Genomic DNA, 175667 nt, shown 5'->3' on the forward strand with positions numbered 1-175667 from the left:
ATTTTCCTGTTTTTGTTCGAGAAACCGTACAAGACTTGAGGATATGATGTGACGGGATTTCCCGATGTTGTTTCATTTTTACAAGTTTCAGTTTCGGTAATTTGATATAGCCATCCAAAAGCATAATGTTTCCGTTGACCACGTTGGTTGTGTAGGACTGTCTCGCCTTGCGGCTTTTGAACTTAGGAAATTCAACACGACCAGAGAAGAAGTTTTGGTATGCCTTCTGCAAATTCAGTTGAGCGTTTGCCAACGCAAGGCTATCGACTTCTTTGAGCCATGCAAACTCCTTTTTGTACTTGGCAGGAGTCGGGAATTTTTGTTTTTTCAAGGCTTCTTTGTCGTCCTTGAACTTCTCATATGTTTCTTTTCGTTCAGCCAACATTTTATTGTAGACGAAACGAACGCAACCGAAGGTTTTCGCAAGAAATTGCTCTTGTTCTTGTGTTGGGTACAGACGGAACTTATATGCTTTGTTTGCCATATCGAATCACCTCGCTTCAATGGGCGCACCACCCGTTGTGAGTAAGCAAAAGCTTCTCAACATCGTGATTCCATTCTACTAAGGAAATATTGTAATTTTCACCCAGTCTAATTTCATTGATATATCAGCCTTTCATTTATATAAGACTAATTATATCATAGCAAAAAAAGACAACTTTAGGCTACGCCTAACCGAAATTCATCTCCTACTTTCACTGGTACTGGCACACCTTCACGTTTAGAAGTGGGAGACTTCTTTCGGAGGGAAGTTAAATTCTATCATATTGTACATGTTAAATATACAGAGTTGATTAACCCTTTTCTTTCTTATAAGATGAAAGAGTGTAATTAGAAGGGGGAAGTATTCTTCATGTCAGAAGCAGCTATAGCTTACCATCATACTAAAGGTTTTCAAAAACGTTTTTTTATTTTAGTCGCAACCGTTAGTATTTCTGGCTTTAGTCAGGGACTTTTATTATCTTTATTATCTGTAATCTTAGATCGCCAAGGGGTTCGAGCTGATTTCAACGGGCTAAGTTCTGCAGCTCTTTATGTAGGAATGCTGCTTGCTTCACCCTTTATGGAAGCACCTGTACGGAAATTTGGGTATAAACCGATTATTTTGTTTGGAATGAGTTTGTTAATCGGATCCATGATTCTATTTCCCTTATGGCTTAACTTTTATTTTTGGATTCTTTTACGTTTTCTTGTTGGGATTGGGGACAATGCCCTTCATTTTGCTACACAGGTATGGATTACTTCAACAGTGGCTGCTAATAAACGAGGAAGGAGTATTTCGCTTTATGGTCTTTCCTATGGGATTGGGTTTGCTGCTGGACCATTAGGATTAATGTTACTCCCTTATGGAAAATGGGTACCTTTTGCAGTTTCCGTGTTTCTCTTTTTCATTATTCTTATTCCGATCTTACGGTTACAAAATGAAAAGCCGAAATTAGGCCGAGAAACTCATGTAGAGAAGCGTTATCTGAAGGTGTATGCGATCGCAGGGGTTGCTTTAATGCCATTCTTTATCTATGGCTTTTTAGAATCTACACTTAACTCTATCTTTCCGATCTATGGGATGAGAACAGGACTAGAGCTCTCAACTATTTCTAAACTATTATCTGCTTTTGTGATCGGTAGTTTAATCTTGCAGCTTCCGCTAGGTACATTAAGTGATTATATCGGGAGAAGAAAAGTCTTAATTCTTGCTACTTTTAGTGGAGGAATTCTTTTTGCCCTCGTTCCTATGTTTCATACCACGATTCCTTTATATATCATCTTTACGTTAGCTGGCGGGCTAGTCGGATCATTGTATTCATTGGGCTTAGCTTATGTGGCCGATCTAATCGGACCAGCATTGATCCCAACAGCTAATATTATTGCTACCATTCATTTTGGGGTTGGTAGTATTATTGGGCCTTATCTAGGGGGAAGCTTCATTAATCATATTTCTCCACAAAGTTTGTTCTACTTAATTGGAGTCGTTGTCGTTTCTTTTGCATTTTTTGGGTTCTTTAGTACATTAGTAAAAAGATGCAAAAACAGAAGGAAAACTAATATATAAGAGCCATTGGATTATTCTCCAACGGCTCTTTCTGCGAGGACAGAAGCATTGACAACGCCAAAACCTTGGGCAAAGGATGAGGAATCTTTAAGCCTTGTTGCTGAGCGTCTTAGCATGTAAGAAAGCTGTTGAGGCGTTAAATTCGGGTATCTGCTTAACATCAGGGCGGCAACGCCTGAAACATGAGCAACAGCCATCGAGGTTCCGCTTAATTCTCTAAAGGAATCGTTCAACCAAGTAGAGGTGATTTTTTCCCCGGGTGCAGCTAAATCAATATTCGGGCCAATCGTACTAAATTTTGAAATTTGATCCTGTTCATTGATAGAACTTACAGCAATGGTCTCCTCAAATTGTGCTGGATATTCTAGCCGTCCCCTTGTACCTTTATTCCCAGATGCTGCAATCATAATAATACCTGCCTGATGGGCTCTAGCAATCGCTTCCCTAAAAGAAGCACTGGGTTCATTAAAACCAAAGCTCATATTAATAATCTGTATGCCATTGCCAATACACCAGTCAATGGCTTTAATAATATCAGACAGTTTTGCAGTACCGTCTTTATTAAAGGCTTTTACTGCATAAAGATCTACTCTTGGTGCAACACCTACTACACCAAACTGGTTATTTACCGCACCTATTGTACCGGCCACATGTGTTCCGTGTCCATTGTGATCATAGGGTGGAAGAAGAGGATTTAGAATATTGACTCCACCCTTGACATTGTTGTGTAGATCTGGATGGTCATAAGCAATCCCTGTATCAAGTACTGCAACGCGTACCCCTTTTCCTTGCGTTGTTGACCATGCCTTTTCTGCTCCGATTCTTCGAATCCCCCATGGAACAACTTGTGCCTTTGGTGTCACTTTCCCTTTCACAGGAATAAAGATTTGCACATCAATGTCTTCTTCAATTTGAAAAAGGGCTGGATGGTTCCTAAAGGCACTTGATGGATAATCTTTAGGGAACAACCCAACAAAAGCATGTAGGTGTTTAAGATATTTCAGGTTTCGAATTCGACAAATACGTAAATCACGGTAACAGGCACGTGCTGATGCGTTTGGCCTAAGAAACAGAATTTTATGCTCATATTGTTGATTTCGTCTGCCCCGCTGATCTTCAATCCATTGTCTTAAAAAAAGATGAGGGTGCCAGGGATGAGGAGTCATTTTAATAACTCCCTTCTATTTTTTTTTCTTCTTCTTTGCCGTTTGTTCAATGGCTTTGTTTAATTTCCTTGCTTGTTGTTCTGTTAATAGATTTTCATTTTTTAAGAAATCAAGAGCAGCCCCTGCACTTCCCGTTTGCTGAATTTGATTCGCTAATTTTTTTAATTGATCTTTACTTGTTGGTGCATTGGTTACCCTTTGTACGTATTCTAAAAGTCCTTCTGTACCACTTGTATCCTTTACATGTTTTGCTTCATTTAAAAAACGGGTGAGCTGGTCTTCAGTCATGACATTTGTACCCATTACCGTATTAATTAAATCCACAAAATCCTTTTTTGTTGGTTTTTGTTCTGCCACAATGCATACCTCCCTTATATAATAACTTACTAGAGAAGGCTGAAATCTGTGATGGGATATTGCCTATAAATGCTTAAAAATTGAAAATTGGGCGTAAACAATAGTTGTTTGTAAACAATTGGGCGAAACGTCACCCATACTGGGTCATAGCATATATTGAGAGTCTTTAGAAAAGGGAATTAGAGGAGGAGTCAAAAAGTGAGTTCCCATCATAAAAACAGCAAGTCACAACAATCGTCAAAGACACCAAGACAAAAAAGAACCCCCAGAACATTAGTGATCGATGAGCAGCCGAATAGTCAATTACCAGCATTATTTCCAGAAGGATTTCGTTTAAAAAATTTTGATTTGGTTGGGAAAATAGATGATATGAGAGTCTTAACAAAAGAATTGTCGGTGATGGCTAGGCAATTAGAACAATGGATGAGTGTTGCTCATACTGTGGTTATGGCATTTAAGGATAATGGTGTTCTTCGAGAGGTAGTTAAAGCTTTAGCAAACGTAAATTTATCTGGAGGTGGAAATGGAACTTCTCAAGGGGAGACACCAAAGAATAAAGTAAAAAAATCTGCCCCACCACCATTTATGTTACCTTTTTTCGGTAATATGCAGAATAATGATGATAATGAAGAAGAGGACACATCAGAAAAAAGAAATCATTCCCAAGAAGAAAACCCCTTTGAAAACATCAATATTTTTGAAATCATTAAAAATCCTGCATTTCAAGATATGATGGCAAAACTGTTCTTACAAAAAAAATAATAGGCATCAACTCATGAAAGAAGAAAGCCGATCTCATTCGGCTTTCTTCTTTGTGAGGTTGATGAGCCCTTGTTATTTTTGAAAGGTTACCCTTCCAAAAATGGTGATTAGACTTTCCACATAAACTCCTCAGGAAATATAAACCAGAATATAACAATGAGCGTTAGTATAAAGAGAAGAAGGTGTCTAAGACTCCACTGCATCGATCACAGCTCCTTCCTTGGCTGTTTGCTAGGTGTCTTAATACTAACTTATGACAATCAAGCTTTAATGGCTTAGGCTAGACAACCATTTTTAAAAAAATGGGCGAAAAACGCATAAAAATAGTACCTAAGACTGATTCTTAGGTACTCTTGGTAATAATATTCGAACATGCTTTACACGTGATTCTACATCGATCCGATGGTTAGAACCAATTTGAACGATTGCTGATGTGGATATTCCATTCACTTTGATGTTTCCCACTTGAATATACGGAGATTCATTGTTGATCTTCATTCGTAAAGGCTCTATGATGGTTGTTTTAGGTATAGGTTTTGTATATAAGGGATATCTTGATAGATTGTCTTCTTTACCATCAAAGTAAGGCAATTCTCCATGTACAGCAAATACATTAGCACGGGGTGTAATAAAACGACTATCACCCACCTGAAGAATCGATCCAAAAAGCATAAGCTTCACATTCACGCTATTAACGACTGATATTCGTTTATTCATCATTCCTCCATTATAGGCGCACTAGTGGCAAGTATTGTACAGCCTCTGGTGGAGTATCAAAGATCGCAGAACTACTAATCACTTCAGTGTCTCCTACTAGAAAGACAGAAGAAATAGCAACACCAATAACTTTTATATTTCCTACTGAGAGTTGTCGGTTGACGACAAAAAAGTTCATCATTTATTCTCCTTTGGCGGTAAGTTTTGAATATAATATTCAATCGCTTGTTTAATGTTTCCTATGATTTGATTGACGATATTTTTTTCGATTTCTTGTTCATTTTCTTTATCCCAGTTTTTATACTGATTTAGATAAAGATGGATACGTTCATCCATTTGCTTTTTGATATCTTCGATCACCATTTGTCTTTGTTGATCACTTTCTATTGTACGAAAGTATTTTTGTTCGATTTGGTTGATGTCTTTAAAAACATCATGATTTAAATACTGTAGAACAGACTCTTGGATCTGTGTAAAAAGATCAGCGTGTTTTGTCGAATAAACTTTGACATCTTCAGCAACTTGTTGATTGACTGCTAGTTCTTCAAACATGCCTGAACCATTAGGAGTGAGTCCAATATTTAAGGTTCCTTCAAGGGTTTCAATTTTTAATTGATCAAATTTATACTCAATTTTTTCAATGTTTATTTGACGGTCTTTTTTTATTACTTCCATTTGTTCTTGCAATTGTAAGAGCAAAGCATTTAATTGATTGATACGATCGTTTTGACCTTTTACATGGGAATAAAGATGTTGAACATATTCATATAGATCTGAGTTGTCATGCATATACATCCCTCCTACCTTGTTTTTCCTATTTTATGCACCTAATGAAAGTTAGGTGTTAGCCTAAAAACATAAATTTAATAGGTTGGATGAGGAAACTGCGACAAAGGAGCTTGAGGTGGTCGAAGTTCTGGAACTGGTTCAGTAAATCCACCTGTATTGTAAAGCTGTGATAATGGCTTGATAATTCCGGCACTTCCAATTTGAAAAACCGATGAATTTCCAATACTGTTTATTCTTATATTATGAATAATAATCGTTTGGTTCACATGAAGATTCATGACGATTCCCCCCTACTAAGTGTTAACAGGGTTATCTGCTTCTAGTAAATCATTATCAAGTGTATTAGTATTGCTTAACCCATTATTGGTATTCAAAAAATCCCCAGTATTAAAGGATCCAGAACCTGCATAGGATTTTGAAGTAACTTTTGGCGAAAGGTATAAGGCATCGCCAATATTGACAATTCCACCAGTACCTACGCTGTTTATTTTCACTCCTCCTACGATTGAAGGCATATGCAAACATCCTTTACTTTATCAAATAGTTGAATACCCATAAAAATTCTCATGATTTACTATATGTCTATTTAGAAATAATGGTTCCCCCTTATTCAACAATTGCATAGATTGATATAGAAATGCTTAAGGGAGGAAGTAAAATGGCATTTAATCCTTTCGATTTTATAAAAAACAATCCATTTCAAGAGGATATATTTAAAGATAAAGATTTAGTTGAAGGTTTTTTTGGAGAGAATAATCCCTTTGATCAGCAGTTTTTTGATCGAGTATTTAAGAATGGAAAAGTTATGGGTGAGGATGCAAATTTTGATAAAAGGTTTTCTAGATCCGTACCGATGGATATTGTCCAAAAGCCATATGAGATGCTCTTTATCTTTGAAATTCCGGGAATTAAAAAAAATGACCTTCAGATTAAAATTGCTGGATCAAGACTAACGGTTGAAGGGGAGGTTCGATCAAATTACGATTTTTCGGAAAAGGAAATCATAAAATCAGAAAGAAAGTTAGGAAACTTTTCAAGAAGTGTGATGATTCCAGTCGTATTTGATAGTAAACGAATCCATGCTAGGTACCAAAATGGTCTATTAGTGATTAGAGTTCCTATTTTAAAAACAAATCGCACTGATACTGTGAATGTCCAATTTGTTCATGATGAAAAATAATTAAATTTTTGCTATTATGGTATTAAAGTATGCATTTGCTGAAGGAGAATCATATGGATGTATTTTTGGCCATGATCATTGGTTATTTGTTAGGATCTATTCCCTCTGCTTTAATCGTAGGTAAAAGGAAAAATATCGATATTCGCAAACATGGTAGTGGAAATATTGGTGGCACGAATACCTTCCGCGTTATGGGTAAAAAGGCGGGTTTTTTGGTTTCGATTGCTGATATTCTAAAAGGCGTAATTCCCACAGGGATCGCCCTTTACCTTGGTGGAGAAACGATTGCTGCTTTAACAGGTGTGGCAGCTAGTTTTGGTCATTCTTATTCAATTTTTGCCAAATTCAAAGGGGGGAAAAGTGTGGCGACAAGCGCCGGAGTGATGCTTGTTTTGAATCCTTTGACCGTTTTATTTGGTGCTATTGCTTTTGCCATTACTTTATTCACCACTAAATTTGTATCGTTATCATCTATGTTTGCAGCGATAACAGTAGGGATTTCTCTTTTTATTGTAGAGGAATCTATATCAATTAAATTAGCAGGGGTATTCTTTGTGTTGTTTATTATTTTCCGCCACCATTCAAATATTAAGCGTTTAATGGAAGGAACAGAAAACAAAGTTTTTCAAAAAAAGAAGTTATAATTGAGAGGAGTTAATCTATTGAAAGTCAGCGGGGAATTGAGAGAACTGGTACATAAAGTAGAGGAACCCGTTCAATATTTCTTACAGATCAATGAAGAAAATATTCATTTAAATCCATATATAGGAAAACAGATGAAACTAAGCTATCAAAATGAGATCCATTGTATTCATTGTGGTAGAAAGATCAAGAAATCATATAATAATGGTTCCTGTTATCCGTGTTTTGTCAAGTTACCACAAAATGACCTATGTATCGTAAAGCCACATGAGTGCCATTTTGATCAAGGTACTTGTCGTGATGAATCGTTTGCAGAAGATCATTGTATGGTGCCTCATTATGTATATCTGGCTTTAAGCAGTGATGTGAAAGTAGGGTTAACAAGAAAGACAAATGCTTTTAAACGTTGGGTAGATCAAGGAGCGGTTCAGTCAATTCCAATTGCTGAGCTTCCTACACGAAAAATGGCGGGTGAATTGGAATTTTATTTATCCCAGTTTATGCCAGATAAAACCAATTGGCGAAAGATGCTAAAAGGAGAAATTGCAGAAAAGGATCTTTTTAAAATCAGAGAGGAGATACGAGAAAAGATTCCTGAAGAATTCCACCCTTATTTATTAGAAGTTGAACAAATCCATGCATTTATTTATCCTATACTCGAGACCCTAGATCATATTTCTTCTCTAACTTTGGATAAGCAATCCAAAATTGAAGGGCGTTTACTTGGAATTAAAGGACAGTATTTACTTTTGGATTCCGGAGTGATCAATATCAAAAAACATGCTGGTTATCTTGTTCAAATTGAACTAATAGATGAATCAATTTAAAGAGTGTAATAAAACCAAGGAGTGGTTTTATTACACTCTTTTTTCTCACTTTAGAAAAGTATAAGTGCAACGGAGCAATTCCAGTTTGTGTTTAATAGCGAGGAGGAACAAACATTGCAACAAGGACTTATTATTTGGTTTACCGGACATTCCAAATCGGGAAAAACGACATTATCAAAATTACTTTTCAGTGAATTGCAACAAAAAGGATACCGTTGTTATAGACTTGACAGCGATACACTACCTTTATCCATTATTAAACCTCAAGCCGATCGTTGGGAAGAAAGGCAAAGGTTAAAACTTGAAAATATATCTTTTCTTTCTCGGTTATTATATGATAATAACTATTTTGTCCTTATTGCATCCGTAGGAAGGTTTAGTGAATGGAGAGAACTGTTGAGAAAGCAAGTACCTAATTTTATTGAAATTTATCTCACTTGCCCATTAGAAGTAAGATTAGCACGTGATTTTGAAAAAAAATATCAAACTCATCGTGAATATTTTGATTATTACGAAAAACCTAATAATCCTGATGTTGTCATTGATACAAATCACAAGCAACCAAATGAAAGTGTAAATTTGATTATGCAATATCTTCAAATGAAAGGTTTTCTAAAGGGAAGATAATGCCCTTTTTCTACACCTCTTTTCTCTAAAGGGTTCTAATCCAATCCAATTTATCTTTGGATGAATAATTTAAATTAACAATCGTATGGAAAAGAAGTGAATAACTATGCAAAAAGGGCTAGTGATTTGGTTCACCGGTTTACCCAATGCGGGAAAAACAACGATAAGCAAATTGTTGGAAAAAGAATTAAAATTAAAAGGTTATGATGTAGAACGAATTGATAGTGATGAAGTACCTCGTTCATTAACAAAAGAATTAAGTTCTGACTGGTTTATCAGGCAAAAGCAGAAATCCACGAATATTATCTATGTGGCAAAACTTCTGTATAAACATCGTATTATTGTCTTGATTTCTTCTGTAGGACGTTTGCGCAAAATGAGAGAGACTGCTCGTAACGAAATTGATGATTTTGTAGAGATCTATTTAAGATGTTCTTTGAATACAAGGTTAGAAAGAGATCAACTGGCTAAATATTCAAGATACCCTTCTACCATTCATTATTACGAAGAACCAAATCATCCAGAAATGATTATTGATACTGATCAGCTTTCTCCTAATGATGCAGTTCAACAAATATTAGACTATTTATCATCCCAAGGAATGATTGCAGAGCAAAAGTGGATGAATACACATAGAATGAATTACGCCCTTTACCAAGGGATATGACGCTTTTACAAGATTATGAAAGCACGCAAAAATTGTCATAAAAGGGATGTTTTCAATGCTCTCTGCAAATGTTGATCTTTCACCAGATATAATAAAATCACTGATTGAGAAACATTACGATTTAAAAGTTCATTCAATGGTAAAAGTTCGGGCTGTCTACAAAGTGAACACGTCTATTGGATTATTTGGATTTAAAGGTGCTGAAGAATTAACGGATCTGCCGTTGATTGCGAATTATCTTCAAAAGATTAGAGATCATGGTTATACAAAAATTCCTAATTTTCTTCGTTCAAAAGAAGGAAACTATTTAATCAAGTATGAGAAAAATGATTATTTTATGGAGGAATGGCTTGATCTAGAAGAAATCCCCAATAAAAGCTATCCATATGTAAAAAAAATTGGAGAGACCTTGGCTGACTTTCATCATGCAACATTAGAAATTAGACCCGAACAAGATAGCGATAGATTTGAATGGGGAAAACAGCCAGATTTTCTTCAACATTCATATCAAAAACTTTTCGAATGGGATCAAAAATTTTTGTATAAATCCTTCAATTCATTGGAAAAACAAATGTTGGATTTTCTGCTTAAGCGAAACGAACTTGCATACCAATATATTAAAGATGTTGACTATCATGCACTTTTACAGTTCTATCCTGAATCAGCCGCTTTATGTCATGGAGCATTACAATCTCGAAATATCATGTTAGATGAGGCAGGAGAAATATGGCTTATCGATTTTGAAACATTAGCTTTTGCAGAACGTGTTAAAGATCTTGCTCATTTTCTTGAACATCATGCAAAACCCTACCACTGGGATACTCAGATGGTCTTTACATTTTTAAATGGTTATCAATCAAAATTATCTCGTCCAATCACTGATGATGAATGGAAGATTTTTTTCTCCTATTTAGCTTTTCCAAGAAGATTTTATAGCCGGTCGATTCATTATTTTGATAAAAAAGATTTGAAGCCAAAAGATCTTTATAAATTAAAAGAAATGATAGAATCAGAAATAGATAAAGAACCACTATTTACACTATTTTGTCCCTAATATACACACCAGTATATTAGGTTTTTTTAACTTCTATTTTAGGACTAGCCCCATATACATGTAATAGAACATCAAAGGGGGAAGAATAATGGTCTTTAAAAAGAAGTGTCTTATTAGCCTAATACTTGTTATCTCACAAATCTTTTTCTATTTTCCTACAATAGGACAAGCTGAAAGTGCTGATCCAATCTATCAGACCTTATTATCAGGAAAGCGAATATTAAAGGAACGAAATTTTATAGAAGAGGAAAAAGCAACGGTCTATTTAACCTTTGATGATGGGCCAAGTGAATTAACTCCGAAGGTATTAGATATTTTAAAAAAGGAAGGAATAAAAGCAACCTTTTTTGTCGTAGGTAAAGCAGCAGAACAAAATAAAAAAATCATCAAAAGAATTGTGGAAGAAGGACATTCGATTGGAAATCACTCCTATACCCATCAGTATAAAAATTTGTACAGTAGTTTCTCAGATTTTTGGCAAGAAATTCAGAAAACGGAAAAAGTGATTTACGATATCACAGGGATTCGTACTTCCTTGGTTCGAACACCAGGAGGGACTTATAAGAACTGGGATAGTTTTTATTTCTATTTTATGGATCAAGCAGATTATTTGGTCTATGATTGGAATGTAGATAGTGGAGATTCCAAACGCATAGGTGTACCCGCTAAGGAAATCATTGCAACTGTAAAACAATCAAAAGTGACCAAAAAATTAATCGTGCTCATGCATGATAGCAAGTCACACGTAAATACAGTAGGAGCCTTACCATCGATTATCAAATATTACAAGGAGAAAGGATATCAATTTAAAGCGTTATCTGAACAAGTAGAACCTATTATCCAACCCGAAACGGCAACAAGATGGAAGAGAAATAATGAATTTGAAATTAGAGACACTTTCGTTAGAGAAGTGGAAAAGAAAAAAATTGCTGAAGTAGAGCAAAAAGAAGAGCAGAAGGATAAACTCGTTGATGTTTGGATGGTTGAACCTTATTACGAGAAGATTGGAGAGGTCATTTATTCTTATCAAGATGAGATGTGGTGGCTCCCTTTAAAACAGGCTCCAATCCTTCTGGATACAAGAGTAATGGTGGATGAACGGACGAAAATCATAAGACTATACAAAGAAAATACTTCGCTTATGATAAGAGGTCAAGAGCTAAAACGAATCGGACATGAATGGTATATACCATTGATACCTGCCATCCAAGTTTTTCAAAAGAACATTCACTGGAATGAGGAAATGACCTACTTGATTTTAGAACAGGATGAACAGGGATCATTTGTTACAAAAGAAGAATCGATTTGGAGTAAAATCATCTCAAGCTGGGAAACAGGATTTCAGACTATAGTGACCCGTCTTTCTAGGATTTACTTTACCTTTCCTTCTCTATTTTTGTATACTTATAGAAATTAGAAAATGATTAAGAAAAGAGGTAAATAAATGGCATGGTTTGATGCTTTTGCAAAAGATTATGATACTTGGTATCAAACAAAGCTTGGCAACTTTGTCGATAGGGTTGAAAAGGAATTGATTGAATCATTAGCAAGTCCAAAACAAGGTGAGAAAGTGTTAGATATTGGTTCTGGCACTGGAACCTATTCATTATGGCTTGCTAGGAAAGGGTTAAATGTAACAGCCATCGATCAATCAGTAGAAATGATGAAGGTGGCCAAAGAAAAAGCGGAAGCGGAGAAGTTGTCGATTGATTGGAACTTAGGGGATGCTCACCACCTGCCATTTCTTGGTAGTAGTTTTGACTTAGTGATTTCTGTCACAGCGATAGAATTTATGGATCAACCTCAATTGGTTTTACGCGAGGCGATGAGAGTCTTAAAGCCAAACGGTCGGTTAGTAGTTGGTTTATTAACAAAGGAAAGCCCATGGGGAGAATTATATCGACAAAAAGCAATAGAAGATCCAAACAATTTATTTGCTAAGGCACATTTTTATACAGAGAAAGAACTAGAGGACTTATTACCCTATCCTTTAACGATTAAAAAAGGATTATATTTACCACCCGTTCTGGAATTTAATGAAAAAGAGGCGTGGCAGCAAGAAAAAGAAAAACAGGAATTACAAGCAGAACAGGCAGGCTTTTTTGCCGTTCGCTGGGATAAGGAGGAGAAATGATGATATCCTGTCAGGTAGCTCTTTACCCGTTGGCTACAAAAGAGTTTGACCAAGTGATTGTAGAAGCCTTAGATGCTGTAAAACCGTTAAAAGAAGAAGGTTTAACGATAGAAGTCGGATCTATGAGTACGATTTTTAAAGGACCTGATGATCTAGTGTGGAAAGCGGTTCGCCTTTTATTTGATACAGCTAAGCAAAATGGGCAACAGATTGTGTTAAATACCCAGATTTCAAATGAATGTGGATGTGATCTTTAAGAAAGGGCATTTCAAATCTGAGGGGTTTCTCATTTCCTTTTGAAATAAGAAGCTCCTAACATAATTAGTGGAAGAATAAAACCAAGAGCAAGCATATAGGCAAACCATGTTGTAGTGATAAAATCGATAAAATCAGTAATACTTTCAATCATACTCGTAGATAAGGCGATGGTAATGATCAATAACGGTATAACAATTGGTTGATAATCGGTAAGTTTAAAGATTTGGGTAAGGCTTAAAACCCCAGCATAAAAAGTAATTACCAATTTAATAAAAATTGTAATGATATAAGCTAAAATAATAAAGGATTCAATCCTTGTAAGAAAACCGCCAATATTGATTAAGCGAGCCATATTAAGGGGGGCAAAAATAGAGAGTTCAGTAGGCCTCACGTTTAACACAAGAATCGTACTAACAACTATAGCAAATAAAGAAAAGCCTGCCACTAGTCCACCACTAATCACAATTCTAGTTAAATGTTTGCGAATATTTAAAAATGGCAGGATCATTAGAAAAACTGTCATTTCTAAATAGGTAAAGCTTAGTGCCGTAAAGGACCCTTTTATTATAGGTTTTAGGCCATGAGTTAGAATAGGTGACAATCTTTCTAGTTTCATTAAAGGGATTACTAATGAAATAGTTAACCAAACACTTCCAACGGCCAAAAGGGAAATAATTTCATTTATGCGGCCAATTGTTTCTAAGCCTTGTTTTGTTGCAAAAAAAACCAAAATACCTATCATTGCGATAAAAGCGATAATAGGGGTTTCTTTTAAGACAGTCGTTGTAATCATATCTCCTAATTCTCGTAAGAGAATACCAGATAAAAGAATAAAATAGGTGGCATAAATCAAGGCAATGATCGTACCGAATACTTTTCCAAAAAGCGTTTGGCTGATTTCGACTAGCGTTTGATTAGGGAAACGGTTTGCGATCATAACGAGGATTAACAATAAAAGACTACCAAGACCTATAGCAGCCAATAAAGAAATCCAGCTATCTTGCTTAGATTGACTAGTCACCATTCCTGGGACAAATATTAACGCACTCCCAATTAAATAATTAATGATTAACAGCCAGAGCTGAAACTGATTAATCCTTCCATTTTTTAACATGGCGATCCCCCCATATATATTATTCCCTTTATTGCATTTTGTAAAAGTGTAATATATAGTTATCCAAAGAATAGTGCAGCATTAAAGGAGGTAGCAGTGTTGAAGATAGGGGTAATAGGTTTAGGAAAAATTGCAGAAAAAGCATATCTTCCTGTGATAACCGCAATGAAAGGGATTGAGCTTATATTTGTAACTAGAAATAATGAGAAATTAAACTTTTTGGCAGATAAATATCGTGTCAATCAATGGTTAAATGATGTCGATGAACTCCTTGAACAAAATGTGGATGCCGCCTTTGTTCATACAGCTACAGAAGCACATGCTTCAATTATTGAAAAATTATTAAAAAATAAAATACATGTTTACGTAGACAAACCAATTTCTTATTCAATTGAAGAAACGAGGAAAATCGTTCAATTGGCTAAAGATCAAAATGTAAAGCTAATGGTAGGTTTTAATCGTCGCTATGCCCCAATGTATAAGGACTTACCAGAGTCCAAAGATTCGAAAATCATCATTATGCAAAAAAATAGGATGAATAAGATGAAAGAAGTACGAGAGGTTATTTATGATGATTTTATTCACATTGTTGATACACTAAGATATTTATCTAGAGAAGATATTGATCATTTTGATGTTGACTCTGTCGTTCAGAATGGGAAATTACACCAACTTGTAGTGAAGTTTAAGGGTAAGAATTTTACATCAATTGGGATAATGAATCGCGATCATGGAATTAATGAAGAGATACTTGAATATATCGTTCCAAAAAAGAAATGGGTCGTAAAAAATTTAGTTGATACCATTCAATTAGAAAATGGTGAGGAAAAGTGGCTTAGAAGTGGTGATTGGGATTCTACATTATATCGAAGGGGATTTGTTGGAGTCATTGAAGATTTTATAAAAATAGTTTCTAAGGATCTTTCGACAATCAATTTAATGAACGATGCGTTAGAAACCCATGAATGGTGTGAAAAGATTATTGAGAGAGTTAAATAAAATAACGCTAGTTAATTTTTGTTGACAATTAGTGAATTCAATATTATAGTTATAGTATAAGTGGTACGTACCACATGATGTGATTATATTTAAAATACAAGGAAAAGTGAAAGATGATGCGAATAATAGATAAGGGAAGTCGAATACCACTTTATTATCAGTTGATGGAGATTATTATTGATGAAATTGAAACTGGGAAGCTTAAAGAAAACGATCAAATACCTTCTGAACGCGAACTTTGTGAAAAATATGATATTAGCCGCGCCACAGTAAGGCAAGCGATTCAAGAGTTAGAAAAGGAAGGCTATATTTATAAACAACATGGAAGAGGGACTTTTGTTTCTCCAAAGGAGTTTAAACAGGATTTATTACATTTTTATAGCTTTACTGAAGAGATGAAAAAGCTTGGTAAAAATCCTACTTCAAAAGTAGTTGATTTTGAAGTTATTGAAAGCGATGCTAAGGTGGCAAAAAAAATGAATATTTCTCTTGGGGATATTGTCTATAAATTTACTCGTTTACGCTTAGCTGACCAACAACCGATGATGCTTGAAACAACTTACTTGCTATATCATCGTTTTCCCAATATTAAACAAAGTGATCTTGAACAGAAAGCTTTGTATGATATTTTGACTGAAAGATTTAATGTTAATTTCACAAAGGCAGAGGAAAGTTTTCAACCGGTAAATACGAGAAAACATGAGGCGGAATTACTCGAATATAAAGAAAACCATCCAAGTATGATGATCGAAAGAATAACTTACGATAAAATTGGTATTATTGAGTACACTGTAGGAATCGCAAGAGGTGATCGTTTTAAATATCGGGTAGTACTAAATATATAATTTTTTTCGTATAACTGGTAATGATGACATTATATCATTATATGATAATAAGATTTAAAGAATGATTTAAATATGACGAAAGAAGAGGAGAGAATATGAGGCAACTATTCGGATATGATGAGGAATATTTAAAGAGTATATCTGGCTATGTTACAGCAAAAGAGATTCGACAACAACCTAGGTTATGGAAAGAAACTTTAGATATTGTAAAAGGAAACAAAGATTCTATTGATGCATTTTTAAATAAAGTTCTAAACAAGGATAATATAAGAATTATTTTCACTGGTGCAGGAACATCAGCATTTGTTGGTGAGAGTATTGCCCCATATTTAAACAAAAAAATTCCACGAAAAATAGAATCAATAGCAACAACAGATATTGTATCCAACCCTGAAAACTATTTATTTAAAAATGTCCCCACTTTACTTGTTTCATTCGCTAGATCAGGTAACAGTCCTGAGAGTGTAGCTACTGTAGAACTTGCTAAACAGATTGTCGACGAGTTATACCAAATCATTATTACATGTAATCCTGAGGGAGAATTAGCAAAAAAATCCCAAAATGATCCAAACAGTTTACTACTATTGATGCCTGAGGATTCTAATGATCAAGGTTTTGCAATGACAGGTAGCTTTAGTTCAATGGCATTAGCAGCGCTTCTTCTATTTGAAAATATTGATGAAATCGAGCAAGAGATTAACTTGATTATCAATAATGGAGAAAAAATATTAGAAAATATAGCTCCACTAATTAAAGCTTTGGCTGAAAACGATTTCAATAGAGTTATCTATTTAGGCTCTTCTTCATTAAAGGGATTAGCAACAGAGTCTGCATTAAAAACATTAGAATTAACAAAAGGTGAACTTGTTGCAACATATGATTCTTCTTTAGGATTTAGGCACGGGCCAAAAACAATTATCAATAATCAAACTCTGATAGTTTCATATATTTCTAGCGATGAATATACACGGAAATATGAAATCGATTTGCTAAAAGAATTAGCTTCAGAAAAGGATTATCATAAGTTAATAGCGGTATCCTATGAAAAAAATCAAGAAATTGAAAGTTTAGTAGATGATTATATTTATATCAGTGACCAAGGTAAAGTATATAAAGATGATGTTTATTTAATTTTTAATTATGTGTTAATGGCTCAAATGTTTGCATTGTTTAAATCGATTCAACTAGGGTATACTCCTGACAATCCGTGTCCTGATGGAAGTGTGAATAGGGTAGTAAAGGGTGTTAACATCCATCCTTATTTCATATAAATGCACAATTCCTTGTGAGAGGAGGAATCATTCTAAATTATTTTCTTAAACTAGGGTAAGTACATGATGAAGGAATTATTAAACGTTTAAAATCTATCTAGGTGGTGATTGAAATGGCAGAACCCAATATTTTATTAGCACGTATTGACAACCGATTAGTACATGGCCAAGTAGGGGTAACATGGACTACGACATTAGGTGCCAATTTATTAGTTGTTGTTGATGATCAAGTAGCAAAAGATCCTTTACAACAGCAATTGATGGCTGTAACAGCTGAATCATCTGGTGCGGGAATTAGATTTTTTACAGTAGAACATACCATTAATATTATTCATAAAGCTGCACCATCTCAAAAAATCTTTATTGTATGTAAAACGCCTGAAGAGATAAAGAAACTAATAGACGGTGGGGTACCTATCAAAGATGTAAATGTGGGTAACATGCACTTTTCACAAGGGAAACGTCAAATTAGTAAAAAGGTTTATGTAGATGATAAAGACTTAGAAAATCTACGTTACATTAAATCAAAAGGAATCAATGTATTTATACAAGATGTCCCTGGGGATATCAAAGAAAATATTGAGTAGGAGGGGATCTTATGCATGATATTACATTAGTTCAAGGTATATCTTTAGCAATCATGGCAATTATTGTTGGGATTGATTTTTGGCTTGAGGGTTTATTTATCTTTAGACCTATTATTGTTAGTACCTTAACTGGACTTATATTAGGAGATCTACAAACTGGTTTAATTGCTGGTGCATTAACTGAATTAGCATTTGCAGGTTTAACTCCTGCAGGTGGTACACAGCCACCAAACCCAGTATTAGCTGGAGTGATGACAGTTGTGATAGCATATACAACTGGAACAGATGCAAAAACAGCGATTGGTTTAGCTTTACCTTTTAGCTTTTTAATGCAATATATCATTTTATTCTACTATTCTAGTTTTTCATTTTTTATGGCTAAGGCAGATAAATATGCTGAAGAAGCGGATATTAAATCCTTTATTAGATTAAATATTTTAACTACATCTATAGTAGCCGTGACTTATGGTATTGTAGTATTTTTAAGCACATATGTTGCCCAAGATGCAATGCAACTTTTAGTAAAATCAATGCCAGCATGGTTAACACATGGATTTGAAATCGCAGGGGGTATATTACCTGCTGTCGGATTTGGAATGCTATTAAAAGTAATGCTAAAAGGGCAGTATGTACCTTATCTAATTGTGGGATTTTTAGTAGCATCCTTTATTCCTTTTTCTAATCTATTACCTGTTGCTATGGTTGGGGCTGCATTCGCCATTTATGAATACTTCAATTCGAAAAACAAGGCTCAATTAGTACAAAAAGTTGCTGTGGAAGGAGATGACTATAGTGAAGGAATCTAATAAAGTATTAACAAAAAAGGATATTACTAAATTAGGGTTATTATCCTCATTCCTGCAAGCTAGCTTTAACTATGAGAGAATGCAAGCGGGTGGTTTTACTGTTGCACAATTACCATTCTTAAAGAAAATATACAAAGATGACAAAAAAGGTCTCTCTGAAGCAATGAAAGACAATTTGGAGTTTATCAACACACATCCAAACTTAGTCGGCTTTTTAATGGGATTATTATTATCTCTAGAGGAAGGAAAAGAAGACAGAAACTTAATAAAAGGTTTAAAAGTTGCATTGTTTGGGCCATTAGCAGGAATAGGGGATGCAATCTTTTGGTTTACGATTCTACCCATCGTGGCTGGGATAAGTGCATCATTTGCTGAACAAGGAAGTATTTTAGGACCAATTATTTTCTTTAGCGTTTATTTAACTATATTTGCTTTTCGTATCGTATGGACTCACCTAGGTTACAATTTGGGTGTAAAAGCGATTGAAAAAATAAAGACTAGTTCACAAACGATCTCTAAAGCTGCAACTATTCTCGGAGTTACAGTTATTGGTGGCCTAATAGCATCTTATGTGCATATCAATATTTTAACTGAGATCGCAATCAATGCAGAACATTCAGTATCATTACAAACTGATTTCTTTGACAAAATATTCCCAAATATTTTACCAATGGCTTATACATTGCTTATGTTCTACTTCTTGAAAAAGAAAAAAGTTAGCCCTGTTGTATTAATCTTGGGAACATTTATTATGGCGATTGTGATGTCCTTGTTAGGAGTGTTATAAAATGAAAAGAATCATGAAAAAAATCATGATTGTAAGCGGACATGGAAACTATGCAACTGGATTACAAAATTCAATTGAATTATTAGCGGGAAAAAATGATGATTTATACTTCATTGATTTTACAGCAAATGATACGGATTTAACTTTAAAGGAAAAAATGGCAAATGTGGTAAAAGAAAATCAAGATTCACAAATATTATTTATCTGTGATATTCTTGGAGGCACACCTTTTAAAGTTGCAGCAGAAATTGCTAATGATCATGATTATATGGAAGTAGTTGCTGGATGTAATATTGCTTCAATATTAGAAGCGTTATTCCAAAAGGAAACTCTTTCTATAAGCGAATTAGCAGATTTTATTGTTTACTCAAGTAAACAAGCAACAATTAGATTTCAAAAGATCACCAATTTTCAAGTAGAAAGTAATCAAGAATTAGAGGAAGGAATTTAATCAAGGAAGAAAGCAGAGTTGTTTTATTAAAATAAACTCTGCTTTTTACAATACTTTAAGGAGAAAAAGCAATGAGGATATTAGGAATTGATAGCAACGAATTAAAGAGAATCGAAGGATATAATACAAGTTATGAGATGGTGAACCAACCAAATCTTTGGCTCGATGGAGTGAACATCATTAAAGAAAATAGAAGTAAAATAGAATCCTTTTTGAATGAAGTTTTCTCGATAGAGGGATTAAAAATATATTTGGTTGGTGCTGGAAGTTCTGCAAAGGCGGCATCAATTGTACAGAATTATATACTGAGAGAGACAAATAAAGAAGTCTTCGCTATAGCATCAACAGCTTTATTAACCCATCCTGAGCAGCATATTTTAGATGATAGCCCAGTTCTATTGGTCTCTTTAGGAAGCTCAGGTAATACGACAGAAGCACTAGAGGCTGTTGAAATTTTTAAGAGCAAAAGTAAAAAATTATATCAATTATTGATCATTTGTTCTGAAGAAGGGGAAATTGTTAAAAGATATATGAATGAAGAAGAGGTACTTTATATCCCTATTCCCAAAGAAACTAAGGGGAAAAGCTTTGCAGCTACCGGTGAGTTTACTCTATTAGTTCAATACGCCTTAATGATTTTTGATATTCATAACTTTGATTACTATAATAGTATGTTTAAACACATTGTTTCTGATGTTGAAACGTTCTTTAAAGAAGATATATATAAGGTTCATGCAATAAGCAATAGAACATATGATAATGTTGTGAGTCTAGGTTCTAATGTGTTAACCTTTTTGGCATCAGAGATGTGTTTAAAAATCAGTGAACTTTCAAGTGGTTTACAGAGTTCCGAATTCCATTCCATACTAGAATTTAGACATGGTCCTAAATTGGTAATGAACTCAAACACTTTAATCACGTTCTTTTTTAGTCAAGATGATTATGCAATAAAATATGAAAAAGATATGTTAAAAGAATGTTATCAAGATAAAAAGAACAGCACTATTGTAGCAGTATCAATGAACTATGATAGTGAAATTGACGAAAATAGCGATTATTATTTTTGTTTTAATAAAGGTCAATTTAATTATTTAGATGATTCTCATATTATTTTTCAATATTCTATATATTTACAAGCCTTGGCTATATTAAAGTCAATTCAGCTAAAAGTTTCACCTGATCATCCGGATCAAACCGGTGCCGTGAATAAGGTTGCTCAAGGTGTAAATATTTATAAAACAAGCCAATTGTATAACTCGTTCAATTGACGAGAATGATATCACTTATGCGATCCAAAGGTTTTATTATAATATTGAATTACTGAATAACTAATTGTTTTAAAATTTAAAAAAGAATATGTTATAATTGGTACGTACGTCATAATATCATGATTTATGCTATAATAAATGAGATTCAACCTATAAGGAGGAATGAAGATGTCAATTGTCTCAACAAAAGAAATGCTTCTTGATGCCCAAAAAAGAAAATATGCAGTACCCGCTTTTAACATACACAATTTAGAAACCGTTCAAGTGGTAGTTGATGCTGCTGCTGAGTTACAATCGCCAATTATTCTAGCAGCTACTCCAAGTACCGTAAAATATACTGGTCCAGATTATTTGTTGGCTATCGCAAATGTAGCAACGGCTAGATACAATATCCCTATTGCTCTTCATCTAGACCATTCAGAAGATATTGATTACATTAAACAATGTATTGATTTGGGGTACAAATCGGTTATGATCGATGCCTCTCATGATCCATTTGAGGAAAATATTCGAAAGGTAACAGAAGTGGTTAATTATGCACATCGATTTGGAGTAACAGTGGAAGCTGAATTAGGACGACTTGGTGGGCAAGAAGATGATTTAGTCGTAGATGAAAAAGATTCAATATTTACAGATCCGGAAAAAGCTGTTGAATTTGTTGAAAGAACGAAAATAGACTCATTAGCTATAGCAATTGGAACAGCTCATGGATTATATAAAGCTGAACCAAAATTAGACTTTGATCGGCTTGAACGGATAAATCAACGAATAGAGATACCATTAGTTCTTCATGGGGCTTCGGGAATTCCAGATAAAGATGTAAGAAGATCGATTGAACTAGGAATTACCAAAGTAAATATTGCAACAGAATTAAAGATTCCATTTTCTAATGCGGTAAAGCAATTTTTTAATGAACATCCAGAGGAAAGTGACCCAAGAAAATATTTGACTCCTGGTAAAGAAGCGATGAAAAAGGTAACGATTGAAAAAATTAAGTTATGCGGTAGTGATGGCAAGGCTTTATAAGGAAGTGATTCTTTTTGATAACAACCATAACTTTAAATCCATCAATTGATCGAAGATATGTCGTCCAAGATTTTCAAGTTGGACATATATTTCGAACAAGGCAATTTGAAGCAACAGCAGGTGGAAAAGGACTTAATGTTGCTAGGGTCGCAAAACAATTAGGAGAAGAAGTTTACACAACTGGCTTTTTAGCGGGAAGAAACGGTGACTTCATTGCAGAACAGTTAAATCGTATAGATGTTAAAAGTAATTTTATTAGGATTGATGGTGAAACACGTAACTGTATAGCGATTTTATCGAACAGTGGTATGCAAACTGAAATATTAGAGTCTGGTCCAAAAGTTACGCCAGATCAAATAGGCATTTTTCTCTACGAATATGAAAGAATACTACAAGATAGTTCAGTGATAGTTGCATCAGGTAGTTTACCCGAAGGGGTACCTATATCCATGTATTACGAGTTAATCATTAGGGCAAAGAAAAAGGGGAAAAAATTTATTTTGGATACAAGTGGTCTTGCATTAAAAGAAGCAGTCAAAGCTTCCCCTTATTTGATTAAACCAAACAAAAGAGAATTAGAATCACTAATGAATCGACCTATTGACTCAGAAGAAGAGATCATTGAAGCTGTCAAAGAAATTAGTCAAAATAGTATTGAATTTGTAGTTGTTTCCTTAGGAAGTGATGGTGCAATCATAATCCATAAAGATATAGGGTATAAGGTGAAAACCCCAAAAATAAAAGTAAAGAATCCAGTTGGGTCAGGGGATTCCATGGTTGCAGGCTTTGCAATTGGACTTAACAGAAACTATGAAATAGAAGAAATGTTAAAATTCGGCGTGGCATGTGGAACTGCAAATGCAATGGAAATGGGTACAGGGCAAATTCGGAAAGAAATTGTAGAATCAATTTTTAAGAAAGTTACAATAGAAAAGGTAAAAGTATAATTACTCAAATTTTATTTAAACGGGAGATGGAAGTAATGCTATCAAAACAAGTTATCATTAATAATGAAACAGGATTACATGCAAGACCTGCTTCGATGTTAGTTAAAGAAGCTAGTAAATATCAAAGTGAGATTACCATTACAGTAGATGATAAAGAAGCAAATGCAAAAAGTATCATGAGCGTATTAGCTTTAGGAGCTAAAAAAGGACAAACAGTTCAAATTCGTGTAAATGGTCTTGATGAAGAAAATGCTTTACAAGGTGTGCACTCATTATTTGAACAAAACTTTGGGGAGTAAGGAGAAACTCATTAAACCTAATGCATATAACCGTTGAATGTTTTTATACTAAACAATATGAATATAAATTCAGAGTCAAGAGGGGAGAATATCCCCTCTATTTGATAACTTCATACAATGATTTTATTTTTCTTAACAAATGGTATAGACAACTAGTTATCTTAATGATAAGATCAATTTAGAAATAAATAAAAGGAGTCCTGACAGCATGGTTCCAAACAGAAACCGCTTTATTATTTCAAATGTGACTATTTTCAAACAAGACGAAAAGATTGAAAATGGCTACATTAGAATTGAAAATGGAATAATATTAGAAATTGATGAGATGGATAAGTTTCAAAATACAGACAATATTGAAGTAATCCAGTTATCAAATGATTATAAACTCATTCCAGGAGCGATCGATCTTCATATTCACGGAGCTGCAGGTGCAGACACAATGGATGCAACTTTTGAAGCGATTGAAACCATTGCAAGCGCATTACCTAAAGAAGGAACAACCGGTTTCTTAGCAACAACGATTACAAAGGAGAAAGAAGAAATTGAACAGGCTTTGATTAATGTAGCTAATTATATGAGGACAGAAAACCGGTCTGGGAAAGCTGAGGTTTTAGGAGTACATCTAGAAGGGCCATTTATCTCGTCGAAAAGAGCTGGTGCACAACCTCCGCACGCCATTATTGAACCAGACGTTGAACTATTTAAAAAATGGCAAACAATTTCAGGAAATCATATTAAGTTAGTAACCTTAGCCCCCGAAAGGAAAGGAGGATTGGAATTAACTGCCTACTTGCGAGAAACAGGTGTTGTTACTTCTATTGGACATTCTGATGCCATTTATCAGGAAGTGGTAGAAGCAATCAAAGTAGGTGTTACACATGCCACCCATCTATTTAATGGAATGAGGGGATTACATCATCGCGAACCTGGAGTTGTTGGGGCTGTATTACTACATGATCAAGTCAAAGCGGAACTTATCGTAGATGGTATTCATGTGCGACCGGAAATGGTCAAATTAGTTTTTCAGCAAAAGGGTAAGGAAGGTGTTGTTCTGGTAACAGATGCCATGAGGGCAAAATGTTTAGGAAAGGGTATTTATCAATTAGGAGGGCAAGAAGTTTTTGTTGATGATCAACAAGCATCCTTAAAAGATGGTACATTAGCAGGTAGCATTTTAAAAATGAAGGATGCAATGAAAAATATGATGAATTTTACGGATTGTACGTTAGAAGACGTTATCCATATGAGCTCAATAAATCCAGCTAAACAACTTAATGTATTTGATAGAAAAGGTAGTATTAAAGTTGGTAAGGATGCTGATCTTGTTTTACTTGATAAAAATAACCAAGTCGTTATGACATTTTGTAGAGGCGAATTAGCATATAACCGGGAAGGAGGAAAAGGAATATGAAAATCATTGAGGTAGAAGATTACAAAGCATTGACTAAAAAGACTTCAGAAATCATTATCGAACGTGTATCTCAGTCTACTTTTTTGACACTTGGTTTGGCTACAGGATCAACTCCTTTAGGCGTATATGAAAATTTGCGTGAGGACTTTTTAAACAATAAAACTTCATATCAACATGTGCAAACATTTAATTTAGATGAATATGTAGGTTTGTATAAAGAAAATCCAAATAGTTATTACTATTACATGAGAGAAAACCTTTTTAATCATATTGATATTCCATCAGACCAAATACACATTCCAAATGGTATGGCGGAAGATTTAGAGATCGAATGCCAAAGATATGAAGGACTTATTGAACAAGTTGGAGGTATAGATCTACAACTTTTAGGAATTGGCGTAAATGGGCATATCGGTTTTAATGAGCCTGGAACAGCTTTCGATTCAACTACGCATGTCGTAAAATTAGCTGAATCAACTCGAAGAGCTAACTCTCGTTTTTTTCATGATTTATCTGAGGTTCCGACACATGCGATTACAATGGGGATCGCTACAATCATGAAAAGCAAGCAGATTATATTATTGGTTTATGGTTTAAAAAAGGCACAAATATTACACGATTTAATGACTAAGGAGATAAATGAAGAGCTTCCAGCTTCTATCCTAAAAAAACACCCGAATGTGACTATTATTGCTGATGCAAAAGCAATGTCTATAATCAATGAAAAGGAAAGAGTTGGTGCGTATGATCAATAAAAATTCTCCTTTACCGATCTACTATCAGCTTGAGGAAATCATTAAAGAAATGATTGAAAAAGAGGAATTAAAACCGGGTGATTTAATTCCTTCAGAGCGAGAGTTTTCCGAAAAATACGAGATAAGTAGAATGACTGTTCGCCAAGCTATCAACAGTCTTGTAAATGACGGGTATCTACTTCGTAAGCAAGGCAAAGGTACCTATGTAGCAAGACAAAAAATTGAGCAAACCTTAAAAGGGCTAACAAGTTTTTCAGAGGATATGAAAACCAGAGGAATGGAACCAAGTACGAAGTTAATTGATTTTAATGTTATTCCTAGCAGTCTTGGGATTGCAACTAAATTAGCGATTGAAGAAGGAACACTTATCTATGAAGTAAAACGGGTTCGATTGGCGGATCATATACCAATGGCATATGAGGTTTCATATTTACCTGTAGATCTAGTAAAAGGGTTAAATAAAGAAATCGTTAATGGTTCTTTGTACGAATATATTGAAAATATTTTAAATATGAAAATTGGTCATGGAACTCAAGTGCTTGAGGCGTCAATAGCTAGGAAAACAGAAAGTGAAATATTAGATATTCATGAAGGGGCACCTGTTTTAATGATACAACGTTACAGCTATCTTGAAGATGGGAATCCATTGGAAGTAGTTAAGTCCGTATATCGTGCTGACCGATACAAATTTATTATTGATATGCCAAGGGTGAAATGATGGAAGAAAAGAAAACGATTACAGAACAGAGTAACCAGAAAAGCTTAAAAATTGATGAAATGAGTTCTTTGGAGATTATTACTCTAATGGCAGAAGAAGATCAAAAAATTTATCTAGCCATAGAAAAAACTCTTCCAACAGTTGCAAAGGCTGTCGATGCGATCGTTGACCGTTGGCAAAAAGGGGGAAGATGCTTTGTTGTTGGGGCTGGAACGAGTGGACGACTTGGAGTTCTTGATGCAGTTGAGTTAATTCCAACTTTCTCAATTGAATCGGGAAGATGGATAGGGCTCATTGCTGGAGGATATGAAGCCATGTGGAATCCTTTAGAGGAAAATGAAGACGATGAAAAACAAGTGGTTGAAGAATTACAAGGATATTTAATATCAGCAAATGACGTTATTATTGGCGTAAGTGCCAGTGGTACTACACCATATGTTCTTTCAGCACTTGATTTTGGTAATAAAATTGGAGCATTAACAATTTCAATTAGTTGTAATGAAAAAACTCCAGCTTCAAAATTTAGTCTATTTGGGATTGAAGCTGTTGTTGGGCCAGAAGTTATTCGGGGTTCAACAAGATTAAAGGCTGGAACAGCTCAAAAGATGATCTTAAATATGATATCTACAGCGACAATGGTTCGCTTAGGGAAAGTTTACCAAAATCAGATGGTAGATATGCAATTAATTAATAAAAAATTGGTTAAGAGAGCAATCTCAACTTTAATGGATTTAACTAATCTATCTGAATTTGAAGCAAAAGATTTACTTGAACAAAGTGAATATCATTTAAAAACAGCGATATTTGTTGCTTTAACACAAGGATCCAAAGAACAAGCTCAGTATTATTTAAGTCAATCTAATGGTAGATTGAAAGAAGCGATTCATCGCTTTTTCAATACAAATCTAAAATGAAGGAAGGGGTCTTATTATGTTAGGTTTTTTACAACGAATTGGTAAAGCATTAATGCTACCAATTGCTGTATTACCTGCTGCAGGCTTATTATTACGTTTAGGTCAACCGGATTTATTAAATATTCCTTTTATCGCAGCAGCTGGTGATGCTGTATTTTCAAATTTAGCGTTGCTTTTTGCAATCGGGGTAGCGGTAGGATTATCAAAGGATGGAAACGGTTCTGCGGGTTTAGCTGGAGCTGTTGGTTATTTTGTATTAACAAAAGGAGCTACTGCCATAAACGAAGAGATCAATATGGCAGTCTTGGGTGGAATTATTGCTGGTATTGTTGCTGGTCTTTTGTATAATCGTTATCATGAGATTAAATTACCAGATTGGTTGGGATTTTTCGGTGGTAAACGATTTGTCCCTATCGTTACCTCTCTTGCGATGCTTATTTTAGCAGGAATCTTTGGCTATATCTGGCCTGTCATTCAAAACGGTATCAATGCCGTGGGAGAATGGATTGTGGGAGCAGGAGCATTAGGGGTTGGAATTTTTGGTTTCTTAAATCGTTTGTTAATTCCTGTAGGGTTACACCATGTACTTAATAGTTTAGTTTGGTTTGTTTTCGGTGAGTTTGGGGGGAAAACAGGTGATCTAAACCGTTTCTTCGCCGGAGATCCTTCTGCAGGTATCTTTATGGCAGGATTTTTCCCAGTAATGATGTTTGGTCTTCCTGCTGCAGCCCTTGCTATGATTGCGACTGCTAAAAAGCATCGACGTAAAGCAGTTGCTGGAATGTTGATTGGGGTCGCATTGACTTCATTTTTAACAGGTATTACCGAACCGATTGAATTTGCTTTCATGTTCTTATCGCCAATTTTATATTTTGTTCACGCTGTTCTAACAGGCATTTCAATGTCTATCGCTTACTTACTAGGAACTCATCATGGTTTTACATTCTCGGCTGGAGCAATTGACTTCTTCTTAAATCTTGGATTGGCCACAAAGCCATGGTTACTTTTTGCTTTTGGTTTAGTTTATGGTTTAGCCTATTTTGTTATCTTTTATTTCTTAATCAAGGTGATGGACTTGAAAACACCAGGTCGTGAAGATGAAGAAATAGAAGAGGGTGGATTAACGATTAGCTCGAAAAAATATGAAGATTTGGCAGTAAAATATTATGAAGCATTAGGTGGAAAAGATAATATTGCACATTTAGACAATTGTGTGACTCGTTTGCGCCTTAAAGTAAAAGATATAACAAAAGTAGATGAAGCTGAATTAAAAAGACTTGGGGCTAAAGGAGTAATTAAGCTTAGTTCTACAGAAATCCAAGTGGTTGTTGGTACAGACGTTGAATTTTTAGCTAATGCCATGCGTTTGATGTAGTGGGGGTTTCTATAATGAAAAGATTATTAGATTGTACAGCATCAGATTTTAAAATAATGAATGGTCAGGATCTAAAACAAGCCATAAAAGCTTCAGAAGGTCGAGTTATTGTTTCCGAAGTTATTGGAGCCGTACAACCTTTATACCCAAGTGTAACCAATGCAGAAATATCCGCTGCTTTTGGAGCAGATATGATTTTACTTAATTTCTTCGATGTTTTTCATCCATCTATTCAAGGTTTAAGGATAGAAGAGCCAGCAATGATTGTTAATCGGTTAAAGGAATTAATTGGCCGTCCTGTAGGATTAAATTTAGAACCTGTCGATCTAAAAGCTAAACAATTAGAGAAACTTGTTCATTTGCCAGAAGGAAGATTAGCTTCTGAAAAGGCATTAACAGAGGCTAAAAAGTTAGGATTTGATTTTGTTTGTTTAACGGGTAATCCGAAAACAGGAGTAACCAATATAGAAATTAAGAAAGCAATTGAAACAGCAAGAAGCGTATTTGGGAAAGATGGCCTGATTATTGCTGGGAAAATGCATGGAGCCGGGGTAGAAGGAGAAACAGGTGATGAAATCGTAAAAGAAGAAGATATTATAGGTTTTATAGAATCAGGAGCAGATATTATCCTACTTCCTTCTCCAGGTACGGTTCCGGGAATCACCATTCAATCCACTCAACAACTTATAAAATCTATCCATAAAAAGGGTGCACTTGCATTATTAACGATTGGAACAAGTCAAGAAGGAGCAGATGAAAGTACGATTAGACAAATTGCTCTTAATAGTAAAATGGCAGGCGCTGATGTTTACCATATAGGTGATGCTGGTTATGCTGGTATTGCGATTCCTGAAAACATCATGGTTTATTCCATAGTGGTAAGAGGTAAGCGTCATACCTATGTGAGAATGGCTTCTTCTGTACTTCGTTAAATAGTACTAATACAAGAGGGAAGATAGGAATCATCCTATTCTCTCTTTTGAATTTTTAGCCACATGATATAATAAAGAAAAAATGTGATGTGTAGGTAGTGAAAAACATGGGCAAAAAAGGCACCGGATTTAATCGTGGAAATTCTCTCTCCTTCCACCGCATTAAAAGATAAGAAGAACAAACGGAAAACATATGCATATTTCGGTATAAAGGAATACTGGAATGTTGATCCTTTACATCCGAACGTAAATTATTTGAAAATGATTTAAGGGCAAAACTTGCTAATAAGGTGGATCTCTGATAATGTATGAAGATCATTTGAAGGCACCATAACAAATTAATTGCAAAAACGGGAAGTTTGGAATGATCCGACTCCCCTTTTTTATTTATATTCTTTTAAAACGCTTACAAAAATTCTAATCCGTCCAGATAATTTCTTTAGCTGTCTCACTAGAGATATCCAATAATTGATCTTTGAAGATAGATGTTTTGGGTCCGAGCTTTTCAATAATCTTTTTAACACGAATCGCGGCAACAGGGGTAAAAGGGGTTTCACGTATAATTTCACAAATACTGTCTTCTAAAATATTTCTCTCATCTCTCGTCAAATAATCCATCTTTTCAGCTAATTCCTTAAGGGATTGCAACTTTTCTTTTGTCCATGGATAAACATGGCCACATTTGACACATACAGTAGGTAAATGATCGTATTCTTGAAATGCTGTGTGGCAAGCTGGACATTCAGTTACGATTTGTGAGCCGCATTGAGGGCACACATTCTGTTCTAATTCCTTTACAATATGTCCATTTAAACAAATCTTTAGGTTTAATTCACCACGTTTCATAAGTTTCCCTTCTTCCCTTTAAACCGATAAATGCTTGGATAATTTAATGGTAAACGCTTTCATTCTTTTTATCAATAGGAAATTTCTACTTCACTCATATGTATTCTATTAAAAGAAAAAGTTTCTAAAAAACGAAATAAATTCTTTGAAAAATAACAATATTTACTATAATGATAAGTAAGGTCATTAAAATGGAAAGGGGAAAGATTGAAATGAATGAACGATTACAGATGTTTAAGGAACTAACAGAGGCACATGGAGCACCTGGATTTGAAAGACAGGTTCGAGATCTTATGCGAAAGTATATGAGTCAATATACCAATGAAATTATCCAAGATAACCTTGGTGGAATTTTTGGAGTAAGACGGGATGATCCAGCTGGGCCAACAGTAATGGTGGCAGGCCATCTTGATGAAGTTGGATTTATGGTGACACAAATTACCGAGAAGGGTTTTATTAAATTTCAACCACTAGGAGGATGGTGGAGTCAGGTTCTTTTGGCCCAACGTGTAAGAATCTTAACTCTTACAGGAGAGGTAATGGGAGTGATCGGTTCATTACCACCCCATCTTCTATCTGATGAGGATAAAAAGAAAACAGTCGATATTAAAAAAATGTTTATTGATGTAGGAGCAGATAATAGAGAAGATGCCTTAGAAATGGGAATTCGTCCTGGGCAACCCATTGTCCCTGCCACTCCTTTTTCTGTCCTAAGCAATCCGAAGAAGTTAATGGCCAAAGCTTGGGATAATCGTTTTGGTTGTGCAATGGCGGTTGATTTATTAGCCTCCCTTAAAGATGTAAAATTACCCAATACTTTATTCGCTGGAGCTAATGTTCAAGAAGAAGTAGGTTTGCGTGGAGCTGAAACAGCGGCAAATATGATTAAACCAGACATCTTTTTTGCTTTAGATGCAGGTCCCGCTGGAGATGTACCAGGAGCACCTGAAGATGCGATGGGAAATATTGGTGATGGCGTTTTAATTCGTATCTATGACCGTTCTTATATTACTCATCAAGGGATGAGGGAGTATATCCTAGATACCGTTCAAACATTAGGAGTGAAACATCAATACTTTGTCTCCCAAGGTGGAACAGATGCTGGAAGAGTTCATACTCATGGTAGGGGAGTTCCTTCCATAGTTGTATCCATTCCATCCCGTTATATTCATAGCCATGCTTCCATCATCCATTACGATGATTACATAGCTGCCAAAGAAACTTTAACCGCATTAGTTAAGAATTTAGACAAAAGTACTTATGAAGCGATTATAAGGAATGCATAAGAAAAATAGTGAAGAATCCCTTTGCACATACGAGGGGATTTTCTTTTGCTACAAAGTTGAAAAGTTTTGTTATACTAAAAGTTAAGTCATACGAAACAATTAAAACGATCTGATTAAGATTAAAAAAGGAAGAACACGGATGGAGTCAATGGAATTGATTGTTGAAAAAGTTAAAGGAATAGTAAAGGAACAAATGTTACGTGAAGCTACAGGACATGATTATTGGCATGTGATGAGGGTTTATTATAATGCTTTGCTATTGTTAGAGCAGGAAGAAAAAGATAAGGAAGTTAACCCATGGGTTGTACAATTAGCCGCTCTTTTACATGATATTGGCGATTACAAAATCACTGGCTCTCATCAAACCCAAACTGAAGTGCCAAAGCAAATTTTGAAACAATTTGCGGTTGATCAACGTCTTATTGATCAAGTCGTACAAATTATTGGGGAAATTAGTTTCCACCAGCAAACAGAACAGTTAAGCTCGATTGAGTCCCAAATTGTTCAAGATGCAGATCGGTTGGATGCGATTGGCGCAATTGGGATAGCACGTGCTTTTGCCTATGGTGGAGCCAAAAACAGAGAGATTTGGAATCCAGATAAGCCGCCAAAACTAAACATGTCAAAAGAAGAGTACATACAAAATAAAGGGAATAGTATCAATCACTTTTATGAGAAGCTTTTGCTTTTAAAAGATAAAATGAATACGCAAGCAGGTAAAGAAATTGCAGTAAAACGCCATCAATTTATGGAACGTTTCCTTGAACAGTTCTTTGCTGAATGGAATGGGAAAAGGTAGAAAAAATGAAATCACTGAAAATAAGATGTAAACAAAGAAAGTAGATTCAGTAGAAAGGATGGAGTAAAGTTGCAGGAAATGATCGAAAAAGCGATAGCAGAACTAAAACAATACTTTATCTTAGATGAAAAAAGAGTTGGTTATGGGATAAAGGTATTAAAGCACGCTGAAGAAATTGCTGAACAAGAACAGATTCAGGATGAAAAGATGAAACAAGTGATTGTTTTCACAGCTCTTTTTAGTCATATTGGGATTCAAGAAGCAGAGAAAAAACATCGTTCCACTGGAGGGAAATATCAAGAGTTAGAAGGACCGCCTATTGCCAAGGAAATTCTAGAAAGATTAGGTGTGGAAAAGGATGTCATTGATCGTACCCTTTACATCATTGGTCATCAATATACATTTAATAAAATTGATGGTATTGATTTTCAAATCATTTGGGAAGCGAAGCTTCTTGTGAATTTGGAAGAGAAGAATCTTTATCATGACCAACAACTTTATCCTGATATGGATCGCATCTTTTCAACGCAAGCTGGGAAAGAAAAGTTGAAAAAATTATTCAATATAACCTAGGCAATTTGGTTCAGTTGCGAAAGTTGAGTTAAATATATTCACTTAAAATCTTTCAATGAACTGGTGTGCTTTATTAAATAATAGCCCATGTGTTAACAATCCCAACAGAATCGCAGTAATTGCTGCAGATGAAGTAAAGGAATACATGATCAAAATCTGATAACGTACGGCTTCGATCGGATTAGCTCCGGCTACAATCATACCGGTCATCATACCGGGTAATTGAACTAGCCCGACTGTTTTCATCCCGTCAATGGTTGGCAACATGGACGCTTTTACTGTATTCTGCATCACATGGGAAATTGCCTGTTTTGATGTCGCTCCTAGTGCCAAATACACCTTGATTTCTTCTCTTCTCGTTTCCAATTCCGAATGTAATCGATTAAGAAATAATCCTGAAACCACCATACCATTACCAATGATCATTCCACTGATCGGAATAATATATTGGGGTGTTGAACCAATAATTTTCAGACCGACTAATAGACCGATCGTTAAAATTTCTGTTGAAGTAATTGCAATAGCAATTCGACGTCCAATTTTAGGTAGTCCTCTACCCTTTTTCCTTGCATTTAGCGTGGCGACGGTAATCATCATTGTGAGCATCAACAGAATTAATATCCATGATTGAAGCCGAAAAATCGTATGGAGAACATAACCCACCGCGATTAATTGGATCGCAGCTCGAACGGTTCCAATGATAATATCCTTTTCTAGCCCTATCCGTTGCCAGATAGAAAGGATAATCGCAAAGGCGACAAAAATTAGCGTTAACAACAAGGCAAAAGTACTCATTCGTTCTCTACCTCCTCATCAAATGAGGTAGCAATGAATTCTCGTGTGACCTCATGTTGTGGATGTTCAAATACCTCATTTGTATGTCCTTTCTCAATGATTTTTCCATCTGCAATCACCCAAGTATATTGTCCGACTCTTTTTGCCTGTTTCAAATTATGAGAGACCCACAAAATAGTTTTCCCTTGTTGTTGATGTAAGGTTTGAATCAATTCTTCAATTTCTAAGGAACTATTGGGATCTAGAGATGCGGTGACTTCATCCAATAAGAGAATCTCCGGTTGGTTCGCTAAGGTTCGAGCTAAAGATACCCTTTGTTTTTGCCCCCCTGAAAGAGATCGAGCATCCTGATCCTTCAACGTTTTAGGAAGGGTCACTTGTTCTAATAGATTGTCTATTTCTTTTTCAGTTAACGTTTGGCGAAATAGCTTAGGTCCGATTAATAGATTATCTCTAACTGTACCTGAAAGCATGGTCGGCATTTGAAAGACCATTCCAATTTTTTTGCGTAATTCAAGTACATTCAGTTCATGATAAGGTTTGCCTTTAAAACGGATGATCCCTGAATCTGGATCGGCCATTTTATTCATTAAAGATAAAAAAGTACTTTTTCCCGATCCAGAAGGACCAATAATCGTAATGAGTTCCCCTTTCATTACTTTTGCAGAGATGTCTTTAAGGATTGGGTTCCCCTTATTATCTTTTTTGACGATATTTTCAATCGTGATCAATTCTTCCATTCAAACTGTCCTTCTTCCCATGCGTTCAGTTAAAACTACTTCCTTAATGTCGTAATCAATCGATTCTCTGATTAGGATTCCATCCTCTGCAATAGTCTCATCAAAAACTAAAATAAGGTGTTCATTCTTTATTAGCTATGTTTTTTCTCTAAGATTCTCTCTTCTTGCGTTCGGACAGCCTTACGTACTATAAACAATAATACCAAGGTTAAAGTAGCAATAAAATATTCAGTTGCACTTTTATATTCTAGGACGATTTTTCTCGCTAGCGCTATCATCACAATATCGATAATGGCAAATGGATTTTTACGAATCAACATAATGGCAAACTCTAAACTCACAACCAAAACAAGAAAATCACCCAATACCGTCTTCGATTGATCAATGATATTATGACTTCTTACCAGATGTAATAAATCATTGACAATATACCCACCTTCAGCAATAACCGTTAAGACTAATATAATTGCTAAGACGATCTCAATCCATTTAATAATTCCTTCAATTTTTTCATCAATGACCGGAAAAAACTTCATCAAACTCCCCCTCTTCTCTTTCTATTCACCTCTATCATTTTATATAGTCTCTCGGAAATTAACTTTCCGTGTTAATCCTAGTCTTTCGACTAGGGCTTTTTTATCGTTTCACCCCAAACGGATGGATACGAACAAACTTTCCTCTTGACAAACATATATTCGCCTAACAATTAAGTGAGGTCATTTTTTATCACTAAATACGGGGGAATTTATATGTTTGTTAATATTCGTTCACATGAATCGTATCTCCAATTTATCATTGAAGAGTTTGAGAAAAACAACATCAGTACATCCTTTTTAAAGGACTTCTATTTTGAACCAATCGTTTGGTGTTCCTTAATAGATTTAACTGAAACAGCAGAGTTGCTTAAACATCGTTATTCCTCTAATACAAGAGGAAGAAAGCCACGTAATCCTTGTGATATGCTTAGAAGTTTAATGCTTATGCATTATCAAAAGGAAACCAGTGTAGATAATTGGGTATTCACCTTAAAAACCAATCCCATTTTTGCCATTCTCAGTGGCTTTTCACCGGATAATGTTCCCGGTGTTGGAACATTTTATGACTTTTTCAAGCGCCTTTGGCTTCACTCCACTCCGCATCTTTCTAACCGTAAAAAACGGAGGCTGAAAAAGCCTAGTAAGAAAGGTAAAAAGAATCAAAAGCTTGAACCTAAAAATCCAAATATTGTTAAGAAACTGGTTAACCGCGCCTTCCAAAACAAGAAAGTTCGATATACGCCTAAAGCGCATGATCAACTTCAGATTCTATTTCAATCTCTTTTCGTAAACAAATCCGCATCTGCAGGGCTATTAGGAGACATACAATCTCTTAGTATTTTGGCTGATGGTACTCCTGTAGAAACCGGTGGTCGACCTTACGGTAAATTTCTCTGTGACTGCCGGAAACAGGGTAATTGGAAGTGTCAATGTAAACGACTATTCTCAGATCCCGATGCAGATTGGGGCTGGGATAGCTCAAGAGAAAGGTACTATTTTGGACGAAATCTTTTTATGATAACCGCCTCAGATAGTCCATATAATTTACCGATTTACCCTAGAATGTATCGTGCTAGTAAACACGATTCCGTCTTGTTTGTAAGTACATATCATGAGCTTTTACACTGGTATCCAGATTGGAAATTCAGCGAAGCCATTTTAGATTCAGCCTTAGATGCTTATCCCATCTATGAAATGTTAGAACTCTATGATGTATCTGCCATCATTGACCTTAATCCAAGGCGTTCAAAACAGTTTCAGCATAAGGAAATGGATATTAATCTTAAAGGTGTCCCGATTTGCACCTTAGGTCGACCGATGATCCATTGGGGATTAAACCAGAAAACCTACCGTCGGAAATGGCGTTGCCCTGCAGTTGTAGGAGGCTGGCAATGCCCAACTCCATGTTCTGATTCTACATATGGCCGAACGTTTTATACAGCGACAAAGGATAATCCTCGTCTTTTTCCACGCGTTAAACGTGACAGTAAGGAATGGTATAAGCGCTATTCATTACGAACTGGGGTCGAGCGTTGTATTAAACGCCAAAAGATTGATTATCATTTAGAGGATTCAAGAGGGCGTAGCTCCAGACATTGGAATATTCGAAGTTATATCATCGGCATGTGTCAGCATGCCGATGCGTGGATGAAGGAAGCAAAAAAGAATCATTTTACAAGTCTCCACACTGTAATTAAGTCTCTTTTGTCCTTATAACCACATCTTAAAATACATTTTTCAAAAAATCCACTACTCGTGGTTTATTTGGTATGCATTTTTTTGAAAATAACATTGAAAAATTCCAGTTTATCCTCTTAAATTTGCTTTCATCCCCCATAAGACCCAGAATCACTCATTTAATTTCCGAGTCTCTATTTTATTGTTGATTTGATTCGATTATATATGATTTTTGCTAATTTTTGGTCAATAAAGTATGACGATTAAGTCAATATTTTTGTCGATTCGACTTTTTTATGTATGGTAGCAAATGTTTGGTAATTCCCTATTTTTAACTATTCCCTTTTTGTTGATCACAGGATATACTTGAATTTACTTGATCGCTATTGTCGGATGGGATTTTGTATATTGTAGGGTCATTATACTTCTATTTTATGTTACGTCATCTGAAAGAACAAAGATTTGATCAAGTTACCCTCTAAAAGCGAATTAGATTTACGAAAAATATAGTGCGAGGTGTATCATGTGATTTTTAACATTTTCCTAGGAATTAGAAACCAAGCACAATCCAAAAAAAACAGAAGAAAAATTAATTTGGATGAACAGGTTCAAATGGTTCAAGCAGGGGATTTAGAATTGAGAAATCGCCTATTAAAGGAATACCAACCGTTTATTCTAAGTGAAAGTTCTGCTGTTTGCAAAAGATATATCCATCAAGAAATGGATGAATTTAGTATTGCCTTATCTGCTTTTAATGAAGCGATGGACTCGTTTAACCATAAACAAAATACATCGTTCTTGTCTTTTGCAAAGATGGTTATCAAAAGAAGACTTGTTGATTATATACGCAAAGAAAGTAGGTTCCAAAAGCAGATCCCGATCACTACTTTTGAAGTGGAAGATGAGGAGAATCAAATCATCAATCCGATTGAAATGAGACAAGCGATAGATAACTACCAAGAAAAAGAGATAAAAGAGCAAAGAAAGGATGAAATGTTGAGGTATATTCAGGAAATAGAAAAGTACGGGATTACTTTGCATGATCTAGTTGAAGTTTCACCAAAACATGCTGATAGCAGGATGCAATTATTTAAGATTGCTGACATCTTAATAGAAGATCAAAATATGGTTCAATATTTGCTTGAAAAAAAATCCTTGCCGATTAAAGATTTACTTTTAAAAGTTGAAGTAAGCCGAAAAACCATAGAACGGAATCGTAAATATATTATTGCTTTAGCATTGATTAAAATTCATGATTTTCATTATTTAAAGGAATATTTACAAACTGCGAAGTAAAGGAGGGATAAAAAATGGACAAAGGAATCGTAATGGAAGTTCTTTCAAGTGGAAATGTAATTGTACTCACAAAAGATGGACAATTTCTCTCTGTTAAACCTCATTCCAAAGTTGAGATTGGGGAAGAGGCCTCTTTTACGTTGCTTGAAAAAGATCGGCAGTATCAAGCAATATTCGCAAACCATAAAATAAGATGGATTGCTTCAGTTGCAGCGATTTTCCTTCTATTATTGGTTGGAATCCCCGGTTGGTTTGGTTTAGATTCTAATGTAGATAAGGTTGCAGCTTATGTTACCGTTGATATCAATCCAAGCGTTGAAATTGCTATTAGTTCGAAAGAGACCGTTCTTCAGATAGAAGGGATCAATGAGGATGGGAAAAAACTAGTACAAACCATCCGTGATTCGATCATTGGCATTCCTGTAGCTCAGGCTACATCAATCTTACTGCAAGAATCAGAAAAACTTGGGTATATAAAAGCAAATGCCGAGGTTGTAATCTCTACAACTAGGTTAATTGAAGATCAAACATTCGAAAAAAACATAGAAGATCAAGTAAAACGGGCTGTAGCTGATCAATTGAAAAAAGTTACCAATGTATCGATTACTACTGTTGAGACAACTGCTCAAGTAAGAGAAGATGCACAAAAAAGCGGTTTGTCAACAGGGAAATACGCGATTTATCTGATGACTAAAAATAAGAATCAAGAAATTCCTATCGATCGATTTAAAAATCAATCTATTTCTGAAATTGCCAAAGATCGTGATGATCTAAAGCAGATTCTTGGAAAAAATATTACAGCTGAAATTGTAGAGCAGTGGCATGACAAACAAGAGTCGAAGAACGATGAGAAGGAAGAAAAGAAAGAGTTAAAAGATCAAGAAGGTAAACAGAATAAGAATGATCATCAAAAAGTTGATCATAAAAAAGAGAATGGCAAAAATGAAGAAAAACAAGAGGTCAAGATTGAATTAAACCAGAAAACAACAAGTGGAAATAAGCAAGATGATGAAATAAAGAATGATAGAAAAGAACAGAAAGATGATAGAAATAAAAAAGATGAAAAAGATAAAAAAGATAATGAAAAAAACGATGGAGAAACAAAACATAAGAACCAATAAAATGGAAAAGAAGAAGATTAGAGATCGTATCATTATTGATACGATTTTTTTTTAAAAAGAAATTAAAAAAATTTTCTCCATAACTATATAATAGTGAAAAAAATGTTATAATGGACTTAATGAAAACGTTTTAACCTGATTTTTAATAGTGGAGGACTAGAACATGCCAGAAAAATCATTTGTAATGGGAGTAGATATCGGAACAACAAGTACAAAGGCAACAATTTTTACCACAGAGAGCCATTTTGTAGCTTCCCATACGATTGAATATCCTCTCTTCCATCCGAAGACTGATTATGCTGAACAGGATCCTAATCAGATCTATCAAGCTGTATTAGATTCGATCAAGTTAGTGATTCAAAGAGCAAAATTACATTCATCCCAACTTCTAGGTATAGGGTTTAGTTCGGCAATGCATAGCGTTATTGCAGTTGATGTTGATGGTCATTGCCTAACAAATAGCATTACATGGGCAGATAACCGCAGTAATGAATATGCAAAACGAATCAAAGAAGAATGGAACGGTCATGACATTTATTTGAGGACAGGGACGCCGATTCATCCCATGTCCCCGTTAAGTAAATTGATGTGGTTTAAGGAAGAAGCTCAGGAAATATTTCAAAAGGCGAGTAAATTTATTTCGATCAAAGAATTTGTAATATGGAAATGGTTTAATCAATATCTTGTTGATTATTCTATTGCTTCTGCTACAGGGCTTTTTAATTTAAAAGCCTTAGATTGGGATCAAGAGGCTTTAGATTTGATAGGGATTAGCAAAGAACGCCTTTCAAAACCTGTTCCAACAACCACTATCTTAAAAGAGATGGATGTAAAAGCAGCCACATATATGAACGTACCTGTGGACATCCCTGTTGTAATTGGTGCAAGTGATGGGGTTCTCGCAAATCTTGGCGTAGGAGCAATTGAACCGGGAAAGGTTGCTTTAACCATTGGTACCAGTGGTGCAATTCGTGCAGTCGTCAATCAACCGATTACGGATCCTACAGGAAGGACTTTTTGTTATGCACTTACTGAAAATCATTGGGTTATAGGAGGGCCAATGAATAATGGCGGTATCGCATTACGTTGGTTTAAGGATCAATTTTCTATGACTGAAGTTGAAATGGCTAAAGACCGGAACAAAGATGTTTATGACATTATGATCGAGCAAGCAGAAAAAGTACAAGCTGGTTCTAATGGTTTACTCTTTTTGCCTTATTTATCTGGAGAAAGGGCACCATCTTGGAATGCTAATGCTAGAGGTGTGTTCTTTGGTATGTCCATTACCCATCAAAGACAACATTTTATCCGTGCGATATTAGAAGGAGTCATTTTTGGCGTTTATAGTATTGGCAAAGCACTAAATGAGCTTGCAGGGCCTGCAAGTGAAATCCGAGTTTCTGGTGGATTTGCCCGTTCGGAAGTTTGGAGGCAAATCACAGCAGATATTTTTCAACAAAAAGTAATCGTACCAGAAAGTCATGAAAGCTCTGGTTTAGGTGCTGCAATCCTTACGATGTATGCTCTTGGCTTACTTACATCTTTGGAGGAGTCTAAGCATATGATTCATGTTTTAAATGAACAACTTCCAAATAGGGATCATGCAGATGTTTATCAAGAGCTATATCAATTATTTTCTACCTTGTCCGTTCAATTAAACGAATCATTTGATCAAATTTCCGAACTGCAAAGAAAATCATTTAATAAATTTGAGGAGTAGTAGGGGTGGTTAAAATGGTGGAACAGGAATTAAAGACAAGTAGTGTCTTATCGAAAATAAGGGGAATTTATTCTTCGTTATCATCAAAGGAAAAAACGATAGCAGATTACATTTTAAAAAATCCAAAAGAAATCATTCATCTTTCTATTACTGAATTTGCCGATAATAGCCAAGTTGCAGAAGCAACCATTTTTCGTTTTTGCAAACGATTAGGATATCGAGGCTATCAAGCTTTTAAAATTGCTTTAGCAAGTGAAGTGGTGGCTCCGATTCAAAACATTCATCAAGAGATTACCTTTGATGATGAGATTTTAACGATTGCCAGAAAAGTATTTATGAGCAATATTGAGGCAATGAAAGATACACTTAATCTACTGAATGAACAAGATATGCTTGCGATTATTGATGCTTTGACAAACACAAAGAGAATTGATTTTTATGGCTCAGGAGGTTCAGCAGTTATTGCCAATGATGCCTATCACAAGTTTATAAGAACAGGCATTTTTTGTAGTGTGCATACAGATGCACATTTACAAATCACCTCTGCTTCCATGTTGCAACCTGGTGATGTTGCGATTGCCATTTCACATAGTGGTAGTAATAAGGATGTTGTAGAAGCAATACGGGTTGCTAAAGAAAGTGGTGCTTTTACCATCGGATTGACGAATTATTACAAATCCCCTTTAGCAAAAGAAGTTGATTATGTATTATATTCAACCTCTCAAGAAACTCTATTTCGTTCAGAAGCGATGGCTTCAAGAATCGTTCAACTTGCTATTATCGATGTATTATATGTAGCAGTTTCTTTAAGACGCCAAAATGAAACATTGGAGAATTTACAAAAAATAAGAGAAGCGATCGCTTTAAAAAGGTATTAAAAAAATTTTCATATTTAATATAGACTAATGAAAATAAATTTGATACGATGATGGTAGCAAAGAGAGAGGCCTGAAGTTGGGCTGAAAAATTTACGAACAAGGAGTGGAACTGGTGAAACTCGGAATGATTGGCTTAGGAAAAATGGGATATAATCTCGTATTGAATTTATTAGATCACAATCATGAGGTTGTTTCCTATGACATAGATCGTGAAAAGGTGAACGACATTCAACAAGAAGGAGCTATTGCTGCAACTAGCTATCAAGACTTAGTAAGTAAATTAGAAGTACCTCGTACGATTTGGTTGATGGTTCCAGCTGGGAAATTAATTGATGATGTTATTTCTCAGTTAATTCCTTATCTTCAACCAGAAGATATTCTCATTGATGGGGGCAATTCAAATTATAAGGACACGATTAGAAGAGCAGAGCAGTTAAAGGAAAAAGGTGTCCATTATCTGGACGTTGGCACCAGCGGGGGAATGGAGGGTGCCAGACAAGGAGCGTGCACGATGATTGGTGGTGAAAAAGAGATTTTCGCTATATTAGAACCTCTATTTAGGGATATTTCCACTGAAGACGGGTACTTATATACAGGGAAAAATGGAAGTGGCCACTTTTTAAAAATGGTTCATAATGGGATAGAGTATGGAATGATGCAAGCCATTGCCGAAGGGTTTGAAATATTAGAAAAAAGTCAATTTGATTATGATTACAAAGAGGTTGCAAAAGTATGGAATCATGGCTCTGTGATTCGCAGCTGGTTAATGGAATTACTTGAAGAAGCCTTTACAAAAGAATCTCGTTTGGAAACTATTAAAGGGGTTATGCATTCATCGGGAGAGGGAAAGTGGACTGTAGAAACAGCTTTAGACCTACAAACTGCAGCTCCAGTCATTGCATTGTCATTGATGATGCGATATCGATCCTTAGAGGAAGATACATTTGCAGGAAAAGTAGTTGCTGCCTTAAGAAATGGATTTGGTGGACACACAATTGAAAAAAAGTAGAGGAATTGGTCAATTAGTGATTAAAAATAAAAATGTTTAATAAAAATTAAGCCACCTAAAATGGTGGCTTTTTCCATTAATGTATTTGACTTTATAAAAATCATCATAATATTGCGATTGAACACATCTTCTCAATGCTGGACACTGAAATAAATATTTTTTAAAAATTTATAATAAATACAAAATTCGACAACCTTTTCATCTAAAATTTTATATAATTTTATCAGGTGTTAAATATACCTCTAGGGGGATTTAATTTGAAAATTTATAGAATTATGTTTATGACAGTAATTCCGGGATGAGAATTATAATATGAGATTTAAAAATGTAATGATCATTTTAGTTTTAGCTAGTTTTATTATTTCCATACCATTTTTTGTAAAGAATGAATTATTTGGTTATCATAGTGCCAAGGTTACGGTGTTCGAAAATATTGGATTCATTATTAATAAAAGTCAACTTGAAGAAATAGTTAATAGGAAATATGAAAGAGTAAGGTTTATGATTATAAGTGGAAATATAAATGATCAAAAATTAACGTTGATTACGTATGACACAAATTTTACACTAGAAATGAATCTTCCTATAAATTTAATATTCATAAAGTTTGGTGAAAAGATTCTTCCTGTAGGTGTAAAAGAGAATATTCCATTAAAGAATGGGGATATTATAAAAATTAAGTACAAAGGAAGTATTAGATAATTACATTAAAATTGTTTTTAAAAATGCAAATTATAAAAATTAAGCCGCCTAAAATGGTGGCTTTTTTCTTCCTTATGGCAATTTAACTAAAAATAGAGGTGCGTTGACCAACAGAGTTAACTCCTGAAAGCGTCTTGGGGTCAAATTCCTGCCAATGATTCGCTTCATCTAGAATCACCATTTCTTTAGATTGTAAAGACAAAAAATCCTCATCTGTTAAGAATTGATATTCATAGTGATTGAGATAACGAATTCTCCATAATCCTTTTCCATCAAGGTTTGAAAACCATTCAATCAATTTTTCACAGCGACCAGCAAAATCGTTAATTTTTTTATTACACAAAGGGCAAACAAATTTCATTTTCATTCGCTCCCTTTATCCTCAGTTGATCTTTTATCCTATTCCTTTAGTTATATTATTCGTATTTATCTGTTTATTTTCTTTAAATATACGCTATTTTTCAAAAATTAGCTATTACTTTTCAACAAATAATGGCAATGTTAGAACAGAATAAGGGATGATTATAACGGGCAAGGTAGAAATAACTATATAAAACCCATGAAAGGAGAGAAAACAATGAGTTTAGCAACTTGGTTTATCACCTCTTTTTTTGTGCTCCTCCTCCTTGTTTTAGGGTATTACTTTTATATTGAAAAACCAAAAACCGTAGAAAAGAAACAGTCTAATGTCATTCCCCTACAAACGGATGGCTTTGATTTTATCTTGTATCAGGGGAAGATTAAAGAAATGATGACAGACTACCAGCGGTTTTTGGCAGAAATGGATATCATCGTATACAGCAAAAGCATATTTATTGGCTTTTTAGAACCTAAATATGCTTATATTGATTTACCAGCTAAAGCGATTCATTCTGTAAAATATGAACCTACAAAACTAACCATCCATTGTTATCGCCAAATGATAAGTACCAGCAAAATTACCATCAAATCCAACTCCACAAAAAGCCTATATTTATTAGCGAAAAAAATTGATTTTATTTCTAGGCGTTCAAAAAAGACAAATGCAATTTAGTTATAGTTTGGAGAAAATTAACAATAAAAAACAATTGACATAGGCTTGTAGCAGATGTTAATATTCGTATAGTGTTTAATGCATTGAAATGCGTAAATGGTTTAAAGTGAATAAATGGATATCTCCTTATCCAGAGAGGTGGAGGGACTGGCCCAATGAAACCCGGCAACCAACATGTAGAAATACATGGTAAGGTGCCAATTCCTGCAGAACAATCATGTTCTGAAAGATGAGGGAAGGAACTTGTACGAATAATCTGGTCCTTTCTGATGCTTTCAGAAGGGGCTTTTCTTATTGAGAAGAAAGTAGAAGTTGGTGAATAGATGATAAAGCTTCATAAAGTAAAAAAAATATTTAAGTCCAAAACTCAAGAAGTGGTTGCATTAAAAGAGATTAACTTGGATATTCAATCAGGGGCAATATATGGCATTATCGGTTATAGCGGAGCAGGGAAAAGTACTTTAATCCGTTTAATCAATATGTTGGAGCGTCCAACAGAAGGTGAAGTTTGGATCGATGAGCAAAGGATGGATCAATTACGACCAGAAGAACTACGCAAAGCCCGCCAAGGAATCGGGATGATTTTTCAGCACTTTAACTTACTCTGGTCAAGAACAGTTGCAGAAAATATTGCCTTCCCACTCGAAATCGCAGGGGTTCCTAAAAAGGAGATCGATCAGAGGGTAAAAGAATTGATCGATTTGGTTGGGTTGACAGAGCGAGCCAATGCATATCCTTCTGAGTTGAGTGGTGGACAAAAGCAACGAGTAGGGATAGCAAGAGCTTTGGCGAATAACCCAAAAGTACTTTTAAGTGATGAAGCCACATCAGCACTAGATCCGAAGACGACCGATTCTATATTAGAATTGCTACAAGAGATCAATAAAAGAATGGGAATCACTATCATTTTAATTACTCACGAAATGCATGTCATTCAAAAGATTTGTCAGCGAGTTGCTGTGATCGATGGTGGGGAAATTGTTGAAGAAGGTCCTGTTCTAGAGGTTTTTACTCATCCGAAACAAGAAATAACGAAAGAATTTGTAAAACAAGTTACTGAACATCAAAGGACAAAAGAGACGATTGAGCATTTGCCATTAGACAAAGATAGTTTTATTTTAAAATGTACATTTGTTGGAGAAACAGCTAGTCAACCGATTATTAGTAAATGGGTACAAACCTTGGGAATTGAAGTCAATATTTTAGAGGGAAATATCCAATATGTTCAAGGTGCTTCTTATGGCTCACTTTATATTCAAGTTCAAACCTCTGAAGCAAAACTAAAAGAATCAATTAAATTCTTAGAGTCTTGCCAGGTAGAAGTGGAGGTGGTTCAAAGTGTTAACGGATAGAGAATGGCTACAGCTATGGCAAGCCACTTTGGAAACCTTGTATATGGTTGGATTATCTGGACTATTTACCGTTATCTTAGGAACGCCGTTAGGCATTTTACTTGTTTTAACCGACAAAGGCCAAATATTACAAGATGGGACAATCAATAAAGTGATTGCTGCAATCGTTAATATCTTTCGATCGATACCTTTTATTATTTTGATTGTCTTATTGATTCCCTTTACAAGATTTATTGTAGGAATCAGTATTGGCCCAACTGCTGCATCTGTACCTTTAATTATCGGTGCTGCTCCTTTCTTCGCTCGCTTGGTTGAAACTTCTTTGCGAGAAGTGAACCGGGGAGTGGTTGAAGCAGCGATATCTATGGGGGCTAGTAACTGGCAAATCATAAGAAAAGTCTATTTGCCTGAAAGTTTACCTTCCATTGTATCTGGAATTACAGTAACTTTGGTTACTTTAATTGGTTACTCAGCTATGGCAGGTGTTGTAGGTGGTGGTGGACTAGGTGATATGGCAATCCGCTATGGGTACCAACGATATAACATGCCAGTTATGCTGGTTACCACAGCCGTTATTTTAATTCTTGTTCAAATCGTTCAAAGTTTTGGAGATTATCTCTCCAAAGTTTTAGATAAAAAATAAAATTATATAAGGGGGCTTTTTAAAATGAAAAAGTTTTTAGCTTTATTTTTAATTGCAGTATTAAGTTTAACTTTAGCCGCTTGTGGTTCAGGTTCAACTAATGAACAGCAAGGTGCAAGTGAAAATGGTGGACAACAACAAGAAGTGACTTTAAAAGTGGGTGCTACAGCTGTACCACATGCAGAGATTTTGGAAGTCGTTAAACCTTTATTAGAAAAGCAAGGAATTAAATTAGATATTGTTGAATATCAAGATTATGTTTTACCAAATACAGATCTAGCAGAAAAACAAATTGATGCAAACTACTTCCAACACGTTCCTTATCTTGAGTCTTTCTCTAAAGATCGTGGTCTTGATTTAACCTATATTGCTAAGGTTCATATTGAGCCAATGGGCATCTATTCTAAAAAAGTTGATGATTTATCCAAATTAGAGGATAAAGCAACCGTATCTATTCCAAACGATCCAACTAATGGTGGACGTGCTTTGGCTTTATTAGAAAAAGCAGGGTTAATTAAATTAAAAGAAGGCGTTGGCATTAACGGAACCGTTCAAGATGTGGTAGAAAACCCAAAAAATCTTGAAATTAAAGAGTTAGAAGCACCAATGTTGCCTAGATCATTAGATGATGTAACCATTTCTGTTATCAATACAAATTATGCTTTAGAAGCACAATTAAACCCAACAAAAGATGCTCTATTTATTGAAGATGCTGATTCACCTTATGCGAACGTTTTGGCTGTTCGTACAGAAGACAAAGATAACGAGAATCTTAAAAAATTAGCAGAAGCTTTAACTTCACCAGAAGTGAAGAAATTTATTGAAGAAAAATATAATGGTGCTGTTGTACCTGCATTCTAAGAATACACGCAAAAGCGAACTGTTTGAAAAACTCCCTTATTGTCAAGGGAGTTTTTTTGTACAACTTTGCATATATATAAATTAGATCATATAAGGAGGCGAGCTGTTTGAAAAAATTTTACATAGGATTTACAATTTTCTTACTTATATATGGCGTTTTGATGTATCTTTATTTATTTCAAAGTCAACAAGATTTACCACAGGCTTATGTGGGTGGTCCAGCCGATCCAACGAGTTTCATGAGTGTTGAGCAGCTCCATACAGCAACCATCTTTTCAAGGATAAAGGACTTTTTATTTTTTATTGGGGTACCATGGGAATGGGCGATCTATCTTATTATTCTGGGATTAGGGTTTTCCACAAGTTTTTACATGATAGCGAATAAGTTAAGTAAACGGTCCTTATTGGTACAAACGAGTATTTATGTGTTCCTGCTTAGTCTCTTGATTGCATTATTACAATTTCCCATCCAATATTACTCCTATAAAATATCTCGAGAGTATGGAATTAGTGTTCAACCATTTGAGCAATGGATATGGGATAAGGGAAAGAGTTTTTTTGTTGACCTCGTTTTAACGGTACCAATGGTTTGGTTACTGTACACCTTGATTAGAAAATCACCAAAAAAATGGTGGTTCTGGTTTTGGCTTATCTCTATACCGATCACCATTTTGATGTTTTTTGTTCAACCCGTGATCATCGATCCCATCTTTAATGATTTTCAAACCCTTCAAGATCAAAAATTAAAAGAAGCTATTATTGCTATTGCCAAAAAAGCTGATATCCCAGCAAACCAAGTCTTTCAAGTCAATATGTCTAAAAAAACAACGGCAATGAATGCCTATGTAACAGGAATAGGGTCTAATGCACGGATTGTGCTTTGGGATACCACGTTGCAGAAATTAAAAAAAGATGAGATATTATTTGTGATGGCTCATGAAATGGGGCATTATGTTTATAAGCATATTTATTGGATGCTGCTTGGTTCTATATTATCTTCATTTATACTCCTTTATTTACTTTATCTGTTGATCAACTGGTTGGTAGATCGTTTTGGCTATGCATGGGGAGTGCAAAAAGTAGGAGATCTTCGTTCACTTCCGTTATTTTTGTTACTTCTTTCAGTCATTACTTTTGCCATTTCCCCAATTGAAAATACGATTTCTAGACAATCTGAACGTGCAGCAGATCAATATGGTATTCAAATGACTCAAAATGCTGAAGCAGCGATTTCCTCTTTTCAAAAACTGACTGTGAATAGTCTAACCGAACCGAATCCGCCAGAACTCGTTAAAATCTTTTTATATTCTCATCCTACCATGGCAGAAAGATTATATACCATTAGTCAAGAAATGCAATTGATGAAACAAAACCAAAAATGAAACGAAAACTTTCGAGGAAGAAGATAATTTAAGTGTAAAATGAAAAGGGCTGTTCCAAAAGGTCAGTTAAAACGACTTTTTAAGGAACAGCCTTTTCTTTTACCGAAAATCACTTTTTTCCTTAATTTTGTTTATTATCTTTCGTTATCTTCCAGGGTTGATCGACCCAATTGGTAATGCGCTCTTTTTCTTTTTCAAGAAGAGAGTCAATGACTTTTTGCTTGTCGATGCCTTTTTCTTTAGCGATTTCTGCAATAGATTTACCAGCTTTTAATTCACTCAATAGCTCCTCTTGAGACATACCCAGTGTAGTTGCTACATCATCTAAGTTTCCTTTATGAAACGCTTTTCCTTTATAAAACCCTCGTTTGAAGCCACCTGTTTGTTCAACGCTAGCTTTGACCCGATCTTGTAATGTGGATTTGATTTGATCTGCTTGTTCCTTTGTCATCTTACCTGATTTAACGGCTTGATCCATTCTTTCTTCGTGTTGCTTAACCAAAAGGTCAATCACTTTTTGTTCAGAAACGCCTTTCTCCGAAGCAATGTTAGCTAATGATTTGCCAGCTTTTAATTCTTGTGCTAAGGTTTCTGCATTGATTTTTAAAAGGGATAGTAATTCGTCGTTTTGAAATGGTGTACTTTTTCCATGCCAACCATGGTCATAATAAGATTGAACTACTGAAGACGATTTTGCGGATAGAACTTCATCGGTACCTGTGGTTTTTGCAAAGACTGAACCAGCTGTTGCTAAAAGTGCAATACCTAAGGTAATGGGAATTAATTTTTTCATGATCAAACATCTCCTTTGATTTGAAAATTTAATTTTGCGTTATTAATATAGACAAGTAGAATGAAATTATAGTGAAAAAGATAATTTTTTTCATTATTTTTTCTTTTGGGTATGATAAGGTGAATGTTGTTAAAGAAGGATTAAGGATTTACAAAAAGGAGTATGGAAAGATGAATATTTTACTAGCTGAGGACGATGATCGACTTGGTGAATTAATCGTACATATGCTTAAGAAAAAAGGGAACTACCATGTAGATTGGGTAACAAATGGAAAAAATGCATATGATCAGGCCTTACAATCACACTACGATGTGGTTATTATAGATTGGATGATGCCGATACAAAGTGGACTCGATGTTTGCAAAAGTCTAAGAGAAGTGAAATATACAGGTGCTATTCTTATGCTTACCGCAAAAGATGCAGTTCATGACCGAGTACAAGGATTAGATGCTGGTGCTGATGATTATCTAGTGAAGCCATTTGAATTTGAAGAATTACTTGCCCGGATTCGAGCCCTTTCTAGACGTAATTATGCACCAATCATGGAAGAAAAAGTGGAAATTCAAGGACTAGAATTAAATCGGACCAACTATACGGTGAAAAGAGAAGAAATAGAGGTTCAACTTACCCCACGAGAATTCCAACTATTAGACTTGCTGGTAAAAAATAAAGGTAGAGTACTCACTCGAGAAGTAATCCTAGATCGAGTATGGGGATATTATACAAATGTCTCAGATAAGACCATTGATGCAACCGTTAAATTAATTAGAAAGAAATTAGAGTTATTCAATCAACAGGAATTGATTATAAGTATACGTGGGGTGGGGTATAAAATTGAAGGTTAAATTTTTTTCAAAGCTACGAGAACGTTGGCAAAAGGATCTCTTTAAAAAAACCCAAATTCGTCTCACGATTTTATATAGTGGAATGATTATTTTCTTTCTTACTCTATTTATTATTGTTGTTTATTCCGTATTTTACATGATTATTTCTGATCAAGAGCACGATGATATTCAAACCTTAGCAGATCAAGAACTAAGTGTTTTGATCCGCTATTTGGGACAATATGGTTTAACGAATCAGACGAATATTATGAATCAAAATGTTATTGTGATTGGTGAAGATCAATTTTTTTACTATGTTGTTGATTCAAAGGGTCGTCTCATTTTTGGCGATGAAGTTGTTCGTCCTCTACGATCTGATTTATTAAGTATGTTGAAGGGTTGGAGGCCACAAGAAAATGAGATTCGTTATGAAACGTTATCATTTTTTGAGTTTAATCGTGTTCAAAACAAAGAGAATGATAAGCTAATCAAGAAGCGCTCCCTTCAATTATTAATGACTGGTCGTCCCATTTATGTAAAAGGTCAATTTGTAGGTGTACTCTATGTGGGGAAAAATGTGACAGATAACAACTATTTATTTAAAAAATTACTTTTTCTTTTAGTAAGTCTTGCGGTTTTATTTTCTGGGATTGCCATCTTCATTAGTTATTTGATGTCTAAACGTTCGATGATTCCCATCAAAAGGGCCTATACGAAACAAAATCAATTTACTGCTGATGTCTCTCATGAGTTACGAACCCCGTTAAGTGTTTTACTCTCGTCCATCGATGTATTAGAAATGGAGGTAGAGTCTGGGTCTGAAGAACGTGATGATTATTCTCGGAAGTTAATTTCTAATATGAGGGATGAAGTAAAACGGATGACGAAAATGGTGGGTGATTTGCTTACTTTAGCACGCTCAGACTCCAATCAAATTGAATTGATAAGGGAAACTTTTGACTTTTGTCCCCATGTGCAAAAGATTATCCAATCTTTTAAACCCTTAGCTGAGGAAAAAGGAATTAAACTTCATATTCATGCTCCACAGACACTTATTGTAAATGGTGATTTGGAGCGCTTGAAACAATTACTCTATATCTTGTTAGATAATGCTATTAAATATACGACAGATGGAGGAGAAGTAAACATAACCCTCTCAATGAAAGATTGGGATCACCATCCTACATTTAATATTCAGGTACAGGATACTGGGATAGGAATAAGTCAAGAAGACCAAAAAAATATTTTTGATCGTTTTTATAGGGTTGATAAAGCAAGAACACGGCAAATGGGAGGACATGGATTAGGATTGGCTATAGCAAAGTGGATTGTTGAGGCTCACAAGGGATCGATTCAAGTTTCTAGCAAATTAGGTGAAGGAAGCACATTTACTATTAAAATCCCTCAATCTTCCATTAAATGAAGAAAACTTGCAAAAGTGAGATTGAGAAATTAAGCAAATGGTACAAAATGGGTGGCGCGGATTATTGGGCCTTCGGGGTCAAGGAAATCTACATTAATGAAAATAGAAGAATTGGTTTTATTTTTCAGAATTTTAACCTGCTTTCTAAGCTTACGTCTATTGAAAATGTTGAGCTACCCTTGATTTATGCCGGTATTTCTGCAAAAGAACGCATTCACCATCGTCCAGTTGAACTTTCTGGAGGGGCATCAACAACGCGTGGCTAATTTTTGGAATTATCCTAGGAATAGGTGGAGCTAACTTATTTGGAAACATTATTAATATTGGAGCGGAATTCTCCTTAAATGTCATTTGGTTAGCTTTTGAATTTTCTGTTTTTGTTGGCATTATTTTCGGACTTTTCCCTGCAAACAAGGCAGCAAATTTAAAGCCAATTGAAGCATTAAGGTTTGAGTGATAAATTTTTCCTAGGTTAAAATACAAATGAGTCAATTTTGATGGGAGCGAAAAGCTCCCTTTAAATTTAATTAGAAATCGGGTATTTTCTATAAAAATTACGCACATTTTTACACTTTTTATATATTATTTTGTATAATAAGTATGTTAATATAGGATTGTGATAAAAGAGGGGGGCTTTAGATGAGCAGACAGCCAGATCAATCAACTGCCTTAAAAGAATGGGCAGTAGCCATTCAGGCTTTGACACAAGGGGATCAAATCCTTTTGCTTAGAAAAGGCGGTATTGCCGAAGAAGCCAAAGAGTTTCAACTAAAAGAGAATTGTTTTTATCTTTTTCCTACATATTTGCATCAAAAGGCTGAACTACTAAAAGAAGAATTTCAGCCAATCTTAGAAAATATCGTTCAACAATGGGATCAAACAAATAAAGAGATTCCTATTCAATATTTTGCAGAGGTGGTTCAAGATATAGAAATTCAAGATGATGCAACCTTAGCTAGACTTTCCCCCTTTCATATTTGGACAGAGAATTTTGCAGAAGCTAGATTGCATTGGAAAAGGGAAAAACCTTTACATCTTCTTATCGTAAAGGTATATCGACTAGAACAAACCACAAAGATCCTATTAAGGGATGAGTATAATGGATGCAAATCTTGGATATCTCTAAAAGATGAGATTCCACAAATGAAAATTACCCCTGTTCTATCAGAAGAAGATTTTGAACAAAGGGTTCAATTAATTCTTCAATCGATAAATTCTTAAAAACAAGCTAGAGGTGAATGGATATGAGTGAAGTAATCATTATTGGTGGAGGAGTAGCAGGCTTATCTGCATCAATCTTCACCGCAAAGGCAGGATTAAAAACAACGGTATTTGACTTTGGACCATCCCAAATCACAAGGGTAAGTTTAGTTCAAAACATTCCAGGTTTTCCTAATGGAATCGCTGGTACAGAATGGATTGAGCAAGCAAAACAACAAGCGACCAAATTTAATGTGGAAATCAAAAATGAAAAAGTAACTGAGTTGATGAAAAACGATGACGGAAGCTTTGAAGTGAAAACAGAGAATGGTTCCTATCAAGCCAAATACGTCATTGTCGCAACAAATGTTCAAAAGGAATTGCTTGAAGCATTTGGTTTTACTACAGAGGTGAACTCTCGTGTTCCAAATGGTAAAGCCAAAGCAATAATAAATATTCCTTGGACTGGAGAAACAGAAGTTGAGAATCTCTACCTTGCAGGGCTTATTACGGAAATCCCAAGTCAAACCGTTGTCGTTGCAGGGCAAGGTGCCGCAGTAGGAATCACCATTGCTTCTAAAGAAAAAGGCGAGCCATTTATGTGGCATGATCTATAAGACATACAAAAGAGCTAACCAAAAGGTCATTAAAAGATGACTGATGGTTAGCTCTTTATTTTTTAGTTGTAACTATAATAGTTACAAGTGGGTGAAATAATGAAAATTAGTAGGCGTTTTAATATTGAAAAGCCATAAACTACCATAATAAGTATCTTATTATGGCTTGCATTAAAAAGCAAATAGCAGTAAGATGTAAGCGTGTTAAAAATTTTCAACTTTGTAATCTATACTTAAGGTTTATTTTTCACTATTTCGATAGTTATAATATTGATTTAAGAAAACAAATAGAATACAATGAAAGAAAGAAGATTCATCCAAATTAATCAAAATGAATTGAATTTGTTCTGAAAATAATCTTGACTAATTTAGTCGGAATTATACAATGATAAAGAGATTATTGGATGATTCTTGTTAAATATGAAAAACTAATACCAAGTTTATCTGACATCTTTGATATTACAAATATAAAAAGGGATACTTTTTTTAGTATTATATAAGAATGTGGAGGAATGAATCAATGACTCAACCAAAATTAACGATAGACAACCTTAGAGTTTCAGTTGAAGGAAAAGAAATTCTAAAAGGATTGTCTTTAGAAATCAAAGGTGGAGAAGTACATGCGATTATGGGACCAAATGGTACTGGTAAAAGTACTTTGGCATCAGCGTTAATGGGACATCCAAAATATACTGTAGAATCAGGTTCCATTACATTGAACGGTGAAGATGTATTAGAAATGAAAACAGATGAAAGAGCAAGAAAAGGTCTATTTCTAGCGATGCAATATCCAAGTGAAATTAGTGGTGTGACGAACTCTGACTTTTTACGTAGTGCTGTAAATGCGCGACGTGGTGAAGGGAATGAAATATCGCTCATTAAATTTGTCCGTGAAATGGAACAAAAGATGAAGCTACTTGAAATGAACGAAGCTTTTGCAGGGCGATATGTGAATGAAGGCTTCTCTGGTGGAGAGAAGAAACGCAATGAAATTTTACAAATGATGATGGTTAAACCATCTATCGCTATTTTAGATGAGATTGATTCTGGTTTGGATATCGATGCACTAAAAATTGTTGCTAAAGGTGTAAATGAAATGAAAAGCCCAGATATGGGGGTACTTGTCATTACCCACTATCAACGACTATTAAATTACATTAAACCGGATTTTGTCCATGTTATGATGCAAGGTAAAATCGTTCGTTCGGGTGGGCCAGAATTAGCTGAAAAATTAGAAGCGGAAGGTTATGATTGGATCAAAGAGGAATTAGGTATCGTTGACGAAACTGTTGGCCAAGAGGCCTAGGTGGATAGGGGGATATAATAATGACAGTAGAGATGAATGTTCGCTTTGATAAAGACCAAATCACCCAATTATCCAAACAGAAGAACGAGCCCGATTGGATGTTAGATTTAAGATTAAAAGCGTTTGACAAATATAAGGAATTACCACTACCTCATCTAGACAAAACCAAAATTGATAAATGGAACATTGATCAGTTTGAACTTTCAAACCCAAAAAGTGATTTAACTCAACTTTCTCAAGAATTGTTAGATCAAGGGGTTATTTTTACAGATTTGGACAATGCACTTCAACAATACCCAGATTTAGTTAAAAAATATTTTATGAACAATTTGTCTTTTGAAGATAACAAATTGGTTGCCTTACACACTGCATTATGGAATGGCGGTGTATTCCTTTATATTCCAAAAAATGTTGAAGTGGAATTTCCGATTCAAGCATCCTATCAATTAACTGATTCAGGGCTTTTACCACATGTGATTATCGTTGCGGAGACAAACAGTAGTGTAACCTATGTAGACCACTATTTTTCATCTAATGTAAGCCAGCCTACTGTTCACCATGGAGCGGTAGAAGTCTATGTTGGAGAAAATGCAAGAGTTAGATTTGCAACGATTCATAACTTTGATGAAAAGGTTTATGATTATACCTATCGTCAAGCTACAGTTGCTAGAAATGGAAAAATGGAGTGGGCGATTGGTGAAATGAATGAAGGAAATACTGTGTCTAACAATACAAGTATTTTGAAAGGTTCAGGGTCATTTGCTGGAAGTAAGTTAATTTTTATAGGTACAGGTGAGCAAAAAACCAATTTCGTCTCAAAAATGGTTCATGAAGGGGATCATACAGATAGTCAGATTGTTTCTCGCGGCGTGATGATGGAACAATCTACGGCCATCTTTAACGGAGTTACACATATAAAGAAGGGCGCTATTAAATCTAATGCAGAGCAAACGGAAAAAGTGTTGATGTTAAATGAAAAAGCTCGTGGTGATGCGAATCCGATCCTTCTAATTGATGAGAATGATGTAATGGCAAGTCATGCTGCAAGTGCAGGACCTGTTAATCCTAACGACATTTATTATTTAATGTCTCGGGGGATTCCAAAAGAAGAGGCTGAGCGCTTGATCATCCATGGCTTCTTGTCCCCAGTCGTTTCACTAATCCCTATTGAAGAGATGCAAGAACAATTAGAAAAAGTAATTGAAAGGAGATTGGAGAAATGATTGACCAAGAGATCCGAAAACAGTTTCCTATTTTAAGTCAAGATGTGAATGGACATCCACTTGTCTACTTAGATAGTGCTGCAACTGCGCAAAAACCTATTCAAGTGATTGAAGCCATCGAAAAATATTATCGAGAATACAATTCAAATGTACACCGAGGTGTGCATACATTAGGAACTAAGGCTACTGATGCTTATGAGGAAGCAAGGGAAAAGGTAAGGAAATTCATCAATGCCAAGAGTATGGAGGAAATCATCTTTACTCGTGGTACCACCTCTGCTATCAATCTTGTTGCTCAAAGTTATGGCCGTTCTTTCCTTAAACAAGGTGATGAAATAGTTCTAACGATGATGGAACACCATAGTAATTTAATTCCTTGGCAGCAAGTAGCGAAAGCAACAGGGGCTACACTAAAATATATTCCTCTACAGCCGGACGGCACGATGAAAATCGAAGAGATAAAGGAAACTATTACAGCTAACACCAAATTCGTGGCGATAACACATGTCTCTAATGTCTTAGGCACGATCAATCCGATCAAAGACGTTGTTCAGATTGCACATGCAATTGGTGCTCATGTGTTAGTTGATGGAGCACAAAGTGTACCGCATATGAAAGTAGATGTACAAGATCTTGATTGTGATTTCTTGGCGTTTTCGGGTCATAAATTAGGAGCACCAACAGGAATTGGCGTTTTATACGGAAAAAAAGAAATTCTTGAGAAAATGGAGGCAGTTGAATTTGGAGGAGAAATGATCGAATTTGTTGATCTTTACGACTCGACATGGAAGGAACTTCCTTGGAAGTTTGAAGGAGGAACACCGATCATTGCCGGGGCAATTGGCTTAGGAGTAGCCATTGATTTCCTACAATCAATTGGCCTTGATCAAATAGAGAAACATGAACATGAGTTAATCACTTATGCGATAGAAAGAGTGCAGAACGTTGAGGGATTTTCGATGTATGGGCCAATAGAAAATCGTAGTGGCCTTATTACGTTTAATCTTGAAGGGATTCATCCTCATGATGTGGCAACAGTCCTTGATACAGAAGGCATTGCAGTAAGAGCAGGACATCATTGTGCTCAACCATTGATGAATTGGTTAAATGTATCAGCCACAGCTAGAGCAAGTTTCTATTTATATAATACTAAAGAAGAAGTAGATCTTTGGGTTAAAGGACTAATAAAGACAAAGGAGTATTTTGGAAATGTCTTCGCTTGATGATTTATATCGTCGTGTTATTATGGATCATTATCAACAACCAAGAAATATGGGGAACTTGGAAGATGCGGACGCCACCATTCAGCTTAAAAACCCTACTTGTGGTGATCAAATCACATTACAGATGAAAGTGGAAGATGGGAAAATCAAAGATGCCAAATTTAAAGGAGAGGGTTGTTCCATTAGTATGTCTTCTGCATCGATGATGACAGAAGCGATCAAAGGTAAAACAGTGGACGAAGCCTTAGATTTAGCTGATCGATTTTCGAAAATGATGCTCGGTGATGACGTCAATAAGGAAGACTTTGAAGATATCGAGGCATTACAAGGATTATGTAAATTCCCTGCACGAATTAAATGTGCTACTTTAGCTTGGAAAGCGATGGAGAAGGGGATAAAGGAGAAACATTGTGAACATTGTGGTGAAGATCATCATCACCATCATGATTAAATGATTCACAATGTGGGGATTTGAAAAGAAAGTTATACTTTCTTTATCTATTAAAAAAGGAGGCTTTAAGCATGGCAAAAAAAGCTCCAGAAATCAATGAAGAATACCAATATGGGTTTAGAGATAAAGACGTATCGATTTTTCGTACGGAAAAAGGGCTTACTCGAAAAGTCGTAGAAGAAATTTCTCGCATAAAAGGTGAGCCTGAATGGATGCTTGAGTTCAGATTGAAATCCCTAGAAAAATTTAATCAATTCCCGATGCCAAAATGGGGAGGGGATTTGAGCGAACTTAATTTTGATGAGATAACTTACTATGTTAGGCCATCTGAAAGAGCGGAAAAAACATGGGAGGAAGTTCCAGGAGAGATTAAGAATACCTTTGATAAATTAGGGATTCCTGAAGCAGAACAAAAATGGCTAGCAGGGGTTTCAGCCCAGTATGAATCTGAAGTCGTGTATCATAACATGCGCAAGGATTTAGAGGATTTAGGTGTTATTTTTATGGATACAGATTCTGCTCTTCGTGAACATCCTGAAATCTTCAAAGAATATTTTGGTACTGTGGTTCCACCCTCTGATAACAAATTCGCTGCATTAAATAGTGCTGTATGGTCTGGTGGTAGTTTTATTTATGTACCAAAAGGGGTAAAATTAGACATTCCTCTTCAAGCTTATTTCCGTATTAATTCAGAAAAAATGGGTCAATTTGAAAGAACACTGATTATTGCGGATGAGGGAGCATCTGTTCATTATGTAGAGGGGTGTACCGCTCCTGTCTATAGTACAGAGTCTCTTCATAGTGCAGTCGTTGAAATTATTGCTAAGAAAGGTGCCTATGTACGCTATTCCACCATTCAAAACTGGGCGCCTAACATCTACAACTTAGTAACAAAACGTGCGGTTGCTGAGGAAGATGCGACTGTTGAATGGGTAGATGGAAATATTGGTAGTAGATTAACGATGAAGTATCCAGCAGTTATAATGAAAGGACCTAGAGCAAAGGCAATGATTTTATCAATTGCAATGGCAGGAAAAGGTCAACACCAAGATGCGGGTGCAAAAGTGATTCACCTAGCTCCTGATTGTACTTCTACCATTGTTTCTAAATCAATTAGTAAGCATGGTGGAAAAGCAACCTATCGTGGGTTGGCAAGCTTTGGTCGCAATTCTCAAGGTTCAAAATCTAATATAAAATGTGATACCTTAATTCTAGACGAATTATCTACCTCAGATACGATTCCATTTAATGAAGTTCTTAACGATAACGTTACATTAGAACATGAAGCAACAGTAAGTAAGGTAAGTGAGGAACAATTATTTTATCTCATGAGTCGAGGAATTTCCGAAGAGGATGCGACTCAAATGATCATTATGGGATTCATTGAACCATTTACAAAAGAGTTACCAATGGAATATGCGGTAGAAATGAACCGTTTGATCAAGTTCGAAATGGAAGGAAGTATTGGTTAATCCTTTGGTAACATGTAGATACGTGTCCGCTGTGACTTTGACACTTGAGTGTCCTAGTCTTTCGGACACGTATTTTATATTTGCACTTGCGTTCAGGGTGAATTTTCTTCTATTGATCAATGATCTCTAGTATAGAAGTTGGTTATCTCACTCTTCTTAATATGATTTCTTCATGTTTGGATACTTCTGTTTCTATTCTATCCAGTTTATCTGAATTTTGTTTGTATCCATCAAATAAGGCTGATAATTTCTGACCATGGTCGTTTTCAATATGAACAACAGTTTTTTCTACTCTATCTAACCTACTTTCAACCTTATCTAACCTACTTTCAACCTTATTTAACCTGCTTTCAACCCCGTCTAACCTATTTTCTACTTTATCTATCCTATCCCCTAAATCTGTAAACCCTTTTTGCATTTCGCTATAAACCTGTGTAAATCCTTTTTGCATTTCGCTATAAACCTGTGTAAACCTTTTTTGCATTTCGCTATACATTTGTGTCATTAGCTCAAATAATTTTTCTTCGTTGTTCATTTCTCATCACCCTCCTTCCATTTATTTTCGTTGCCATGGTTTGTTTATAATTATATAATCGTGTTGCCTTACCTTATGCTTGTCTATATAGAATATGTTAAGACGATTGTCCCTTAGTGAATAGATCCAATAGCTTTTCTCCGGATAGTACCAGTTATGAAGGTCAATAGAAGAGGGGTAAGCACTGGAGGTAGGGTGGGAGTGAATCACTCCATGCCAGCACCATTGTTTTTCTTCTATTTGATATAACGTAGGAATAAAAACCTTAGCATCAAATTCAAAACGGTCACGTTGATTAGTGGTATTAGGAATTGGAATAAAGGTATCGATCAGTTCTTGATTCAATGAAGAAATGAGGATTCCGCAAGCTTCATTGGGTTCTTGTTCTCTTGCATAACTAATAAATTGATCAATCGTTTCTTTTAAAATAGATATCATTTTAGTAAGCCTCCAAATAGGCAACCACGTAATAATATGGTAAAATCTTGTTAAAATCATTGCTTGATCTAAGCGATAATTAGATAGGTGTGAATCGTCATGGAATATATGGCTCTTTTTTTAATCGGACTGATTGCTGGAACCTTTGGCAGTTTATTTGGAGTCGGTGGGGGAATAATCGTTGTGCCTTCATTGCTTTTCCTTAATTCCTTAAATTTATTTGATCCGGCGATCAGATCCCAAAATGCTGTAGGCATTTCGCTAATGGTCATGATTTTTACGGCCATCTCTTCTACATTATACAATATTAAAGGAAAAAGAGTAGATATAAATAGTGGGTTAACTTTTTTTATGGCTAGTGGTCCAGCTTCGGTCATTGGAGCGATGATCAACGAATCGTTGCCAATCAAGTCATTTTATATTTTGTTTGGTTTATTGATGGTATTGATCACCTACCTACTAGCTAAACAAAAAAAGATGAAACCCAAACAAGTGAAATGGACTGTTAACCGAGAATATATAGACCTTAAAGGCAATCGACATGAATATGGATATAATAGAACTGTTGGTTTTCTTATTCCAGCTTTTGCTGGATTGCTAGCTGGATTATTCGGAATTGGCGGTGGAATCATCTTGGTACCGATGATGGTTCTACTATTTCGCTTTCCACCCCATGTCGCGACTGCGACCTCTATGTTTATCATTTTATTATCCGCATCTATTGGTAGTATTTCTCACATTTTATTAGGGAATGTGATCTATTCTTATGTATTGGCCATTGCCCCAGGTGCTTATTTAGGTGGAAAGTTAGGATCTTATTTTGCTACAAAGTTAAGTAGTCAATCCTTAATTCTAGCCTTTCGAATTTTTATTTTGCTTATAGCGATCCAAATGATCTATAAGGGATTGTAGTATGTAGAAACGGTGGTGTTTGTTTTGACCTTGAATCTACGAATTCATATTATTCATACCAATGATTTGCATAGTCGTTTTGAAAATATGCCAAAGATTTCTAGCTATATTCAACAAGTGAGGAAGGAAGCTGCAGAACAAGGTGAACGGGTTATTGTTGTCGATATAGGCGATCATATGGATCGAATGAAGCTTGAGACAGAAGGAACCTTTGGCAGAGTCAATGTAGAAATTTTGAACCAAACAGGTGTTGAGGTAGTAACGATTGGCAATAATGAAGGGTTGACTTTTACGAAGGGAAATCTAGAAAAAGCCTACCAAGAACGAAATTTCAACATTGTCGTATGCAATTTAATCGATATAGTAACAAAACAGAAACCAAATTGGGTCAAAGACTATTGGATTCAAGAGGTAGATGGTATAAAAATAGGGTGGATTGGTGCGACAGCGCCCTATGAAACCTTTTATCGCTTACAGGGCTGGGAGGTATTAGAACCTATGCCTTTCATTCAAAATATAGTAGAACAAATTAGACATGAAGTCGATCTCATTATCTTTTTATCACATTTAGGAATACGGGCAGATGAACAAATCGCAGAAGAAATCCCCGTAATCGATGTGATTATTGGGGGACACACCCATCGTTTTTATGAACATGGATTGCAGAAAGAGGGTCAGCCTTTAATCTGTCAGGTTGGAATTTTTGGCGATTATATCGGCCATTTAACCATAGATTTTGATTCTACTGAACGAAAAATCATAAATATTGAGGAAAAAACGGTTCAAATGGAATCTTTTCAAGACGATCCAATAATCGTTGAAGTTGTGAAGACATTTCGTGAGCAAGCCAAAAGTGAACTAAATCAGATTGTAACCATCTTAGAGGAACCGTTGCCGATTTTTTTGGAGATGGAGTCTCCTTTAGGGAATCTCTTAGCTGATGGAGTAAGAAGCTGGGTAAATGCGGAAATTGGCTTAGTGAATGCAGGCCAAATCTTACAAGGATTAGAAAAAGGGAAAGTAACTAAAGAAAGAATTCATGAAATCTGTCCCTCACCGATCAATCCTTGTATTGTAAAACTCACTGGCTCACAAATTATGCAGACATTAGAGCAATCCTTATTAGACGAATTTATACATTTTCCGCTAAAAGGCTTTGGTTTTAGAGGAAAAGAAATCGGAACCCTTTGTCTTTCTGGCTTAAAAGCAGAAATCGATCCTTTGGCAGAGCCTTATAAACGTGTAAAAAAAGTATGGGTTGGTAACGAAGAAATGGTTGAGGATCAAGAATATATTGTGGGTACATTAGATATGTTTACGTTTGGTGGAGGGTACCCCTTAATTAAAGAAGGCAAAGAGATTCAATATTTCTTACCTGAATTTATCCGCGATATATTGGCGACCCAGTTAAAGGAACAAGCCGCAATCGTTAAAAGTTTCACAAAAAGATGGGTAAGCATCAACATCAAAGACATAGTATGAGAGAACCAACTCTGTCTTTTTTAACGTATTTGTGACATTAATGGTTTTAATATGAATTTATTTACAAAAATTGATACATCTAAATAAGAGGTTACAAAATATTACGTATGCAATTATATTAGCCTTAATTCTAAATAATATCATTTTTGTATTGCTTCATTTACCAAAAAAATTGACCTACGATCTAGTTGTCTTTAATTTTTCTAATTACGGAAAATATATTTATTGCGATCGGAATACATGGTTTTTTAGATGTAGTAGGCATTTTTGATACAATCCGGTCTTCCTTAACGCAAACCTTTATTTTAATCTATACGCTTATTTCTCTTATCATCTGGTTGAAAAGAGTACCCTTTAATTCATTCAAATATCCTAGGTATCCTGTACTTTAGTTCTGATTCATTTCCTCTATGACCGATTGTTTACTAGAAATTTCTGATTCTTTATCTAATAAATAATCAATCGGTATAGCAAGTTTATTCGCAAGAATTTGTAGTGTTTTATATGGTCGTTTTGCCACTAAACCGTTTTCAATTTGACTAATAAAACCTCTTGTAAAATCTGGTTCTGCTAGATCAGCTTGTGTTAGTCCTAACTCTTTTCGTCTTTTTTTTTATTTTTGTACCAATATCCAAGAAAATTTCTTATTTCCATTTTTCCCCTTTTTTATATTGACTATGTAAGACCATCATATTTTAGATAGGGAAAATGAAAAAATTGCTTCAAATCTGTTCGAATTTATATGATTTTTTCTAAATACAAAAATTCCTAAATAATACAACATTTTAACTTTATTAATAATTGAGTAAAAGATATTTGATTATTGGGTAAAAATATTATTTTCTTAATTTTTAAGTAATTATTAAGACACTTTTTTTAAAACATGTAAACAATTAGAAATTTATGTGTTAATATGTTAGTGAAGTTAATTTATATAAACATTATGAACATTCGATAAAGAGTCAACTTGCTAGAGTTATAGATTACGAGGTTGTTATCAGGTATATAAATAAGTACCTGTATACAATAAAACAGAGCCGTTCTAAGCATCTTGACCGTGTACATGGGAATCGGCTCTTAGGGCTTTACCTTGCAGAATGATAAAGTAAAGGACTAAGTCAGTTATAAAGTATTTAATTACCTTTGTAAATAGTAGGGTAGGGCCAAATCCAAAAAAGGAGGTATGCCCTAAGGTCAAGTTGAAAACTTAAGATTCATCTTATATTTAGAGATTTATCTTCCATATGATAAACCCGGGTTTAAAATTTATTTGAAATTTGGAGGGAAAATCAATGAAAGCTTTAATTAAATTTTTAGTGTTGATTTTATCATTAATGATCCCTATTTTCGGACAAGTATCCGCAGCTTCTTCATTAGACAATATCACGAAAGAACAAATTAGGGAAATTAAAGAAAATCTCACAGAAATGGGGGTTGATGAGAAAACTCAAAATTCCCTAATTAATAAACTAAAAGAAGGGCAAATTTGGGATTCTATGAATGTTAAAATGAAAGATAAAGGAATTACAAATACAATATTAAAAACTGATGCTAATGGAACTAAAGTACAGAGTACAAAAACAGTATATCCAGATGGTTCTGTAAATGTGGTTAATATTACGATTCCAAGTCCAGAATTAGATAGTGAATTTTCTGTACAAGATGTTAGTGGCGGTACAGCATCATGTGGCAGTGGTTATTGTAATTATTACGGTGTTAAAGTTGATGGTGGCAATGGAATAGTAAATGCATCGTTTTTAGCAGATTATACATTTGTTGATGGAGGATATGATTATATTTCAAAAGCATATCAACCAAGAGTAGAGGTTTATTTTGGTAGCTTTTCAGATGTAACTGGTCCAGTAATTTTAAGAGCAAAGGAAACTTCCTATCAAAGCGCCAGAGCATACTTGAAATGGACTTTTAATAATGATGCAGGGTCAGCTGTTCAATATTTAAATTTAGATGTTCAACAAGATACAGCTTCCTCTTCATTTGTAACTAATTAAAAATAAATGATAATTCAAAGTAGTGTCTCTATGATTTAATAGAGATACTACTTTGGTTTTAAAAAATAATATTTAAAGGAGTGTAAGTAATAATGTTTTTCGATAAGGATAGCAAAAAAAGTATAAAAAAAGGAGATGGGCGACTCAGTTTTTTTCATTTATTCATTGCAATTATATTAGTTGTGATCATTATTTTTTTAATTGGATTCTATGGAATGAATATTTCTTTTGATTAAAATACCACCTATAGATTACGAGGTTGTTATCAGGTATATAAATAAGTACCTGTATACAATAAAACAGAGCCGTTCCAAGCATCTTGACCGTGTACATGGGAATCGGCACTTAGGGCTTTATCTTGCAGAATGATAAAGTAAAGGACTAAGTTAATTATGAAGCATTTAATTACCTTTGTAAATAGTAGGGTGGGACGTACATCATTGGTTTATGCTGAATATTTTTGGGGGGGAAATGGGGGCAGTACGCAGCGGCAGTGGCCAAAACTTATTCTACTATTGAACAGATCGTTAATGATGCTCAAGTTATAGTAAAAGCTAAAGTCCCAGAGATCTTCGAACACATATTCAATTGTAGATAAAGAACTCTCCTAATCATTTATATCAGCTTAAAGAAAATAAGTTAAAAAACATTTTTAACGAAAAGGGGCTAAAGGAATTTGATGAAACAAACTTATTAGACCTTATGAAATCTAATTAAAAGGTTTCATCCCAAAACTGGGATGAAACCTTTGGCCTATCTAAATAAATCTTTCCTTCTTTCTAATATGAATAATAAAGGCATTCCTAATAAGTAGAGAACGCCTAATTCGCCAATCCCTACCCAAAGCATCGCTAATGGAATACTAATTTCAGTGCTAAAAACAATTCCTAACTCTAATCCAACAAAAATCGCATTAATTAGAATAGGTGGCCAAGGAACAAGCCACTTATTTTTAATTTTTGAGGTAATGATCGCTGCAATAAGTGTAGCCAAGGTTCCTACAACCATGTCAATTATCCCTAGCGGACTGATGATATTGGCAATCAATACTCCTATCGCTAAACCTGGAATAGCAAGGGGAGTGAAAAAGGGAAGGATTGTTAAAGCTTCAGCTACCCTAAATTGGATCCAACCATAAGATAAAGGTGCTATCGCAATGGTTAACACAGCATACAGTGCGGCAATGGCACTAATCATTGCCATTTTCTTCGTATTCAATTTCAATGGAAATCCTCCTCAAACCCAATTTTTTTCGACAGGGGTGTTGGCACCCTGCAATCATTTATAATAAGATAAGGCAAGATTAAATTCAATCCTTTTTATAAAAATTTCCAACCACTTCTCCACTTTCATATAATTTTAATTGTTCTTTGTAAGTGATTAAGTTATTTTCTCTCATAAAGGATTCAAATTCATCATTAGATAATAAACCGACATATTGATCACTTTGCGTAATAAACTGATTTTTACCCATATTTAATTTATCAAAATATAAGCTATTAATGTATTCTTTATTGATTTGTACTTGAAACATTTTCAGCACCTCCTTAAAATTAGGATGAGATGAATCGCATTGTTTTATCCGATTTACTAAAGTTTTCTCAAGCGTTTAAAACCATGTCATTGTTCACTAAAAAACGTTATAATAAATAAAATGAAGGTAGGCATAAACGTTTTAGTAAATGTGGCATACTAAGATATGGTGAAAGGAGTTATGCCCGTGAAATTTGTAAATGAAATATATGAGTTATACCGAAATCATTTAACAGGAGATGAAGAAGATGCAGTCGCATTAGTCCTAAATTTGCTTGAGGATCATAAGAAAAATGATATTTTACATGTGATTCAGGAAATGGAAGAGCATGAGGTATATCAGATGTTTGCTATGTACTTGATCGAAATGCTAAAGGCAAAAATGGCTCAAGAAAGCGTTGGCGGCTCTGATTTTAAAACAAGAATGGTGAATGATTCAACTTTACATTAAAGAATCCTACTACCATTAAAGTTAATGGTAGTTTTTCCTTCCCTTTTTTGGGTGTTTGCATCTATAATAGAGAGAAAGAGGTAATATACATTCTCATTCATCTTGAAATGAATGAAAGTATAACTTTTTTACCATTAAAAAGGGGAACGTACGATGAGACGAATTCCAACAACAAAATGCCAACCAGGGGTTAAATTAGCTAAACCCATTCTAAATGATATTGGCGGTGTGTTAATTGCAAAGGATGTTGAATTAACACAATCAATGATAGAACGATTATTACAGTTGGGAGTAGACTCTTTATATATTTATGATGCTAGAACAGATGATATTGAAGTAAAGGATGTTTTATCTGATAAAACCAGAGAATTAGCGCTAAAATCGATTAAAGATACGTTTCAAGACATGTTTAAGGAAAAATTAGTTCACCGTCCATTGACAAAGGGAAACCTTACATTGGTCTTTAAGCCTGTTTTGGATCATATGCTTGATGACATGAAAGCGAATCAACAAGCCATGTTAATGTTGTCTTCAATCTACATCAAAGATTTATACCTTTATACCCATTCCTTACAGGTAGCCATTTATTCCATATCAATGGGAATGGCAAAAGGATATAACCAACAACAATTAAGTGAATTAGGGCTTGGTGCAATGTTACATGATATTGGGAAAACAAAGGTTCCTATTTCTGTTTTAGAAAAAAAAGAACCATTAACAGAAGAAGAATTTGCTCTTATTCGCTCACACACAGAGTATGGTTTTGATTTGCTACGAAAAGAGCCTGGGATTCCTTTGTTATCTGCACACTGTGCCTATCAACATCATGAGAGGATAAATGGTGGCGGTTATCCCCGTGGTCTTTCGGGTGATGATATTCACGAATATGCGAGAATTGTTGCGATTGCAGATGTTTATGATGCATTGGTTTCTAAAAGAGCTTATAAAAATACGATTCTCCCTCATGAAGCTTTGGAATTCTTATATTCAAAAGCAGGGGTAGATTTTGATCGGGATTTGCTTGAACTATTTAGAAAAACAATAGCGATCTATCCGATTGGAACGAATATCATTTTAAATAGTGGAGAACTTGGTATCGTCGTTGATATAAATTCCAAATATCCGGACAGACCAATCATTAGAGTATTAGAGGATAAAAATCAGGGAATAGTCGATTCACCCTATGAAATTGATTTATCCAAAGAAAGTTCCAAAGTAATCATCTCCTGTCTTAACTAATGAACGGAAATAGTCTAGTTTAATGCCAATCCTTTTGGGTTGGCATTTCATTTGTATAGAGAATAAATATCCTTTTTAAAAAATGGAACAAAACAATTGACTTGTTACGTTTTCACATTTACTATTAACTATAAATTTTAATTAAATTTTAACTTCCCTCCGAAAGAAGTCTCCCACTTCTAAACGTGAAGGTGTGCCAGCACCAGTGAAAGTAGGAGATGAATTTCGGTTAGGCGTAGCCTAAAGTTGTCTTTTTTTGCTATGATATAAGTAGAATGGAATCACGATGTTGAGAAGCTTTTGCTTACTCACAACGGGTGGTGCGCCCATTGAAGTGATAAAGAAATATATAGAAAAATTCCCGACTCCTGCCAAGTACAAAAAGGAGTTTGCATGGCTCAAAGAAGTCGATAGCCTTGCATTGGCAAACGCTCAACTGAATTTGCAGAAGGCATACCAAAGCTTCTTCTCTGGTCGTGTTGAATTTCCTAAGTTCAAAAGCCGCAAGGCGAGACAGTCCTACACAACCAACGTGGTCAACGGAAAGGATTAGATTTTTCCATGAATGGCTTATTCGTCGATAGCGAAGAAGGTAAGACAGCCAAGTGGTTTCCATCATCCAAAACTTGTTCATGTTGCGGTCAAGTAAAGGAGTCTCTATCTCTTTCTGAGCGCATATTCCATTGTGATGAACGCTTCTATCAATATCAAGCGTGAAGGATTGCGATTGTTAGTATAATCATAAATAGAGCATGGAACAGGCTCGATAGCTAAGTAAATTTCGTACCGTTAGGTGCGATTACCTTAGAAGCCCCCACCTCTAAGCAAAGCGTAGGTGGCGGGTAGTTCACTATGAACATTATTTTCAGAAAAGTTTGGTTTTTAATAGTTGGAGAAACATTTTATAAATGAGGTAGGTTAGATGATGGAACTTTCTAATCATATAAGAGCAAATATAAAAGAAAAGATGATGGAGAATTTTCTACACTTACATACTCATCCAGAACTGAGTTGGCAGGAAGTCAATACGACACAATTTTTAAAAGAGAGATTACAAGCATTAGGTTTAGAAACGATAACGTTTGAAGATACAACTGGAGTGATAGGAATTTGGGACAATACACATACAGATCATAAGCTGACTGTTGCTCTTCGTTCAGATATGGATGCTTTATGGCAAGAGGTTGATGGAAAATGGTGCGCCAATCATTCATGTGGCCATGATGCCCATATGGCAATGGCATTAGGAGCACTAGAAATTCTTAAAGTTGTTGGTTTTCAACCAAAAGGAAAGTTTAAGCTTATTTTTCAACCGGCTGAAGAAAAAGGAACAGGTGCTCTAAAAATGATTGAGAAAGGTGTAGTCGATGATGTGGATTACTTATATGGTGTTCATCTCCGACCTATTCAAGAGCTTCCATTTGGGAAAGCTACTTCTGCCATATATAATGGAGCAGCTTTATTAGTAAAAGGAGAAATTCGTGGAAAGGCTGCTCATGGTGCAAGACCACACTTAGGAGTGAATGTAATTGATGTGGTCTCCCACTTTATTCATGGTCTACACTCCATTTATACAGACCCGATGGTACCTGCAACAGTAAAGATGACAAGGTTAAACGCAGGTGGGGAAAATGTAAATATCATTCCGGATTTTGCTGAATTTGCTTTAGATATCCGTGCGCAAACCAACCAAGTTCTTGATGAGCTCTGTCAAAAAATAGAGAGTTTAGCTCAAAATATTGCAATGATGTATGGAGCAAAAATAAAACTATTGCCATCCAATAAAATTGCTGCTGCTGAAGTCAATGAAGAGGCAAAAAGAATCATGAGTGAGGCGATTAAAAAAACATTAGGTTCAGAAAACACAGTAAACGGGATCATAACACCCGGCGGCGAAGACTTCCATTTTTATACATTGGAACGTCCTGCGATTAAGGCGACCATGCTGGGAGTTGGCTGTGATCTAGAACCTGGGTTACATCACCCTAATATGACATTTAATCATCAAGCCATATTTTTAGGTGCAGAGATTTTAGCAAAAGCTGTAATTGATACATTCGAAAGGGGAGGAAAGGATTGAGCCAAACACCTGTAGTAACAACTATTGTGACCCGTTCTTTAAAGAATCTTGAAGAATTGGAAAAAGTACAAGAATTAGAAAAATTAGTTTGGGGGATGAAAGAAATTGTTCCTACTCACCAAACTTTAACAGCAGTAAAGAATGGTGGATTGGTACTTGGAGCTTTTCACAAAGAGAAATTAGTAGGGTTCCAGTATAGCTTTGCTGGGTTTAATGGAAAGGAAGTTTATCTATGTTCTCATATGCTCGCTATTCATCCAGATTATCGTCATCAAAAGATTGGAGAACGATTAAAAAGAGTTCAACGGGAAGAAGCATTAAAATTGGGGTATCGTTTAATCACTTGGACTTACGATCCCTTGGAAAGTGTAAATGCCAATTTAAATATTGGAAAATTAGGAGCAATTACCAACACCTACATAGGAAACGCTTATGGAGAAATGAATGATCCCTTAAACCGTGGATTGGCTTCTGATCGTTTTCTTGTCGAGTGGTGGTTGGAAAGTTCCCATGTATTAGAGAAACAAAAGGGTAAAAGGATCGATAAATCAGGATTTAAGAAAGAATGTTCTCTTATCCAGTGGAAAATGAATAATAAAGGATTTCCGGTTCCTAATGAAATAGATATAACAAAGAATGAAGAAGAATATTTATTTGTTCCTATCCCTTCTAAATTTCAGGAATTAAAACACCAAGATATTGAGTTAGCAATTGAATGGCGGCAGAAAACAAGATTGATCTTTACCCATTATTTCGCTCAAGGTTGGATCGTTTGCGATTTTCTAAAAATGAATAATGAAGAGTTTGATGGTGTTCATTTCTATGTTTTAAAAAGAAAGGGTGAATAAGATGCAGATTAAATATATTACTTTAAGACATATGAAGATGAGGATGAAAAAACCTTTTACAACAAGCTTTGGAACTCAGCAAGATAAAGAGTTTATTCTTGTGGAAGTAAAAAATACAGATGGATTATCTGGCTGGGGAGAATCCGTCGCTTTTACTGAACCTCTTTATAAAGAGGAAACAGTTAAAACCAATTGGCATATCATGGAAGATTTTTTGATTCCTTTGCTACTTAAAGAGCCCATCACACATCCTGATCAGGTATCGGAACGTTTTGCACATATTAAAGGAAATTATATGGCTAAATCTGCGTTGGAGGGGGCAGTCTGGGATCTTTATGCTAAAGAAAAGGGAATACCATTGGCTAAAGCGTTAGGTGGGGAAAAGAAAACGATCGAAGTGGGTATCAGTATCGGTATCCAGAAATCTATTGACCAGCTTTTGCAAGTGATTGAACAACATGTCAATGAAGGATATAAACGAATCAAAGTAAAAATTAAGCCCAATTGGGATATTGAGGTGATTAGAGCGATTCGGCAGAAGTTCCCTGATATTCAGTTAATGGCAGATGCTAATTCTGCTTACACACTGGCTGATGTGGATCATTTGGCTAAATTAGACGAATTTAATCTGATGATGATCGAGCAACCATTAGCCCATGACGATATTATTGATCATGCAGAATTACAAGCAAAGATAAAAACCCCAATCTGTCTTGATGAAAGTATTCATTCGGCTGAAGATGTTCGAAAAGCGATTAAACTAGGCAGTTGTAAGATCATCAATATTAAAATTGGCCGTGTTGGCGGTTTAACCGAAGCAAAGAAAATCCACGACCTATGTCAAAAAAATGGGATTCCTGTATGGTGTGGAGGTATGTTAGAGGCAGGAGTGGGTAGAGCGCATAATATTGCAATTACCACCTTATCTAATTTTACGATGCCTGGGGATACAGCAGCATCTTCTCGATATTGGGAGGAAGATATTATTGATCCAGAAGTGACAGTAGAAAATGGTGTCATATTTGTTCCTGATCGACCTGGCATTGGATATGAGCCAAATCGAGAAAAAATTGAGGAGAGAACACTATTTAGTAAAACATTTCGCTCGTAATAAGGTGGGAGATTATTCTAGCTTATATTTCTAGTTTAGCAGGATTCTCAAAGCTAGTAGGAACCGTATACCCAGTTATGGGTTATTTAGGATTTTTGCTCATGGGTGCTGTGGTAGTAACTTGGTTCCGAGTGAAAGTAAGAAAAGAAACAAGCATGAATGTAGCGGTTAATCAATCAAATTAGAAACGATTATATGAAATAAATATTGCTGGGATTCTCCCAAAAAAGTTTCTATCTACCCACTTATAATTTTAGATTTCTCCGAACAATTATATCGAAAAGAAAATCACAAGATTTGATTTGAAAGGAGAAATCATAGATGAAAAAACAATTAGCAACCTTATTATTAGCATCAAGCTTAGTAATTCCTACTGCAGTAAGTGCAGCTGAATCCACTAATAGCATTGATGAGCAAACACAAATCGTTCAGGAGCAAACTGTTACAACAGATACTTATCAACAAGGAACTTCAACAGAATCAACGACAAACACTCAAGCAGAAACAACAGTAAATGCTGGGTTAACTCCTGAGGATACACTTTATTTCCTAGATAAATTACTTGAAAATGTTCAACTTACTTTTACATTTGATCCAGAGTTCAAGGCATCCCTTTATGCAGATATCTCAGCAGAACGTCTAGCTGAATTAGATGCGATCAGTGAAGAGAACAAGAGTGAATTTCTTACAGATTTATTAGCTGCATACCAAGATGCTTTAGTAAAAGCAGGAGCAACGCTAGAAGAAGCAAAAGCAGATGGAAAGGATGTAACGGAAGCTAGTGAACAAATAGATCAGGTGGCTGAGCAAGGAAACACTACTGTTCAAGAAGAAACAGAAGAATTAGATGAAGAACAAGTTGAACAAATGGAAGAAACCATTACAAATGCAAAAATCACAGCAGCCGTTGTCAAGGATATAGATCCTGAAATTGTGATTACCTTGAAGGAGCAAGGTGTTGGATATGGTAAGATAGCATTAACGGTGGCTATTTCCAATCTTTCAGGGAAAACCGTAGAAGAGGTGACGAATCTTCTTGCAACAAAAGGGGTTGGATTGGTTGCCAAAGAATTAGGCTTACATCCTGGAAATCTTAAAAAACGCGGTTTAACGATAAATGTTGAACCAGTTGCTGATTCAGAGGAAAATACTGAAGATTCAACCACTCAAACGACAGAGAACCAAACAGAAGCTACAACTGGTGAAATGAACCAACAAGTTCAAACAACTTCTAATATGACAACTGAAAATAGTACAGATGATAGCGTAAATGAAGGTAAGGATAAAGCTAAAGTAGCGGTTAATACAGGTATGAAACTTCAAAAAAATGAATTAAAAATAAAGGAAACACCAAAAGGATTGGAAATCAAAGCAGAAATCAAGCTTGAAAAAGAAAAACAAGAAAAAGAAGATAAAGATGACGATAAAAAAGAAGTAAAAGAAGTTAAGGTAGAGAAAAAGGAAAGAGAAGAACATAAAAAAGGTGAAAAAGAGCGCGACTAATAGATAAATGAATAAAAACCTCCCAAATCATTTGGGAGGTTTTTATTCATTTCAATTCAACTTTTGTATGCTCACGCTGTAACTTCTTCTCATAGGCCACAGCACGTCTTGTTTTTGGATCGAGTTCGATCAATCCACAGGTTTTAACCTCACTACATCCTTGTTTCATATAACAAGGCATGTCCAAGTCACCGAACAAACGTGGAGCTTTTTCTACCAACTGATCAGTAATGGAACGATACAAGAGACGGATTTCATCTTGAGCTCTTAAACATAACCGTTTTATCGCATGATGACGCCAGCCTACAGCATTTCTTGAATCGGTATACATAGTGGCGATTCCTAAAGGTAGGATAGCTCTAGCCCGTTCGTTTTCCATAATTTCTTCGTCTGTATAATGGCCATATAATTCAAAAGCTTTTTCATGATGATAAATCCATTGGTCTAATTCCTGCTCCCGACCAGGCTTTTTCAGCTCTGGTGGAATGTAATACTCAAATCCTCCATTATTTAACCGAACATAACGAAGGCTTCGTTCATCAAAAGTAGCATGACGGGCACGCATATCCTGTCTTGCAACAAAGATTGGTACTTTTTTAACGAAACTAAAGATATTATGTTCCAAAACCGTATTATGACCACTATCTCGACAATGATTAACGATACCTAATCGAGGTTCACTTTCATAACAAAGAGAACCAGCTTCAGCAGCAAAGCGATCCGCATCCTCTGTCCATTGTACAAGTTTGGCAGAATTTAAAGGTAATGCTTTTGCTAATTCAACTAAGGTTTTATATTCAACACCTTGATATGTAAAATCAATTGCCATTGCCTTCACCTCTCCATCTTTTATTATTTTAACAGAATCATAACCTTTTTTGGGAAAGAAAATGTATTGGAGTTTTTTTTTCGAATATGTATGTATAGAGAGGAGGGGGACAGATGCCACGTTGGGGAACTAGACGAAGATGGAAGATGAAGAAAATCAATCTTCAAAAAAGACAACTTATCTTCATCAGCTTTGTTATCTTTTTAGGAATGATGGTACAATCCTTTTTCTATATAGAAGGTCAACTTCAACCGATATTAATCAGTATTGCTGAAGCAAGGGTAAAACAAATAGCGACGAACGCATTAAACGATGCGATTTCTAAAAAAATTGCCCAAAATACGAGTTTCAATGACCTCATTCAATTTGAAACAGACAATCAAGGTAAAATAAGAGCTGCACTATTTAATTATGGGGAATTTGCAAGGGTCGTGGGTGAAGCAACGGCCAGAGTAGAAGATACATTAAACGATCTTGAAAAGATGGAAGAAAAGATTAAATTAGGAGCCGCTTTTAATAGTAAAATATTTGCAAATGCTGGGCCAGAAATTCCAATCACGCTTGTACCAATAGGCCACGCAGAAGTTACTCCAGATACTAATTTTCAAAATGCTGGTATCAACGTGGTGGTCATGACTGTTGTGATCAATATAAAGGCAGAGGTACAAGTGGTTATTCCTTTTGTTACGAAAGCTACATCCATTGCAACTTCTGTTCCCATTGCCCAAACACAAATCTTTGGTGAGGTTCCACAGTTTTATTATGATGGTAGTAATTATAACAGTACAGATCCAAGTAAATCTACTACACCACCACCAATTCAAATCATCCCTGGTACACCAAGTATTCCAAATAATACTCAACCAAATGTAGGAGAAGCAGCACCATCTTCTTCACCAGCTGCTGAACCGATTCCTGGGTTTGAATCTTTTTATCCTATTATTTCAGGTGAAGGGGTGCCATTCACGGGTGTAGCACAGTAAAAAACTACAAAAGTGACCGATTAATTTTGTAGGATCTCAATCAATACTATTAAGATAAGACTACCGAGCTTACTTTGATCATTTTTTTCTTTCCCCTATTAACGATGTTATGCTATAATCAATAACATGTATTTACAATTTTCTAAATTATCATAAATAACGTTTAGTTTGTATTTTAATGAATTATTTATATATTTTTTATGCTGGAAGGTGGGTGAAAACGTGTCTGAATCATATCTTTTACAAGTAAAGCAATTAATAACGAATTTTTATACAGAAGACGGCGTTTTTTCAGCAGTAAATGACGTATCGTTTTCCCTTAAACCTGGTGAAACATTAGGAATCGTTGGGGAGTCAGGAAGTGGGAAAAGTGTAACCTCCCTATCGATCATGGGACTAATTCCAAAATCAAATGGGAAAGTAGAAGGTTCTATTCTTTATAACGGAGAAGAGTTGACGAATCTATCAGAAAAACAAATGAGAAAGTTACGGGGAAATGAAATAGCGATGATTTTTCAAGAACCGATGACTTCATTAAACCCCGTCTTTACGATTGGCAACCAAATGGTAGAATCGATTCGTTTACATACCTCCCTCTCGAAGAAAGAAGCAAAGAAAAAGGCAATTGACATGTTGAAACGCGTAGGAATTCCAAGAGCAGAAGAGATTATGAATGAATACCCTCATCAATTGTCTGGAGGAATGAGACAACGGGTCATGATTGCCATGGCAATGTCATGTACTCCTTCGATTTTGATTGCAGATGAACCAACAACTGCACTAGATGTGACGATCCAGGCGCAAATTTTAGATTTAATGAGAAATTTAAAAAAGGATTCCAATACCTCTATTTTGCTGATTACACATGATCTAGGCGTTGTTGCAGAAATGTGTGATCGTGTGATCGTAATGTATGCAGGAAAAATTGTTGAAGAGGCGGATGTTCGAACGATTTTTCACTATCCAAACCATCCTTATACCAAAGGGCTGATTCAATCAACTCCTCAATTAAACGAAACGAAACAAAGGCTTTACTCGATTCCTGGAAATGTACCAAGTATTAAAGAGATGCCTAGCGGTTGTACATTTGCTCCTCGTTGCGAATATGCGACTGACCAATGTCTTCATCAAGTACCCGAATTAAAAGATGTCGGGACGAACCACAAGTCTAGATGTTGGTTAAACGAACAAAAGGATTTGCTGAACGAGGAGGGTGCATAATGTCAGAGTTCATTTTACAAGTAGAAAATTTAAAAACCTATTTTCCGATTCAAACCGGTGTGTTCCAAAAAACAACAGGCTATGTTAAAGCCGTAGATGGTATTACTTTTCAGGTAGATAAAGGGGAGACCCTTGCACTCGTTGGCGAAAGTGGTTGTGGGAAATCTACTACGGGTCGATCCATATTACGTTTAGTAGAACCAACAGCAGGAAAGATTTTATTTAACGGGGAAGATTTAGTCTCTTTAAATCAAGAACAAATGAGAAAAAAGAGAAGGGATCTACAAATGGTGTTTCAGGACCCTTTTGCTTCGTTAAATCCAAGGCATACCATCCAGAGAATTTTAGAAGAACCTTTACTTGTTCATCAATTAGGAAATGAGCAAGAAAGAAAAGCAAAAGTATATGAATTGCTTGAAGTGGTAGGACTAAATAAAGATCAGGCAAAACGTTATCCCCATCAATTTAGTGGGGGGCAAAGACAACGAATAGGAATTGCAAGGGCCTTGTCTGTAAATCCAAAGTTGATTATTGCAGATGAACCAGTTTCAGCCTTAGATGTTTCCATTCAAGCACAAATCCTAAATCTCATGGAAGATTTGCAAGAGGAATTTTCCTTAACTTATATTTTTATTTCCCATGATTTAAGTGTTGTTCGCCATATTGCTGATCGAGTAGGCGTGATGTATTTAGGTAGTTTAGTAGAGTTGGCTGAAAAAGATGAAGTTTATGAACAACCATTACATCCCTATACCCAAGCCTTGTTATCTGCTGTACCTGAACCAAATCCAGACGTAAAAAAAGAAAGAATTATATTAAGTGGAGATGTACCAAGCCCTGCAAACCCACCTTCAGGGTGTAAATTTCATACCCGATGTAAGTACAAAATGGAGATTTGTGAGAACGAAATACCTGAATGGGCTGAGGTGGGAAAAGGACATTTTGTGGCTTGCCATTTACATAGTGAATCTTCTCACCTTGGTACCTAACTATATTTACAAAAAAGAAGAAGGGAGTGGTCTAGGATTTACTTATCAAATAAAATCGTTTTGCTTTTTTGAAAAACCATGAAGAAAATAAGGGGGTTAATAGAAAAATGAAGAAGGGATTATCTTTTATACTAGCTATTTTAGTTTTATTGTCAGTCGTTTTAGCTGGTTGTGGTAGTAAGGAAACAACTGCACCAAAGGAAAATCAAGAACAACAAGAAGCAGAAGTTCAATCTACTTTGGTTTTTGGACGTGGGGGAGATTCTGTGTCATTAGATCCTGCAAATGTAACAGATGGAGAATCACTTAACGTAACCAAAAATATTTTTGATACCTTAGTAGATTATAAGGAAGGAAATACAGAAATTGAACCTGCTTTAGCGGAAAAATGGGAGGCTTCTGAAGATGGTTTAACTTGGACTTTTTACTTAAAACAAGGGGTTAAATTCCATGATGGTACTGATTTTAATGCAGATGCCGTCATCTTTAACTTTAATCGTTGGATGGATAAGGAAAATCCGTACCATCAAGGGGATTTCCCTTATTATGGTTACATGTTCGGTGGATATAAAGGGGATGAAGGTCATGTCATCAAAGAAGTAGTGGCCAAAGATCCTTATACTGTTGAAATTCAATTAAATAAACCACAAGGTCCATTTTTAAACAATATTGCGATGACTGCTTTTGCAATTGCTTCTCCAGACGCCATCAAAAAATATGGAGATAAATTTGGTGAAAATCCTGTAGGTACAGGTCCGTTTGTTTTTAAACAGTGGATTCGTAATGATAAAATAGTCTTAGAAAAGAATCCGAATTACTGGGTACAAGGTTATCCATTATTAAATCAATTGATTTTCAAATCGATTCCTGATAATCAAGCAAGATTTACGGCTTTACAAAGTGGTGATATCGATATGATGGATGGGGTTAATCCAGATGATGTCACCTTAGCGGAGAAAAATGCAGATTTACAAGTATGGTTACGCCCAAGTATGAACGTTGGTTATTTAGCCTTTAATACTGAAAAACCACCTTTTGATAATGTAAAAGTTCGTCAAGCATTAAGTATGGCAGTTAACAAACAAGCTTTGATCAATGCATTCTATAACGGTTTAGCTGAACCAGCCAAAAATCCAATGCCACCTTCTTTATGGGGATATAATGATGCAGTTCAAGACTATGCTTATAATTTAGATGAAGCGAAAAAATTATTAGCAGAAGCAGGATATCCAGATGGATTTACAACTGATCTATGGTATATGCCTGTTCCTCGTCCATATATTCCACAAGGAAAGAAAATAGCCGAAGCGATGCAAGCGGAATTTGAAAAAATTGGCGTAAAAACGAATTTAGTCACTGAAGAGTGGGCAACATACCTTGAAAAAACAGGTAAGGGCGAACACTCGATGGCTCTTTTAGGTTGGACTGGTGATAATGGTGATCCAGATAATTTCCTTTATGTTCTCTTAGATAAGGATAATGCTAAAGCGCCAGATGCTGGTAACATCTCCTTCTATAAAAATGACCAGTTACATGAAATCTTAATTAAAGCACAGCAATCCAGTGATGTGAACGAAAGAACAGAGCTTTACAAACAGGCGCAAGAAATCATTCATAATGATGCACCATGGGTACCATTAGTACACTCCACACCACCACTTCTTGGTAAAAAGAACATTGTAGGTTTTAATCCTCATCCTACAGGTTCAGATAAATTTACAAAAGTTCATTTTGAATAATTATGGTTAAAGGGTAGTGTGACTACATACTACCCTATCTTATTCAACATAGATTGGGGTGGAAGAAGTTGGTATCTTATACAATTCGCCGTTTATTAATGTTGATTCCTGTTTTGATTGGAATGTCTTTACTCGTATTTTCTATTGTCCATCTCATTCCCGGTGATCCTGCCAAAACCATTCTCGGTGAGAAGGCTTCCCCTGAAGTCCTAGAAAATATGAGAGAGGAATTAGGATTGAATGATCCACTAATCGTTCAATACAAAAACTACATGGTAGGAATATTCAAGGGGGATTTAGGAACCTCCATCAAAACGAAAGTAGCGATATCTGAGGAGATTAGGCCTTATTTGGCTGCAACGATAGAATTGACCTTTTTTGCGATGGCATTTGCCATTTTGATTGGAGTAAATGCAGGGATTATTGCAGCCTGGAAACAAAACTCATGGTTTGATTATATCGCGATGCTTATTGCCCTTTTAGGTGTATCCATGCCGGTCTTTTGGCTTGGTTTAATGGAACAATGGGTATTTGCACAAAAGTTAAATTGGTTGCCCTCTATTGGTCGAGACGGGATTCTAAATCCTGTTCAACCGATTACCAACTTTTATCTCATCGATACATTAATAGCGGGTGATTTTGAAGGATTAAAAGAAGTGCTGAAACATCTCATCTTACCAAGTATCGCTTTAGGTACAATTCCCATGGCCATTATTGCAAGAATGACCCGTTCGAGTATGTTAGAGGTGATGAATTCAGACTATATTCGTACAGCAAAGGCAAAAGGGGTTCATCAATTCTTCTTAATCTATAAGCATGCTTTAAAAAATGCATTTATTCCTATTTTAACTGTCGTTGGTTTACAAACTGGTTTACTTTTAGGTGGTGCAGTTTTAACAGAAACGATTTTTGCATGGCCTGGAATTGGAAAGTATCTTTATGATGCGATTGCGGTTCGGGATTATCCAGTGATCCAATCAGGAATTTTAGTCATTGCTACTATTTTCGTCCTTGTTAACCTGATCGTCGATTTACTATATTCAGCCATTGATCCAAGAATTAGATACCGTTAAGGAGGGGAAATCGATGCAAACAGAAGTAGAAACGCCACTAAAGCCTTATGCTCAAGAACAAAAGATTCCGTCCTTATGGTTGGAAATTATTCGAAGATTATTTAAACAAAAATCAGCACTCATCGGTGGTACAATCATTCTGTTTTTTATTTTCTTAGCTATTTTTGCTCCTTTATTAACTACCTATTCCTTTAAGGAATCAGTACTAGAAAATCGTTTTTTACCTCCTCTATCTGAAGGGCATTTCTTTGGGACGGATGATTTAGGAAGGGATTTATTTACTAGAATCATCTATGGAGCGCAAATATCATTAAGAGTCGGATTTTTATCGGTAATTGGCTCGATTGTGATTGGTACGATGCTCGGACTTATTGCAGGGTATTATGGAAAATGGATCGATATGATTATTTCTAGAATCTTCGATATCATGTTGGCCTTTCCAAGTATTTTATTAGCGATAGCGATTGTAACGGTTTTGGGAAGATCTTTAACCAATGCTTTGATTGCCATTGCCATTATTAATATCCCTACTTATGGTCGGCTTGTAAGGTCTAAAGTGTTAAGTCTAAAAGAAGAAGAATTTATCTTAGCGGCAAAAGCAATTGGAATGAAAAATAGTCGCATACTTTTTCATCATTTGTTACCAAATAGTATGACTCCTATTATTGTTCAGGGGACATTAGGCATTGCAACAGCGATCATTGAAACGGCTGCCTTAGGTTTTCTTGGACTAGGTGCAGTTCCACCAACACCTGAATGGGGAACGATGTTAGCTGATTCCAAAGATTATATTCAATTGGCTCCTTGGACAGTAATTTTTCCGGGGATCTCCATTATGCTTGTTGTATTAGGGTTTAATCTATTAGGAGATGGATTAAGGGATACGCTTGACCCTAAGATGAAAAAATAGGCAATAATTAGACTATTACTTGATTTATAGCTGGACAGTTGTATATAATAATTGGGAATATAGGGTGAATTTAGCCTCTCTTCTCTATGAGATGAGGGGTTTTATATATTGAAAGGTTGGTAAAAAATGAAACAATATGTGGCTAAAGTTTTAAGTCAATCGCTTGACCTTAGTGTAGAGGATATTCTGAATCTATTAGAAACCCCACCAAATCGTGAGATGGGGGATGTGGCATTTCCTTGCTTTTCTTTAGCAAAAGCATTTCGTAAAGCCCCAAACCAAATCGCTGAAGATTTGTCAAGACAAGTAAGTGATCCATTAGTTAGTTGTAAAGCAATTGGTCCATATTTAAATTTTTATTTTGACCGTGCAAAATATGCAAAACAGCTGATTGAAACGATTTTAGACAAGAAAAATACATATGGTGAAAGTGAAATTGGAAAAGGGAAAACGGTTGTGGTCGATTATTCCTCTCCTAATATTGCTAAGCCATTTAGTTTACCTCATTTGCGTTCGACGATGATTGGTAATGCGATTGTTCATTTATATCAAGCTTTAGGTTATCAAGTGGTTGGTATCAATCATTTAGGAGATTGGGGAACCCAATTTGGTAAGTTGATTGTTGCTTATCATAAATGGGGTAATGATGAAGTGATTCGCAAAAACCCAATTGAAGAATTAGTGAAAATTTACGTTAAATTTCATGAAGAGGCAGAGAAACATCCAGAATTAGAAGATGAGGCAAGACAATGGTTTAGAAAGCTTGAAGAGGGTAATGATGAAGCTCTCCGCTTATGGAAATGGTTTGTTGAAGAAAGCTTACAAGAATTCTCAAAAATTTACGATCTCTTAGGTGTTCATTTTGATCATTTTATGGGTGAGAGCTTTTATAATGACAAAATGGATCGAGTTATCCAAGAACTAACAGAAAAAGGATTATTGCAAGAAAGTGAAGGGGCGATGATTGTTGACCTTTCAGATCTAGACATGCCCCCTGTCTTGATTAAAAAGAAAGATGGCTCGTCGATCTATGCTACTCGAGATTTAGCTGCTGCATTATATCGTAAAGATGCTTTTGATTTTGATAAAATGTTTTATGTGGTAGGGAACGAGCAAGCGTTACATTTTCAACAGGTTTTTGCCGTTTTAAAGAAGATGGGATATCATTGGGCAGAAGAAATGAAACATGTGCCATTTGGTCTTATGTTATTTGAAAATAAAAAGATGTCTACACGTAAAGGAACCATTGTCTTATTAGAGGAAGTTTTACAAAAAAGTATTGAGATGGCTGATCAGATCATAGCCGAGAAAAACCCTGATCTTCCAAATCGTGAGGAAACGGCCAAAGCAGTAGGAGTTGGTGCAGTGATTTTTAATGATCTAAAACAACATCGGATGCATGAAGTGAATTTCTCTTGGGAAGATGCGCTAAATTTTGAAGGGGAAACAGGCCCTTATGTCCAATATACGAACGCTAGAACTAGAAGTCTGTTAAGAAAGGCGAACATAAGCGAAGAACAGATCCATTCAATTGATGGAAGCTATCTTACAGGGGATGCTGCTTGGGATTTGTCTTTGCTTTTAAACCAATACCCAGATATCTTGATTAAAGCAGCAAATCGTGCTGAACCATCAGTTGTGGCAAGATATTTGTTGGATGTAAGTGCACAGTTTAATCGTTTTTACCACCAAGAACGAGTGATTACTGAAAATGAGAAAGAGCAAATCGCAAAATTAGGTTTATCTACTGCTACCTCTAAGGTATTACAGCATGGGTTAAGTATATTAGGGTTAAAAGCACCCGAGGCGATTTAAATCTTTCACTTGTCATATACAAACTTATTTCAATATTCATGGAGCCCTACAAAAGTACTCGGAATACGCTTCAAAAGAAGTCGTTACTTTTGTGGGCTTCTTTTTTTTCATAAAATCCTCATAATTTCTTAACACAAATATAATGTACAATAGATGTAAATAAGGTTGATATTTTTTTGGGGGAAAAGGATGAAAAAGTATATCTTTACGTTGATCATCTTGATATTAGCTACAGGTTGCAGTACCAAAACTCCATATCTTCTTCGAGATTCTGATTCTGCGATTTTTGTTGCAGTTGTAAACAAGGGGCAAATTTTAGTCATTGATCCGATTCATTTTCAAAAAATAGCGGAGATTACAACTGATGCACCTGTGCAACATCTTTTACTATCCCCAGATCAAAAGATTTTATATGCTTCTGGAAAAGAGATGAATCAATTATTCCTTTTTGATGCACACACAGGAAAATTGATTGGAAAATATCCAATTGGAGGGGGAATCATTGCTCAAACCATTTCTAAAGATGGGCAATATCTCTATTTTGGAACACAAGAGGGATCTATCTACCAATGGGATGCATATGATCTACAAATCACTAGAAAAATGGAGATCGGACAAGAACCAGCCACATTACAAATCTCTGAGAATGGACAATTTTTATATGTAGGTTTGTTAGAGGAAGGGAAAGTAAAAGAAATTGACATAAAACAATGGGTAGTGACAAGAGATTTTAAAGGCCCAAAAAGAACCATGGGGATTGGTTTAAATTTAGAATCAAGGAGGTTATGGGTTGGTGGCCATGGGGATGCAGAAGCTCCGAATGATAAGATATATGAAATCAATTTAGATCAAGGTACGTATCATCCATTACAGACAGGATTAATGCCAATAAAAATAGAATTTGATGAGAAGACAAAAAAATTATATGTTCTTAACCATGGCTCAAATCAGCTATCCATCTTTTCTCTCAATGGGAAGGAAAAAGATAAGAAAACAGTCTATGTAGGAAATAATCCTTTTGATTTTACGATAGCTAATGGGTATATTTATGTCTCAAACTATGATAGTCGTTCTTTAAATATATTTGAAGAGGAAAGTTTACAAAAGGTAAAAGAAATAGATATTGGCGGCCATCCATTATCAATTGTTTATATGGGAGGAGAATAAAATGGTTCAATTTCAAGACAAGAAGATCTTAATTGTTGATGATGAACCACAAATGCGAGAATTATTAAGAGCATACCTAGAAAAGTCACATTTCATCGTAGAGGAAGCAAACAATGGTCAAGACGCATTAGATAAACTTTCGGTTTCTGAATTTGATTGTATTGTGTTAGATGTGATGATGCCTGAAATGGATGGGTTAACGACTTGTTTAGAAATTCGAAAGAGTTCAGAAGTCCCAATTATTATGTTAACAGCTAGAGGAGATGAGCTAGACCGTGTTCACGGATTAGAGCTTGGTGCCGATGATTACATCGTGAAGCCTTTTAGTCCTAGGGAATTAGTGGCAAGAATCAAAGCACTTTTAAGGAGGTCACAAGTGTCCAATAAGTCTGAGAGTGAACCACTGATGAAATCTTTTGGAGCCATTTCAATTGATGAAAAAGCTAGAAGAGTGAAGGTTCAAGAAAAAGAACTAGTTCTTACACCTAAAGAATATGATCTGTTACTCTTTTTAACGAAAAATCAAAATCAGGTGTGGACAAGGGAACAAATTTTAGAACATGTCTGGGGTTATGATTTTTATGGAAGCTTAAGAACCGTAGATACCCATATCAAAACTTTAAGGATGAAACTAGGGGATCTTTCAAATTACATCTCTACCATATGGGGGGTAGGTTATAAGTTTGAGATATACTAAATTAAGATTAGACCTTAGTTCAAAACTATGGATTACATTGATTATTGCATTCTTGATTAGTAGCTTATTTAATTATTGGACCACTCTTTACCTCTACAGACATCTCTATGTTGAACAGACAGAAAAATACTTAGCAGAAAAGGGAAAGAAGATTGTTAGCAGGTATACAGGAGGGGAAATCAGTCAGTCATTTAAGGAAAAAGTAAATGATATTAACTCATTAACCAACGAAGAAATCGTGATTACCGATAATCCTGCAGACTTGGGGGCTTGCCTTCCTGTTGATAGTGAGCATGCAGAACCACTTGTTTCTTATGAACAGAGAGAAAAGTTATCACAGGGTGAAGTGATCACGATTATTGGTGAACATGCACGGTTTAAAAGAGATATTATTGCCGTGGCTGTTCCTTTAATCGATCCTGAGATAAATCAGTTGGTAGGTGCTGTTTTTCTTTATATGCCACTAGCAACAGTGACTGAAGCCGTTGCAGAAATACGATTTTTACTATTTCTTTTCCTTGTCAGTTTTTTCTTTCTAGGGATTATCATGGGAAAATTCATTACCAGTACAATGACAAAACCACTGCGAGAAATGGAATCTGTAGCCAAAAAAATGATGGATGGGGATTTTGAAGCTAAAATACAAGTCTATACAGAAGATGAGATTGGTAGACTTGGGAGAACCTTTAACCATCTATCTGATTCGCTAAAGAAAACGATTAGTTTATTATCAAAAGAGAAAAAACAACTCTCACAAATCTTAGATGGAATCAGTGATAGTGTTCTAACGATCCACAAAAATGAAGGATTTGTCCTACTAAATAATCCGTCAAAGAATCTTTTACGAAAATTAGGTTTGAAAAAGGAAGAATTTATCCATTTACCAGAGATTAAAGCTTATATCGAAAGGGTTAAACAAGAAAAGGATATTGTTACAGGTGAATTTGAACTACATGATAAGACCTATTTCTTATATTTAAGCCCGTTAATCGAAGATCAGGAGTTATGGGGGATTATCCTGGTAATTCATGATGTAACTGCGGAAAGAAAGCGGGAAAACGATACAAGAGAGTTTCTAGCCATTGTGTCTCATGAATTAAGAACCCCTTTAAGCTATGTTCGAGGTTATACGGAAGCTATCATAGATGGGGTGGCTGATTCAAAAGAAACACAAGCAAAATATTTAGAAACGATTCATAACGAAACTTGTCGTATGGAACGGTTGGTTAATGATCTACTAGACTTGGCACAATTAGAAAAAAGCACCTACCCCATGTATCTAGAAGAAATACGCCTTGATCATATTGTTAACCAAGTGGTTGAAAGGTATCTACCAGCTTATATGCAAAAAGGAGTTGCCTTACAAAAGCATTATAGTAAACCGATGTGGATGATTGGGGATGAGGATCGAATCATTCAAATTCTAGTCAATTTACTAGATAATGCATTAAGACATACGAAGTCAGGTGGAAAAGTTACTGTTGAAATTTATCCTTATTATGATGACATCGTCTTACAAGTAAGTGATACAGGCGAAGGAATGGAGAAAGAACAGCTTGCTAGAATCGGTGAAAAGTTCTTTAGAGTGGATAAAGCAAGAAGTAGAAAAAGTGGTGGAACAGGGTTAGGACTAGCTATTGTAAAACAAATCATAGAAAGATTACATGGTAGATTAGAAGTAGAAAGTACTGTTGATGTAGGAACCACATTTCGAATCTATTTTCCGTCAATATCTAGGTCCAATCATGAGTAAACATGGTTGGATTTTTCTTTATTTTAATGCGACCCCACAAAAGTAATCGGATTTTACTTCGAAAGAAGTTGTCACTTTGGTGGGTTATATTGAAAGTATAAATGTAAGCGTTTCTATATGAAAAATATATTTTTTTTAAAAATTTGTTCTTTTCTTTATCACACAAGTGCTGTAATATATAAAACATATAAAAGTTATACAAACTTCAAAGGAGGTCATTCACATGGGTAAAAGAGAACAATGGGGAAGCAGGGCAGGATTTATCCTGGCAGCCATTGGTTCCGCAGTTGGATTAGGTAATATTTGGCGTTTCCCCTATGTAGCATATGCAAATGGAGGTGGCGCATTTCTAATACCATACTTTTTCGCACTTCTAACAGCAGGTATTCCGATCCTTATTCTTGAGTTCGGTATTGGCCATAAATTTAAAGGGTCTGCACCATTATCATTTCGTAGAATCTTGAAGAATTCTGAATGGCTTGGCTGGTGGCAGGTACTTATTTCTTTTGTAATTATGACCTATTATGTTGCGATCATTGCGTGGAGTGCAAGTTATACATGGTTTGCCCTAGGGTTAAAATGGGGTGAGGATACTGAGTCTTTTTTATTTTCAGAATATTTAAACATATCAGAAGGGGTTTGGCATACTGGAGGAATTCAGTGGCACATTTTCTTCGTTCTATTAGTAGTCTGGGCAATTATTTTCTTTATATTATTTCGAGGCGTTAAAGCAGGGATTGAACGTATTTCCAAATTTTTAATGCCATTATTATTGATTATCATGATTATATTTACAATCCGTGGGGTAACATTACCTGGTGCAACAGAAGGTTTAAATGTCTTATTAACCCCAGATTTTAGCAAGATTTTTGATGGTGATACTTGGATTGCTGCGTACGGGCAAATCTTCTTTAGTCTAAGTATTGCTTTTGCAATTATGATTACGTATTCTAGTTATTTACCTGAGAAAGCAGAGATCAACAATAGTGCTTTCATTACTGGTCTATCCAATAGTGGCTTTGAATTTTTAGCTGCATTAGGTGTGTTTGGGGTACTTGGTTTTATGGCTACATCAAGTGGTGTGCCTGTACAGGATGTTGCAAAAGCAGGTGTAGGGTTAGCTTTCGTTGTTTTCCCACAAATTATTAACCAATTGCCTGCTATGAACGAATTGATGGGTGTCTTGTTCTTTGGTGCATTAGTGATTGCCGGATTAACTTCAGCGATCTCCATTCTAGAGGTAGTTGTTGCGGCAGTGATGGATAAATTCTCCTTAAGTAGAAAACAGGCAGTTGTTGCTTCTACTGCTGTAACCTTTTTGCTTAGTCTCTTTTATGTTACCGGTGGTGGTTTATATTACTTAGATATTGTAGACCACTTTATCAATTCCTTTGGTATTGCTTTAGCAGGATTAGTTGAGGTTATTCTCCTTGGCTGGTTCTTCAAGGTTTCAACGATTCGTGAGCATAATAACCCGCTTTCCGATTTTGCAATTGGTAGCTGGTGGGATATCATGATCCGTTTTGTCACACCAATTGTGTTAGGAGTCATGATGGTTCTAAACTTTAAAACGGAATTTACTGAACTATATGGAGGATATACATTAAATAGTCTAATCGTATTTGGTTGGGGAGTTGCGATTGCTGCAATTGTGTTAGGAGTCATGATGAAACTCATTCCAGGTTATAAAAGGGAGGAATTCTAATGAGCACAGGTGCAATCTTTATGTTTATCTTTGGAGCTACTCTTCTTTGGGGAGGTTTAGGGGTTGCCTTATCAGTCGCTATCTCTAAATCAAAAAAAGCCTCAAACCAAACAGGAAAAAATGCGGTAAGTCATCAGTAGAATTTTTGGATGTTAGATTAAATAGGAAAACCTCACTAAGTTCTAGTGAGGTTTTTTGTGTAGATAAAGATAATGATTAAGATTTAACCGCGGTAAAATATCTGGCTTCGGGATGAGCGAAGACCATTGCTGAAACAGAAGCCTCTGGTTCCATCATAAAGCCATCTGTTAAGTGGATGCCAATGTCCTCAGGATTTAGTAAGGCAAACAATTTCTTTTGGTCCTCAAGGTTAGGACAAGCTGGATAGCCAAATGAAACCCGAATTCCTTGATATTTGGCGGCGAACCGCTCTACCATAGTCATTTCTGAAGGATCCGGGAAGCCCCAGATGTCTCTCATCATGTGATGTATTCTTTCTGCAAAAGCCTCGGCCAATTCTAAGGCAGTTGCTTGCAAGAGGTGAGAACGTAAATAATCTCCTTTTTCTCGCCACTCTGAAGCTAGATCGATAATCCCTTGACCAGTGGTTACTATTAAGAATCCAACAGAATCCATCACACCACTTTCTACAGGTCGAAGGAAATCAGCTAGGCATAAATAGGGTTCCTCTTGCTGTCTTGGGAATGAAAAACGCTGAATCACTTTTGAATAATCTTTTGGATCGTAAACAAGAATGTCATTTTCTTGCGACTGAGCAGGGAAGAACTGATACATTCCATTTGCTTTTATGAAGTTTTTATTTTTTGCTTCCGTTAGTAGCTGTTCGACCGCTGTTTTTAGCTCGAAAGCTTTAGCATCACCATGAGCAAGAAGTTGCTCAATATTTCCTTTGACCCCTAAATGTTTTCCGAGTAGCATCCTCATATTTAAATAAGGATACAAAAAATCAATTGGATAATTCCGCAAAATATGACGATCGAAGTCTGGCGGTTGAAAAACAGGTACGTTTTGACTGGTTGATGAACGCTTGATACTTTTATTGGTCAAGACTGAATCATTTATTATATTGTCAGTATGACCCATATCAGCAGTTGTTTGGCGCTGTTTTCGTAATTCAGCAATAAGTTCGTTTTTATAGGCTTCATCACTAATCTGGTTTAAGATATTTAACCCATCCATTGCATCCTTTGCATAGAAAACAAGTCCATCATATTCATTTGCAATTTTGTTTTCAGTGAATTTTCTTGTTAATGCAGCTCCTCCTACTAGAAGGGGAACATCAATCCCAGCGGTTTTTAGATCCTGAGCAGTGATGGCCATTTGTTGTGCTGATTTAACAAGGAGTCCAGATAAGCCAATGGCATCAGGTTTTTCCTGTTTAAAAGCAGCCACTAATTGTTCGGGAGGTACTTTAATTCCAAGGTTAATTACTTCGTAACCATTATTGGATAAAATAATTTCTACAAGGTTTTTCCCAATATCGTGGACATCCCCTTTTACAGTAGCAAGTAGAATTTTACCTTTTTGTGTAGAATCGTTTTTTTCCATATAAGGCTCTAAGAAGGAAACGGCCGTTTTCATCACTTCAGCACTTTGTAATACTTCGGCAACAATTAATTCATTGTCATTAAATAGTTGCCCAACACGTTGCATTCCTTTCATCAAAGGGCCGTTGATAATGTCTAAAGGAGTATACCGGCTAAGGGCTTCTTTTAAGTCATCAATCAGGCCGTCTTTTGATCCTTCCACGATATAGTTACTTAACCGTTCTTCCAATGGATACCTGATACTAGTTTCTTCCTTGATCACTTTTTTATTGCGATAAAAATCAGCAAATTGAGCAAGGGTTTGTTTATTTGTGTTAAAAATCAATTGTTCAGCTAATTGTCTTTCTTCCTCTGGAATGGAAGCATAGCGTTGAAGCTTTTGTGTATTCACAATAGCATAATCTAGGCCGGCACGTGTTGTATGGTAAAGAAAAACAGCATTTAATACTTCACGACCAGCAGGGGGTAACCCAAAGGAAACGTTACTAATGCCAAGAATGGTTTGACATTCAGGAAAAGCTTCCTTGATTTGTTGAATTCCCTTAATCGTTTCTTTTGCAGATCCAATATATGCTTCATCACCTGTTCCTATTGGAAAGACTAATGGGTCAAAAATAATGTCTTGAGGATTTACTCCATATTGATGAACAAGCAAATCATAAGAACGTTTAGCTATTTCTAATTTTCTTTCACTCGTAACAGCCATTCCCTTTTCATCAATCGTTCCAACAACAACGGATGCACCATATTGTAAAATGAGTGGGACGATCTCCTGAAAACGTCTTTCGCCATCTTCTAAATTGATTGAATTGATGATGGCTTTTCCTTGAGAATATTTTAGAGCAAGCTCAATTACCTTTGAATCGGTTGAATCAATCATAAACGGTACTTTGACTTTATTGACTACATATTGTAGGAACTGCTCCATGTCGAAATACTCATCACGGTCAGGATTGGCCAAACAGATGTCGATCACTTGTGCGCCGCCTTTTACCTGAGCACGGGCAATCTCAGAGGCTTCTTCATACTTACCGTCTGCAATCAGGTCCCGAAATTTCTTAGAACCGATCACATTCGTTCGTTCTCCTACAAAGAGGGGACGATTTTCTTTTTCTAAAAAAACTGGCTCAATTCCTGACACGGCAGGGAGATGTTCCTTTTGAAATCGTCTAGGTTTAAATTCTTTTAATGTTTCTGAAAGAGCTTTGATATGATCTGGTGTAGTGCCACAGCATCCACCTGCAACGTTTAACCAACCTTGTTTTGCAAATTGCGACATCTTCTCAGCTAAGGCTTTGGGAGACTCGTGGTAATGACCATCTTCATCTGGTAATCCGGCATTAGGATAACAACTAACTGCACTTGTAGCTAATTGCGAGAGGGAACGGAGATGATCACGCATGAATTCAGGCCCTGTTGCACAGTTTAGTCCTATGGAAATGGGCTTCAAATGTTCTAAGGAGATGTAGAAAGCTTCAATATTTTGACCAGCAAGAGTGGTACCCATCGGTTCAATCGTGCCTGAAATCATAACAGGTAATTCTACTTTACATTCTGCAAAAGCTTTTTGAATTCCTATTCCAGCTGCTTTCACATTAAGTGTATCTTGTGCAGTTTCTAACAAAAGTAAATCTACACCACCGATGATTAATCCTTTTGCTTGTTGATAATATGAATCCGATAATTGATCAAATGTAATCCCACCTGTAACAGAAAGGGTTTTGGTTGTTGGCCCCATGGAGCCAGCGACAAAGCGTGGCCATTCGGGGGTAGAAACTTGATCAACAGCTTCTTTTGCAATCTTTGCTGCAGCAAGATTGATTTCTTCAGTTCGGTCTTCAAGTCCATATTCTGCTAATACAACTGGGGTAGCTCCAAAAGTATTCGTTTCAATGATGTCTGCTCCTGCTTCTAAATAGGTAAGATGGATATGTTTAATTAGATCTGGACGGATTAGATTTAAGATTTCATTGCAACCTTCGTATTGATCTCCACCAAAGTCTTTGGCAGTTAATTGAGCATTTTGCAGCATTGTACCCATTGCACCATCAAGAATGAGGATTTTTTGCTCCATTTGTTGTTTTAAACGATCTATTTTGTTCATTGTTTCTCCCTCCTCATAATATGGAGATGTATACATATAATATACATTCCCTAGGAATCTTATAATGAAAAAACCCTCACCAAAATAGGAGAGGGCTACGTGTATTCACGATTCTCCTATCTTCCAGAAAAATTCTGCTGGAATTAGCACCATGGTCATTCGACCGGTTGCTGTGGTTTCGTAGGGCCAGATCCCTCCACCACTCTGGATAGAAGTGAAGTATGCTTTTGTTATTTCTTCTAGTTTGTACGAGAATCAGCAAATTGTCAACTATTTTCTTTTTCTTTCCCAAACACGTAAATAAGGGGTAGGGTCAAATGCCCACTCATGACGGCCATTATATTTATACATACCAAAATGTAAATGAGGGGGGAATTTTCCTTGCGTACCTGGAGAGCCATAACCAGAACTTCCAACATATCCGATGACATCACCTGGTTTGACAATATCTCCTTCTTTTAAGCCTTTTTTAAACCCTGTTAAATGAGCGTAGTAATAATAAATATTGTTTGTATCTCTTATTCCAACACGCCACCCCCCATATTTATTCCAGCCTAGGACTTCAACATACCCATAAGAAACACTTCGTACTGCTGCACCATAAGAAGCGAAGATGTCAGTCCCTTCGTGCATTCTTCGCCCTCCCCAGCCTCTTGTATCTCCCCATGTACTTCGATAGGAGTAACTGTTCCATTTGGGAATTGGGAAAACCCGTTCTGCTAATTGAAGGGTATTAAAGGTTTTGTAGATGAGGGCGATTTCATCAATGATTTTGGCTGTTAACTCGCTTTGATAATAATCCATTAAAGCATTCTTGAGGCTATCTTTTGTCGTCCCATACCGACTTAGATAATTTAAAAAAGCAACAAGAACATCAGCATCATTATTTCGATCAGCTAAACCATCCCCATCCCCATCTACACCAAAACCATTAAAAAACTGAATTCGCATTGGATTTTGATCTTCGGGATTTGGATTGAGAAAACCGGCCCATTTTTCTTTTGAAAAATAGATGCTGATTAGACCTTTTTTTATAGGAAGATCCTGCCTGACAGGTTGAATATTTCTTTCATACTGATCAATGGCTGCAATATAGTACCATGGGATTTGATAAATATTATCCATGGTTTTATATAGCTCCATTCTCGTTTGAAACAGATCGTCTTGTTCTCCTTTAGCTAAACTCTGTATAGGAATCGTTGAAACTAAGCTGATAATTATTAAAGTGCATATTAATCGTTTGTTTAACAGTCTCATTTCCATCTCTCCAAAATCATCTTTAGTTCAATTCATTTAAATAGTTTTTAAAAAAGTTTCCTTTTCTATGTATAAAGGAAAATGGTAAAATTGACCTGAAATTTATCTCGAAAATTTAGTAAGGGAGATCATGAAGAATATGAAAAATAATCTAAATGAACATATTGATAAACAAATGGTAAAGATAGAGGTTTCCCTTGATGACATGAATCCAGAATTTTATGGATATATCATGGAACAATTATTTAGTATGGGTGTAAATGATGTATATATTGTACAAGTGATCATGAAGAAAAATCGTCCTGGACAAGTTCTTCATATATTATGTAGAGAGGAAATTCGAGAAAAGGTGATGGATTTTCTTTTTCTTGAAACCACCACTCTAGGCATCAGGTATACTCCCTATACAGTTCATCGTTTAGAAAGAACATTTATAGAGGTGGAAACAGAGTGGGGGAAATGTACAGTGAAGATCGGAAAACGAGAAGGCAAAATTGTTCAAATAGCCCCTGAGTATGAAGAATGTGTACGGTTAGCAAAAGAACATCAGGTTCCAATTAAATGGGTCTATGATCTGGTAAAGGAAAAAGGATATCAGTGGGCAAAAGAACAATAAGAGCTACTCGATGAATGATCATTTCTACAGGCATTTTATGATAAAGTTATTTACAAAAGGATCAAATAAAAAGGGAGATATTTTATGAATGACAGACAATATAAATTGTTAGTATTTCTCTTAAATAATGATCAATACGTAACTATTCAAGAATTAGCTGATTTACATCAGTGTTCAGAAAAAACTATAAGAAACGACTTTAAGATAATCGATCAATGGTTGCAGCAGAAATCAAATGGCATTTTAATAAGGAAACCAAATATTGGTGTATATCTACAAGTCGATCCTTTTGAAAAGAAAAAATTGCTGAATGAAATTTCAAAAGAAAAAATTCTAACCGAAGATGAAAGAAAAAAGGAAATTCTAAAATGGTTACTACGACAAGAAAAAGAGATAACAATTGAAGATTTAGTGAAACAATTTTATGTTAGTAAATCAGTAATACGAAAAGATCTAGAAAATATTGAAAAATGGCTAAATCGTTTTGGACTTCAACTTATACGAAAGACCAAGGTTGGTATTAAGGTTGAAGGAGAAGAAAAGCTACGGCGTTTTGCATTATCAAAAATATACGATGATTGGTTTGAACCCTATGAAATTTCCTTAGTTAAAAAACATCTCCTTGAGTTTGAACAATTATTTACCTTTTCTTTCTCGGATGAGGCGATAAAAAGTTTAATTATTCATATACTAATTTCGATAAAACGAATTAAATTAGGGCATTACATAAAAATGGATGCTGAAAATTTAAAACAAATACAAAATCAAAAAGAATATCATGTAGCTTTACAACTGGCAGAGCGATTAAAAAAAGCCTTTGTTATTAATTTTCCTCCTGCTGAAATAGCATTTATTGCATCTCATTTATCAGGTGCTAAAATTCGTTATGACTATTTATTACTACAGGAGGGAGCTTTATCACAGCTTGATAAAGTAATTATTCAGTTTGCAAAAGAATTGATTGAAGAAGTTTCAAAGATTACAGGAGAAAACTTTTTTAACGACCAAGAGTTGTTTATTGGTTTAGCCATACATTTGCAGTCAGCTTTAAACCGTTTGAAATATCATTTATCCCTCACAAACCCATTGGCAAGTAAAATAAAAAAAATGTATCGCTACATGTTTGAAGTAGTTATATCAGTTATCTCTTTTATTCAAGAAAAAACTAATTTTTTTATTCCAGAAGATGAGATTTCCTATATAGTTTTACATTTTCAAGCTTCAGTAGAGAAAAGAAATAATAGAGTTGGATCGAATAAAAAAGCTATCATTGTTTGCCATATGGGAATAGGGATGTCTCAACTCTTAAAAACAAAATTAGAGCGGAAATTTCAATCGTTACAAATCCTTGATGTAGTACCTGCTTCTAGCTTGAATAAAGCTCTTGAAAAGAACAAACCTGATTTCATCATTAGTACAATACCAATTGAAAATAAAGAAATTCGTACAATTACAGTTACACCATTATTTTCTGAACAAGAACAAAAAAAGTTAGAAAATTTTATATTAGAATTAGAATATGTATCCAAGCAAGCGAAATATCCAACGTTAAAAAGTTTTATACACCAAGAACTAGTTTTTCTAGATGTAGATTTTAATCAATATTATGAACTGATTGAATTTCTAGCCAATGCTTTAGCTGAAAAAGGGTATGTCTCTATAGAATATAAGGAGAGTGTTATTAAAAGAGAACAGGTAGGATCTACAGCAGTTGGTGGTGAAATTGCTATTCCCCATGGAGATCCAAAGCTTGTGATTCATTCCACTATAGCTGTTGCAAGATTGAAAAGGACAATAGATTTGAATGGTGAAAAAATTAATTTTGTTTTTCTGATGGCTACAAAACTAGCAAAATCAGAGCAAATTCAAATTTTATTTCATGAAATTGTTACTCTTGTTGAAAATGAGAAAGATTTGGAACGCTTAAAAGATGTGAATACCGTAAATGAATTCTTGAATAACCTTTAGATTTATTTTTACCACATATTGTGGAAAAAATTGATCCTAAACCTATTATTTTTTAATGCATAATAACAATATAGTTAAACGCTTTCAAATAATAATAGGAGGAATACAATATGAAGTTATTAGCGATTACTTCTTGTCCAAACGGAATAGCCCATACTTATATGGCAGCTGAAAAATTGTCAAGAACAGCTGAGAAGTTGGGTATTCAAATTAAAGTAGAGACCCAAGGATCAATAGGTGTAGAAAATGAATTAACAGAAGCAGAGATTAAAGAGGCTGACGGAATTATTATTGCCGCTGATAAAACGGTTGATAAAAATCGTTTTGTAGGAAAAAAGTTAATTGAAGTAGCTGTAGCGGAAGCGATTAAAAACCCAGAAGGGTTAATTCAACCATTTATAGATGGTAAAGTTGAAGTATATGGAAAAAAATTAAAATCAGTGGAAGAAGTAAAAAAGGAAAGAAAAGCAAAACAAAATCCAATTTACCGCCATTTAATGAATGGTGTCTCTTACATGATTCCATTTGTTGTTATTGGTGGGCTTTTAATTGCTTTATCACTAGCCATAGGCGGAGAACCAACAGCAAAAGGATTGCAGATTCCTGAAGGTTCAATTTGGCAATCAATCCTTAATGTAGGCGTTGCGGGTTTTACTTTTATGGTTCCAATTTTAGCTGGTTTTATTGCAATGAGTATAGCTGATCGTCCTGGTATTGCACCTGGTATGATCGGTGGCTATATTGCAGCAAATGGTAGTTTTTACGGAAGTAGTGCAGGAGCTGGATTTATTGGTGGTATCATTGCTGGTTTCCTTGCTGGTTATATCGCAAAGTGGATTAAATCTTGGAAGGTACCTAAAATGGTACAACCGATTATGCCAATTCTAGTAATTCCACTTCTAACAACTTTACTTGTTGCATTTATCTTTATTGGTATTCTTGGTCAACCTATCGCAGGAATTATGGAAGGTTTAACTAATTGGCTAAATGGTATGCAAGGTGCAAGTTCAATTGTTTTAGCTTTAATATTAGGTGCTATGATTGCATTTGACATGGGTGGACCAGTAAACAAAGTTGCTTTCCTTTTTGGTTCTGCGATGATTGCTGAAGGAAATCCTTATATTATGGGGCCAATAGCAGTTGCTATTGCTGTGCCACCGCTTGGAATGGGATTAGCGACATTGCTAAATAAAAAGAAATATGAAAAAGAAGAATTAGAAGCTGGTAAAGCTGCATTGGCGATGGGACTAGTTGGGATTACAGAAGGAGCCATCCCTTTTGCAGCAAAAGATCCATTTCGTGTCATCCCAAGTATTATGACAGGCTCTATGGTAGGTGCAGTTATTGCGATGTTAAGCCATGTTGGAGATAATGTTCCTCATGGTGGACCGATTGTTGCTATCCTTGGTGCTGTTGAAAATTCGTTGATGTTTTTTGTAGCTATTATTATTGGTGCAATTGTTACTGCTTTTATGGTCAATAGTCTTAAAAAGAACATACAGGAGTGAATAAATTGAATTTAACTGAACTTTTGACGGAGGACATGATCATACTTGATTTAAAAGGAGAATCTAAAGTAGAAGTCATTCACGAATTGATTTCTTTACTTGAACATAAAGGATTTTTAACTAATAAAGAGGTATTTACAAATGCAGTTTTTGATCGAGAAGAAGAAGGAACTACAGGAATTGGTTTCAATATAGCAATTCCACATGGAAAATCTAATGCTATTAAAAAACCAGCTATAGTTTTTGGGAAAAAAGAAAATGGCATTGATTGGAATAGTTTTGATGGAACTGATGCAAAATTAATTTTTCTTATTGGGGTTCCTGAGAAAAATGCTGGAGATGAACATTTAAAAATTTTACAATTGCTATCAAGAAAATTAATTGATGATGATTTTCGTAGTGCTCTATTAGACGCACCAACAAAAGAAGATATCATTGAGCTTTTAGCACAAATTTAAGGGGAGAAATCTCCCCTTTTTTAATAACCGTAGAAAATCTTTTTAAAAGGGGTAGTTTTATGGACACTTATATTTTGGAGCCTATTTTTCTTAAACCAGTATTTAAAGAAAGAATTTGGGGTGGAAATAAATTAAAAACGATGTTTCACTATAACATCCCAAGTAACAAGACAGGGGAATGCTGGGCTATATCAGCTCATCCTAATGGAGAAAGTGTTGTGACTAATGGATTATATAAAGGAATGACCTTAGGAGAACTATATGAGGAACATAGGGAACTTTTTGGGTATATAAATGATGAAAAATTTCCTTTATTAGTAAAAATTTTAGATGCCAACGATGATTTATCGATACAAGTTCATCCTAATGATGAATATGCGAACCATTATGAAAATGGAGAATTAGGCAAAACAGAATGTTGGTATGTGATTGATTGTAATGAAAATGCTGAATTGATTTATGGACATCATGCAAAAAATAAAGAAGAATTAACTGAAATGATTGAAAAACAAAAATGGAATCAGCTTTTGCGTAAAATTTCGATTCAACCTGGTGATTTTATTTATGTTCCAAGTGGTACTGTTCATGCCTTAACAAAAGGAACGGTGGTTTTAGAAATCCAACAAAGCTCTGATGCAACCTATCGAATTTATGATTATGATAGATTGGATGATAAAGGCCAGTTGCGAGAATTACATTTAGACAAAGCAATTGATGTCATTCAAGTCCCACATCAAGATTACTTAATACAGCCTGTTAAAACAGAAAATCAAGGTCTAATTATTACCACTTTTATTAAAAATGAAACTTTTACTGTTAAAAAGTGGGAAATAAAGGGAAAGGCACAATCTATACAAAATCAGTCATTTATGCTTTTTAGTGTATTAAATGGAAATGGCGAAATTGTTAAAAATAGTAAAAGTTATACCTTTAAAAAAGGGGATCACTTTATATTGCCTTTTAATTTTCAAGATTTTCTCATTAAAGGTGAAGCTAAGGTTATCGTTTCTTATTAATAATATTTTACCTACCGGCGTATGCCGGTTTTTTAAATTAAGGGAAGTAGGAATTTATAACCTTTATGATTCAAAAGTAATTTTAACTAGAGGGGGAATTAGTGTAAGAGAAGATTTCCATCAAAATGCTAATCTTCTAGGTGCTGTATATGGCTTTATTAAATAGAGGTTAAATAATGTTGTTAAGGTAAAACAAACAGTAAATACTGGATAGGTTACTAAAGTAGAAGATGGCTAGTTTTATGGAACAGTTTTTTGAAAAGAATCTAATATCGCTTAATTATTTCCTCTAGTTAGAGGAAAAACAATGTGTGTTGTTGAAAGCGCTTGTAATTTAAAATGATAGTATAAGTTGAACTTGTTAAATTTCTTGTTTATTACACATCTTTTGGGAGGAATTATTTATGAAACGTATTTTATTAGCTTGTTCATCAGGAATGTCTACAAGCCTATTGGTAGCTAAAATGAAGGAGGTTGCAAAAGAAAAAGGAATTGAGACAGAAATTTGGGCAGTTGCACAAGATAAGGCACCAAAGGAAATGGAAAAAGCAGATATTCTATTAATCGGACCGCAAATGAGATTTTTGAAAAAGAAATTTTCAAAAGTTGCTGAGGAATTGGGTATTCCTTTGGAAGTGATTGATCCAGTGGCATATGGTCGAATAGATGGTGAAGCTGTTTTGAATAAAGCTCTTGAATTATTAAGTAAATAAAATATAAAGGGGAGAGAACTATGAACAAATTTATGGAAGTATTAGAAAATATCTTATTGCCAATTGCTGATAAATTGAATAACAACCGATATTTAACTGCACTTCGTGATGGTTTTATGGTGGCTTTACCGTTGATTATTTTTGGTTCCATATTTGTTGTAATCTCCAATTTACCCTTCCTCGATCGAGTGATTAGTAAAGAGGCTTTTGCAGCATATCAAAATGCGCTCGGACCCGCATCTGCCGCAACGCTAAGTATTATGGGCTTGTTTGTCATTATTGGTATCGGATATAAGCTGACTGAGCATTATGGCGGAGAAGCTATTTATGGAGGTATCGTTGCATTAGCAGCATTTCTGATTTTGACACCTCAAGTACTGGAAGACGTCACAGGCGTTATTCCAACATCTAGTCTTGGTGCTCAAGGGATGTTCCTTGGAATTTTCACAGCATTTTTTGCAGCTGAGCTTTACCGTTTTTTTGTAAATAAAAATTTGACGATCAAAATGCCTGCTGGTGTACCGAATGCAGTATCCAAATCGTTTAGCGCATTGATTCCCATAACGCTTACATTATCTGTATTTTTGCTAATTCGAATTATTTTCAGTTATACTCCTTTTGAAACTGTACAAAACTTTATCTATACAATTATTCAGCAGCCTTTGACCAAATTGGGCAGTGGCTTGATCGCTACAATTGTTGCAGTAGTGCTTATTCAACTATTTTGGTTCTTTGGTTTGCACGGTCAAATCATAGTAAACTCGGTATTTGACCCAATCTGGTATACATTAAATGATCAAAACTTACAGGCTTTTCAGGCAGGTACTGAGCTTCCAAATGTTATTACAAAACAATTTATCGATTCATTTTTGGTTGGTATGGGCGGATCTGGAATGACTTTGGCTGTTGTTATTTTGATCTTTATTATTGGACGAAGTAGACAGATGAAAGAATTAGGAAAATTAGGAGGTCCATCCGGTATCTTTAACGTTAACGAACCGATTATCTTTGGTCTGCCGATTATCATGAACCCATTAGTGTTGATCCCATGGTTGTTGGCACCGGTTGTTGTAACGATTATCACGTATTTTGCCATGTCGACTGGCATGGTTCCAAAACCTGCAGGGGTAATCGTTCCATGGACAACCCCAGTAGTATTAAACGGATTTCTTGCAACAGGAAACGCATGGCAAGGCGGAGTATTACAGGCATTTAACCTGTTCGTTGTAATGGCTATCTGGTGGCCATTCTTGAAAATACTTGATAAAAATTATTACGAAAATGAGAAAAAAGACTCAAAATAAAATAAAGTTTGATTCATCAATTGACAATTGTATGAATGGCTCCAATCGAATACTTTCTGGAGCCTTCTTAATTGGTTATTTAAGAACTGTATAAACTTAAGCCAATTGTTGATACACCAAGCTACGGGGAAACAAAAAGAAACTAAAGTAAATCCTGTTCCAATATATTCAGACTTCAGAGGTGACAATTACATGGATTCTATAACAGAAATAGCTTTCCAAATTATTTTAAATGCCGGAAATGGCAAATCCAATGCTATGGAAGCCATACAAGAAGCGAAAGCGGGAAATTTTGAAGAGGCCGACCGGCTTATAGAGGAAGCCAGTGCCGAGCTCGGCAAGGCACATGGCTATCAAACGAAGTTGCTTCAAGAAGAAGCAGGTGGAAATGGTGCTTCTGTCAATGTTATTTTGGTACATTCACAAGATCACTTAATGACTGCAATGACTGTAAGGGACCTAGCAATCGAGATTATTGAAATCTATCGGAACAAATAGTGATGATAGATATCATTGTTTATATATTTATTTCCAGATTGATGAATAAAATAGCGCAGATGGCGTTTATATCCAGGGTGCACTCCAATCTTTGTAAATCTGGTAGAACGTAACATTCAAAAAAGTTTTTCGTTCGTCTAGCAGAAAATTTTATAGGAGGTATTTGTATGTCTGTACAGTATAAATTCCCTGAAGGTTTCTGGTGGGGAAGCGCGACTTCGGCAACACAAATTGAAGGAGCAGCAAATGAAGGCGGGAAAGGTAAAAATATTTGGGACTACTGGTATGAAAAAGAACCAAATCGATTCTTTGAAAATATTGGTCCTGAAACTACTTCCGACTTTTATCACAAATACAAAGAAGATATACAATTGATGAAAGAAATAGGCCACAATACATTTCGCATATCCATTTCCTGGTCTCGTTTAATCCCGGGAGGCCGTGGAGAAGTAAATCAAGAGGCAGTAAAATTTTACAATAATGTGATTGACGAACTCATAGCGAATGACATTGAACCATTCGTGAACCTTTTTCATTTTGACATGCCGTTGGAATTACAACATGAAGGTGGATGGGAAAATAGACAGGTTGTCGACGCATACGCAGCATATGCAAAGGAAGTTTTTCGATTGTTCGGTGATCGTGTGAAAAAATGGTTCACTTTTAATGAGCCGATTGTACCAGTTGAAGGCGGCTACCTTTATGATTTTCACTATCCAAATGTTATTGATGCAAAACGTGCGGTGCAAGTTGCCTATCATACAATGATTGCTCACGCCAAAGCTGTCGAGACTTTCCGTACATTTAATATTAAGGATGGAAAAATAGGAATTATTTTAAATCTGACACCTTCTTATCCAAGAAGCCAACATCCGGCTGATTTAAAAGCATCTCATATCGCTGATCTTTTTTTCAACCGCAGTTTCCTGGATCCAGCAGTTTTGGGGAAATATCCAGAAGATTTGATCGAGATTCTAAGGGAACATGGTCATCTTCCTGTTACACAAAAAGGGGATAAGAAACTTTTGAAAGCAGGAAAAATCGATCTTCTGGGGGTCAACTATTACCAGCCTCGCAGGGTAAAAGCAAAAGAACATTTGCCTAATCCATACGGCCCATTCATGCCTGATTGGTTTTTTGATAACTATGAAATGCCTGGCAGAAAAATGAATAAATATCGCGGATGGGAAATTTATGAAAAAGGTATCTATGATATCATGATTAACCTGAAAGAAAACTACGGTAATATTGAGTCATTTATTTCTGAAAATGGAATGGGTGTCCAGGATGAAGAGCGATTTGTAGAGAACGGGGAAATTCAGGATGACTACCGGATTGAATTTATCCGTGAACATTTGAAATGGCTGCACAAAGCAATTGAGGAAGGCTGTAATGTAAAAGGATATCATCTTTGGACGTTCATGGATAACTGGTCATGGATGAATGCATATAAAAACCGTTATGGCTTTTTCTCTGTAGATATTAAAACAAAAAAAAGAACTAAAAAAAAGAGCGCACATTGGATCAAAGAAGTTTCTAAAAATAATGGTTTTTAAAAGAATGGAAATTCTTAGTAACTGTAGTTGAGGATTTTAATAAGAGCTGGCAGAAAATTTAGAAGCAATAATCGAAATTCATGCGATAACAACTAGAATTTGCGAGGCAGAATCTGGATTCATAGACAACAACCAAAAGATAATAAACAGCCGATAAAAAGATTTGTCAAGGGGTGAGAGAATGCAGGGGATTAAAATTGTAACGATTGGTGGAGGATCAAGCTATACACCAGAACTTATTGAAGGTTTTATCAATCGATATGATGAATTGCCGGTTCGTGAGCTATGGCTTGTTGATATTCCCGAGGGAAAAGAAAAGCTGGAAATAATAGGTGCGTTTGCAAAACGGATGGTTGAAAAAGCAAATGTTCCGATTGACATCCACTTATCACTTGATCGCAGGAAAGCATTGCCAGGTGCTGATTTTGTGATAACACAAATTCGTGTCGGTCAATTAGAAGCACGGGCCAAAGATGAAACAATCCCTTTAAAATATGGGGTAATTGGCCAGGAAACAAATGGTCCGGGAGGATTGTTCAAAGGTTTACGTACTATTCCTGTCATTTTGGATATTAGCAAGGATATGGAAGAGCTTTGCCCTGATGCATGGCTGATCAATTTTTCAAATCCCGTCGGCATGGTTACAGAAGCGGTACTTCGCTATAGCAACATTAAAACTGTCGGTTTATGCAACGTTCCAATTGGTATGCTTATCGGTGTGGCAGAAATGCTTCAGGTTGATCCTAACAGAGTCCATATTGATTTTGCGGGCTTGAACCATATGGTATATGGACTGAATGTTTATCTAGATGGAAAAAACGTTACCAAAAAAGTTGTGGACATGCTTAGCAGTGGTGCCGGCATGACTATGAAAAATATTGTTGATCTTGGCTGGGAAAAAGATTTTATCAAAGCGCTTGGAATTTTACCATGCCCCTATCATCGCTATTACTATCAGACGAGTAAAATGCTTGAAGAGGAACAAAAAGATTTTGCGGGAAAAGGAACTCGCGCTAAAGTCGTCCAGCAATTGGAAAAACAGCTTTTCGAATTGTACAAAGACCCTGGGTTGGTAATAAAACCAGCAAATTTGGCAGAGCGTGGTGGGGCATACTATAGTGACGCTGCCTGCAGTTTAATCAATTCTATCTATAATGATAAACGTGATATCCAACCGGTTAATATAAGAAACAATGGTACAATTGCCAGTATCCCGAACGAATCAGCGGTAGAAGTAAGTTGCGTAATCACAAAGGAAGGCCCAAAACCAATCAGTATTGGAGATTTGCCTGTTGCTGTAAGGGGGCTTGTGCAACAAATTAAATCTTTTGAACGAGTGGCTGCAGAAGCTGCAGTTACTGGTGATTACCATAAGGCACTTCTTGCTATGACAATCAATCCATTGGTTCCTTCTGATGCAGTCGCAAAACAAATTTTGGATGAAATGCTTGAAGCACATAAAGACTATTTGCCACAGTTTTTCAATGCAGCTGTAGAAGAGTATGACAACTGAATTCTTTTTCGCCATTTTTTCAGAGAGTTGTTCATGGGCTTTACCGATCAAAAAGTTTCTATAAAGAGATTCGTTCAACAAGCCCTAAGTAAATCATTGTTTTTACTAAAATGGAGCTCTCAATTAGGATCCTATTAGCGATTAATTTTTTACAAAGGATAATTCCATGGGAATTTTAAAAAAGATAAAAGATTACGTTATTTTTATCCGGACTGTATCAGGAACAAAATGTAATCTTACTTTTTTATAAAATGGGTTCAAAAGAAAATCCACATGAATTTTGGCCCGGTAAAACCGGTAAATGAGTTTTGACATTCAAGTTGAAGTGGTAAAGAGCATGATAAGGAGAAGAAACGCATGTTGAACTCCAGAATGAAAACGATTTTGCGTGAATTAATGACATCCCAAACACCTGTCACAGGTGCGTACTTGGCAAATTTGAATCAGGTTACAGACAGGACAACAAGAGAAGATGTCAGAGTCCTCGACTCGTTGCTTGCTAATAATGGAGCCCATATTGAATCCATAATGGGGAAAGGCTATAAACTGGAAATTACAGATAACCAAAAATTTCGTAAATATTTGCAAACTAATGTCAGTGAAGAGACAAAAGGTGATGGATTTGTTCCTAAATCACCAGAGGTACGTATTTCATATGTAATCAAACGGCTACTATTAAGCGAAGGCTATTTGAAACTCGATGATTTGGCTGATGAAATCTATGTCAGCAAATCAACCATTCAAAATGACTTGAAACATGTCAAAGAAATACTGGCTGAATATGACATAAGTCTCGTATCACGCCCCAACTACGGCTTAAAATTAAGAGGCAGCGAGCTTAAAATGCGTTTTTGCATGGCGGAATATGTATTTGATCGTAATGACGGACAAGGTGAACAAATGTTTGATTATCATTTATCTCCATTGCCAAAGGTAGACTTGGATACGATCCAGGAAATCATCATGCGGCAAATTCAAGAGAACAACATCACATTATCCGACATTGCGTTTAATAACCTCCTCATTCATATAGCCATTGCCTACAGACGAATAAAAAAAGGCAATCATGTTACATTATATAAATCCGATATACAGGAAATTATGGAACAAAAAGAGTATGAGGTTGCAAAGAAGATTGTCAAAGAAGTTGAAGAAACTTTTCAAGTAGAGTTTCCACAACCGGAAGTTGCTTATATTGCAATCCACTTGCTTGGGACAAAAATGCTTACTCAAACAAATGCAGGGGATAAAGTCGTTGAACAAGTAATGGATGATAATATTATAGAGCTCGTTATGGTAGCTCTTGATAAAATAGCATCGAAACTGAATCTTGATTTGAAAAATGACAAAGAGTTGATTATTGGTTTAAGTCTGCATTTAAAACCTGCGATAAACCGGTATAAATATGGAATGAATTTTAGAAATCCAATGCTTCAGGATATCAAGAAGAACTACCCATTGGCTTTCGAGGCAGGCATAATAGCAGGATTGGCTATTGAGGAATACACCGGAACAGAAATCAACGAAAATGAAGTCGGATATCTTGCCCTTCACATCGGGGCTGCAATCGAAAGGAAAAAATTAAAAACAGAACCGAAACGTTGTCTGATCGTATGTTCGTCAGGGCTGGGGACGGCTCAATTGATTTATTATAAATTAAAAAACCAATTCGGAAAAAGCCTGGATGTTGTAGGGACGACCGAATACTATAATTTGAACCAATATAATTTGCACGATATTGATTTAATTGTCAGCTCCATTCCGATTCCAAAACAATTGCCAGTACCTGTAATCGAAGTGAATGCCATTTTAGGGGACAGAGATTTGGCTAAAATAGAAAAATTCGTTGTTGATAATAAACAACATATTCATTCTTATTTTAGAAAAGATCTCATGTACTTTAGAAAAAACTTTATTACTAAAGAAGAGGTATTAGAATTTTTGCATGCAAAGTTGATTGATAAGGGTCTGGTTGAACCGGATTTTCTCGAGGCAATCTATGAACGCGAGAAAGTTGCACCAACTTCATTCGGTAATCTGGTGGCAATCCCCCATTCAATCACTCCGAAATCCGATCATACATTTTTAGCTGTTTGCACATTGGTAAATCCAATTATATGGAAGGAAAAGCCGGTACAATTTATTTGTTTGCTAAGTGTAAAGAAAAATAGCCAGGAAGATTTACAGTCGATGTATGATTTGCTGAGAAAAATAATTGACAGTAGCTCGATGGTGCAGAAATTGATTAAGGTAAAATCTTATGAGGAGTTTATGAAGGTACTGGTTGATTAAGTAAAATAAATGTGGAAATATCTATTAATATGGAGTTTATCTTGCGATTAGGCAATGATTACTTAAAAGGGAAGGGTAAAATGATGTACGGAAGCTGGTTTATAAAAGTATATGGGGGGAATAAAAAATGGCGTATTCCATCGGTGTTGATATTGGGGGAACAAAAGTTGCAATTGCCATTGTTAATGAAAAAGGAGAAATCATTGAACAGACGAAAATTCCAACAGACTTATCGATCTCTCCGCAAGAAATGATTGCCCGGATTAGCAGTCAAATTGAGCAAGTTATTCAGAAATCGGCTGTTTCCATGAATGATGTAATCGGGATAGGAATTGGCGCACCAGGACCGCTAGATAGCAAAAATGGAATAATTAAATGTCCTCCTAATTTAAAAAAATGGGTAGATATTCCAATTGTGAACTGGATGCAAAAAATATGGGATCTTCCAATTGTGCTTGAAAACGATGCCAATGCTGCTGCACTAGCTGAAAAATGGCTCGGAGCAGCACAGGAAAATGAAAATTTTGTTTATATGACAATAAGCACAGGGATTGGTGCCGGTATTATTGTTGACGGTAAATTGCTCCATGGCATGAAGGGAAATGCCGGAGATATCGGACATACTGTTGTTGATCCATCATTTGGAAAATGCACATGCGGGCAATATGGTTGTTTGGAATCCATTGCATCAGGAACCGCAATTGCCAAACGGGCTTCAGAGATTGTTGGAAAAGAACTGACTACGAAAGAAGTTTTTGACCTGTATAATGAAGGCGAAGCTGAAATTGTTGATTTTATTGAACGGATTTTCCGCGTGCTAGGAGTAGCATGTGTTTCGATTATTAATACATTCGATCCGGAAAAAATTGTAATTGGTGGCGGTGTTTCAAAAGTTGGCGATCCGTTATTCAAATCGATTAAGGATTATGTCAGTCAATTTGCACTGAATCCTACAGGGCGCAAAACGAAGGTTGTACCGGCAAAACTTGAGCAGAATGCCGGTGTAATCGGAGCAACTGCATTATGTTTTGATGTTGTGTGAAGCTTGGGTTATTTGGGCGCATAAAAATGGTCCATCCAAAATTATGAATGGGCCTTTGAAAGGTCTGACTTTGCTACAGGCGTTATCATAAGGGTAACCTTTTCGACAAAAACTGTTTAATTTCCTTAGAATGAGCATATTGTGTAAATTCTTCACTAGTGTATTGAGACCCTAAGTCTGTATTCAACACTAATTCAGGTGTTGGAGATTGTGTGGATTATGGCATTGTCAAAGGATTATGATGATCATGATGATGTTCATGGTGATGGTGTTCATGTTCATGAGCCATTGTAAATTGAGGTTCTGTGGCGTATAGTTCATTTGTTGTCCCAACAACTGCACGTAAAACATTGGGCCGATCTTCAAAATCCTTTGTTCCAGCTCCATATCCGATTGTTTCAACTGTCATCGAAGGATAACCATGAAAACCTGAACCTAGGGCAGCTACAATTCCTGCTCCAGTTGGTGTGGTCATTTCAAAGGGAACATGAGAAGAACGAATGGGAATCCCTTTTAATATTTCTAATGTTGCGGGAGTAGGGATTGGATAAATCCCATGTTCAATTTTAATTTGGCCTGAACCCAAAGGAATTGGAGAAGTATAGATTAGATCAATACCTAAATCCTCAAGAGCTAAGCTTACGCCAATAATATCGACAATAGAATCGACTGCACCCACTTCATGAAAATGGACTTTTTCTATAGGAAGATGATGAATCTTTCCTTCAGCAATAGCAATTTTTTCGAATATTTTTTTTGATTTTTCCTTTACACGTTCTGGTAATTCCGACCCCTCAATCATCTGTATAATATCGATGTAATGGCGATGATGAATAGCTTCTGTATGGGGATCGATGACTACATCAAGTTTTAATGCAGTAACTCCTTTTTTGACGACCTTTTGGTATTGTAAATTAAAAGGATTAACTGGTAATTTTTTTAATTCCATTTCAATATAGGAAGGATTTGCCCCTGCATCAATAAGAGCTGCAAGAGCCATATCGCCACTAATTCCAGAAAAAGTATCAAAGTATAAAATTTTCATCGTCATTCTCCTTTAAAGGATGGATCCATCCATTTATTAATCAGCCCTGCTTGATAACCTGCCCCAAAGCCATTGTCAATGTTAACCACGGAGATACCACTGGCACAAGAATTTAACATCCCTAACAAGGCAGATAACCCTTTGAAATTAGCACCGTATCCTACACTAGTCGGGACCGCGATCACAGGTTTATCAACTAAACCACCGACAACACTGGGAAGAGCGCCTTCCATACCTGCCACTACAATGATCACATTGGCCTTTCGAATCAAATCGATTTTATCAATTAAGCGGTGCAAACCTGCGACACCAACATCGCAAATGAGTTTCGTTTCATTTCCCATCGCTTGGGCAGTTACTGCAGCTTCTTCTGCAACAGGAAGATCAGATGTACCAGCACAAACCACCACTATATAACCAGGGTGTTTTTCTTCTGACTTACGATTCCATAGAATGGTTCTAGCTATTTCATTATATTCAACGCTGGGAAATTTCCATAGGATTTGTTCTCCCATTTCTTTTGTTACTCTTGTTGCTAGAACGACTTTATTCTTTGTAATCAATCGTTCAAAAATCACTAATACTTGTTCTGTCGTTTTTCCTTCAGCATAAATCACTTCAGGAAAACCTGTCCTTTTTGCTCGATGGAGATCTAGATTTGCAAAACCTAGTTCTTCATAGTTTTTTAATTTTGCTTTTGCTTCAGTGACAGTGAGTCTTCCCTGTTGAACTTCTAGTAAAAGTGATGTTAATGAGTCCTTTTTTTCCATCATCATTCCACCTAAAAGTAGGATTGTAGTCTAACTTGTAACTTTAGTTGCGATCAATGTTTAATTACTGAGTAATTTGAGTAAGATGGGTAAGAGATAATCAGTGGTTATACGTGTGAATGTTAAAGTTGTTGGTTTAATAGGGTTAAGAATAATCCAACATCGGTAACAACCCCTTTTGCCTGGGCAGAGCCACGGTCTACTAATTTGGCGACGACGGCAGGGTTAATGTCTACACACACTGTTTTTACCCAACTAGGCAACATATTGCCTGTTCCAATCGAATGCAACATGGTAGATAGCATAATCACCATTTCCGCATCCTTTACCATTTCGGCGTAAGCTTCTTGTGCTTTAATAAGATCCATGATGGTATCAGGAAGAGGCCCATCGTCGCGGATCGAACCGGCCAAAACAAAGGGCACTTGATGGTTCACTAATTCATACATAATACCGCTTTTGATCGTACCATCTTGTACAGCCTGACTTATACTTCCTGATTTATTTACAGCATTGATGGCTCGCATGTGGTTTTTATGGCCGCCTTTAACGACTTTACCTGTATCTAAATCGACACCTAAGGAGGTGCCAAACAAATCTCGCTCAATATCGTGGACGGCGAGGGCATTTCCTGATAACAAACCAGAAATGTACCCTTTACGAATCATATCTTGAAAGGCATCCATTCCACCTGTATGAATAACGACAGGGCCAGCAACAACAACGATTTTACCATTATTTGCTTTAATCGCTTTCATTTCTTCAGCTAGTTTCTTTACAACCAGTTCAACGCGGCGTTCCGAGCTAACGTCGTTAATCATAAAAGCGAATTCGTGTTCATCTGAGCCATTCTTTTCTTGCAAAATACGGACACCTTCAGAACCACATACAATGAGATCGCCTTTTTTTACATCGCGTAACTTTGTACAGAACACTTCGTCATTTTTTACAACTAAAACGGCATCCATACGCTGATTTTGCGCCTTGATCCATTTACCTTCTAGGAATATTTCTGTGGGATGATTCGTAGTGGAATAGAAATCATCAGGTACAGTTTTATCTTTTTCGCTAGGCTTAAGTTTAGCATGAACCTCAGTTGTGGGAATTGTTACACCTAAGTTGGTTAATTCGTTTAATATTAAATTAAAGCCTTCTTCACTGATCTCAATGGCTATTTTTGCAGATGATAAATCATCAACTGCTTTTCCTACAATCAGTTCGAGAACCCGATAGGTACCATTATATTGGACACAAGAAGCATCAATTCGTTTTAAAATATCGTCACGAATAATGTGCCCTTTAATTTGAAGCATTTTTTCCATGAATGTTCCCCCTCGCCTGGTTAAATTCTACATGATTAGTGTATACATAAATTCAGAATCGTTCAAATTATTGTACCATAGAAAGTTGAAAAATAGTTTAAATCCAAATCATTACGATTTACATATTTAACGAAACATATTATAATGAGATATATTAAATAAGAATGATTACGATTTAGGGAAGGGGATAAATCATGAAAAAGTTATTTGTGGCTTTTATGATATTGGTATTTATTTTATCATTTGTTGGCTGTTCCAATGTAAATAAAAATCAAGAGAATAATCAAAATCAGGGTGTTGATCAAGATCAAAAGTTTACAGTTTATACGAGTTTTTATGTTCTTGCTGATTTTGCTAAAAAAATAGGGGGAGACCATGTAGAGGTTACAAATGTCATTCCTCCTGGGGTAGAACCTCATGATTTTGAATTAACGCCAAAACAAATCGCCCAATTAAATCAAGCAGATCTATTTGTTTATAATGGTGGGGGATTTGAACCATGGTTAGGGAATCTAGTGGATGATATCAAAGAAAAAGTTGAAGTTGTCGATTCTACTAAGCAGATCGAATTTCTTACGACTGAAGATGAGCATACAGATGAACAGGAACAAAAAAATGAACATGGAAAGGGTTTGGACCCACATGTTTGGCTGAACCCAATCAATGCAATTTCTCAAGCAGAGCAAATAAAAGAGGCATTAGTTAAAATTGACTCTGATCACCAAGCAGAGTATGAAGACAATTTTCAGCAATTAAAACAAGCTTTGCTCGATTTGGATCAAGCTTATCAACACACCTTGGAAAAAGCACATAGCAAGGATATCTTCGTTTCCCATGCGGCCTTTGGATACCTTGCTGAACGCTATGGTTTAAATCAAGTTTCTATTGCAGGATTATCTACTTCAGATGAGCCAAGCCCAAAAGAAATGGCGAATATTATAAAGAAAGCAAAAGAACTTAACATCAAATACATCTTATTTGAACCATTGGTTGAATCAAAATATGCTAAAACGATTATGGCTGAAATCGGTGCTCAAAGGTTAGAACTAAATCCATTAGAAGGATTAACGAAGGATGAACTAGAACGTGGTGAAGATTATTTATCGATCATGAAGAAAAATCTTGAGGTGTTAAAGATTGCTTTGGGAGTGAAATAGATGAATGAACCAATCATTGAAGTAAAAGAGCTTTCTTTTCGATATGGTGAGCAACATGTTTTAAAACATGTTAATTTGAAAGTGATGGAAGGCGATTTTGTTGGGTTAGTAGGGCCTAATGGTTCAGGAAAATCTACCTTATTAAAAATCATCTTAGGTTTATTAGAACCTACATCTGGTGAAGTCAAATTATTCGGTATGCCGATTAAAACGTTTAAAGATTGGCCAAAAATTGGCTATGTTTCCCAAAAGGCCAATAGTTTTAACAGAGGATTTCCTGCAACGGTGGAAGAAATCGTTGAAACAGGTCTGTATGGAAAAGTTGGCTTATTTAAAAGGTTAACGAGGCAAGATAAAAATAAAGTAATGGAAGCTTTAGAACAAGTTGGTTTAGAAGAGTATGCAAAACGAAATATCGCCAAATTATCTGGCGGACAGCAACAAAGAGTATTTATTGCAAGGGCAATCGTAAGTGAACCCCAAATATTAATTTTAGACGAACCAACAGTTGGAGTGGATACAGAGTCTGTGCAGAAGTTTTATCAATTGATGGGAAAACTGAATAGGGAACTAGGAATGACTTTAATGTTAGTTTCTCATGATATAGGGATGGTAACGGAGAAAGTGACGAAGTTGGCCTGCTTAAATAAAAAATTATTTTTCCATGGAACGCCCCATGAGTTTGAAATGCAACGAGGAATATTGGAAAAAACTTATGGTTCTGAAATGAGTCTTGTCACTCATCACCACCATATGAAGGAGTAGAGAGATGTTAGAAATATTACAGTATGATTTTATGCAACGGGCTTTTTTAGCCGGAATTTTAATTGGTGTGATCAGTCCGGTGATTGGTGTATTTATCGTGCTACGAAGATTATCTTTAATTGGAGATACCTTATCTCACGTTACACTAGCAGGGGTAGCAGCCGGGATTTTAGGTGGGATTTATCCTGTTTTATCAGGTATGATTTTTGCGGTGTTGGCTGCATTAGGAATTGAAAAGTTACGTAAATTATACCGTTCCTATGAAGAATTGGCGATCCCGATTATGCTATCGACTGGAATCGGATTGGCAGTTGTGCTTATTAGCTTAGTAAGTGGCACAAATGTTGATCTATTTGGTTATTTATTTGGAAGTGTAATGGCTGTTTCAGGAAAAGATCTATTTACGATAGCTATTGTTGGAATTATTATACTATTAGCGATCTATTTCTTTTTTAAAGAATTATTCTATCTCTCGTTTGATGAGGAAGCTGCAAGACTAAGTGGGATACCTCATCGTTTTATCAATACGATTTTTATTATTCTTGTGGCCTTGACGATTTCCTTATCGATGAGAGTTGTGGGGATATTATTGGTTTCTTCATTGATGACGATACCAGTCGCTGCAAGTTTGCAAATAGCTAATAGTTTTAGAAAAGCGTTAATGTATGCCGTTATTTTTTCCTTGTTATCTGTGATTATCGGAATTTTGTTTTCGTATCTTTTTAATTTGGCTACTGGGGGAACGATTGTCTTAACCAGTGTACTAATTTTGATCCTAGTCATTGCAGGAAAACGAATCTACTTCGATAAAAATAGTTAAAGCAGGGTTAAGGAACGGAAATCGAGAGCCTATTTTGACACATAGTTTGAAGTTATAGTTAATTAGAGAAAAGAAAGAAACAAGAGAGTATACGAGAGGGGAAACTGTGAAATGGAAACAGCCACATCGGTACAAACTAAGAGGCTTTTAGCGAGTAATCGGGTTCCTTTATTGATCATTAGCTTAGGTCATATGCTTAACGATTTAATGACGTCAGTACTACCGGCTTTAATTCCTATTTTAATCATTGAGTTTGATCTATCTTATACACAATCTGGACTCATTATTATGGTAGCAAATGTTACTTCTTCGTTGGTTCAACCCGTTTTTGGTTACCTTTCTGATCGTAAACCGTTATTATGGTTATTGCCACTAGGGGTGTTCTTCACCGGTCTAGGCTTATCAGGTATTGCCGTTGCCCCATCCTATGCCTGGCTGTTATTCTTTGTTGGATTAAGTGGTCTTGGTTCAGCTGCCTTTCATCCTGAGGCAAGTCGTGGAGCCCATTTGGCTGCAGGTAAAGGGAAAGGACTAGCACAATCGATTTTCCAAGTAGGTGGCAATGGTGGACAGGCATTGGGCCCGTTAATGATCCCATTGTTTTTATCCACGATGGGGGTAAAAGGGACACCATTTTTTTTAATTCCAGCTGTGTTAGCTGCCTACTTACTATGGATTTTAAGACCTTGGATGAAAGAAAAACGCATAAGTCAACAACGATCAGTAAAAGAAATAAAGGGTAAAGACCAACCTTTATTCTTGCTTCTACTTGTTTTCGTTGTGACGATGCGGTCTTGGATTACAATCGGGGTCACGACCTTTCTTCCATTATACTATATCAATGTATCGAAAATGACGATTGACCAAGCAAGTGTTTATACCTTTATCTTTTTATTGTTTGGTGCTTTAGGAACCTTAGCTGGAGGGCCAATCGCTGACTATCTAGGGAAAAAGACCGTGGTTAACGCTTCATTGCTGCTTGCGATTCCATTCCTTTTTCTCTTACCGTACGTAGAAGGAATCATCGCCATGGTTGTAGTTGGCTTTTTAGGTTTTATCTTATTTTCCTCCTTTGCCGTAACCGTGGTCTTTGGGCAAGAGCTTATTCCAGGAAAAGTGGGGATGGCTTCAGGATTAATGATTGGCTTTGCGATTGGTGCAGCTGGGATTGGAGCGACCGCATTAGGATATTTTGTCGACCATGCTGCATCTTCGGAAAGTGGATTAACCTTTGTTTTAAAACTCTTAAGTTGGATTTTAGTTGCTTCTGGATTGATTAGTTTGACCTTGCCAAATGATAAGAAAATGGCGAATCAGTAGTAAAATAATCCCTAATACGATGATATCCCCGCTGTTGCTTAAGTTGCCAATCTTCCCATTTCCTAAAAACTTTAATTTGTTTGTCTGGATAATATCCTTAGGTGCTATTTGGTAGATTGGTTTATCAAAAGATACGACATGACTTGTTTGCAGCATATAGGCAATAAATTCCGAGCAAGTAAAGGTGTATTTTTTTCGTTTATTCACATGTTTCCATAGTATAGGGAACATAAATCCAAGTGCTCCTTTAATATGATAAGAAGTTACATCAGGGTTATTTTTAAAGTAGTAAATCAGTTTCGCTATTTTTTTATATTGTTGATTTGTAACCTTCACTCGATACAACCAATAGGGCAAGTTATTTTGATATTGATCTATTTGTTCCACAATAAAACCATTTTGGTAGGATAATCTTCTATTTTTTATTCTGATTTTCAAATTATAGCTATAAAGCTCAGTCAGTTTGGAATCTAGGGCAAGAATGGAATGGACATAAGGAGCTTTAGTCACCATTTTTATGATCCATGACATCGGGTCATAACCGCCTAAAAACAGGATATAGATGGTTTTCATGCAAACCAAGCCTTCCCTAATCATTTTGTTCGTACAATATATGTATTCGATTTTTTTTTAGAAGGACTGGTATGATGGCCTATAAAGTGCTTTTAAACTTAGATTTTACTAAAAAATAAAATCATCCAACTAATTGGAAAGCGCCAACTAGTTGGATGACACTACTGCTTGGTAAAAGAAAAATCTTTCTATTGATTTGCCAGTTGCTTTTGTAATTCTGCAACTAATTCTTTAGATAAGGTTGTCTCTCTTTGATAGTTGGCATGATTTACTCTTAAGGTGACCTTGTCTGTATTTAAGAAGGCTTGTTTTTGACTATCGGTAAATGGGAAGTGGAGATAATGTACAGATTGCGTATATTTTTCATCATCCTCATCTTCTGCATCTGGTTCGTAGGAAGTAATGACGTGAGAATCAAAAACAAGTTCAACTGCTTTTTCAATGCCAACAATGGTTTTGTTAAATTCTCTAAGTTCTTGTTGATTTGGTATTTCAATGAATAAGGTCATGGTTAATTCATTTGGCTCAGGAAGAAGGTCATTATATACATCTAACATTTCCTCAATGTAAGTATCGTTTGTGATTTGTTCTGCTCGGATCATTTCCTGAATTTGATAAAATACGGTCAGTTTTGATTCAAATAAACCTGTCATTCGATCACTGATCGAAACCCTTCTCATTTTTTTTTCAGCGATCACTTCTTTTAAAAATTTTTCGTGTAAATTTACGTATTGTGCATATGGAATTAAATCGGCTTTCGTTAGCTTTGCCATCAAGATACCTCCTTTATTTTTCACTTTGTCATATAAAAGAATGGACTAGGTTAATTAGCCCTAGTCCTCACTTCTAAGTATACATGAATAGGATAAGTATTTATAATAGAAATTAGTCGTTTAAACGATCAAGAATTTTCTTGAATGTGTTAGCATGTGCTTTTTCAGATTTTGACATTACTTCAAACCATTCTGCAATTTCGTCAAAACCTTCTTCACGAGCAACTTTTGCAAATCCTGGATACATTTCACTGAATTCATACTCTTCACCGGCAATTGCAGATTTTAAGTTATCTGCAGTTGTTCCTACTGGAAGATCAGTTACAGGGTCGCCACCACCATATTTCAAGATCATGTCGAAATGACCGAAAGCGTGAGATGTTTCACCATCAGCAATACGTTGGAAAGAGGAAGAAACATCAGCTAATCCTTCAACATCTGCTCTTTTTGAGAAGTATAGGTAACGGCGATTTGCTTGAGATTCACCAGCAAATGCAGCTTTTAAGTTTTCAAGAGTTTTCGTATTTTTTAGTTCCATTATTATCACCCTTTTTATATATTTTTATTTACAAAGTAATTTTAGTCCAATTTTAAAGTAGTGTCAACAAGTGAAGTGTAATCTTTTTCATGATTAGAAATTTAACAATTTGTAATATTTTATGCTACAATAAATGAGAAGTTAAACAACAGGAGTCGATAAAAGATATGATACACATGTTTGGCCATACATTCGAATTAGTTGTGAATCATAAAGATGGTTGGAACGCGGAAGCTTTTCGTGATCGTTACAGTGAAGTACTTGATAAATATGATTATATTGTAGGGGATTGGGGTTATAACCAATTGCGCCTTAAAGGGTTTTATGGAGAGAACCCTCGGGTATCCCATGAGATGAAAATCGAATCATTTGAAGAGTATCTATTTGAATATTGTAATTTTGGTTGTGCCTATTTTATTCTCAAAAAGACAAAAAATGGGGAGCACGAGCAAAAGGAATCAAAAAAGTGAGTTTGTCGTTCGACAACTCACTTTTTTAAAGATTAAGAAAGTATAACTTTCTTCCACTTGTCATTTAAGGGTTTGTATATTCCATAAGCTGCGACATAGCGTGACTAGCAGCTTTAGCTGTGTAGCACGACTTGTACACTTTGTGTGCCTTCAGAAGTGCCTTTCTCTCCTTAATCTTTATTCATAGAAGGGCACGGATGACGGAGCGCGATGGAATATACAAACTTTTTTTCATTGTTTTATGGAATTTTAAAATTTATGCTTGAGTTTGGAGAGAGGGTTCTTTTTTTGAAAGTTCTCCTTCTGAAGCCGCAACGACAACTGCAGCAGAAGCATCTCCCGTTACGTTGATAGAAGTACGGATCATATCTAAAATACGGTCAATACCAGCAATTAAACCAATTCCTTCAATCGGTAAATTTACTGATTGAAGAACCATGGTAAGCATAATTAACCCTGCGCCGGGAACACCAGCAGTACCAATCGAAGCAAGTGTTGCAGTCAACACGATCGTTACTTGTTGGGTTAGGGTAAGATCAATTCCAAAAAATTGCGCGATAAATAAGGCGCTAACCCCTTGATAAAGAGCAGTTCCATCCATATTGATTGTTGCACCCAATGGAAGGACAAAGCTACTTACACGTTTAGATACACCAAGATTTTCTTCGGTATTTTTAATCGTTACAGGTAATGTACCGGCACTACTTGAAGTGCTAAAGGCAACAAGTGTTGCTGGTGCAATGCCTTTAAAAAAGGTTAAAGGGCTCATTTTTGCAAATACCTTCACTGATGAAGAGTATACAAGCAAGGCGTGTAAGATAGATCCGATTAAAGCTGCCAGAATAACCTTAGATAATGGTAAAAGGACATCTAATCCATATTTCCCAACAACTGGAGCCACTAACCCCAAAATTCCAATCGGGGCATATTTCATGACAATCCCCGTTATTTTGTACATTGTTTCTGCCAAACCATCAAAAAATTTTAATAACGTTTTTCCCCTTTCGCCTATAAGGGTTAATCCAATACCAAGAAAAAGAGCAAAAAAGATAATTTGTAACATTTCCCCGTCGACAAGAGACTTAAGTGGATTGGTTGGAACGATGTTAAGGAGTGTATCAATAAACTTAGTAGGTTCTTTGACTTCGACGGCTTGTTGTACACCACTGACATCCACACCTTTCCCTGGGTCAATGAGATTCCCGAGAATGAGACCAATAGTAACGGCAATCGCAGTTGTCATTAAGTAATAGGCAACTGTTTTTGTTCCCATACGGCCAAGTTTTTTTATATCGCCAATACTTGCTACCCCTACGACTAAAGAAGATAAGACTAGGGGAACGATAATAAATTTAATAAGCCTTAAGAATAAGTCCCCTAAAGGTTTAATCACTTCAATACTGGGGCCAACGATCCAACCTAATAAAATAGCAATAATAAAAGCAATAAAAATCTGGGTTAATAAGTTCAGCTTCATTTATTTCCCTCCCGTATCGTATTTCAAGTACTATATTATGTATGAGAATACAATATCATGACTAGAAATACAATCGTTTTTTCACATTTTTGTCGCAAAATCTGAATAGAAATAAAAGGGAAAAACCCATTTTCATGGCTTAATGGGTGTTAGGGTTATCATAAAAGTGAATGGAATATACTTTGTAGGGATATAGCATGGAGCTAGTAAATTGGGATTTGCTGCAATAAAGCATTCATTTCTAGCTCAATTAGTTTTGCTTTGGCTCTTTCTAAAGGAATACGATAATAAGCATCATGATTACACTTGTGTGTTCATTGACTAATTGTAATGCATCCCCATCACCTGTAAGTAAATAGACATGAAGTTCAGGGGAGGCAAACTGTTGGGAAATACTCCCCATTATATCATCTGCTTCATATCCATCGATCGAGATCAGCGGGATACCAAAGGCTTGAAGGACTTCTTGGATTGTTTTATTCCCAGTATCATTAGCAATAATTGCATAATCAGGTTTGAAGGTATGTAGAGCATGGAAAAAATACCTTAGATATTGGTAAATCGCATTTGTAGGAATTCCGGTACTTGTTTGCATGATTCGTCCAGAGGTAGCAGTTGCGTAAAATCCACGGAATAGTAAGGCTAAGTTGTCTACAACCAAAAGTTTTTGTTTGTTTTCCATTTTTAATAAAACCTCCTAATCAACTGTATTATTGTAATACAAATTGGAAAAGGAGGTAAAGATACAAATTTTTCATCATCAATAATATTGAATTAAATAGTCATAAAGATCTTTTGCTTCTTCTTCCGTGATTTGATAAGCTTCTTCTAAAAAGCCTGGTTCTTCTAAATCATCTTTGCCAATAATCGCGGTTATACCAGATTGAATATTGATCACTAAATTTTTACCGTAAAAACGACCGGTGTGAATGATGGCCAAATCAAACTTTGAATTTGAGGCACCAACAAAGCTAATATATTTAATCTCTGTTTTTTCTGTTTCTTCATAAAGGATAAACATCTTCTCATTCATCTAGTTTCAATCCTTTCGCTGGATATTTTCACAAGTATTATATCAAGTTTTTCCTTTAAATATGAAATTGGGGGTTTTTGTAAGTGAACTTGAAACAATTGGAATCTTTTATCCATGAAGTTACGGATGAGGGTTATATTCTTAACCTTTGGGAACCCATGATGAAGGAATGGACAATCTCTTCTACTAGACAAGTTTTAACGGAACATGATAAAGAAGATCAGATCGATTTTGAACGGTTTATTAGCAAGATGATGGAAATGGAAAGAGCATGCATGGAAGAGAAAGACCAACGGCCAACAGTTATTATGAGAAAAGACTTTCGCGAATGCAAGGTAGAACTTCAAAAAGCAAATGGAGAAGTGTGGGTATATATTCTTCAACCTTATGGTTATCAAGGAACTTGGGAAATCTTTAGGGTAGATCGGAAAAAGAAAGGGTTTTGAACCAAAAAAGTTTAGTGATGAATTTATGTTGACAATTGTTTTTTCATGCTTTAATATACTAATCATTCCAAGTAAAAAATTGAATAGCAAATCTTCTTATCCAGAGAGGTGGAGGGACTGGCCCTTTGAAACCTCGGCAGCGGGTTCTCCTTATGAGAATACTGTGCCAATTCCTGCAAGCTTAAAAGCTTGGTAGATAAGAAGAGTGGACTCATTTTGTATGTGAACCCTCTTCTTATCGTGTGTAAGAAGAGGGTTTTTTAATGTTAAGGAATGTATAACTTTCTTTTCATTATTGGAATGGGATCCCGCAAAAGTAATCGGAATATGCAATGAACAAAAGCGTCACTTTTGTGGGCTATCTTACATGTCTAAATTGTACAGAAGAAGGAGGATCGAGATGATTAAATTAGAAAATATAACGAAAGTCTATCATAGTGGTGGACAAAAGATTGAGGCTCTAAAAGGAATCAACTTAGTTGTTGAACATGGAGAAATCTTTGGCGTGATTGGTTTTAGTGGAGCAGGTAAAAGTTCACTACTTCGCACCGTCAATTTGTTAGAAAAACCAACAACTGGGAAAGTCATCGTAAAAGATCAAGATTTGACTAGTTTATCTAAAGCAGAATTAAGGAAGGCAAGACAGAATATTGGTATGATCTTCCAACATTTTAATCTATTGAACTCAAGAACTGTTTTTGGCAATATCGCTTATCCCTTGAAATTAGCAAATATGCCAAAAGAACAAATCAAGAAGAAAGTAGAAGAATTGTTAACATTCGTTGGATTAGAAGATAAAGCAGACTATTACCCTGATCAATTATCTGGTGGTCAAAAACAACGAGTTGGGATCGCAAGGGCACTGGCCACAGAACCTGAAGTATTATTATGTGATGAGCCTACTTCAGCACTTGACCCGCAAACAACGATGTCTATTCTTGAATTATTAAAGCGAGTTAATCGCGAATACAATATCACCATTTTGATGATCACTCATGAAATGAATGTGATTCGGGAAATATGTGATCGAGTTGCAGTGATTGAAGATGGTCAGATTGTGGAACAGGGCAGTATTTTTGAGGTGTTTGCCACACCAAAAACTCAAACTGCAAAAAACTTTGTAAGTACAGTAATGCATGATGAAATTCCTCAATCAATTAAAAAACTTCTTGAAAACCAAGATGGTGAAAGACAAATCCATCGCATTGTTTTTGTAGGAGATACGGCAGGAAAACCCATTTTATCTCAAGTTTCTAAACGGTTTAATGTTGATATCAATGTATTATTTGGTCACATCACAGAATTACAAGAGGTTCCATTTGGTAATTTGATTGTGGAGTTTCGTGGAGCTCAATCGGAAATTAACAGAGCGATCATGTATCTAAATCAATCAACCGTAACGGTAAAAGAGGTGTTGGCAGATGCAAGTTGATTGGAATAACCTTTGGCCAAAAATTTCTGAAGCCTTGGTAGAAACTTTAACCATGGTTGGTTTTTCTTTAGTTTTTGCACTTTTTATCGGTTTTCCATTGGGGATAGCTCTTGTTGTCACGAGAAAAGGAAATCTTTTGGAAAATACAGTCGTATTTACGATTTTAAATGCGATTATCAATGTGTTTCGTTCGGTTCCCTTTATTATTTTAATGGTAGCAATCATTCCGCTTACTCGTTTGATTGTAGGAACCTCAATCGGAACAGCAGCAGCTATTGTTCCACTGGTTTTTTATTCAGGACCTTATATTGCTAGATTAGTTGAACAATCTTTATTAGAAGTTGATCCAGGAGTAATTGAAGCAGCAGAAGCAATGGGTGCAACACCTTGGCAAATTATTTTTACTATCCTTCTACCTGAAGCGCTAGCATCCATTGTCCTTGGCATTACGATTGCTATTATTGGTTTAGTAGGGGCATCAGCAATGGCAGGAGCTGTTGGTGGAGGTGGCCTTGGAGATTTGGCCATTGCCTATGGTTATCAGCGGTTTGAAACGGTGATCATGGTCGTTACAGTAGTTTTATTAATTATTCTTGTTCAAGGATTCCAAAGTCTTGGAAATATATTATCTAGAAAAATTAGAAGAAGATAAGAAAGGGGAAAACAAATATGAAAAAGACATTAGCAATGATTTTATTCTTTGTTTTAGCAATTGGGAGTGTTTTAACAGGTTGTAGCTCTACTGAAACAGCTGGAGAAAAAGAAGTGACGATCAAAGTAGGGGTTAGTAGTGGGGATCGGATTTGGCCATATTTGAAAGAAAAAGCTGCAAAAGAAGGAATTAATATTGAAATCGTAGAGTTTTCCGATTATGTCCGTCCAAATATGGCATTAGCTGACGGAGATATTGATTTAAATGCATTTCAAACTTACGCATATTTTGTAGATTTTATTAAAACAAAGAATTTAGATTTGGCTCCACTTGCCACAACTTTAATTGCTCCTATGGGGCTGTATTCAGATAAATATAAATCCCCAGAAGAGATTCCAAATGGAGCTGAAATTGCAGTACCAGATGATGCAACCAATATGGGTCGCGCATTGCTTTTGCTACAATCCGCTGGCTTGATTAAGCTAAAAGATGGTTTTAATGGAATTGGTGATTTAGAAAGTATTGTTGAGAATCCAAAAGGTATAAAAATTACGCCATTAACCGCAGGACAAACACCAAGGGTTTTACCTGATGTGGCTGCCTCCGTCATCAACAATGGTTATGCAACAGAGGCAGGATTTAACCCTGTAGAAGATTCCATTTATTTAGAGGATAAAACAGCCAAACCTTATATCAATATCATTGCAGTTCGTTCAGAAGATAAGGATAAAGAAGTATTTAAAAAAATCGCAGAACTTTATCAACAGGATGATGTAGCAGAATTTATTAAAAACACATATAAAGGTGCCATTATTCCAACCTTTATTCCAGTGAGTGAATTAGAAAGTAAATAACCTTTAACCTTGGAGTCAATTGAAGAAAATGAGCGGATTAAATGTAGGAGAGGAGCCTAGATAACATGGTTCAAAAAGACACAAAATATAGAGAACAAATTCTTCAATTTGTAGACGGTGAAAAAGAAAAATACATCACTATTAGTCATCAGATTCATGCCAATCCTGAGATTGGTAATGAAGAATTCTTTGCATCAAGTCTATTAACAGAAACATTAGAAAAAGAAGGTTTTATTGTGGAAAAAGGAATGGCAGGTCATAAGACCGCCTTTCTCGCTCGAAAGAAATCTAGTAAAGGACAAGGGGCTACTATTGGTTATTTAGCAGAATATGATGCCTTACCTGGACTTGGTCATGCCTGTGGTCACAATATTATAGGAACTACAAGTGTTGCAGCTGCGATTACTCTAAGTAAAGTGATCGATGAGATTGGAGGAGAAGTAGTTGTATTGGGGACCCCTGCTGAGGAAGGAGGACCAAATGGAAGTGCAAAAGGCAGCTTTGTAAGAGAAGGGTTGCTACAGGGAATTGATGCCTGCATGATGGTCCATCCTTCTAATCGAACAAGTATAACGGGTTCATCCTTGGCAGTAGACCCCTTAGACTTCGAATATATAGGAAAACCTGCTCATGCAGCTGCTTCACCTGAGGAGGGTCGTAATGCGTTAGATGGCGTGATTCAATTGTTTAATGGAATCAATGCCTTACGTCAGCATGTTCCAAGTGATGTTCGGATTCATGGCATCATCACACATGGCGGGTATGCACCAAATATTGTCCCTGAATATGCTAAGGCACGTTTCTTCATTCGAGCAGCAACAAGGGAAACTTTAAATGAAGTAACAAACAAAGTAAAGGCTGTAGCTGAAGGTGCGGCACTTGCAACTGGAACAAAAGTAAATGTGATCGCTTTTCAAAATCCAGTAGATAACCTACTTTTTAATCGTCGCTTTGATCGAGTATTTCAAGAACAATTGGAATCGCTTGGAGAACAAGTAGATACGATGGAACGAAAAGGGCTAGGATCAACAGATACAGGCAATATCAGTCAAGTGGTGCCAACCATTCATCCCTATATTAAAATTGGTCCATCAAACCTTGTTGGGCATACGGTAGCTTTTCGTGAAGCTGCTTGTTCAACTGAAGGAGATCAAGCGTTAGTCCTAGGCGCTAAAGCATTAGCTTTAACAGGTTTACAATTACTTGTAGATGAAAGCCTGTTACAAGAGATAAAAGAAGAATTCAAGCAAAGAAAAGCAATAAATTGGAACTAAATTGTAAAAAAAAGGAGTGGTATTGTGCCACTCCTTTTTCAAAGATTAAGAAAGTATAACTTTCTTCCATTTGTCATTTAAGGGTTTGTATATTCCATAAGCTGCGACCTTCAGAAGTGCCCTTCTCTCCGTAATCTTTATTCATAGAAGGGCACGGATGACGGAGCGCGATGGAATATACAAACCTTTTTTCACACCATCACCAAATGAGGTTTATTAGGTAGACTATGAACCGCACGTATGAAACGGACTGTCTTGGTTTTGGCCCGCATCACGATAGAGTGGGTTTCAGCTAAGTCACCACCCATAAAACGAACTCCCTTTAATAGCTCTCCATCTGTAACGCCGGTAGCTGCAAAAATAGCATCATTACCTTTAACTAGATCGTTCATCATAAGGATCTGTCTAGGATTGGTTAACCCCATTTGAATACATCTTTGATATTCTTGTTCATTCATGGGAACAAGTCGTCCTTGCATTTCCCCACCTAATGTCTTGATTGCGGCAGCTGAAATTACCCCTTCAGGAGCACCACCTGTTCCAATGAATAAATCAATTCCTGTCTCTGGGAAAGCAGTAGCAATCGCAGCACCAACATCTCCATCACCAAAAAGTTTAACTCTCGCCCCAACACTTCTTACCATTTCAATCAATGTATCATGGCGTGGACGTTCTTGGATAATAACAGTCAAATCCCGTATCCGTTTGTTATTTGCTTTTGCAACAATCTCTAATGTTTTTTCAAGGGGATCGTCCAAATGGATTTGGCCAGCGGCTCGTGGCCCAACCGCAATTTTTTCCATATACATATCTGGTGCATGAAGAAGATTACCTTTATCTGCAATAGCGATAACTGCCATCGCATTTGCTGTCCCTTTGGCAACAATATTTGTTCCTTCAAGGGGATCTACAGCAACATCTACTTCTGGAGAGGCAGCATTTCCTAATTTTTCACCAATATATAGCATAGGTGCTTCATCTAACTCACCCTCACCAATAACGACTGTTCCATTCATGGCCACAGAATCAAACATTGCTCTCATCGCACTAGTTGCTGCTTGATCAGCCTCGTTTTTTTTACCTCTTCCCATCCATTGGGCAGATGCTAAAGCAGCTACTTCTGTCACACGAACGATTTCTAATGCAAGCTCTCGTTCCAACTAAGTCACTTCTTTCTGTTGTAATTTCCTAGACCATTTTAACAAAAATCTTTCTTGTTTTGTGAAGTTTCTAGAAAAATATAATTGGGAATGAAAAGGAATTTTGTCTCTATCTGTCGAATGTGATATAGCAAGATATAAAAGAGGGGGAGCAAGGATGTATGATGTTGATCGTGAAGGAATAGACGAAGTATTAAAATATAGCAGACAAAAATTAGAAGCAATTCAACCTTGGCTACATATTACTGAAGAAGAATTGGTTCAGAACGAACTTCTTATTCTTGCTTTGGAAAGAGCAGCACATTTAGCGATTGAAGCGATTGTAGATGTGGGAAATAAACTAATTGATGGCTTTATTATGAGAGATCCAGGCAGTTACGAAGATATTATAGAAATTCTTAGGGATGAGCAAGTGATTCCTGAACAAGATGCTATTCTTTTGAAAGAATTTGTGGCTTATCGTAAGATTTTAGCTCATCAGTATACTAAAACCAATTCCATTGAATTACATCATTTACTAAAAAAAGTGTTTGCAACGATATTGCAGTTTGAAGTTCATTTACGCAGGTATTTATCTAAGGAATTAGGCATATAATGAGAATATACATTACTACATTTTTTATATTTAAATGTTTAGTAATTTACTTATATTGAATAATCGGCTAAAATAAATGTATGAAAACAACATGAAGGGTGGTGACAATATGGCAAATGACCACTTGTCAACCAGAGATGAAATCCTTTTTATGCTGAAAACAAATGGTTCTTTAACCGTAAGTGAAATATCTAAGGAATTAGGAATAACAGAGATGGCTGTTAGACGGCATTTAAATACGTTAGAACGTGACGAACTGATTCGATCAACATTAGTTCGCCAAGCAATGGGTAGACCAACGAATTTATATTCTTTAACGGAAAAAGCAGAGGATCAGTTTCCAAAAACCTATCGAGATTTAGCCAAAGATCTACTAGATGCAATCGCAGAATCAGAAGGAATAGAAAAGATAGAAGTTTTATTTGATAAGAGAGAACAACGTCTTCGTAAGCGATATCTCGAAAAAATGGCTGGTCGAACTTCCTTAGATGAAAAAGTTAAGGCTTTGGTAGATATTCAAAATGATAAGGGTTATATGGTAGATTGTGAAAAAGTCGAAGATGGTTTTTTAATTAAAGAGTATAATTGCCCTATTGCTGAAATTGCTAGGGACTATAATCATGCCTGTGAAGGTGAGAAGAAATTATTTAAAAATGTATTAGGAACTGAAGTAGAGTCTGTTCAATGTATGGCTAGAGGAGACCATAGTTGTATCTATAAGATTAAACAAAAAGTGAATAGCTAGAGAAAAAGCTACGCTTTCATTACAAAGCGTAGCTTTTTGCTAAGATTTTTTCATTAAGTTCCAATTGGATTTGCTTAAGTTCATCAATCGGAATCTCTAAAAAGGCTTGTGCACACATCGGGCAAAAGTGACTTCCAATTGCGTTTTTAATGACTTCTCTCGCGAATTCAATCGATTTTGGTTCTTTGTAAGGCCTTTTACTAGTAATCGCATCAAAGGCATCAGCGATCGCAAAAATTCTTGCAGGTAGAGGTATTTCTTCTCCAACTAAGCCAAAAGGATAACCTTTACCATCGAAATGTTCATGATGATAAAGGACAACATCTACAGCTCCTTCTAAAAACTCGATATTTTGAATCATTTCATAACCGATTTGAGGATGTTGCTTCATGATTTTCCATTCCTCATCTGTTAATTTTCCTGGTTTAAGAAGAATAGCATCAGGAATGCCTATCTTACCAATATCATGAAGAAGTGCTCCCCACTGGATTCTTTTCATTAGAGCTTCATTCACATTTAATCTTTTGGCGATTGCCAAACTAAAGGACGTTACTCGCCTAGAATGCCCTTGAGTTTCTGCATCCTTTTTATCCAACGCAACGGTTAAAGCCTGAATCATCATCAAATTGGTTTTTTCTAACTGGGCATTTTTCAAATGTCTTAAGATATGTGTTCCTAAAGGACGAATATATTCATTTGCTATGTATATTGACTCTTGGCTGAAACGGATCGGATAGTTTCGATCAATTAAAAGAAAAACGCCCACACATTGATTTTCTACTTCATCACATAATGGAACCATCAAACCTGATTTTCCAACTCTTTCGCCAAGTTTCGGATGGATATCAGAAAGGGCAAAGGATTCGTTTATCGCCAATGTTTGTTTTTCCATAAAGCTACGAACAATGATAGAGTTATCAGTAATCGCTAATTCAATGTTAGGTTGATTTAAGAGCTTTAATGTTAAACGTTCTTGATCTAAAAGCCATACATAAACTTCTGAGTAATGTAGGTAACGTTTTGCTAATCGGGCGTTTTTTAATAGAGTTTGTTCCAATTGATCAGTATAACCTAATTCGGTAGACAACTGTTTAACCACTTTTTTTATTCTTCTTACTTCAGATTGGTAGACAATCTCAATAATATTATCTAGGGAAGGACTTAGTTGTAGAATGAGTTGGCTTATCGTTTCAATTTCCCACTCATTATATGCATTTTCTCTTTCACTATAAATATGAATAACTCCAATCGGTCTTCCTTTAACGATAAATGGAATTCTTAACGTCGTCTTAAAAGTTAAAGGATAAGTAAATTGATCTTCATTATAGAATTCATTTTGATTGGTTACTTGTGGTATTCGTTTCTTTAATATCCCTTTTGTCGCTGACCCATCTAAGGGGAGGATTTTTTTCATTAATGGAACTACTTCACGGTTTAAATAGATGGGGAAGCAAATCATCTCTCCAATTCGAAATGGATGGGGGAAAGTTATTTTCAATCCATCAAATCTCATCACTTTTAATAGTTCTTCTACTAATTCTGGATAAGCATGAATCACTTCTCGGTTTCTTGAGGTAACGGTAGTAATTCTACTAATGGCATGAAGGATATTATAATTTATCGCATTATATATAGCAATGGTTGAACTGGTTGCCAAGGAAAGAAGAAAGTTTACATCATCTTGTGAAAAAGCATGAAGCTGTTTTGAACCAAAGTAAATGGCTCCTAATGGTTGCTGGTTCATAATAAGTGGAATGCAATATTGGGACTGAATAGGGACTTGAAAATGATTGACTTCATTTGGAAAGGTAGAGAGATTGTTTACTAATAAGGGTTCTTTTACCTTTACTACACGCCCGATTATTCCTTCGCCAACCTCTATAGAATGATTTCCTATAATACGATCAGATAGAGAACCAGTCTTTCTTTTTAAATATAATTTGTTCCCTTCTAACATATAAATACAGACGAGGTCAAATTGGTTTAGTTTTTCGATTTCATTGATAATAGAAGTTAAGACAGTGTTAAGATCATAGCTTGTCACAAACGAATGGCTTATATGGTATAACGTTTCTAATTTTGAGTGAAAGGAATCCATCATCTTATTCTCCTTTAAAATAATAGCCATTTTTTGAACTTAATTGATAAATTTCTACTTAAACTGCCTTTTTCCTTCATGCAAACGTCCAATTTTCTCAAAAAAAGATGAGAAAGTGTCATTTCTCATCAGTATGTGTTAATAAGTTCAGCTTTATCGTGTTTGACTATGAGCGATACGACTAGATGCTGCAGCTGCAATTGCTCCTACAATATCATCAAGGAAGGTATTCACATGTACACCATCATGGGCATTCAGTTTTTCTAATATTCCCGGTTTCATTTTATCGATGAATCCATAGTTGGTAAAACCAATACTTCCATAGACATTGACAATGGATAAAGCAATAATTTCATCAATACCATAAAGGCTTTCATCTTGGAAAATGATTTCTTGTAAAGGGGATTCTAATGCCTTTTTCTCTGCCAATTTGTCTAATTCAATTCCTGTGATTACAGCGTTTTGAACTTCTCTTTTTTCTAACACCTTGTTGATGTGCGATTCACATTCTTCAAGGGTAATATTTGGGAAATACTTTGACTGAAGAAAATAAACTAATTCTGCAATATCGTGTATGGTGACCCCTCGTTCATCTAGTAATTGTAATGTCCGTTGATAGAGATTTTCATCTGAAATGCGGACAAAATTTTCTTTCATTATAACTACCTCCTCTTATGATCAATAGTTTTGCCTTAAGTCTTAGGTTTCATCCAATGCACTTTTCACACTATGAATACATTGTATTATAAAATCTGGATTTGTATACTATACACATATCGTTAGATGAACGGAGGGTTGATCATGGCAGCTAAAGGAGTTGCCCTTATTATAGGCGGTTCACAAGGTTTAGGCAAAGCCACTGCGCTTGCACTGGCAAAATCAGGATACGATCTAGTCATAAACTATCTGACCGATCATAAGGCTGCAGAACAAGTCGTTTCCGAAGTCAATCATCTAGGACGAAAGGTTTTTGCATTTCAAGGGGATGCAACGAATTACCAAAAGATGCAGGAATTATTTATAGAGGTAAATAGCGAATTTGGGAGATTAGATGTTTTGGTTCATGCTGCAGGTCCATTTATCAGAGAACGAAAAAACTTTTATCAAATGTCGATCGATGAAATACAGCAAATGGTTCATGGTAATTTACTTAGTGCCATGTACACAACTTCTCTTGCATTACCTTTAATGAGAAAACAAAAGTTTGGCCGAATTATCTTTTTTGGCTTCCATCGAGCTAATGAAGCTCCTTCTTGGCCTGACCGTTCTGTTTATGCAGCGGCAAAAGTTGGGCTGGTCTCCTTTTGTAAGACATTAGCAGTAGAAGAAGCCCCCTATGGGATTACTGTCAATATGATATGCCCTAGTGATATTATTGGTGAAAATAAGGAAAAAATGATACGTGATGTAGCGCTTTTAAAAGATAAAGAATCTCTTAGAGGGAGGCCAGGTTCTGGGGAAGATGTATCTAGAGTGATTGAATTTTTGTGCCAAAAAGATTCAGATTTTGTAACGGGCAATGCGATTAGTGTAAGCGGTGGACTTGATATTATTTATCCAGTGTCTAAACAAAATCCTAAAAAAATAGACTAGGCTATGTTAGACTTGAGATAAATATTGCGAATCATTATGGGGGGAATAAGGTTGAATAAACCGTATGTGTTTGTATCTAGAAAAATTCCTGAAGAAGCATTGGAAAAATTAAGAGAGGTATTTATAGTAAGTGTTTGGGAAGAAGATCGTCCAGTACCAAGAGAACGTTTATTAGAGGAAGCTAAAAAAGCTGATGGGTTTTACATCATGTTAACTGAGAGAATTGATGAGGAGTTAATAAATCAAGCCAAACACCTTAAAGCGATTTCGATTATGGCTGTTGGCTATGATAATATCAATCTTCCCTTGGCAACAGAGAAAGGAATTGTGGTGACTCATACCCCAGGAGTATTAAGTGATACGACAGCAGATCTTACTTTTGCGTTACTGATGGCAACAGCAAGAAGGATTACGGAAGCAAACCGGTATGTTTTAGAAGGGAAATGGGATAGCTGGGGTCCAATGTTAATGGCAGGACAAGATGTATATGGTGCAACGATTGGTATTATTGGGATGGGAAGGATTGGTGAAGCGGTAGCCAAACGTGCAAAAGGATTTGATATGAAAATCCTGTATCATAATCGAAAAAGTCGTATAGAGATAGAAGAACAATTAGGAGCAGAGTATCGCTCATTAGAAGATTTACTAAAAGAATCAGATTTTGTTGTATTACTAACTCCTCTAACTCCTGAAACAGAAAAGCTCATGGGTAAAAGGGAATTTTCGTTGATGAAACCATCATCGATCTTTATCAATGTTTCAAGAGGGGCAACTGTTGATGAAGAGGCGTTGTATGAAGCCCTTGTCCAGAAAAATATCTGGGCGGCAGGTTTGGATGTGTTTCGGGAAGAGCCGATTCCAATGGATCATCCTTTATTAACATTAGAAAATGTAGTGGTCCTTCCTCATATTGGGAGTGCAAGTATATCAACAAGAAAAAGAATGGCAATGATGGCAGCTAACGGACTCATTGATGCAATGAACGGGAAAAAGCCAAATCATATGGTGAATCCTGAGGTATGGAACAATGGAGAAAAACCATAGTATTGAGTTCTGTAGTGCCAATCTACTTAATGGTTCAAAAAAAGTCTATGACCAATTGAAAGAAAAAGAAAAAATAAACCTATATGAGTTTGGTTGTTTAGGCCATTGTCGTCAATGTGTAAGAACCCTATTTGCTATGGTAGATGATCAATATGTATCAGCTGAATCAGCTGAGATATTATACGTAGAGATTATGAAAAGAGTAAAGGATAAATAATGTAGACAGTCTTCTATTTTACATCAGGTACCTTAATTACATTGGCGCCGTTTTTTGTAAGATAGAAGACATTGTTTTTTACCAAACTTGTTGAACTTCAGTGATTTTCCCAGGCAATTCTTCCATCAATGCACGTTCAATCCCAGCTTTTAAGGTGATGGTTGAACTAGGGCAAGCACCACAGGCGCCCATTAAACGCAATTTTACAATTCCATCTTCTACGTCCACTAATTCACAATCGCCACCATCACGTTGTAGGAAAGGACGTAATTGATCAATAATTTTTTGTACTTCTTCAAATAATGACATATGATTGACCTCCTATTAAGATTATGAAAGAAAGTATAACTTTCTTTACATGATGATAAATGGAACCCCGCAAAAGTAATCGGAATACGCTTCGAAAGAGAACGTCACTTTTGTGGGCAATTTTATAAGCTAAAGGTATTGTAACATAGGAAAAGTTTTTTAACTATATGATAATACTTTGTGAAACTTTGAATATCATCATTTTGCAAATATTTGTGTAAAATAGATAAAAAGATGCAAGTGGGTATAGGAGATGTTTGTATGAGAAGAACTGAAGATGGAAAGCTTGAAGTGTTTGTATATGGTACAGGGATCATTTGTGCGAGTTGTATCAATGCACCTTCTAGTGAGGAAACTGCTTCATGGTTGCAATCCTTATTTAACCGAAAATATGGAGATCAAATCCACGTTAAATATATTGATTTTCAAAAACCAGCGAATGAGGAAGAGAAGGCCTTTGCTAGAAGAATGATGCTTGAAGATTTATGGTACCCTGTAGTCTTAATAGAGGATGAAATTGTAACAGAAGGGAATCCTAATCTTAAGAAGATCTTTAAGAAATTAGACCAATTAGGAATAAAGCCTATTGAGGATGAGCAGACAAGATGAATCCAATGATCGAATTTTGTACGAATAACTATATCCATGGTACAGACAAAATCAAACAAAAGTTAGAAGATAATCCAGAATACGATGTAATTGAATATAATTGTCTAGGACACTGTGAACGATGTGCCGTTACTCCTTTTGCAGTTGTAGAGGGAGAATTCATTGAAGCAGATGATCCAGACGATCTAATTGTTCTGATTGAAGAAACAATAGAAGAACGTAAGGCATTTGATAATTTGTTTGATCAATTGTAGCGTTGTAATTTCCATTATATAGGATTTTCTTATGACCCCTTGAACAATCAAGGGGTTTTAGCATTTAATCAAATCTTTTGTTTCTAATAAGTAAGACAAGAACTGCTGGCCAATCACTGAAATGTTTTTTGGTTGATAGAGTAAGTAATAGGAAGTCTCTAATTCTAATCCTTCGATCGTCAAGGGGTGTAAGAGTCCTTCTTCAACTTCGTACTCAATACAAGACTTATAGAAGAAAGATGCCCCTAATCCAGAAATGACTGAGGTTTTTAATGCTTGTATACTACTCATTTCAGAAACTACATCTAAGGTTTGGATTGGAAATTTCATCTGGGATAGTTTATTTTCAATTGAGCGACGAATTGGTAAAGAAGGTGAAGCCAAAATTAAGGGAATACTCTCTAGTTCATTAAGCGAGATCGCCTCAATTTTTGCAAAGGATGAATGGTAGGATACGGCTAAAATAATAGGATCTGTTCCAATCTTTACAGATTCAATTCCAATTTGACCAGTACTACCATCCTCAATTACTCCAAGATCAATCTTTTTTTCTTGAAGTTGTTGAAATATCTCTTCCTTTTGAAAAATGGAGACATCAATCCGAACTTCGGGATACTGTCTTCGAAAGCTTCCCATTGTATAAGGCAATAAAAAGTTACCAAACGCTTCAGTAGCACCAATATGTATTAGATTTTCATTCTGTCTCAACTCGTTTAATTTCTCTTTCATTGCTGCATGAATCTCAAAGATTTTTTTGATATTGGTATAAACGATTTCACCCGCTGGATTTAATTGAACACCTTTCACTGTTCGAAAAAAAAGTTGATGACCATAATACTGTTCTAATGATTGAATGAGGGAACTAACTGCTGGTTGTGTGAGATGAAGTTGTTTTGCTGCTTTTGATATACTCCGTGCCTCAGCTACGGTAATAAAAACCTCTAACACATGGATGTTCAAAACTAGCCCTCATTTCTTTGATAGTATATGATAACAAAACAAAATGTATCTATCATTATTCTAAATGCTTTTCAAATAATTTCATAGTTTTTTGATAGATTAGACAAATAATGTACACAATTTAAAATTTCTTTAAATATAAACAAACTGAAAAAATAAAATATTATGACTATTTGTGAATTTAATCACAATATGGATATAAAAGAATTCTTATACTCATATAAAAAGATGAAATAGCTAATTAGAATCAAGTTGGTTTATAATGAAATCAGAAAATGTATGTGATTATTTTCACATATTACGAATGGACTCGAATTTCGAATCTAGTAAAATTAGTTTTTTTAATCAGCTAGGGGGAGTTATAAATGGGTGAACAGAGAAGGATTAGTCGAAGGGCTTTCTTAAAAGCCTCTGCAGCAACAGGAGCAATCTTAGCAGTCGATTTCAAATTTGGCATGAACAAATGGGCACAAGCAGAAGAAAAGGGAGAGATAAAAAAAATACCAACACTATGTAATGGCTGTACTAGTCGTTGTGGAATCATCGCAACAGTAAAGAATGGACGTGTAATCAATATTGAGGGGAACCCGGAACACCCGACAAATAAAGGAACATTGTGCGGAAGAGCTTATGGAGCCGCAATGTTAACTTACCATCCTGATCGTTTAACAGGGCCAATGAAACGAGTCGACAATCAATTTGTACCAATATCATGGGAACAAGCCAACAAAGAAATAGGAGATAAATTAAAGGAAATTATCGGAAAATATGGCCCGGCAAGTGTGATGTATATGCATAATCCAAAAGATGTAGGAAAGTTTTACGGTGGCCGATTTATGAAGGCGATTGGTAGTAATAGTATTCAGACTCACCATTCGGTTTGCTATATTTCGAGAGATGTCGGATTTGAATATACTTTTGGAAAAACACCAGCTGCAGACAGTTCGAGTGCGAAGTATATGTTATACATTGGTCGAAGTGTAGGGGATGGAATTAAACCGAGTCATTTGCAAGGAATGATCAAAGGAAGAGATCAGAAAGCAAAGATAGTATGTGTGGATCCAAGACATAATGCTACTGCCAACATTGCCGATGAATGGGTACCGATTAAACCAGGAACAGATCTTGCGTTATTGCTAGCTATAGCGAATACAATGATTCAGAACGATTGGTATGATAAAGCATTTATTGAGCAAAATGCCATCGGATTTGAAGAATTTAAAAAAGAGATTCAAAACTACACGCTAGATTGGGCGGAGAAAATAACAACGATACCAGCGGCAAAAATCATTGAGATTGCAAAGGATTTATCAGCTGCAAAACCACATGCCTTTATCGATCCATCATGGAAAGGGGCTTTTGGTTGTAACTATATGAATAGTCCGGAAACAGCGAGAATGGTTGGATTGGTCAATGCAATGTTAGGTAACCTCAATCAAAAGGGTGGTATATATTTTGCGGTTGAGCCTGAATTAGGAAAATTAGATTCTACTAAACATCCATCTCCTGAAAAGCCAAAAGTAGACCATATCGATGGATCCGGAGTGGAGGGGCAATATCCACTTGTTCCAAGTTCAAAAGGTATGCCCCACCGAACGCCAGGATTAATCGGTGAGGGTAAGGTAAAAGCCGTCTTTATTAACCATTTTAATCCTGTTCGAAATACCCCAGATCGCCAATACAACATTGATGGTTATAAGAAGGCAGAGTTGGTAGTTGTTTGTGATATCTGGATGTCAGAAAGTGCCGAGCTAGCTCATTATGTTTTACCAGAGCCAACCTATCTAGAAAGAACAGAAATAGTAGAACCGCTTTCAGGAAAAACAGGAGCTGTGACAATACGTCAACAAGTGATTGATAAAGTCCATCCGAATACTAAACCATTTAGTGAGATCATTAGTGGTATAGCTAAGGAAATGGGATTAGGCCAATATTTTAATTTTACGATCGATGAATTAAATGAGGCACTATTAAAACCAACTGGAATTTCTTATAAAGAGTTAAAAGAAAAAGGTGTCGTAAAGACAAAAGAATCGGTGGAATTTGGGAAAGTTCCTAAGTTAAAAACCGAATCAGGAAAAATTGAATTTTATTCAGAGGCTTATAAAAAAGCTGGATTCTCGCCAATTCCGGTTTGGCTTGCACCAAAAGTGGAGCCAAAGCAAGGAGAATACCGTCTAATATGGGGAAAACAAAATGTTCATTCTCATTCTTCTACTGCAAATATTCCTCAGCTAATGCAAGTGACAAAGGATTATAACTTAGAAAGAGTTTGGATTAACACGAAAAAGGCTAAGGAATTAGGAATTAAAGACGGTGATTTCGTGATCATTGAGAACAATTTATTTAAAGGAAAAATTCGAGCAAAAGTTACGGAACGGATCTTTCCCGATGCCATTTTCTTACCTGGGGGATATGGAGCTTTTGCTAAGAATCTCAAAATATCAAACGGATTTGGATTATGTCCAAATGATTTTGTAAAAACAGGAACTGACCCAATATCTGGAAATGGATTAATGATGGAAACTGCTGTAACAGTTCGAAAGGATGTGTAGTCGATGGCACGATATGGAATGTTAATTGATACAACTCGATGTGTAAGCTGTTATGCTTGTCGACTTGCTTGTCAAATGAAAAATGAACTAGAACAAGATGAAGCATTTATTCACTTTCTTGAAAAAGAAGAAGGGACTTATCCTAATGTAAAAGTGAATATTCTCCCAATCCAGTGTCAGCATTGTGAGGATGCTCCATGTATGAAAGCATGTCCAACAGGTGCAACGTATAAGACAGAGGACGGAATTGTGTTAGTGGATGAAGGCAAATGTATTGGCTGTAAATATTGTGTAGCGGTTTGCCCTTATAATGCACGTGTTGAAGTGAAACGATCGAAGACGATTCAAAAGTGTAACTTCTGTTCGTCAGAATTACAAAAAGGTGGAGAACCAGCTTGTGTCAAAACTTGCATTCCAGAAGCGAGAATCTTTGGTGATTTGGACGATCCATCAAGTACGATTAATCAAGAGATTCAAAAACGTAATGCTAAGCCTATTCTAGCAAATCAAGGAACTCAACCTAAAATTTATTATGTGAGTGTTATGAATCCGAAATCAAGTATCAATGAGCAGGTTTCAAAACTAGCCGATTGGCGTGATGATCTGATTAAACCAGCTGGAGGCGTGCTACTAGGAGCAACTGCTTTAGGATTAATGGGTAATTATGCTGTCGCAGCAATCTCTAAGAATAAAGAAGAGAATCACCATCAAGAAGGAGGAGAAGAAAATGAGTAAGAAGAACAAAGTGTTTCGATATACAAAAGCTGATAGAATCATGCATTGGGCAGTCGCATTTGGATTTGTCTTGCTAGCGATTAGTGGATTTATTATTTTCTTTCAAGGAAGTGCCGCATTACTCTCGACAAAATTAGGAATTGGGGTTCGGATCGTACACCGTATCGGTGCAATCTTCTTTGTGGCTGCACCCATGATCTATTTGATTTTCTCCCATAACAGATTTTGTTGGTTATGTGTATTTAAGTGGAGTAAGCATGATCTTGGTTGGTTAAAGGCTGCTCCAAAGCATTATTTCTTTGGTGGGGATGGGATGCCGCCACAGGAAAAATACAATACAGGGCAAAAACTATATTATTTGTTTGTCGTGATATTTGGACCGATTCTTGCCTTAACAGGGTTTGCGCTTTGGTTTGATTGGTTCAAAGAGAATCGATTCATCATATTAATTTTGCATGATATTGGTGCTATTACGCTTGTTGCTTTCTTCTTTGTCCATGTTTATTTATCCGCTATCCATCCAAGAGAACGGGTTTCATTTGAGGCTATGGCAACTGGCTTTATGGATCAGGAGTACGCTGAACACCATCATAAGCTATGGTATGACAAGGTAAAAGATACGAATCTCGTTACAATTGATGAGAAGAAAAATCCAAAATCCTTTAAGACAGCAGGATTTTCACATTTAATGAAATAATTCCTCAGTTTTATTACGCCCTTATGGTTATAACCATAAGGGTTTTTTAAGACAAGCATATTCGCTGCTGAGATCTTTAACTAAGCTATCAGAATCCTGCAATAATACTAATTTAATCGTTGGTTTCAAAATATTTTATAACAAAACTTGACATTCTCTACTACGTTAAAGCATAATATAATAATAGAAACTTACAATGATTCATTAAAAATGAACAATGTGTTGAAGAGGATTAGTAGGTCTTTCCTGTGAAACAGAGAGTAAGACCCTTGGCTGTAAGGCTTACCACAAGGGATTCCGAACCCACCTCGGAGCGGCTAGGGACTTTTTTAACCTAGACAGGGATCTTCTGCCTGTTATCAAGAAGAAAGTGGGCTTAATAGCCAATCAAGGTGGTACCACGGAAGAAAACTCTTTCGTCCTTATTTAATAGGATGAAAGAGTTATTTTTTTTCAATTGGCATGAGACCATGAATATAGTATCAGGAGGATTTACAACAATGAATGGTAATATCAAAAAACAAAGAGTAGTTGTTAAGATAGGGAGCAGTTCCTTGACGAATAGTCATGGTGGACTTTCACAGGATAAATTAAACAAACACGTAAAAGCAATAGTTGCATTACGAAAACAAGGGCATGAAGTCCTACTTGTCTCATCAGGTGCTGTTGCAACAGGTTTTACTTTACTAGGTTATCCTAGCCGTCCTGCAACCATCGAAGGGAAGCAAGCAGCGGCAGCGGTTGGGCAAGGACTATTGATTCAAGCATATAATGATGCATTTAGTAAATATGGCCTTGCAGTAGCACAAATATTAATTACCCGTATCGATTTTTCTAAACGACAGCAATATAACAATGTCTATAATACTTTATCTGTTTTACTAAAGCGAGGCATAATTCCAATTATCAATGAAAATGATACCGTCGCAATTGATGAATTGACATTTGGAGATAATGATATGTTATCTGCTCTTGTAGCCGGTTTGATTCATGCAGATACATTAGTGATTTTGACAGATGCGGACGGGCTTTATGATTCCGATCCGCGTGTTCATCCTCATGCGAAAAAGTTTAAACAGGTTGATGAAATTACACCTGAAATAGAAGCACTAGCAACCGCCTCAGGTTCTTCAGTTGGAACAGGGGGAATGAAATCAAAAATCTTAGCGACAAAATTAGCTTTATCTTTAGGAGTTCATGTTTTTATAGGAACTGGGAATGGAAAAGAAACGTTGACCGATATTTTGGAGGGAAAAGGAAAAGGTACCTATTTTGGCCATTCATTGTTAAGTACATTAAAATCAAAAAAACAATGGATTGCTTTTCATTCTGATACCAATGGCCAAATCATCATTGATGAAGGAGCTGCTTTTGCTCTTATTCACGGTGGGAAAAGTTTACTTCCTGCAGGTGTGACACATGTTGATGGGAATTTTTTACCTGGTGAAGTTGTGGAGGTTTACTCCAAAGATGGCCATTTGCTAGGTAAAGGACTGATCAATTACTCATCGGCACAATTAAAGGAAGTTCAAGGGAATTCTACAGAATATGCTAAAAATCATTTGGATATCGAGCGGATTGAAGTGATTCACCGTGATGATTGGGTTGCTTTACAAGAAAAGATTCAGGAGGTTGTAACAAAATGAATGAATTGATGATAAAAGCAAAAAAGGCAAAAGAGATTGTTCAATCATTAGGTATTCTTTCAACAGCAACAAAGAACCAAGCATTACTGGTGATTGCTGATCAATTAGAAAAACAATCTGAATATCTGATTCATGAAAATAAAAGGGATATTGAGGAGGCAAGAAGTGCAGATGTAAGTCAGGCATTGCTTGATCGGATGATCCTGAATGAAAAACGCATTCATGAAATGGCAGAGGGTCTTCGATTATTAGTGGAGATTCCTGATCCAATTGGAGAACAAATAGAATCTTGGGAACGACCCAATGGGTTACAAATTACAAAAGTTACAGTTCCTTTGGGAGTGATAGGCATGATCTATGAGGCTCGTCCCAACGTAACCGTAGATGCAGCAGGATTATGTTTAAAAACAGGAAATGCTGTTCTTCTTCGGGGGAGTTCATCTGTCATCCATTCAAATCAAGCGATTCTAAAAATCATTCATGAAGGGCTTAAGCAAACCGGTATACCAATGGAAGCTATACAACTGATCGAAGATACCAACAGGGAGACAGTAGACCAGATGTTAAAGCTAAATGAATATCTTGATGTATTGATTCCACGTGGGGGAGCGCAATTGATTAAAACTGTTGTCCAAAATGCTTCCGTTCCGGTGATTGAAACAGGTGCCGGTAATGTTCATGTCTACATTGATAAAGATGCGGATTTAGAAATGGCAAAACGAATCACTGTGAATGCCAAAACGCAAAGGCCATCGGTTTGTAATGCTGCAGAGACATTATTGGTTCAAAAAGATTGGGCTAAAAAATATCTGGTAGAGCTGCTTGCCGAATTAAAAGCAAAGAATGTGGAACTTAGGGGATGTGAAACATCCCTAAGCATTGTACCTGAAATCAAAAAGGCAACGGAGGAAGATTGGGAAACAGAATATCTAGATTACATTATGGCGGTCAAAGTCGTAAATAATGTTGAAGAAGCAATAGCTCATATCAATCGATATGGCACAAAACATTCGGAAACGATCGTGACCAATAACACAGAAACTGCTGAGCGATTCCTACAAATGGTGGATGCTGCTGCCGTATATCACAATGCATCAACCCGTTTTACAGATGGGTTTGAATTTGGGTTTGGAGCTGAAATAGGAATTAGTACACAAAAACTACACGCAAGAGGACCGATGGGATTAAAGGCTTTAACCTCTTATAAATATATCGTTTATGGTGATGGTCAAATTCGTTAGGAGGCAAGAAAATGTTTGAAGATAAAAAAATCTGTTTTATTGGTGCAGGTTCAGTGACTGAAGCAATGATCGCCGGTCTAGCCCAAAAGAAATTGATACCTCTTGAAAACATAACGATTTTAAATAGAGAAAATCAGCAACGACTTTTTCAACTAACTAAGAAGTATGGAGTAATTTCTTCTGCTAACAAACAACAATCGATTAGTGAAGCCGATATATTGATTTTGGCTGTCAAACCAAAGGATATTGCAGAGGCTTTGCTTAACATTCGTGAGGCAACTCATCAAAAACAGTTAGTCCTGTCAGTTGTAGCAGGTGTAACGACAGATTACATTAGTGATTTACTTCAACATCATGGGCCTGTCATTCGTGCCATGCCAAATACCTCGGCGATGATTAGTATGTCTGCGACTGCGGTAGCTAAAGGAACCTATGCGAAGGAAGAAGATTTAAAAATTGTGATCTCTGTTTTAGAGTCCATCGGAACGGTATCGATTGTTGATGAAGAGCTACTCGATGCCGTTACCGGATTATTTGGCAGTGGTCCAGCTTATTTTTATTATATGATTGAGGCAATGGAACAAGCGGCTGTAGAACTTGGATTTGAACATCATAAAGCAAGGGAATTATTGATTCAAACATTAATCGGTGCTGGTCATATGTTATTGGAAACCAAAATAGACCCTACAATTTTAAGGGAAAAGGTAACAAGTCCCGGGGGAACAACGATGGCAGGATTAAAAATTTTAGAAGAATATCATTTTCAAGAAGCAATCAAAAGCGCGATTAAACAAGCAACAAAACGCTCAAAGGAGTTGGGAGCCATCTATTCCGAGTCTTATAAATAATGATCTACCCACCGAAAGATTAGATTAATTGCTTGATCTTGATATGGTTCATATAAAGGGCAATGGCCGCCATCTATTATTTCCGCGTAAGCCTTATCTTGCAAAGGAATGGCATCAACAAAAGATTTTATCATCTTTGGATCGATGATAGGGTCTTTTTTTCCACATAAACAAAATGTTGGTTGTGTGATATTAGCCACTTTTACCATTGCCTGATTCCCATGATGTAATAATTCCGTAAGCCAACGGGGTGTATAAAGCTTGTTCGCTAACGGGTCATTTAACATTTGCATAGACCCCTTTGGTAATATGGGATCCAACCAGCTAATTTTTTTCAGATGGATGTACCATCTAAATGGGTTAACTGTTAAATCAGGGGTTAACCAAGAAAATAATTCAATGATCATGTTTATTGATTTTGGTAGTGGTTTCTTAAGAGCTATAGCAGGTGAAGATAAGATGATTCCATTGATATGATTCGAATATTCTTGAACATAACGAATCACAATAAGGCCACCTAAACTATGCCCTAATAAAAATAAAGGGGTTTTTTGGAAATCAATTTTTACTAATTTAATTAAGAGATCTAAATCCTCTAGATATTCCGTAAAACAAGAAATGTGGCCGCGAGGTCCTTCAGACTGGCCAAACCCTCGAAGATCAGGTGCAATGAAAGCGATCTGGTTTTGTAAAGCTTTCATTGCAACATGGGAGAATGCCCCAGAATGTTCACCAGCGCCATGAACTAAAATAACAAGCGCTTTAGGTTGATCTGGGATCCAATACCGAAGATATAATTTTGTTCTTTGTGCTCCTAGATAATATGTGTCATATGATTGAAACTTCATGTTCTTAGCCTCTTTATCTGATGCGTTTACCCTTGCCAATACTTTATATAGTATTTACATACAGGCCTCGCTTATACCATTATCAATGAAAGAATTGAGCAAAATAATTTTAATTTTATTCTAGGAAAAACTACTTAAATTTACAAATAATAGATTTATAAATATTCTTATTATTATCATTTTTAATAAGTGAGCGAGAATTTATGAGGAAATAGCGCATTAATCAGGTTAGATCGCCAATAAAGGCAAATACAGGGATTTTTGTATTTATATATAATGATGGCAACAAGAAAGAAGGGGCAGATAAATGAAAAAGGTAGTTTTAGGGATTATTTTATCCTTACTACTTTTTAGTGCATTGCAGATTAGCCAATTTTCGGACAAACAGTATACAACTTTAGAGACTTCAATCTATGAATCTACTGATTTGCCGTATCAGCATTAGTTTTAAGTTAGAAAAAATTCCAATATTAAGAATAAATTGCTTTTTTATTAAAATAAGTGAGGTGCGATTCAATGAAGAAAAATTTTTGGAGTATATTATTTTTAATTTCTTTAGTATTTACATTTGTTGGGAATGGATTAGCAGCTGTACCTGATGAAGGACCATTTCATTGGAAGAAGTCTACCAACGGGAATACACTTTCTTGGTGGTCGGCATATACTGGTTTAGGGGCGGTTGCATATGATTTAGTACAAGACGAAGAATACTTTTTTAGAAATTCAACAAATAAGATAGAATTAAGTTATCATCAAGCTTTAGTATTTTATACTCCACCTTCTTATGCTTATGATGTAGAATTAAAGACTTCAAATACTTATTATGATAGCAATGGTAATCAAATAGGAGTTGTTGGTTCTTCATCTTGGGGGAATTACAAATATCAATATATTTTTGATTCGGATAAATCCTTCATTGGAGGAGGTAACTATACTTCATTCTATTTAAGTCAGAGTTTAACTCCTAAAGTAAAAAATAGTACTTCTGCATGGGGTTACGCTGAAGGAGGGGTTACATTTCTAGATTCTAATGATATTACTTATGATATTAGATAAGAGGGGGTTATTACATGAATAGAAAAGTATCTTTATTAGTTTCTTTATTATTTGTATTTACAACGTCTTTTGTATTATTGACATATGTTAATGCAAATGAATATTCTTTTAATAAAACAAATGAAAAACAGAATTTAAAGGAAATTGTAAATGAATCCCTAATGAAGGCTGAACAAATTAAGGCAGATAAAAATGAAGAAAAGAAATGGGTAATAAGAGTATTAGTTCAAGCTAAAATGCAAAATAAAAATATTACTGATCAAGAGGTATTGAAAGAAGCAAAAAAAGTAATGCTAGAAAGAAAAAAATGGTTTGAAGTAGCTGAGAAAGTATATGGAATTAAAGTATCTGATGAAGAATTAAGAAACTATATCTCTATAGAGCTGGAGAAAAATAAAGATTTACCAATTGTAACTGAGGTTTCGCAAGGTTTAGGTATTAATATAGAAGAATTCTTTTATAATTTTGAAGCAGATAACTTTAAGAAGAACCTCATATGGAATAAATTAAAACCGATTTTAGAGAAAAAATACCCTATGTTAGAAAATGAAAAAGATCATCTATTAGAATACAATAATAGATTAGTGAACCTATTTAATTCTGAAGTTGAAGTGTATGTTGCGCAATAATAATTGACTGACTTTGGACTAGAAATACATTTCTTTAATTTGCTTGATATATTGCTAGACTAAAAAAGAGGGGAAAGGGGCTGTCCAAAAAGTCAGGTAACTGGCTTTAGGAATCCCCCTCATTTTCTAAAAAAACTACACATAAAAATCGTTCAATCCTGTAAAATGAAGTTACCACAACAACATTACAGAAAGAACGATTTTTTATGAGCAAGCAAACGATTACTACAGAAAATTATAACACTCAAATGACACTTCTTCCAGAGATTGGAGAAAAAAAGACTAGAAGGGGGAACAACTATTGAAGAAATTTGCAATAATCTCATTAATAAGCATAATTATTATGACTTTAAGTACAGGTTGTCAATCGAATACAGATAAACAAATACCGATCAAGATGAAGAGTCAAGAAGAGCAAATGCAAATTCAAAACAACTATACCTATGATGACTATAAACACGTTTATGAAGAGGTTCTATTGGAAACTGAAAAATTTGATATAAAAGATGCTAAATTAAAAAAATGGGTGATTAGAACACTCATTCAAGAAAAATTAAACTATGAAACTGACCTAACTCAAGAACAAGTTCTGCAATTGTCCAAAGAGAAAATGAATAAAGAAAAAGCTTGGAAAGAAATTGCTGCGAAAGAGTATGGTATAAAACTAAAAGACAATGAAATTGATCAATATATTAAAGATAGTCTTGATACAGTTGATGTACCAAAACAGATGAAGGCTTATGCCGATGTATTAGGACTATCTATTGAAGATTTAAATTATCGTTACGATAGAGATCTATATGAAAAGAATTTAATTTGGGAAAAATTAATTCCAAAGTTAGAAGAGAAATATTCTACCAATGATATGAAGGTTCTTCTTCAAAAGTATAATGAAGAAGTTGATAATACTGTTAAATCAATTGGTCCTTTAGTTGAATAAAGAAAATTAATAACATAAAAAAGGAAAGATATCGCTTTTTCTCCTTTTTCACTGCTTATAGTGGTGTTATTTCACATGTTAAAAACTATGCAATACCTACGAAAGAATTAAACAACATAAATAGTGAAAATGTAAAAGTTATCCTGTTTGACGACTCAGGTAATCAAAGAGTTATAAAAGAATCATTGAAAAAATAACACTTTGCAGAAATCGAAGTGTTATTTTTGTAGCTTCTTTACAAACTGATCAACTTCTTCTTGAACATATTGTATAAAAATTTCATTTCCCTGTAACCCAAAGATAAAAATAGCTTTGTTCATATACGCAATTGCTTCATCGTTTTTGTGTACATGGAACAAATTATACCCTTTTTGATAATAAAATTCACCTAGAAGATAGAGGGACTCATTTTTTAAACAGGCTTTTATTCCTTTTTCACAATATTTTAGTGATTCACGGTATGAACCGATCTTGGTTAAAGATTTTGCTAAGTTGTACATTAAACGAACTTTTAATAATTGATCATGTAGGAATGGAAGGTGTTTTAAATGTTCAATTCCTTTTTGATAGAAAGACATTGCCTCTATGTGATCTCCAAGTTCACTGTGAATAATCCCGATGCTATTTAGAATTTCTACTTCACGTTCGGAATAAAATTCCTTATTTTTAGCAGTGAGTAGAAGAGAATCGTGCAACAAATTGAGGGCTTTTTCAGAATCACTTTCTAAATAGAAAGTCGCAATACCATGATGCCACATCAGAAATTGTTTGTTTATACTAGACTGAAACAAAGGATGACCCTGTACTTCAAGAACAGTATTCATCACTTCTAGATAATCTCTATTTCGTATAGCTTTACGAATTTGTGACATGACTTCCTTTACATAATCTTCACGAGAACTTTTCGCCATGTCAAAAAAATAGTTGACATCAACCCCTAAGCGTTCTGAGATGTAATAGATGGTTTCAGCGGAGGGAATAGCTTGACCTTTTTCAATTTTACTAATTTGTGCTTGTGTACAAATCCCTTTAGCTAATTCAGCTTGAGATAGGCCTAGAGAGGTACGTAATTGGCTAATCCCCTTCCCTAATCTTTCAATCGAGAAACTTATCATAATCACCCCAAAATTAGTGACTTTTAAGTCTATTATAGGAAAAACTACTTAAATTTACAAATAATAGATTTATAAATATTCTTATTATTATCATTTTTAATAAGTGAGCGAGAATTTATGAGGAAATAGCGCATTAATCAGGTTAGATCGCCAATAAAGGCAAATACAGGAATTTTTGTATTTATATATAATGATGGCAACAAAAAAGGAGGTGCAGATAAATGAAAAAGGTAGTTTATGGGATAATTTTATCTTTACTACTTTTTAGTGCAACTCAGATTAGTCAAATTTCGAACAAGCAGTATACAGCTATAGAGACTTCAATCTATGAATCTACTGATTTGCCGTATCAGCATTAGATTTTATTTATAATAAAATATTTTAGCGATAAAAAGGTCAGTACAATTTTATTTTTATTTTGTTTGTAAAAATAACAACTTTAATTAATGAAAGAAGGTAGACTATAATGTACAGAAAATCTTTAATATTTATGAGCATTTTTCTTATGTTGTTCGTTGTTTTTTCTGAGATCACTTTTGCAGGCAACACAATTGTTAATGAAACTACTTCCAAAATTACCCTATCCCCAGAGGAAGAAAAATTACTGGATAAAAATTTTAAAAAATTGGGTATTGATAGTAAAACACGAAAGAATCTTATTAATAAATATAAAAACGGAGAATTGATTGACGCCATGAATCCAGAAGTATTAGCAAAGCTTCCAGAAAATGCTTTATCAGTCAGTCTTAAGAATCCATTAAAGAAAATTACATTCCCAGATGGTTCCGTTCTAAAATTAGAAGTTAAAGTACTAAAAAAAAACTGAAATGAAACTTGAAAAGGAATTAAAAGGAGACGTTAGTTCTCAATTTTATAGTAGTTGTGGTTCAGGATATTGTAGTTATTATGAAGTTCTTATTGATGGGACGAGTGGAGTACAATCTGCTGAATTCTATGCAGACTTCACTTTTGTTCAAGGTGGCGCAGATTATATTTCAAAAGTCTATGATGATAGAGTAATGGTTATAGGAGGTACTTATCAAAATAAAAGTCTTTCAATTATGAGACAGAAAGAAGATTTATATTATAATCGTCCTGCTTATGCAGCATTGACTTGGGATACAATTTCAGTTGGATGTGGTTGTTCTTCTTATCTTAAGTTATTTGTAGAAGATGACAATTATTATTCTGATGGTTCAATGTAATATATTGTAAACAGAAAAGAATTAAAATTTTTGACATTAAAGAATTGGATTTTTCCATATATCCAATTCTTTAGTGCTTTTGGAGTTTAACGTCTATCTACAATGAGATAAAGTATAATTAAGTTAAAAAACAATCTACATACATATAAGAGGGGTGAAATTTATGTTCGATTTAGGATCACCATCTGTTATTCTTATTTTGTCTAATTTAGTAATAGTCTATTTACTAATAAAATTAATCAAAAAAAAATAAATATGCCCTGACATATTACGGTATTCTTATTCTTTCTTTTTCCGATATAATATTTCCATAGGATGTAACCACTTACTTTCTTTGGCGGGAAAATGAGTGGTTACACAATGGGAATACACTTTTTTGGTGGACGGCATATACTGGTTTTAGGGGCACAAGGCGAAGAATACTTTTTTCAACAAATTGAATCAATTTCATAATTATGAGCCTTACAGGCTCAAGGCTTTTAAAAGCCAAAAAAGGAGTATCTCCCAAAATGTCGAATGAGTAAGTAACTACACCAACTCCAAGACTTAAGGAAGACTCCCTATGCCTATTATAAGACAAAAAGGCCTGTTTTAAAGATAAAAATAGCTTTGTTCATATATATCGCTCACGTCAGGGAAAAAATTATTTTTATTGGTTAAATAAGGTTTTATATATGTTATAATAGGGTCACTAATGATCAGTTTTGGACTGTTGGTTTTTAGGTTAGGGTGGAACTACTTACACCATAATTGCTAGGCCGATTCATCGGCCTTAAATTGTTCCTAGACTGGAGTGTTAGAGCACTCCAGCCATTTTATTTTATGAAAAAACAAAAAGTATATGCTTTTCTCTGCTTATATTATATCAAAAGACGACTCCTAGTAAACCTCTAATTTCTAGTTTAAATAAGGGTTCCATTCATGTAATGAATTAAATTGAGGTTTGAAAAAGAAAAGCGCCTCCTGTATGCTATTGTATAAAAGTTTCTTTCGCTTGTAATTCAAAGATAAAAACGACTGAGAAGGGAAATGGAAATACAAGGGATGAAACTTGGTTTCCATCATCCCCTTGTCCTTGCATTAATCCAAAAGATTGATCGGCTTCATACGAAAATCGTCAAGATCTAACTCCAAAAGGTCTATCAACAAAAGAAAAACAAAGATTTCCCTATCCTTGAAATATCTCATCAATACGTATGATTTGATCTTGGCCACATGCAGGACAAGAGGTAATATGGATGCATTGGTGGTTTTGTTCATCATCGGGATAGCCGTTTATCAATCTTAATTCATTAATTTCTCTATAGGGTGAATATGGACCCCAAAGCTGGTCAATTCGACCAAAATCATCTAATTGATGATGACAATGGGGACAGGTTGCTTCTAATGACATTAACCCATTACAAACTGGACAAATATACGACATCGTGACCCCTCCACATCATGAATTCCAAAAACCTAACCAATAGGTATAGACGATATAACTAACCATTAGAATAAAAGCAAAGATCGCACCAACAATCGCGTCAATATGGCTACCCACTGGAACACGGCTAAAAAGAATACTTAGTGGAAGAATGATCGTTAATACCAATAAGAGAAGCGTGTAAAGTGTATTGATCAATGTTCTCATTCAAGAAGTCCCCCTATCATCATCATATATCTCTTATTTTGTGTAATGGGGAATAAAGTATACAAGAGAAAAATACTTTCTATTACAAATAAAGAAAACTTGGCTTATACCAAATCTTTGATGCAGGCAGAAGCCTAAGTTGCATTTATACTTGGAACTTAAAATTTTTAGCAACGTCGAGTTACCTCTTGCTAAAATTTATACCTTCCTAACGTATAAAAAAGGCCGTTTTTTAAACGACCTTTTTTTCTTACCTCTCAAAAGATTAGTGTTTACTACTGCTATGAACTGGTTGTACTCTTTCATCAGGGTTAATATAGTGTTTGGCATTATTGACAGCTGTAGGTGCCTCACCAAATCCTGAAGCAATCAATTTAATTTTTCCTTCATATGTAGCAATATCTCCAGCAGCATAAATTCCATCGATATTTGTCTTCATTGTTGAGTCTACAACGATTCCTCCGTTTTTAATTTCTAATCCCCATTCCGCAATTGGTCCTAATGAGGAAACAAAACCAAAGTTAACAATTAAATCGTCAACCTCAATCACTTGCTCATCTCCACCTTTAGGATTTGCAATGGTTACTTTTTCAATGACGTTGTCACCTTCTAATTTTGTGATAACACGAGGAACGATAACGTTTACTTTAGAATCGTACAATCTTTCTACACTATGCTCATGTGCACGGAATTTATCCCTACGGTGAATAATCGTTACTTCTTTAGCGATGTTTTCAAGCATAAGTGCCCAGTCGACTGCAGAGTCCCCACCACCAAATAGAAGTACCTTACGATCTTTAAATATATTTAAGTCGCTAACAAAATAATGTAAGTTTTTCTTTTCATACTTTTCAGCGCCTTCAAGTTCAAGCTTACGTGGTTCGAAAGCACCAATACCTGCAGTAATAATGATGGCCTTAGATAAATGAGTACCTTTATCTGTAGTTAAAACAAAGTTACCATCGCTATTTTTTTCAACGTTAACCACTTTTTCTTCTAAACAAATGGTTGGCTCAAATTGTGAAACTTGTTCTTCTAAGCGCTTAACTAAGTCAGCAGCAAGTACTTTTGGAAATCCAGCTACATCATAAATATATTTTTCGGGATATAACGCAGCTAGTTGTCCGCCAAGTTGAGGCATGCTTTCAATTAACTTAACACTTGCTCCCCTCATCCCTGCATAAAATGTGGCAAATAAGCCAGCAGGCCCTCCGCCTATTACAGTGATTTCGTAAACCTTTTCATCATGTAACATGATTTTTCCCCACCTTTGCATGATTTTTACACATCCCCTAGTCAATTATAAACTGGAAAAGATGGTTTTTAAAGAAGTTTTTGTGAGAACAATTGCAAAATTCCAAATTAACTTTATTTGACACGCTGGATTAGAGTGAATACAATAAAAATACGTTAAGAAAAAGTTAATTGTAAAGACCTAAAGTATAATGAAATAGGAACTTATTCCTATTGAGGGAGGAGTACCTGATGAGGCTTTCTTCACGTGGTCATTATGGACTTCGAGCAATGGTATATTTAGCAAAATCAGGACTTACAAAGCCTATCCCATTGCGTCAAATCGCAAAAGATGAACATATACCTGAACCTTTTTTAGAGCAAATTTTTGTTGATTTAAGAAAAGCTGGCTTAGTCAAAAGTGTTCGTGGTGCAAAAGGTGGTTATCGTTTAGCCAATGAACCTGAAAAAGTGATTGTAGGTGATATCGTCCGTGTTCTTGAAGGTTCAATGAATATTATTGATTGTCTTGAAGATGAAGACGGAAATTGCTGTAACAAGACAGAAGACTGTTCAACAAAGATGGTTTGGGAAAAAGTTAGAGAATCGATGGCTAGTGTATTAGATGCACTTAATTTGGCTGATTTAACAATAGGAGGTAAAGCGATGATTGATTCGCTTTAGCTCTTTTTTATTGGTTAGGATTTTATGATGGGTTCTCAAAAGTAGTCAGAATGCGCTTCGAAGGAGGGATCGTCACTTTTATGGGATTATTTATACTTTAAATTTAACAAATAGCATGGTATGATATTCATATATTAACACTGTTTTTATAGTGAAAAATATAACAATATTAAATTATGTTGTCTTAATTTGTGAAATGATGTACAATCCAAAACATAACAGGTACGTTCCACTTTAAAAAGCAAGGAATTGGGGAACGCTAAAACACATAAAGAAAAGAAAAAGATTATATGATGGGGATGTGAGTGTATGACACCAAAGATTCTAATACTCGGTGCCGGTTACGGCGGGCTAACCACTGCATTACGTTTACAAAAGGAATTACATTATAATGAAGCCGATATTACCCTAGTGAATAAACATGATTACCACTATATTACGACGCATTTACACCAACCAGCTGCAGGAACTGTTGATCCTCGCAGGATTAAAATTGATTTAGAGGAGTTAATTGATAAAGACAGGATTAACTTTATTAAAGCAGAAGTTGTAGCGATTGATATTCAGAATGAACGAAAGGTTACACTGGATAATGGGCAAGGATTAACTTATGACATCTTGGTTATTGCTTTAGGAAGCGAAGTTGAAACCTTTGGAATTGAGGGGCTAAAAGAACATGCCTTTACCATTCGTAGTATTAATTCGGTGCAACTAATCAGGAAACATATTGAATATATGTTTGCGAAGTATAAAAATGAGCCAGAACATCCTGAATATCTTACCTTTATCGTTGGAGGTGCAGGATTTACAGGTATTGAATTTGTTGGAGAATTGGCTGACCGTATTCCAGAACTCTGTGAACAATTTGAAGTGAATCCCAAAAAGGTTAGAATTATTAATATTGAAGCTGCTCCAAGTGCATTGCCAGGTTTTGATCCTCAGTTAGTGGATTATGCGATTGAAGTTTTAAAGAACAAAGGGGTAGAATTTAAAATCAATACACCTATTAAAGCATGCACAGAGGAAGGCGTCACACTGGCTGATGGGGAAGAAATAAAGGCGGGTACGGTAGTTTGGACTGGTGGAGTTAGAGGTAATAAATTGATTGAAACGTTAGGTATTGAAACCATGAGAGCGCGCGTAAAAGTAGACGAGTTTCTGCGAGCACCTGGTTATCAAGATGTATTTATTATCGGCGATAATTCAATTGTCTTTAATGAAGAAGGCAGACCTTATCCACCAACAGCCCAAATTGCTGTTCAACAAGGAGAACATCTAGCAAAACAAATTACTTCTTATGTCCGAAATGGTAAAATGGACTTAAAACCGTTTAAGTTTAATCTCCGTGGAACCGTAGCTTCCCTAGGGAAAGGAGAAGCAATCGGAAAAGTAGGAAATCGCAAAATGACTGGTTATACAGCTTTAATAATGAAACAACTCATTGATAACCGATATCTATACTCAATAGGTGGGTTACCATTAGTCATCAAAAAAGGCAAACTGTTAGGCTAAAATGAAATAAACAAATCTTCATTTATCCATGAGAGTCGTTAGTAAAACGGCTCTTTATTTTTTTTATTATTTCCATATGATATGCTAAAAAATGAGGTGAAACGAACATGAGAAAACAAGATGTGTGGCTAGGAGTTGGGGGTCTTGTTTTAAAGGAAGGGAAAGTATTAGCTGTTAAAAAATCATATAGCAAAACCAAAGGGCTATGGACTTTTCCAGGAGGTTTTGTCGGCCCAAATGAAACGATGGATGAGGCGGTTATAAGGGAAATTAAAGAGGAAACGTCTATTGATGCCAAAATTTTAGGAATCGTTGGTGGGAGAACTGGTGTATTAAAAACAGGTGTTAGCGATCATTTAATTCTGTTTTATCTTGAATATTTAGGTGGAGATCCTAAGCCAAGACTTGGTGAAATTGAAGAGGCTATTTTTCTGCCGATTGAAGAACTTATTAAAGATCCTAACACGACAGAATTTATGGCCAACTTTCTAAAAACGTTTCAAGTGAATAGGCATCGGCTAGAAATTTTACCCTTTCAAACCTTTAGGGACTATGGTTACAACAGTTATAAAATCTTTAAATAATTACTTTAACAGTTTGATGTTTTCGCTTACATGAAGGAAATTGGACAAATAAGCGATAAAATAAAGCTTTATAATTTTCTGAATTATTGATATATTTTTAGTAATCTATCTGAACGGAGGCGATGGGTATGAAAGGTTATAGCGATCATATCTGTGAATACTGTGAAGGGCAAGGTTACTACGATCTCTTAGAAGGTGGCTCTGAAACTTGTCCAGCATGTGAAGGAACTGGTAAACAAGGAGAAGAGGAAGTAGCATAAGTGATCCACTACAATATAAAACGGAAAATTATGAAGGGGTGTGAATCAACAACGATTCTCACCCTTTATTTTTATCATTTTTAATTTTGTGGGTTATTCCTATATCGTATCTAACATTTCGGATACAGTTTCTTTACGAATACATGTAAACATCGGAACATCACGAAGCGTATAACGGCTTGCCTCTGATTCCCTTAGTTCTTGAACTAAATTGGAGAAGTCTTGAACATGGTCTGACTCAAAAGCAACAACAAATTCCTGATCATCAATACCAAAAGAGTATGTTGTATTTAATTTAACAGACGGATATTTCATTCCTACCTTAATATGTTCATCCATCATTCCCTGTCTTGTCGCAAAGGTTAGGTGATACCAATCTCTTGTTTTAATAAAGGGGTAAACAAATAAATATTTACCTTGTCCAGGCACGATATGAGCTCTTGAATTTTGATGTTCTGGATTGGCTTTATCGACATAGATGCTTCTCTTTGTTAGGGACAAATAAGAATAAGCAATGGTAAGGTATTGTCCTAGACCTGTATGTAATAATTTTGTAGTCATTTCCTGAAATAAATCTAATTGATAGGAGATTCTCCAAAGCAAAAAGTCTGCATCCCCTCGAAGTCCAACTAAAGAATATGTCAGTACCATCATCTCAGGATGATGATTATACTCCTCTACAACATTCCGAAATTCTTCTTTACGTTTTTGTTGTTCTTCTATTGGCAAACGTCGAAAGGCTGGGTCTAGTTTAAAAAAAATAAAACTAACAAATTGGGTGGGTAATGTTTGTTGCATAAATGATTCCTCCTTTTTTAATTGCTATTTTTATTGTAGACAATATTGAACCATTTAACAATATATTTACTTTTTTTATAGTGTTTTATTTACTTTCTTTCCTATTTTTTCATCAAACAAGTATAAAAAATTTTTTTCTAGGAAAAGATGAGACTAGGAGAGGAGGTAGATAACAAAATGTCTACCTATATAAATCGACGAGTAAAAATAGCATTACTGCTGTTACTCGTCATATCACCCATTGTAACGATGGGATTGATGTTTGGTGAAAATGAAGCAAAACAAATTAATGTGTTAGAATTAAATCAACAAGAACAACTAGCAAAAATGGAAGCAATTACAACTGATATAGATGAAATCAGACAATTACAAATCGAAAATCGAAAAAACCAAATAAGTACAATTAATCAAAATGAAACTCGTTCAATATCAGTTATAAGATCTAAACAAGCTGTCATGGTTTCAAAAATGGAAAAACAGTATGAGAAAATTACTGTTGTTGCGACTGGCTACACAGCGGGTGTAGAATCAACAGGAAAAGATATTTCCCATCCTGAATATGGAATTACTTACTCTGGTGTTAAAGTAAGAAGAAATCCAGAGGGGATTTCAACCATTGCCGCAGATTTAAAAGTGTTTCCATTAGGAACAATTCTATATATTGATGGATATGGTTACGGAATCGTAGCAGATAAAGGTTCTGCAATAAAAGGAAACCGGATTGATTTATATTTTGAAACCGTTCAAGATGTTTATGATCAATGGGGCAAAAAACGAGTCGATGTATATGTGATCAAACGTGGTAATGGAAAAGTCACGGAAAAAGTATTAGAACAGTACGACCGTGTCGCAATGGTTAATGCTGAACTGTAAGAAGTAAGGAATCTCCTTGCTTCTTTTTTTGTTTTATAGGCTATTTATACACTTCTCTGCTTATCATGGCTCAGGTTCCTTTGATATGATCATATTACTACATTAAAGATATAGTCAAAATTGAGCTTGGAGTGTGAATGAAATGCAACGCAAATATCCAGAGGAATACTATCAATTTTTTAAAAAATTCAATGAAGGCGAATATTACGAATGCCATGATCTTCTTGAAGAGATTTGGATGATAGACAAACAGAATAAATTTTTACAGGGAATGTTACAAGTAGCTGTTGCCATTTATCATTTTCAAACAGGTAATATCTCCGGCTCTCGACTACTTTTTCATTCTGCCTATAAATATTTACAACCTTATCGTCCTAAATACTGGGATCTAGATTTAGAACCAGTCATTGCCTACATTAAAAAAGCATTAACTTATTTACCAGAAGAGAAACGCATCACGATTGAGGAAGTGAAAAAAATCAATTTCCCTCTTGTAAAATTACACTTAGACGAAGAGGAGTGAAAACTTAGATAATCGAAATAATTTATTTTTCATTGCAAACGAGGTATAATGGGCAACAGTAGGGTTTAAAAATAAAAATTTTGGGGGTGCTGAAATGAAAATTGAATTCTTAAATCAACCAGTTACATCGATTCAAACAGATCTTCTTGTATTAGGACATTATAGTGAAAATACGAAGCCACAAGGTAAATTGGCTGATGTGGATCAAGCACTAGATGGAGCTATTTCTGATCTCATTCAACAAGGAGAAATTACTGGAAAGGCTAAAGAAACAACAATGATACATACCTTTGGTAAAATTTCTGCAAAACGGATTTTGGTCATTGGTTTGGGTGAGAAAGATGCGTTTGACCAAGATATGGTTCGCGAAATTGCTGCCGTAGCTGTAAAAACAGCGATTAAAGTCAAAGCTAAAAAAGTAGCCTCTTGCCCATTTGGAATCAAGCATCCAAATATACATGAGCATCATGTGACACATTCATTTGCAGAAGGAGCTCATCTTGCTCATTATCGTTTTGATGGATATAGTTCAAAAAAGGAAGAGCAACATCAGGTTGAACTGATTCAACTGATCGCTGAAGAAGTTTCTGATGAACTTAAATATGGGATTGAATGTGGAACAGCTTACGCATTAGGAACAAATTTAGCTAGGGATCTTGTTAATACACCTGGCAATATGATGACTCCAACCCATATGGCTGAAAAAGCGATTGAAATTGCCCGCCGCTATGGGATGGAATATGAAATCCTTGAGCGTGATGAAATGGAGCGTTTAGGTATGGGTGGTTTATTAGCCGTGGCTCAAGGCTCAGAACAACCACCAAAGATGATCGTATTGAAATATCGTGGTAGGGAACAATGGGATGATGTTCTTGGTTTTGTTGGTAAAGGACTTACTTTTGATACGGGGGGCATCTCATTAAAACCAGGAGCCAATATGGATGAAATGAAAATGGATATGGGTGGTGGCGCTGCTGTTCTTGGAGCGATGGAAGCGATTGGCCGTTTAAGACCAAAAGTTAATGTTGTTGCGGTTATTCCTTCAACAGAAAATATGCCTTCTGGAAAAGCTTATAAGCCCGGTGATGTCATTAAGACAATGAGTGGAAAAACGATTGAAGTGCTAAATACAGATGCAGAAGGTCGTTTGATCCTATCTGATGGAATCACATATGCGAAACACTTAGGTGCTTCACGAATTATCGATTTGGCAACTTTAACAGGTGCGGTCTTAATTGCTCTAGGCGATGTAACCACTGCCGCAATGACGAATAATGAAGAATTTTTAGCGGACTTTATGAAATCGGCGAAAAAGGCAGGAGAAAAAGTTTGGCAATTACCTACCTTTGATGAATATAAGGAACAAATTAAGAGCCAAATTGCTGATTTGAAAAATACGGGTGGCCGTTTAGCCGGAAGTATCACCGCTGCATTGTTTGTCGGAGCATTTGCAGAAGAGACGCCATGGATTCATCTTGATATTGCTGGAACTGCATGGTCGAATAAAGAAACCGCCACAACGCAAAAAGGTGGAACAGGTGTGATGGTGCGTTCTTTAGTCCAAATCGCAAAACATTATGGTAAATATGGAATGAGATAAATTTGAATTTTATAACATGCTCCGTCGTACATGTCTTTCTTTGAATCAAGTTACTCAGGCTATAAATGGATAAATGAAAAAACTTCTTTACTGGAACACTTTTTGTCGTTAAACTATATACTATAAAATAGTAGACGAATGGATTAAGTTTTAGAATTTTAGTAGAGAACAGCTTGATGAGAATGAGAAGAGCGGAGGAGAGAAAATGAATCATGAACGGGGTAGTTTTACGTCAAAAATAGGATTTCTGCTGGCTGCTGTAGGTGCTGCTGCTGGATTGGGGAATATATGGAAATTCCCCTATATGGCAGGGCAATACGGAGGGTCAGCTTTTTTGCTTGTTTATTTAATCAGTGTTGTTATTTTGGGAATTCCATTATTATTAGCTGAAATTTCATTAGGCAAAGAAACGAGAACTGGCATTGTTGGGGCATTTGAGGCGTTTTCTAAAAAGAAGCGTTGGAAGGGTGTCGGCTATTTAGGTGTCTTTACTTCCATTGTTGTATTAGGTTTTTACACCATGGTTGGTGGATGGTCGATTTTTTACATGTTCGCTGCGATTAAGGGTGATTTTACAGGGTTGACTCCAGATCAATTTGGCCAATATTTTGGTTCCTTTATTTCACAATCCTTTCAGCCCATTATCTTTCAAATCATCTTTTTACTCCTAACTGTATTCATTGCGGTAAGAGGAGTAGAAAAGGGAATAGAAAAATCTAATAAGATATTAATGCCGTTATTAACACTATTATTAGTGATTCTCATGTTCCGCAGTTTAACTTTACCTGGAGCAACGAAAGGTTTAGATTTCTTATTTAACTTTGATTTATCTAAGTTGACACCTTTAATGATCTTAGCAGCATTGGGTCAGGCATTTTTCTCTTTGAGTTTAGGAATGGGGGGAATGCTTACCTATGGAAGTTATTTGCCTAAAGAAATGCCAATTAAGAAAACAGTCGTACAAATTGCACTTTACGATACGATTTTTTCATTATTGATCAGCCTAGTTATTTTTCCAGCGATCTTTTCCTTTAATTTTGAACCGGCAGCTGGGCCACCCCTTGTATTCATTACCTTACCAGCCATTTTTACGAAGATTCCATTTGGAACGTTTTTTGCTACTTTATTCTTTGCATTGGTCACTGTGGCAGCATTAACTTCAGCAATTAATATCCTTGAGATTGCTTTAGCTACATTTGTCGATCGGAAAGGATATAGTCGAATCAAGAGTGGAGCCATCTTAAGTATTCTTATTTTAATCTTTGGTATTCCAAGCTCCTTATCTTTTGGAGCATTAGGTCAAGTAAAGCTATTTGGTCTATCCATCTTTGAATTGATGGATTTCTTCGCCTCAAATATTTCGTTGCCTCTTGGTGGAATTCTTCTAGCGCTTTATGTGGGCTTTGTCTGGGGAATGAAGAAGGCAATGGCAAGTGTTGGTTTTACACCACAAGACAAACTTGCAAAAGCTTGGGGAATTTCTCTTCAATATATTGCTCCAATTATCGTGTTCTTTGTTTTGCTTCAAGTCACTGGGGTTTTTAAAGCACTGGGTATATATTAGATGAATTAACTGTTCAAAGCTGGGATAGATGCCCCGGCTTTTTTTTATACAAATTTTTTAAAAAAAATGATTGCAAAGAGATAATGTCAAACTTAAAATATATCTATATTACTATATATTAAAATTCATATATTTTAATATACTTCATTGGGGGAGAAAAAATGAGTTTGTCAATGTTTGGTGAGGATTTATTATTATTAGCCTTTACCTTCCTTTTTCTTGGTAGTGTAGGGGTTATTTTTTGGAGCAAAAAACAACAATTTGCAAGATGGATCACTCTTTTTACTGGTGGTTTAGGCAGTTTATTTGCATTATTAAGTTCGTTGTGGGTTTTAACGACACAACGTTCAATTTACATAGAAGGTTGGAACATTACTCCGAACCTTAACATGCTCATTCGCATGGATCAGTTATCGGCTATTTTCGTTTTGGTCATTTCACTTATTAGTTTTGTTTCCTTTATCTATGGATTTGGATATACACAAAAATTTATAGGTAAAAAAAGATTGGATTTTATGGGGGCATTGGCAAATAGTTTTGTTTTGATGATGATTGCCGTTGTTACTGCTGATCATTTTATTACTTTTTTAATTGCATGGGAAAGCATGTCGATTTTATCCTATCTACTCGTTGTGACTGAATATGAGTATACCCCTGTTCAAAGGGCAGGTTACGTTTATTTGGTCATGACCCATATTGGGACATTCTTTATTATTCTAGGGTTCTTCTATTTATATCGTTGGACTGGAACTCAACAGATTTCTTTGCTTTATGAACAAGCAAAACAGATCTCGGACTTTTATAAAAATCTGTTATTTTTCCTTTTTATTATTGGTTTTGGAACAAAAGCAGGTATTTTTCCTTTACATGTTTGGCTACCAAGAGCGCATCCAATCGCTCCCTCCCATATCTCAGCCTTGATGTCAGGAATTATGATAAAAACAGCATTATATGGAATTTTGCGCTTTCTTATTCAAGATTTTTCATTTGGAGAGACCTGGTGGGCATGGGTAATAATCATTTTAGGCATCTTATCGGCCATTTATGGAGTTTTATTCGGTGTTGTAGAAAAAGACATCAAACGCTATTTGGCTTATAGCTCTTCTGAAAATATGGGATTAATGTGGATGATACTTGGTGTTTCTATGCTTTTGATTCAGCAGCAAGAATGGGTGTGGGGAATTTTTGCCTTTACAGCGTTACTATTTCATTTACTGAACCATGCTGTTTTTAAGAGTTTATTATTTTTAGGTGCTGGATCAATTGATTATTCCATACATACAAAAAATATGAACCATATGGGTGGCCTCATTCATCGAATGCCTTGGACAAGTATTATGGTTTTAATTGGAGTTATGGGAATGGCTGCAATACCTCCATTTAACGGATTTATCAGTGAATGGATGATGTTGAAAAGCTTCATATATTTGATGTCGAATTCTCAAACTCTTTATGCCTTGGTGGGACTAGTACTTTTAGCGGTTTTAGGGATGGTAGGGGCTTTAACCGTTGCAGGAGTCGTTAATCTATTTGGTCTTTCATTTTTGGGACGCCCCCGTTCTTCACATGCAAATGAAGCACAAGAGGTACCTTTATCAATGAGATGGGCAATGGGCATCTTGGCTAGTTTGATTCTTATATTGGGGCTTGGCTCAAAGTGGATAGGTCAGTGGTTATTTCTTCATGCTCAAAGTTTAATTTTTAATGGTTCTATTATTAGGTCAAAACTGCCTGTTTTAACGCTTAAGGATACAGCACATTCATTTACGATTCAACCTTTGTCTCTTGGTGTTTTGCTATTGATTGGGTTGTTATTGGGATATGGATTGATTCATTTCTTCTTTCATCGTCCAACGGTAAGAATCAGTCCTACTTGGGGATGTGGCATTCAACTTGATGAGAAAATGGAATATACTGCATCTTCCTTTACGCATCCATTTCTACATATTTTTAAAAAGGTAATCCCTTCTAGTCAAATGGTTCAGCAGGGTAGAGAGGGATATTTTCCTCATCACGTTCATTATAAGCTCCTTGTAAAACAAATGCTTGATGTGATGATTTATCGACCTATTTTACAAGGATTATTATGGCTAGCTTCTAAGATCAAAAAGATACAGAATGGAAACATTCAAACCTATTTAACATTTATGTTTGTCACACTGATCTTGTTTTTATTATTCGTGAAATAGGAGGCGAACTAAAATGAACTTATTCGCTGAATTTGTATGGATATTTATCCAATTTGCTCTATTTTTAATCGTTTCGCCTTTTATCCAAGGGATCATTAAAAAAACGAAAGCAAGGCTACAATCTAGAAAAGGGCCATCGATTTGGCAAGGATACTATGATTTAAAGAAGTATTTTCATAAATCTATCGTATTATCTGAGGATGCATCTTGGATCACGAAGATTACACCCTATGTCGTTTTTACTGCTATTGGGTTGAGTTCGATTTTGGTCGTTACTTTTTTCTATTCTCCTACCCGTGGGAAAATTGGTGATATTTTGGTGATCATCTATCTATTTACATTGGCACGCTTTTTCTTAACATTGGTAGGATTGGATGCAGGGAGCTCTTTTGGTGGAATGGGTTCTAGCAGAGAATTAGCAGTTTCAGCATTAGCTGAACCAGCCTTCATTTTAGCTGTTTTTACTTATGTCTATCCGCTTAAAGTTACTTCTTTTGACGAAGTGGTACGACAATTAAACAGTTCAAACATCGAATGGTTAAATCCTACGATTCTCTTTTCATTTTTAGCGTTATTCATCATTCTGCTTACGGAAACAGGTAGGATCCCTGTAGATAATCCGGATACTCATTTAGAGTTAACGATGATTCACGAAGGGATGTTATTAGAGTTTACAGGTAGACACTTGGCACTGATGACTTGGGCACAATGGATCAAACAAATGATTTTATTAAGTATCATTGCTAGTTTCTTCTTTCCATATATTTCATTCAACTACACTTTTCTAGGAATCTTTACTAGTTTCATCATTTATTTTGCCAAAATAATAGGACTTGCTATTCTTCTTGGTGTGGTAGAAACAGCTTTAGCAAAAATGCGCTTTTATCGAATTCCGCGTTTATTGGGGATGTCTATGATTCTTTCTATTTTTGCCTTCTTATCACAGTATGTTATTTAACGAGGTGAGAAACACATGATTACATGGTTATCATTGGGGTTATTAACGAGTACGCTACTGTTATTGGTTATACGCCAATTACATTCAGCTGTATGGTTTCTCGCAATGCAATCTTTATTTATCGCAGGTATAGTCTTTCAAATTGGAATAGAAGATAAAGATTTCCATTTATTTTGGGTTGCTTTATTAACGATAGTGATCAAAGTGGTTGTTATTCCATTTATCTTATCTATTACGGTTTCCAAAGCAAACAATAATAGCAATGCCTGTAGTCGGTTAAGGAGTTTTTATTCTTTTGTTATCGGTATTGCCTTATTAATGGTAGGATCTATTGTGGTTCACCGAATGAATATTCAACAAGATCATTCAAGTTTTGAAACGATTCAATTAGCGATCGATATGTTGTTCTTCGGTGCATATATGATGGTGATCCACCAAAATGCGATGATGCAAGGAATTGGGCTGATGACGATTGAAAATGCCATTTTTCTTAGTTCTATCGCTATAACGAATGGAATTCCTTTTATGATCGAATTAGGCATTTTTTTTGATGTTCTCGTTTCAGTAGTCATTATTGGCATATTTTCCTATCGGATTCACCTCACCTTTTCTAGTATGAATGTTGAGGAACTGCAGAAATTGAAGGGATGATCAACATGTTTTGGGTTTATCTCGTTTTATTACTACCGTTAATAATAGGGATTTTTTCATGGATATCTCCAAATTTAAAGGGAACAGAAAGAATCCATTTTTGGGGTTCGATCCTATTCTTTTTTGTTGGGATACGAATCATCTATCAAGTCTATCAAAAGGGACCTATGATTAGTCAAAACCAATATTTTTATGTGGATGAATTAAGCTCTTGGATTATGATGATGATTGTTGTCATTGGTTTTTTATCTTCCATCTATTCAATAGGCTATATACGTGAGGAGCAAGAAAGACACTCCTTAAATGAAAAACAATATCAAAGGTACTATTTATTTTTTCATTTATTTTTGATGACAATGGTTTTGGCTGTGGTAAGTAATAATTTAGGGATTATGTGGGTGGCAATTGAATTAACAACCCTTGTTTCTGCGTTACTTGTCGCACATGATCGTTCAGGAACATCGTTAGAAGCAGCTTGGAAATACTTAATCATTGGCAGTGTAGGGATTTCCTTTGCTCTGATTGGGGTTATTTTCCTATATGGTGCTGCAGTCAATCAATTAGGTGGAACCGCTAGTGCGCTTCACTGGACTAATTTATATGAAATGGCCAATATCTTAAATCCAAATTATTTAAAATATGCCTTTTTATTTATATTGATTGGTTTTGGTACCAAAGCTGGACTGGCACCTATGCATTTTTGGTTACCTGATGCACATAGTCAGGCTCCAACGCCGATCAGTGCTTTATTATCAGGGGTATTACTCAATACAGCGATTTTTGGCGTATTGCGAGTCTATTCTATTCTTTATCAAGTTTATCATCCTGTTCAATGGTGGTTAATCCTTTTTGGGGTGTTTACTGTTGTTATTTCAGTTCCTTTTCTTTTAATCCAAAAAGATATAAAACGATTACTTGCTTATTCTAGTGTTGAACATATTGGAATTATTTTCTTTGGGTTAGGGATAGCAACACCATTTGCTTGGTATGGTGCAATTCTACATATGTTAAATCATACGTTGATCAAGTCGATGTTATTTTTCTCAGCAGGACATATGGTAGTAAGATATCGTAGCAAATGGATGAATAGAATCAGAGGGGTTTATCACAACTTGCCTATTTCAGGAGTTCTATTTTTAATTGGTATCTTTGCAATTACTGGTTCTCCACCATTTAATGCATTTATTAGTGAATATCATATTTTACTAGGAGGAATTGACTCTGGTTTAGCTCTTTGGACCATTATCGTCTTTTTTAGCATTATCCTAATCTTTGCAGGTATGTTTTATTATGGCAGTCAAATAATCTTAGGTAAAAATCAAGAAGAAAACCTGAATAAACAGATAAGGGAAGAAAATAGATGGATGGTTTATCCTATGCTCATTCTTGGATTTTTAGTTATTTTATTTGGAACTTATATTCCAGCACCTATTGATCAATTTATTCAACGTACGATTAGAATTCTACAAGGGGGAGGATTATCATGATTGATTGGTTAGCAGAATTATCTTCCTATTGGTCAAAGGCAAAGCAAGGAAATGAAATAAGAGAACATTGTTATTATATTGAAATCACCGAATCGGATTTAATCGAAATTGTCAAGGTGATTAAAGAAAATCTATTTGGCCGCTTAATCACCATTGTAGGAACAGATCAACGTTTACGAGATAAAGGTTTTATGATTTATTATGTTTTTGGTATAGACGCAGTACAGGAACATCTTGTTCTAGCTTATCGGGTTGATGAAAAAGAAGAACATTTTCCATCGATTACACCTTATCTTCCTGCAGCAAATTGGTTTGAAAGGGAAATTCAAGATTTATTTGGACTAAAAGCAATAGGTCATCCGAATCCAAGCCCACTTGTACTGCATGGTTTCGATTTAAAAAAAGGCTATCCGTTACGAAAGGATATAGCAAAAGATGCAGCCATCACCTATGCAAATCTTCCGCTACAGTTTACTAAATATGAGAGTGATGATGTTGTTCAAGTTCCTGTAGGCCCTATTCATGCAGGCGTTATTGAACCAGGACATTTTCGTTTTGGGGCGATTGGAGATTCAGTGCTTCACTTGGATGCACAATTATTTTACACCCATCGTGGGATAGAAAAGACGAGTGAAGGATTATCTGTTGAAGAAGCATTACAATTAGCAGAAAGAATTTGTGGAGTAGATGTCATTTCTCATGCAATCTCATTCTCACAAGCAATCGAAAAAATAGGGAAGATTGAAATTCCAAAACGTGCTCAATACTTACGAAGTATTTATCTTGAGTTAGAACGTTTATATAATCATGTAGGTGATGTAGGGAATTTAGGGGCTGGTGTTGGTTTTGCTTTTGCAGTTAGCCAGGGATTAAGAATAAAGGAAGAGCTATTACGTTTAAATGAAAGGTATTTAGGCCATCGTTATCTAAGAGATTTGATTACTATTGGTGGAGTGAAAAAGGATATTTCAAATCAAGCATTGGAACAGATGGTTCATGAGATAGGTTTTCTTTTACAAGACTTTAGAGAAATGGCCGATGTGATGATGAAACATGAAATCGTCCTTAATCGAATGAAGAATACGGGAATTTTACGATTGAAAGAGGCGAATGATTTAGAAACAGTAGGAATTGCTGCAAGAGCCTCAGGAAGAAACCTTGATGTACGCAGAGATTACCCGCATGACATGTATAAGGACATCGATTTTAACGTTCCTATTTATAATGAGGGGGATGTCTTTGCTAGAGCAATGATTAGAGTGGATGAAATCAAAGAAAGCTTTTCTTTAATTAAGCAATGGGTGAAATCTATCCCCGAAGGAGAGATCCAAATAGCGTATGGGGAATTGCCTTCTTACCAATGGGCTATAGGAGTAACTGAATCAGCAAGAGGTGAAAATGTTCACTGGGTTATGGTTGGACCTAACCAAACTATTGAACGTTATCGGATTCGTTCAGCTCCTTATATGAATTGGCCAGCCGTACCTTTAACAGTACCAGGCAATATTATTCCAGATTTCCCACTCATTAATAAAAGTTTTGAGCTTTGTTATGCATGTTGTGACCGTTAAAGAAGGGAGTGATAAAATGGGAATGTTCAAAAAGATTTGGAAAACGGGAAAAGTAACAGAAACAGATGAACATCTTCAGAAGATAAGTCAAGGAGAAAAGCTATCCCTTCATTTACGCCATTTAGATGCTGGTTCTTGTAACGGTTGTGATTTCGAAATTGCACACTTAAGCAATCCGATCTATGATATTCAACAATATGGGTTAGATATTGTCGCTTCACCTAGACATGCGGATGGAGTATTGATCACAGGAAGTGTAACACATAACCTTTATGAAGCGATCAAAAAAACCTATGAAGCAGTTCCTGAGCCTAAAAAAGTAATCGCTGTAGGGGATTGTGCTTGTGGAAAAGGAATAATCGGCAGTAATTATGCTCAATATTCATCTGTAAATGAAGTTCTACCAGTAGATATCGAAATACCAGGTTGTCCTCCGTCACCTAAAAAGATTATTGATACGATTGTAAGAGAAATGTCAAAAAAATCTAAAGTATGATAAAGTAAGGAAAGAAAAGAAAAGCTTGTTTGTGATGTTAGGAGGGAACTTTTTGGATTTAGAATTACAAGAGTTTAAAGCGGAATTTTTTAAAGCTTTAGCACATCCATTAAGAATCCAAATACTAGAATTGCTTCGTGATGGTGATAAATATGTCCATGAACTACAAGAACATATGCAGGTGGATAGTGCCGTAGTATCCCAGCAATTAGCTGTATTGAGAAGGAAGAATATTGTAATTGGTATCAAAGAAGGAAATAAAGTTACGTATTCGGTTAAAGACCCTGCCATCTATGAATTGTTAGAGGTAGCCAAAAAAGTATTTAACAATCATCTTGTTGATACGATCTCTTTATTAAAAAAAATGAAAAATAGCTAATCATTAAATGAAAATTTAGAGAAAAGGGAGGCTTGACTGACAAACCTCTCTTTTTCTATTCAAAAAAATTGGTTGACGAATGTCGAAAAACATTTTAATATATAAAAGCCCGTTTTTGCTTGCTTTAGTTTGGCAAATTGGTAATAAATTAAAGATAAAATAAAATGAGGAGGATATGAATGAACGCAGTCGTTGTTTCCGTATTAGTCATGTTAGGGCTTAGTTTACTAAGAGTAAACGTGATTTTGGCCCTTATAATTGCAGCTTTTACTGGAGGATTGCTAGGTGGCCTTGGTTGGCAAGGGACATTAGATACATTTATTGGTGCGATTGGTTCAAATGCTGAAATTGCTTTAAGCTATGCATTACTTGGTGCTTTGGCAGTGGCAATCGCCTATACAGGATTAATGCAATTATTTGTTCAATCTTTATCTAGAGTGTTAAAAGGGGCAAGGGGATTTCTTTTGGTCGTCATAGCGGTGATCTCTTCTTTTTCACAAAACTTAATACCTGTGCATATCGCTTTTATTCCGATTTTGATCCCCCCTTTATTAGCATTGTTCAATCGATTAAAAATTGACCGTCGTGCTGTTGCAGTTGCTTTGACATTTGGTTTGCAAGCACCTTACATGCTTATTCCAGCAGGATTTGGCTTAGTCTTTCATAAGATTGTTCAAGAAAATGTGGAGAAGTACGGACTAAGTATTGAACTTAACCAGTTACCATTTGCTATGCTACTTCCAACGTTAGGAATGGTTGTTGGACTATTTGTTGCAATTTTTATTACCTATCGTAAACCTAGAGAATATCAGGAGATCGAGATTGATCAAACCAAACATCAAGAAAAGATTCGTTTTAACTTTAAACATTTAGCTGCTATTATTGCTATTCTTATTGCTCTTGTTGTGCAGTTGCAAACAGAATCAATGGTTCTTGGTGGATTATCTGGATTAGTAGTGATGTATGTTCTTGGCGCGATAAAAATAAAAGAATCTGACGAGTTATTCACAAATGGTGTAAAGATGATGGCCTTTATTGGATTTATCATGTTGGTCGCTGGCGGATATGCTGAAGTGATCAATGCTACTGGTCAAGTTGAAAGCCTTGTAAAAGCAAGTGTAGATTTAATTGGCCAAAATAAATTACTAGGTTCCTTTATGATGCTTCTAGTTGGTTTACTTGTGACAATGGGAATTGGCACCTCTTTTGGAACAGTTCCTATCTTAGCTCCTATTTATGTACCTTTAGCAGCGGCATTAGGTTTTAGTCCATTGGCTACCGTTGCTATCATTGGAACAGCAGGAGCATTAGGGGATGCGGGTTCACCTGCGTCTGACTCCACATTAGGTCCTTCTTCCGGTTTAAATGCTGATGGCCAGCATAATCATATTTGGGATACAACGGTTCCAACGTTTATCCACTTTAACATTCCGATTATCGTCTTTGGTTGGATTGCTGCAATGATTTTATAAAGTTGATATAGTGATGAGTAAAGCAGGGGATTAAACTCCTGCTTTTTTTTTAAAAAAAGAAAGTATAACTTTCTTTCATTTGCCATATACAAACCTATTTTACTGATTATTTTTTTGTGGAAAAAATCGAGGGATGGTTTCCATCTCTTCTTTATATGAAGTACAGGTGGAAAGTGCCTTTTCTTCCACTTTAATTCGTATAGTTAATAGTAAGGTATTTAAAATAGGAAACAGGATAGCGGAGTAATAAGCTCCAAAGATAAGTGGAATCGTAATTATCTCTACCATTACGATCAAATAATTAGGATGTCTGATAAATTGATATGGACCTTTATGGATAGGTTTGCTGTTGGGAAGAATATAGATTCTTGTGTTCCAAAAACGCCCTAAGGAAGCCATCGTCCAAAACCTCATCCCTTGAGCCAATATAAAAATCGTGAAAGGAATTGGCCACCACGTAGGAAGGAAAGTAAGATCCGAGCTCTCAATATAGACACTTAATAAAAAAGTAATGTGTAGCATGACGATAAATGGGTAGTGTTTTTGCCCTACTTCGAACCCACCAAGCGATTCTATATAGACAGCGTTTTTCTTTGCAATATACAATTCAAAAATGCGTTGTAGGATGACAAAAGTAAGAAAAAGAGATAAAAAGGTCATTAGAAATCACTCCTTTATTTCATCCATTCTAATAGAATGATTTCGGAACTAAATCCGGGACCCAAGGCAATTAAGATACCATGCCCATTCTTAGGTGGATGACTTTTAAGCAACGCTTGTAAAACAAAAAGCACGGTTGGACTAGACATATTGCCATATTGGTTTAATATCTGTCTAGTGATCATCGTTTCTTGCTCAGTAATCTGAAAGGCATTTTCATAGGCCTCAATTATTTTGGTTCCACCAGGATGCAAAATAAAAAACTGAAGATCAGATAGAGTTAAATGGTGGTTTAATAAGAATTGATCCACATTTGGCTTCAATTCGTTTTGTACGATGCTTGGAATATCCTTTGAAAAAATCACCTTAAGTCCATTATTTCTTACATCCCATCCCATTACATCTAAACTATTTTTCCAGATCGTACTTTGTGAGTCAATCATTTTCAATCCTGCGTCTGTTTGTAAAACCTGATCACCTACAATTAATACCGCAGCAGCACCATCCCCAAATAATGAAGTGGCCACTAAGTTACTCTTTGAAAGATCGTTTCGTAAAAAAGCGAGTTCACCAATCTCTAGGGAAACGACTAAAACTTTATCATTAGGAAAAGCTCTGGAATATTCCATTGCTCTTGATAGACCTGCAGCCCCCCCTGCACAACCCAATCCCCAAATGGGTGTTCGTTTGATATGAGGATTAAAATGAATGTCTGGATCATTAAACAAATAGGCATCGATACTTGGTGTAGATAGTCCAGTGCTAGAAATAAATAGAATGTGATCGATATCTTCAGTAGCAAAAGGGGTGTTCTTTAGACAGTGAAAAATAGCTTGTTTAGATAACTCAATCGCATTTTTTACATAAATCATGTTTTTTTCTTCAAATGTGTGTTCTACTTCAAACCATTCGATGGGTACACAAAAGTGTCGCTTTGTAATCTGAGTATGGTCAAAGATGCGTAATAATCGATCTATATCTTTAAAATGGTCTTTAAATAATATTTTGGAAAAATTCTTAGCTGTTTCTTGGCTAATTTCGTAAGGGGGGACGGCTGTTCCAACAGAAATTATATATGACACATCATCATCTCCAAAACCTATTTTCCTAATTATTCCCAAAAAATAAAAAGATATGTAAGGCTATAAACCAGAATTTAACTCGTATGGCGAAAAGAAAAAAGCGCAAAATGAAAAAGTAAGCGATTGGCTTACATCACAAAATTTTTAGGAGGGGTTTATTAGTGACTCAACAACAGCAACAACAATTGCAACAAGCCATGAAAGCAGTTCAACAGGCTCAACAAGCGGTTCAACAAGCAACAAGTCAAAACAATCCTGCTCAGTTGCAGCAAGCTCAGCAGCAATTACAACAGGCAACTCAACAGGTTCAGTCTGCTGTAGGGAGCATGGCGGGTCAAAATCAACAACAGTTGCAACAGGCCCAACAACAATTACAACAAGCGACACAACAATTACAGCAGGCTACCCAATCTGTTCAACAGAGCCAAAACCAAGCCTAAAAATTTTAATTCCTCGCAAAGGCATCCTAAAATGGGTGCCTTTTTTATTATGCAAACGTTAACATTTATCATAAAAACATGATAGAATAGAAAAAGTAGACAAAACCAATCAAGTTTGAGGAGGATACAAATGGAAAGAAAGTGGTGGAAAGAAAGCGTTATTTATCAGATCTATCCACGTAGTTTCATGGATAGCAATGGAGATGGAATTGGTGACTTACAAGGAATCATTTCCAAACTAGATTATCTAAAAGAGCTGGGAGTAGATGTGATTTGGCTTTCTCCTGTTTATCAATCACCAAATGACGATAACGGTTACGATATTAGCAATTATCAAGAGATTATGGATGAGTTTGGTACCATGGAGGATTGGGAACAACTTCTCGATGGCTTACATTCCCGAGAAATGAAGTTGATTATGGATCTTGTTGTTAACCATACATCTGATGAACATCCTTGGTTTATTGAATCTAGGTCTTCTAAAGATAATCCTTATCGTGATTATTATATTTGGCGTTCAGGTAAAAATGGTAAAGAACCAAACAACTGGGAATCCGCGTTTAGTGGATCTGCTTGGCAATATGATGAGAAAACAGATGAATATTACTTACATCTTTTTTCTAAGAAACAGCCAGACCTCAACTGGGAAAATCCAAAAGTTCGTCAAGAAGTATATGAAATGATGACCTGGTGGTTAGATAAAGGAATTGATGGCTTCCGTATGGATGTGATTAACTTTATCTCAAAGGTTGAAGATCTACCTAGTGCACCGATTCAAAATCCAAACAAACTTTACCAATCGGGTGGACAATTTTTCGCTAATGGTCCAAGAATCCATGAATTTTTACAAGAAATGAATCGAGAAGTATTATCCAAATACGATATTATGACGGTTGGAGAGACGCCAGGTGTTACTCCGCAAGATGCTGTCCTTTATACAGGAGAAGACCGTCATGAACTTAATATGGTCTTTCAATTTGAGCTAATGGATGTAGATAGTGGCCCAAATGAGAAATGGGACTTAAAGCCTTGGAAATTGACAGAGATCAAGCGTATCATGTCCAAATGGCAAAATGAACTAAACGGAAAAGGCTGGAACAGTCTATACATGAACAACCATGACCAACCGAGAATGGTCTCCCGTTTTGGCGATGATACGACATATCGCATACCATCTGCTAAAATGTTAGCCACCTTTTTACATACTTTACAAGGAACCCCCTATATTTATCAAGGGGAAGAAATCGGGATGACCAACGTTCGTTTTGACACGATTGATGACTATCGAGACATTGAAACCTTAAACATGTATAAAGAGTATGTAAATGAACGTCACATCGATCCACAAAAAGTCATGGAGAGTATCTATGTAAAAGGTAGAGACAATGCAAGAACACCAATGCAATGGGATGAGAGTGAACATGCAGGCTTTACAACGGGAACGCCGTGGATTGCTGTCAACCCAAACTACAAAGAGATTAACGCTAAAAAAGCATTAGAGGATCCAGATTCTATTTTTCAGTACTACAAAAAGTTAATTCAATTAAGGAAAGAACATCCTATTATCGTTTATGGAGATTATAAGCTTCTGCTAGAGGATGATGAAAAAATCTATGCTTATACGAGAAGCTTTGGTAAGCAAAAGCTGTTAGTGATTCTGAACTTCAGTAAAGATCAGGTTCCATTCCATTTGCCAGAAGAAGTTCAATTTAACAGCAAAGAATTACTTATCAGCAACTATTCAGTAAATGAAGCTCAAGAGATCAAACAGTTTTCGTTACAACCCTATGAAGCAAGGGTATATTTAGTAAGTTAAGTTAATCAACAATAAAGAGGCACCTCTATAAAGAGGTGCTATATTTTTTGCTAAATAATATATGGCCCTAAGAGGATAATAATCAACCATAGATTGATACCAATATAGTAGGAAATTTCTTGTAACCCAGACCATTCTTTGTTTTTACCTATTTTTACAGCAAACCATGTAAACAATGCTAAAAGAAGTGGGATGATGAAAGAGCTTCCTGTGAAGGTTAAATAGTTTGGTGCATACGTATAAAAGGATGAGTTAAAGATCTTTTGGATAAACAATAGTTGTGTTCCTAAATACAATAAAATACTTGTTAATTTAACCCAGCTCACACCTTTTTCTACAAGATTAAAATTGTAGAAGAGTAAGACGACGAGAAAGATAGTAGGTGGAACAACCCATAGCATACCATTAAATATTACGAGTAAAGAGACTGCGAAAGCTAATAATGAATCAGATAACGCATTGATCCAGTCATTTGTATTTAATTTTTGACTCTCTTGTAAGATAGTTGGGTCTGTTGTCGTTCCCATCAGTTCATACTTGTTTTTTGTAAGATAGTCTAACCACAAAATTAAACCATCATCAATCCAAAAGGGTTGAACAGATAGTTCAGAAGTCGTACTTCTTTTATTTGTTAACCATTGTTTATTTTCATACTTTGCTTCATAAATATTTACGGCACTTTTCTTTGGGGCGATCAACCCTTCAGCTGAAAATAAAAGAACAGGTTGATTTTCTTTTAAGGATAGATTAAGATACTGCGGATTCTCTATAGGAATTTGGCTTAATTCTTCTTTAATTTTGACCTGTTCAAACTGTGGCTTTTCTGCAATTGCATCTAGTAACATTGTTGTATAGAATGCCCTATAAGTAGTAACACCTTGTTTTGTACTTGAGATCGAGTAAATAAAATGAAGTTTATTTTCTTGCTGATTATATACATATTGAATATCCGCAATTGATTCCCCAGCATACTCAGATAAAGAAAACAAAGAAATGATCTCGTAACCCTTTTTCTGCTTGGAAGGATTAAATAGTTCTAATTGCAAATCATTGGCATTGATATTTTCTATGGTAATGAAAGAAGAATCTTCGTTTAAAATAATCGATTCAATCTTGTATTGAGTTTGGCCAACAGGAACAATAGAGAAGTCATTCCTATCCACCGAAAACAGTTGTTTTCCTTGCCAATATAAAATTAGATCCTGATTGGCTATCATTCCATCCACATCAGGTGCTAATACTTTTTCCTTTTCTCCGTTAATGTGTACTAATTTTCCCTCTTTGATATAAATGACGTTTTGTCTGTCTATCCAAAAGGGTTCTAAGGTTGGGATTTTAATAGGAATTGTTGATTGCTTGCTTACTTTCAGTCGATTATTGATTACAACATGATTGATATGTTCTCCAGTAGTGGCATAGATGTGATAGCCATCTGTTGTTTTAACCCAAAAAGGTTTTGCATTTGCTGTAGTAAGAGGTAAAGAAATAGAACGACTCCATCCATCACTTGGTAAAGCTTTTTCTTCTTGTAAGTTTTGTGCAAAAAGTAATAATAATAGTGCAATAGTTACCAAGATTGGTATAAACCAAGGCTTTAATTGTTTATGTTGTTTGTCTTTTGTCACGTTTCCCCAACTTCCTATCTAACGAATTTTCAGTCAATGTAAAAAATTCTACATTTCAAGTTAAAAATCCTTTTAAGATATTTTATCTAGAAAAGTATGATTTCCTCGATTATATAAACAATATAGACTTAATTTGATACACGTTTTGGAATCATGATAAAATAAAAAAGAAAAACAGGTATGTAGCATTGAAAGGTGAGAGAGGATGGAAAATAAAGAAAAATTAGCAGTTGACCTTTTTATCAAATATTCATCTAGAGATCTAGCTGTTTTTAAACAAGCTGTTGCAAAAGCCAAAATGATCATGATCCGAGATATTCATTTAAATGAGCGGTTCAAACCGCAAAAATATGCGAGGTATTTTTTAACGTTTAGAATTTTAAAGTTACCGGAACAAAAACCACTACCTCAATTTAATATTTTTCAACAAAGAATTGAACGCTTGCAAAATGCAGCTTTGTCGTTAGAATTATTAGAAATACAGCTACAAAATCTAGGCCAGATTCAAGAGGAATTATTTTGTTATTTGGAAATTGGCGGGTTGTATGTATTAGAAGAAGATCCCGCAGATCAAAAACCCTGGTATAGCTTATTCTGATTACTTTTGTGCGTTTCTTTCTCACTTCACCCATCTTTCATCCTCCTTTATTTTGCTCTTCATAATTTCTCGTAAAAAACATAAAATGTATGTAGATAGGGGAGATGATTATGCTACAACAAGTAAATCAATTTAGAGATGAAATCATGTCAAAAGAAATAGGGACATTGATTATCCCGAAAAAAAATGTAATTGTGATTCGTTCTAAATGGAATTTGGAACAGGCGCTGAATAAATTAATTGAATCAGGTTGGTCTTCTGTTCCTGTATTAAATGATCAAAACGAAGTAGAAGGGACTATAAGTAAAACGTTAATCTTAGAACACGCTAGATTAGAAAGAGTACCTTTTTACCATGATTTTCAAAGAAAATTAGTTCATGATTCAATGCAAAGTCACGTTCCTACTTTAAGTGAAGATACCCTTTTACGTTATGGAATTGAATTATTGGTTGATTGGCCATATTTGCCTATTGTTAACAAACAGAAGAAATTTAGTGGAATTCTTACTCGAAGATCCGTTTTGGATTATTTATTAAAAGTGTTTTATGAAGAAGTAAATGAGTAAGAGGAACCCTCCAAAAAAGTGTAACTTTTTAAATGTTTACACGTATTTATAATTAAGAAAAAGTATTAAGGGGGACTACATGAAGGATTATCGAATTTTTGCAGCTTTAAGTTATTTTAGTATCTTTTTTGCTGGATTTATTTTTCCGCTAGCCGTATATTTTATTGTTAAAGATGATGAAATCAAACATCATGCTAAGAGAGCATTGATTTCTCATATATTACCTTTTTTAACGTTTATCATTGTTGTCTTTGGCATGATAAGTGGTTCCACTGGTTCTGTGATTGGCTCAATGATTTTATTTATGATTTTAAACTTTTTTATTGTCATTTGGAATGTGATTCAAGGAATAAAAGTATTGATGTAATCTCTTTTTTTCATTAAAAAAAGTGGCAAATTTTAAAAATTTTCTATTGTACTTACAGAATATGTGAAATAAAACCTGACTTTTGCAGCAAAATCAAAGAAAAAACAGCCTTGAACCCGCATGAATGTTGGTTTCTTGGCTGTTTTTGTATGTCCAAGAGTTGTAGTGAAAATTACCCTTTTTTGACCTCTCCCAAAATTTTTTTTATTTCTCCAAGTGACATGTATTTCTTTCCGAATTCGATGTCTAATTCCTTACCGATGTCGGTCAGTATT

At 35.6% G+C, this 175667-nt stretch carries 179 protein-coding genes, 4 pseudogenes, 3 riboswitches and 1 other annotated feature; of the genes and pseudogenes, 137 read left to right on the top strand and 46 right to left on the bottom strand.

Annotation, left to right across the window (positions count from 1 at the left end; all coding sequences use genetic code 11):
* On the bottom strand, positions 1 to 484 hold a 484-nt coding region (locus tag BEN26_RS00910), incomplete at its 3' end, for an RNA-guided endonuclease TnpB family protein (protein WP_181482154.1).
* Positions 485 to 853: 369 nt separating this feature from the next.
* Between BEN26_RS00910 and BEN26_RS00915 the strand changes: the two genes are divergently transcribed.
* Entirely contained in the window at positions 854 to 2050 is a 1197-nt protein-coding gene (locus BEN26_RS00915) for an MFS transporter (protein ID WP_069800737.1), read from the top strand.
* A gap of 11 nt (positions 2051 to 2061) precedes the next feature.
* Here BEN26_RS00915 and BEN26_RS00920 read toward each other — a convergent pair whose 3' ends face one another.
* Both BEN26_RS00920 and BEN26_RS00925 read right to left on the bottom strand, forming a co-directional pair.
* Positions 2062 to 3216, bottom strand: a complete 1155-nt coding sequence (locus BEN26_RS00920; protein WP_069800735.1) for a S8 family peptidase — start codon at positions 3214 to 3216, stop codon at positions 2062 to 2064.
* 15 nt (positions 3217 to 3231) lie between these two features.
* Positions 3232 to 3573 carry a hypothetical protein gene (locus BEN26_RS00925; RefSeq protein ID WP_069800733.1) on the bottom strand — a complete coding sequence of 114 codons (342 nt, stop codon included), beginning with the start codon at positions 3571 to 3573 and terminating at the stop codon, positions 3232 to 3234.
* Positions 3574 to 3771: 198 nt separating this feature from the next.
* Between BEN26_RS00925 and BEN26_RS00930 the strand changes: the two genes are divergently transcribed.
* Positions 3772 to 4335: a hypothetical protein gene (locus BEN26_RS00930; protein ID WP_069800731.1), complete on the top strand. Its 564-nt coding sequence runs from the start codon at positions 3772 to 3774 to the stop codon at positions 4333 to 4335.
* Between the two features lie 330 nt (positions 4336 to 4665).
* Here the strand turns inward: BEN26_RS00930 and BEN26_RS00935 are convergent, their stop codons facing one another.
* From BEN26_RS00935 to BEN26_RS00955, 5 genes are all read right to left on the bottom strand, one after another.
* Positions 4666 to 5052: a spore germination protein GerPE gene (locus BEN26_RS00935; protein WP_069800729.1), complete on the bottom strand. Its 387-nt coding sequence runs from the start codon at positions 5050 to 5052 to the stop codon at positions 4666 to 4668.
* A 10-nt stretch (positions 5053 to 5062) separates the two neighbouring features.
* Entirely contained in the window at positions 5063 to 5230 is a 168-nt protein-coding gene (locus BEN26_RS00940) for a spore gernimation protein GerPD (RefSeq protein ID WP_068725825.1), read from the bottom strand.
* Positions 5230 to 5841 carry a spore germination protein GerPC gene (gene gerPC, locus BEN26_RS00945; protein WP_068725823.1) on the bottom strand — a complete coding sequence of 204 codons (612 nt, stop codon included), beginning with the start codon at positions 5839 to 5841 and terminating at the stop codon, positions 5230 to 5232. The genes BEN26_RS00940 and gerPC overlap by 1 nt, the downstream gene beginning before the upstream one ends.
* A 74-nt stretch (positions 5842 to 5915) precedes the next feature.
* Positions 5916 to 6119, bottom strand: a complete 204-nt coding sequence (locus BEN26_RS00950; RefSeq protein WP_069800727.1) for a spore germination protein GerPB — start codon at positions 6117 to 6119, stop codon at positions 5916 to 5918.
* Positions 6120 to 6134: 15 nt separating this feature from the next.
* On the bottom strand, positions 6135 to 6356 hold the full coding sequence (locus tag BEN26_RS00955; RefSeq protein ID WP_068725813.1) for a spore germination protein: 222 nt from the start codon (positions 6354 to 6356) through the stop codon (positions 6135 to 6137).
* 143 nt (positions 6357 to 6499) lie between these two features.
* On the opposite strand from BEN26_RS00955, the gene BEN26_RS00960 reads away from it, so the two are divergent.
* The 9 genes from BEN26_RS00960 (at position 6500) to BEN26_RS01000 (ending at position 13229) form a co-directional block, all read left to right on the top strand.
* Entirely contained in the window at positions 6500 to 7021 is a 522-nt protein-coding gene (locus BEN26_RS00960) for an Hsp20/alpha crystallin family protein (protein WP_069800725.1), read from the top strand.
* Between the two features lie 53 nt (positions 7022 to 7074).
* The gene (gene plsY / locus BEN26_RS00965; protein ID WP_069800723.1) at positions 7075 to 7665 is read left to right on the top strand and encodes a glycerol-3-phosphate 1-O-acyltransferase PlsY; all 591 of its coding nucleotides are present in this window, start codon (positions 7075 to 7077) and stop codon (positions 7663 to 7665) included.
* 18 nt (positions 7666 to 7683) lie between these two features.
* Positions 7684 to 8490, top strand: a complete 807-nt coding sequence (locus tag BEN26_RS00970) for a DUF2797 domain-containing protein (protein WP_069800721.1) — start codon at positions 7684 to 7686, stop codon at positions 8488 to 8490.
* A gap of 114 nt (positions 8491 to 8604) precedes the next feature.
* Positions 8605 to 9117 (top strand): adenylyl-sulfate kinase, encoded by a 513-nt coding sequence (locus BEN26_RS00975; protein WP_069800719.1) that lies wholly within the window; start codon positions 8605 to 8607, stop codon positions 9115 to 9117.
* A 106-nt stretch (positions 9118 to 9223) separates the two neighbouring features.
* Entirely contained in the window at positions 9224 to 9784 is a 561-nt protein-coding gene (locus BEN26_RS00980) for an adenylyl-sulfate kinase (RefSeq protein WP_069800717.1), read from the top strand.
* A 55-nt stretch (positions 9785 to 9839) separates the two neighbouring features.
* Positions 9840 to 10838, top strand: coding sequence for a phosphotransferase (locus BEN26_RS00985; protein WP_069800715.1), 999 nt, complete (start codon positions 9840 to 9842; stop codon positions 10836 to 10838).
* An 88-nt stretch (positions 10839 to 10926) separates the two neighbouring features.
* On the top strand, positions 10927 to 12255 hold the full coding sequence (locus BEN26_RS00990) for a polysaccharide deacetylase family protein (RefSeq protein WP_069800713.1): 1329 nt from the start codon (positions 10927 to 10929) through the stop codon (positions 12253 to 12255).
* 27 nt (positions 12256 to 12282) lie between these two features.
* Positions 12283 to 12972: a class I SAM-dependent methyltransferase gene (locus BEN26_RS00995; RefSeq protein ID WP_069800711.1), complete on the top strand. Its 690-nt coding sequence runs from the start codon at positions 12283 to 12285 to the stop codon at positions 12970 to 12972.
* Complete coding sequence (locus tag BEN26_RS01000) at positions 12972 to 13229, top strand: YkoF family thiamine/hydroxymethylpyrimidine-binding protein (RefSeq protein WP_068725794.1); 258 nt, start codon at positions 12972 to 12974, stop codon at positions 13227 to 13229. Before BEN26_RS00995 ends, BEN26_RS01000 begins: the two co-directional genes overlap by 1 nt.
* Positions 13230 to 13258: 29 nt before the next feature.
* On the opposite strand, the gene BEN26_RS01005 is transcribed toward BEN26_RS01000, so the two are convergent.
* Positions 13259 to 14344 (bottom strand): GerAB/ArcD/ProY family transporter, encoded by a 1086-nt coding sequence (locus BEN26_RS01005; RefSeq protein WP_069800709.1) that lies wholly within the window; start codon positions 14342 to 14344, stop codon positions 13259 to 13261.
* A gap of 99 nt (positions 14345 to 14443) precedes the next feature.
* On the opposite strand from BEN26_RS01005, the gene BEN26_RS01010 reads away from it, so the two are divergent.
* From BEN26_RS01010 to BEN26_RS01095, 18 genes and pseudogenes are all read left to right on the top strand, one after another.
* A complete protein-coding gene (locus BEN26_RS01010) occupies positions 14444 to 15343 on the top strand; it encodes a Gfo/Idh/MocA family protein (protein ID WP_069800707.1) in 900 nt (299 codons plus the stop codon).
* Positions 15344 to 15456: 113 nt separating this feature from the next.
* Complete coding sequence (locus BEN26_RS01015) at positions 15457 to 16188, top strand: GntR family transcriptional regulator (protein ID WP_255421830.1); 732 nt, start codon at positions 15457 to 15459, stop codon at positions 16186 to 16188.
* A gap of 95 nt (positions 16189 to 16283) precedes the next feature.
* A complete protein-coding gene (locus BEN26_RS01020) occupies positions 16284 to 17459 on the top strand; it encodes an SIS domain-containing protein (protein WP_069800705.1) in 1176 nt (391 codons plus the stop codon).
* Positions 17460 to 17572: 113 nt separating this feature from the next.
* On the top strand, positions 17573 to 18046 hold the full coding sequence (gene agaB, locus BEN26_RS01025; RefSeq protein ID WP_069800702.1) for a PTS galactosamine transporter subunit IIB: 474 nt from the start codon (positions 17573 to 17575) through the stop codon (positions 18044 to 18046).
* Between the two features lie 11 nt (positions 18047 to 18057).
* On the top strand, positions 18058 to 18852 hold the full coding sequence (agaC, locus tag BEN26_RS01030; RefSeq protein ID WP_069800700.1) for a PTS galactosamine transporter subunit IIC: 795 nt from the start codon (positions 18058 to 18060) through the stop codon (positions 18850 to 18852).
* Positions 18830 to 19639, top strand: a complete 810-nt coding sequence (gene agaD, locus BEN26_RS01035) for a PTS galactosamine transporter subunit IID (RefSeq protein WP_069800698.1) — start codon at positions 18830 to 18832, stop codon at positions 19637 to 19639. Before agaC ends, agaD begins: the two co-directional genes overlap by 23 nt.
* A 1-nt stretch (position 19640) precedes the next feature.
* The gene (locus BEN26_RS01040; protein ID WP_255421831.1) at positions 19641 to 20090 is read left to right on the top strand and encodes a PTS sugar transporter subunit IIA; all 450 of its coding nucleotides are present in this window, start codon (positions 19641 to 19643) and stop codon (positions 20088 to 20090) included.
* 71 nt (positions 20091 to 20161) lie between these two features.
* Positions 20162 to 21358 (top strand): SIS domain-containing protein, encoded by a 1197-nt coding sequence (locus tag BEN26_RS01045; RefSeq protein ID WP_069800697.1) that lies wholly within the window; start codon positions 20162 to 20164, stop codon positions 21356 to 21358.
* A gap of 168 nt (positions 21359 to 21526) precedes the next feature.
* Positions 21527 to 22384, top strand: coding sequence for a tagatose bisphosphate family class II aldolase (locus BEN26_RS01050; protein WP_069800695.1), 858 nt, complete (start codon positions 21527 to 21529; stop codon positions 22382 to 22384).
* A gap of 14 nt (positions 22385 to 22398) precedes the next feature.
* Positions 22399 to 23331, top strand: coding sequence for a 1-phosphofructokinase (pfkB, locus tag BEN26_RS01055; RefSeq protein ID WP_069800693.1), 933 nt, complete (start codon positions 22399 to 22401; stop codon positions 23329 to 23331).
* Positions 23332 to 23366: 35 nt separating this feature from the next.
* Positions 23367 to 23630, top strand: coding sequence for an HPr family phosphocarrier protein (locus tag BEN26_RS01060; RefSeq protein ID WP_069800691.1), 264 nt, complete (start codon positions 23367 to 23369; stop codon positions 23628 to 23630).
* A gap of 208 nt (positions 23631 to 23838) precedes the next feature.
* Entirely contained in the window at positions 23839 to 25041 is a 1203-nt protein-coding gene (nagA, locus tag BEN26_RS01065; protein ID WP_069800689.1) for an N-acetylglucosamine-6-phosphate deacetylase, read from the top strand.
* Positions 25038 to 25796: a glucosamine-6-phosphate deaminase gene (nagB, locus tag BEN26_RS01070; protein WP_069800686.1), complete on the top strand. Its 759-nt coding sequence runs from the start codon at positions 25038 to 25040 to the stop codon at positions 25794 to 25796. The genes nagA and nagB overlap by 4 nt, the downstream gene beginning before the upstream one ends.
* On the top strand, positions 25786 to 26514 hold the full coding sequence (locus BEN26_RS01075) for a GntR family transcriptional regulator (protein ID WP_069800684.1): 729 nt from the start codon (positions 25786 to 25788) through the stop codon (positions 26512 to 26514). The genes nagB and BEN26_RS01075 overlap by 11 nt, the downstream gene beginning before the upstream one ends.
* Positions 26514 to 27428, top strand: a complete 915-nt coding sequence (gene murQ, locus BEN26_RS01080; RefSeq protein WP_069800682.1) for an N-acetylmuramic acid 6-phosphate etherase — start codon at positions 26514 to 26516, stop codon at positions 27426 to 27428. The genes BEN26_RS01075 and murQ overlap by 1 nt, the downstream gene beginning before the upstream one ends.
* A 16-nt stretch (positions 27429 to 27444) precedes the next feature.
* Positions 27445 to 28803 (top strand): N-acetylglucosamine-specific PTS transporter subunit IIBC, encoded by a 1359-nt coding sequence (gene nagE / locus BEN26_RS01085; RefSeq protein ID WP_069800680.1) that lies wholly within the window; start codon positions 27445 to 27447, stop codon positions 28801 to 28803.
* 14 nt (positions 28804 to 28817) lie between these two features.
* Complete coding sequence (locus tag BEN26_RS01090; protein WP_069800678.1) at positions 28818 to 29735, top strand: DUF7916 family protein; 918 nt, start codon at positions 28818 to 28820, stop codon at positions 29733 to 29735.
* 123 nt (positions 29736 to 29858) lie between these two features.
* Positions 29859 to 29984, top strand: a pseudogene (locus BEN26_RS01095) (Uma2 family endonuclease); the annotation flags it as partial.
* Positions 29985 to 30152: 168 nt separating this feature from the next.
* Here BEN26_RS01095 and BEN26_RS01100 read toward each other — a convergent pair.
* Positions 30153 to 30581, bottom strand: coding sequence for a DUF2321 domain-containing protein (locus BEN26_RS01100; protein WP_069800676.1), 429 nt, complete (start codon positions 30579 to 30581; stop codon positions 30153 to 30155).
* Positions 30582 to 30793: 212 nt separating this feature from the next.
* Between BEN26_RS01100 and BEN26_RS01105 the strand changes: the two genes are divergently transcribed.
* The 3 genes from BEN26_RS01105 (at position 30794) to BEN26_RS01115 (ending at position 33239) form a co-directional block, all read left to right on the top strand.
* Complete coding sequence (locus BEN26_RS01105; RefSeq protein ID WP_068725764.1) at positions 30794 to 31867, top strand: M42 family metallopeptidase; 1074 nt, start codon at positions 30794 to 30796, stop codon at positions 31865 to 31867.
* Between the two features lie 139 nt (positions 31868 to 32006).
* Positions 32007 to 32666 (top strand): HD domain-containing protein, encoded by a 660-nt coding sequence (locus tag BEN26_RS01110; protein WP_069800674.1) that lies wholly within the window; start codon positions 32007 to 32009, stop codon positions 32664 to 32666.
* A 69-nt stretch (positions 32667 to 32735) separates the two neighbouring features.
* On the top strand, positions 32736 to 33239 hold the full coding sequence (locus BEN26_RS01115; protein ID WP_220126389.1) for a phosphohydrolase: 504 nt from the start codon (positions 32736 to 32738) through the stop codon (positions 33237 to 33239).
* A gap of 42 nt (positions 33240 to 33281) precedes the next feature.
* Here BEN26_RS01115 and BEN26_RS01120 read toward each other — a convergent pair whose 3' ends face one another.
* The 3 genes from BEN26_RS01120 to BEN26_RS01130 all read right to left on the bottom strand — a co-directional run bounded on the left by BEN26_RS01120 (position 33282) and on the right by BEN26_RS01130 (position 35310).
* Positions 33282 to 34034 (bottom strand): ABC transporter permease, encoded by a 753-nt coding sequence (locus BEN26_RS01120; RefSeq protein WP_069800672.1) that lies wholly within the window; start codon positions 34032 to 34034, stop codon positions 33282 to 33284.
* The gene (locus tag BEN26_RS01125; RefSeq protein ID WP_069800670.1) at positions 34031 to 34774 is read right to left on the bottom strand and encodes an ABC transporter ATP-binding protein; all 744 of its coding nucleotides are present in this window, start codon (positions 34772 to 34774) and stop codon (positions 34031 to 34033) included. Before BEN26_RS01125 ends, BEN26_RS01120 begins: the two co-directional genes overlap by 4 nt.
* Before the next feature lie 131 nt (positions 34775 to 34905).
* Complete coding sequence (locus BEN26_RS01130) at positions 34906 to 35310, bottom strand: phosphate-starvation-inducible PsiE family protein (RefSeq protein ID WP_069800668.1); 405 nt, start codon at positions 35308 to 35310, stop codon at positions 34906 to 34908.
* Positions 35311 to 35523: 213 nt separating this feature from the next.
* On the opposite strand from BEN26_RS01130, the gene BEN26_RS01135 reads away from it, so the two are divergent.
* From BEN26_RS01135 to BEN26_RS01165, 7 genes are all read left to right on the top strand, one after another.
* Positions 35524 to 37026: a transposase gene (locus BEN26_RS01135; protein WP_069800666.1), complete on the top strand. Its 1503-nt coding sequence runs from the start codon at positions 35524 to 35526 to the stop codon at positions 37024 to 37026.
* Positions 37027 to 37512: 486 nt separating this feature from the next.
* Positions 37513 to 38283 carry an RNA polymerase sigma-I factor gene (gene sigI, locus BEN26_RS01140; RefSeq protein ID WP_082732480.1) on the top strand — a complete coding sequence of 257 codons (771 nt, stop codon included), beginning with the start codon at positions 37513 to 37515 and terminating at the stop codon, positions 38281 to 38283.
* A 14-nt stretch (positions 38284 to 38297) separates the two neighbouring features.
* Complete coding sequence (locus BEN26_RS01145; protein ID WP_069800664.1) at positions 38298 to 39404, top strand: anti-sigma factor domain-containing protein; 1107 nt, start codon at positions 38298 to 38300, stop codon at positions 39402 to 39404.
* Between the two features lie 163 nt (positions 39405 to 39567).
* The gene (gene gntK / locus BEN26_RS01150) at positions 39568 to 41124 is read left to right on the top strand and encodes a gluconokinase (protein WP_069800662.1); all 1557 of its coding nucleotides are present in this window, start codon (positions 39568 to 39570) and stop codon (positions 41122 to 41124) included.
* Positions 41125 to 41138: 14 nt separating this feature from the next.
* Positions 41139 to 42002 (top strand): MurR/RpiR family transcriptional regulator, encoded by an 864-nt coding sequence (locus tag BEN26_RS01155; RefSeq protein WP_069800660.1) that lies wholly within the window; start codon positions 41139 to 41141, stop codon positions 42000 to 42002.
* Between the two features lie 112 nt (positions 42003 to 42114).
* Entirely contained in the window at positions 42115 to 43011 is an 897-nt protein-coding gene (gene gnd, locus BEN26_RS01160; RefSeq protein ID WP_069800658.1) for a phosphogluconate dehydrogenase (NAD(+)-dependent, decarboxylating), read from the top strand.
* 312 nt (positions 43012 to 43323) lie between these two features.
* Entirely contained in the window at positions 43324 to 43713 is a 390-nt protein-coding gene (locus BEN26_RS01165) for a hypothetical protein (RefSeq protein WP_069800655.1), read from the top strand.
* A gap of 82 nt (positions 43714 to 43795) precedes the next feature.
* Here BEN26_RS01165 and BEN26_RS01170 read toward each other — a convergent pair whose 3' ends face one another.
* Entirely contained in the window at positions 43796 to 44074 is a 279-nt protein-coding gene (locus BEN26_RS01170) for a hypothetical protein (RefSeq protein WP_069800654.1), read from the bottom strand.
* A gap of 216 nt (positions 44075 to 44290) precedes the next feature.
* On the opposite strand from BEN26_RS01170, the gene BEN26_RS01175 reads away from it, so the two are divergent.
* From BEN26_RS01175 to BEN26_RS01195, 5 genes are all read left to right on the top strand, one after another.
* Positions 44291 to 44746 (top strand): hypothetical protein, encoded by a 456-nt coding sequence (locus tag BEN26_RS01175; protein WP_069800652.1) that lies wholly within the window; start codon positions 44291 to 44293, stop codon positions 44744 to 44746.
* A gap of 123 nt (positions 44747 to 44869) precedes the next feature.
* Positions 44870 to 44982: riboswitch (SAM riboswitch) on the top strand.
* An 87-nt stretch (positions 44983 to 45069) separates the two neighbouring features.
* Positions 45070 to 46098 carry a methionine ABC transporter ATP-binding protein gene (locus BEN26_RS01180; RefSeq protein ID WP_068725732.1) on the top strand — a complete coding sequence of 343 codons (1029 nt, stop codon included), beginning with the start codon at positions 45070 to 45072 and terminating at the stop codon, positions 46096 to 46098.
* The gene (locus tag BEN26_RS01185; RefSeq protein WP_068725730.1) at positions 46085 to 46741 is read left to right on the top strand and encodes a methionine ABC transporter permease; all 657 of its coding nucleotides are present in this window, start codon (positions 46085 to 46087) and stop codon (positions 46739 to 46741) included. Before BEN26_RS01180 ends, BEN26_RS01185 begins: the two co-directional genes overlap by 14 nt.
* 24 nt (positions 46742 to 46765) lie before the next feature.
* Positions 46766 to 47602: a MetQ/NlpA family ABC transporter substrate-binding protein gene (locus tag BEN26_RS01190; RefSeq protein ID WP_068725728.1), complete on the top strand. Its 837-nt coding sequence runs from the start codon at positions 46766 to 46768 to the stop codon at positions 47600 to 47602.
* Between the two features lie 107 nt (positions 47603 to 47709).
* A complete protein-coding gene (locus BEN26_RS01195) occupies positions 47710 to 48984 on the top strand; it encodes a M48 family metallopeptidase (protein ID WP_069800650.1) in 1275 nt (424 codons plus the stop codon).
* A 121-nt stretch (positions 48985 to 49105) separates the two neighbouring features.
* Here the strand turns inward: BEN26_RS01195 and BEN26_RS01200 are convergent, their stop codons facing one another.
* On the bottom strand, positions 49106 to 49777 hold the full coding sequence (locus BEN26_RS01200; RefSeq protein ID WP_069800648.1) for a hypothetical protein: 672 nt from the start codon (positions 49775 to 49777) through the stop codon (positions 49106 to 49108).
* A gap of 170 nt (positions 49778 to 49947) precedes the next feature.
* On the opposite strand from BEN26_RS01200, the gene BEN26_RS01205 reads away from it, so the two are divergent.
* The 10 genes from BEN26_RS01205 (at position 49948) to sufB (ending at position 59516) form a co-directional block, all read left to right on the top strand.
* On the top strand, positions 49948 to 50622 hold the full coding sequence (locus BEN26_RS01205; RefSeq protein WP_069801070.1) for a response regulator transcription factor: 675 nt from the start codon (positions 49948 to 49950) through the stop codon (positions 50620 to 50622).
* Positions 50612 to 52024 (top strand): sensor histidine kinase, encoded by a 1413-nt coding sequence (locus BEN26_RS01210; RefSeq protein ID WP_069800646.1) that lies wholly within the window; start codon positions 50612 to 50614, stop codon positions 52022 to 52024. Before BEN26_RS01205 ends, BEN26_RS01210 begins: the two co-directional genes overlap by 11 nt.
* Positions 52025 to 52071: 47 nt before the next feature.
* Positions 52072 to 52290 (top strand): hypothetical protein, encoded by a 219-nt coding sequence (locus BEN26_RS14225; protein ID WP_084818880.1) that lies wholly within the window; start codon positions 52072 to 52074, stop codon positions 52288 to 52290.
* A gap of 373 nt (positions 52291 to 52663) precedes the next feature.
* On the top strand, positions 52664 to 53245 hold the full coding sequence (locus tag BEN26_RS01220; RefSeq protein ID WP_069800642.1) for a DUF1802 family protein: 582 nt from the start codon (positions 52664 to 52666) through the stop codon (positions 53243 to 53245).
* A 23-nt stretch (positions 53246 to 53268) separates the two neighbouring features.
* On the top strand, positions 53269 to 53841 hold the full coding sequence (locus tag BEN26_RS01225) for an NAD(P)/FAD-dependent oxidoreductase (protein ID WP_069800640.1): 573 nt from the start codon (positions 53269 to 53271) through the stop codon (positions 53839 to 53841).
* A gap of 520 nt (positions 53842 to 54361) precedes the next feature.
* Positions 54362 to 55147, top strand: coding sequence for a Fe-S cluster assembly ATPase SufC (gene sufC, locus BEN26_RS01230; RefSeq protein WP_069800638.1), 786 nt, complete (start codon positions 54362 to 54364; stop codon positions 55145 to 55147).
* A 20-nt stretch (positions 55148 to 55167) separates the two neighbouring features.
* Positions 55168 to 56370: a Fe-S cluster assembly protein SufD gene (sufD, locus tag BEN26_RS01235; RefSeq protein WP_069800635.1), complete on the top strand. Its 1203-nt coding sequence runs from the start codon at positions 55168 to 55170 to the stop codon at positions 56368 to 56370.
* The gene (locus BEN26_RS01240; RefSeq protein ID WP_069800634.1) at positions 56367 to 57593 is read left to right on the top strand and encodes a cysteine desulfurase; all 1227 of its coding nucleotides are present in this window, start codon (positions 56367 to 56369) and stop codon (positions 57591 to 57593) included. The genes sufD and BEN26_RS01240 overlap by 4 nt, the downstream gene beginning before the upstream one ends.
* The gene (gene sufU, locus BEN26_RS01245) at positions 57580 to 58044 is read left to right on the top strand and encodes a Fe-S cluster assembly sulfur transfer protein SufU (protein WP_069800632.1); all 465 of its coding nucleotides are present in this window, start codon (positions 57580 to 57582) and stop codon (positions 58042 to 58044) included. Before BEN26_RS01240 ends, sufU begins: the two co-directional genes overlap by 14 nt.
* A gap of 71 nt (positions 58045 to 58115) precedes the next feature.
* Complete coding sequence (sufB, locus tag BEN26_RS01250; protein ID WP_068725700.1) at positions 58116 to 59516, top strand: Fe-S cluster assembly protein SufB; 1401 nt, start codon at positions 58116 to 58118, stop codon at positions 59514 to 59516.
* Between the two features lie 142 nt (positions 59517 to 59658).
* Here sufB and BEN26_RS01255 read toward each other — a convergent pair whose 3' ends face one another.
* Both BEN26_RS01255 and BEN26_RS01260 read right to left on the bottom strand, forming a co-directional pair.
* Positions 59659 to 60051, bottom strand: coding sequence for a hypothetical protein (locus tag BEN26_RS01255; protein ID WP_181482156.1), 393 nt, complete (start codon positions 60049 to 60051; stop codon positions 59659 to 59661).
* A gap of 21 nt (positions 60052 to 60072) precedes the next feature.
* On the bottom strand, positions 60073 to 60489 hold the full coding sequence (locus BEN26_RS01260) for a M67 family metallopeptidase (protein ID WP_069800630.1): 417 nt from the start codon (positions 60487 to 60489) through the stop codon (positions 60073 to 60075).
* A 99-nt stretch (positions 60490 to 60588) separates the two neighbouring features.
* On the opposite strand from BEN26_RS01260, the gene BEN26_RS01265 reads away from it, so the two are divergent.
* Together BEN26_RS01265 and BEN26_RS01270 are read left to right on the top strand one after the other, a co-directional pair.
* Complete coding sequence (locus BEN26_RS01265) at positions 60589 to 61401, top strand: sulfite exporter TauE/SafE family protein (RefSeq protein ID WP_069800628.1); 813 nt, start codon at positions 60589 to 60591, stop codon at positions 61399 to 61401.
* Between the two features lie 24 nt (positions 61402 to 61425).
* Positions 61426 to 62883: a bifunctional metallophosphatase/5'-nucleotidase gene (locus BEN26_RS01270; RefSeq protein WP_069800626.1), complete on the top strand. Its 1458-nt coding sequence runs from the start codon at positions 61426 to 61428 to the stop codon at positions 62881 to 62883.
* Positions 62884 to 63271: 388 nt separating this feature from the next.
* Here BEN26_RS01270 and BEN26_RS01275 read toward each other — a convergent pair.
* A pseudogene (locus BEN26_RS01275) lies at positions 63272 to 63484 on the bottom strand (helix-turn-helix domain-containing protein); the annotation flags it as partial.
* 691 nt (positions 63485 to 64175) lie between these two features.
* Between BEN26_RS01275 and BEN26_RS01280 the strand changes: the two are divergent.
* The gene (locus tag BEN26_RS01280; RefSeq protein WP_068725685.1) at positions 64176 to 64892 is read left to right on the top strand and encodes a hypothetical protein; all 717 of its coding nucleotides are present in this window, start codon (positions 64176 to 64178) and stop codon (positions 64890 to 64892) included.
* 753 nt (positions 64893 to 65645) lie between these two features.
* On the opposite strand, the gene BEN26_RS01285 is transcribed toward BEN26_RS01280, so the two are convergent.
* Positions 65646 to 66116 carry a QueT transporter family protein gene (locus BEN26_RS01285; RefSeq protein ID WP_153012037.1) on the bottom strand — a complete coding sequence of 157 codons (471 nt, stop codon included), beginning with the start codon at positions 66114 to 66116 and terminating at the stop codon, positions 65646 to 65648.
* 85 nt (positions 66117 to 66201) lie between these two features.
* Positions 66202 to 66426: a hypothetical protein gene (locus BEN26_RS01290; protein ID WP_068725682.1), complete on the bottom strand. Its 225-nt coding sequence runs from the start codon at positions 66424 to 66426 to the stop codon at positions 66202 to 66204.
* A 186-nt stretch (positions 66427 to 66612) separates the two neighbouring features.
* Between BEN26_RS01290 and BEN26_RS01295 the strand changes: the two genes are divergently transcribed.
* The 7 genes and pseudogenes from BEN26_RS01295 to BEN26_RS01325 all read left to right on the top strand — a co-directional run bounded on the left by BEN26_RS01295 (position 66613) and on the right by BEN26_RS01325 (position 73657).
* Entirely contained in the window at positions 66613 to 66876 is a 264-nt protein-coding gene (locus BEN26_RS01295) for a DUF6154 family protein (RefSeq protein WP_068725680.1), read from the top strand.
* A 153-nt stretch (positions 66877 to 67029) separates the two neighbouring features.
* A complete protein-coding gene (locus BEN26_RS01300; RefSeq protein WP_069800624.1) occupies positions 67030 to 68115 on the top strand; it encodes an HD-GYP domain-containing protein in 1086 nt (361 codons plus the stop codon).
* A gap of 286 nt (positions 68116 to 68401) precedes the next feature.
* Positions 68402 to 68659 (top strand): annotated as a pseudogene (locus BEN26_RS14230) (hypothetical protein); the annotation flags it as partial.
* 378 nt (positions 68660 to 69037) lie between these two features.
* Positions 69038 to 70195: a M20 peptidase aminoacylase family protein gene (locus BEN26_RS01310; RefSeq protein WP_069800619.1), complete on the top strand. Its 1158-nt coding sequence runs from the start codon at positions 69038 to 69040 to the stop codon at positions 70193 to 70195.
* Positions 70192 to 71043, top strand: a complete 852-nt coding sequence (locus BEN26_RS01315; protein ID WP_255421832.1) for a GNAT family N-acetyltransferase — start codon at positions 70192 to 70194, stop codon at positions 71041 to 71043. Before BEN26_RS01310 ends, BEN26_RS01315 begins: the two co-directional genes overlap by 4 nt.
* A 1-nt stretch (position 71044) precedes the next feature.
* Positions 71045 to 72154 (top strand): o-succinylbenzoate synthase, encoded by a 1110-nt coding sequence (menC, locus tag BEN26_RS01320; RefSeq protein WP_069800616.1) that lies wholly within the window; start codon positions 71045 to 71047, stop codon positions 72152 to 72154.
* A gap of 321 nt (positions 72155 to 72475) precedes the next feature.
* Positions 72476 to 73657 (top strand): DUF5667 domain-containing protein, encoded by a 1182-nt coding sequence (locus BEN26_RS01325; RefSeq protein ID WP_069800614.1) that lies wholly within the window; start codon positions 72476 to 72478, stop codon positions 73655 to 73657.
* Between the two features lie 46 nt (positions 73658 to 73703).
* On the opposite strand, the gene thyX is transcribed toward BEN26_RS01325, so the two are convergent.
* Positions 73704 to 74486 (bottom strand): FAD-dependent thymidylate synthase, encoded by a 783-nt coding sequence (gene thyX, locus BEN26_RS01330; RefSeq protein ID WP_069800612.1) that lies wholly within the window; start codon positions 74484 to 74486, stop codon positions 73704 to 73706.
* Positions 74487 to 74599: 113 nt separating this feature from the next.
* Between thyX and yunB the strand changes: the two genes are divergently transcribed.
* From yunB to BEN26_RS01390, 12 genes are all read left to right on the top strand, one after another.
* On the top strand, positions 74600 to 75469 hold the full coding sequence (gene yunB / locus BEN26_RS01335; RefSeq protein ID WP_069800610.1) for a sporulation protein YunB: 870 nt from the start codon (positions 74600 to 74602) through the stop codon (positions 75467 to 75469).
* A 222-nt stretch (positions 75470 to 75691) separates the two neighbouring features.
* Positions 75692 to 76690 carry an ABC transporter ATP-binding protein gene (locus tag BEN26_RS01340; protein ID WP_069800608.1) on the top strand — a complete coding sequence of 333 codons (999 nt, stop codon included), beginning with the start codon at positions 75692 to 75694 and terminating at the stop codon, positions 76688 to 76690.
* Entirely contained in the window at positions 76690 to 77679 is a 990-nt protein-coding gene (locus tag BEN26_RS01345) for an ABC transporter ATP-binding protein (protein WP_069800606.1), read from the top strand. Before BEN26_RS01340 ends, BEN26_RS01345 begins: the two co-directional genes overlap by 1 nt.
* A gap of 107 nt (positions 77680 to 77786) precedes the next feature.
* Positions 77787 to 79418 carry an ABC transporter substrate-binding protein gene (locus BEN26_RS01350; RefSeq protein WP_069800604.1) on the top strand — a complete coding sequence of 544 codons (1632 nt, stop codon included), beginning with the start codon at positions 77787 to 77789 and terminating at the stop codon, positions 79416 to 79418.
* A 68-nt stretch (positions 79419 to 79486) separates the two neighbouring features.
* Positions 79487 to 80491, top strand: coding sequence for an ABC transporter permease (locus BEN26_RS01355; RefSeq protein ID WP_068725665.1), 1005 nt, complete (start codon positions 79487 to 79489; stop codon positions 80489 to 80491).
* 13 nt (positions 80492 to 80504) lie between these two features.
* On the top strand, positions 80505 to 81401 hold the full coding sequence (locus BEN26_RS01360; protein WP_068725662.1) for an ABC transporter permease: 897 nt from the start codon (positions 80505 to 80507) through the stop codon (positions 81399 to 81401).
* Positions 81402 to 81527: 126 nt separating this feature from the next.
* A complete protein-coding gene (argS, locus tag BEN26_RS01365) occupies positions 81528 to 83216 on the top strand; it encodes an arginine--tRNA ligase (protein WP_069800603.1) in 1689 nt (562 codons plus the stop codon).
* A gap of 189 nt (positions 83217 to 83405) precedes the next feature.
* Positions 83406 to 84383, top strand: coding sequence for a YncE family protein (locus BEN26_RS01370; RefSeq protein ID WP_069800601.1), 978 nt, complete (start codon positions 83406 to 83408; stop codon positions 84381 to 84383).
* Position 84384: 1 nt separating this feature from the next.
* The gene (locus BEN26_RS01375) at positions 84385 to 85080 is read left to right on the top strand and encodes a response regulator transcription factor (RefSeq protein ID WP_069800599.1); all 696 of its coding nucleotides are present in this window, start codon (positions 84385 to 84387) and stop codon (positions 85078 to 85080) included.
* Positions 85067 to 86833 carry an ATP-binding protein gene (locus tag BEN26_RS01380; protein WP_068725653.1) on the top strand — a complete coding sequence of 589 codons (1767 nt, stop codon included), beginning with the start codon at positions 85067 to 85069 and terminating at the stop codon, positions 86831 to 86833. Before BEN26_RS01375 ends, BEN26_RS01380 begins: the two co-directional genes overlap by 14 nt.
* 223 nt (positions 86834 to 87056) lie before the next feature.
* Positions 87057 to 88538, top strand: coding sequence for a sodium-dependent transporter (locus BEN26_RS01385; RefSeq protein ID WP_069800597.1), 1482 nt, complete (start codon positions 87057 to 87059; stop codon positions 88536 to 88538).
* Entirely contained in the window at positions 88538 to 88678 is a 141-nt protein-coding gene (locus BEN26_RS01390; protein ID WP_181482157.1) for a MetS family NSS transporter small subunit, read from the top strand. Before BEN26_RS01385 ends, BEN26_RS01390 begins: the two co-directional genes overlap by 1 nt.
* Before the next feature lie 76 nt (positions 88679 to 88754).
* Here BEN26_RS01390 and metH read toward each other — a convergent pair whose 3' ends face one another.
* Both metH and BEN26_RS01400 read right to left on the bottom strand, forming a co-directional pair.
* Complete coding sequence (metH, locus tag BEN26_RS01395; protein ID WP_069800595.1) at positions 88755 to 92210, bottom strand: methionine synthase; 3456 nt, start codon at positions 92208 to 92210, stop codon at positions 88755 to 88757.
* Positions 92211 to 92323: 113 nt separating this feature from the next.
* A riboswitch (SAM riboswitch) is annotated at positions 92324 to 92425 on the bottom strand.
* 55 nt (positions 92426 to 92480) lie between these two features.
* Positions 92481 to 93467 carry a M23 family metallopeptidase gene (locus BEN26_RS01400; protein WP_069800593.1) on the bottom strand — a complete coding sequence of 329 codons (987 nt, stop codon included), beginning with the start codon at positions 93465 to 93467 and terminating at the stop codon, positions 92481 to 92483.
* 100 nt (positions 93468 to 93567) lie between these two features.
* Here BEN26_RS01400 and larC2 point away from each other — a divergent pair, with 100 nt between their 5' ends.
* From larC2 to BEN26_RS01460, 11 genes and pseudogenes are all read left to right on the top strand, one after another.
* A complete protein-coding gene (gene larC2 / locus BEN26_RS01405) occupies positions 93568 to 94083 on the top strand; it encodes a nickel pincer cofactor biosynthesis protein LarC2 (RefSeq protein ID WP_255421834.1) in 516 nt (171 codons plus the stop codon).
* Between the two features lie 84 nt (positions 94084 to 94167).
* Positions 94168 to 96051, top strand: a complete 1884-nt coding sequence (locus BEN26_RS01410) for a BglG family transcription antiterminator (protein ID WP_069800589.1) — start codon at positions 94168 to 94170, stop codon at positions 96049 to 96051.
* A 110-nt stretch (positions 96052 to 96161) separates the two neighbouring features.
* Positions 96162 to 98017, top strand: a pseudogene (locus tag BEN26_RS01415) (fructose-specific PTS transporter subunit EIIC).
* Between the two features lie 59 nt (positions 98018 to 98076).
* Positions 98077 to 99033, top strand: a complete 957-nt coding sequence (gene manA / locus BEN26_RS01425) for a mannose-6-phosphate isomerase, class I (RefSeq protein WP_069800583.1) — start codon at positions 98077 to 98079, stop codon at positions 99031 to 99033.
* 404 nt (positions 99034 to 99437) lie between these two features.
* Positions 99438 to 99746, top strand: coding sequence for a PTS sugar transporter subunit IIB (locus BEN26_RS01430; protein ID WP_069800581.1), 309 nt, complete (start codon positions 99438 to 99440; stop codon positions 99744 to 99746).
* 20 nt (positions 99747 to 99766) lie between these two features.
* Positions 99767 to 101050 (top strand): PTS cellobiose transporter subunit IIC, encoded by a 1284-nt coding sequence (gene celB / locus BEN26_RS01435; protein ID WP_069800579.1) that lies wholly within the window; start codon positions 99767 to 99769, stop codon positions 101048 to 101050.
* 192 nt (positions 101051 to 101242) lie between these two features.
* Complete coding sequence (locus BEN26_RS01440) at positions 101243 to 101548, top strand: PTS sugar transporter subunit IIA (RefSeq protein ID WP_069800577.1); 306 nt, start codon at positions 101243 to 101245, stop codon at positions 101546 to 101548.
* A gap of 167 nt (positions 101549 to 101715) precedes the next feature.
* Positions 101716 to 103104 carry a glycoside hydrolase family 1 protein gene (locus BEN26_RS01445; protein ID WP_069800575.1) on the top strand — a complete coding sequence of 463 codons (1389 nt, stop codon included), beginning with the start codon at positions 101716 to 101718 and terminating at the stop codon, positions 103102 to 103104.
* A gap of 181 nt (positions 103105 to 103285) precedes the next feature.
* Positions 103286 to 104617, top strand: a complete 1332-nt coding sequence (locus BEN26_RS01450) for a 6-phospho-beta-glucosidase (RefSeq protein ID WP_069800573.1) — start codon at positions 103286 to 103288, stop codon at positions 104615 to 104617.
* A 357-nt stretch (positions 104618 to 104974) separates the two neighbouring features.
* Positions 104975 to 106909, top strand: coding sequence for a BglG family transcription antiterminator (locus BEN26_RS01455; protein WP_069800571.1), 1935 nt, complete (start codon positions 104975 to 104977; stop codon positions 106907 to 106909).
* A gap of 127 nt (positions 106910 to 107036) precedes the next feature.
* Complete coding sequence (locus tag BEN26_RS01460; RefSeq protein ID WP_069800570.1) at positions 107037 to 107951, top strand: ROK family protein; 915 nt, start codon at positions 107037 to 107039, stop codon at positions 107949 to 107951.
* Between the two features lie 217 nt (positions 107952 to 108168).
* Here BEN26_RS01460 and larC read toward each other — a convergent pair whose 3' ends face one another.
* From larC to BEN26_RS01475, 3 genes are all read right to left on the bottom strand, one after another.
* On the bottom strand, positions 108169 to 108996 hold the full coding sequence (gene larC / locus BEN26_RS01465) for a nickel pincer cofactor biosynthesis protein LarC (protein WP_069800567.1): 828 nt from the start codon (positions 108994 to 108996) through the stop codon (positions 108169 to 108171).
* Between the two features lie 2 nt (positions 108997 to 108998).
* Positions 108999 to 109769, bottom strand: a complete 771-nt coding sequence (larB, locus tag BEN26_RS01470; protein ID WP_220126390.1) for a nickel pincer cofactor biosynthesis protein LarB — start codon at positions 109767 to 109769, stop codon at positions 108999 to 109001.
* Positions 109770 to 109888: 119 nt separating this feature from the next.
* Positions 109889 to 111088 carry an ornithine cyclodeaminase, nickel-pincer nucleotide-dependent gene (locus tag BEN26_RS01475; RefSeq protein ID WP_069800563.1) on the bottom strand — a complete coding sequence of 400 codons (1200 nt, stop codon included), beginning with the start codon at positions 111086 to 111088 and terminating at the stop codon, positions 109889 to 109891.
* Positions 111089 to 111282: 194 nt separating this feature from the next.
* On the opposite strand from BEN26_RS01475, the gene BEN26_RS01480 reads away from it, so the two are divergent.
* The 4 genes from BEN26_RS01480 (at position 111283) to BEN26_RS01495 (ending at position 115150) form a co-directional block, all read left to right on the top strand.
* Complete coding sequence (locus tag BEN26_RS01480) at positions 111283 to 112245, top strand: metal ABC transporter substrate-binding protein (protein ID WP_069800561.1); 963 nt, start codon at positions 111283 to 111285, stop codon at positions 112243 to 112245.
* Complete coding sequence (locus BEN26_RS01485) at positions 112246 to 113010, top strand: metal ABC transporter ATP-binding protein (RefSeq protein WP_069800558.1); 765 nt, start codon at positions 112246 to 112248, stop codon at positions 113008 to 113010.
* 4 nt (positions 113011 to 113014) lie between these two features.
* Positions 113015 to 113830: a metal ABC transporter permease gene (locus BEN26_RS01490; RefSeq protein ID WP_069800556.1), complete on the top strand. Its 816-nt coding sequence runs from the start codon at positions 113015 to 113017 to the stop codon at positions 113828 to 113830.
* A gap of 111 nt (positions 113831 to 113941) precedes the next feature.
* Positions 113942 to 115150, top strand: a complete 1209-nt coding sequence (locus BEN26_RS01495) for an MFS transporter (protein ID WP_069800554.1) — start codon at positions 113942 to 113944, stop codon at positions 115148 to 115150.
* On the opposite strand, the gene BEN26_RS01500 is transcribed toward BEN26_RS01495, so the two are convergent.
* The 3 genes from BEN26_RS01500 to BEN26_RS01510 form a co-directional block, all read right to left on the bottom strand.
* Positions 115088 to 115723 (bottom strand): hypothetical protein, encoded by a 636-nt coding sequence (locus BEN26_RS01500; protein WP_069800553.1) that lies wholly within the window; start codon positions 115721 to 115723, stop codon positions 115088 to 115090. The two genes, BEN26_RS01495 and BEN26_RS01500, sit on opposite strands and share 63 nt — an antisense overlap.
* A 188-nt stretch (positions 115724 to 115911) precedes the next feature.
* Entirely contained in the window at positions 115912 to 116496 is a 585-nt protein-coding gene (locus BEN26_RS01505) for a DUF3501 family protein (protein WP_069800551.1), read from the bottom strand.
* 112 nt (positions 116497 to 116608) lie between these two features.
* Positions 116609 to 117034 (bottom strand): rubrerythrin family protein, encoded by a 426-nt coding sequence (locus BEN26_RS01510; RefSeq protein WP_235589095.1) that lies wholly within the window; start codon positions 117032 to 117034, stop codon positions 116609 to 116611.
* A 167-nt stretch (positions 117035 to 117201) separates the two neighbouring features.
* Between BEN26_RS01510 and BEN26_RS01515 the strand changes: the two genes are divergently transcribed.
* On the top strand, positions 117202 to 117504 hold the full coding sequence (locus BEN26_RS01515; RefSeq protein WP_068725622.1) for a YutD family protein: 303 nt from the start codon (positions 117202 to 117204) through the stop codon (positions 117502 to 117504).
* A gap of 256 nt (positions 117505 to 117760) precedes the next feature.
* Here BEN26_RS01515 and BEN26_RS01520 read toward each other — a convergent pair whose 3' ends face one another.
* The 3 genes from BEN26_RS01520 to BEN26_RS01530 all read right to left on the bottom strand — a co-directional run bounded on the left by BEN26_RS01520 (position 117761) and on the right by BEN26_RS01530 (position 120014).
* Positions 117761 to 118981, bottom strand: a complete 1221-nt coding sequence (locus BEN26_RS01520; RefSeq protein ID WP_069800549.1) for a dicarboxylate/amino acid:cation symporter — start codon at positions 118979 to 118981, stop codon at positions 117761 to 117763.
* 271 nt (positions 118982 to 119252) lie between these two features.
* Complete coding sequence (locus tag BEN26_RS01525; RefSeq protein ID WP_069800547.1) at positions 119253 to 119663, bottom strand: 5'-3' exonuclease; 411 nt, start codon at positions 119661 to 119663, stop codon at positions 119253 to 119255.
* 78 nt (positions 119664 to 119741) lie between these two features.
* A complete protein-coding gene (locus tag BEN26_RS01530; RefSeq protein WP_069800545.1) occupies positions 119742 to 120014 on the bottom strand; it encodes a DUF3055 domain-containing protein in 273 nt (90 codons plus the stop codon).
* 83 nt (positions 120015 to 120097) lie between these two features.
* On the opposite strand from BEN26_RS01530, the gene BEN26_RS01535 reads away from it, so the two are divergent.
* From BEN26_RS01535 to BEN26_RS01555, 5 genes are all read left to right on the top strand, one after another.
* Positions 120098 to 120460, top strand: a complete 363-nt coding sequence (locus tag BEN26_RS01535) for a hypothetical protein (protein ID WP_069800542.1) — start codon at positions 120098 to 120100, stop codon at positions 120458 to 120460.
* 93 nt (positions 120461 to 120553) lie between these two features.
* Positions 120554 to 120663: riboswitch (SAM riboswitch) on the top strand.
* Between the two features lie 197 nt (positions 120664 to 120860).
* A complete protein-coding gene (locus BEN26_RS01540; protein WP_069800540.1) occupies positions 120861 to 121892 on the top strand; it encodes a methionine ABC transporter ATP-binding protein in 1032 nt (343 codons plus the stop codon).
* Complete coding sequence (locus tag BEN26_RS01545; protein ID WP_069800538.1) at positions 121882 to 122544, top strand: methionine ABC transporter permease; 663 nt, start codon at positions 121882 to 121884, stop codon at positions 122542 to 122544. Before BEN26_RS01540 ends, BEN26_RS01545 begins: the two co-directional genes overlap by 11 nt.
* Positions 122545 to 122561: 17 nt before the next feature.
* Positions 122562 to 123398: a MetQ/NlpA family ABC transporter substrate-binding protein gene (locus tag BEN26_RS01550; RefSeq protein ID WP_068725613.1), complete on the top strand. Its 837-nt coding sequence runs from the start codon at positions 122562 to 122564 to the stop codon at positions 123396 to 123398.
* Between the two features lie 65 nt (positions 123399 to 123463).
* Positions 123464 to 124672, top strand: coding sequence for a M20 family metallopeptidase (locus BEN26_RS01555; RefSeq protein WP_069800536.1), 1209 nt, complete (start codon positions 123464 to 123466; stop codon positions 124670 to 124672).
* A 191-nt stretch (positions 124673 to 124863) separates the two neighbouring features.
* Here the strand turns inward: BEN26_RS01555 and glpX are convergent, their stop codons facing one another.
* Positions 124864 to 125832, bottom strand: coding sequence for a class II fructose-bisphosphatase (gene glpX, locus BEN26_RS01560; RefSeq protein ID WP_069800534.1), 969 nt, complete (start codon positions 125830 to 125832; stop codon positions 124864 to 124866).
* A gap of 157 nt (positions 125833 to 125989) precedes the next feature.
* Between glpX and BEN26_RS01565 the strand changes: the two genes are divergently transcribed.
* Both BEN26_RS01565 and BEN26_RS01570 read left to right on the top strand, forming a co-directional pair.
* Positions 125990 to 126427 (top strand): DUF86 domain-containing protein, encoded by a 438-nt coding sequence (locus BEN26_RS01565; protein WP_069800532.1) that lies wholly within the window; start codon positions 125990 to 125992, stop codon positions 126425 to 126427.
* A gap of 109 nt (positions 126428 to 126536) precedes the next feature.
* Complete coding sequence (locus BEN26_RS01570; protein WP_069800530.1) at positions 126537 to 127172, top strand: helix-turn-helix transcriptional regulator; 636 nt, start codon at positions 126537 to 126539, stop codon at positions 127170 to 127172.
* A gap of 19 nt (positions 127173 to 127191) precedes the next feature.
* On the opposite strand, the gene BEN26_RS01575 is transcribed toward BEN26_RS01570, so the two are convergent.
* Both BEN26_RS01575 and BEN26_RS01580 read right to left on the bottom strand, forming a co-directional pair.
* The gene (locus tag BEN26_RS01575) at positions 127192 to 129270 is read right to left on the bottom strand and encodes an HD domain-containing phosphohydrolase (RefSeq protein ID WP_069800528.1); all 2079 of its coding nucleotides are present in this window, start codon (positions 129268 to 129270) and stop codon (positions 127192 to 127194) included.
* Between the two features lie 153 nt (positions 129271 to 129423).
* A complete protein-coding gene (locus BEN26_RS01580) occupies positions 129424 to 129906 on the bottom strand; it encodes a phosphatidylglycerophosphatase A family protein (RefSeq protein WP_399167682.1) in 483 nt (160 codons plus the stop codon).
* A gap of 165 nt (positions 129907 to 130071) precedes the next feature.
* Between BEN26_RS01580 and BEN26_RS01585 the strand changes: the two genes are divergently transcribed.
* From BEN26_RS01585 to BEN26_RS01595, 3 genes are read left to right on the top strand one after another with little or no spacing between them, the layout of a single operon-like run.
* The gene (locus BEN26_RS01585) at positions 130072 to 130863 is read left to right on the top strand and encodes an SDR family oxidoreductase (protein ID WP_069800524.1); all 792 of its coding nucleotides are present in this window, start codon (positions 130072 to 130074) and stop codon (positions 130861 to 130863) included.
* 51 nt (positions 130864 to 130914) lie between these two features.
* A complete protein-coding gene (locus tag BEN26_RS01590; RefSeq protein ID WP_220126391.1) occupies positions 130915 to 131907 on the top strand; it encodes a 2-hydroxyacid dehydrogenase in 993 nt (330 codons plus the stop codon).
* A complete protein-coding gene (locus BEN26_RS01595; RefSeq protein WP_069800521.1) occupies positions 131891 to 132124 on the top strand; it encodes a DUF1450 domain-containing protein in 234 nt (77 codons plus the stop codon). The genes BEN26_RS01590 and BEN26_RS01595 overlap by 17 nt, the downstream gene beginning before the upstream one ends.
* 78 nt (positions 132125 to 132202) lie before the next feature.
* On the opposite strand, the gene BEN26_RS01600 is transcribed toward BEN26_RS01595, so the two are convergent.
* On the bottom strand, positions 132203 to 132433 hold the full coding sequence (locus BEN26_RS01600; protein ID WP_068725577.1) for a NifU family protein: 231 nt from the start codon (positions 132431 to 132433) through the stop codon (positions 132203 to 132205).
* Between the two features lie 261 nt (positions 132434 to 132694).
* Between BEN26_RS01600 and BEN26_RS01605 the strand changes: the two genes are divergently transcribed.
* The gene (locus BEN26_RS01605; protein ID WP_069800519.1) at positions 132695 to 133042 is read left to right on the top strand and encodes a DUF1462 family protein; all 348 of its coding nucleotides are present in this window, start codon (positions 132695 to 132697) and stop codon (positions 133040 to 133042) included.
* Positions 133039 to 133296 carry a YuzB family protein gene (locus tag BEN26_RS01610; protein ID WP_069800516.1) on the top strand — a complete coding sequence of 86 codons (258 nt, stop codon included), beginning with the start codon at positions 133039 to 133041 and terminating at the stop codon, positions 133294 to 133296. The genes BEN26_RS01605 and BEN26_RS01610 overlap by 4 nt, the downstream gene beginning before the upstream one ends.
* A gap of 57 nt (positions 133297 to 133353) precedes the next feature.
* On the opposite strand, the gene BEN26_RS01615 is transcribed toward BEN26_RS01610, so the two are convergent.
* A complete protein-coding gene (locus tag BEN26_RS01615) occupies positions 133354 to 134256 on the bottom strand; it encodes a LysR family transcriptional regulator (RefSeq protein WP_069800514.1) in 903 nt (300 codons plus the stop codon).
* A 365-nt stretch (positions 134257 to 134621) separates the two neighbouring features.
* Between BEN26_RS01615 and BEN26_RS01620 the strand changes: the two genes are divergently transcribed.
* From BEN26_RS01620 to proC, 6 genes are all read left to right on the top strand, one after another.
* Complete coding sequence (locus BEN26_RS01620; RefSeq protein WP_069800512.1) at positions 134622 to 136811, top strand: molybdopterin-dependent oxidoreductase; 2190 nt, start codon at positions 134622 to 134624, stop codon at positions 136809 to 136811.
* Positions 136812 to 136814: 3 nt separating this feature from the next.
* The gene (locus BEN26_RS01625; RefSeq protein ID WP_069800510.1) at positions 136815 to 137546 is read left to right on the top strand and encodes a 4Fe-4S dicluster domain-containing protein; all 732 of its coding nucleotides are present in this window, start codon (positions 136815 to 136817) and stop codon (positions 137544 to 137546) included.
* On the top strand, positions 137539 to 138243 hold the full coding sequence (locus BEN26_RS01630) for a formate dehydrogenase subunit gamma (RefSeq protein ID WP_069800509.1): 705 nt from the start codon (positions 137539 to 137541) through the stop codon (positions 138241 to 138243). Before BEN26_RS01625 ends, BEN26_RS01630 begins: the two co-directional genes overlap by 8 nt.
* 213 nt (positions 138244 to 138456) lie before the next feature.
* Positions 138457 to 138670, top strand: a binding site (T-box leader).
* 85 nt (positions 138671 to 138755) lie between these two features.
* Complete coding sequence (gene proB, locus BEN26_RS01635) at positions 138756 to 139889, top strand: glutamate 5-kinase (RefSeq protein WP_069801066.1); 1134 nt, start codon at positions 138756 to 138758, stop codon at positions 139887 to 139889.
* On the top strand, positions 139886 to 141130 hold the full coding sequence (locus BEN26_RS01640; protein ID WP_069800507.1) for a glutamate-5-semialdehyde dehydrogenase: 1245 nt from the start codon (positions 139886 to 139888) through the stop codon (positions 141128 to 141130). The genes proB and BEN26_RS01640 overlap by 4 nt, the downstream gene beginning before the upstream one ends.
* A gap of 11 nt (positions 141131 to 141141) precedes the next feature.
* Positions 141142 to 141978, top strand: a complete 837-nt coding sequence (gene proC, locus BEN26_RS01645) for a pyrroline-5-carboxylate reductase (RefSeq protein WP_069800505.1) — start codon at positions 141142 to 141144, stop codon at positions 141976 to 141978.
* Here proC and BEN26_RS01650 read toward each other — a convergent pair.
* A complete protein-coding gene (locus BEN26_RS01650) occupies positions 141969 to 142826 on the bottom strand; it encodes an alpha/beta hydrolase (RefSeq protein ID WP_069800503.1) in 858 nt (285 codons plus the stop codon). The two genes, proC and BEN26_RS01650, sit on opposite strands and share 10 nt — an antisense overlap.
* Before the next feature lie 307 nt (positions 142827 to 143133).
* Here BEN26_RS01650 and BEN26_RS01655 point away from each other — a divergent pair, with 307 nt between their 5' ends.
* The 4 genes from BEN26_RS01655 (at position 143134) to BEN26_RS01670 (ending at position 145451) form a co-directional block, all read left to right on the top strand.
* The gene (locus BEN26_RS01655; protein WP_181482159.1) at positions 143134 to 143271 is read left to right on the top strand and encodes a hypothetical protein; all 138 of its coding nucleotides are present in this window, start codon (positions 143134 to 143136) and stop codon (positions 143269 to 143271) included.
* Positions 143272 to 143342: 71 nt separating this feature from the next.
* On the top strand, positions 143343 to 143882 hold the full coding sequence (locus BEN26_RS01660; protein WP_069800501.1) for a hypothetical protein: 540 nt from the start codon (positions 143343 to 143345) through the stop codon (positions 143880 to 143882).
* 14 nt (positions 143883 to 143896) lie between these two features.
* Positions 143897 to 144511 carry a hypothetical protein gene (locus tag BEN26_RS01665; RefSeq protein ID WP_069800499.1) on the top strand — a complete coding sequence of 205 codons (615 nt, stop codon included), beginning with the start codon at positions 143897 to 143899 and terminating at the stop codon, positions 144509 to 144511.
* 301 nt (positions 144512 to 144812) lie between these two features.
* Positions 144813 to 145451, top strand: coding sequence for a hypothetical protein (locus BEN26_RS01670; protein WP_069800497.1), 639 nt, complete (start codon positions 144813 to 144815; stop codon positions 145449 to 145451).
* A 218-nt stretch (positions 145452 to 145669) separates the two neighbouring features.
* On the opposite strand, the gene BEN26_RS01675 is transcribed toward BEN26_RS01670, so the two are convergent.
* Positions 145670 to 146566, bottom strand: a complete 897-nt coding sequence (locus tag BEN26_RS01675) for a helix-turn-helix domain-containing protein (RefSeq protein ID WP_069800495.1) — start codon at positions 146564 to 146566, stop codon at positions 145670 to 145672.
* Between the two features lie 466 nt (positions 146567 to 147032).
* Between BEN26_RS01675 and BEN26_RS01680 the strand changes: the two genes are divergently transcribed.
* Positions 147033 to 147392, top strand: a complete 360-nt coding sequence (locus BEN26_RS01680) for a hypothetical protein (protein ID WP_069800493.1) — start codon at positions 147033 to 147035, stop codon at positions 147390 to 147392.
* A 1-nt stretch (position 147393) separates the two neighbouring features.
* Positions 147394 to 147771 (top strand): hypothetical protein, encoded by a 378-nt coding sequence (locus tag BEN26_RS01685; RefSeq protein ID WP_069800491.1) that lies wholly within the window; start codon positions 147394 to 147396, stop codon positions 147769 to 147771.
* A gap of 1168 nt (positions 147772 to 148939) precedes the next feature.
* Here BEN26_RS01685 and BEN26_RS01690 read toward each other — a convergent pair.
* From BEN26_RS01690 to BEN26_RS01700, 3 genes are all read right to left on the bottom strand, one after another.
* The gene (locus BEN26_RS01690; protein ID WP_068725543.1) at positions 148940 to 149197 is read right to left on the bottom strand and encodes a hypothetical protein; all 258 of its coding nucleotides are present in this window, start codon (positions 149195 to 149197) and stop codon (positions 148940 to 148942) included.
* Positions 149198 to 149212: 15 nt separating this feature from the next.
* Positions 149213 to 149404: a hypothetical protein gene (locus BEN26_RS01695; protein WP_068725541.1), complete on the bottom strand. Its 192-nt coding sequence runs from the start codon at positions 149402 to 149404 to the stop codon at positions 149213 to 149215.
* 265 nt (positions 149405 to 149669) lie between these two features.
* Positions 149670 to 150659: an NAD(P)/FAD-dependent oxidoreductase gene (locus BEN26_RS01700; protein WP_068725539.1), complete on the bottom strand. Its 990-nt coding sequence runs from the start codon at positions 150657 to 150659 to the stop codon at positions 149670 to 149672.
* 230 nt (positions 150660 to 150889) lie between these two features.
* Here BEN26_RS01700 and BEN26_RS01705 point away from each other — a divergent pair, with 230 nt between their 5' ends.
* From BEN26_RS01705 to BEN26_RS01720, 4 genes are all read left to right on the top strand, one after another.
* Positions 150890 to 151321 carry an RrF2 family transcriptional regulator gene (locus BEN26_RS01705; protein WP_068725536.1) on the top strand — a complete coding sequence of 144 codons (432 nt, stop codon included), beginning with the start codon at positions 150890 to 150892 and terminating at the stop codon, positions 151319 to 151321.
* Positions 151322 to 151630: 309 nt separating this feature from the next.
* Positions 151631 to 152833, top strand: a complete 1203-nt coding sequence (locus tag BEN26_RS01710) for an NAD(P)/FAD-dependent oxidoreductase (protein ID WP_069800489.1) — start codon at positions 151631 to 151633, stop codon at positions 152831 to 152833.
* A 107-nt stretch (positions 152834 to 152940) separates the two neighbouring features.
* Positions 152941 to 153417 carry an NUDIX domain-containing protein gene (locus BEN26_RS01715; RefSeq protein WP_069800487.1) on the top strand — a complete coding sequence of 159 codons (477 nt, stop codon included), beginning with the start codon at positions 152941 to 152943 and terminating at the stop codon, positions 153415 to 153417.
* Positions 153418 to 153545: 128 nt separating this feature from the next.
* Complete coding sequence (locus BEN26_RS01720) at positions 153546 to 153677, top strand: YuiA family protein (RefSeq protein ID WP_235589094.1); 132 nt, start codon at positions 153546 to 153548, stop codon at positions 153675 to 153677.
* 99 nt (positions 153678 to 153776) lie between these two features.
* Here the strand turns inward: BEN26_RS01720 and BEN26_RS01725 are convergent, their stop codons facing one another.
* Positions 153777 to 154475 (bottom strand): chlorite dismutase family protein, encoded by a 699-nt coding sequence (locus BEN26_RS01725; protein ID WP_069800485.1) that lies wholly within the window; start codon positions 154473 to 154475, stop codon positions 153777 to 153779.
* A 177-nt stretch (positions 154476 to 154652) separates the two neighbouring features.
* Between BEN26_RS01725 and BEN26_RS01730 the strand changes: the two genes are divergently transcribed.
* From BEN26_RS01730 to BEN26_RS01785, 12 genes are all read left to right on the top strand, one after another.
* Positions 154653 to 155348, top strand: coding sequence for a 3D domain-containing protein (locus tag BEN26_RS01730; protein ID WP_069800483.1), 696 nt, complete (start codon positions 154653 to 154655; stop codon positions 155346 to 155348).
* A gap of 142 nt (positions 155349 to 155490) precedes the next feature.
* Positions 155491 to 155871: a DUF309 domain-containing protein gene (locus BEN26_RS01735; RefSeq protein WP_069800482.1), complete on the top strand. Its 381-nt coding sequence runs from the start codon at positions 155491 to 155493 to the stop codon at positions 155869 to 155871.
* A 94-nt stretch (positions 155872 to 155965) separates the two neighbouring features.
* The gene (locus BEN26_RS01740) at positions 155966 to 157471 is read left to right on the top strand and encodes a leucyl aminopeptidase (RefSeq protein WP_069800480.1); all 1506 of its coding nucleotides are present in this window, start codon (positions 155966 to 155968) and stop codon (positions 157469 to 157471) included.
* Between the two features lie 205 nt (positions 157472 to 157676).
* A complete protein-coding gene (locus BEN26_RS01745) occupies positions 157677 to 159035 on the top strand; it encodes a sodium-dependent transporter (protein ID WP_069800478.1) in 1359 nt (452 codons plus the stop codon).
* A 161-nt stretch (positions 159036 to 159196) separates the two neighbouring features.
* Positions 159197 to 161224, top strand: a complete 2028-nt coding sequence (locus tag BEN26_RS01750) for a proton-conducting transporter transmembrane domain-containing protein (protein WP_069800476.1) — start codon at positions 159197 to 159199, stop codon at positions 161222 to 161224.
* 13 nt (positions 161225 to 161237) lie between these two features.
* The gene (locus tag BEN26_RS01755; RefSeq protein ID WP_069800474.1) at positions 161238 to 162182 is read left to right on the top strand and encodes a respiratory chain complex I subunit 1 family protein; all 945 of its coding nucleotides are present in this window, start codon (positions 161238 to 161240) and stop codon (positions 162180 to 162182) included.
* Positions 162183 to 162197: 15 nt separating this feature from the next.
* Positions 162198 to 162833: a hypothetical protein gene (locus tag BEN26_RS01760; protein ID WP_068725519.1), complete on the top strand. Its 636-nt coding sequence runs from the start codon at positions 162198 to 162200 to the stop codon at positions 162831 to 162833.
* 5 nt (positions 162834 to 162838) lie between these two features.
* Entirely contained in the window at positions 162839 to 164320 is a 1482-nt protein-coding gene (locus tag BEN26_RS01765) for a hydrogenase 4 subunit F (protein WP_069800472.1), read from the top strand.
* Entirely contained in the window at positions 164317 to 165891 is a 1575-nt protein-coding gene (locus tag BEN26_RS01770) for a hydrogenase large subunit (RefSeq protein WP_084818873.1), read from the top strand. Before BEN26_RS01765 ends, BEN26_RS01770 begins: the two co-directional genes overlap by 4 nt.
* A 16-nt stretch (positions 165892 to 165907) precedes the next feature.
* Positions 165908 to 166387, top strand: a complete 480-nt coding sequence (locus tag BEN26_RS01775; RefSeq protein ID WP_069800467.1) for an NADH-quinone oxidoreductase subunit B family protein — start codon at positions 165908 to 165910, stop codon at positions 166385 to 166387.
* Positions 166388 to 166439: 52 nt separating this feature from the next.
* Positions 166440 to 166766: an ArsR/SmtB family transcription factor gene (locus BEN26_RS01780; RefSeq protein ID WP_069800466.1), complete on the top strand. Its 327-nt coding sequence runs from the start codon at positions 166440 to 166442 to the stop codon at positions 166764 to 166766.
* A gap of 179 nt (positions 166767 to 166945) precedes the next feature.
* Positions 166946 to 168238: a Na+/H+ antiporter family protein gene (locus tag BEN26_RS01785; RefSeq protein ID WP_069800464.1), complete on the top strand. Its 1293-nt coding sequence runs from the start codon at positions 166946 to 166948 to the stop codon at positions 168236 to 168238.
* A 99-nt stretch (positions 168239 to 168337) separates the two neighbouring features.
* Here BEN26_RS01785 and BEN26_RS01790 read toward each other — a convergent pair whose 3' ends face one another.
* Together BEN26_RS01790 and BEN26_RS01795 are read right to left on the bottom strand one after the other, a co-directional pair.
* Positions 168338 to 168898 carry an isoprenylcysteine carboxyl methyltransferase family protein gene (locus tag BEN26_RS01790; RefSeq protein ID WP_069800462.1) on the bottom strand — a complete coding sequence of 187 codons (561 nt, stop codon included), beginning with the start codon at positions 168896 to 168898 and terminating at the stop codon, positions 168338 to 168340.
* Between the two features lie 14 nt (positions 168899 to 168912).
* Positions 168913 to 169980, bottom strand: a complete 1068-nt coding sequence (locus BEN26_RS01795; RefSeq protein WP_069800460.1) for a type III polyketide synthase — start codon at positions 169978 to 169980, stop codon at positions 168913 to 168915.
* 161 nt (positions 169981 to 170141) lie between these two features.
* On the opposite strand from BEN26_RS01795, the gene BEN26_RS01800 reads away from it, so the two are divergent.
* Positions 170142 to 170420 (top strand): hypothetical protein, encoded by a 279-nt coding sequence (locus BEN26_RS01800; RefSeq protein WP_255421833.1) that lies wholly within the window; start codon positions 170142 to 170144, stop codon positions 170418 to 170420.
* A 130-nt stretch (positions 170421 to 170550) separates the two neighbouring features.
* On the top strand, positions 170551 to 172236 hold the full coding sequence (locus tag BEN26_RS01805; protein ID WP_069800458.1) for a glycoside hydrolase family 13 protein: 1686 nt from the start codon (positions 170551 to 170553) through the stop codon (positions 172234 to 172236).
* Positions 172237 to 172286: 50 nt separating this feature from the next.
* Here BEN26_RS01805 and BEN26_RS01810 read toward each other — a convergent pair whose 3' ends face one another.
* Positions 172287 to 173861: a hypothetical protein gene (locus tag BEN26_RS01810; RefSeq protein ID WP_069800456.1), complete on the bottom strand. Its 1575-nt coding sequence runs from the start codon at positions 173859 to 173861 to the stop codon at positions 172287 to 172289.
* 205 nt (positions 173862 to 174066) lie between these two features.
* Here BEN26_RS01810 and BEN26_RS01815 point away from each other — a divergent pair, with 205 nt between their 5' ends.
* From BEN26_RS01815 to BEN26_RS01825, 3 genes are all read left to right on the top strand, one after another.
* Complete coding sequence (locus tag BEN26_RS01815) at positions 174067 to 174459, top strand: hypothetical protein (protein WP_069800454.1); 393 nt, start codon at positions 174067 to 174069, stop codon at positions 174457 to 174459.
* A 110-nt stretch (positions 174460 to 174569) separates the two neighbouring features.
* Entirely contained in the window at positions 174570 to 175025 is a 456-nt protein-coding gene (locus BEN26_RS01820) for a CBS domain-containing protein (RefSeq protein WP_161937318.1), read from the top strand.
* Between the two features lie 79 nt (positions 175026 to 175104).
* Entirely contained in the window at positions 175105 to 175392 is a 288-nt protein-coding gene (locus tag BEN26_RS01825) for a magnetosome magnetite crystal formation protein family (protein ID WP_068725499.1), read from the top strand.
* Positions 175393 to 175667 lie beyond the last annotated feature (275 nt).

This window comes from Tepidibacillus sp. HK-1, from assembly GCF_001748485.2.
GTDB classification, from domain to species: domain Bacteria; phylum Bacillota; class Bacilli; order Tepidibacillales; family Tepidibacillaceae; genus Tepidibacillus_B; species Tepidibacillus_B infernus.

Bases quoted from the DNA above. Each gene is read 5' to 3' on its own strand.
- BEN26_RS00915 (WP_069800737.1), top strand. From the start codon at position 854: ATGTCAGAAGCAGCTATAGCTTACCATCATACTAAAGGTTTTCAAAAA.
- BEN26_RS00920 (WP_069800735.1), bottom strand. From the start codon at position 3,216: ATGACTCCTCATCCCTGGCACCCTCATCTTTTTTTAAGACAATGGATT.
- BEN26_RS00935 (WP_069800729.1), bottom strand. From the start codon at position 5,052: ATGAATAAACGAATATCAGTCGTTAATAGCGTGAATGTGAAGCTTATG.
- BEN26_RS00940 (WP_068725825.1), bottom strand. From the start codon at position 5,230: ATGAACTTTTTTGTCGTCAACCGACAACTCTCAGTAGGAAATATAAAA.
- gerPC (WP_068725823.1), bottom strand. From the start codon at position 5,841: ATGCATGACAACTCAGATCTATATGAATATGTTCAACATCTTTATTCC.
- BEN26_RS00950 (WP_069800727.1), bottom strand. From the start codon at position 6,119: ATGAATCTTCATGTGAACCAAACGATTATTATTCATAATATAAGAATA.
- BEN26_RS00955 (WP_068725813.1), bottom strand. From the start codon at position 6,356: ATGCCTTCAATCGTAGGAGGAGTGAAAATAAACAGCGTAGGTACTGGT.
- BEN26_RS00960 (WP_069800725.1), top strand. From the start codon at position 6,500: ATGGCATTTAATCCTTTCGATTTTATAAAAAACAATCCATTTCAAGAG.
- plsY (WP_069800723.1), top strand. From the start codon at position 7,075: ATGGATGTATTTTTGGCCATGATCATTGGTTATTTGTTAGGATCTATT.
- BEN26_RS00980 (WP_069800717.1), top strand. From the start codon at position 9,224: ATGCAAAAAGGGCTAGTGATTTGGTTCACCGGTTTACCCAATGCGGGA.
- BEN26_RS00985 (WP_069800715.1), top strand. From the start codon at position 9,840: ATGCTCTCTGCAAATGTTGATCTTTCACCAGATATAATAAAATCACTG.
- BEN26_RS00990 (WP_069800713.1), top strand. From the start codon at position 10,927: ATGGTCTTTAAAAAGAAGTGTCTTATTAGCCTAATACTTGTTATCTCA.
- BEN26_RS00995 (WP_069800711.1), top strand. From the start codon at position 12,283: ATGGCATGGTTTGATGCTTTTGCAAAAGATTATGATACTTGGTATCAA.
- BEN26_RS01000 (WP_068725794.1), top strand. From the start codon at position 12,972: ATGATATCCTGTCAGGTAGCTCTTTACCCGTTGGCTACAAAAGAGTTT.
- BEN26_RS01005 (WP_069800709.1), bottom strand. From the start codon at position 14,344: ATGTTAAAAAATGGAAGGATTAATCAGTTTCAGCTCTGGCTGTTAATC.
- BEN26_RS01015 (WP_255421830.1), top strand. From the start codon at position 15,457: ATGATGCGAATAATAGATAAGGGAAGTCGAATACCACTTTATTATCAG.
- BEN26_RS01020 (WP_069800705.1), top strand. From the start codon at position 16,284: ATGAGGCAACTATTCGGATATGATGAGGAATATTTAAAGAGTATATCT.
- agaB (WP_069800702.1), top strand. From the start codon at position 17,573: ATGGCAGAACCCAATATTTTATTAGCACGTATTGACAACCGATTAGTA.
- agaC (WP_069800700.1), top strand. From the start codon at position 18,058: ATGCATGATATTACATTAGTTCAAGGTATATCTTTAGCAATCATGGCA.
- agaD (WP_069800698.1), top strand. From the start codon at position 18,830: ATGACTATAGTGAAGGAATCTAATAAAGTATTAACAAAAAAGGATATT.
- BEN26_RS01040 (WP_255421831.1), top strand. From the start codon at position 19,641: ATGAAAAGAATCATGAAAAAAATCATGATTGTAAGCGGACATGGAAAC.
- BEN26_RS01045 (WP_069800697.1), top strand. From the start codon at position 20,162: ATGAGGATATTAGGAATTGATAGCAACGAATTAAAGAGAATCGAAGGA.
- BEN26_RS01050 (WP_069800695.1), top strand. From the start codon at position 21,527: ATGTCAATTGTCTCAACAAAAGAAATGCTTCTTGATGCCCAAAAAAGA.
- BEN26_RS01060 (WP_069800691.1), top strand. From the start codon at position 23,367: ATGCTATCAAAACAAGTTATCATTAATAATGAAACAGGATTACATGCA.
- nagA (WP_069800689.1), top strand. From the start codon at position 23,839: ATGGTTCCAAACAGAAACCGCTTTATTATTTCAAATGTGACTATTTTC.
- nagB (WP_069800686.1), top strand. From the start codon at position 25,038: ATGAAAATCATTGAGGTAGAAGATTACAAAGCATTGACTAAAAAGACT.
- BEN26_RS01075 (WP_069800684.1), top strand. From the start codon at position 25,786: ATGATCAATAAAAATTCTCCTTTACCGATCTACTATCAGCTTGAGGAA.
- murQ (WP_069800682.1), top strand. From the start codon at position 26,514: ATGGAAGAAAAGAAAACGATTACAGAACAGAGTAACCAGAAAAGCTTA.
- nagE (WP_069800680.1), top strand. From the start codon at position 27,445: ATGTTAGGTTTTTTACAACGAATTGGTAAAGCATTAATGCTACCAATT.
- BEN26_RS01090 (WP_069800678.1), top strand. From the start codon at position 28,818: ATGAAAAGATTATTAGATTGTACAGCATCAGATTTTAAAATAATGAAT.
- BEN26_RS01100 (WP_069800676.1), bottom strand. From the start codon at position 30,581: ATGAAACGTGGTGAATTAAACCTAAAGATTTGTTTAAATGGACATATT.
- BEN26_RS01105 (WP_068725764.1), top strand. From the start codon at position 30,794: ATGAATGAACGATTACAGATGTTTAAGGAACTAACAGAGGCACATGGA.
- BEN26_RS01110 (WP_069800674.1), top strand. From the start codon at position 32,007: ATGGAGTCAATGGAATTGATTGTTGAAAAAGTTAAAGGAATAGTAAAG.
- BEN26_RS01120 (WP_069800672.1), bottom strand. From the start codon at position 34,034: ATGAGTACTTTTGCCTTGTTGTTAACGCTAATTTTTGTCGCCTTTGCG.
- BEN26_RS01125 (WP_069800670.1), bottom strand. From the start codon at position 34,774: ATGGAAGAATTGATCACGATTGAAAATATCGTCAAAAAAGATAATAAG.
- BEN26_RS01130 (WP_069800668.1), bottom strand. From the start codon at position 35,310: ATGAAGTTTTTTCCGGTCATTGATGAAAAAATTGAAGGAATTATTAAA.
- BEN26_RS01135 (WP_069800666.1), top strand. From the start codon at position 35,524: ATGTTTGTTAATATTCGTTCACATGAATCGTATCTCCAATTTATCATT.
- BEN26_RS01145 (WP_069800664.1), top strand. From the start codon at position 38,298: ATGGACAAAGGAATCGTAATGGAAGTTCTTTCAAGTGGAAATGTAATT.
- gntK (WP_069800662.1), top strand. From the start codon at position 39,568: ATGCCAGAAAAATCATTTGTAATGGGAGTAGATATCGGAACAACAAGT.
- BEN26_RS01155 (WP_069800660.1), top strand. From the start codon at position 41,139: ATGGTGGAACAGGAATTAAAGACAAGTAGTGTCTTATCGAAAATAAGG.
- BEN26_RS01165 (WP_069800655.1), top strand. From the start codon at position 43,324: ATGAGATTTAAAAATGTAATGATCATTTTAGTTTTAGCTAGTTTTATT.
- BEN26_RS01170 (WP_069800654.1), bottom strand. From the start codon at position 44,074: ATGAAATTTGTTTGCCCTTTGTGTAATAAAAAAATTAACGATTTTGCT.
- BEN26_RS01175 (WP_069800652.1), top strand. From the start codon at position 44,291: ATGAGTTTAGCAACTTGGTTTATCACCTCTTTTTTTGTGCTCCTCCTC.
- BEN26_RS01180 (WP_068725732.1), top strand. From the start codon at position 45,070: ATGATAAAGCTTCATAAAGTAAAAAAAATATTTAAGTCCAAAACTCAA.
- BEN26_RS01190 (WP_068725728.1), top strand. From the start codon at position 46,766: ATGAAAAAGTTTTTAGCTTTATTTTTAATTGCAGTATTAAGTTTAACT.
- BEN26_RS01200 (WP_069800648.1), bottom strand. From the start codon at position 49,777: ATGAAAAAATTAATTCCCATTACCTTAGGTATTGCACTTTTAGCAACA.
- BEN26_RS01205 (WP_069801070.1), top strand. From the start codon at position 49,948: ATGAATATTTTACTAGCTGAGGACGATGATCGACTTGGTGAATTAATC.
- BEN26_RS14225 (WP_084818880.1), top strand. From the start codon at position 52,072: ATGGGTGGCGCGGATTATTGGGCCTTCGGGGTCAAGGAAATCTACATT.
- BEN26_RS01220 (WP_069800642.1), top strand. From the start codon at position 52,664: ATGAGCAGACAGCCAGATCAATCAACTGCCTTAAAAGAATGGGCAGTA.
- BEN26_RS01225 (WP_069800640.1), top strand. From the start codon at position 53,269: ATGAGTGAAGTAATCATTATTGGTGGAGGAGTAGCAGGCTTATCTGCA.
- sufC (WP_069800638.1), top strand. From the start codon at position 54,362: ATGACTCAACCAAAATTAACGATAGACAACCTTAGAGTTTCAGTTGAA.
- sufD (WP_069800635.1), top strand. From the start codon at position 55,168: ATGACAGTAGAGATGAATGTTCGCTTTGATAAAGACCAAATCACCCAA.
- BEN26_RS01240 (WP_069800634.1), top strand. From the start codon at position 56,367: ATGATTGACCAAGAGATCCGAAAACAGTTTCCTATTTTAAGTCAAGAT.
- sufU (WP_069800632.1), top strand. From the start codon at position 57,580: ATGTCTTCGCTTGATGATTTATATCGTCGTGTTATTATGGATCATTAT.
- sufB (WP_068725700.1), top strand. From the start codon at position 58,116: ATGGCAAAAAAAGCTCCAGAAATCAATGAAGAATACCAATATGGGTTT.
- BEN26_RS01255 (WP_181482156.1), bottom strand. From the start codon at position 60,051: ATGAACAACGAAGAAAAATTATTTGAGCTAATGACACAAATGTATAGC.
- BEN26_RS01260 (WP_069800630.1), bottom strand. From the start codon at position 60,489: ATGATATCTATTTTAAAAGAAACGATTGATCAATTTATTAGTTATGCA.
- BEN26_RS01265 (WP_069800628.1), top strand. From the start codon at position 60,589: ATGGAATATATGGCTCTTTTTTTAATCGGACTGATTGCTGGAACCTTT.
- BEN26_RS01280 (WP_068725685.1), top strand. From the start codon at position 64,176: ATGAAAGCTTTAATTAAATTTTTAGTGTTGATTTTATCATTAATGATC.
- BEN26_RS01290 (WP_068725682.1), bottom strand. From the start codon at position 66,426: ATGTTTCAAGTACAAATCAATAAAGAATACATTAATAGCTTATATTTT.
- BEN26_RS01300 (WP_069800624.1), top strand. From the start codon at position 67,030: ATGAGACGAATTCCAACAACAAAATGCCAACCAGGGGTTAAATTAGCT.
- BEN26_RS01310 (WP_069800619.1), top strand. From the start codon at position 69,038: ATGATGGAACTTTCTAATCATATAAGAGCAAATATAAAAGAAAAGATG.
- menC (WP_069800616.1), top strand. From the start codon at position 71,045: ATGCAGATTAAATATATTACTTTAAGACATATGAAGATGAGGATGAAA.
- BEN26_RS01325 (WP_069800614.1), top strand. From the start codon at position 72,476: ATGAAAAAACAATTAGCAACCTTATTATTAGCATCAAGCTTAGTAATT.
- thyX (WP_069800612.1), bottom strand. From the start codon at position 74,486: ATGGCAATTGATTTTACATATCAAGGTGTTGAATATAAAACCTTAGTT.
- yunB (WP_069800610.1), top strand. From the start codon at position 74,600: ATGCCACGTTGGGGAACTAGACGAAGATGGAAGATGAAGAAAATCAAT.
- BEN26_RS01345 (WP_069800606.1), top strand. From the start codon at position 76,690: ATGTCAGAGTTCATTTTACAAGTAGAAAATTTAAAAACCTATTTTCCG.
- BEN26_RS01350 (WP_069800604.1), top strand. From the start codon at position 77,787: ATGAAGAAGGGATTATCTTTTATACTAGCTATTTTAGTTTTATTGTCA.
- BEN26_RS01360 (WP_068725662.1), top strand. From the start codon at position 80,505: ATGCAAACAGAAGTAGAAACGCCACTAAAGCCTTATGCTCAAGAACAA.
- argS (WP_069800603.1), top strand. From the start codon at position 81,528: ATGAAACAATATGTGGCTAAAGTTTTAAGTCAATCGCTTGACCTTAGT.
- BEN26_RS01370 (WP_069800601.1), top strand. From the start codon at position 83,406: ATGAAAAAGTATATCTTTACGTTGATCATCTTGATATTAGCTACAGGT.
- BEN26_RS01375 (WP_069800599.1), top strand. From the start codon at position 84,385: ATGGTTCAATTTCAAGACAAGAAGATCTTAATTGTTGATGATGAACCA.
- BEN26_RS01385 (WP_069800597.1), top strand. From the start codon at position 87,057: ATGGGTAAAAGAGAACAATGGGGAAGCAGGGCAGGATTTATCCTGGCA.
- BEN26_RS01390 (WP_181482157.1), top strand. From the start codon at position 88,538: ATGAGCACAGGTGCAATCTTTATGTTTATCTTTGGAGCTACTCTTCTT.
- metH (WP_069800595.1), bottom strand. From the start codon at position 92,210: ATGAACAAAATAGATCGTTTAAAACAACAAATGGAGCAAAAAATCCTC.
- BEN26_RS01400 (WP_069800593.1), bottom strand. From the start codon at position 93,467: ATGAGACTGTTAAACAAACGATTAATATGCACTTTAATAATTATCAGC.
- BEN26_RS01410 (WP_069800589.1), top strand. From the start codon at position 94,168: ATGAATGACAGACAATATAAATTGTTAGTATTTCTCTTAAATAATGAT.
- manA (WP_069800583.1), top strand. From the start codon at position 98,077: ATGGACACTTATATTTTGGAGCCTATTTTTCTTAAACCAGTATTTAAA.
- BEN26_RS01430 (WP_069800581.1), top strand. From the start codon at position 99,438: ATGAAACGTATTTTATTAGCTTGTTCATCAGGAATGTCTACAAGCCTA.
- celB (WP_069800579.1), top strand. From the start codon at position 99,767: ATGAACAAATTTATGGAAGTATTAGAAAATATCTTATTGCCAATTGCT.
- BEN26_RS01440 (WP_069800577.1), top strand. From the start codon at position 101,243: ATGGATTCTATAACAGAAATAGCTTTCCAAATTATTTTAAATGCCGGA.
- BEN26_RS01445 (WP_069800575.1), top strand. From the start codon at position 101,716: ATGTCTGTACAGTATAAATTCCCTGAAGGTTTCTGGTGGGGAAGCGCG.
- BEN26_RS01450 (WP_069800573.1), top strand. From the start codon at position 103,286: ATGCAGGGGATTAAAATTGTAACGATTGGTGGAGGATCAAGCTATACA.
- BEN26_RS01455 (WP_069800571.1), top strand. From the start codon at position 104,975: ATGTTGAACTCCAGAATGAAAACGATTTTGCGTGAATTAATGACATCC.
- BEN26_RS01460 (WP_069800570.1), top strand. From the start codon at position 107,037: ATGGCGTATTCCATCGGTGTTGATATTGGGGGAACAAAAGTTGCAATT.
- larC (WP_069800567.1), bottom strand. From the start codon at position 108,996: ATGAAAATTTTATACTTTGATACTTTTTCTGGAATTAGTGGCGATATG.
- larB (WP_220126390.1), bottom strand. From the start codon at position 109,769: ATGATGGAAAAAAAGGACTCATTAACATCACTTTTACTAGAAGTTCAA.
- BEN26_RS01475 (WP_069800563.1), bottom strand. From the start codon at position 111,088: ATGGAAAAAATGCTTCAAATTAAAGGGCACATTATTCGTGACGATATT.
- BEN26_RS01480 (WP_069800561.1), top strand. From the start codon at position 111,283: ATGAAAAAGTTATTTGTGGCTTTTATGATATTGGTATTTATTTTATCA.
- BEN26_RS01485 (WP_069800558.1), top strand. From the start codon at position 112,246: ATGAATGAACCAATCATTGAAGTAAAAGAGCTTTCTTTTCGATATGGT.
- BEN26_RS01490 (WP_069800556.1), top strand. From the start codon at position 113,015: ATGTTAGAAATATTACAGTATGATTTTATGCAACGGGCTTTTTTAGCC.
- BEN26_RS01495 (WP_069800554.1), top strand. From the start codon at position 113,942: ATGGAAACAGCCACATCGGTACAAACTAAGAGGCTTTTAGCGAGTAAT.
- BEN26_RS01500 (WP_069800553.1), bottom strand. From the start codon at position 115,723: ATGAAAACCATCTATATCCTGTTTTTAGGCGGTTATGACCCGATGTCA.
- BEN26_RS01505 (WP_069800551.1), bottom strand. From the start codon at position 116,496: ATGGCAAAGCTAACGAAAGCCGATTTAATTCCATATGCACAATACGTA.
- BEN26_RS01510 (WP_235589095.1), bottom strand. From the start codon at position 117,034: ATGGAACTAAAAAATACGAAAACTCTTGAAAACTTAAAAGCTGCATTT.
- BEN26_RS01515 (WP_068725622.1), top strand. From the start codon at position 117,202: ATGATACACATGTTTGGCCATACATTCGAATTAGTTGTGAATCATAAA.
- BEN26_RS01520 (WP_069800549.1), bottom strand. From the start codon at position 118,981: ATGAAGCTGAACTTATTAACCCAGATTTTTATTGCTTTTATTATTGCT.
- BEN26_RS01525 (WP_069800547.1), bottom strand. From the start codon at position 119,663: ATGGAAAACAAACAAAAACTTTTGGTTGTAGACAACTTAGCCTTACTA.
- BEN26_RS01530 (WP_069800545.1), bottom strand. From the start codon at position 120,014: ATGAATGAGAAGATGTTTATCCTTTATGAAGAAACAGAAAAAACAGAG.
- BEN26_RS01540 (WP_069800540.1), top strand. From the start codon at position 120,861: ATGATTAAATTAGAAAATATAACGAAAGTCTATCATAGTGGTGGACAA.
- BEN26_RS01545 (WP_069800538.1), top strand. From the start codon at position 121,882: ATGCAAGTTGATTGGAATAACCTTTGGCCAAAAATTTCTGAAGCCTTG.
- BEN26_RS01550 (WP_068725613.1), top strand. From the start codon at position 122,562: ATGAAAAAGACATTAGCAATGATTTTATTCTTTGTTTTAGCAATTGGG.
- BEN26_RS01555 (WP_069800536.1), top strand. From the start codon at position 123,464: ATGGTTCAAAAAGACACAAAATATAGAGAACAAATTCTTCAATTTGTA.
- BEN26_RS01565 (WP_069800532.1), top strand. From the start codon at position 125,990: ATGTATGATGTTGATCGTGAAGGAATAGACGAAGTATTAAAATATAGC.
- BEN26_RS01570 (WP_069800530.1), top strand. From the start codon at position 126,537: ATGGCAAATGACCACTTGTCAACCAGAGATGAAATCCTTTTTATGCTG.
- BEN26_RS01575 (WP_069800528.1), bottom strand. From the start codon at position 129,270: ATGGATTCCTTTCACTCAAAATTAGAAACGTTATACCATATAAGCCAT.
- BEN26_RS01585 (WP_069800524.1), top strand. From the start codon at position 130,072: ATGGCAGCTAAAGGAGTTGCCCTTATTATAGGCGGTTCACAAGGTTTA.
- BEN26_RS01595 (WP_069800521.1), top strand. From the start codon at position 131,891: ATGGAGAAAAACCATAGTATTGAGTTCTGTAGTGCCAATCTACTTAAT.
- BEN26_RS01600 (WP_068725577.1), bottom strand. From the start codon at position 132,433: ATGTCATTATTTGAAGAAGTACAAAAAATTATTGATCAATTACGTCCT.
- BEN26_RS01605 (WP_069800519.1), top strand. From the start codon at position 132,695: ATGAGAAGAACTGAAGATGGAAAGCTTGAAGTGTTTGTATATGGTACA.
- BEN26_RS01610 (WP_069800516.1), top strand. From the start codon at position 133,039: ATGAATCCAATGATCGAATTTTGTACGAATAACTATATCCATGGTACA.
- BEN26_RS01620 (WP_069800512.1), top strand. From the start codon at position 134,622: ATGGGTGAACAGAGAAGGATTAGTCGAAGGGCTTTCTTAAAAGCCTCT.
- BEN26_RS01625 (WP_069800510.1), top strand. From the start codon at position 136,815: ATGGCACGATATGGAATGTTAATTGATACAACTCGATGTGTAAGCTGT.
- BEN26_RS01630 (WP_069800509.1), top strand. From the start codon at position 137,539: ATGAGTAAGAAGAACAAAGTGTTTCGATATACAAAAGCTGATAGAATC.
- BEN26_RS01640 (WP_069800507.1), top strand. From the start codon at position 139,886: ATGAATGAATTGATGATAAAAGCAAAAAAGGCAAAAGAGATTGTTCAA.
- proC (WP_069800505.1), top strand. From the start codon at position 141,142: ATGTTTGAAGATAAAAAAATCTGTTTTATTGGTGCAGGTTCAGTGACT.
- BEN26_RS01650 (WP_069800503.1), bottom strand. From the start codon at position 142,826: ATGAAGTTTCAATCATATGACACATATTATCTAGGAGCACAAAGAACA.
- BEN26_RS01655 (WP_181482159.1), top strand. From the start codon at position 143,134: ATGAAAAAGGTAGTTTTAGGGATTATTTTATCCTTACTACTTTTTAGT.
- BEN26_RS01660 (WP_069800501.1), top strand. From the start codon at position 143,343: ATGAAGAAAAATTTTTGGAGTATATTATTTTTAATTTCTTTAGTATTT.
- BEN26_RS01665 (WP_069800499.1), top strand. From the start codon at position 143,897: ATGAATAGAAAAGTATCTTTATTAGTTTCTTTATTATTTGTATTTACA.
- BEN26_RS01675 (WP_069800495.1), bottom strand. From the start codon at position 146,566: ATGATAAGTTTCTCGATTGAAAGATTAGGGAAGGGGATTAGCCAATTA.
- BEN26_RS01680 (WP_069800493.1), top strand. From the start codon at position 147,033: ATGTACAGAAAATCTTTAATATTTATGAGCATTTTTCTTATGTTGTTC.
- BEN26_RS01685 (WP_069800491.1), top strand. From the start codon at position 147,394: ATGAAACTTGAAAAGGAATTAAAAGGAGACGTTAGTTCTCAATTTTAT.
- BEN26_RS01690 (WP_068725543.1), bottom strand. From the start codon at position 149,197: ATGTCGTATATTTGTCCAGTTTGTAATGGGTTAATGTCATTAGAAGCA.
- BEN26_RS01695 (WP_068725541.1), bottom strand. From the start codon at position 149,404: ATGAGAACATTGATCAATACACTTTACACGCTTCTCTTATTGGTATTA.
- BEN26_RS01700 (WP_068725539.1), bottom strand. From the start codon at position 150,659: ATGTTACATGATGAAAAGGTTTACGAAATCACTGTAATAGGCGGAGGG.
- BEN26_RS01705 (WP_068725536.1), top strand. From the start codon at position 150,890: ATGAGGCTTTCTTCACGTGGTCATTATGGACTTCGAGCAATGGTATAT.
- BEN26_RS01710 (WP_069800489.1), top strand. From the start codon at position 151,631: ATGACACCAAAGATTCTAATACTCGGTGCCGGTTACGGCGGGCTAACC.
- BEN26_RS01715 (WP_069800487.1), top strand. From the start codon at position 152,941: ATGAGAAAACAAGATGTGTGGCTAGGAGTTGGGGGTCTTGTTTTAAAG.
- BEN26_RS01720 (WP_235589094.1), top strand. From the start codon at position 153,546: ATGAAAGGTTATAGCGATCATATCTGTGAATACTGTGAAGGGCAAGGT.
- BEN26_RS01725 (WP_069800485.1), bottom strand. From the start codon at position 154,475: ATGCAACAAACATTACCCACCCAATTTGTTAGTTTTATTTTTTTTAAA.
- BEN26_RS01730 (WP_069800483.1), top strand. From the start codon at position 154,653: ATGTCTACCTATATAAATCGACGAGTAAAAATAGCATTACTGCTGTTA.
- BEN26_RS01735 (WP_069800482.1), top strand. From the start codon at position 155,491: ATGCAACGCAAATATCCAGAGGAATACTATCAATTTTTTAAAAAATTC.
- BEN26_RS01740 (WP_069800480.1), top strand. From the start codon at position 155,966: ATGAAAATTGAATTCTTAAATCAACCAGTTACATCGATTCAAACAGAT.
- BEN26_RS01745 (WP_069800478.1), top strand. From the start codon at position 157,677: ATGAATCATGAACGGGGTAGTTTTACGTCAAAAATAGGATTTCTGCTG.
- BEN26_RS01750 (WP_069800476.1), top strand. From the start codon at position 159,197: ATGAGTTTGTCAATGTTTGGTGAGGATTTATTATTATTAGCCTTTACC.
- BEN26_RS01755 (WP_069800474.1), top strand. From the start codon at position 161,238: ATGAACTTATTCGCTGAATTTGTATGGATATTTATCCAATTTGCTCTA.
- BEN26_RS01760 (WP_068725519.1), top strand. From the start codon at position 162,198: ATGATTACATGGTTATCATTGGGGTTATTAACGAGTACGCTACTGTTA.
- BEN26_RS01765 (WP_069800472.1), top strand. From the start codon at position 162,839: ATGTTTTGGGTTTATCTCGTTTTATTACTACCGTTAATAATAGGGATT.
- BEN26_RS01770 (WP_084818873.1), top strand. From the start codon at position 164,317: ATGATTGATTGGTTAGCAGAATTATCTTCCTATTGGTCAAAGGCAAAG.
- BEN26_RS01775 (WP_069800467.1), top strand. From the start codon at position 165,908: ATGGGAATGTTCAAAAAGATTTGGAAAACGGGAAAAGTAACAGAAACA.
- BEN26_RS01785 (WP_069800464.1), top strand. From the start codon at position 166,946: ATGAACGCAGTCGTTGTTTCCGTATTAGTCATGTTAGGGCTTAGTTTA.
- BEN26_RS01790 (WP_069800462.1), bottom strand. From the start codon at position 168,898: ATGACCTTTTTATCTCTTTTTCTTACTTTTGTCATCCTACAACGCATT.
- BEN26_RS01805 (WP_069800458.1), top strand. From the start codon at position 170,551: ATGGAAAGAAAGTGGTGGAAAGAAAGCGTTATTTATCAGATCTATCCA.
- BEN26_RS01815 (WP_069800454.1), top strand. From the start codon at position 174,067: ATGGAAAATAAAGAAAAATTAGCAGTTGACCTTTTTATCAAATATTCA.
- BEN26_RS01820 (WP_161937318.1), top strand. From the start codon at position 174,570: ATGCTACAACAAGTAAATCAATTTAGAGATGAAATCATGTCAAAAGAA.
- BEN26_RS01825 (WP_068725499.1), top strand. From the start codon at position 175,105: ATGAAGGATTATCGAATTTTTGCAGCTTTAAGTTATTTTAGTATCTTT.